This is a genomic window from Spiribacter onubensis (assembly GCF_040838425.1).
Classification (GTDB): domain Bacteria; phylum Pseudomonadota; class Gammaproteobacteria; order Nitrococcales; family Nitrococcaceae; genus Spiribacter; species Spiribacter onubensis.
Genome location: NZ_JBAKFI010000001.1, coordinates 113,882 through 339,410, shown reverse-complemented (window position 1 = coordinate 339,410; position 225,529 = coordinate 113,882). Strand labels below are relative to the sequence as shown.

Genomic DNA, 225,529 nt, shown 5'->3' with positions numbered 1-225,529 from the left:
AGCACCACCGCGAAGGCCATCAGCATGGGCGCCACGACCAGCGTCACCGAGCGGAAGAACCACCACATCAGGGCAAAGATGACCAGCGCCGCAAGGGGCGCGGAAATGGCCATCTGGATGAACATCTCGACGCCGAAGGTGTCTTCCGCCACCGGCAAGCCGGTGATATGGAATTCATCATCGGTGTCGAGTCCGGCGATCAGATCTTCAATCTCCCCGGCGATGCGATGGCTCTGGTCCTTCGACTCAATGGGGACATAGATCGCCGTTGCTTCGCCATCTCCGGAGATCAGCGTGTCGCGGAAGAGGGGCAGATCAAGGGTGGCGTCACGGATCGCCCGGGCTTCGGCCTCGGTCTCCGGCGGCGTGTTCATCATCCACTCGAAGCGGATGGTGCCGGGGCCGGCCTGTTCGATATTGTCCACCGTCGCCAGGGACAGCAGGTCGCGCCGGATGACGCCGTCGATTTCGGCAATCTCCTCGCTCAGCGAATGAATCGCGCCAAGTGAGCGGGGGTTGAACACACCCTCGTCCCCGGATTCGTTGACGACACCGACGACGATCATGTCATGCAGATTGAACTGCTCCTTGATGACGTTGTGCCGCACGCGGTCTTCCTGATCCGCGGGCAGCATGTTCTCCGGGTCGGTATCGATCTGTATGAGGGGGATCAGGGCCGTGCCCAGCAGGGTGAGCAAGAGTGTCCCCAGAAAAACGATCCGGGGGTGATCCATGGCGAGACTGGCGATACGGCGACCCATGTCGTCTCCTGAACCGAGTGATTGATTTCACTATATTCTTACATAGTCATATAGTAAACAACCCGCTTTTCGGTTAGTCTGTAGCAGGTTGATAAAAGCGATCGCCAGGCGCAGGAGGGCTGTAATGGCCGGCAGTGATCACGCGACACCCGAGTCCATGGAGCTGATCGCCCAGTACTTCCGTGTGCTGGGCGATGCACAGCGCCTGCGCATCCTGCATTGCCTGCAGGGCGGCGAGCATACTGTCGGCGAGATCGCCGATCTCAGCGGCGCGAGCCCCTCCAATGTGTCCAAGCATCTGGCGCTGCTTCGTGCCAACGGTCTGGTGGGTCGTCGACAGGAGGGCAATCGCGCCTACTTCGGGATCACGGCGCCGTTCATATTCGAACTCTGCGATATCGTCTGCTCCGGTGCCCGCGAACGACTGGCGCGCGAGCAGGCCATGCTGCCGCCGGTTTAACCCGCGATCTTCTGATTCCACGCACTCACTCAAGCAGCGCATGCTCGATCCTGTCGTCCAGGATTGAGACAGAGGAGAGTGTTCTCATGCCAACGAGACAGAGCCGCCGGCGGGTTCTCGCCGGACTTGCGATGATCATGCTGGGGAGTCAGGCCGGCTTACCGGCGATGGCCAACGCGCAGGGCAAAAGCAACAGCGGGGGTGGAGAGGGTGATACGGACCGCACTCGCGCGAGGGATCCTCAGACCGACCCGACCGGCGGTGGCGATCAACTCATGGATCGGGACCGTCTGCGTGACATGGACCAGTTGCGTGATCGCCTCCATCAGACCGAGGACAGTGCCGAACGGGAGCGTCTGCTCAATCGGTATCGTCAGCAACTTGATCAGGCAATGAGCCGGCTGGATAACCTGCCTGAGCCCGCTGCCAACCTCAGCGACGCCCAGCGCTTACGGCATCTGGAACAGCGTGATGCGCTCATGCAGCGGTTGATGCGGCATATGTGGAGCTACCGCAACGCGGTTCAGGCGGAAATCGGCGGATAGAATCCGGCGCACGGCACGCGCATGGGGGTTGTCTTTCGGTATACTGGCCGGCTAACACGTGCACGGCCGCCGGGAGGCGATGCGCATGACCGGTCATGCATTGGCGCGGACGGCTTCCTCCATTCGGATCGAGGCTGTTACCAAAAGCTTTGAGCGCGAGGTGGCGGCGCTGGATTCCGTCACCCTCGATATCGAGGCGGGCGAGTTCTTCACGCTGCTCGGGCCATCGGGCTGTGGTAAGACCACGTTGCTGCGCGTGCTTGCTGGCCTGGAGCAGCCGGACAGTGGTCGGGTGGAGATCGGCGGTCGGTCCATGGCCGGCGTTCCGCCGCATCGCCGCAGCGTCAATACGGTGTTTCAGTCCTACGCGCTCTTCCCGCACCGCAATGTCCGCCAGAATATCGGATTCGGCCTGGAGATGCAGGGCGTGCCCGGCGCAGAGATCGCCGAGCGTTCGCAGGCGATCGCCGAGCTGACGGGGATCGGGACGCTCCTGGAGCGCGATGTCGCCCAGCTCTCTGGTGGTCAGCGTCAGCGCGTCGCTCTTGCGCGGGCCCTCGTCAACGAACCTGATGTGCTGCTGCTCGATGAGCCGCTGTCAGCCCTTGATGCAGGCCTCCGTGCCCATCTGCAGCTCGAGCTCAAGCGCCTGCAACGGCGACTGGGCATGACGTTCGTTTTTGTGACCCATGACCAGGAGGAGGCCATGGTCATGAGCGATCGCATTGCCGTGCTCAACGCCGGGCGCATCGCGCAGGTGGACACGCCACAGGGCATCTACGAGGCGCCGGCGGATCTGTTCGTCGCCCGGTTCATGGGCCATGAGAACTTTGTCCCCATCCGTCAGCGCGACGCCGCGGGCGTCGATACGGCCATCGGGCGCCTGGATGGTGATTTTGGCGCGGGCAGCCATCTGCTGCTGCGACCGGAAGCCATCCGCCTGGATAGCGAGGCGGCACAATCGCCGAATCGGTTCACCGCCCGGGTCCGCGAGCGGCTCTATCGAGGGGGGACAACGGATTACCGACTCGACTGTGGCGAGGTCCAGCTCATGGCCAGCTGCGCAAATCGGGGCCAGCGTGCCCATGAAGTCGGTGATACGGTCAAGGTCGGCGTCTCCGATCGCGGCACGGCAACCCTCGCGGGCTGAGGCTGGTCAGATTGTCCGCTTTGCGCCGCGAAACCGCTCATATGCTCATCACCATTGCCCCGGGCGCCCTTTGCATTCTGGTGTTTCTGGTACTGCCCAGTGCCTATCTGGTGGGCATGGCGTTTCTCACCAATGGTCCCTATGGATTGCCGACACTGCCGCTCAGCCTGCAATCGTTCCGCGAGCTTGCCGGATTCGGTTTTCTGGGCTGGAGCCCGGGCAATCTCTATACGCTGATCCGGTCCGTCTGGCAGACGCTGCTCGCCACCGCACTGGTCATTCTCCTGGCCTATCCCGCGGCCTACTACATCAGCACCCGACCGGCCCGCTGGCGGCCGTTGATGTTGCTGGTCATCGTGGTGCCGTCCTGGACAAATCAGGTGATTCGTTCGGTGGGCTGGATGAATATCTTCGCACCCGGAACACCGGTGTCCGATTTCGCCGCGCTGCTCGGTCTCACGGCGCCGCAGATGGGCCTCTTCCCCTCGCAGTTCGCCGTCATCGTCGGGCTCGTCTACAACTTTCTCCCGTTCATGGTGCTGCCGCTTTATGCCGCCTTCGAGCGCCTGGACACCGAGCAGGTGGAGGCGGCAAAGGACCTGTTTGCAAGCCCGGTGGGGGTATTCCGCCATGCGGTCTTCCCGCAGACGCTGCCCGGGTTGATGGCCGGCACCGTGCTGGTGGCGATCCCGGCGTTCGGGATGTATGTGGTCACCGAACTCCTTGGCGGTGGCAAGGCGACCATGATCGGCAACCTCGTCGCCCGGCAGTTCGCCCAGGCGAGCAACTGGCCGCTGGGGGCTGCCGGCGCCATCATCATGATCGCGGTGACGCTCATCGGCCTGAAGGTCCTGCGGGATCTCGGCCGGCGCCTGGGTGGTGATCGAGAGGTCGTGCTGTGAGGCGTGGTGGCCTTGAGTATGCCCTGCGAGCCTTCTGGATCGTGCTGCTGGTGTTCCTGTATGCGCCGCTCGCGGTGGTGGTCTTCTTCTCGTTCAACAGCATCAATTCGTCGGCGCGCTTTGCCGGCTTCTCGCTGCAGTGGTACGAGCGGCTTTTCCGCAACGAGGCCATCATTTCGGCATTGACGAACACGGTGGTGCTGGCGACGGTCTCGACGCTCATCGCCGTGATCATCGGCGGTCTGCTCGGGTACGGATTCTATCGCTACCGGCTCGGTCGTTTGAGCTGGCTGGTCTGGCTCATCTACCTACCCGTGATCATGCCGGATATCGTCTTCGGAATCGCCGAGATGACCTTTTTCGTGGCCATCAATGAACGACTCGGCATCCTCTCGCCGGGCCTGGGCACGATGGTGATCGCGCATGTCACTTTCCAGGTGCCGTTCGTGGCATTGCTGGTCAATGCGCGTCTGCTGTCGCTGGATCCGCAGTTGTTCGAGGCCTGTCACGATCTCTACGCAGGGCCGTGGCAGCGGGCCCGGTTCTTTCTGCTGCCGGTGCTGCGTCCGGCGATCCTGTCGAGTTTCCTGCTGGCGCTGACGCTGTCCATCGATGATTTCGTCATCAGCTTCTTTACCGCGGGCCCGCAGAGCACCACACTGCCCATCTATATCTGGAGTGCCATCAAGAAGGGGGTTACCCCCGAGGTGAACGCCATCGCCACGCTGATGATCGGCAGCGTTTTCGTGGTGGCACTTTTCAGTCTGTTGGCCCAGCAGGGGTCATCCGGGGGAAAACAATCCAAAGGGGGAACAAAGGCATGACGCATCGCAGGATCGGGGTAACCGCAATGGCCGTCGCGCTGGCTGCCGGGGCCGGGCAGGCCGCAGCCCAGTTCGAAGGGGAGACCCTGTCGCTTTTCAACTGGTCGCAGTACATGGACCCGGCGATCATCGAGGGTTTCGAGGACGAATACGGCGTTGAGGTGGTGGAGAACTACTTCAACTCCAACGGCGAGATGTTTGCCAAGCTGCAGGCCGGTGGCGTCAGCCAGTACGACATCGTCGTGCCGTCGAATTACTATGTGTCCCGTCTCGTGGAGAGCGGCCTGGTCCAGCCGCTGGATCACGACCGCCTGCCCAATCTCGACAACCTCATGGGGACGTTCATTGATCCGGATTTCGATCCGGGCAACCGGTATTCCGTGGCGTACCAGTGGGGCACGACCGGGCTGGTGTATGACCGTGATGCGCTCGGCGATGTGCCGGCCAGCTGGTCGGTCCTGTTCGACCCCGAAGTCAACCCGGATGCGCCGTTTGCGCTGCCCGAGGACGCCCAGGTGACCCTCGGTGCGGCCTGTGCCTGGCTGGGCCATGGCTACGACTGCACGGGTCGGGACGCACTGGAGGAGGCGGCACGCCTGGTGCTCGAGACCAAACAGCGGGACAACTTCGCCGGTTTCATCCAGGGTACGCCGGTGCTCCAGCAGCTGGTGCGGGGCTCCGTGGCCGCCGGGATGACCTTCAACGGTGATTACCTGTTCTTCAAGTCGGAGGATCCCGAGGGGTTTGAGAACATCGAATACGTCATCCCCAAGGAGGGCGCCGAGGTCTGGGTGGACAATATGATGATCCCCGCCGAGGCCCCCAATCCGGCCCTGGCGCATGCATTCATCGACTATATCCTGCGTGCGGAGGTAGGTGCTCAGCTGTCGAACTGGAATTACTACTCGAGCCCTAATGAGGCGGCACTCCCCATGCTCGACGAGGTCCTGCAGCAGCCGCCGATCACTCCGACCGATGCCGAGATGGAATCCCTGACCTTCATACCCAGCCTCAAGGGGGACAATCTGCAGTTCCTCCAGCAGGTCTGGCGTGAGGTGGAGTCGCGATAGCGATGAATCCGGAATCCCATGAGTGGGCCACGTCACTTCCAGCGCTTCATGATCAGGCCTGGAAGCGCCTCAGGCGTGGTGTCGCGGACCGCCGTTCCGCGGGGCGTCATCCCACGCTGGTCACGGTGGACGCTGAGGGCGGGCCGCAGGCGCGGACTGTCGTGCTGCGCGCCGCGGACCGGAAGGAGGCCACCCTGCGGATTTATACGGACCGGCACTCGGACAAGGTGGGAGAAGTGCAGGCAAACCCGGTCGCCGGCCTGCATTTCTGGGATTCCGCAGCCCATCTGCAGATTCGGCTGCAGGGGAATGTGTCGGTCCTCTCGGGCGAGTCCGTCCGGGCGGTCTGGGAAAGCCTCCCGGATCATGCCCGGGATTGCTATGGCCGCGATCCAGCGCCGGGTAATGTGCTTGATGAGGCGCTGGACTACCGCAAGTGGTCGGATCTGGCGGCATTCGCCGTGATGGAGCTGACCATCCAGTGGATGGATATCCTGCATCTAGGGCGTCATCACCGCCGGGCCAGGTTTGAGCGATCGGACGGATGGGCCGGTCAGTGGGTGGTGCCGTAAGGCTCTGAGGTGGGGAATCGACGGATGAGTGGCTCCCCGGGACGGATTCGAACCGCCGACCCAGTGATTAACAGTCACTCGCTCTACCGCTGAGCTACCGGGGAATCGCCGTCTTGTCGAAGCGCGTAGTTTAGCGCCTCACGCCGTGCCGTCAACCGACACGGCGCGATTGCAGGGCCGTTCAGTCGCGCCCGAACACGCCCTCGAGCCGGTCCATGGCCTTTTCCAGATTCTCCATGCTGGTGGCATAGGAAATGCGGGCATGGCCGGGAAGGCCGAAGGCTGTACCGGGCACGAGCGCCACATTTGCCTCGCCGATGAGATATTCGGCGAGTACTGTGTCGCTGCTGACGCCTTCGATGTTGGTGATCGCTTCACTGACATCCGGATAGGCGTAGAAGGTGCCGTCGCCGGCGATGCAGCTGACACCGCGCATGGCATTCAGGCGCTCGACGACATAGTCATGGCGCTCGCGGAAGGCCTTGACCATCGGCGCGATGACGCCCTGGTCGCCGTCCAGCGCAGCCACCGAGGCCGCCTGCGAAATGGAGCTGGCGTTGGAGGTACTCTGCGACTGGATTTTCTTCATGGCGCCGATCACGCGGGCGGGCCCCGCGGCGTAACCGATCCGCCAGCCAGTCATGGCGTACGCCTTGGATACCCCGTTGACCACCACCGTGCGGTCGACGAGATCCGGGCAGACCATCGCGATGTTGCTGAACGCCTCTTCCGTCCAGAGGATGTGCTCGTAGATATCATCGCTTGCGATCAGTACCTGCGGGTATCGGCGAAGGACCTCGCCCAGGGCCTCGAACTCCGCCCGGCTATAGGCGCTGCCGGTGGGGTTGGAGGGGCTGTTGAGCACCACGATGCGGGTGCGTTCGGTAATGGCCGCGTCGAGCTGCGCCGGCGTGATCTTGAAACGCTGCGACTGGTCCGCCTCGACGATGCGGGGCACGCCGTCGGCCAGCAGGGCCATATCCGGATACGACACCCAGTAGGGGGCCGGAATCACCACCTCGTCACCGGCATTCAGCACGGCAGTGAACAGGTTGTAGAGGCTCTGCTTGGCGCCGGAGGAGACGAGGATCTGATTGGCCTCATACTCAAGACCATTATCCCGCTCGAACTTCGCCTGAATCGCCTGCTTGAGCGCCGGGGTGCCGTCCACCGGGGTATAACGGGTCTGGCCGTTGCGGATCGCCTGGATGGCCGCTTCGCTGATATGCTCGGGCGTATCGAAATCGGGCTCGCCGGCCCCGAGGCCGATGATGTCATGCCCGGCGGCGCGCATCTCCGCGGCGCGGGCGGTGACGGCCATCGTGGGCGAGGGCTTGACGCGTTCCACGCGCTCGGAAAGTTGAATATCCAAGGATCGCCTCCACTTCTGTTGTTTGGCGTGAATGATACGCGAAACACCATCGGACCTGCATTGCCATGACGGATCAGACACTGCGTTTCCAGATCGAAAGCGATTTCGAGCCAGCGGGCGATCAGCCGGCGGCGATCGAGTCGCTGGCGGCCAGCCTGCGGGCCGGCCACCCACATCAGACACTGCTCGGCGTGACCGGGTCCGGGAAGACCTTCACCATGGCGAGCCTCATCGCCCAGGAGCAGCGCCCCGCGGTGATTCTCGCCCCGAATAAGACATTGGCGGCGCAGCTCTACGGCGAAATGAAGGCCTTCTTCCCGAACAACGCCGTGGAGTACTTCGTCTCCTACTATGACTACTATCAGCCAGAGGCGTATGTGCCATCTTCCGACACCTTCATTGAGAAGGATGCCTCGGTCAACGAACACATTGAGCAGATGCGCCTCTCGGCGACCAAGGCCATCATCGAGCGGCGGGATACGATCATCGTCGCGTCGGTCTCATCGATCTACGGTCTCGGTGACCCCACCGCCTATCTGGAAATGGTCCTGCATCTGCAGCAGGGCGAGCAGGTGGATCAGCGCCGCATCCTCCGCCGGCTCGCCCAGCTGCAGTACGCCCGCAACGATTATGACTTCTCGCGCGGCACCTACCGTGCGCGCGGTGACGTCATCGACATTTTCCCCGCGGAGTCCGAGGACGAGGCGGTGCGGGTGGAACTCTTCGATGACGAGATCGAGAGTCTCGCCTGGTTCGACCCGCTCACCGGAGAGGTGCTGCGGCGGGTGCCGCGGCTGACGGTCTACCCGAAGTCCCACTATGTCACGCCGCGTGAGACCGTGCTGAGCGCCGTGGAAAAGATCAAGGTCGAGCTCAAGGAACGGCTCGAGCAGCTGCAGGGCGCCGGCCGTCTGCTCGAGGCGCAGCGGCTTGAGCAGCGCACCCGCTTTGACCTCGAGATGATGCAGGAACTGGGCTACTGCAACGGGATCGAGAACTACTCCCGCTATCTGTCCGGGCGTGGACCGGGAGAACCCCCGCCGTGTCTGTTCGATTATGTGCCGGACGATGCCATCCTTTTCATTGACGAATCCCATGTCACCGTCTCGCAGGTCGGCGGCATGTATCGCGGCGACCGGGCGCGCAAGGAAACGCTGGTGGAATACGGCTTCCGGCTGCCCTCGGCGCTGGACAACCGGCCATTGAAATTCGAGGAATTCGACGCAATCGCGCCTCAGCGCATCTACGTTTCGGCCACGCCGGGTCCATACGAGCAGAAACACTCGGCCACGGTGGCCGAGCAGGTCGTCCGGCCCACCGGTCTGGTGGATCCGGCCGTGGAGGTGCGGCCGGCCGGTACCCAGGTGGATGATGTGCTCGGCGAGATCAGCGAACGCAGCCAGGCCGGCGAGCGTGTTCTGGTGACCACGCTGACGAAGCGGATGGCCGAGGACCTGACGGAGTACCTCTCGGAGAACGGCGTGCGGGTCCGCTACCTGCACTCCGACATCGATACGGTGGAGCGCACGGAAATCATCCGCGACCTCCGCCTGGGAGAATTCGATGTTCTAGTTGGCATTAATCTTCTGCGAGAAGGTCTTGATATTCCAGAGGTTTCGCTGGTAGCAATCCTCGATGCCGACAAGGAGGGCTTCCTGCGCGCCGAGCGCTCACTGATCCAGACCATCGGCCGGGCGGCACGCAACGTCAATGGCCGGGCCATCCTCTACGCCGATCAGATCACCGACTCCATGCGCCGGGCGATCGATGAGACGGAGCGCCGGCGCGAGAAGCAGATGGCCCACAACGAGGCACACGGCATCACGCCGCAGGGGATTCGCAAGGCGATCGCCGATGTCATGGAACGGGGATGGGCCAGCGCACCGGATACCGCTGAGCATTACGCCGAGGTGGCGGAAGAGGCGCGCGCCTATGCCGACCTGACCACGGCTCAGGCGGTCAAGCGGATCAAGGAGCTTGAACAGCAGATGCATCAGCACGCCCGCAACCTTGAGTTTGAGGAGGCCGGCAAACTGCGTGACGAGATCAAGCGGTTGCAGCGCCATGCCCTCGGGGAGCCTGATCGCGACACGGCATGACCGCCGCTATTGTGTCTCCTGACCCTGGGCGAAGGCGGTCACCGCGCCCTCCATGGCGGGCATGAGGTCCAGGCGTCTGAGCGCAACATCGAGTCCCCTCGCGAACTCCACCGACACCGGCAGGCCATGGACCGCCATGGCTTCCGGGACCGCCTCGTTGAGACCGATGCGCACCATCAATGCGGCCTCGGCGTCCTGGATGATCTGTCGCATGGTCGGCGGGACCCGGCCTGTCAGCCGCGGGCGGCCGATCACCTCACCGGGAAGCCGGGTGCCGTCCGGGAGCCGCACCTCCACTCTCCCGCCCGCGCGTACGAAGGTGCCGTCAGCCGGGTTCAGATAGGCGGTCAGCTCGGGAACGGAGGGTCGGGTCATGGTCAGCAGCGTTGTCCCGGGGCCCACCGTGTCGCCGGGTCGGACCTCGACCTCGACAATATCGCCGTCTACATCGGCTCGGATATCGAGGAAGGTCTGGTTGGTTCGGGCGATATCCAGGGACAGTCTCAGCTGCCGCTCGCGCTCGCGCAGGCTGGCGTCCCCCTGCTGCAGGGCCCGCTCCGCCTCGAGCGCCCGTTCCCTTGCCTCCATCAGACGACGACGCGTCTCCTGCAGTCGGGCCGCCACCTCGTACTGTTCGCGTCCCGTGATGGCACCCCCGCGGGACAGGGCCCTGACCTGCTGCAGCCATTCCGTCTGATCATCCAGCAGGGTCTCCAGAGCGGCGATTTCATCGCGTGCCATCGTGAGACTGCGTTGTGCCTGATCACGCGCCCGGGCCTTGTCCGCCCGCATGCGCTCGAGCTCCTGGCGGAGGTGGCGGATACGTCCGCGGATTTCCGGGTTCTCCATGCGGATCAGGGGCTGTCCCGCCGCGACGCTGTCGTTCTCTTCGACCAGCACCTCCCGGACAACGCCGCTCACCATGGCACCGGCTCGGGTGGTTTCGTAGGAAAGCACGCCGCTGGCATCCACCATGAGGCCGCCCCGCAGGATCATCCAGGCCAGATAGATCAGCGGGCTCGAGACGACGAGGATGACCAGGAACCAGCGCAGCCGGGGCGTCGGACGGCGTGCCGACCCGTACTGTATGGGAATGCCACTGCCGATTCGGCGGCTGCCACGGTCGGTGAACTGGACTCTCATGATGTCGGGATCTCCTCTCGGGCCGATTCCATGATCTCCGGCCGCGGTGCGCTGCAGCCGGGTGTCTCGATGGTCTCGAGCGGTGCGCGCGCAACCAGCCATTCGGCCTCGCGATCAAGTCGCTCATCGGCGGTCTGGTACCAGCGGATCGCGGCGCGCAGGGCCGGCATCGGGCTGCGGGTCAGACCGGATCGCAGTCGACGTCGCTCTTCATTCCAGTCGTCGCGGGCCTGGTCCAGGCGGGCATTGGCGGCCTGCCGGGCCTGAGTGGTGTTGCGCAGCTCCGCCATGGCCACACCGATGCGCCCGCGCAGTTCCTGTCGGTTGGCCTCAATCCGGCGCTGGACCTGAAGGACTTCCGCGTTGCGCAGATTTCGCCGCGCATCACGTGCCTGACCGAGGCTGAGCGGTATTTCCGCCGTGAGGCCTATGCTCGTCTCATCGCCGTTTTCGTCCCAGTCCTCGACGGTCTGGGTATGGGTCAGCACCAGATCAGACTGGACTTCATCGGCGAGGCCGCTATTGCCGCGTTCCAGCAGTAACGCCAGTTCCCGGCGGGCGCTCTCGCTGATCGGGTCGGCGGCCAGCGCCGCCTCGAGCAGCACGCCCGCGCGCCCGCATATCCCGCGCTCCACCGGCCAGCGCGGATCAAAAGGGCGGATGCTCTCGCCCAGCAGGGCCTCGAGTGCATGCAGCTGCATCTGACGATCATTGCGCGCCCGCCGCCGGTTTTCCCGGGCCAGGCGCAGGGCCGAGCGCGCCTCGGCAAACTCGGAGGCGCGCAGAGTGGTACCGACCTGGGGCCGAAGCCCTTCAAGGCGGTCCGACAGTCTCTGATGCCAGGCGGATGCCAGTCGGTAGCGGCGATCACTGATCCAGTATTTCGCATAGGCTTCGCGTACTTCCCTGCCTACGGTCTCGGTGATCTCGCCGGTTCTACCCTCGGCGCGCACTCGCTGCCGTTCAAGCGTGAGCAGGGCTTTACGCTGTGCCGTCAGGCTACCGAGCAGGGGGCGGCTGACGCCGATGTCTCCCTGGAGACGGTCGTACCGTCGGTTGCCGTTGTTGCCTTCGATCTCATTGACGGCAGCGCCCGACAGGGCGCCAAAGGCACGCCAGCCGCCTTCGGCCTCCAGCTGCCGGTGCTGCTGCTCGATGACATCCGCTTCGGCGCGCGCGGCCTGCACCCGCGGCGAGGTATCCAAGGCGGCGGTGAGAGCCGTACGCTCGAGTGGTGGTTCTCCATCCATGGCAAAGGCGTGGGGCAGTGACGTGGCCGCGACGGTCAGGGAAACGGTGAGAGAGAGGAAGAAACGCATCAGTAACGGCTCCTTTTCAGGATCCACCAGGGCGCCATGCTGGAGTCCTTGTGGGTCTCGAGGACGATCTCCGCGAGGATGGCCACGGTTGACCACAACCGCATGACTCCCCGATAGATCGGGAACAGGGGTACCAGGAGCAGCAGTCGCAGGTCCTCGCCACGCCGCTCAGAGAGCATGGCAATGGAGATGACGGTCATGAGCAGCGAGATCAGCAGATACAGGCCATAAATGAGGATCAGCCCCGCCATCACCTGTTCGGCAGGGCGTGTCATCAGGATCCAGATCAGATAGATCACGATCACGAAGGGCAGAACGATCTGGTGGAGGAGGCCGTACCAGAGCGTGGCGATCAGATTCGGCCAGCCCATGATGCCGGGTGCGAAGGCGCCGCGATGCTTGCGTGCGTAGATATAGAAAAGATCACCATCCCAGCGCAGGCGTTGCTTGAGGAGCTCGCGAAAGCCGACTGGCACATCGGTATGCCCGATTGCGTATGGCTCGAAGCCGATGCGCCGATCACGACGGCGGCGCCCATAGCGTTTCAGGCGCATCGTCATATCGAGATCCTCGGCGGTGCCGCACTCCCAGCCACCCATGCGAGTCAGGACATCCCGGCGGAAGACGCCGAAGGCGCCCGAGACGTTGTTCAGGAGGTTGAAGGCACCAAGCCCGGTTCGGGTGGCGATGAGCCCCACCAGGTACTCCAGCGCCTGAAAACGGGTCCAGAGGCTGGCCTGGCGATTGCGGACCCGCAGCGTGCCGGTGAGTCCCAGCATGGCCGGGTCGGCCATGCGCGAGACGGCCTCGGCGACCATGTTGTTATCGAAACTGGTGTCGCCATCAAGGGCCATGACAATCTCGCCGCGGCTCAGCTGAAGGCCGGCGTTCATTGATGAAACGCGTCCACCCCGTTGCCACTTGGGCAGGATTTTCAATACCCGCTGGTGCGACCGGGCCAGCTCGGACTTCATGGCCTGCAGCGCCCGCCATGTCCCGCGGTTGGCCGATGCACCGTCAACAACGGCCAGGATCTCGATGGGGCCGGGGTAGATCTGGCTGGCGAGGCTGCGGATGGTGTTCTGGACCGCCGGACCCTCGCTGTAGCACGTGATCACGCAACTCACACGCGGCGCATGGAACCGTGCCTGTCGGTGGGCCCGCCGATGGATGAAGCGATAGCGGACGATGCCGGCAACGATCAGTGCATAGAGCGGCAGCTCGAGCAGCAGCACCATGGGGAATAACGGCTGCTGGGACGCCATCATCGATGCCGCTTGAAAGGAGGCCTCAAGCATTCGCGGTGCCTTCGGATGCTCGAAGCACCTGGTCCATGACGGACCGCGCATCCTCACCGAGGCCTCGCAGATCGGACGAGCGCAGCACACGTGCCGAGAGAGTCAGTCCGGCTTCCTGTGGCGTTCCCTCTTCGCGGATCGCCCTCTGCAGCCGATCGAGGAGGACTTTCGCCTCGCGCGAATCCCCCTGCGGCATCAGGATCCAGAAATCGGGCTCCCGGGTCCGCGTGCAGACATCGGCCTCGCGCAGGAACTCCGGCAGGCGTTCCGCGAACGCCCGGACCAGGACACGGGCCTGCGCCCGGCCTTGCGCCGACTGCGCCGGGGCCGGCCAATGCAGCTGGATGAGTATCAGCGCGAACCGGCAGTCGGCGTGTGCACGGGTGATCCCCATCTGCCAGTCAAGGAGATGCTCGAAGCGCTCCGGGTTGAGATAGCGATCGGCATCGAAGCGCTCGAATACCCGACCGGCGCTGCCGTCCAGTGCGCTCATCCGTCCGTATTCCGTGAGCTGGTACGTGCCAGCCTCGCGCGCCATCAGCATGTCGGGATGGCATTCGTGACTGCAGATGCTGCAGCGGGCGATGACATCCGGTTCGGTGAAGCGGTCTCCGCATCGGCGGCACAGGTAGTGCTCTAGCGGTCGGTCATAGTCCGTGCCGATATGACGCAGACGCGCCCGGCAGTTGGGGCATTGCAGACTGCCATCGGACATGAACCGGCCCTGGCTCTCGACATGACCGCAACGGAAGCAATGGATGGATTCATCGGGCGCGATATCGATCCGTGCGCAGTTCGGGCAGGTATCGACGAACAGCAGATGGGCACCCCCACAGCCCGGGCAAAGACGCAGTCGTTCGATGAGCTCGCGGCGGACCAGCAGGCCCCGGGCGGCCAGTACCGGCAGGCTTTCGCCGCTCTCGCCGGCGCCCAGCGCGGCCAGCAGGGGATAGCGGTAGACGCTGGGGCTGCGCCAGTCACGCAAGGGTGCCAGGGGACGGGACGGCCGCAGCGCGAGGTAGCTGAGGAGCCTTGCCTCGGGCGTTGATGCCGGCAGTGCGTGCTGGCCATCGACCTTTTGCCAGTGTTCGGCCGCCATGGAGGCGGCCTCGGCCTCGTCATTCACCAGACCGTCCAGGAGCAGGGCCAGCTCGTCGCGATCGATACCCTCAGGGGGCGGCCCCGACGCGATCGCGAACAACGGATAATAGGCATGGCGGGGATCACCACGCTGGGTGCGCGCGGCCGCCACCAACGCCTCTCCCGTCAGTCCCGTGATGATCAGTCCATCGAGTTGATCATCGCCGATAACGACGAGATTCGATCCGGGCCGCTCGCTGGTGAAATGCATGTACCTGAGTCGCTCCTTGCGCTTGTTGCGGTGAGTGCAACGAGACGGTAGGAGCAGTGGGGGAGACCGACAATGCGCCGTTTGGGTGAAATAGAGGCGTACTCCCTCGAAATGACGTGTGTCAGCGAGGGAATCCTCCTTTAAGACGACATCAGATCGCGCGCCAATTTCGTAAACTGCTCAGCGGATTCTAGTGAATGGTGGGCGATTCGATGGGGAATGATTGCGGAAAGGACTGGGGGAAAATCAGGTCATTCGGGATATTTTCCACATCTGTCGGTGGTCTGGCCGGGCTGATATCGGGCGATGGGTTAATTCTTTTTTTGTCCCTGATCGTTGCCGCAATGATGCTTGCATTACGCCTTAATGAAGAAATGCGCGAATCTCAGCAAAGCGGAGATTACAAAAAGGGCTGGGAGCGTTGGGGGGCTGGATGACTTGGCCAATGCCATGCCCCTGAGCGTGGCTAAGGTTCAGTGCGGCAGCATGATCTGTAGGGCGGACATGCCCATGAAGGCGAGGACAACGACGATACCCACCGCCGAGGCTGACAGGTCCCTGTTCGCATCGGGCATCATCTCGGCGAATACCATCCAGATCATGGCGCCGGCAGCCAGGCCGAGGCCAATGGGCAGGAATGGTTCGAAGGCGGACACGGCGAGATAGGCGGGAATGGCCATGAGGGGCTGGGGGAGGCTGGAGAAAATCGACCATCCGGCCGCCTGCCAGACCGGAACGCCACGAGGCACGAGTACCAGCGCGATCGCGAGGCCTTCCGGGATATTGTGGATCGCGATCGCTGCCGTGATGAAGACACCGAGCTGCTCGCCGCCGCCATAAGCGACTCCGACTCCGACCCCCTCGGCGAAAGAATGGATGGTCATCACCCCGACGATCATGATGGCCTTGCGGGCGTTCGCGCCCCGCAACTCACCGATGTCTGGCGTATCGAGATGATCCATCAGGCGGTCAGAGAGCACCACGAGGACAAGCCCGCTGGCGATGCCGATCAGGGTACGCCATCCATTGATGCTGTTGCCCTCGGTGATCAGGCTGAAACTGGCGGCAAACATGAGCCCGCCGGCCATTGCCGCACCAACCGCCAGCCAGCGCGTGCTGACGCGATCGGCGAACACCAGCGGGAATGCCCCCAGGCCGGTGGTGATCGCCGTGATCAGGGCCGCAATGAAAACCGTTAGCAGCGAGACTTCGATTGCCATGTGTGATCCCCGGGTCTATCCGGCCGCGTCAGTGTCCCACCGACTTCGCGCCGGGCTCATCATAGGCGGATAACTCATCCATCAGGTGAGCGCCCTGTCCCTCGGGATGCCGCACGGCGACCTCGACGCCGTTGCGACGCAGCTTGCCGACGACACGGTCGACGGCGCCGACGGCCGAGCTGTCCCACAGTGTGGCGTGGGTCAGGTCAATGGTGACCCGGGGAACGCCCGCGCCATAGTCAAAGCCGGCGAGGAAATTATCGACCGCCACGAAAAAGAGCACACCGCGGACATCGTATGTCCGATGTCCTCCGTCATCGCTGTCCCGGGCGGTGACCTCGATCTGGCGGGCGAGTTTGCGGACGAAAAAGACCGCGCTCAGCAGGACACCGGCGAATACGCCCTTGGAGAGGTCGTGGGTGACCACCACGGTGACGACCGTCACGATCAGGACGAAGGCATCACTGCGCGGCATTTTCCGGAGCATTGAGAAGGTGCTCCAGTCGAACGTGCCGATGGACACCATGATCATCACCGAGACCAGCGCGGGCATCGGGATCATGGAGACCAGGTCGCCAAGGACCAGAATGAAAAACAGCAGGTAAATGCCTGCCGCGAGGCTGGAGAGCCGCCCCCGACCCCCCGATTTCACGTTAATGATCGACTGCCCGATCATGGCACAGGAGGCCATGCCGCCGAACAGCCCGCAGACGATATTGCCGACGCCCTGGCCGTTACATTCGCGGTTTTTCTTGCTTGGCGTATCGGTCAGGTCGTCGACAATGGAGGCGGTGAGCAGCGATTCCAGGAGCCCGACGATGGTCAATGCCATCGCAGTCGGCAGGATGATCCGGAGTGTCTCCAGCGTGAACGGCACCGTTGGCAGGCCGAACATCGGCATGCCCGATGGCAGATCGCCCATGTCACCCACGGAGTTGAAGGGGTTGCCGAGGAAATAGCCGGCGGCGGTCAGTGCCACAATAGCCACGAGCGCCGGCGGGATCGCGCGATTGATGTAGGGGAAGAGGTAAAGGATCGCGAGTCCCGCCGCCACCATGACATAGGTGGGGATTCCGTGTCCGACGAAGTGGGGGATCTGCGCGAGAAAGATGAGGATCGCCAGGGCATTGACGAATCCCTGCATCACGGTCCGCGGGATGAACATCATGTAGCGGGCCAGCCTGAGCCAGCCGAATACGATCTGCAGCACGCCGGTCAGGATGGTGGCGGCGAACAGATACTCCACCCCGTGTTCCGCCACCAGCGTGATCATGACCAATGCCATCGCGCCGGTGGCCGCGGAGATCATCCCCGGACGGCCGCCGGTGAACGCGATGACCACCGCCATGCAGAACGAGGCATAGAGGCCCAGCGCGGGATCCACCCCGGCAATCACGGAAAATGCGATGGCCTCGGGAATGAGCGCCAGGGCCACCACCATGCCGGCGATCAGGTCACCGCGCCAGTTGAAAAACCAGGAACGATGTAGCGCGGCACCGTAGCGCTTCAATGTATCGGGTTGCATTTCCTGCCTGTCCGCTGGCGCGGATTATTCAGTCGTGGTGTACGCGGGGAGCTGTCTCGCGCGCCTGCGCTTTAAAGGCTGAGTAAGCTACTGGGTTTGCTGCATCGCGGCAACCTGGCGCGGGTCGATGGGCGTCCCGTCATCCGCGATGAGGCGTCATTATCCGACATCGTGAAATTCGGCTAACATGGCGCCCCATTTCCTTTCAGGCTGAGGTCAGATGCTCCAGCGAATTCTTGTCCCCGTTAACTTCACCACGGCCTCGGCGCGGGCGCTTGCGGTGACCCGGGACTATCATCCTCAAGCCACCGTGCGGCTGCTGTATGTCGTCAATCCCAGCGATATCGCCTCGGCGACGGCCAATCCGGCGATCAACCCAACGCATGCAAGGGATGAGCGGAACAAGGCGGAGCAGGAGGCCTTCGCACGGCTCGAGCGCTGGAAGCGCGATGACGAGGAGATGGCCGTGGCGGTAGGCAGCGCCGCCGAGACGATCAGCGAGCATGCGAAGCAGTGGGAGGCGGATCTCATTGCCATGGGCACGCGGAGCCGCACCGGGTTGCAGCAATTCCTGCATGGCTCGGCCACCGAATGGCTCGTCCGCCACGCCGATCAGCCGATTCTCGTCGTCCATGATGTGGAGCTGGCGGAGGACCAGAAGCGGCATCTGCCGCCGTTGGAGCAGACGGGCTAGATCAGTCCCGGCCGTCCGTCAGCACGGTTTCGACCACGATTTCGGACTCCAGGGTCCGATGCACAGGGCACTTGTCGGCGATTTCCAGCAGCCGCTGGCGATCCTCGCTGCTGAGTTCTCCCGCCAGATGGATGCGGCGGTGGAAGACGTCCAGACGCGCACCGCCCTCGCCACAGTGCTCGCAATCCGTTCGATGTTCCTTGTCATGCGTGACGTCGGTAGAGACATGCTCCAGCGGGATGCCCTTCCGCCGGGCAACCATGCGGATGGTCATGCTGGTGCAGGCACCGAGACCGGCCGCCACGAGCTGGTAGGGCGACGGGCCACGATCCGTGCCACCCAGCTTGACCGGTTCATCGGCGGTCAGCATGTGCTTGCCCGACACATTGATGTCCTGCCGGAAGCCCTTCGGGCTGACCTCCGAGACCCGGGTGACGCCCTCGGGTGCCCTCGCGGGTAGCGCTTCATCGGCCAGTTGGAGGTAGCGCGTTGACCAGGCGCCGATGACATCGGCCGCATAGTCGGCATCTTCAGCCCGAGTAATCAGATGATCGGCATCATCCAGGGTGATGAAGCTCTTTGGATGCATGGCCCCCTGGAAGATTTCGGCGGCGTTGCGGATGCCGACGGTCGTATCCTGCGGCGAGTGGAGCACCAGCAGCGCCGCGTGCATTTGTTTCAGTGCCTCGTCCAGTCTGGCCTCGGTGATGTCATCCAGAAACTGTCGGCGAATGGTGAATGGCCGTCCCGCCAGATCCACCTGGGCTTCCCCGTGTTCCCGGATCGCATCAAGCTGTTCGGCAAAGTGCTTTGAGACATGGCCGGGATCGGCCGGCGCGCCGATGGTGACGACGGCGCGAATGCCATCGATCTGGGGTGCCGCCTTGATCACCGCTGAACCGCCCAGCGAATGACCGATCAGCAGTTGTGGAGTGGCCACGTTCTCCCGCAGGAAGTCAGCGGCGCGGCACAGGTCTTCGACGTTTGAGGTGAAATTCGTATTCTCGAACTCACCCTCGGAATGCCCGAGCCCGGTGAAATCGAAGCGCAGCACGGCAATGCCCTGAGCGGCCAGTCGTCCGGCGATACGCCGCGCCGCCGGAATGTCCTTCGAGCAGGTGAAACAGTGCGCGAACAGTGCAGCGGCGCGCACGGGGCCGTCCGGTAGATCGAGCCGGGCATTGAGTGTGTCGCCGCTATGTCCCTTGAACGTGATTTTTCTGGTGTCCATTGGCTCTGCCTTCATCAGCCGCTACAGCTGGCGCCGCCCAGGACGCAGAACTGCGCGCAGTGTGGGTGGTTGAGCGCGACGGTCTGCTGCGCATCGGACAGGCGATGTCCCAGTTCGAAACGCTCGTCGTAGGGCAGCAGGGTACAGGCGATGACACTGGGCTGTTCAGCCCCCTTGCGCTTGACGATCATCCGCGAGCTTGCGCACATCATCGCATCCGGGTGGGTGCCGAGCTTGTCCCAGCAGCCCGTCGTGATCTCCGGCACATCGAGCCGGGCGTCCATCTCCGGGAACAGCACGAGCTTGTTCGGCGCCTGGGCATCGAGCTGGATGCCACGCGCCGCGAAGAGCGCGGCATAGCCTGCCCGCATGGTGGCCTCGTCATCACCGGCAAACAGACGGCCGGCAATATCGATGTTGAAGCCGTTGGTCGTCAGCCACTGCAAACCCTCGATGACCGGCTCGAAGGTCTCGGCACCGCGCTCGTGTTCGTGCCAGGCCGGGTCGAAGTGATCGATGGAGACCCGCAGGGTGAGACGCTCGCCGTAGTCTTCGTTCAACGCCAGCAGACCCCGTTTGATCCGTGGGCGCAGCATGGGCCGTGTCGCATTGGTCAGGATGAGGACGTCAAATCCCCTGGCGAGCGTGGTCTCGAGAATGGCGAGCATGTCCGGGTTGAGAAAGGGTTCGCCGCCGGTGAAGGCAATGGTCTGCGTGCCGAGCCCTTCCTGCGCGATTTCATCCAGATAAGCCGTGACCTCGGCATGACGGATGTATTCGAGGCGGTCGTTGCGGGGTGACGACTCGATATAACAATTGCGGCAGGTGAGATTACAGAGCGTGCCCGTGTTGATCCAGAGCGTCTCGAGCTTTTTCAGCGTGACATGGGCCCGGGTTTCTCCACTGGCTGTTTGCTCGGGATTCCGGAACTTGGTGGGATCCAGGAAATAGTTTTGGGTTTCGGCGGGCTGGCTCATCGGTTGGATCGCCTCATTGGTCGTTTTCATTCGGTCGGTCCTGCTGGTGGCCGGGCTCGTCAGCCGCCAGTGCAGGGGCGCGAAAGGCGCGCACCAGACGTGGCAGGAAGGCCATGGCAGCGATCAGGGCGACCGCAATGAGTCCACTTTGAATGACATTGCCACCACCAGCAATTGCCTGCCGGCCGGCATGTCCCACCCACACATAGGCGAATGCGCCGGGTGTCATTGCAAGGAGTGTCGTGGCCACATAAATGCGCAGACGGATGCGCGTCAGTCCCAGCGCGTAATTGAGCAAGTTAAAAGGGACTAGCGGCACCAGGCGCATCAGCGCCACGAAGCGCCAGCCCTCTCGATCAATCCCCGCCTGCAGTCTCTCCAGCCGGCGTCCGGTCCGACGGGCGACCCAGTCGCCCATTCCATGCCGGGCGGACAGGAACGCAAGGGTCGCGCCAAGCGTGGCGCCGATGAGGCTGTAGACGGTACCCCAGACCGGGCCGAACAGCGCGCCGCCGGCGATCGTGAAGACGAGCCCCGGCAGAAAGGCAACCGCCCCGATGGCGTAGGCGGCCACGAAGGCGAGGCCTGCCCATGGGCCGAGGCTTGCCAGCCAGCTCATGATGGCCTCACGGTTGATTTGATCGCGGGTCAGCACGCCGAAACCGATCGCGATCAACACGCCGGCGAGAATCGTCCATCGCAGGCCGCGACCTACGGCAGCAGTCGATTGATCCATTTGACCAGCCTGCGTGTCCGCGCCGAGAACAGTTGTGGGGCATAGTAACCCCCGGCGGCGCGTTTGCCGATCTGGGCGAGGGTGGGGTAGGCGTGAATCATGCCGGCGAGCCGTCGAAGCGGGACACGCTCGGTGATGGCCAGCGCGAGTTCGTGGATGATCTCGCCAGCGTGGGGTGCCAGCAGACTGGCGCCGATAATGCGTCCATGGTGGATGAGGAGTCGCAGTTCACCGGTCGTTTCGCCCTCCGCGATCGCCCGATCGACATCCGCCAGGGGAAACGTCGCGAGCTCGTAATCCAGGCCCGCTGCATCCGCCGCAGTGGTGGTCATGCCAACCTGGGCCAGTTCCGGATCGGTGTAGGTGACCCAGGGCACAACGGCATAGTTCGCCTTTCGTGGCAGGCGGAATATCGCGTTGCTGATGACAATGCCGGCCTGGTACTCCGCCATGTGGGTGAACGGGTAAGGGCCTGCGCAGTCGCCCACCGCGTAGATATGTCGCTGGCTGGTCCGTAACCGATTATCGACCTCGAGCGTGCCATCGCGATCCAGCGTCAGGCCGGCGGCCTGTGGGTTGATGGAAGCGGTGTTGGCTACGCGCCCCGTCGCGATCAGTACACGGTCGAAAGTCCGCGCCTCGCACGCCGTATCGTAGTCGAGTTCGAGCACCGCCGCATCGCCGGCGGTCTCTGCACTCGCAACCCGGGTATTAACCCGAACCTCGACACCCTCGCCTAAGAGGTGTTCCTGAAGCTGCGCGGTCAGGACGGGATCATCCTTGGGCAAAAGGCGTGGACCTGCCTCGATCAGCGTGACTCGGCTGCCGAGGCGTGCGAAGGCCTGGGCAAGCTCGGTACCAATGGGGCCACCGCCCACCACGGCGAGTCGGGCGGGCAGTTGACGCTCCGAGAAAATGGTCTCGTTGGTGAGGTAGGGGACGCTTTCCATGCCGGGTATGGGCGGTACCGCCGGCCGCGATCCGGTGGCGATCACGAAGCGGCGACCCCGGATTCTCTCCCCCTTGATCGTCACCGTGTGCGCGTCCTGGAATGCCGCCTCCCCAAACCGGACATCGACGCCGTAGCCACGGAAGCGGTCCGGGTCGTCATGATGCTGGATTCGCGCAATGACCGCTTTTACGCGATCCATCACGGCGCCGAGATCGGATGCGCCGGGCGAGGTATCAATCCCGAAGTCACCGGCGCGCCTGACGGTATGGGCAACCCCCGCACTCCGGATGAGCGTCTTGCTCGGGACGCAGCCATAGTGCAGGCAATCGCCGCCGAGGGCCGGCTCGCGCTCGATCAGGACCACATCGAGTCCGAGCTGCCCGGCAACGCTTGCCGTGACCAGACCGCCGACACCACCGCCGATGATGACGAGATCATGTTCTTCGGGCATGGTGCACCTCTCTCATGAACCCGATATATCGTCGCTGGCGGGGCGGTGGAGCGCATCCGCAATAACCCGTATTCCCGCGCGCCATACGCTGCCAGTATAGAGTGGCACCCAAAGCGAGGAGTAACGAGTACATGCTGGCGATCATTGGTGGCACGGGGGTTTATCAGATCGATGGCCTCGAGGTCCTTGAGGAGGTTGCCGTGGACACCCCCTTCGGTCCGCCTTCCGGGCCCGTCGTCAGGGCGGCTTTCAAGGATCGGACGGTCCTTTTTCTGCCACGCCACGGCCGGCGTCACGGGCTGTTGCCCCATGAGATCAATTACCGCGCCAATATCTTCGCCCTGAAGAAACTCGGGGCCCGGCAGATCATCGGTTTTTCAGCCACCGGCAGCCTGCGAGAGGATATCTCACCGGGCGAGTTCGTCATCCCGGATCAATACTTCGACCTCGTCAAAGGCCCGCGGGAGAAGACCTTCTTCGGCGATGGCGTCGCGGCCCATGTCTCAACGGCGGATCCCACCTGTCCGGACCTTACGGCCTGGATCAGCCATTGGGCAGAGCAGTGCGGCTTCGCGCTTCAGACGGGCAAGACCTATGCCTGCGTCGACGGGCCACGCCTTGGGACGCGGGCGGAGAGCCACTTCCTGCGTATGGCGGGCTGTGACCTGGTGGGCATGACGAATATCCCCGAGGTGTTCCTGGCCCGTGAGGCGCAGCTGGCCTACGCCACCATCGGCATCGTCACCGACTATGACTGCTGGATGGATGACCCCTCGCAGCATGTCAGCGTGGCTGACGTCATCGCCCGATATGGCGGGTCTGTCGAGAATGCCAAGGCGCTCCTGCTGGCCCTGCTGGCAACGCCGCTCCCGCCGGTCGACCCGGCCTATCGCGAGACGCTGTCCACCGCATTGCTGACTCCGATCGACCAGATCCCCGAGGCGAAACGTGAATGGCTGGACGTGCTCAGACAGTAGCGATGCGGCGTTTCTCCATCATCATTCCCGTGGCACCGGGCGAGGACCAGTGGCAAACGCTGCTGGACGATATCGCCGGTCTGCCGGGGCCTCTTGAGGTCATCCTGGTGAGCTCGGCGGGGGATGGCCTCGACGAATCCATCGGGCTCATCCATGGCAAGCGTATCCGGTCCCTGCAGGCCACGCCGGGGCGGGGGCCGCAGATGAACGCAGGCGCTTGGTCCTCCAGCGGCGATTACCTCTGGTTCCTGCATGCGGATTCCCGCCTGACGCCGGGCAGCATGGAGGCGCTCCAGCAGGCGATCGACCGGGAGCCGGGCGAGCTGTTCTATTTCGATCTGGCCTTCCGCGACGGATCGCCATGGTTGATGTCGCTGAGCAGCCTGGGGGCCAACCTGCGCTCACGGTGGCTGAAGGTGCCCTTTGGTGATCAGGGATTCTGCATCGCGCGTGAGCGGTTCCATTCGATTGGTGGTTTCCCCGAGGATCTGCCGCACGGCGAGGACCATGTCTTTGTCTGGCGGGCCCGGCAGGAGGGTATCGATGTGCGGCCCGTGGGGGAGGTCATTCATACCAGTGCGCGGAAATATGTGCGGCATGGGTGGCTGCGGACCACGCTGAACCACCAGTCCATCTGGCTCAGGCAGGCCTGGCCGGAATGGAAGCGCCTGCGAAGGCGGCGGGCGGGATGAAAGTCGCGGTCGCGGTTTTCGGGAAAACCGCCGGTCTATCGCCGGTCAAGACGCGTCTTGCCCAGGATATCGGTCTATCGAATGCGCAGGCGTTCTACCGCCTCAGCGTGGCGGCGGTGGCCGAGACGGTTGGCACCCTTGCGGAGCGCGACCCGCTGGCGTTACGTCCGCACTGGGCCGTCGCCGAGCCGCAGGCGGTGGGGTTCGCCCAATGGGGGGCGTTCCCGGCGATCTGGACGGGGGAGGGGGCTTTGGGCGAGCGTTTGCACCAGGTGTACTCGGCGCTTGCGAAGTCCCATGACGCGGTGATCCTGATGGGCACGGACAGCCCGCAGCTGACGCCGGCGGCCATCGCGGAGGCGATTGAACGGCTCGAGGGGCGACCGGATGCCTGTGTGATCGGCCCGGCGCTGGATGGCGGTTTCTACCTGTTCGCCGCCGGTATTCCGCTCGCCCCCGAGCACTGGACTGGCGTTGCCTACAGCGAGGCGACGACCCTCAATGAACTGGTCAGCCGAATCAGTGGTGGTGGAGTCCCGGTGGCGTTCCTGCCGGCGAGGACCGATGCCGACACGGTTGATGACCTTGCGTCATTGCGGACGGAGCTGGCCGCTATCGTCGCGCCTTCGCCGTCCCAATCGCGGTTGCGCGACTGGCTGAAGACTTTCCTCGATCAGCCGAAGTCGGCCCAGCGTCCACTGAAGTCACGCGGGACATGAAGGATATCGCGGCCCACCTCATTGATGTCGCGATGACCACAGAGCGCCATGGTGGTATCGAGCTCCTTGTGGAGCACTTCCAGCGACTTTGTGACGCCGTCCTTGCCCATGGCGCCGAGTCCGTAGACCCAGGCGCGGCCGATCATGACACCATTGGCACCCAGCGCGAGGGCCTTGAGGATATCCTGGCCCGAGCGTATGCCACTGTCGAAATAGACCTCCATGCGATCACCCACGGCCTCGATGATATCCGGGAGCGCGCGAATGCTGCTGATGGCACCATCCAGCTGACGCCCCCCGTGGTTGGAGACGACGATGGCGTCGGCACCCAGTTCGGCGGCACGCTCCGCGTCGTCGCGGTTCATGATGCCTTTGAGGACGACCTTACCGCCCCACATGTCCATGAGCTCCTTGACGCGATCCCAGTCAAGAGAGTGGTCGAAGGCCTCGGCGGTCCATGACGAGAGCGAGCGGGAGTCGGTGACGCCGCTCGCATGGCCCACCACATTGCCGAAGGTCCGCCGGGTGGCGCCGAGCATTTCCACCCCCCAGGAGAGTTTGGTGGCGAGGTTGGCGATGGACTTGATGGTGAGCTTGGGTGGTGCGCTCAGGCCGTTCTTCAGATCCTTGTGGCGCTGGCCCTGGACCTGGAGATCCAGTGTGATGACGATCGCCGAGCAGTTCGCCGCCCGGGCGCGTTCCATGAGACGGCGCATGAAATCGTCATCGGAGAGTGTGTAGACCTGGAACCAGAAGGGCTTGGTGGTCTTCGCCGCGACATCCTCGATGGAGCAGATCGACAGTGTGGAGAGCGTGAAGGGCACCCCGAACTCTTCGGCCGCCTGTGCCGCCAGAATCTCACCATCGGCATGCTGCATCCCCGTCAGCCCCACCGGCGCCAGGGCAACCGGCATGCTCACTTCTTCGCCGAGCATACGGGCCGCCGTCGTGCGCCGGGTCATGTCGATGGCGACGCGCTGGCGGAAGTAGATCGAGCGGAAGTCGCTCGTATTCTCCTGAAATGTCTGTTCTGTCCAACTGCCGGTCTCGCAGTAGTCGTAGAACATCTTCGGCACCCGGCGCTTGTAGATGCGCTTGAGATCATCGATGCAGGTGATGACAGGCAACGTTAACGCCTCCCTCGGTTGGTGAGCATGAAGACCAGCGCGACGCCCAGGAAGCCGACCCAGCCGGCATACCAGGCGTTCAGGCCACCGCTGATGATGGCTATGCCCAGCAGCCCGGCGACAATAGGGCCAGGAGGCCATGCTGAGGGCTGTGCTGTAGATCCCGGGCCGCTCAGGTCTGCTGCAGCGCCACCGCCATGGTGGTGAGTTCCCTGACCACCGCCTCCAGCGCATCGCTTCGGTCCCTGTCGATGAGGCGGCCATCGTCGTCGAATACATTCGGCGCACCTGCGATGGCGAGCTGTTGCGGCACGACATGCATGCCGAGGTTGCCGAGCAGCATGCGAAGCGGCACGAGCCCCCGCAGACCACCCAATCCGCCTGGAGAGCCGGCGGCAATCGCTGCCACCTTGCCTTTATAGGCAACCAGCGGTGGTTCATCGGCCGAGGCTCTTCGCGATACCCAGTCGATGGTGTTCTTCAGCAGCGGTGGCAGTGAGCTGTTGTACTCGGGAGAGGCGATGAACAAGCCGTCGCTGGCGCGGAACAGGGCTTTGAGTTCGGCCGCTGCCTCGGGCAGGCCATCCCGGCTTTCCAGATCGCCGTCGTAAAGCGGCATGGGGTAATCGCGCAGATCGATGAAAGTGGCATCGGCACCGGCCGCTTCCGCCATCCTGGCGGCGACACGGGCAATCTTCTTGTTCACCGAATCCTCACGGGCGCTGCCCGCAAGAAAGATCAGGGATGGCGCATTGGTCATGATCTTAAGACTCCAACTGTAGAAAATGGCGGCGTATGCGAAGCGATCCTATCAGCTGGTGCCGACGCCACTGCATTCAGACCCAGCCCGCGTCCTTCAGGACATAGCGGATACTCACTGCATGAATCGGTGAGTCGCGCCGTGAACGTCAGGAGTCAGGTCCAGTGCCGATAATCATGTTCAATATCATACTGTTTGCTCACATTACGGCGGGTGCGATCGCACTCGCCTCCGCCGGGGTCGCTGTTTTGAGTCGAAAGGGTGCCAGCGCCCACAGGCGGTCTGGAAGAATCTACGCGCTGGCCATGCTGGCGGTCGGCGTCAGCGCCATTGTCCTCGGGCTGCTGCGTTTTAATGCCTTCCTGCTGGCGATCAGCCTGTTCACGCTCTATCTCGTTTTCACGGGTTGGCGTGCTGCGATGGTGCGCAGCGGTGCCGCCGGCAAGCTCGACCGAGCGGCTGGGTTGGGGATGGCGCTCATTGGCACGGGCATGATTGGCTGGGGCCTCTTCATTCTGAGCACCGGTGAATTCCACCCATCCATCGCCTTGATCGTATTCGGAATGATCGGCGTTACGCTGTCGTCAGTCGACTGGCGGCATTGGAAGCGTGGACCGATTGCCGGTACGCCGAGGATAGCCCGCCATCTAAGCCGCATGCTTGCCGGGACGATTGCCACCCTGACTGCCACCGCGGTGGTCAACCTGGGCCATTTGCCATCCATCGTGGTCTGGCTTGGCCCCACGGTATTGCTGACGCCTGTTATCGCATGGTGGACCGCAAAACTGGATCGGTCGGGTAGTCAGTGTGGCGTATCCGGCTAGATTCTGCCTCGGGCTGGCGAATCGGGGGGCTCAGCGAGCGTTGGCGATGGACTCGAGCGTTTCACATGCCACCTCGAGAGCAAGCGCGGCCTCCGCCAGTTTCTGGTCCGCGGTCAGCGGGCAAGCTTGCTGTTGGGCTGCCGCTGCCATGTGGAGGGCATCCAGCGTACGTAGGCTCGTCTCACGCAACGATAGCCAATGCAGTGCCTGTTCAAAAACGTCGCCCGGCAGCGGTACGTGTCGATAGCGGTCAGCCGCGATATCGGCTTGCAGCGCGGAATCGATCCGTCGGGCCTGTGATTCGGTGATCTCGCCGGTGCGGTGCCAACGGGCGATGGCCGAAGCCGCCTCCACGCGCACGAGCGGGCTGAGTCCGATTTGCCCGGCATTCTCCATGAAAATCGCCTCGACAGCGGCACTATTCCCCTCAGCCCGGTAAAACGGTAGAACAGCGCTCGTATCAGCATAGAACATTATCGGCGGTCGTCTTCTTCTCTCAGCGCGCGGATGGTCTCAGCGGCCGTCTTTTGCATTGGCGGTAGACGATCACGCAGTGCGGCCCGCGAAATGAAGGGCACCGCGGTCTCTCGCTCGATCCCTGTCACGCGCGCGACCGGCTTGCCATGACGCAGAATCGTCACCTCTTCGCCGTCCTGCTCTACGCGGGTCAGCATGCTAGCGAAATTCTCACGGGCATCACGCACAGTCATCTTTTTCATAAGCCACTACACTTGGGTTGTGTACATAAACATCGTACGTTTGAAGCCATTCTTGTCCAGTCAGTCAAGGGCGAATACCCATCTCATCCGCACGAGCAGGACACTGGCATTCGGACTGCCCGCTTGACGTCTGGCGGCGTCCCGCGGTTTCTCTGCGAGGGCGAATGGGCTACGTTTATCAGGGCGCGTTATTTGGCGAGTGCATCCGTGGCGGCCGAGCAGTCGGCTGGCGCGCCGGGCGACCCTACGTCTGCTTCGAGGGCTATGCATGATTGATTGGCTGGCACCGCTTGTCCTGATCGGTGCGGCGCTGGTGCTGGTGTCCATCCTGACCAGTGTGCTGGCCTTTCGCTTCGGAGCACCGTTGCTGCTGGTCTTTCTGCTGATCGGGCTGATCGCCGGCGAGGACGGCCTCGGGCTTGCCTATGATGACCAGCAGGGCGCGTATCTCATCGGCAGCGTCGCCCTTGCAGTGATTCTTTTCGATGCCGGTTTTGGCACCCGTCTCGCCGCCTTTCGCCGGGTAGCCGCTCCAGCCGTCATCCTGGCCACGTTTGGCGTCGTCCTGACGACGGGACTGGTCGGGGTGGCGGCCCATTACATCTTTGACCTCACCTGGCCGCAGGCGCTGCTGCTCGGCACATTGATCAGCTCAACCGATGCGGCGGCCGTGTTCTTTCTGCTGCGCGCCGGCGGGATTACCCTGCGCAGCCGCGTTCGGGGCACGCTGGGCGTCGAGTCGGGTTCCAATGACCCCATCGCGATCTTTCTGGCGGCGACGTTCGTCGAACTGGTCGCGCAGCAAAGCGGACTGGGCGGATTTACCACATCGCTGATCATCGGGTTTGGGCTGCAGATGGGGCTCGGTATCGCTCTAGGGCTGGGGGGCGGCTACCTGCTCAACCGGCTCATGAACGCGATCGAGTTGGATGCCGGCGTGTATCCGGTATTCGTTCTGGTGGGTGCGCTGCTTGTCTTCGCCACCACCGCGCAGTTGGGGGGGAGCGGATTCATCGCCGCTTATGTCGCCGGGATGGTGGCTGGCAATCGGGTGGTGCCCCAGCGGACCGAGCTGCGGCGATTCCAGGACGGCATGACCTGGCTTGCCCAGATCCTGATGTTCCTTGTCCTGGGGCTCCTTGCGACGCCCTCGGAATTCTCCGACATTGCCGTGCAGGCTGTCGGCCTCGGCCTTTTCCTGATGTTCGTGGCTCGGCCCATCACGGTGGGACTGTGTCTGCTACCGTTCCGGTTTTCGCTGCGCGAGGTGACCTTCATCTCCTGGGTGGGCCTGCGTGGGGCCGTCTCGATTCTGCTTGCGATTCTGCCCTTTTTGGGCGGGCTGGAGAACTCGCAGCTTTTCTTCAATGCGGCGTTCATCATGGTGCTGACCTCACTGCTCGTGCAGGGCTGGACGATCAAGCCGGTTGCGCGCTGGCTTGGCATGATTGTCCCGCAGCGCCTGGGGCCGGTTGAGAAGGTCGAACTGGAACTGCCGGGAAGCGCTCACCATGAACTGGTCGTCTACCATGTCACACCCGGTAGCCCGGTCGTTGCCGGTGCGCGTCTACCGCGATGGGGCCGACCCGCGCTTGTGCTGCGTGAGGGGCGCTCAATGCATTTCCGCAAGGCGGGGCGACTGCAGCCGGATGATTATGTCTATATCTTCATGTCGCCACGGTATGCCTCGGCGCTTGATCATCTGTTCGCGGCATCGGAAGAGGGGAGCAGGACCAGCCGCGCGGCCTTCGGCGACTTCGCCATTGCGCCCACGGCCCCGGTGGCCACATTGGCGGATGCCTACGGTGCGGTGATCGATCCGGCCGGCGCCGAACTCAGTGTCGGTGATTACATGCAGCGTAAACTGCAGCGGCCAGAGGTCGGCGACCGCGTGGCCCTGGGGCCCATCGAGCTGATCGTGCGCGCCCGCGAATCCGACGAGCGGATCAGTGAAGTCGGCCTTCAGCTTCTATCCGGCGCCGAGCGTTGATGGACCAGGGCGTGTCACTCAAACCAACGGGCCGCCATGATACTTGGTCGCATGGTTCGACGGGTCGTCTCACGGGACCGCCGGGCGCGATAGAACGGCAGGCTGCAACTTCCCTTTGGCAATGCCCCCCAATCCCGCTATACTCTCGCCCCTGACGACAGGCGCGTAGCTCAGTTGGTTAGAGCACCACCTTGACATGGTGGGGGTCGGTGGTTCGAATCCACTCGCGCCTACCACGCCTATTTCCGCGAATAAATGCATGTGGCCCCTGGTATCGGTCACCACTGTGGAGCCTCCCGATGCCCCAGATAACCCTTCCGGACGGCAGTCAGCGTGAATACGCTGAGGCGGTCTCCGTTCTCGACATCGCGCGTGATATCGGCCCTGGCCTCGCCAAGGCAACGGTGGCCGGACGCGTCAATGGCGAGCTGGTTGATGCCTGCGATCTGATCGAGGCCGATGCCGATCTGCAGATCATCACGCCCAAGGATCCCGAGGGCGTCGACATCATCCGCCACTCCTGCTGTCACCTGCTTGGCCAGGCCGTCAAACAGCTCTATCCGGAGGCCCAGATGGCGATCGGGCCGGTCATCGAGGAAGGTTTCTACTACGACATCCGTTATGACGCCGGTTTCCACCCGGAAGATCTGGAGCGGATCGAGCAGCGCATGGCCGAGCTGATTGATCAGGAGTACGACGTCATCAAGCAGGTGACGCCGCGCTACGAGGTCCTCCAGCTATTCCGCGAGCGCGGCGAGAACTACAAGGTCGAGTTGGTCGAGAACCTCGCCGATGTCGAAGCCATGGCGCTCTATCATCACCAGGAATACGTCGACATGTGCCTCGGTCCGCATGTCCCCAACACGCGGTTTCTGAAGGCCTTCAAGCTCACCAAGCTGGCCGGTGCCTACTGGCGTGGTGATGCCAGCAACGAGATGCTGCAGCGCATCTACGGCACGGCGTTCGCCGACCGCAAGGCGCTCAAGGCGCACATGAAGTTCCTGGAAGAGGCCCAGAAGCGCGATCACCGCCGCATTGCCCGCAGCCAGGATCTTTTCCACCTTCAGGACGAATCACCTGGCATGGTGTTCTGGCACCCGAATGGCTGGCGTGTCTACACCATCCTCCAGGACTACCTGCGGGGTCGGCTCGAGGCGCATGGCTACCAGGAGATCCGCACCCCGGAGCTGGTTGACCGCAGCCTGTGGGAGCGTTCGGGCCACTGGGAGAAGTTCCGGGAGGACATGTTCACGACGCACTCCGAACATCGCGACTACGCGGTCAAGCCCATGAACTGCCCCTGCCACGTGCAGGTTTACAACCAGGGGCTGAAAAGTTACCGCGACCTGCCGCTACGGCTCTCGGAGTTCGGCAACTGCCACCGCAACGAACCGTCGGGCACGCTGCACGGGCTGATGCGTGTGCGCAATTTCGTCCAGGACGATGCCCATATCTTCTGCACCGAGGATCAGCTGCAGGAGGAGGTGGCTGCCTTCCTCGACCTTGCCTTCAGCGTCTATCGTGACTTCGGTTTCGATGATGTTCAGGTGGCCCTGTCGACCCGTCCGGACAAACGGGTGGGCGAGGACGCGCTCTGGGATCGCGCCGAGGCGTCGCTCGAGCAGGCACTTGAGACCAAGGGGATGGACTGGACGCTGAATCCGGGTGAGGGCGCGTTCTACGGGCCGAAGATCGAACTGTCCATGCGCGATTGCCTCAATCGGGTCTGGCAGTGCGGCACCATGCAGGTCGACTTCTCGATGCCCGGACGACTGGATGCCGAATATGTCACCGAGGCGGGTGACCGCGCGGTGCCGGTGATGCTGCATCGGGCGATTTTCGGATCCTTCGAGCGCTTCATCGGTGTGCTCACCGAACACTATGGCGGTGACTGGCCGGTCTGGCTTGCGCCGGTGCAGGTGCAGGTGGTCAATATCACTGATCGCCAGTCCGATTACGCCGAGAGCGTGCGGAAGCATCTGACCGGGCGGGGATTTCGAGCCGAGTGCGACTTGAGGAACGAGAAGATCGGCTTTAAGATTCGCGAACATACGATTCGACGGGTGCCGTACATGGTGGTCGTCGGAGATCAGGAGCGCGAATCGGGCCAGGTTGCCGTTCGCACCCGGGCAGGCGAGGACCTTGGCGCGATGTCGCTTGAGGCATTCGTTGAACGCCTGGATGGCGAGATGGCGCGTCTGGGCCGAACGCTTGTGGAGGACTGAAGCATCGCTATACGCAGAAAGCCGGGGGCACGTCGCCAGCAGCCCGGCGCCGGCGAGAACCGCCGGATCAACGAAGACATCCAGGTACCCCGCGTCCGCCTGATCGACGAAAACGGCGAACAGGTCGGCATCGTCGAAACGACCGAAGCGGTACAGCGGGCACAGACCGTGAATCTGGATCTAGTGGAGCTCGATCCCAACGCCGATCCGCCCGTCTGCCGGGTGATGGATTTCGGCAAATGGAAGTTCGAGCAGTCGAAAAAGCAGCAGGCGGCGAAGAAAAAGCAGAAGCAGATTCAGGTCAAGGAAGTGAAATTCCGGCCGGGCACCGATGTCGGTGATTACGACGTGAAGCTGCGGAACCTCAAGAAGTTCCTGGAGGACGGTGACAAGGTCAAGGTCACCCTGCGATTCCGGGGCCGCGAGATGGCCCATCAGGAACTCGGGGCGGAGCTGCTTGAACGGGTCGAGAAAGACCTCGAGGATCATGCCACCGTGGATCAGCGCCCCCGTATGGAGGGCCGGTTGATGGTAATGACGATGTCTCCCCGCAGGGGGAAATAGCGGAGGCTCCGGCCTCCATCGGGTGATCTCCCGGCGCCGCCGGGAGTTCTTGTTTGTGGCAACGGAGAAACGGTTCATGCCTAAGATCAAGACGAACCGTGGCGCCGCCAAGCGTTTCCGCAAGACCGCGAGCGGTCGATACAAGCGGGCGCATGCTTTCCACAATCACATCCTCACCAAGAAGGATGCGAAGCGGAAGGCGAAGCTGCGTGCCACCACGCTGGTATCGGAGCAGGACACGCCGGCCATCCGGCGGCTGCTGCCGTACGTTTGAAATCATACTGAACAGAGAGGATTCGGAAGATGGCCAGAGTAAAGCGTGGCGTCATTGCACGCCGCCGCCACAAGAAGGTCCTCGGCAAGGCGAAAGGCTATTACGGTGCGCGTCGGAAGACGTTCAAGGTAGCCAACCAGGCGGTCATCAAGGCCGGCCAGTACGCCTACCGGGATCGCCGGGTACGCAAGCGCGAATTCCGCGCGCTGTGGATCCAGCGCATCAACGCGGCCGCCCGCACGAACGGGCTGTCCTACAGCCGGCTCATGAACGGCCTCAAGCAGGCCGAGATCGAGATCGATCGCAAGGTGCTCGCCGATATGGCCGTGCATGATGAGGCCGGATTTGCTGCGCTCGCCGAGCGCGCCAGGGCGGCGCTGGCCTGATTGTCCCGGCAGGGACGGCCAGCCGGGGGAAGGCCGCTGTCTTCCCCCTTTTTTTGTCTCCAGACGGGATGAACCATGAGTGACGAGCTCCAGGCATTGACCGAGCAGGCCGAGGCCGCCGTCGATGAGGCCGGCAGCGTGGTCGCGCTCGAGGAGGTCCGGGTCGCCTACCTGGGCAAGAAAGGCCGGCTGACCGAGCAGCTCAAGCAGCTGGGTAAGCTTCCAGCCGACGAGCGACCGGCCGCCGGTCAGGCGATCAATGCCGCCAAGCAGCGCGTGACCGAGCGGATTGAGGCACGCCGCGCTGCGCTGGAACAAGCCGAGCTCGATGCCGCGCTGGAGGCTGATCGGGTGGATGTCACACTCCCGGGCCGCGCCGAGCCACCGGGCGGACTGCATCCAATCACCCGGACATTACAGCGGATCGAGTCGATGTTCCGCGGCGTCGGGTTCGCGATTGCCGAAGGCCCCGAGGTGGAGGATGACTACCACAACTTCGAGGCGCTCAATATTCCGGCGGATCATCCCGCCCGGGCGATGCATGACACTTTTTACTTCGACGCACGTCATCTGCTGCGCACGCACACCTCCCCCGTACAGATCCGGGTGATGGAGGCTGAAGGCGCCCCAGTCCGCGTGATCGCGCCCGGTCGTGTCTATCGTTGCGACTCCGATCTCACCCACACGCCGATGTTCCATCAGGTCGAGGGGCTGGTGGTGGACGAAGACGTGACCTTCGGCGATCTCAAGGCCGTACTGGAGGACTTCGTCCGGCAGTTCTTCGAGGCCGATCTGGCACTGCGCTTTCGGCCCTCCTATTTCCCTTTCACCGAGCCCTCTGCCGAGGTGGATGTGGAGTGCATGTTCTGTCATGGCGATGGTTGCCGGGTCTGCAGTGGCAGTGGCTGGCTGGAGATACTCGGTTGCGGGATGGTGCACCCGGCCGTCTTCGAAGCCGCTGGCATCGATGCCGAGCGCTACACGGGCTATGCCTTTGGCATGGGCGTCGAGCGGCTCGCGATGCTGCGCTACGGGGTAAACGATCTGCGAATCTTTTTCGAGAATGATCTGCGCTTTCTGCGTCAGTTCCGCTAGGAGCGCTGCATGAGAATCAGCGAACATTGGTTGCGTGAATGGGTGGCGGTCCCGGAGGCCACTTCAGAATTGGCTGAACGGCTCACGATGGCGGGCCTCGAGGTGGATGCCGTCGAAACGGCGGCACCGGCGTTCAGCGATGTTGTCGTCGGTGAGATCACCGAATGCGAACAGCATCCCGACGCCGAGCGCCTGAGGGTCTGCCAGGTTAACGATGGGACCGATGAACCGAAAACGGTTGTCTGTGGAGCACCGAACGCTGTTGCTGGGCTGAAGGCGCCCTTTGCCCGGGTCGGGGCCCGGCTGCCCGAAGGCATGAAGATCAAGGCGGCCAAGCTGCGGGGTATCAAGTCCTTCGGCATGCTCTGCGCGGCGCGGGAACTGGGGCTTTCGGAGGAAAGCGCCGGGCTCATGGCGCTTCCCGCCGACGCCCCGGTCGGCGCGGATCTTCGCGACTGGCTGGATCTGGACGATCCGGTGATCGAGGTCGAGCTCACGCCCAACCGAAGCGACTGCCTGAGCATGGCCGGCGTTGCCCGCGAGGTCGGCGTACTCACTCGCAATCCGGTGGATGTGCCCGCCATCGAGGGGGTTCCCGCCACCACCGAGGCGGCCCTCGAGGTGACGCTGGAAAGCCCGGCGGACTGCCCGCGATACTGCGGCCGGGTGGTTCATGGTGTCGACACCCAGGCGCCGACCCCTACCTGGCTCGCTGAGCGCCTGCGCCGGGCGGGCATTCGGCCGTTGGGGATCGTCGTCGACATCACCAATTACCTCATGCTTGAGCTGGGACAGCCCATGCATGCCTTTGATCTGGCGACGCTCGTTGGCGGTATACGGGTCCGGCAGGCACGACCCGGCGAGCGTCTTGAGTTGCTCAATGGCGACACCGTCTCGCTGGGCGCGGACACGCTGGTGATCTCCGATGACCAAAAGCCGGTGGCGCTGGCTGGCGTGATGGGCGGCGAGGCGACGGCGGTCAGTGACGGCACGAACGATATCTTCCTCGAGGCCGCTTTCTTCGCGCCGGCGGCCATCGCCGGTCGGGCCCGGGAATATGGGCTGCATACGGACTCTTCTCATCGCTTCGAGCGGGGCGTTGATCCCGAGCGTTGTCGCGAGGCGATGGAGCGTGCGACGGCGCTGCTGCTGGCCCATGCAGGGGGAGAACCCGGTCCGGTGACGGAGGCCGTGGTCGCGGTGCATCTGCCGCAGGAGCGGCGGGTGACAGTCCGCCCGACGCGCGTCAATGCGCTGCTCGGCACGGCCATCCATGAGGAGGCGATGCGCGAGACGCTCACCCGCCTTGGCATGGTGCCGGAGGAGAAGGGCGAGCACTGGGAAATCGTTGCACCGAGCTGGCGTTTCGATATTGCCCGCGAGGTGGATCTCATCGAGGAAATCGCCCGTATCCATGGCTATGACCGGCTTCCGTCGCGACGCACGGCGCTGCCGGCGAGTATTCCGCCGGAATCCGAGTCGCGGGTGACGCTGGCTCGGATCCGTTCGCTGCTGGTGGATCGCGGTTACCAGGAGGCCATCACCTACAGCTTCGTCTCCGAGGGGTTGCAGTCGGCGCTGGATCCGGAGCACACGCCACTCGCGCTGGCCAACCCGCTGTCGAGCGACATGGGCGTGATGCGCAGTTCGCTCTGGCCCGGTCTGATTGGCGCGGTCATTCACAATCAAAATCGGCAGATGGCCCGTGTCCGGCTGTTCGAGGCCGGGCTGCGTTTCCGTGGCACGCTTGAAGATCTGGAGCAGACGCCGGTTGTTGCCGGTGTGGTGACCGGCCCCGCGCATGTCCAGCACTGGGCCGATGCCAGTCGGCCGGTCGACTTTTTCGATATCAAGGGCGATGTCGAGGCGCTTGTCGCGCTCGCCGCACCCGAGCAGCGGTGTCACTTCAGGCCGGAGAGCCATCCGGCATTACACCCGGGACAGGCGGCGCGGGTCTATCTCGATGACCGGCCAATCGGCTGGGTCGGGGCGCTGCACCCGCAACAGGCGCGTGATCTGGATCTCGACAAAGGGGTCTACCTCTTCGAGCTGGAGCAGTCCGCCTTCCAGGATCGATCCCTGCCGGCATTCCAGCCGATCTCGCGCTATCCGGCCATCCGGCGGGACCTCGCCGTGGTCGTGGCAGAGTCTGTGACGGCGGAATCGGTGCGTGAGTGCATCAGTAAGGCCGCCGGAGAGACGCTGCAGTCGCTGCAGCTTTTTGACGTCTATCGCGGCAAGGGTGTTCAAGAAGGCTGTAAAAGTCTCGCCATGGGATTGATTGTGCAGGATTATTCCCGCACTCTTACCGATGAGGAAGTTGATCGCATCCAGCAGGACGTTATTCGCGCACTGGGCGAGTCGCTCGGTGCGGAATTGAGGGAGTAGGGCACGAATGGCGTTGACCAAGGCCGATATGGCCGAGCGGCTTTTCGAAGAGGTCGGGCTGAACAAGCGTGAGGCCAAGGAACTTGTCGAGAGCTTCTTCGAGGAGATCCGTCGTGCGCTCGAGGCCGGGACCGCGGTCAAGCTCTCCGGATTCGGTAACTTCGATCTGCGGGATAAGAACGAACGGCCGGGACGTAACCCCAAGACCGGCGAAGAAATCCCCATTTCTGCGCGGCGGGTGGTCACCTTTCGGCCTGGGCAGAAACTGAAATCGAGGGTGGAGGCCTATGCTGGACGCGAGCAGTAACGACGAGCTGCCGCCGATCCCGGCGAAACGCTACTTCACCATCGGTGAGGTCAGTGAGCTGTGCGCGGTCAAACCCCATGTGCTGCGCTACTGGGAGCAGGAGTTCCCGCAGCTCAATCCCGTCAAGCGGCGCGGCAACCGGCGCTATTACCAGCGTCAGGACGTCATCCTCATTCGTCAGATCCGGGGCCTGCTCTACCAGCAGGGGTTCACCATCGGTGGCGCCCGACAGCAGCTCTCGGGCGAAACCGCCCGGGATGACGCGAACCAGCGCCAGCAGGTGATCCGTCAGATGCGCAGCGAGCTGGAGGAAGTACTCGCTGAGCTGAAGCGCTAGGGTGTTGGCGTTGGCCTGAGGCCGGCGTTTATTGTATCCTCTGTGCTCCGGTCGGGGTGTAGCGCAGCCTGGTAGCGCACCTGCATGGGGTGCAGGTGGTCGGCGGTTCAAATCCGTCCACCCCGACCAATCTTCCTACTCTTGATGAAATACGTGGTCCTTGAAGCGTCATTCCAGTGACCGGGCATCGACCTCGCCGCGTGAAAACCGTCCAAGAAAAGTGGCGCAGCTACTCGGCGCCACTAACCCCCCTGCCGGGACGTCCTATCGGTATGTCTGCGTCGCCTCAACAAAGATCACACCCTCATACGTCCCGGTTGCTGAATGGCGCAGCTCGAGATCGCCCGCTATCTTCAGGTTCCCCGGCTGATTGCCGCTAGGCAGGTCAACATCCTCCAATATGACCGCCAGGTTCCCGTTGCCTGTCGCTTCCTTCTTCAGCACCTGGCCACCCGATCCGCCTCTGCGGTCTTCCACAAACCGAACGCGGAGCGTGCTGAATCTGAGCGTAGTGGCGCTGCCGCTCTTCTCAAGCGGACTCGTCATGATGCGGAGATCGTACTGACCCTCGAACGGTTGTCCCTGGCCTGGGAAGGTTTCGCGCACCGTCACGCGGGCGGGGCTGCTCGCGTTGTCCAACGGGCGCAGCCCCCGGGTGCTTACGCTTCCGTCCGTCTGTAGCGAGATCTCGCCGGTGGTGCCGGGTTGGATGCGACTGAGATAGCGGCCGAAGACCAGTGGTTCGATGACATCGATGACGGCATCGCCGGTTGGCGGGCCGGCGTCTGCTGAACCACCGCCCGGTGGACTGCCGCCAGTCTGGGGATCCGCATGAAGCGGACCGGCGAGCGTCATCAGCGATAGCAGGGCGAGCACAGCGTAAACAGGGTGTCTCGATGCTGAGGGGTGTCTGATCATCAGTCTTTCTGCTCTGCCAGGAGATGTCGGTCCTCGATCAGTGGAGCGTCGGGTGTTAATTCAAAGACCTGGTCAGGGACTGTCTCGATACCGTCGGGTAGTGTCGATTCAACGACGCTCAACCGGTATCGCCCGAAGGGCAGTCGGTCGAGCTGGAAATGGCCATCCATGCCGGTGCTTATGCGGTAAGGCCTCTTTTCGTCGTCAATGGGCTGCAGCCGCAGCGCGACATTCGCGAGACCATCCGCGCAGTCCGGGGCGATAAGGGTGCCTTGTACAGCGCCATACTCATCGAGTGTCGATCGCGGCGTGACGGTGACGCCCTGCTCCGAGACGTAGGGAGCGTCCGGTGAAAGTGCAAGTGGGCTTCCGGGTACCTCGCTCATTCTCAAACCACCCCGGTTATCGACACGCAGCCAGAGCCGCTCAAGGGGTAACCCCTCGAAGGCGAAAAAGCCGTTGAGGCGAGTCCGGCGGCGGGCAACAACCTCGCCACCACAGTTGACGAGCCGGACACCCACGCCCTGGGCGCCCTCATTCTCATCGGCGTATCGCACATTGCCGTAGACACCGCCAGTTGGTTTGACGGCGAGACTGACCCGAGGTGTCGAGCCGGGTCGCACCCAGACGCGTTCTCCTTCTTCGTCGGGCCGATGCAGCGGATTCTGAAGCGACGCAGGATCGACTCGCACCGGATAGTAGCGGTGGGGCGACAGGCCGTTGACGGCCAGCTCGCCTCTGGCGTCGGTCGCCCCTTTGTTCGATAACGGCGGTTGCAGTCGAACCCCGGCAAGTGCCTGCTCATCAGTGTCACGCCGGCCGTTACCGTTGGCATCAAGATACGCGCGTGCCCTCAGACGCCCCTCGGCGACGGGATTCGTTTCGAATAATGTCGGGGAACGCCCACGCCGGGTGGCAAAGGCGAACTGCAGCGATGCGGAGATGCCAAAGTCCCCGCTGTCGGTGATGTTGGCACCGAGTGAGTAGTCGGCCTCGGTGATGTTGCCGTTGTAGGCAATCGTCCATCGGCTCTCATCCGTCTCACGGTCGTAGGCGAGCTGACCGCTGATCTGCTGCTGGTTCGCTAACGCTACCCGGGTGGAGAAGGCAAGCGATGCGACACCCACACCCCGGCGATAGCGGAGCTGGCCGGAGAGCCGCATACGACGATCAGCCCCCGGGTTTAGCCAGTCGCTGAAGAGCAGTGCTCCGTCGATCGTATCCCCAGCACGCCAGTTGATGCGGTGACGCCAGCGTAGACCCGCCAACCTCGCTGACTGACGCAAGCGTAGGATGCGCTGCGAACTGCCGTCGCGTGATTCCCGTTGCTGGGCGTTGAAGCTCAAGCGGAAAACCTGTTGGGCGAGTCTGACTCGTTGGTTCGTTCGCAGGCTAAGTTCTTGTGTGATGGCTTCGTCGCCGAAGCCGGTCGCAGGGCTCTGGTAACCGTTGCCTACGGCCACGCCCGCGGTCACCGGCCATTGCCTTGTTGGCAGGCGAAAATCCCCGTCGAGGAGCTGACCGCCCGCCAGGTCGCTCAGCATGCCGAGGCGGAGAATTCCGAGACCTATGCCCCGGATCATGTCAACGCCAACATAATCCCTTCGGGTCGTCGCTTCGCGACCCATCCCCCTTATCCAGCGCAGATTGACTGTCGTACGCTCATCGACGCCGGTTGCGATCCGCAGTCCCCCGACCGCTGCGCGGTTGGCCGCTTCGCCATTGCCGTTCGCGATGAGGCTTGTGCCGGGACGTACGCCCTCCAATGCGAAGCGGGTTTCGCCTGGGTTGATCTGATCGCGCCCGAAGACGGGTCGGCGCTGCTCCACCAGGCGACGTCCTTCGGGGGTCCGGATGATGACCCGTAAGGGATTGGGGCCGGGCTCAAGCGTGATATTGCCGAACTGATACCGTCCATCCTCATTCACCTCGGTGAAACCCACCAGGCTATCGCCTCGATAGAGCTCCACCTCGGAGCCTGGTTGAGCATCTCCGGCCAGTGAGTAGCCCTCAAGCGAAGAGCCACTGCGGAGCGGGAAGCTGCTCATGCTAAAGCCCACACCCGTTTGCCCACCCGCGATCCGTTCCGTTGGTGCCGTTCGCAGGTCACCAAATGCAATCTCGCGCGCTCCCAGTGTCATCGGCGCGGGGCTGGCGAACCGGCGCAAGGTGAGGCGCCCACGGCCAAGCCGGGTGGAACCGTTGGCATCACGCCTTGCGGCCGCAGTGGTGAAGGCGGTCATGCCAGCAATTTCCCCGACGGCCGTCAGGCTTGCCTGGCTCTCGGTCCGACCATCGCCGGTGCGGGAACTGCCAATCCGCAGGGTGCCGCCCGGCGGCTGCCACCAATGATAATCAGTGCCGGTGCGGGGCAGGTCAGGGCGCCGCTGGCGTCCCGAGCGCTGGTTGAGCGCAGCGCGCTCAGCCTCACGCTCGAGCCGGCGCTCTCTGGGCAGCTTGCGGCGGCTACGGATGGTTACGCGCAGATCAGCACGGCTGATGCCGATGCGAATCGGCCAGACGGCCTCCAGCACCATGGGTCGGACATGCAGCTCGCGTCGGTTGTCGAGCCGTCGCGTCACAAAAGCGTTTTCGGGGAACCGTTGCCAATCGCTGTCAGTCGGTCCGCGAGCCAATCCACCGGCGATGCGGATTCTCCAACGCCGATCGGGCTCGAAGAGCCAGCCCTCGACGCGCTGCGCTTCGGGATTGACCTCGATGGGGATCTCAAACAACGAGGCGAGCTGTCGCACGGGGAGCCAAATATTCTCGCCATCGCTGTACGCCTCGATGCCATCCCCTGATTGCGCGTCATTGAGTTCAACCACCAGGGGTATCGGCGTCAGCGTGGTGGACATCGACTGCGCCAGGATCGCCTCTGCGGCGGGCAGCATGAGAAGCAGACAGGCGAACCTCTGCATACGCAGCTTCTTCGGCTCGCGTCAGCTACCGGCGCCGGTGCGCTGCGGCAGTTCTTTAGGCTGGATCTCGCGAGCGAACAGCGTCTCCTGGGGATTGCCCCGGCGGCCAAGCCGCTCGAGGGTATAGGTGATCGCGCCATCCTCCATGTCATCGGCATCAAGTCCAGTCAGTACGTGGGTGACCGTTCTTTCCTCGATTTCGGTATACGTTGCGAAGCGGCGCCGGGTGATGACTCGGGATTCTCCGCTCTGGCCATGCCACTCGAGCGTTGCGAGGGCATTGATGCTCCTTGAACCGCTTAGTCTGTATTGGACACCCAGTATGGGTGCGCCCGCGGTGTTGGAATCGATCCACCATGCTGAGGGGGCCAGGTGGCCTTCTGGTGAGCCGGTGCGCAGAATGACCGGAATGCTGGTCCGGACAGTCGTATCGATCCGGATGGCGATGCCAGCATCACTGTCGGGGGGTGGGGCCTGCGACTCCTCCATGGCGGGTTCGGAGATGAGTAAGTGGGATCGATACTCGCCGGCCGGGCTATCCGGTGGCAGCCGCGACATGATGCGGACAACCTGATATCCACCCGGCGGGACGATGGCCTGGCGGGGACCGACGATCAGGTGGTCGCTCGCCTGCGGTGTGGGCGACTCCGCCACGTCTATGAAATCCAGATTCCCGGTGGCGTCCATCTCCATGGCGCGCCACTGGATCAGATAACGCTGTGGCCGATCCGAGTTGTTGATCACCTGTAGCTGAACCGCCCGATGCGAGTCATCAAGCACGACACGCGTCGGATACAGTGTGAGCGCCTCGGTGCTCCGGAAACCCAGGACGAACAACACCAACAGCGTGGCCAGCGCCGGTCTGGTAACAACGATGATCCACTGCCGGCCCAGCATGCTGTGGGCTTACTTGAAAGTCGAGGTTACGGTGATGGTACCGCCGTCATAGGTGCCGGCGGGCGTGTTGGCCGAGACTTCGAGCGTCCCGCCGACCTGAAGGTTCTCAGCGGCAGAGGCCGGAATGGTAGCCGAGTTGATCGTAACGGCCGTTGAGTTATCGTCGCCGACGTTGCCGGCATTGTCATAGGCAACATCCAGTCCGGTGATTGAGGGCGCATCAGCGCCGCCACCAAGATCGCTCGTCAATTCAATACGGATCTCCTGGCCTGTCTTCGTCTGAGCATCCTCGCTTTCCACCGAGAATGTCGCAGCCTGTACCTGACTCGTCCCCGTTACCGTGTCGTTGACACTGGAGAGCCCATCCGGAGCACTCTGGAAACTCCCGTCAGGTTCCAGAGAGATGGTCTCGGTTCCGCTTTCCAGTCCATTCAGAATGGCACCGAACTGCAGATCGTCGACCCCCGTTATTTCTATGCCTCGCACGATCTGCGCGCTGGCACCGACGCTTCCGGAGGCCCCGTCGGATTGGCCGATGGCCACCGGGCTGAGGGGCAGGGCGACGGATGCAAAAAGGATCAGGGTAACTGTCGGGAGTAGTCTGATTATCTGAAACATCAATCCCTCTTTATTGCCGATGACTGGTTGGCAACACATTGACCGGGTTTGTTCCAGAGGCGCGGTATTTCAATCCCCATCCTGGTGTAATACGCTGAAGCGTCGATGGTGCAGACAGGCCACCGGGACTGGTACAGCTTTCCTGCGTATAGTTGCTGTGCGATGACAATTCCTGCCGTCCATCACCCCGCGTATACCTTCCGTCTTCCGGCGTCTCATCCCTTCCCGATGGACAAGTTTCGGGTCCTTCGCGCGCAGTTGGAGGATCTCGACCCGCAACTCCAGTGGTATCTCCCGGAGCCCGCCTCCCGGGGGGCGCTGGAGATGGTCCATGACCCGCATTACATCGACGCCCTGTTCGCGGGCACCCTTGATCGCGTTGCCCAGCGCCGCAGCGGCTTCCCCTGGTCGGAGTCGCTGGTCCGGCGGGTTCGTCTGGAAACCGGCGGCACCTGTCTCACCGCGCGGCTCGCTCTCGAACGAGGTCTGGCGCTGAATGCCGCGGGCGGAACGCATCATGCACATGCCGACTTCTCCAGTGGCTACTGCCTGCTCAATGACATCGCGGTGGCCGTCAGGGTTTTACTCTCGGAAGGGTTGGTGGAGCGCGTGCTGATCGTGGATCTGGACGTCCATCAGGGCGACGGGACGGCGCGACTGCTCGCCAACGAGCCGCGCGCGTTCACCTTTTCCATGCATGCGGAGCGGAATTTTCCTGCCCGCAAGGCCGTCAGCGATCTGGATATGCCGCTCGAGAGCGGCCTTGGGGACGAAGACTATCTTGAGACGCTGGCCGGCGTGCTGCCGCGCCTGCTCGACGAGCAGCAGCCGAGTCTTGTCATCTACGATGCCGGGGTTGATGTGCACTCGGCGGATCGCCTCGGGCACCTGTGTCTCAGCGACTCGGGTCTGTATCGGCGTGATCGATTCGTCATTGAGGCGGCATGCCGCCGGGGAATCCCGATCGCCGGCGTCATCGGCGGCGGTTATGATCGCGATATCGATGCACTCTGTCGACGTCATGGTCAGCTCTTTGTCGCGGCGGTCGGAGTTGTGCAGTAATCCGGCTATACTCCTCACCCGAAATTATCAGCAGGGGAAACGCATGGGCGTGAGGCGCCGCATTGGGGGATGGCTCGGTGTTCTGACACTCGGGGTGGTGGCTTCTCTGGTAATGGCAACGCCCGCCACGGCGCAGACACAGGGGCCGCCGCTCATGCGCGAGACCGGTCTGCGCAGTGGCGGCGGCGATGGATTCGACACCTTCGAGTTCTACTATCGCCAGTCCGCGCCCGGCCTTCAGGCGGCGGTCCTCGACCGGCTCGGGCTCAAGCGGTGGGATGCCCGCTGGGATATGGTCCTCGGCATCTGGTCCGGAGATCACCGTGATACCGCGGTCGCCGCGATCGGCCCGGCGGTCGAGCGTCGGCTGGCGCGTTCGGGACTGCGCTTCAGCCTTGGCCTCCAGCCAACGCTCCTCTCCCGTCATGATGGCAATGGCAAGGATCTGGGCGGCCCGCTCCAGTTTACAAGCCATGTTGGCATCGCCTGGGCACCCGCTGGTGGGCTGGTTCTAGGTCTGCGCATGCAGCACACGTCCAACGCCCGGCTCTACGACAGCAATCCGGGCGTCGATATCGCCGCTGTGGAAATCGGGTACGCCTTCTAGCAGTGCTCGCGACCTCGCAACTGCCGCGTCTGATCGTGGCGCTGGCCGCCGTTGTCGCGGCCGGGGTCGCGCTTTTTCCGCCTGACTGGTTGCCGCCCGGCACGGGCATGACCACTGCCGTTGCGTTGGTCACGATCAGTTTCTACGCGACAGGTCTGGTCGCCGAGGCGGTGACTTCGCTGCTGTTCTTTCTCGCGGCAATGCTATTCACGGTCGCGCCCGCCGAGGTCGTGTTCTCGGGCTTTGCGTCCAATGCGTTCTGGATCATCTTCGGTGGTCTGATTCTCGGTATGTCGATTCGTCATACCGGGCTCGGCCAGCATATTGCCTCGGTACTGCTGTCCCGGCTGCCCGGTCGCTATAGTCTGCTCATCGCGGGCGCCGTTGGTGTCGGTCTGATCCTCGCTTTTGTCATGCCCGGTTCAATGGGGCGGATGGTGCTGCTGGTGCCGATTGCGGTCGCGATCGCCGACCGCCTCGGTTTTTCCGATCACGCCAACGGGCGCATTGCCGTGGTGCTGGCAGCCGTCTTCGGCACGCATATCGGCTCCTTTGCCATTCTGCCCTCCAATACGCCCAACGTGGTCTGGGCCGGTGCAATGGAGTCGATCTATGGAGTGGAAATCGGCTACCTCGATTATCTCTGGTGGCATTTCCCGGTGCTCGGCCTGCTCCGTTCACTGCTACTGATCGCCTTGCTGATCTACGTGTTCCCCGACCGCATCCCAGGCAGGCCTGCACCTGATGAGCCCCGTGGGCCGATGACGCGGGATCAGCGTCAGACGGCACTGGTTCTGCTGGCCGCCCTCGGGCTGTGGGCGAGTGATGCCCTTCATGGCGTCGGCCCGGCCTGGGTGGCACTGGCAGCGGCCGCCTATTGCCTGCTCAATGGGCCTCGCCTTGTACCGGAGAAGCCGTTCGCCGCACTCGATATCGGCCCCCTGTTGCTGCTGTCGGGCATCCTTGGCCTGGGTGCGATACTGGCTTACTCCGGTGTCGGCGAGGCGGCCTTCAACCAGTTGTTGCCGGCGCTGCCGCTGGCACCGGGGCAGGGGGCGCTCAACTATGCGCTGATCAGCCTGGGCGGTGTCGGACTCGCCGTGCTCGCGGCCATGCCGGGTGTGCCGGCCATCGGTGTGCCGCTTGGCGAGACGCTGGCGAGCGCGACCGGCTGGTCGGTGCAGTCCGTGCTGACGATACTGGCCGCTTCCTATTCCACCTACCTCCTTCCCTACCAGGCGCCTCCGATACTGGTCGGCGCCCAGCTCGGGCGCGTCCCATGGGGCGCACTGACGCGCTTCACCCTGGGGTTCGCGGTGCTCACCATCCTGCTCATCTTCCCACTCCATTACCTCTGGCTGCGCCTGATCGGCATCCTCCCGGGATGATCGAAAATACGCCCGTCAGCTGTGACTGATGGGACAGGGGATCTTGCCTGACCGGCGCTTGTCCGGGTTATGTTGCAGCGCGAAAATATCCCCAGTTTCAATCATTCACCGAAAATTGCGGAGTGTCCGGTGCAGGAGCAGTTCCTTTTGATCGCCGACGAACTCGGCTGGGATCTGGAGGCCCAGATCGAGCGGCTTGATGAATTCGTTCGCGTCTACGGTGCGGCGGGTCGGATGGACGCGGAGCTTGCCGGGATTGGACTGTCCGTCCGTCAGCGCCTGCACCGCGAATCCCTGCGCGACGCCATGCTGAATTTCATTGCGCGGCTGGGCGCACAAGGCGCGTTCTCGCACTATCTCCACGGGCAGATGCGGCGCGCCCGCGAGGCGGTCGCTCCGGGTGTGGCCAGCAAGCCGAGCCGCTCGCCCGAGCCCGTGGGTGCCGGTGGGCGGCGGGGTCTGCGCACCGCCATCCGCCGCTGGATGGCCACACGGGGTCGCGGACCGTCGCAGACGCTGGCATCCTGACGCCATGACGGCGCCCTCCGGCATTCAACGCGTTGGTGTGCTCCTCTGCGACGATCTGCACGAGGAGCTCACGACGCGCTGGTCATCCTATCTCGCATTGTTCGAGGACCTGCTGGCCGACCCGCGGCAGGATCTGGAGGCCATCGGATATCGCGTCCATGCCGGTGAATGGCCGGACGCCTGCGACGACGCGGATGGCTGGCTGGTGACCGGCAGCCGCGCCAGCGTTCATGAGCACCCGGAATGGGTCGCACCGCTGCAGTCGCTCGTCCGGGACATTGATGCCCGGGGCATCCCCCTCATCGGCGTGTGCTTCGGCCACCAGCTCATTCACTCGGCCCTTGGCGGGCGCACGGAACGTTCCCAGCTCGGCTGGCATCTGGGTGCCTATCCGGTGCGCTGCGAGCAGACCTTCAGCGCACGGGAGCCGGGTGAGCCACTATCCCTCCTCGCCGTGCATCAGGATCAGGTGACCGAGCCGGCGCCGGGTTTCGAACGACTCGCCACGAGTCATCAGTGCCCGTGGTATGCGAGCCGCCGGGGCCGGACACTGACCATTCAGGGGCATCCCGAATTCGACCGCGAGTTCTTCCATGCACTGATGCAGCGGGTGCGCGCCAAGGCCGGTGACGAGGCAGTGGAGGCGGCGCTGGCCGGACTGCCCGCGGAGGATCACACACCACAGGTTCGTGCCTACATGCGGGACTGGTTAAGGCCTTGAGCCCCGCCGACGCGTTACGGCGCTATCGTGCCATCTGTCCGGACTGGTCCGGCTTTGCAGCCGCGCTGGCGCACCCTCAGCCCGTGAGTCTGAGGACCCACCCCGAGCGGATCAATCCCGCCGAGTTGATCAATCTGTTAGCCGATGCAGGCCTTCACGCTTCCCCGGTCGACTGGGATGCGGCCAGTATCCGGCTCAGTCCCGATGCCTCCCCCGGTCGGCACTGGGGCTATTTTGCCGGCCTCTTCCAGGTCCAGGAGGAAGCGGCGCAACTGCCGGTCCGACTGCTGGATCCGCAGCCCGACGAACGGATGCTTGACCTGTGCGCCGCCCCCGGCAACAAGACGGCGCAGATGGCCCTTGCCATGGACAACCGCGGTCTGGTGGTGGCCAATGAACTCCAGTCCGCGCGGCTGCCCGCATTGCGCCAGCTCGTCCGCCGGCTCGGGCTTCGCAACGTCCTGATCCACCGCGGGGCCGGAGAGTCACTGCCGGGTGCCACCGGGCCCTATGATGGAGTGCTTGTCGATGCGCCCTGCAGCGGCGAGGGGACATGGCGTAAATACCGTCGGCAGCGCCGCGGGATGGCGCGTCAGGTGGATGAGAATGAGCGGGATGATCTCGCCGCGCGGCAGATGCGGTTGCTGGACCGGGCCGTGGGGCTGTGTCGGGCGGGTGGACGCATTGTCTACTCCACCTGTACCTATGCACCGGAGGAGAATGAGGCGGTGGTGGATGCCATCCTCCGCCGTCATGGTGATGATCTGAGTGTGGAGATGGCCTCGGTGGAGGGGTTCCCGGTCTCGGAGGGCGTTACCGAGTGGGCCGGGCAGCGATTTGATCCGCGGCTCGCCCGGGCGTTGCGGGTCTGGCCGGGCATCACCGATACCGGCGGGTTTTTCGTCGCGGTACTGCGCCGGGGTGGCGCGTCCGGGGCGGCCACCGCCGGGTCCGGGGGGGCCGGCGCGCCCGATGAATGCCGGGGCTGGCCGGCGCACCCGGCCACGGATGCCTTGTTGAGCCGCTTCGACATTGACTCGGCCAAGCTGCGCGGGCTTGAGACCGGGCCGGACGGCGGCCGCTACTTACACTATCGGGTTGCCGGTCATCACTGGCCGACCCGACCCTCGCCCGATGCCTTCGGGCTGGCCGCCATCGGGCTGCAGGTCAAGCCCGTTAAGCCCACCACCGCGCTCGCGTTGTGGCTGGCACCGGCGGCGACGCGTAATCGCGTGGCGCTGGACGCCGCCCAGACGGCGGCATTCCTGCAGCGTCAGCCGGTCCCGCTGGATCAGGCGCAGGCGATAACGCCTCTGGATGGGCCCGGTTTCATTCTGGTGACCCATGCCGGCCACGGGCTGGGTGTGGCGCGTCTTAACCGTCAGGGCCAGCTGGAGAGCCAGTTCCCCAAGGCCTGGGTCACTCCGACGGCGGGATTTCCCGTCGCTGGTTGAGGGTCTGCTTGATCCGGGCGAGGCGCGCTTGAGTCATCGAGCCACCTCGCAGGGCTACACCTACGGCGAGGACATCCAGCAGCGCCAGGTGAGCCAGGCGGGAGAGCATCGGCGTGTAGATGTCCGTGTCTTCATCCACCTCGGCGTTCAGGCTGACGCTGGCGAGATGGGCCAGTGGCGTACCGGGCGCCGTGATACCGATCACCGGGACGCCCCGGTCGCGCGCCACCCGCAGGCTTTGCAGCAGATCGCCGCTGCGGCCGGTGTGCGAGATCGCGATGATGACCGCATCGGCGGGTGTCACGGTGGCCGCGATGGCGTGGTTGTGCGGGTCGGTATAGGCGGCAACGGGCATACCCAGCCGGAAGAACTTGTGCTGGGCGTCCTGTGCGACGAGGCCGGAGGCGCCATGGCCGAAGAGTTCGATCCGGCTCGCCCCGGCGAGCAGATCGATCGCGGTCTCGAGCCGATCATGGGGTAGCTGGTTGCGCGTATGGATGAGTGTGGCGATCTGCCGGTCCATCACCTTGGCGGCGAGCTCTTCCAGGGGCTCATCACTGCCCACGCCCATCGGCGCCGGCGGCAGCCCGGTGGCCAGGCTGCGGGTGAGGGCCATCTTGAACCCCTGGACACCACGATAGCCGAGCCGCTTGCAGAACCGCACCACGGTGGGTTCGCTGACGGCCGCGGAGGCCGCGATCACGCCGATCGCCTGGTCCATGACCGCATGGGGGCGCGCCAGGATATGCAGCGCCACCTTGCGCTCCGAGGGCGAGAGTTCGGGCATCAGTGCCCGGACCTGTTCCAGCAGTGGCGTGCGGTGCCCGGTTGTTGTCGGCGCCTGATGGCCCGGTTCGCTCATGCCTGTGCCTCCAGATACACGGAAAGCCCCAGCAGAGCGGGTGCCGGATGGTTGATGGCGTAGACCGGGATGGCCGCCAGATAGTCCTGGAAACGCCCCTTGGCCGTGAAGCGCGCATGGAAGCGGTTCCAGTCAAAGGCGTCCCCGAGCGCGGGAATGATGCCGCCACCCACGTAAATGCCCCCTCGGGCGCCGGTGGCGAGCGCCAGGTCGCCGGCGGCTGAACCCAGTGCGGCGGTAAACTGTGCCAGGACCTCCCTGCACAGCGGGTCGCCTGCAACGGCCTCCCGCGCAATGGTTTCTGCGCTGCATGATCGCGGTGGATGACCGTCGATCTCCCGCAGCGCATCGTGGACCGCCTCCATGCCGACGCCGGAGGCAACCCGCTCGGCGCTGCAGTGCCCGAAGCGGTTGTGGAGGCGCAAGGCAAGGTCCGCCTCACGCTGGCTGGTGATCCCAACGCTGATATGCCCCCCCTCCGTGGCGAACACCTGCCAGTGATCAGCGCAGGGTGTGACCAGCGCACTACCGAGCCCGGTCCCGGGGCCGATGGCCAGCCGCGGTGCATCCGCCGCCGGCTTCCCGCCTTTGCGTTGCAGGCGTTGGGGCTCCACCAGTCGAGTCACCGCCCAGCCCTGGGCCACCCAGTCATTCATCAGGGTCAGCGCCTCGAGGCCGAGCCTGCGCTGCGTGTCCGAAATGGAGAACGTCCAGCCGGCATTGGTCAGGCGGACGGTGTCTTCATGCAGGGGGCTCGCCACCGCACAGATGACCCGCATGGGGCGTGGCTCGCCGGATAGCGCCGCCATCGCCGCTTGCAGGAACTCGGCGAGGCCCGGAAAGTCGGCGGTGGGTCGGGTGAAAACCGTCCCGGGCGCCTGGCCGGGCTCGGTGACAAGGCCTGCGCGGGCATTGGTCCCGCCAATATCGGCGACCAGAGCCGGCGATGCGTCAGGGCGAGTAGTAGACATGGACCGGGACATGGCGCTGGTTGAGCAGGGCGTGGACGGGGAATTGCCGAGGGTCGCCACTGTCAACGGCTTCCCGCAGCGTCGCCCATTTCGCAGTACCGGTGACGTGCAGGGCGATCCAGCGGCTCTGCAGCAGTGTATTGAGCGTCAGGGTCAGGCGTTCGCGCGGGTCATCCGGCGCCCGTGTCGCCACGCATCGCGAGTCGGTTGCCGGGTCCAGTGCCCGCGGGAGGGCTGGGTCATTCGGAAAGATCGAGGCGGTATGGCCATCACTGCCCATCCCCAGAATCACGGCATCGAAAGGGCGTGGCAGCAATCCGAGCGCGGCGCCGCAGGCGGCCTCGTCCGCACGGCTGCCGACACCCTCGCGGTGCAGGGGGTAGAAATGGGCGCTGGCGGCATCCTCCTGGAGCAGGTGAGTGCGCACCAGCCGGGCATTGCTCCGCTCATCATCCGGGGGCACGCGGCGCTCGTCGGTCAGGCTGACGTAAACCTGATCCCAGGGCAGGGTGAGCGTCCGCAACCGCTCGAATACCGGCATCGGGGTCCGCCCGCCGGGGACCAGCAGGCTGGCTCGCCCTCGGGCCTTCACGCCATAGCGAATGACCTCGCCGACCCGTTGGGCGAGGGCGCCCGCCGCCTGAGCCGGGCTGGCGAAACGCTGTGCCGCCTCCAGGGTCTGCATGGCCGGCGTTGCGGCGCCTCGTCCCATGTTCAGCTCTCCTCGTACCAGCTTGCGTCCTCACGGCCGAGCAGGGCGCTGGACGCCGCTGGGCCCCAGGTTCCTGCCGTGTAGGGCTTGGGTGCATCACCGGCCTCGTTCCAGGCATCCAGTATCGGCTCGACCCAGTCCCAGGCGGCATAGAGTTCGTCCCGCCGCATGAACAGGGTCAGGCGCCCCCGCAGGACATCCATGAGCAGACGCTCGTAGGCATCCGCCTGGCGCTGCTGGAAGGCCTCGGCAAAGTCCAGATTGAGCGATACGGGCCGCAGCTGCATACGATCTCCGGGTGATTTCGCCATCATGTGAAGCCGGACGCCTTCATCCGGCTGCAGCTTGATGACGAGTCGGTTGGGTTGGCCCGCGCCGTAGGCGACGTCGAAGATCGAATGGGGCACATCCCGGAAATTCACCACAATCTCGGCCGCGCGCTCCTGCAGCCGTTTGCCGGTCCGCAGGTAGAACGGAACGCCGGCCCAGCGCCAGTTGGCGAGTTCTGCACGAATGGCCACGAATGTCTCCGTGCGGCTGTCGTCCGGGACCTCCTCCTCGTCGAGATAGCCATTCACCGGCTGGCCGGCGATCGCGCCGGCGCGATATTGCCCGCGGACGGTGTTGCGCAGTGCATGCTGTCCCTCCAGCCGGGTGAGCGCGCGCAGTACCTTGAGCTTTTCGTCGCGAACGGCATCGGCGCCGATGTTGGTCGGCGGTTCCATGGCGATGATGCAGAGGAGCTGCAGCAGATGGTTCTGCACCATGTCGCGCAGGGCGCCGGTGCGGTCGTAGAAGCCGGCCCGGCCGCCTACGCCGACCTGCTCGGTGACGCTGATCTGGACGTCACGTACCCAGTCCCGTCGCCAGAGCGGCTCGAAGAGCATATTGCCGAAACGCAGCGCGATCAGATTCTGTACCGTCTCCTTGCCCAGATAATGGTCGATGCGGTAGATCGCATCCTCGGCAAAGATGGCACCGATACGCTCGCTGATGGCCTGGGCGGACGCGAGATCATGGCCCAACGGCTTTTCCAGCACGACCCGGGAACGATCGGTGACCAGGCCCTCGTTCTGCAGGTGCTCGCAGATGCCGACGAAGTGCATGGGGGCGACGGCCAGGTAGAAGACCCGCGTGCGGTCGTCGCGGTCATGCAGCATGGTGCCCAGATGGTCGAAGCCCCGGGGTTCTGCCGCGTCCACCGACACGAACTGCAGGCGTTCAAGGAAGCCCTGCCAGGTGTCGACATCACGCTCCTCGGCATCCAGGCGCTCCTGAAAGGCCGCGTCGACCCGCGCGATGAAGGTATCGCGGTCGAGTTCGCTGCGCGCTGTCGCGATGATGCGACCGTCGTCGGGCAACTGGCCTGCGCGGTGCCGGCGATAGAGTGCCGGCAGCAGCTTGCGCATGGCCAGGTCGCCGGTCGCGCCGAACAGGATGAGGTCGAAGGGTTCCGGTGACTGCACCACGCCTCCCCATGAATGTCTGTAATAAAACTACATCCATACTAACGTGCAGGATGCGTCATTTGAACTGCAGCAACGGAAATTTCATGGCGTATGTAGTAAAATTACGTCCGCGCAGGGGAATCAACAATGGAGGAACGCATGCCCGAGCTCAATGCCGCGGTTGCTGAGGTGACTGAGCGGATCCGCCAGCGCAGTCACGACGATCGCAGTGCCTACCTCGAGCGGCTGAAGGCCGCCGCCGATGTCGGACCGGTGCGCACGAGCCTTTCCTGCACCAACCTCGCCCATGCCTTCGCCGCCGCGCCCGATGGCGACAAGGCGCGCCTGAAGGCATTGCAGAGGCCCAATGTCGGGATTGTGTCGGCGTACAACGACATGCTCTCGGCACACCAGCCGCTCGAGCGCTTTCCGGCGCTGCTCAAGCAGGCGGTGAGGGAGGCGGGCGGCACCGCCCAGTTCGCCGGCGGGGTACCGGCGATGTGCGACGGCGTGACCCAGGGTCAGCCCGGAATGGAGCTCTCGCTTTTCAGTCGCGATGTGATCGCCATGGCCACCGGAGTGGCGCTCTCCCATAACACATTCGATGGTGGTCTCTGCCTCGGCGTCTGCGACAAGATCGTCCCCGGCCTCCTGATCGGCGCGCTGCATTTCGGCCATATCCCTTTCATCTTCGTGCCGGGCGGGCCCATGACGACCGGCGTGCCCAACGAAGAGAAGGCGCGCATCCGCGGGCTCTATGCCGAGGGCAAGGTCGGACGCGATGCGCTGCTGGAATCCGAGTCGAAGTCGTACCACGGCCCGGGCACCTGTACTTTCTACGGTACGGCCAACAGCAACCAGATGCTGATGGAAGTCATGGGGCTGCACCTGCCGGGGTCGGCGTTCGTCAACCCCAACACGCCCCTGCGTGACGCGCTGACCATCGCCGCGGGCCATCGCATCATGGAGATTACGGCACACGGCGATGAATACACGCCGATCGGCCGCGTCATCGACGAGCGGGCCATCGTCAACGGCATCGTCGGTTTGCTGGCGACCGGCGGGTCCACCAATCACACCATTCATCTGGTGGCGATCGCCCGGGCCGCGGGTATTCACATCAACTGGGACGATTTCGATGCGCTCTCGCGGGTGGTGCCGCTGCTCACGCGGATCTATCCGAATGGCCAGGCCGACGTGAACCACTTCCATGCCGCCGGCGGAATGGGCTTTCTCGTCCGCGAGCTTCTGACCGCGGGCCTTCTGCATGAGGATGTGATGACGGTCGCTGGAGAGGGCCTCGATGCCTATGCCCGGGAGCCGATGCTGGCCGATGGCGGCGTGGCCTGGCGGGCGGGTCCCGCGCACTCCGCCGACACCGATGTGGTCCGGCCCGTGACCGAGCCGTTCAGTGGGAATGGCGGCCTGCGCGTCCTGCAGGGTAACCTCGGGCGTGCCGTCATCAAGGTCTCCGCCGTCAAGCCTGAACATCGCGTGGTGGAGGCGCCGGCCCGGGTGTTTGATGATCAGCAGCAGGTTCTTGCGGCCTTCCGCGCAGGGGCGCTTGAGGGCGACTTTGTCTGCGTCGTCCGCGGACAGGGTCCGCGGGCCAATGGCATGCCCGAACTGCATAAGCTCACTCCGGAGCTTGGTGTCCTGCAGTCACGGGGGCAGCGGGTGGCGCTGGTGACCGATGGGCGAATGTCCGGTGCATCCGGCAAGGTGCCGGCCGCCATCCATCTGAACCCGGAGTATGTCTGCGGTGGCGCGATCGGCCGCATCCGCGACGGGGATGTGATCCGCCTGGACGCCGATGCCGGCCTGCTCGAGGTCAAGGTGCCGGAGGCCGAATGGGCGGACCGCTCATCCACGCCGGAGTCCAGCGAGCCGCAGTACGGTATTGGCCGGGAGATGTTCGCGGCATTCCGTTCCCTGGCCGGCAGCGCCGAGCACGGCGCCATCAGCTTCAGCCCGCATGAGGAGGTGGGATCATGAGCGCAGCGTCAACGTCCATCCACGCGCTCATGACGCGTGCCCCCGTCATTCCGGTCCTCGCCATCGAGTCCGCTGATACGGCGCCGGCGCTGGCGCGTGCGCTGGTGGAAGGGGGGTTGCCGGTTCTGGAAGTCACCCTGCGCACGCCAGCGGCACTCCCGGCCGTCGAGGCGATATCCCGCGAGGTGCCTGAGGCCCTGGTCGGGGTCGGGACCCTCACGCGGGCGGAGGAAGCCATCGCGGCCAGGGATGCCGGCGCCCGCTTTCTGGTGAGCCCCGGCCTGACCGATGCGCTCATTGGCGCGGCGCTGAATGCGGGCATTCCGATGCTGCCCGGCGTCGCCACCCCCTCCGAGCTTATGCGGGCGGTCGAGGCGGGCTTTGATCACCTGAAGTTCTTTCCCGCCGAGGTCAACGGCGGAATCGCCGCCCTTAAGGCCCTGGCCGGACCGTTTCCGGCGGTGCGTTTCTGTCCAACCGGTGGGATCAGTCCGGCCAATTACCTGGATTATCTGGCGTTGCCCAATGTGCTCTGCGTGGGGGGTAGTTGGCTGGCACCGCGCGATGCGGTGGCCGCGGCAGACTGGCCGCGGATCACCGCCCTGGCGGCCGCCGTGGCCGGTGGCCGGTCGGCCATTGAACCTGTACGGTCGGGTCGGGGCGCGGTGGAGGACTGGTATTCCGTAGCGGGGGAAGAGGACCCGGGCAGTGCCGATGAGGCGCTGCGGTAAATTTTCCAGTTTAAAATGTACCAAAGCAGTCCTGATTACTTTATAATCCTCCCATATGATCAGGCTGAACCGCGAAACGGACTACGGCATCGGGATCCTGACGCTCATGGCGCGGGAGCCCGATGGCCGTTTCAATGCGGGCGCCCTTGCCGAGGCGCGGGGGCTGCCTCAGCCCATCGTCAGCAAGATTCTCAAGCACCTCGCCCGTAGTGACCTGCTCGTCTCCTATCGGGGGGCGAAGGGGGGCTACGGGCTGGCCCGACGCCCGGAGGCGATCTCCATCGCCGAGATCATTACGGTGCTGGAGGGGCCGATCGCGTTGACCGACTGTATCGAAGACGGGCAGGAGGCCTGTCAGTACGGCAGTCAGTGCAACATCAGCAACGTCTGGAGCCGCATCAACGATGTGGTGCTGAACGCTTTGTCCGAAATTACGTTGGCCGAAATGACCACCGCCGAGGGCGGCGAGGGCAGCGGCCAGGTTCATACGCTGGAATTTACCGGAGTGCGTCATGTCCGCGAGCACTGAGACCATCGAACGGTTCACCCAGAAGGGGTATGAAGCCGGCTTCGTGACCAATGTCGAGGAGGATCGGGTCGAGCCCGGTCTCAACGAGGATGTCATCCGCTTCATCTCGGCCAAGAAGAACGAGCCGGAGTGGCTGCTTGAATGGCGGCTCGAGGCCTACCGGAACTGGCTGAATATGCCCGAGCCGGACTGGCAGTACGTCCATTATGACCCCATCGACTTTCAGGCGATCTCCTACTACGCCGCTCCCAAGCGTGACGAGGACAAGCCGCAGAGCCTTGATGACATCGACCCCGAGATCAAGGAGACCTACGACAAGCTCGGCATACCGCTGCATGAGCAGGAGATGCTCGCGGGCGTTGCCGTGGACGCGGTCTTCGACTCGGTGTCGGTGGCGACGTCCTACAAGGAAAAGCTCGCCGAGCAGGGGATCATCTTCTGCTCGATGTCGGAGGCGGTTCAGGAGCACCCGGAGCTGGTTCAGAAGTACCTGGGCACGGTGATCCCGGCCAACGACAACTTCTTCGCGGCGCTGAACTCCGCGGTGTTTACGGACGGGTCGTTCGTCTACATCCCCAAGGGCGTGCGCTGCCCGATGGAGCTGTCCACTTATTTCCGCATCAACGCAGCCAACACCGGGCAGTTCGAGCGGACCCTGATCATCGCCGAGGACAGCAGCTACGTCTCATATCTCGAGGGGTGCACCGCCCCGATGCGCGACGAGAACCAGCTGCATGCCGCGGTGGTGGAGCTGGTCGCGCTGGATAATGCCGAGATCAAGTACTCCACGGTGCAGAACTGGTATCCGGGTGATGCCAACGGCAAGGGCGGTATCTACAACTTCGTCACCAAGCGTGGCCTCTGCGCCGGTGACAACTCCAAGATCTCCTGGACCCAGGTGGAGACCGGCTCGGCGATCACGTGGAAGTATCCAAGCGTGGTGATGCGCGGCGACAACTCGGTGGGCGAGTTCTACAGCGTCGCCGTCACGCGGCTGCGCCAGCAGGCTGATACCGGCACCAAGATGATCCACATGGGCAAGAACACCCGCAGCACCATCGTCTCCAAGGGCATCTCCGCCCAGGAGGGGCAGCAGGTCTACCGGGGTCTCGTGCGGATCGCGCCGACGGCCGAGAACGCGCGCAATTACTCGCAGTGCGATTCCATGCTGATGGGCTCGGAGTGCGGTGCGCACACGTTCCCGTATCTTGACGTGAACAACAGCACCGCGCAGCTCGAGCACGAGGCGACGACCTCGAAGATCGGCGAGGACCAGATCCTCTACTGCATGTCGCGTGGCATCTCCGAAGAGGACGCGGTGTCGCTGATCGTCAACGGTTTCTGCAAGGAGGTCTTCCGTGAGCTGCCGATGGAATTCGCGGTCGAGGCGCAGAAGCTGCTCGAGATCACCCTCGAGGACTCGGTCGGCTGACGCGGGCGCCGGATCCACCAACCTTTTCGAATGAATTGATTCAGGAGCTGAATAATGGCACTGCTCGAAATCCGTAACCTGCACGTCAACGTGGAGGGAGCAGAAATCCTCAAGGGCCTCGACCTGACCATCGAGCCCGGCAAGGTCCACGCCATCATGGGGCCCAACGGCGGTGGCAAGAGCACACTGGCGAAGGCGCTGGTGGGCGACGAGGCCTATGAGATCACCGAGGGCGAGGTTCTGTTCAACGGTCAGGACCTGCTCGAGATGGACCCCGAGGAGCGGGCCCGCGAAGGCGTCTTCCTGGGTTTCCAGTACCCGGTGGAGATTCCCGGTGTCTCCAACACCTATTTCCTCAAGGCGGCGGTCAATGCCATGCGCAAGCATCGCGGCGAGGGCGAGATCGACGCCATGGAATTCCTCGAGCTCGTCAAGGAGCGCGCCAAGCGCGTCAAGCTGGATGAGACGCTGCTGCAGCGCCCCGTGAACGAGGGCTTCTCCGGCGGTGAGAAAAAGCGCAACGAGATCTTCCACATGTCCGTGCTCGAGCCGCAGCTCGGCATCCTCGACGAGACCGACTCGGGCCTTGACATCGATGCCCTGCGGACGGTCTCCGAGGGCGTCAACGCCATGCGTGCCGAGGATCGTTCGTTCCTGGTGATCACCCATTACCAGCGTCTGCTGGACTACATCGTCCCGGACGTGGTGCACGTGCTCATGGATGGCCGGATCGTCAAGACCGGTGGCAAGGAGCTTGCCAAGGAGCTCGAGAGCAAGGGCTACGAGGGCATCGACGAGGCCGCAGCGTAAGCGCGGGGAGCGAGACCAATGGAAGCAGCTGTGCAGCCAAAGAGCGTCTACCTCGAAGAGTTCGAGGGACGCACCGACGTCGGGCCGGAATGGCTCGACACCCTCCACGAGCGGGGTATCCGGGCCTTCGAGGCGCGGGGCTTTCCGGGCGCGCGCGAGGAGGCCTGGCGCAAGACCAATCTGCGCCCGGTGACCGCCGAGCACTTTCCGCTCGCCGACTCTCAGGGGGTCGCACCGAAGGAGCTGATAGAGCGACTCGGCGATCTCGGTGACAGCTATCGCCTGGTCTTTGTCGATGGCCGCCTTGCCGCCGACCTTTCGGATCTGACCGACCTGGCGAAGGGGCTGACCGTCACGCCGTTCAGTGAGTATGACGGCAACCCGCCGGAGCGGCTGGTCGCGGCGCTCGGGGCTCGTGCCGACATCGACTGGCACCCGTTCGCCGCCCTCAATTCGGCATTTTTCGTGGATGGTGCCTATATCCACGTCGCCCGTGGCGCGATGATCGAAAAGCCCATCGCCGTCACGCATGTCGTGACCGCCGAGGCCGACCGCCGGGCGGTCTATCCGCGGCTCGTGGTGGAAGCCGAGGATGGTGCCGAGGTGCGGGTGGTCGAGCGCTTCATCGGCGATGACCAGGCCGGGGCGCTGGTCTGTCCGGTCAGCGAACTCTCGGCGGGGCGGAACACCATCCTTGATTACAGTCGTCTACAGGAAGACGGTGTGGCCACGATGAACATCGGTACGGTCAACCTCGCCGCCCAGCGCGACGCATCGCTCCGCGGTGCATTCGTCGGGGATGGCGGGCGGCTCGCCCGGCTTGACCTGGTCGCCGACCTGGAAGGCGAGGGCGGCGAGATCGACTGCAATGGCATCTACCTCACCGAGGGCCGGCAGTTCACCGACTTTCACACCTGGTTCAATCATCGGGTGGAGAACTGCTTCAGCCGTCAGCGCTTCAAGGGCATCCTCCAGGGGCGCTCCGAGACAGTATTCGACGGCCTCGTCAAGGTGTTCGAGGGCGCTCAAAAGACCGATGCCGTGCAGGAAAACCGCAACCTGGTCCTGGGCAAGCGGGCGCTGGCGCATTCCAATCCGCGCCTTGAGATCTTTGCGGATGACGTCAAGTGCACCCATGGTTCCACCGTCGGCGAACTCGACGAAGAAGCGCTGTTCTATCTGCGCACCCGGGGCATCAGCGCCGAGGGAGCCCAGGGCATGCTGACCCTGGCATTCGCCGGCGAGATCGTTGATATGTTCCGTGTCAGTGGCGTCCGTGACCATGTCCGCCGCGTCCTCATGCGGCGGCTCGGTGTGGAAGATGCGGACATCGGAGAGATTCTTTGAGCGTGAGTGTATCGCAGCGCCCCGCGACGGAAAGCGTCCTCGACGTCGACCGTCTGCGGGCGGATTTCCCCATCCTGCAGCGACCCATGAACGGCCGGCGGCTGGCGTTTCTGGACAGCGCGGCGAGTGCCCAGAAGCCGCAGTGCGTGATCGATGCCGAGCGGGAGTGCTACGAGCAGTACTACGCGAACATCCATCGCGGTGTGTACCAGCTGTCGCAGCGCTCGACGCAGTCCTACGAGGCGGTCCGGCGCACCGTTCAGCGTTTCATCAATGGTGCAGACGGGCGCGAGGTGGTTTTCGTCCGCGGTGCCACCGAGGCCATCAACCTGGTGGCCCAGTCGTTTGTCCGGCCGCGGCTTGAGGCTGGCGATGAGATACTCATCACCGGTATGGAGCACCATGCCAACATCGTCCCCTGGCAGATGGTCGCCGAGGCCACCGGCGCCAGGCTGGTGGTCGCGCCGGTGCTTGATGACGGCAGCCTCGACCTGGATGGCCTGCGCGAGCGTGTGAGCGAGCGGACCCGCTTCATCAGCTTGGTCCATGTCTCCAACACCCTGGGCACGATCAATCCGGTGGAGGCAATCGTCGAGCTGGCGCATCAGCGGGACATTCCGGTGCTGGTGGACGGTGCCCAGTCGGCGCCGCATATGCCGGTGGACGTGCAGGCCATGGGTGCGGACTTCTATGTCTTCTCCGCGCACAAGACCTATGGTCCCAGTGGATCCGGGGTGCTCTGGGGCCGGCTCGAGCATCTCGAGGCCATGCCGCCCTACCAGGGCGGCGGCGACATGATCCGCACAGTGAGCTTTGAGGAGACGACGTATGCTCCGCCACCCCAGCGCTTCGAGGCGGGTACCCCGAACATCGCCGGTGTCATTGCCATGGGGGTGGGGCTTGAGTACATCGAGGCGGCCGGTCGTGATGCCATCGTGGCCCATGAGCAGTCGCTGCTCGGCTATGCGAACGAGCGCCTCGCGGAGATTGACGGGTTGCGGGTGATCGGGACCGCGCCGGACAAGGCCGGCGTCATATCATTCGTGCTCGACGGCGCGCATCCGCACGACATGGGAACCATCCTCGATATGGAGGGCGTTGCCGTGCGCGCGGGACATCACTGTACCCAGCCGCTCATGAAACGCTTCGGCGTCGCCGCCACCGTCCGTGCGTCTTTCGGCCTGTACAATGACCGTGATGACATCGACGCACTGGTCGATGGGCTGAAACGCGTCAGGGAGTTTTTTGGCTAGCCATGTCCGATCTGCGTGAGCTCTACCAGGAGGTGATCCTGGACCATAACAAGCAGCCCCGGAACTTCCACGGGATCGATCCCCACGATCACGAGGCAGACGGCTACAACCCCCTCTGCGGGGATCAGATCCATCTCGAGCTGCGCCTGGACGATGAGGGCCGGATCGAGGACATCGGATTCCAGGGTCAGGGCTGTGCCATTTCCACGGCGTCCGCCTCGATCATGACCGAGACCCTCAAGGGGCATACGGTCGAGGAGGCGAGGGCCCTTTTCGATCGCTTTCATCACCTGGTGACCGATGATCACGCCGAGCCCGACCCGTCGCTGGGTAAGCTCGGGGTTCTCGCCGGTGTGCGCGACTATCCGATGCGGGTGAAATGCGCGACGCTGGCATGGCATACGCTGCAGGCCGCCCTGGACGAAAAGGGCGAGATCACGACGGAGTAGGCGGATGGCCGGGCGCCCATCGGTGGAGATGATCCGTGAGCAGGTGGTCACGGCACTTCGTGGTGTCTATGACCCGGAGATCCCCGTCGATGTCTACGAGCTCGGACTGATCTACGAGATCGACGTCGACGAGGACGGTTTCGTTGATGTGCTCATGACGCTCACATCGCCGGCCTGTCCAGTTGCCGGTCAGATGCCCATTCTGGTGAAGGCGGCGGTCGAGCAGGTCTCCGGCGTTGAGGCCGCGGAGGTCGAGCTCACGTGGGAGCCACCCTGGACTCAGGATCGCATGTCGGAGCGAGCCCGGCTCCAGCTGGGCTTCATGTAATCGGGCGTCTCAACAGGATCCCGTCACCGGCTGGAATGGTGTCAGGTCGACTGTCACTCCCTCGGCGCGCAGGGCCTCGTAGAAGTTGGGAACCTGACCTGTGGCGCGATGCCGCCCGCCGTGTCCCTGGCGCTCACCGGCGCGGGAATCGAATACAAAGAGGTCATTGAGCAGTATCTGTTCACCCTCCATCCCGGCGACCTCGGTGATGGCGGTGATCCGGCGCGACCCATCGCCGAATCGGGTGAGTTGGACAACGATGTCGATGGCGGAGGCGATCTGCTCGCGGATGGCGCGGGCGGGGAGCTCCATTCCTGCCATCAGCGTCATGACCTCGAGCCGGGCAAGCGCGTCCCGCGGGGAATTGGCATGCGCCGTGGTCAGTGAGCCATCGTGCCCGGTGTTCATCGCCTGGAGCATATCGAGTGCCTCGCCGCTCCGGCACTCACCGACGATGATGCGATCAGGCCGCATTCGAAGGGCATTCCGCACCAGTTCACGAATGGGGACGGCGCCACTGCCCTCAATGTTCGCCGGCCGCGACTCCAGCGCTACGACATGATCCTGCTGCAGCTGGAGTTCGGCGGAATCCTCGATGGTGACGATGCGCTCCGTCTCGCCGATATGCGCGGATAGTGCATTCAGCACGGTCGTCTTGCCAGTGCCGGTGCCACCCGAGATCAGGAGGTTGCGCCGGCGATGGATGCACAGCTTCAGGAACTTCGCCATCGGCTCATCCATTGCACCGAAGCCGATCAATTCGTTGAGGCCAATGTGCTGTTGACTGAACCGGCGGATGGTCACCGTCGCGCCATTGAGTGCCAGTGGCGGGATGATCGCATTGACGCGGGAGCCGTCCGGCAGGCGGGCGTCCACCAGTGGTGAGCCCTCGTCCAGACGACGGCCCAGCGGTGAGACGATGCGATCAAGGACGCTGGCGAGTGAGCCTGCGGAGCTGAAGCGCAGACCGGTCTTCTGTACCTGGCCGTTGCGCTCGACGTAGATCCGCTCATGGCCGTTGACCATGATCTCACTCACCGCCGGGTCGTCCATGAGGGCCTCAATGGGCCCCAGTCCGACGGTCTCGGCCACGACGGCGGCGACAACGCGGTCGGCCTCGCTTTCGGCGGGCAACACCAGCTCTCCCGCTTCGATCAATTCCCAGGCGGTGGCGGTTGCCTCCTCGCGCAGCCGTTCGGTGGAGAGGGACTGGAGGATATCCCGACGGTAGAGATCAAGCCGCTCACTGATCGCCTCCTGGAAACGGCGGACCAGGCTCGGCGAGATCCGGGCCTGCCGGGGTTCGCAAGCCGCCGGATTCAGCTCGGGCGATGCGGCCGGTTCCCTCTCGGCCCCTGCATGCTCGTCTGGACTGGCTTCGGAATCGACACCACGGTCATCCGTCATCACCGGATCCAGTCGCAGCCGGACAGCGCCAACGGTGATCTCATCGCCCGACGCCAGCGGACCGGCCTGTCGTGCCGGCTCGCCGTTGATTGTCATCGCGGCACGACTGCCGAGGACTCGGATATGTGTGCCCCGGTCATCCACCCGCAACTCGGCATGGCGTCGGCTGATGCCGCTCCCATGGACGCGCAGGTCGCAGCGACGGCTGGAGCCGATGAGATGTCGGCAGCCCGGTATCAGGGATAGTGTCTCCGAGGTCTGGTCGTCCGTATATCGCAGTATGAGTTCGCTCATTGGCCGAGTTCCTCCAGCGGTAGTCGTCCGGATGTCGCTCGCAGCGCTTTACTGGCCACTCTTCCGTCGTCCATGGTGGATTGGCTGGCAGCCGCGCGGCCCAGGGTGGGGGTGATCAGGACGACCAGTTCGGTCTGCTCGTTCTGGAAGCGGCGCGACTTGAACAGCTCACCGATGATCGGCAGGTCCCCCAGCCCGGGCACCTGGCTCACCGCACGGGACTGCTGGTCATCAATCAGCCCGGCGATGAGCAGGGTCTCGCCGCTGCGTGCGTTCATCTCGGTCACGGCATTGCGAACGGAGAAGCCCGGGACGCCGAGTACCGTCACGGATTGGTCGACGTCACTGACCTCGACTTCGACGCTCGTTCGGATTCGTTGCCCATCGCCCACGGTCGGCGCCACCCTCAGCAGGATGCCGTAATCCTTGAACGTAACCGAGGTGTTGCCATTGTCACCCTGAACCGGAATGGGGACCTCGCCACCGGCCTGAAACTCGGCGGTGGAACCGCTCAGTGCCGAGAGCATGGGCTCGGCGATGACCCGCGCCTGCCCCGACTGGCCGAGCAGATCGATCATCGCGGTCAGGCTGACCCCGATCCCCAGATAACCATTGCCCTGACCGATATCGAGGGGCAGTGCGTCGGCCGGCAGAAAGCCTCCAAGGCTGCTCCGAAAGACTTCATTGGTATGAAGATCCGATGCATAGGCGAAGCTGATCCCGGGTGAGCGTGTTGCCCAGTCCAGGCCAATCTGCCGCAGCGCGGACTTGCGCAGTTCAACGAATCGCGCCTTCACGTTCACCGTTGGCGTTTCCGTGATCGGGGGCGGGTCGGTGAAGTCACCAACCTCGGGGTGGGTCTCCAGGACCCTTGCAAGCCGCTGCCGGTCACGTTCGGTGTCGGGTTGGCCGGTGAGATAGTCCCTGCCGTCGAGGCGCTCAAGCTGGACGCCCTCGATACGCTCGACCAGGCGTTCGAGGCCCGGCGTCTCGGTGCGCTCCCGGGCTCTTGGCTCGATGATCACCGGCATATGGCGTGTCTCGCCGGTGCCCGACCAGAGACGTAGGTCGGTCCGGCCGGGGGCCCGCCCGATGAGAAGAACGCCTTCGCCATCGCCGATCACCTCGACCTCGGCCAGTTCGCCGTCGCCGAGCGCGACGCGAATCACATCCTCTGCCTCGACGACCCGGGAATGACCGACCGTCAGCTCGATGGCGTGCACCCCCGCGCTGCAGAGGAGACCGACGAGGGTCGTCAGTGCTGTGAGCCACCTCACCGCCGGCCTCCGATGATGAGTTCCACCGGTTGATGATGTTCGGGGTCGTCCCTGGTTTCCCCCACGCCGGTCAGGGCCTGCGCGGTGATTCGGTAGTCCTCGAAGGACGCATCAGCCGAGTCGGCTCGCAGCACCACCTGGATCTCGCCGATGGCAAGAGCATGCGTGATGCGGGCGGCCTCCACCGGGGAGACCGCCACCGTCAGGTCGTCATAGCCCCGATGCGAGGCGTTCGATCCGTCATGGGTGAACTGCGCCCCGGTGGCGAGAATGGGAATATCGCTGAGCAGGGGAACGGTCTCCCGGCCACCCTCGTTGCGGTAGGTCAGCATCAGGTCGAGGCGATCACCCGGGTTGAGCAAGCCGGCGATGTCCGCGCCACCTGAGACCGGGATCGTGATCGCCCGGTCCTCGGGTGAAAGCCGCTCTGCCAGGCGCGCTTCCGCCGTCTCGCGGACATGGCTCGCCAGGACGGCCTTGCCGGCGGCAATGCCGGTCCGCAGTCGCCGGCCGGCCAGCTGGCTCCAGGCAGCGCCGCCAACGGCATTTTCATGGACGTAGGTGGCAGGCATGTCCCGCAGAGCAACATTCCCCTCGACGAGCGCCTCGCCCTCGCGCAGATCCCGGGCGGCGACAACGACTTGCCGGGTCTCGTGTTCCTCGCGATACGCCTGCTCCAGCGCCACGGCGCGCTGCTCCAGATGCCGGTCACCGAACCAGACACCGGCAGCGCCGGCGCCCAGTGCGCCCAGGGCAAGCAGTGCCCCTCGTCTGAGTGGACTCATGGCAGTGTCCTCGATTCAGTCGAGCCTAGATGGGCAGGGCGAGGCCCCAGAGCAGATTGGCCTCATGTTGATCGAGCCAGCCAACCACTCCATCGACGCCGGCCCAGACACCGGCAAGCCCCGTCACCACGGCGAGGTATTCGGCGCTACTCATCGCCGCCGCCGGGGCTGATTTCATTGACAATGATCGCGGTCCGATCGCCATCCGGCATGGCACCGATCTCGATCAGACGCTCGCCCTTGCTCATCGACAGGGTTTCCAGACCCTGGTCATCCCTGGTGTGGGAATCCAGTGCCCAACCACGGTCGCGCAGGTATTCGGTGAGGCGCTCCCGGGCTGCCGCGGGTGCAATCGACGTATCAAGGACCTGGGTGGAGCCATGGCGGTTGCGCTGCTCGTATAACGGCCTCAGACCCGCCGGGAGGGAAGAAACGGGCGGCGTTGGTGGGTTCAGCACGTTCTCGATGGCCGAAATGACGCTCACGGTCACGGCTGTCGATTCGCCATCGCGGATGGCCGTCAGATACCGGGTTTCGTCTCCGTCGGTGTAGAAGAGGGTATTCGGGTGGTCATTGGAACCGGGCCGCGGGCCGAATAGCCGGCCGGGCTCCCGGCTCCAGATGATCGACTGGCGATCGACAATCGCTTCAGGTGCCATGTCGGTCTCAAAACCGACATAGCAGATCGGCTGGTCGTTGATTCGGAGGGTTTCATCCCGCAGTACCTCGACGGCGTCGGCCGGCATCGCGACGGTGTCGAGCGGGGTGGCACAGTCGAATGCCGCGGTCACCGAAGACGGCGTGAACAGCCCCGTGAGCACCAGCGACGCCGCCATGGCGATGACACCGGTGTTAACGCGCTTGTGGCAGGATCCGGGATGGCGGAATGAAGTCCGTTGATCGGGCATAGCGTCCCTCCTTGAAGACAGAAAAACGGCCCAGCTGCTGGGCGGGTTGTGTGATTGTGTTGACGGGCTCACTGGCGACGATTCGCTCGGTCCGGCGCTGGAATTTGCGATCATCGAGGGCCTGCCATGCGCCCGGGCTGATCGCGGCGGTGGCCTCCAGGTGGATGGGCGCCTGCTTCCGCTGCGCCTCGAGCCGTGGTTTCACGGCGAGGCTCACGCGGTGGACCGGCATTCCCTCGCGCTGTAAATCGAGCATCTCCCCCGACAGGCCTCCGAGGCCGGCCAGTCCCGGTACGGCATCGCCGTGGGCGAGCGTCCGCACAGCAATGCCCGTCGCCGGCAGTGATCCATCGCGGTCCCGCCGGGTCCGCTGTCGCCTTGAATCAGCTTCGGTTCGCAAGGGGCCGAGACGATCCCGCCAGAGTGGACTTGGGTATGAGGGCGACGTCCGCAGGCGGTGATCGCCTAGCAGTCCGGTGCGATCGCTGCCATGGATACGATCCTCAATGGCGCGGTCCACCCTTGCGCCGGGGCCTCGTCCTACTGTTTCTTCCCAGGCCGCATAGCGGGCGCCGGCCACCGCCGCGCGCTGCATGTCATGCAACCGGCCGAGATGGTCCAACGCCCAGAACGCGGGCAGGATGGCGAGCAGGCCGACGAGGGCCTCAGACAGCGCGCTTCCATCCTGCCCCCTCATGGCAGTCCGTCCACTGATGGCGTCACGAGGCCCGCCTCCCAGTAGGGATTGAACAGACTCGCCGGATTATCCGGTCCCGGGCATCGGCGGCGACACCGTGCCGGGACGTGATACCGGACACTCGCCATGCTGAGATGCGCATTGATGGCACGCTGGTCGCCCATCCTATCCAGCGGCGCTGTCACCAGCGCGGGCACCCGCAGCAGTTCATTATCCGCTTGCCGCTCACGCAGGCGCGTATAGTGGTGGACGCCCCGATAGCCACCGGATAGCCGATCCGCGTCGGCGCGGCCTCCGGCGATGGTCGCCCAGCTGCCCCATTCGAATTTGCCCAGATTGAAGAAACCTACCTGCAGCCGGTCGGCGGAGCGCCATCCACCAGCGTCCGGGAGTGGTGGCTGGTGCGTGTTGCCCTGCTTGCGGAAGCGCACCGTCAGCGGCAGGGAAAGATCCCAGGTTCGCCCGCCACTGCCGAATCTCGCCGTTGCCCGGGAGCGGCTGCCGCGCATCCAGCGCTCCAGGTCGGGATCCTGATCGATGGTCCGGGAGACCAGCCGCGCGAAATAGCCCCTGTCACGGCCGGCCCTCGTGCGCTGCAGCTTGAGGTAGGCGGACACCCGACGCCCGATGAGCAGACCGTCCATGGCAGCCTGATAGGGCTGGGGAATGGAATCCATGGGCTCGCGTTGATTGACCTCAAGAGACTCTCCATATTGCCGTGCGACCCGATGCATGACTTCGTCCACCCGTGCCGGCCGCAGTCCCCGACGGGCATCCAGTTGCGTGAGGGCCATTAATCGGTGCAGTAGATCGAAACCGCGGATCATGAGGCCGGCGGTCTGCTCGGAGCCGACCAGCGCCGTGGCGACGATCCGCTCCGCAGCCGTTGTCGCGGCGCCCACATAGGGAATGTAGCGGGTGTAATTGGCGATGCGATCCGCACCCTGGTCGACGTAGCGCAACCAGCTGACATAGGCGGTGAGATGACCCACGGCGATATGATTGGCGACCAGCGCGCGGTTGGTGTAAGCGATGAGGTTCAGCCGACGCGCAGTCCAGCTCGCGCCACTGTAAGCCGCGGCATCGGCCGCGTTGACCACGACCGACTCCTGCGTGACCGCTCGACTCACCCGATGGCTGATGAAAATGGCGGCGATCCCGATGGCAAGGCTTGCCAGCACGACCGGCATGATCTGACCGCTCTGTCGATCAGTTCTGCGCATCGAAGTTCTGCAGCGTTTCCTCCTGGGACGCACGATCGGCGGCGCGCTGGGAGTCACTGTCCGCCTGATCCACCTGGCTGCTGCCGTCCTGGCCGGCCATCTCGCGGGCCATTGCGGCGGCCTGACTGGAGATCGTGTCGCCGAATGCCGAGAAGATGCCGATACCGGCAACGGCAATCAGCGCGGTGATGATGATGTACTCGGACATCCCCTGGCCCTGCTCATGGCGCCGGGCGTGACGGCGATGCGGGAATTGGCGATGGGTTGTCATTGGCGCCTCCATGCTTTGCCGAAATCTCCTGAAGTGCCGGAGATTAGGCGGCGTACCGGGCTGCGCCCAGTACCGCTGGTCGTTCATGGCGGTAGAGGCGTCGAGCGGCACTGATCCGGTGACCGGGCGGTGGTCAGCCAGCGCACGGACTCAGGGTCAACCGCATGAAATTGCCCCGATACCGGATCCCAGGCGGTGGGCTCACCGCCGGGTATCCAGCGGACCGCCTGTGATCCCGCGGGGGTGAGATGCAGTCCCAGGGCCGGCGGGCCGACCGTCCGGAGTCGCCGCTCGCGCAGTCTCAGGCCGGTTTTGCGGCACAGCCAGCGTCTGGCGCTCGCCGGATCCGCCGGCACATCCTGCCAGCCAAGGGATAGACCGAATTCCCGTGCCAGCAGGGCCATCGCGCCCCGATGGGGCGCGTCCGGTGAATGGATTGCCGCCATGCTGCCCGGGGCTATCGGCGGGCTGCTGTCATCGATACCGGTCTCGGCAAGCCACAGCCTATGCTGGGTCAGTCCGGCTGCCAGCATGAAGACGGGCAGGGCCAGCAGCCATCGGCTCGCCCGCGATTGGCATTGCCGCTCTGGCACGGCCGCAATGCGTCCTGTCGCAAGGCAGGCGGTCATGCCAATGCTGATCGCCATCAGCAGAAAAACAGCGAGTCCCGGGAGCGCCGCACTTTCGCGTTCCGGCATGACCGTCACCCGGGCCACGCCGCGCTGGTAGGCGCCAAGCAGCGTCTTCTGCTGGCCGTCAGGCCGGAGGAGCGCGCTTGGCCCGCCGTTGGCGACCACAAGCACAGGGACGCCGGCTCGAGCCGCTTCCCGCTGAGTCGCGCGCTGGTGCATCCGGGCCAGAAACGGGCTGCCCAGATAGGCATTGTTGGTGGGGTTGATGATGAGCCCCGCGCGCCCGCTGGTGGCCATTCGCAGGGCCTCGGGGTGACTCGCGTCGGAGCAGATCAGCGGGGTGAGGCCGTCGGCGGTTGTGGGCATCGATGCCGTGTTGATGGACGCCGGCGCGAGATGCGATTCGGCGAAGGGTATCGGCCGGTACTTGGGCCATCGTCGGGCCCGCCCGTTGTCCGGCCGGGTCTGTACAACGCTTGCCACGTATCCCGGCGCGAGATAGCGATAGCCATGTCGGAACCCGCGTCCGCCCGCTTCCCCGTCGGTTGACCAGTCGGGTTGCAGGTAACCCGGAGCCGACGACTCGGGCCAGACCACCACGTCGGGCCCCAGTGCCAGGGCCGTTCGGTACAGGCGCTCCTGGCGGGCTTTTATGCGCTCAAGCACGCCATCAGTGATGGCCCGATCCCGCTCCCAGGGCCTGATGTCGGTCTGGATCACCGCAATGGAGCGCGCCGGAAAATGGTCAACGGTTTCCGTGACGAAGACCATCGCGGCGGGTGGCAGGAGCAACGCCGTTGTCGCGATCCCGATCCGCATGAATGCCATGCCGGCGTCCCATTGCCCGCTCGATGCACGCATCAGGACAACGGCGAGCATGGCCTGGAAGCAGGCGATGATGAGATCGGCGCCGAGGATGCCCGCGCCCTGGATAAGACGCATATGGCCGCTGTGGGCGGGGGCGAAGATACTCAGCGACAGCGGTAGCCCAGCCCGCCGCACGCCGGCGAGCAGGACGCACAGGAGGCCCAGACAGAGCAGGAGCCGCAGGCCGCTGGTCCGTCCGGCGGGGTCGGCGGCCACGGCGCCGATCAGCGCGAAAGGCACCATGGCGAGAGCCATCCCTCCGGCAACGGCCATGGTCTCGGCGGGGGTTATGGGCCCGAGTACGAACCCAAGGGGCAGGCCAATGGTGAGCAGGGCATTGGCGATGCGTTGACGGGACGGCTGGTTCAGTCGGGTGAGCCAGGGAACCAGCCAGACCAGACCCACCAACGGGACGTCGATGGGCGGCAGCGCGAGGATGCCGAGCAGGCCGGACAGCAGCCCGGACATGCTCAGCGATCGGCGCGTTCGGTCTGGCCGAGTGACTCGATGGCCTCGCGCACCGCCATCAATGCCGGGCGCCCTGCGCTCACCGGTGCGAGCTCCTCGTGTCGCGCGAGCAGGCCACGAGCGACCTGTAGATGGACCATGGCCAGGTTGTAGGTGGCAAGGACATGACCCGGGTCACGGTCAAGGACGGCATTGAAGTGTTCGATCGCCGTGCTGTCCCTGCCGCGTCCATACGCAATGAGGCCAAGCTGGAAATGAGGTGATACGAGTGCCGGCGACCTGGAGATCGCGTTTTCATAACCGCGTTGCGCGGTTTCCAGGTCACCTTCTGCCAACGCCTGATCGGCCTCCTCCAGTTGCTCGACCGTATGTGGACGATCAAGTCCCGTGGTGGCGAGACAGCCCTGCAGGATCAGTGCTGGCAGGCAGAGCGCCGTCATGCGGCGGGACCGGTCTCTCATGCGGCGACTCCCTCAATCCGGAAAGCCTCGCCGACGATGTTCACGGGCAGGATGCCCGCGCCGGTCTCGAGCGTCGCATAGGTGCCCGCCGGAGCATGGACGAACCGGCCAGGTGGTACCGATGAGCGTTGCGAGAGCACGCGGAGAGTGGCATCCAGAGTGGCGATATCAATGGGATATCGCATCCCGAGGGTATGAACGCTGCCACCCGGGACCAGTAACAGCCCGGACCCCGGTGATGGCGGAGAGTCCGTGCCAAGCAGACCGATCAGCCGGGTCAGCCATCGGTCTGCGACAGTGACCCGAATGCAGACGGTCGACTGCCGACCGCGGCCGGCGGTGGCGATGATGCTTCCATCGGGAATCGAAGCACTCAAAGCAGGCCTCCCTCGAGGAATTGCAGGGCGATGGGGAATCCAATGATCAGAAAGGTCACCGGGAAGAGCAGACCAACCAGCGGCAGGAGCATCCTGACCGGTGCTTCGTTGGCCTTTTTCTCGGCGGCGGCGAAGCGCTCGCGTCGGCGCCGCGCAGCCTGGTCGCTCAGGGTCTGGCTGATGGCCGCACCGGTTTCGTCCGCCTGGACGATGGCGGCGACGAAGGCATGCACCGCGTTCAGATCGATACGCTCCGCCATCCGCTCGAGGGCCTCGTTGCGGGCGGTACCGGTGCGTATCTCGCGGGCCACACGCTGCATCTCATCGCGTAGCGGGCCGGCCTCGAGCTGTGCGGTGCACTGTGGCAATGCCGCACTGAAGCTGAGGCCAGCGCGCACCGATAGCCCGAGCAGTTCGAGGAGGGCGGGGAACTGGCGGGCGATGCCCCGCTGGCGGCGTAGACCCTGATCACGGAGCCAGATGATGGGATAGGCGTATCCCAGGAGTCCGAATCCCAACAGCAGCCAGGGCCCGCCGAGGCCCATTGATTGCAGCGCCGGCATCGCAACGATGCCGCCTGCAAGGGCAACCATCGCGGTCAGCCATCGCAGCACGGCGAGTTCCTCCGGCAGCAGGGCGTAACCCATCCCGGCCCGCTCCAGCCGGCCGTGAAGGAAGCGGCGCTTCGCCTCGCCCGGTTGACCGACATGCTCGACGATCAGACGGGTCAGCGGCATGAGCAGCCGAAACAGGAATGGAGACGGATCGCGCCAGCGATCGTTGCCCCGCCAGTGCCGTGGGTCGACCAGCTCGAGCAGGGCGGCGAGCGCGGCACCGGCACAGAGGCCGAGCAGAGCCACCGCGAGGGCAGCATTCCACTCAGACATCGATGGCCACCAGGCGGCGGATCGATATGACCGCGAGGGTCATCATCACGCTGACGAGTCCCAGCACGACCCACCCCACGGGATCGGTGAACAGCCGCTGCATCATTGCCGGTTGTTGCAGGTAGAGCATGCCTCCGATACCCGCCGGCAGGAGGCACATGACACGGCCCTGCATGCGCCCCATGGCGGTGAGCGCATCGATCCGCTCCTCGACCTGAGCGCGCTCGCGTAATGTCGAGGCCAGTGTTTCCAGCGTATCGGCAAGATCGCCGCCGACCCGATGAGAGATCAGTACCGCGTTGCGGAAGAGACGGGTCTCCTCGGTGGGGGTGCGGTTGACGAAGGCGGCCAGCACGCTGTCCATGTCCTCGCCGAGTCGTTGTCGGCTCAGCATCAGGCTGAATTCCTCTCCGAGGGGGGCCGAATAGCGGCGCGAGACAAGCTCGAGGGCGCGGCTGATGTTCGTGCCGGCGCGCAGTGAGCCGGCGAGCGCCTGCATGGCGTCGGGCAGCTGACGGATGATGGCTCGCTGTCGCCGACGGCGAATGACGACGACCGCCAGACGTGGAAGCCCGAGGCCACCCAGACCAGCGGCGACCGCGATTGGCCAGGGGAGGAGTACGGACACACCGGCCCCGATCGATGCACCGAGTCCAAGCGCCAGCGTGAGGAGCCTGCGTGGTGCCAGGTCCACGAACTGAGCCCGGAGATCACCCTGTGCGGTATCCGCGACGTATCGGTGATAGCGCTGAAGCGCCGGGGCGAGGCCGAGCGCCAGGGCGAGAAAGGCAAGCGCAGCCCCGAGGAAGAGGCCGGCCAGTGATGACAATGCGGGCATCTCCATGCCCTCGAGCGTGCGAGGGCACGGCGGATGATTCAACTACCGCCGGTCGACTCCTTCGCGAAGTAGTCGGCCAGAAAGCGCTCGAACGGTGGCTCCTCCGCCGCCTCCATCGCCGCCTGTTCGGCGAGTGAGCGGGTCGCCTCGGCGCCGAGGCGCTGACAGGTGTCCCGGGTGAGTGGCCAGTCACGGATGGTCTGCGCATGCGCCGCGGAGATACGCAGGGCGAACTCGACGAATTCCTCGCGGTTCTCCCGCATTTGCGCCAGGACTCGTGCCGATGGGGTCTGATCGGGGTCATCCACCGCCACACGATAGGACGCGAGGATACGGCTGTAGCGGCCATCCTGGTGCACCTCATCGAGGAGCTCCGCGGGGCCCTGCATGGCATCGAAGAGCTCGGCGGCCCAGGCGCGCAGGCCGATCCGCTCGCCATTGCCGCGGTAGAGCGTCAGGTCGGGGTTCCGGCCGTCTCTCGCCACCAGTCCCTGATTGGCATTGATGTGATGCTGCTCAAGCGCATCAATGGGCGGGCTGTCCTGGAGCAGGCAGAACAGCAGCAGGGTCTCCAGAAAGGCGATCTGATCGGGGTGGATGCCAATCGGGTCGAACGGATTGAGATCGAGCGCCCGGATCTCGATGTATTCCACGCCGGCCCGTCGCAGGGCATGGGTCGGCGGCTCGCCCGACTGCGCGATCGCCTTGGGGCGGACGAAACTGTAGTACTCGTTCTCGATCTGCAGCACGTTGGTGTTGAGTTGCCGCCACTCGCCATCCACCCGGGTGCCGATCCGCGCATATTCCGGGTCGGGCGTACCGATCGCCCTGCGCAGGCTCTCGATGTAGGCGTCGAGATCGCTGTAACTGATCTCCAGTGCCGCCTGGGCATTGTTCTTGTAGCCGATGTCGCTCATGCGCAGCGAAGTCGCATGGGGCGCGTATAAAGTGTTTCGCGAGAACTCGGCGAAATCCAGGTTGCGCCCGCCGGTGAACGACTTGCAGATGGCGGGGGAGGCGCCCATCAGATAGGGGAGTAACCACCCATAGCGCTGGAAATTGCGGATCAGGCGGAAATAGAAATCCGAGCGAAAGGCGATGAAGCCCCGCTCGTCCCCCTCGCGCGACTGGACCGCGCGCAGGAATGCCTCGCTGAACGAGTAGTTGAAGTGGATGCCGGCGATGGCCTGCATGCTCCGGCCATAGCGCCAGTCCAGTCCACGGCGGTAGACATGCTTCATCCGGCCGATGTTGGAGCTGCCGTATTCGGCGATCGGAATGCTCTGCTCGCCGCCGACGATGCAGGGCATGGAGGTGGCCCAGAGCAGTTCGTCCCCGATCTGGGCATAGGTGTAGCGATGCAGGTCGCGCAGTCGTGCCAGCGCTTCGCGGCCATGGATGTAGGCCGGCGTGACGAACTCCAGGAGCGCCTCGGAGTAGTCGGTGGTGATTTCCGGGTGGCAGAGGGCCGAGCCCAGACCCGCCGGGTGGGGTGTCTGCGCAATCCGGCCGTCCCGCGTCACGCGCAGGCTTTCCTTCTCCAGGCCCTGGCGGCTGCCGGCGAGCAGCCCGCGCTCTCCATGCTCCTGCAGGCGTCTCACCCGACGCTCGGCGCTGCGGTTCATGATGCTCCCGTAGGGATCGGAAAACCGGCAATTGTGCCCTTGTCGTGCCGCTATTGGAATGGCCATGTTGCGCTGCGGCTGGCCATGACCGCGCCTTGCTGGTTAAGGTCAGAGAAAACCTGGCCGATCATTGAGGAGGATCGCAAGATGACAAGAACCGCATTGGTCACCGGAGGGACCCGGGGGATTGGCGCTGCCATCGCCAGGGCACTGAGCGAAGCAGGGCATCAGGTCGTGGTGACCTATCAGGGTAATGACGAAGCGGCCGCCGCATTCACCCGCGATACCGGTATCCCGGCCAGCAAATGGGACGTCGCCGATTTCGAGGCCTGCGAGGCCGGCGTCGCCGGGGTCGAGGCCGAGCATGGTCCTGTGGATGTACTGGTCAACAATGCCGGCATCACCCGCGACGGAACGCTCCATAAGATGTCGGCGGAGGACTGGGATGCGGTGATCCGCACCAACCTCACCTCAGCGTTCAATATGACCCGTGCCGTGATCAACGGGATGCGTGATCGCGGTTTCGGCCGGATCATCCAGATCTCCTCGATCAATGGCCAGAAGGGCCAGATGGGTCAGGCCAACTACGCAGCTGCCAAGGCCGGGCTGGTCGGTTTCACCAAGTCGGTCGCCCAGGAGAATGCCCGTCGGGGCGTCACTGCCAATGTCGTGGCACCGGGCTACATCGGAACCGAGATGGTGGCCGCGGTCCCGGAAAACGTCCTCGAGAAGATCATTGGGCAGATTCCGGTGAACCGGCTGGGCGAGGCCGAAGAGATTGGTCAGGCGGTGGCCTATCTGGCGAGCGATGCAGCGGCGTTCGTCACGGGATCGACCCTGAGCATCAACGGCGGCCAGTACATGGTCTGATTCCCTTAGTGGGAACCGCCGAACAGGCGCAGCCCCTGTTCATCGATCAGGCGCTGCGCCTTTGTGATCGTCATCTCCGCGGCGACTTCCTGGCTGCCGTAGACATCCGCCCGGACGAACTCCGTGGCCCGGGGTGTGCCGTCCACTTCGGTGGTGATCCGCCCGCGGATCCGCCATCCGCCCGGATCCCTGGCCGGCATGGCCGTGATGGTATAACCCTGATATTCGGTCTCGGCGGCGACATCCGGGGGATTGTCCGCGCCGTTCTGACCCATCATGCTGCGCAGGAATCGAATAATCATGGGGCAACGATGCCCTGTGGGCGCATGGCAATCAAGGGACTCATGAGGGTAGCGGACATGGGAGAGCGTCTGGCATTCCTGCGTGGATTCATGGCACGGCCGAGGGAAGTGGCATCGCTGGTGCCCAGTTCGCGCTTTCTGGAGCGGCGCATCAGTCGCGTCATCGATGCCGGTGAGGCCAGGACCGTGGTTGAACTCGGACCCGGCACGGGCGGCACGACCCGGGCGGTCCTGGCGGAGTTGCCGGCGGATGCCCATCTGCTGGCAGTGGACACCAACCCGGCATTCGTGCGGCGCTTGAAGGCCATCCGTGATCCGCGTCTGACAGTGGCCGAGGGCAGTGCGGAGGATCTGCCCGCGCTCCTGAAGGCCCATGGTTTGACGCGGCCGGATGTCATCTTCTCCGGGATCCCCTTCTCCACCATGCCCGAGGAGACCGCCAACGGCATCCTTGCCGGGGTCTGGCGCGTGCTGGCGCCGGGAGGCCGTTTCATGGCCTACCAGTTCCGGGATGCGGTGCTGCGTCGCGGGCGGCCGATCATGGGGGAGCCGCTTGTGGAGTGCGAGTGGGTCAACCTCCCACCCATGCATTTCTACTCCTGGGACAAGTCCGGGCGCTCGGGGAGCCGCCACACCACCGGCAGCGCGACGGCGCCATAGAGCAGGATGGGCAGGATTGCCAGGGGCGGGCTGTCGGTGATGTCCGCCACCAGGCCGCCGAGCAGCGGCACGAAAAAGTTGGTGATCGAGCCAATGGCAAACATGGTCGCCGCGAGCGCGGCGGTATCGGTTCCGCGGGTGTAGAGCGGTGGCAGGGCCACCATCAGGATCAGCAGCATGCCCGCCGCCAGCCCGGTGGGGATAAGGGTGGCGAGCCCGAGCCATCCGGGCAGAATGACAAAGCCGGTCAGACCGCAAAGCCCCACGGCCATCATGATCATCAGGGGAAGGCTACGGCCGATCCAGTAGCGACCCAGCCAGAACATCAGTGCCGATGCGAGGAGCTGCGTGGTATTGAACATGACCAGCGCTTCGGTGAGCAGCTCGCCGTCGCCGCGCCCCTCCAGTACGGTGCCCATATAGGCGTTGGTGCCAAAGAAGATCGAGCCGCTGGCGCCGAGCAGAATGCCCAGTTGCCAGACGAGGGGCTTGCGCCAGTTCGGCATCCAGTGCCCCGGGTCATCGCCATCCGGTTGCCAGGGACGGCTCAGCAGGCGCACGCCGAGGGCCGGGATCAGTGCAGGTAGTGACCAGAACACCAGCGCCAGGCGCCAGTCATCATCCGCCAGCGGCAGCATGACCGGCAGCGTCAGCGTCGAACCCATGACCTCGCCGACGAGCATCCCGTTCATGTAGACGGCCGTCCCCAGGGCGATGCGCGACGGCCACCACTCCGTGAGCAGGGTTGGCAGTGCGGGCTGGATCCCGGCGATGGCGATGCCCATGATGGCCGTCGCGGTGAAAAGCGCGGCTGCATCGCCAAGTCCCCGGGCCGATGAACTGAAGGCCACCAGGACCAGTGCGGCGATGAGCGTGCGGCGGGCGCCGATGCGACTGATCAGCCACGAGGCGGCGAGGCCGGCGACGGCCAGCATGAGGATGGGCAGCGTGGTGAGGGCCCCGGTGGCTGCCTGGCCAAGATCGAGGTCACGCGCGATGCGGGGCGCCAGCGGCGGTGCCACCAGCACCGTCAGACGCAGGTACAGCCCCGTCGACCAGAGCAGTAGCAGAACGATCGGCGTCGACGGGCCTTTCTGCGTCGGTGCGTCCATGTAATCCTTGCCGGTGAAACGCGGGACTCTAGCATTCATGGAGGTAGGGGATGCGCCGGTTGGTCGATGGCGAGGGCACGGTATGGAGCATCGATGTCCTCTTTGCCTCGTATGGCACCTATTACCTGGTCTTCAGCGCCGCGGGCGGTGGCGAGGTGCGGAAACTCGCGATTGGTGCCGATTCGCAGCGGGAGGCGGCGGATGCCCTTGGCGCCATGGACGACTCGGCCCTCAGTGCGGCGCTCGCGGATTCCACCGGCTTCGATGATACCTCGCCGCTGGGGTTCTGAATGGTCAGTGCGCAATACCCGGGCGGTGTCATCGACCTGCGCCTGCATCGGCCGCAGGCCCGGCTCGCCCTCGTCGAGCAGACGCTGATGGCACTGCGGCCCGGTGAGGACGTCCTGCTGGTCTTCCCGGCGCCGCCCGACCGGCTGCCTGGCTATATCCAGCGGACTTACCCCGATCGGTTCGAGTTGACGCCAGTGGAAGAAGGCCCTGAATTCTGGAGCCTGCGCGTCCACCCGCTTGCGCACTGACGCCGCTCAGTGGACGACGGTCAGACTGTCATGGTGCCGGTTCATCGTCTGAAGTCCGGCGGTCTGCAGAGCGATGTCGATCATGCGGTTGGCGAAGGCCCACTCATTGTCGAACCAGCAGATGAGCTTGATGAGCTGATCATCGATGACGCGGAGCTGCGTGAGATCGACGATGCCCGAACGCGGGTCATGGGCGAAGTCGAGCGAGCTCACCGGATCCGCACAGGCCCCGACGATGCCCTGGTACTGCCCGTTGACGGCGGTGTTCAGGCACTCGAGCACATTCGCGGCGCTGGCCTCACCCTCCACCTCCAGTGTCAGGTCCAGGGTCGAGACCATGCTGGTGGGCACGCGCAGGTGCAGGGACTGGAAGCATCCGTCCAGCGCCGGCATCAGGCGGGCGATGCCCCGATCCAGCGCGGTATTCACCGGCGTGACGGCATTCAGTGCTGCGCGGTTGAGTCGCAGCCGGTCACCACTCAGCGTGTCCGAGACCGGCTGATCATTCATCGCCGAGTGGATGATGGTCACGGTCCCGCGACGGATGCCGAACGCGCTGCCGAGGATGTCCAGCACGGGGATGATGCAGTTCGAGGTGCAGGAGCCGGCGGAGAGAATGCGATGGCCGGACCGGAGATCGCGGTGGTTGAACCCCGGGATGACCGTCATATCCACATCGGCGCTGGCCGGCTGGGAGTAGAGCAGACGCCCGGCCCCGGCGCTCAGGTGAGCCCCGGCCAGTGCACGGGTGCCGGGCTGTCCAGAACAGTCCATGACCATGTCGATGCCGAGCCCGCTCCATGGCGCGTCAGCCGGCTCGACGCCAGGCAGCAGTGTGATGGACTGGTTCCCGACCCGCATGCCAGCGGGGGTCAGGGTGACCTGCTCGGCGAGCGTGCCGTGGTTGCTGTCGTATCGGGTCAGCAGGGCGATGGACTCCGGGTCGGCCGGCTCGTTGATCGCCGCGATCTCGAGGCCTGCGGCGTCCCGGCGTTGCTGCATTGCGCGCAGTACGCTTCGCCCGATGCGACCGAAGCCATTGATGGCAATGCGGTAGACCATGTTACGCGATCCTCCGAAAAATCCCCAGCTTTATGGCATCCTCTCGACTCTCCAATAATACGCCTGCAGGATCGTCGATGGCAGAACTCGAGCACAGTCATCACCCCGAAGACATCCAGCGTCGGCTCGCCGAGGGGCGTCAGCCCAGCTACCTGCGCGATGCCATCCTTGGTGGCATCGATGGCTGCGTGACCACCTTTGCCGTCGTGGCCAGCGTCGCCGGTGCAGGGCTGCCCGGCGTGGTGGCCTTCAGCCTGGGCCTCGCGAGCCTGATCGCCGATGGCTTCAGCATGGGTGTGAGCAACTACCAGGGAGTGAAAAGCGATCGCGATGCGGTGGCCCAGGCCCGAGCCACGGAGAACCGCCACATCCGACAGGTCCCGGACGGTGAGCGCGAGGAGATCCGGCAGATCTTCGCGCGCAAGGGGTTCGAAGGGGATGTCCTCGAGGAGATTGTAGAGACGATCTCTTCGGATGAGTCGCTCTGGGTGGACACCATGCTGCGCGAGGAGCACGGGCTGGAACTCGAGGGCGTTGACCCGATCCGCGCGGCGCTGTGGACGTTCGGAGCCTTCGTCCTGGTTGGCGCCATCCCGCTGCTGCCGTTCATGCTGCCGGCGCTCGGCGTCGACATCGCCTTCGCCGTGAGCAGCACGCTGACGGCGATCACTTTCTTTGGCATCGGCTTCGTCAAGGGGCTCATTGTCGGAGAGGGCCGGCTGCGTGCCGGGGTTGAAACCCTGCTGATGGGTGGCGGAGCCGCGCTCATTGCCTATTTCGTCGGTGGGGTGTTCGAGCCCATGATGACGGAAATGGGCCTGGCCATCTCCGGCTGACAGATTGAAGGAGGCAGATTCATGAATCATCAACCGAAAATCATCCTCGTCCCGGTGGATGGGTCCGAGGGCGCCAGCGACGCGGCGCGCTATGCCGCCGGCCTTGCCGAGGGGCTGGGTGTCCCGCTGCGCCTGCTCTATGCCTTCCCCAAGGACCCGGTGGACATGTTCGGCATTCCCACCGAGGCACCGCGGCCGGAGGAACTCGAGTACTTTTCGCCGGATGCCTTCGCGCGACTGCGTGACCAGAGCGCTGAGAAGGCGTTCGCCGCCACCCGGGAAGTGATGGGCGGCACGGATATCGAGGTCCAGGAGCAGATCATTGGCGGCAGCCCCGCTGAGGCCATCGTCGAACATGCCGCGGCCGAGGACGCGCCCATGATCGTCATCGGCCGCCGCGGGCTCAGTGGCTTCAAGGAATTGCTGCTCGGGAGCGTCAGTCAGCGGGTGCTGCACCATGCAGACTGCCCGGTCACGGTGGTCCGCTGATTTCCGCCGTGGGGGCGGACGCGACGGACGCGGCACTGGACCGACTGGCATCGAGGGTTGGTGAGGCGCTGCTCGAGAAGGCCTGTGTGCTGGTCACCGCCGAGTCGTGCACGGGCGGTTGGGTGGCCAAGACCTGTACTGATCTGGCGGGCAGCTCGCGGTGGTTCGACTTCGGCCTTGTCACCTACAGCAATTCGGCGAAGCAGCGACTGTTGGGTGTTCCCCAGGCAACGCTCGCGGCGGCCGGCGCGGTCAGCCGGGAGACCGCCGTGGCCATGGCCGATGGCGCGCGGGATGGCGTTGCCAACCGGGCGTCGGTGGCGATTACCGGCGTCGCCGGTCCGGGTGGCGGAAGCACCGACAAGCCGGTCGGCCTGGTCTGGTTCGCCTGGGGGATCCCCGCACGGGAGGTATCGACCGAGTGCGTGGTGTTCGAGGGTGATCGCGAGGCGGTCCGCCGGCACAGCGTGGCGCACGCCCTCGGTGGCCTGCTGAGGCGGCTTGGCGCTGATGCCGGTCGCTGATCCACGCATCCGTCACTTCCTTGCACTCGATCCGCCGCCATCGGTCCGCGCCGGCCTGAAACGCTGCCGGCTTGCCCGAGGGGACGAGCAGGCGCGGCGCGTGCATCCGGCCGACTGGCACATGACGCTGGTCTTCCTCGGCATAGGCTACACCGCGGAGGCGATCGTCGCGGCGGTGGAACCGGTGGTCGCCGCCTCGCCAGGCTTTGACCTGCGGCTCGAGGTCGCCGGGCACTGGCGTCATGGCGGCATCGCCTGGATGGGGCTCCCGGACCGGCCAGCGCCGCTGATCGCCCTTCAGGCGGCACTTGTGGCGGTGCTCGAGCCGCTTGGCCACAGGCCGGGGCACCTGCCATTCCAGCCGCATGTCACCCTCGCCCGACGGGCAGCCTCGCCCCCGGTCCCGGGCGGCATACCGACCTGGCCCGTGCGGGCGGTCACCCTCATGCGGGGTGTCGAGCCCATGGCCGATCGCGGGCCACGCTACGAGAAGCTCCGGGCACTGCCGCTCGGGGTCTCCCGCCCGGCCGGCGGCGCCTGAGCGGAGATCGGCGGGGTGGGCGGTTCACCGGGACTATGGGATAATTCCGGTTCGATTAACGGGTTATCTACCAAGGGTTGAGCATGGACGAAGATCGCAAGAAGGCACTGGGCGCAGCCCTCGGCCAGATCGAAAAGCAGTTTGGCAAGGGTGCGGTCATGCGCATGGGTGATGCCCGTGCCGTCGGCAATGTGCCGGTGATCTCCACCGGTTCACTGACTCTGGATGTCGCATTGGGCGTGGGGGGGATTCCCCGCGGCCGGGTGATCGAGATTTACGGACCGGAGTCCTCCGGCAAGACGACGCTCACCCTGCAGGCGATCGCCGAGGCCCAGCGTGCCGGTGGCACGGCGGCATTCGTGGATGCCGAGCATGCCCTTGATCCGGATTATGCGGGCAAGCTCGGCGTCAACGTCGATGAACTGCTCGTCTCGCAGCCGGATACCGGCGAGCAGGCGCTGGAGATCGCCGATATGCTGGTGCGCTCCAGCGCCGTGGACATCGTCGTGGTCGACTCGGTGGCCGCGCTGACGCCGAAGGCGGAGATCGAGGGCGAGATGGGTGATTCGCATGTCGGGTTGCAGGCAAGGCTCATGTCCCAGGCGCTGCGCAAGCTCACGGCCAACATCAAGCGCTCCAACACCACGGTCATTTTCATCAACCAGATCCGCATGAAGATCGGCGTGATGTTCGGCAGTCCGGAGACCACCACCGGCGGTAATGCGCTGAAGTTCTACTCGTCGGTCCGCATGGACATCCGCCGCGTGGGTGCGATCAAGAAGGGCGACGAGGTCATCGGCAACGAGACCCGGGTCAAGGTGGTCAAGAACAAGATGGCGCCACCGTTCCGTCAGGCCGAGTTCGAGATCCTATATGGCGAGGGCATCTCCCGCGAGGGCGAGCTCATCGACCTGGGTGTCAAGCACGGGCTCGTCGACAAGTCCGGCGCGTGGTACAGCTACAACGGCGACCGCATCGGCCAGGGCAAGGACAATGTCCGCAACTTCCTCAAGGACAATCCGGAGATCGCCGGGTCCATCGACCGCGCCCTTCGCGAGCAGCTGCTCAAGGCGCCGGTGCGCAACGAGGAAAAGGATCCGGCGGAAGAGGGTGAGGCTGACGCCTGAATCCCATGGAAGAGGCAGAGGACGACGCCGCAGCGATACGCGATTGCAGTATTCGGCTGCTCGCCCGACGTGAACACTCGCGCCTTGAGCTTCAGCGCAAGCTCGAGGCGCGTGATTTTTTACGGGGCGATATCGCCGCGGTGCTTGATGCGCTGGAATGGGAAGGACTGCTCAGCGACGAGCGTTTTGCGGAGATTTTCTCGCGGACCCGCTTCGAGAGTGGACAGGGGCCGCTCAGGATCCGTGCGGATCTCCAGGCCCGGGGCGTGGATAGCGAAATCATTGACCGTGTGCTCGAACTTGTCGACGATAGCTGGCTTGTGCACTGTCGTGCGGCCTGGCGGCGCCGTTTCGGCGTCGCGCCGGCGGATCGGCGCGAATGGTCGCGGCAGGCCAGATTCCTGTCGAACCGCGGTTTCAGTGCGGAACACGTCCGTCGGGTGCTTGATGCAGTGGCCGAAGACGATGCAGACATGGGTAGTTGAAAGCGAAAGGGCATGAACAAGAGCAGCGCAGATATCCGCAGGGCATTCCAGACGTTCTTCGCCGAGCGCGGTCACGAGATCGTCCCCAGCAGCTCGCTGGTGCCGGCGAATGACCCGACGCTGCTCTTCACCAACGCCGGCATGGTCCCGTTCAAGGACGTCTTCCTCGGGCGGGAACACCGGCCCTATCAGCGTGCGGTCAGTTCCCAGCGCTGCGTGCGCGCCGGTGGTAAGCACAATGACCTCGAGAACGTCGGCTTCACGGCCCGGCATCACACCTTCTTCGAGATGCTGGGCAATTTCAGCTTCGGCGATTATTTCAAGCGGGACGCCATCCAGTACGCCTGGGCGTTTCTTACCGAGACCCTGGAGCTGCCGGCGGAACGCCTCTGGGTCACGGTCTACGAGGAAGACGACGAGGCCGCGGCGATCTGGCTCGACGAGGTGGGTGTCGATCCGTCCCGCTTCTCGCGGATTGGTGCCGCGGACAATTTCTGGTCCATGGGAGACACCGGTCCCTGCGGTCCATGCTCGGAGATCTTCTACGACCACGGCCCGGAGGTGCCGGGTGGACCACCGGGGACGCCGGAGGAGGATGGAGACCGCTACGTCGAGATCTGGAACCTCGTTTTCATGCAGTACGACCGCGGCGCCAACGGCGCGCTGACGCCGCTGCCGAAACCGTCCATTGATACCGGCATGGGGCTCGAGCGCATCGCCGCGGTCGTCCAGGGCGTGACAAACAACTTCGATATCGACCTGTTCCGCAACCTGGTGGACGCGGCGGCGAGGCTGGCGGGCACTGATGATCGTCAGGGCAGCTCGCTACGGGTGATCGCCGACCATATCCGCGCCTGTGCCTTCCTGGTGGTCGATGGCGTGCTGCCGAGCAATGAAGGCCGCGGGTATGTGCTGCGCCGGATCATCCGGCGTGCCGTGCGCCATGGTTACAAGCTCGGCATCGAGGAGCCCTTCTTCTGGAAGCTGGTGGAACCGCTGATCGAAGAGATGGGCGATGCCTACCCTGAACTGCCGGCCAACCGGGCGCTCGTGGAGCGCGTCCTGAGCCAGGAAGAGGTCCGTTTTCGTGAGACGCTGGAGCAGGGGCTGCGACTGCTCGCCGAGGATCTCGAACACCTCAGCGGCGACACGGTGCCCGGGGAGACGGTGTTCAAGCTCTACGACACATATGGCTTCCCGGTGGACCTGACCGCGGATGTCGCCCGTGAGCAGGGCCTCCATCTGGACATGGCGGGTTTCGAGGAGGCCATGACCTCACAGCGTGAGCGGGCCCGTGCGGCCAGCGTGTTCCGAGCCGAATACGGCGGCGCCGCCGATTTCGGCGGTACAACGATATTCAGTGGCTACGACGTCACCGAGGATGCCGCGCAGGTCATCGGCCTCTACCGTGACGGGGGCGCAGTCGATGCCCTTGAGCCGGGTGAAGAGGGGATGGTCATCCTCGACCGCACGCCATTCTATGCCGAGGCCGGCGGTCAGGTCGGCGACACTGGTCATCTGATCGCCTCCGGCGTGGAATTCAAGGTCGAAGATACCCAGCGCTACGCCCAGGCCCGTGGCCATCTCGGGCAGATGATCAGCGGGCGCCTGGCGCTTGGTGATGCCGTCGATGCCAGGATCGATGCGGCACGCCGGGATCGCACGGCCCTGAACCATACTGCGACCCATCTGTTGCATGCCGCGCTGCGCGAGGTTCTCGGCGAGCATATCCACCAGAAGGGTTCGCTCGTCGCGTCCGAGCGGCTGCGCTTTGATTTCGCGCATTTCGAACCGATTACGGCGGATCAGCTCGGCGCAATCGAGGCCCTGGTGAATGCCTGGATTCGCCGCGATGAGGCGGCCGAGATCTTCGAGACCGACTATGACGCCGCCATCGACATGGGCGCCACGGCGCTCTTCGGTGAGAAATACGGTGACCGGGTCCGCGTGGTGCGCTTCGGTGATTTCTCCACCGAGCTCTGTGGCGGCTGCCATATCGCGACCACTGGACGGATTGGCCTGTTCGCCATCACAACCGAGGGCGGTGTCTCGGCGGGTGTACGCCGTATCGAGGCGGTGACCGGCGCGGCGGCCATCGAGCGGATGCAGAAACAGGCCCGGACACTGGCGCAGGCCGCCGATCGGCTCCGGGTGTCACCGGATAATCTCCTGCCACGGCTGGATCAGGAAACCGACCGGGTCCGTGAGCTTGAGCGGGAACTGGGCCGGCTCCAGCAGCGGCTGGCGAGCCAGGCCGGTAGCGAGCTTGCGGACAGCGCCCGCGAGGTGAACGGTGTCCGGGTGCTCGCGGCCCGTATCGAGGAGGGTGGTCAGTCGCTTCGCGACACCGTCGATCAGCTCAAGAACAAGCTGGGCAGCGCGGCGATTGTTCTCGCGGCGGCCGATGGCGATAAGGTCCGTCTGGTCGCCGGGGTCACGTCGGATCTCACGGATCGGCTCCGAGCGGGCGATCTGGTCAATCATGTGGCCGCGCAGGTCAACGGGCGCGGCGGTGGGCGCGCTGATTTTGCACAGGCGGGTGGCAGTGACCCGGCGGCGCTTCCGGCGGCACTGGAATCCGTCACGGCCTGGGTGCAATCGCATATGGAAAATGAGAAAGGATAGGCATGTCCCTGATTGTGCAGAAGTTTGGTGGCTCGTCGGTCGCTAATATCGAACGTATCGAGAATGTCGCGCGCAAGGTGATGGCTTCGCGCGAGGCCGGCCACGACGTCGTGGTGGTCGTCTCCGCCATGAAGGGCGAGACCGATCGGCTGACGGACCTCGCGCATGCCGCCGCGCAGACGTCCACCCCGCGGCCGAGGGAGCTGGACCTGCTCCTCTCCACCGGAGAGACGGTCACGATCGCACTGCTGACCATGGTGCTCGAGCGGCTGGGTGCGCCGGCACGCTGCTACACCGGGGCCCAGGTGCGCATCCTCACCGACAGTGCATTCAGTAAGGCACGGATCCAGGATATCGATGCGGAAATCATCCGCGATGACCTCGGCTCCGGACGGATCGTGGTCGTGGCCGGCTTCCAGGGTGTGGACGAAAACGGCTCCATCACGACACTGGGCCGGGGCGGTTCCGACACCACGGCCGTGGCCCTCGCCGCCGCGCTGGAGGCGGATGAGTGCCAGATCTACACGGATGTTGATGGCGTCTACACCACTGACCCACGGGTCGTTCCGACCGCCCGTCGACTCGGCCAGATCACTTTCGAGGAAATGCTCGAGCTCGCCAGCCTCGGCTCGAAGGTTCTGCAGATCCGGGCCGTCGAGTTCGCCGGCAAGTACCAGGTTCCATTACGGGTGCTCTCATCGTTCGAGGACGGCCCCGGCACGCTGATCACGATGGAAGGAGAAGACATGCAGCAGGGCAGTATGGAAGAGCCACTGATCGCCGGCATCGCGTTCAATCGCGACGAGGCCAAGCTCACGATGATTGGTGTGCCGGATACGCCGGGCATCGCCGCCCAGATCCTGGGGCCGGTGTCGGACGCCAATATCGAAATCGACATGATCGTGCAGAACATCAGTAACGATGGGCTCACCGACTTCACGTTCACCGTCAATAAAAGCGAGTACGAGCGGGCCCTGGAGATCCTGCGCAGACAGGCCGACGTACTCGGTGCCCGCGAGGTGTTCGGTGACAGCAGTATCGTCAAGCTGTCGCTGGTCGGCGTCGGCATGCGTTCCCATGCGGGCGTTGCCAGCCTGATGTTCAACGCGCTGGCGGCCGAGGGAATCAATATCCAGATGATCTCCACTTCAGAGATCAAGATCTCGGTGGTGATCGATGAGAAGTATCTGGAGCTCGGGACAAGGGCGCTGCACAAGGCCTTTGAACTCGATGACAAGTCGGGACAGACGGTGACGGTCGAGGGCGAACCCGCAAATGATCAGCCCATGTGATTGCAGGCGCGGGGGAGACAGCCCCGGTGCAAAAATATACAATCACTGAAATTAAATTCTAAAACCGAACCGGTCTGGGGGCTGCAGGGTTGCAGGACCGGTTACTCACTCAGGCACGGATCTTATGCGATCGGCTGCGGGTCCAAACGGCACATGGTCGCAGAACAATGAGGAGATGTCGGAATGCTCATTCTGACGCGCAGGGTCGGCGAAACCCTGATGATAGGTGACGACGTCGCGGTGACTGTCCTTGGCGTGAAGGGCAATCAGGTGCGCATCGGTGTCAAGGCGCCGAAGGACGTCACCGTTCACCGTGAGGAAATCTACGAACGTATCCGTGGAGAGGGCGAGCCCGCGGACGACGATGAGACCCCGAAGGAAGCCTGAGTGAATCGCTCGGCCGGTTTACGAACGAGGCACTGATCCCGTATCCTTCATGCTGACATTGGAGAGGTGGCCGAGCGGCTGAAGGCGCTCCCCTGCTAAGGGAGTAAGGGCTTAACCGCCCTTCGTGGGTTCGAATCCCACCCTCTCCGCCAGACACAGAACAGGGGCCATTGGCCCCTTTTTTGTGTCTGACAGCAGCGCCGGGGTTCGAACCCGCGAAGGGACAAATGATGGGTTCGACTGACTGCCGGCAGGCAGTCAGGACGCCGAGCGCAAGCGAGGCGCCCGGTTACAACTCGATACGCCGGGGCGCCACGCTCTGGCGCGCGTAGGGCACGATCTCAGCCACTTCTCCGGCCAGGCGCCGGCGTTTGACATCGCGCCAGTAGTCGGCGGTGAGCAGGTCACCATGCGCCTCGAGGAACGACTGGCGCAGGAAGGCGGGCATGGCGAGAAAACGGATGAACTCTTCAGGAAAGATGTCCTTCGGCCCGACAAAGCGGGTGGTGGCATGGTCCATCAGCGGGAAGTCCTCGTCGGGCTCGGGCAGTTCATAGAAACTGCAGTCCGTCACCAGCAGCACTTCGTCGTAGTCGTAGAACACCACCCGCCCGGAGCTGGTCACGCCGAAATTCTTCAGCAGCAGATCACCGGCGAAGATATTGGTTTCGGCAAGGTCCTTGATGCAGCGCCCATAATCGAGGATGACCCGCTTCGCCTCCGCCTCGTCCACTTCGCGGACGTAGAGGTTGAGGGGGCGGACGCGGCGCTCGACATAGGCATGGCGGAAGACGAGCTGATCGCCGTCGATGCCCACCGTGCGCGGCGCCTCGCGCCGCAGCTCCTCGACCAGGGCCTCGGAGAAGCGGTCGCGCGGCAGCTCGAGGTTGCGGAAATGCTGGGTGTCGATGAGCCGGCCGGCATGGTCATGCCGCGAGACCAGACGGTAGCTCTGATGCACGTCATCGTGGGTGGTGGTCTTCGGTGGCCGAAAGACATCGCGCATGATCTTGAAGACCAGATTGAACGAGGGGAGGGTGAAGACGATCATCACCAGCCCCGCCTCGCCGGCGGCATGCACGAAATCATCCTGCGTATCCGAGAGATGGTGCATGAGCTGCCGATAGCGCTCGGTCTTGCCCTGGCGCAGGCGGCCCAGCACCGTGTAGAGCTCATCGATGGGCTTGCGCGGCAGAATGTCCTTGAGGAACTGCACCGCCGCGACGACGGATGTGGGATCGGCGAAGTAGTAGGAGCGGGTGTAGGAGAACACCACGCCGATCTGCTCGGCGGTGAGCAGCACCGCATCCACCCGGATGCCCTCGTCGCTGTTGCGCAGGGCGACGACGATGGGCCGTGTGCCGTCCATCAGGCGCAGGCGCCCGACCAGATAGGCCCGGGTGCCCTGGAAGAAGTGCGTGTCGATGAACTCGAGGCGCAGGCAGTCCGCATCGGCCCCGGCACCACCCAGCCGCTCGCGGATGGTGTCGGCCATCCAGCGCGCATCCGCGGCCTTCTCGGCATAGGCGCGCCGGAAGCGATAATCCTGCAGTACCCGGTCGCAGAGGGCGTCGAGATCATTCCAGCAGGGGTAGCGCCGCATCGTGAGCGACTCGATGCCCTCCTCGGGCGGCGGCTGGACGAATTCCACCGCGCCGTTGACGCCGCGGGTGCCGAATACCCGGCGCGTGATGGAGTTGAAGAACGTCTTCATGAAGCCGGCGTCGGGCACGGCCTCCACGCGCAGGCCGAAGCAGTTCCTCACTTCGGCCCAGAAGTCATGGTCGGCGAGATCGCCACCGAGCTCGGAGCGCAGGGTCCCGACGGTCCGCCCGGCCCAGAGCTCATAGAGTTCGACCCGGGCGGCGATATCCGCCATCTGCCCCTTCCAGTCCCGCTCCTCGAAGCGTCGCCCGGCCCGGGCGGTGATCCGGCGGAACTGGCGGTTGTAGCGGATGAACCCGTCATGGATGCAGCGGGCCGCGGAGGCCACCTGCTGGTAGTGGTCTTCGCCGCCGCTCATGGTCTGCCCCGCAGCCGCCGCATCCGGCGGGATTCAGTCCTGCATGCGCTTGATCATCGCCTCGCCGAACTGCGAACAGCTCACCTTGGTGGCGCCATCCATCAGGCGGGCGAAGTCATAGGTCACATGCCTGCTGGCAATGGCCGCATCCATGCCGGTGAGGATGAGGTCGGCCGCCTCACTCCAGCCCAGGTGACGCAGCATCATCTCCGCGGAGAGCACGAGCGACCCGGGGTTGACCATATCCTTGCCGGCATACTTCGGCGCGGTGCCATGGGTGGCCTCGAACACGGCATGGCCGGTCTGCTCATTGATGTTGCCGCCCGGGGCGATGCCGATACCGCCCACCTGTGCGGCCAGGGCGTCGGAGAGGTAGTCGCCGTTGAGATTCATGGTGGCGATGACCTCGAAATCCGTGGGGCGGGTCAGCACCTGCTGGAGGGTGATGTCGGCGATTGAGTCCTTGATCAGGACCTTGCCGGCGGCCATGGCGGCATCCTGCTCGGCATTGGCCGCTTCCTGGCCCTTTTCGGCCACGGTGCGTTCCCACTCCGCCCAGGTGTAGGTCTCCTCACCGAACTCGCGCTCGGCGAGCTCGTAGGCCCAGGTCCGGAAGGCGCCCTCGGTGAACTTCATGATGTTGCCCTTGTGGACAATGGTCACCGACTTGCGCTTGTTGTCGAGGGCATAACGGATCGCGGCGCGCACCAGGCGCTCGGTGCCCTCGCGGGAGATCGGCTTGATACCGAAACCGCACTCCTCGGGAAAGCGGATGTTCGCGTAGGCGGAGGGGAAATGCTCAGCGAGCAGCTCCTTGAACTTCTGGTTCTCATCAGAGCCCGCCTCGAATTCGATGCCGGCGTAGATGTCCTCGGTGTTCTCGCGGAAGATCGCCATGTCCACCTGGTCGGGGTTTTTCACCGGCGAGGGGACGCCGTTGAACCAGCGGACCGGGCGCAGGCAGACGTACAGATCCAGGACCTGGCGCAGGGCGACGTTGAGCGAGCGGATGCCGCCGCCCACGGGCGTGGTCATCGGGCCCTTGATGGAGATGAGGTACTCGCGGATGGCGTCCACGGTCTCGTCGGGCAGCCAGGCGCCCACCTCGTTGTTCGCCTTCTCGCCGGCGAGGACTTCCATCCAGTGGATCTTGCGCTCGCCGTCGTAGGCCTTCTCGACCGCTGCGTCCACGACCCGCTGCATGACCGGCGTGATGTCCACTCCGATGCCATCGCCCTCGATGTAGGTGATGATGGGGTTGTCGGGGACATTCAGGACGCCGTTCTCGAGAGTGACCCGCGCGCCGTCGGCGGGAACCTGGATTGTGCTCATAGTGATGCTCTCTTTTGCTGCATGGGCAATTCAGATCGCGCGCTATTCTTTCATATCCCCCATTGCGAAAACAGCAGTCGGATTTCGGCATCGTTTTGATCCGGCGCAAGGTTGCGGCGGGCAGTCGCCACTCGACGGGGGTACCATGGGCCGATCAATACCGCCCCGGAGTGCCTTTAATATGGCCGCCGCCGCCCCTGCCCGAATCCGCGAGATTCCCTATAACTACACCTCGTTCTCCGACCGGGAGATCGTCCACCGCTATCTCGGTGCCGATGGCTGGGAGACGCTGGAGCACCTGCGTGCGCAACGCCGCACGGGGATCTCCGCGCGCATGCTCTTCGAGGTCCTGGGCGATCTCTGGGTGGTGGGGCGCAATCCCTACATCCAGGAGGACCTGCTCGATAATGCCGGCCGGCGCGAGGCGCTGGTCAGCGCCATGAACCATCGCCTCGATCAGATCGAGGCCCGGGCCGATGGCAATGCCGAGGCGCTGGCGCTGGCCGGCCGCTGCCGTCAGGCGGTGGCCGACTTCCAGGCCGCATTCCCCGCGACGCAGGGTCTGCGCGAACGGGCACGCAAGGCGTTCTCGCGTGTCACGGCCGGGCACAACATCGCCTTCGATGGCCTCACCCGGGTCGCCCATCAGACCGATGCCACAGACTGGCGGGTGGCGGTGCCCTTCGTCGTCCTCACCCCGGATACCGAGGCCGAGATGGCCGGGCTCGTGGCGGCCGCCGTCGAGCTCGATCTGACGGTGATCCCCCGGGGCGGTGGCACCGGTTACACCGGCGGCGCCATCCCGCTGCATGAGCACTGCGCGGTGATCAACACCGAGAAGCTCGAGGGTTTGGGCGAGGTTGAGATGCGTCCGCTGCCGGGGGTGGCCGACCCGGTGCCCACCATCCGGGCCGAAGCGGGCGTGGTCACCCGGCGGGTGGAGGATCGCGCCGACGCGGCCGGTTACGTATTCGCCGTTGATCCCACTTCCCGCGATGCCAGCACCATCGGCGGTAATGTCGCCATGAACGCCGGCGGCAAGAAGGCGGTGCTCTGGGGGACCACGCTGGATAACCTGGCCGGCTGGCGGATGGTGACGCCGGACGCCGAGTGGATCGATGTCGAGCGGCTGGATCACAACCTTGGCAAGATCCATGAACAGGCGGAGGTGCGCTTTCGCATCACCCGCTATGGCCCGGACGGCCGGACGCCCCGCGGCGAACCGGAGGTGCTTGCCTTCCCCGGCGCGAGCCTGCGCAAGGTGGGGCTCGGCAAGGACGTCACCGACAAGTTCCTGGGTGGCCTGCCCGGCGTGCAGAAGGAGGGCTGTGACGGGCTGATCACCTCGGCGCGCTTCATCCTGCATGTCATGCCCGCCCACATGCGCACCGTCTGCATGGAATTCCACGGCCCGGACCTGCACCAGGCGGTGCCGGCCATCGTCGAGATCATTGATGACATCAAGGCCAACGCCGCCGTGGCCCTGGCGGGCCTCGAGCACCTCGATGAGCGCTACATCCGCGCCGTTGACTACGCGCCCAAGGGCGATCGTGGTACGCGGCCGCGCATGCTGCTGCTGGCGGATCTGGCGAGCGACGACGAGGCCGCCTGCCAGGCCGCCGCCGAGGCCATGGTGGGCCGCGTCGAGGCCCGCGATGCGGATGGCTTCATTGCCGCGTCGCCGGAGGCACGCCGGACCTTCTGGGCGGATCGCGCCCGCACGGCGGCGATCGCCGCCCATACCAATGCCTTCAAGATCAACGAGGATGTCGTCATCCCCGTCGATCGGCTGGCGGATTACAGCGAGGGCATCGAGCGCATCAACATCATCCGCAGCCTGCGCAACAAGCTCGAGATCCTCGATTCCGTCCGTGCCTGGCTGCTGGGCCCGCTCGATGAACTCGCCATGCGCAACGACTACCATGCCCGTGAGGATCTCCAGGCGAGTGCTGAGGGCGGCAGTATTCTGGCGCGCAAGCGCCAGGCGGCGCTGGCTCAGCTCGACGGAGTGGAGACCCGCTGGCGGCGGATTCTCGATCAGCTCGACGAGCCCGCGGCGGCCTGCCGCGACTGTCTGGACGAGGCGGCGGGCGCGGCGATGCAGCCCGGCGACACCATCATCCAGCTCCTGCTCCGGCGCGATCTGCGCATCAGCTATCGGGATGAGGTGGCGGTCAAGCTGCGTGAAATCTACGACGGCCGCGACTTTGAACCGCTACGTCGCCGCCTCGACGGGATCCATGCCGAGGGCCGGCGACAGCGTCTGTTCGTGGCGCTGCACATGCACGCCGGTGATGGCAACGTGCACACCAATATCCCGGTGAATTCCAACGATTACGGCATGATGCAGGACGCCGATGCCATTGTGGATGAAGTCATGGCGCTGGCCCGCTCGCTCGGTGGCGTGATCTCCGGCGAGCACGGCATCGGCCTGACCAAGTTCCAGTATCTGGACGCCGAGCAGGTCGAGCGCTTCCGCGAGTACAAGGCGCAGGTGGATCCCCAGGATCGCTTCAATCGCGGCAAGCTCGTCGCCGGCAGCGGGCTCGCCGATGCCTACACGCCCTCGCTGCAACTGGTGCGCGAGGAGGCGCTCATCCTCGAGCAGAGCGAGCTCGGCGCGCTCAATGACGACATCAAGGACTGTCTTCGCTGCGGCAAGTGCAAGCCGGTCTGCACCACCCATGTGCCGCGGGCCAACCTGCGGTATTCGCCAAGGGACAAGATCCTTGGCACCAACCTGCTCATCGAGGCGTTCCTCTACGAGGAGCAGACCCGGCGCGGGCTGTCGTTGCAGCACTGGGCGGAGATGAATGACATCGCCGACCATTGCACGATCTGCCATCGCTGCCTCACGCCCTGTCCGGTGGATATCGACTACGGCGATGTCACCATCAAGATGCGCCACGCCCTGAAGAAACGCGGTAAGCGCCGCGAGAGCGTTGCCTCGAAGGCCTCGATGGCGTTTCTCAACATCCAGGATGCCCGCCGCATCAAGATCATGCGTCGGGGCATGATCGAGTGGGGCTACGGCGCCCAGCGCCTGGGGCACTACCTGGCCCGCCAGGCGGGCATGGCCGGGACGCGTGGCGGCGTACCGGACAGCGCCGTGAGCCGGCGGCCAAAACCGACCCGGGATCTCTCCGGCGTACCGGCTCAGGTGGTGCATTTCCTCAAAAAGCCCATGCCGGGCAAGCTGCCCAACCAGACCATGCGGCAATTGCTGGGGGCGGAGGATCCGGGCATCGTGCCCATCATCGCCGACCCGCAGCGCGCCGATGAGGCCGCCGAGGCGGTGTTCTACTTTCCGGGGTGTGGCTCCGAGCGACTGTTCAGCCAGATCGGCCTGGCGACCCTCGCCATGCTCTGGGAGGCCGGCGCGCGGACGGTCCTGCCACCGGGTTATCTGTGCTGTGGCTACCCGCAGACCTCATCCGGCGATCTGGAAAAGGGCCAGGCGATCAGTACCGAGAACCGGGTGCTCTTCCATCGGGTGGCCAACACGCTCAATTATCTCGACATCCGCACCGTGGTGGTGTCCTGCGGCACCTGCATGGATCAGCTGCTGAAATACGAATTCCAGCAGATATTCCCGGACTGCCGGCTGCTGGATATCCACGAGTATCTGCTCGAGAAGGGCTTCGGCGTCGATGGCGTAGAAGGGGTGCAGTACATGTACCACGAGCCCTGCCATACGCCCATGAAAACCCGCCGCGGCGAATCGGTGGCGAGCGAGCTGATGGGCCAGTCCGTGCCGCTCAACGACCGCTGCTGCGGCGAGGCGGGCACGTTTGCGGTGGCGCGGCCGGATATCGCCAGCCAGGTCCGCTTCCGCAAGGAGGAGGAGATCAACGGCGGGCTCGAGGCGCTCACCGGCGCGCCGGTAGCGGCACCGGGCACGACGAAGATGCTGACCAGTTGCCCGGCCTGTCTGCAGGGGCTCTCGCGCTACCGCGAGGACACCGGCGTGGAGGCGGATTACATCGTCACTGAAATGGCCCGTCAGCTGCTGGGCGAGGACTGGTCGACGCGCTTCGTCGAGCGGGCCCGTGAGGGAGGCGTCGAGCGGGTCCTGCTGTAGTGAACCGGGCGCGGCTTGCCCCAGATCAGCTTCCTTTTCCAGTCAATCGGTTAGGCTGAAAGTGCTGTAAACCGAAAGAAGGAAGCGATATGGCGAGCAAGGGGAGTGAGCGCAGCCGCGACGACATCAGCACGGGCGATGTGCCGCCGGATCTGACTGAAGCGGGAATCCGCGAGTACGAGGCCCGTCGCGCCGGCGAGGGGGCCATGAAGACCACCGAATACGCGCTGCGGGATATCGCCTCGAATGCCGCCGATACCGCCCGCGAGGCGCGCAGTGGCAAGGGCCGGCGGGCCCGCGAGGCCAAACAGTCGCTCTCCCGGCTTGCCGAGGATATCTCGGCCATCGTCGAGGAGGCCTCGCCGGATGATCTGGTCATGCTGCGCAGGGCGCTCATGCAGGAGGAAGTCGCGCGCAAGACCGGCAGCCGCATGTCCGATGAGGAACTCTCCGAGAACTGGCGCGAGGGCGGATATCCCTACAAGTACCGCCTCAAGCGCAAGACCTATGAGAAGCAGAAGTACGATCTGCAGCGCGAGCTGCTCAAGCTCCAGCGCTGGGTCAAGGAGACCGGCAGCCGCGTGGTCATCCTCTTCGAGGGCCGCGATGCCGCCGGCAAGGGCGGCACCATCAAGCGCTTTATGGAACACCTCAACCCACGCGGTGCCCGGGTGGTCGCGCTGGATAAACCCACCGAGATCGAGAAGGGCCAGTGGTATTTCCAGCGCTACGTCCAGCACCTGCCCACGGCCGGCGAGATCGTGCTGTTCGACCGCTCCTGGTACAACCGCGCCGGCGTCGAGCGGGTCATGGGCTTCTGTGACGACCACGAGTACGCCGAGTTCATCCGCCAGGCCCCGGAGTTCGAGCGCAACCTGGTCCGCTCCGGCATCACGCTGATCAAGTTCTGGTTCTCGGTCAGCCGGGATGAGCAGCGCCGGCGCTTCAAGGCCCGCGAGGCGCATCCGCTCAAGCAGTGGAAGCTGAGCCCCATCGACATGCAGTCGCTGGACAAGTGGGAGGACTACACGACGGCCAAGGAGCAGATGTTCTTCTACACCGACACCTCCGAGGCGCCGTGGATTGTCATCAAGTCGGACTGCAAGAAGCGGGCGCGGCTGAACGCCATGCGTTACGTCCTGCATCATCTGCCCTACAACGGCAAGGACATTCCGCGCATCGGCAATGTCGATCCGCTGATCGTCGGACGGGCGAACGTCCTTAATGATGGCGACGAGGAACTTCCGATCGCGCATGCTGACGGAACGGTTGCAGGGGTGCCGACGCTCTCGGCACTGAAGCGATCCGGTTAGCAGACGGCCCGGAGGAAACGGGCCGGGGAGGCGATGTTGGATGGAACCCGCAATGTCTTCATTTACGGGCTGGATGACTTCCACCGCGAGCAGCTCGCCACGATCGAGGCGGCCGACCGGCTGAGTTTCCACCAGCTCCTCGCGCATGACGAGGCGATCCATCCGGAGACGTTTCCGGTGGATCGCATGCTCGAGAAGAGCGAACGCATACTCGATGAATTCGCCGGCTCCGTGGATGCGGTCTGCACTTACTGGGACTTCCCCACCAGCACGATGGTACCCATCCTTCGCGAGCGTCGGGCGTTGCCCGGGGCGGGACTGGTGCCGGTGCTCAAGCTCGAGCACAAGTACTGGGCGCGGCTCGAGCAGCAGGCGGCGGTTCCCGATCTCACGCCACCCTTTGACTGGGTGGATCCGTTCGCCGATGATCCGGCCGAGCACCTGAGCCTGGATTTCCCCTTCTGGCTCAAGCCCATCAAGGCCCATTCATCGTATCTGGGGTTCCGCATCCACAATCATGCCGAATTCCGTGATGCCATCCGGCAGATCCGCGAGGGAATCCACCAGTTCGGCGACCCCTTCGACGCCATCCTCGAGAAGGCGGACCTGCCGGAGGAGGTCGCTCCGGTGGGTGGCTATCACTGCATTGCCGAGGGCATCATCAGCGCCGGCCAGCAGTGCACGCTGGAGGGCTATGTCCGCGCCGGTGAGGTCACCGTCTATGGCGTGGTGGACTCCATCCGCGAGGGTCGCCACCGCTCGAGTTTCAATCGCTATCAGTACCCATCCCGGCTTCCGCGCCGGGTCCAGCAGCGCATGATCGATGCAGCGACCCGCGTGATGGCGCAGACCGGCTACGATGATGCCCCGTTCAACATGGAATTCTTCTGGCATCGCGGCAACGACGCCCTGGCGCTGCTGGAGGTGAACGCGCGCTGCTCGAAGTCACACTCGCCGATCTTCAACATGGTCGACGGCGCCTCGCACTTCCAGGTCATGGTCAACCTGGGGCTCGGCGAGGCGCCCGCATTCCCGCATCGCCAGGGCGACTACCGCATGGCCGCGAAATTCATGCTCCGGGTGTTCCAGCCTGGCCGGATCACCCGTGTCCCTTCAGCAGCGGATCTCGAGCGTCTGCAGACCCGTTTCCCCGAGTCCTGTGTCCGGGTGCTGGTCGAGTCCGGTCAGGACCTCTCGACGCTGCGCTTCCAGGACAGCTACAGCTACGAACTCGCCGAGGTCTTTCTCGGCGGGCATGACCAGGCCGATCTGCTGGCCCGTTCCCGCGAGGCGCAGGAGATCCTGGGTTTTCAGGTCGATCACGACGCGCGCGTCGCCTGACGCTCGACGATCAACGGCCGGGCGGCCTTCCAGAAGCGGAAGAAGCCGTGGGTGGCCGCGGGCCAGTGCAGCCGATCCCAGTCCCGCAGGACCGGCTGACGGCGGATGCCGGCGGCTTCGAGGACGGGATCCAGCATGGCCATGGCGTCCGCCGTGGGGCCCGTGGGGATCCACGGTGTGAGCACCTGCTCGACGCCGGCGGCGAGTGCGGCGTCGCGCACCGCCTCGGCGTCGGCTGGGTGGGTCAGTTCCAGCGGGCCTTCCTGCCGCGCGCCGGGGTTGCGGGCGAGGGCGTCTTCCAGGCCCGACCGGGCGAAGCGCCGGACGCGATCGGACACCGATCCCTGGCTGCGCCAGTCCGTGGTCTGCACGGCCATCACCAGCGGCCAGTCCGGGTCGCCGAGCAGCGTCTCCGGTAACAGGTCTTCTTCGGTGATCAGCAGGCCGGAGGTGGGCGTCAACCGCCAGTCCGCGGCGGTCGGCGACGGTCCCACCGGCGGGCGCTCGATGCCCTCGGGTGGCGAGACCTGGGTGTTGAGCTGATAGCCCGGGTTGAAGCGGCCGTTGGTGTACTTGTTGATGTTGGAGGACCGGGCGATGTAGGCCTTGCCCGGCGTGTGCAGTCCGGCGACCCAGCGCCAGGAGAGGGTATTGGAGGCGGGATCCCCGTCGAGCAGATGGCGCAGGAAGAAATCCGCGCCCAGCGCCCAGGGCAGCTCGAGGGTGAAGACCCAGATGCTCGCGAACCACATGCGGGCATGGTTGTGCAGATAACCGGTCTCGCGCAGCTCCTGCACCCAGGCGTCGAAGGCCTCAATACCCGTCTCCCCGCCAAGGGCCTGCTCGATGTCCGCGGCCAGGCGGCGGTCTTTCGCCTGCTGCTGCCGCGCCTCTTCGCAGGCCACATGATAGTCATGCCAGTGCATCGGGCGACGCTCGAGGAAGCCTTTCCAGTAGGTCCGCCAGCAGACCTCCTGGATGAACTTCTCCGCACCGTCCAGTCCATGATGGTCGATGGCGTGGTCAATCACCGTCTCCTCGAGCAGCAGCCGATGCCGCAGCCAGGGCGATAGACCCGAGACGCGGTTGTCCCCCGCCGGGCCGAAGTCGTGGTTGCGCCAGCGGGCGTAGTCGCCCCCGGCGTTTGGCAGAAATGCCGTCAGCCGGTCCAGGCCGGCCGTATGGGTCGCCTCAGGCGGGTCTAGAAACATCGCGGGTGGCTCCCTTGGTCGGTTTCCCAGTGGATCAGTCGATGTTTGCGCGATGCCCCGCCCAGATAGCCGCCATAGCCGCCGTCGCGTCGGATGACCCGATGACAGGGCAGCAGCACCGGTAGTGGGTTGGCCGCCACGGCACTGGCGACGGCGCGCACCGCCCGGGGCCGTCCGACGGCCTCGGCGAGGGCACTGTAACTGACGCACTCGCCCGGTGCGATACGGGCAAGGGATCGCCAGACCGCAAGCTGGAAGTCAGTGCCCGTGAGCGAGAGTCGCAATGTGGGATGCAGGCCCCAGGGGGCGGGCAGGGGATCGGGGGGTGCAGCCGGCCCGTCCGTCGGGCAGGGGCCCTGGAAGCGCGCCGCGACCAGCATGCCGGCGTCGCCGACCAGCAGCAGCGTGCCCCAGGGGCCGTGCCACAGCGCGCGATTCGGTACCGACGGTCGGACCGTGGCGCCGATGATCTTCAGCGTTTGATGGATGACGGGCTGCTCCCGGTGACGGCTCCACGTTATCCTATCGGTGGATCGACCTGCATTAAACGACAACAGGGAGCCTGATATGGCCGATAACGCCAAGCCCTGGACTGCATCCATGCCGGATACCCAGTTCCAGCTCATGCACGACATCCTGGCTGCGCCCAGCCCCATCGGTCTGGAAGCGGCGATGACCGAGGGGGTGCTCAAGCCCTATTTCGAGGGGTTCGCTCCCGAGGGCTGGGCCGTGCGGAACTTCAAGGGGCATGCCGGTGTGGTCCTGGACACCCATCCCGGGCGTGACGACCTGTTCACGGTGATGGTGATCGGCCACGCCGACAAGATCCGCATGCAGGTGCGCAGCATCGGCGAGGACGGCAAGGTCTGGATCAACAGCGACTCCTTCCTGCCCACCACGCTGCTCGGTCACGAGGTGAGCATCTTCAGCGAGGATCCGGAGGCGCCGGGTGAGTACCGTCGTCTTGACGGTGGCACCGTCGAGGCCCTGGGGGCGATCCATTTCGCGGACCCCAAGCTGCGCGCCGGTGAAAAGGGCGTGCGCAAGGAGCAGCTCTATGTCGAGCTGCAGATCCATGGCAAGGACAAGAAAAAGCAGATCGAGGCACTGGGTATCCGGCCGGGGGACAGCATCCTCATGAACCGGCCGATCCGCCGCGGCTTCGGGCCCGACACCTTCTACGGCGCCTATCTCGACAACGGCCTGGGCTGCTTTGTTGCCGCGGAGTCGGCGCGCCTGGTCGCCGAGTCGGGGGGAGCACAGAACATCCGCATGCTCTTCGCCGCGGCGACCTATGAAGAGATCGGCCGCTTCGGCAGCCGTGTGCTGGTCGGGGAGATGCGCCCGGACGCCATCATCGGTGTCGACGTCAATCACGACTACGTGGCCGCGCCCGGTATCGGCGACCGGCGGATGGCCCCCGTCGAGATGGGCAAGGGCTTCACCATGAGCGTCGGCGCCATCGTGAGCGAGCAGCTCAACCGCCGCATCGAGCAGGTGGCCCGGGACAACGACATCCCCATGCAGCGCGACGTGGTCGGTGCGGACACCGGCACGGACGGCATGGCGGGCGTGCTCGGCAATGTCGACTGTGCGGCGACCTCGGTGGGCATGCCCATCCGCAACATGCACACCATCTCCGAGAGCGCCTGCACCCGGGATGTGCTGGCCTGTACGTATGCGGTGGCCGAAACCCTCAAGGCCATGGATGCCGAAGAAAAGCAGACCGGGGTACTCGCGGAGGCGTTCCGCAGCCAGCATCCGCGTCTCGATCAGGCCCGGTCACTGGGTCATCAGGGCGCGGGCAGCGCCGGGGACTGAAATCGGCGCATGCGGGGCGGGTCGCCGGTACGCTCAGCCGGTCGGTGACCCGTTCTCCTCGCCGGTCAGCGCCGGCAGATGGTCATCCAGCCACAGGACGCGGTCCGAACGGGCCTGCAGATCGGTGGCCACGCCGGAGCTGAACACGGCGAGCTCGATCCGCTTGCCGTACTCCGAGAGATGTTCAATGGCGTCCAGCAGGTCGCCATCGCCCGAAGAGAGCACCAGGCCGTCATAGCGGTCGCGGTGTATCAGGGCCAGAGACGCCAGGCCGACATCCACACCCATCTGGCGCTGATTGAAAAGCCGATGGCTGCCGTTGCCATGGGGGCAGTGCAGGTCCACCTTTGCGCCGCAGTCGCCGCACCAGGCGCCGCGGACCCGTTCGCTTTTCAGCCCGTACAGCTTGACGATGAGATTGGGGCCGTGCGGGACGGCAGTCTGCAGCCAGTTGTGGAACCGGTCCCGGCCGTCATTCGGCTCGTCCTGGGCGGAATTGAGGAAATAGCCCCGCCAGAGCGGCCCGAGTTCGCGCTCGATCAGCTGACGCAGGCGCAGGTAGTCGATACGACGCTGACTGCCCAGCAGCGCGAGATTGTTCGCATGGATGTAACTTGCATCGATCAGCCAGAGTCTACGCATGAAGGCCGTCCACCAGAGGAGCAAGCCGCTAGGGTAACGCAATGGTGAACACCGAGCATTTAATCGGACTCGGGATCTCGCTCATGGTGGGCGCTGTCATCGGTCTGGAGCGCGGCTGGCGCCTGCGGGGCGCCGGTGAAGGCGAGCGGATCGCCGGTATCCGCACGTTCATGCTGATCGCGCTGGCCGGCGGGGTGGCGGGGCTGGTCGGGGATCGCCTCGGTTATGGCATCGTGCCGGTTGCCCTGGCCGGCGTGATCGGGCTGATCATCCTCGGTTATCGGCGGATGGTCCGCGTCAGCGGTGATTACGGCATCACCACCGAGGTGGCGGCCATCCTGGCTTTTCTGCTGGGGGTGCTGGCCAGTCTTGAAGAACCGCTGCTGGCGATGGCGGGCGGTGTGGTCACTGCCGTGCTCCTTGGCTTCAAGCCCCGGCTCCACGCATTGCTGCGCAGTATCGATGGCCCCGAGCTGCGCGCCATCCTCCAGCTCGCACTCATCAGTGCGGTCATCCTGCCTTTCCTACCGCAGAAGGGGTACGGGCCCTGGGATACGCTCAATCCTCATACCCTCTGGCTGATGGTGGTGCTGATCAGTGCCATCGGGTTCGTCGGGCATTTCGCTGTCAGGATCACGGGTGCACGGCGGGGCATCCTGCTCACTGGTTTCTTTGCCGGCCTTGCCTCATCCACCGCCCTCACGCTGACCCTGTCGCGTGCCGCCCGTGGGCAGCACAGCTATCAGCCGTTGTTCGCCGCCGCGGTGGTCATGGCGAGCACCACCATGTTCCCGCGTATCCTCGTGCTGGTGGGCGCCGTCCGACCGGAGATGCTACCGAGCCTGTATGGGCCGGTGGCGCTGATCACCGCGGTGGGCGGGCTGGCCACGCTGGGGCTTGCCCTGAACGCCCGGCGGGTGACGGGTGCGCCGAATCATCCGCCGATGCAGAAGCCCTTCGAGCTGACGACGGCGATCCGGTTCGCGATGCTGCTGGCGGTAGTCATGGTGGCGGCCGAAGGCCTGCGTCGCTACGCCGGTGATGCCGGCGTCTATGCGCTCTCGCTGGTCTCGGGGCTGACCGATGTCGATGCCATTACACTGTCCCTGTCCCGGATGGCGGCCGATGGCATGCAGGCAGACGTGGCGCAGCGTGGCATTATCATCGCAGCCATGGCCAATACCACGGTTAAACTTGGTCTTGCCGCCGGTGTCGGTCGCGGCCGCATGGCGGTGCTGGTCGGCGCCGGGCTCGGTGCGGTCATCGTCGCCGGCGCGGCCTGGGTGGGGGTGACGACGTTCTGGCAATGAATGCGCGACAGATGACGGGCCTGGCCCGCTCCTTACTGATCTACGGCGCGCCCTGGCGTCAGCCTGGCCTGAGACGGTTCTACCGACCCTTTGTGGAACCCGGTGCGCCGGTGTTCGACATCGGGGCCCATCTGGGTGACCGAAGCCTCGCGTTTGCGGCCCTGGGCGGGCAGGTGATCGCCATGGAGCCACAGCCCGGGCTGCGGCGTCTGCTTGCCTGGCGGCTGCGCCGCTATCCCGCGGCGCGGGTCCTCGCCCAGGCAGTGGGGGAGTCCCGGGGAACGGCGCGTCTGGCGATGAGCGACCGGCATCCCACGCTGGCCACGCTCAATCGGCAGTGGCGACAGGAAATCGGCCGCACCAACGCCGGGTTTGCCGGCGTGCAATGGGAACGTGAGGTGGAGGTCGAAGTCATGACGCTGGATGATCTCATTGACCGCTTCGGTGTCCCGGCCTTCTGCAAGATCGATGTCGAAGGGGCGGAGGAGGGCGTGCTCGCCGGCCTGTCCGCGCCGCTGCCGGCGCTGTCGTTCGAGTACGTGAGCGGGAGCGAGGCGCGTGCCCTGGCCTGTCTTGAGCGCCTCAGGGGACTGGCCGATTACCGATTCAACGCCACCATCGGCGAACGGCGCCGGATGGTCTCGACGACCTGGCAGTCGCCGGAATGGATGCAAGAGTGGCTGCTTGGCAACGCCGCCAGAGCCGGCTCCGGCGACGTTTACGCCCTTCAGCTCAGCGGAGAGTCCGGAAAATGCTGAAACAGATCCTGCTCACCGCCGTGGTGGCGCTGATCGCTTTCCTCGTGATCCAGTCCCGCCGACGCGCCGCGTCCCGACCGGTGGAGACCCCGCCCGGCCGACGCCGTTTCTCACCTCAGGCCATCGCCGGCTGGGTGCTGCTTGGTGTCATGCTGACGGCGGCGGTGGCCACTGCCCTGCTCCAGGGCGCGTAAGCCACCTGCCTTCCGGGGGGGCGTTATCCCCGGGCCGCCTCTATCCAGCGTTCGACCTGGGCACGGGAGATCACCGCGCGATCGGCCTTGAGTGCGTCGGTGAGCGTCTCCGCGTCGGCCGCCGCGAGATCCGCGCCTGTGGCGATCCCCTGCGAGGCGAGGCGCTTCTGCATGGCCGGTCCGATTCCCTTGATTCCCTTGAGATCACCACTGGCCTCGCCGGCCGATGTCGGCGGTGGTGCCGGTTCGCTCGGCTCGACGGCGGGCTCTGGTGCCGGGGCTGGTTCCGGGGTTTCCGTCTCCCCCGCCGGCTCATGTCGTGGCTTCGGCGTCCTGTCACTGGTCGGCTGCTGATCATCGCGCTGGCCGGGGACCCACCAGAACGCCAGTTCCATCCAGCGCCGCATCAGATCGTTCCACATCGTTTCATCTCCCTGACTGGTTGATGCCAAGTTCCTCGAGGGTGTCGGTGTCCGGGTGACCATCGTCCACGAGCCCCGCGTCGGCCTGGAAGGCGCGCAGTGCCCGCCGCGTGTTCGTGCCGATACGGCCGTCCACCGCGCCGGCGTCGAATCCACGCCGGTTCAGCGCCTCCTGTAGGGCGCTGACCGTTTCGATGCGCAGGGGTTCTTCCACCGGGGGCGGATTACTGAGGGGCGGGGCACCGATGAGTCGGTCGGCCAGTAGACCAACGGAGAGCGCATAGAACCTGGACGGGTTCCAGCGCATGATGACGTCGAAATTGTTGTAGACCAGAAAGGCCGGCCCATCCGCACCGGCGGGGATGAGCAGGCGCGCGGCCAGATCAGCGACCGGAAGCGGACCGCCATCCGCCGTCCGCAGTCCGGCATCCCGCCACGCCCGCAGCGACTGCTTGCGCTCGGCGAGCGCATAGTCGAAGCCGTCGGGAAGCTGGACTTCACGGCCCCATCGCTCACCCGGTTCCCAACCCCGGGCGCGGAGGAAGGCGGCGGCCGAGACGGCGGCATCGGGCAGGCTGTCCCATAGGTCCTTCCGGCCATCGCCATCGGCATCAACGGCATGGTCGCGATAGACGCTGGGCAGGAACTGGAAGTTGCCCAGCGCGCCGGCCCATGAGCCCCGGAGCTGTTCGGGCTCGAGGGTGCGCTCATCCACGAGGTGCAGCGCCGCGAGCAGCTGTTCGCGGAAGAATTCGCCGCGACGGCGGTCGCAGGCGAGGGTGGCCAGAGACTGGACGGTCGGCATCCGGCCGGTGTAACTGCCGAAATTGGTCTCAAGCCCCCAGAATGCGATCAGGTAACGGCCGGGGACGCCATAGTCCCGGCGAATGCCCTGCAGGAGTTCGGCATGTTCATCGAGCAGCGCACGCCCCCGGTCGATGCGTGCGTCGTTGACCCGCGCCGTCAGGTAATCGTTGAGCGTGGCGGTGAACTCCGGCTGACGGCGGTCGAGTTCGATGACACGCTCACTCGGCGCGAGATCAGCAAGCAGCTGATCGGCGGTGGCGGCTTCGATGCCGCGACTGATGGCCTCGCTGCGGATCTCGCCAATGCACTCACCGAATCCGGCAGCGGCCGATGCGGGGAAGAGGCCCGCGAGGAACAGGCAGGCGACGATCTGCCGGGCTTTGCATGCGGTCATCGGCCGACTCCTCCGATCCGCCGTGGCGACTGAATCGATGTTACCCTCCTCAGTCCGTGAATCCCAGCGTGGAGTGACCGTGCCTCTTGTCCTTGTCCTTTTCGTCACGATCCCCCTGGCGGAGCTGTTCCTGCTCATCGAGGTCGGCGGGATCATTGGCGCATTGCCTACCATCGGCATCTGTCTTCTTACCGCCCTGATCGGCACGGCCCTGCTGCGTCAGCAGGGGCTGCAGACACTGGCCCGTGCGCGCCAGAATCTTGACCGTGGCGCGCTCCCGGCGGTGGAACTGCTCGAGGGCGTGGCACTCATCCTGGGCGGGGCGATGTTGCTCACGCCCGGGCTGATCACCGATTTCCTCGGCTTTCTCTGTCTGATCCCGGTGACCCGCCACTGGCTCGTGCGGCTCGCGCTGGCCCGGATGGCCGTGCGCTTCGGGCCGGCCGGGCCCGGCCCGGGCACCGGACCGGGCGGTCAGGACGAGCGGACGCATCATGTGATCGAGGGCGAATACGAGCGCCGCGATGACGACCGACGCTAGGGCGGGGAGGTCACTCTGCTCGCTGTTCTGCAGATCCTCGCGCCGGTCGTCCTGGTCATCCTGCTGGGCTGGCTGCTGGCCCGAACCGGCTTCATCTCGTCGCCCGCAGTCGGTGAACTCAACCGGCTGACATACTGGATAGGCCTTCCCGCCCTGCTCATCGACCGGATCGGCGGAGCCACGCCGGCATTTGCCAGTGTTGGCGGGATCCTCGCGGTGATGATGGGAACAACGGCCATCCTGATTGCGGTCGCGGCGATGGCCGGAATGGTCGGCCGCCTGCCGGCCCGCTCCCGGGTGACCTTTGTCCACGGCACGTTCCGCGGCAACCTCGCCTTCGTCGGTCTGCCCGTGGTGATCTATTCAGTCGCCGGTACCGAGTCCGCCGGCAGCGTCGAATCCGCCGCGCTCATTGCCTTCGTCCCCCTGGTCATCCTCTACAACGTCATGGCCGTGGTGCTCCTGCAGCTGCCCGGCCAGTCGCATCCCCTGACGGCGATCAAGCGCGTCCTGCGGGGTCTGGCGAGCAACCCGATCCTGATCGCTTCGCTGATGGGGATCTTTATCGCCCTCGTCGGCTGGGAATTCCCGGTCTTTCTCGACCGGACACTCTCGGCGGTCGGTCAGATGGCGCTACCACTGGCGTTGATCGGCATCGGCGCGGGCCTGCACGCCACCCGACTGCGCGGTCAGCGCCGCTGGGCGGTGACCGGGGCGCTGATGAAAACGGCACTGGCGCCGCTGGTGGGCTTCCTGCTTGCCCTCTGGATCGGTCTGGGGACGGAGGAGATGCGTCTTGCATTGATCTTCCTCGCCTGCCCGACGGCGGCGGCCTCCTATGTGCTGGTCCAGCAGATGGACGGGGACAGCGCACTCGCCGCCGGCACGATCGTGCTGAGTCACCTGTTCGCCTTGCCCGCCATGCTGGTGGTGCTGGCGCTCTCCGGCTGACTCAGTTGCCGTTCCAGTTCCGCCGTGGCCGCGGCCCGGGGTCGGCCGAAGCGGGCCAGCACCAGATAGAGCGCCGGGGTGAGATAGAGCGTGAAGACCGCGGCGATGCCCAGGCCGCCGAATACCACCCAGCCAATGGCGGCGCGGGACTCCGCACCGGCCCCACCGCCCAGGATCAACGGCAGGCCGCCGAGCACCGTGGCGATCATGGTCATCGCCACCGGCCGAAGCCGGATCCGGGCGCTGCCGAGGGCGGCGTCGCGCAGGGTCTTACCCTGATCACGCAACTGATTGGCGAACTCCACCAGCAGGATGCCGTTCTTTGCCATCAGGCCGATGAGCAGAATGAGTCCGATCTGGGAGTAGACATTGATGCTGGTCCCGCTCAACGTGAGGGCGAAGACCGCGGCGGCCAGTCCGAAGGGGACAGTCCCCATGACGACAAGCGCGCTCGTGATGCTCTCGAACTGAGCGGTGAGCACGAGCAGGACCACCAGCAGCGCCAGTGCGTAGGTAATGAAGACTTCGCGCCGGGTCTCCTCCAGCGTCTCCGCTTCACCCATGGTGATCATGCTCACCCCCGCCGGCAGTGTCTCGTCCGCCAGCGCCCGCAGATCCGCGATGGCCGTCTGGAGGGGGTAACCGTCGTCGATGGCGAGATCGATATTGATCGCCCGGCGCTGGGCCTCGCGATCGAGTTCCGCGGCGACGCCTTCCTCGCGCAGGGCCACGAGGCTCGACAGTGGCACCAGCGCGCCGCTGTCCGAGCGGATGCGCAGATTGCCGAGATCCCGCGGGTCGTCCACCAGTCCGCTCTGCGCCTCCACCCGCAGGGGCACGGCCTGGTCGGCGATATTCAGGTCAACGATCTCCAGACCGCTGATCATCGCCTCGAGGGTCTCGGCCAGCCCCGAGACCGGCACGCCCAGCGCCTCGGCCCGCTGGCGGTCGATGTCCACGCGCAGCTGTGGCTGTGTCGGCGCGTAGGAGATCCGGGCGCTGCCGAGCCCCGGTAACCGTTCCTCAATCCGGCGGCTGAACGCACGGGCGGCGCTGTAGATCTGCGCGTAGTCGTTGCCCAGCAGGGCAATCTCCAGCCCGCTGCCGACACCCCTCAGGCCCAGGCTGTTGGGGCTGCCAACCCGGATGTTGACACCGGGTATGTCCGCGAGGGCGGCGCGGACGTCGGCGGCGATGGCCTGTTGGCCGCGCTCGCGCTCGCCCCAGGGCGCGAGCGGCGCGACAATCAGGACCCGGTTGGGATCCCACCGCCCGGCGATAGTGAACAGACGGCTGATCTCGCCGCGCTCGACCAGGGGCTGGAGCCGGGCCTGCATGCGCCAGGCCTGATTCTGGCTGTACTTGACGCCGGCCCCGTCCGGCCCGTTGCCGACGACGAAGAGCAGGCCGCGATCCTCCTGCGGCAGGAGTTCCTGGTCGATCCGGGGGAACTGCGCGGCGGCGAGCCCCAGCACCAGCAGGGCCAGGCCGGTGGCGAGCAACGGGTGGGCGATGAGCTGGCCAAGGCTGCGCTGGTAGCCGTTGGCGATGATTTCACCGAGCCGGGACAGTCGCCGATTGATGGGGCCGCGCTCGACAGGGGTGTTCAGAATCCGGGCGGCCAGCGCCGGGACCAGGGACAGGGCGACGAACGAGGAAATCCCCACTGCCACGGCAAGGACTACGCCGAATTCCCGGAACAGCCGGCCGGCGGTGCTCGGTAGCAGCGAGATCGGCACGAACACCGAAATCAGTACGACAGTGGTGGCCACCACGGCGAAGAACACCTGGTGGGTGCCCAGCAGCGCCGCGGCGCTCGAGCCGAGCCCCATGCGCCGGCGTCTCTGGATGTTCTCGAGCACGACGATGGCATCGTCCACCACCAGTCCCGTGGCCAGCACCAGCGCGAGCAGGGTGAGCAGGTTGATGGAAAAACCCAGGGCCCAGATCACGGCCACCGTGCCAGTGAGCGCGAGCGGAATGGTGATCGCCGGGATGAGCGTTGCCCGGATCGAGCCGATGAAAAGCCAGATGGCCGCGATGACGATCAGGGTGGCGGCGGCCAGCGTGATGAGGACCTCGATGATCGCGCCGCGGATGAAAAGCGCGTCATCCGACGTCTTGACCAGCGAGACGTCGTCGAAGCGGTCGTTGAGTTCGGCCAGCACCCGGTCCACCGCGGTGCTGATCTCCAGGGTATTGGACTGCGCCTGGCGGATGATGCCCATGCCGAGGATCGGCCCGCCATTGAGCTGGACCTGGCTGCGGGCATCCGCCGGGGCCAGGATGACGTTGGCGACGTCACCCACGCGCAGCCCGGGTGCCAGCGTCAGGGCGGCGATGCGCTCCGGCGCGGCCAGCGCGGCATCCGCCCGTACCCGGAGCTCCAGTGCCGAACTGCGGAAGCTGCCGGCGGGGATGTCGAGATCAGCATCCTCCAGGCGCTCGACCACATCGCCGACATCCAGCCCATGCGCGGCGAGACGCAGCGGATCCACGGCGACGCGCAGCTGCTGTTGCCGGTCGCCGTAGATCCGGACATCGGCGACGCCGGGAATAGAGACAAGGGCGGGGACGATGTCGGTCTCGACCCGCCGGGTGAGCGCATCCAGACTGAGCTGGGGTGCACTCGCCGCCACGCGCACCACCGGGCTCGCGTCCTGATCGGCCTTGATGATGTTGACCTGCTCGACGCTATCGGGGAGCCCACGCGCGACGCGGCTGACCGCCTCGCGGACATCCGCGGCGGCCGCATCCAGATCGACGTCGGCGCTGAACTCCACCACGATCCGGGTGCTGCTCTCCTCGCTGGATGCGCTGATGGAGCGCACGCCCGAGACACGCGCCACGGCCCCCTCGAGCTCGCGAGTGACCTCGGCGTCCATGGTCTCCGGTGCCGCGCCGGGGTACTGGGCGGTGACGGTCACCCGCGGCCGGTCGACATCCGGCAGCTCCCGGACTTCGACACCGAGCAGCGCGGCGATCCCGGCGATGGCGATGAGGAGGTTGATCACCGCCACCAGCACCGGCCGCCGGATCCCGAGGGCCGGAAGTCCGCGGGGTGCGTCGCTCATCGCGGGTCCGCCGCGGATACGGCGTTCACGGGCGGATAGTTGTCCAGATCGGCGGCGTCGATGCGCCGCACCTCGAGGCCGGGCCGCATGCGCTGGGCGCCCTCGCTGACCACTTTGTCGCCGGGCTCGAGGGGTCCGTCCACCAGCACCCGATCGCCATCACGGGCGACCAGGTTGACGCCCGTCCGCTCGGCGCGTCCCTCCCGGATCAGCCAGACGTAGGCCCCATCATCGCCCCATTGCAGGGCCGTGGCTGGAATACCCGAATGCTGGGGGCCGGGCAAGGTGACCGCCACCCGAAATCGCATTCCCGGGCGCAGGCGATCGTCTGGATTGGGTGCCTCGGCTTCGAGTGCGAATGTCCCGGTATCCGTATTGATCCGGCTGTCGACCCGCCGGATCACGCCCGCCACCGGCTGACGGAGATTCGACCAGGGGCGCATTTCTACCTGATCGCCACGGCGGAGGTCACCGAAATACCGTTCGGCGAGGCGGAATCGAACGCGCAGGCTGCTTCGATCATCGATGGTGGTGACGGCGGTGTTCTCATCGACGCGCGCACCGGGCTCGATATCCGTCAGCCCCGTATGGCCATCGAAAGGCGCACGGAGCTCACGATCCGCCAGATCGATTCGGGCGCGTTCCAGGTCCAGACGGGCCAGCTCCGCTTCACGCCGTGCGGAATCGATGGTCGTTGGCGGTACGGCCCCGGAGCCGATGGTCCGTTCATAGCGATCGAGGAGTTTTCGGGCATCCGCCAGTTCAACCTGCGCACTGGCCACGGCGTTGCGCTCGCTCTCGGATTCCAGGGCCAGTAAAAGATCACCGGCCGAGACGTGTTCGTCCGCCTCGATGTTCACCGTCTCGACACGGCCGGCGGCATGGGTGAAGAGGGTGACGGAGCGTTCGGCGCGGGACTCGCCCACCGCTTCGACACGTTCCTCGATCGCCACCGACTCCACCGGCGTGAGCACAACCGGCGCCCCGTCCGGTTGGCCGGAGGCGTGAAGGGGGAGCAGGGCGGCCAGGGCCAGGAGGCCGGCGCGGGTATACCGGGTGATCATGCTCCCAGCATACCCGCCGCGGGCGTCAAGATCAGTGGGCGAGCGTCAGATCCCGGTAGGCATGCCAGCTGGCGTGGGCGACCAGCGGCATCGCAATGATCAGTCCGAGAAATGCGGTCATCATGCCGACTGTGATCAGCACGACGATCAACGCCGCCCAGAGAAGCATCACCCCCGGGTTGGCGAGCGTCGCCTTGACGCTGGTGATCGCCGCCGTCACCGGGTCAACGGGCCCGGTGATGAGCATGGGCAGGGCAATGGCGCTGATCGCGAATACGCCGGCGGCCAGTGCGGCACCGATGGTCAGGTAAACCGCGACGAAGGCGGGATCGGCCGCGGCGATCAGTACGTCCGTCCAGCCGCCATCCGTGACCGGCAGCGAGGCCCCATGGAAGAGCGCGAACACGATCGCCGAGATCCGCTCCCAGGAGAGCAGGACAAAGGCGAGGAGCACACCGAACAGGCCAATGGACCAGGGATTGCTCCGCCAGATCGTCGCCGAATCGCGGAATGTCGCGGGTTCACCGGCTTCCCGGCACTGGCTCAGCCGGTAGAGCCCCATGCCGAGGAACGGACCGGCGAGGAAGAATCCAGAAACCGCGGCGGAGAGCAGATGCGGACGGCTGGTCGTCATGGTGACCAGGGCATAGCCGACCAGGGCAAAGACCACACCGTAGGCGAGGCTTGCAAAGGGCATGGCGATGAGGTCGCGGAGGCCAGCGGCGAGCCAGCGGAACGGCGCATTGGCACCGACATGGCGGACCTCGATGGGTTGAGGCTGGGACTCGGTCGTGGTGGCGGACTGCATGGCGGACTCCTCCCGAAGACGGTTGATATTTTTTGATTTTTATCAATTATTAACGCAAAAAGGCCGCCGGGAATACCCCGGCAGCCTTTTTTCCGATCCGGGTGGTCCGGAATTACTTGGTCTGAGCAGTCGCCGCCTCGGAGGCCGTCTTGACATTGCTCTCGACGAGCTTGCGGGCCTCGTTGACGAAATCCTGATTCATGGCGACAACCTTCTCGGCATCACCCTTCACCCGCTCGCTCATCTCCTTGGCCACCTTCTGCTGCTCCTCGGCATAGGCCTTGAGTGCCTCGGTGTCCTTGATCTCGAGGGCGGCACGGGCCTGCTTCATGCCGATGTCCGTGTAGGTCTTCGCCGCTTCCATCTGGGCGTCGATCATCTTCTCGGCATAGTCCATGGCCAGCTTGGCGTAGTCACGGGTCGGGCCCATGAACATCTTCTCGGCCTGCTCGTTAACCTTGCTGAAAGTTTCGTTCGTCATGGCGCAATTCCTCTGGTTGCCGTGTCGATCCAAGACTGTCTTTCGTCTTGTTGCGCTGCAATATATCAACTGGTTTGTTGCGTTGCAACAAAATTTTCTGTCGGCGCTTTTTGTTATCCTGCCGCGACTTACCGTATTTCGTGATCAGCCGAATGACTGAATTCACTACTGAGGATCTGACATGAGCGAAGACCAGTGGCCGGAGATCGCCGGCCAGCTCGCGCAGTGGCGCACCGCGCTGTTCGACTGGCTGATGCGCCTGGCGGAGGAACTCCCGGCACTGCCGGGAATGCTGGCGCAGCTGGCCGACCCGGCCCAGGCGCTCGCCGCGGTGCGACTGCTCGCGCTGATTGCCCTGGTATTGGGCCTGCAACGGGTCCTGCGCGCGCGCGGTGACCGCCTCATCGACCGGCTGGCCGCCTGGCAGCAGACCGGCGGTGCGGGGCTCGGGCCTTTGCGCGGCGCCACGGTCATTGTCGCGGCCGTCGGGATTCATGCGATCAAGCTCGCGATCGTCGCCGCGGTCGCCTATGGCGCGGTGCTGGTCGGAGTCGTACCCGGGCCCGGCTGGGCAACTGTGGCCAGCCAGTTCGCACTGGCGTTCGTGATCGCCGAGATCGGGCGGCTGGCCCTGAATGCCTTCCTCGAACCGCGCACGGGCTGCGCCCGTGTGCTGCCCCTGGACGATGACGCCGCGGTGCACTGGGAAACCCGCCTGTCCGGCCTGATCCGCGCCGGTGCCTACGGTCTGGTCTTCGCCGTACCGGGTATCGCCCTTCAGGCGCCGGCGGTCGCCGGGCTGGCGGAACTGATCGTGGTGATCATCGTCCTGCTGGGCGTGCTGGCGGCCATCCGCGATGCCCGATCAATGGTCCGGGCCTGGCTCCTCGCCGTGGGCCGGCATCGCAGGGGGCTGTTTCTGCGGCCGCTGACACGCATGCTTGCCCCGGTCTGGCATGTCCTGGCCGGGCTGTACAGCATCACGATGGCGATCCTGGTGGTGGCCGCCCCGCCCGCGGTACTGGCATTCACGATCGAAGCCAGTGCAACGAGTGTGGTGGTTCTGCTGATCGCCGGGTTCCTCGGGCACTGGCTCACCAGTCTGGCCCATCTCGGCCGGTATCTGCCGGTGGCGGTGCGTAAACGCCTGCCCATGCTCCAGGCGCGGCTGAACCACTGGCTGCCCAAACTGCTCGCGGTGGTTCATCTGCTGCTCGCGGTGGTCGCACTCGCGGTCATCGCAGATGCCTGGCAACTGATCAACCTCGGTGCCTGGCTCGAGAGCAGCGCCGGTGAGACCGTCATGGAGGCGGTGGGGGCACTGCTCGGAATCGGGGTGCTCGCCATGGTCGTCTGGCTGCTGGGCGCGAGCTGGATCGAGGACCGGCTCAATCCGGATACCGGGAGCGGAGCGCCCGGAGCGCGTGAGAAAACCCTGCTGGCGCTGTTCCGTAATGCCCTTGCGATCGCCATCGTGACTCTGGCCGGGATGGTGGCGCTGGCGGAGATCGGCATTAACATCGGCCCGCTGATCGCCGGTGCCGGCGTGATCGGCCTGGCCATCGGTTTCGGTGCCCAGAAGCTCGTCCAGGACATCATTACGGGCGTGTTCATCCAGCTTGAGGATGCCATTCACGCTGATGACTTCATTACCGCGGCCGGGATCAGCGGCACGGTGGAGCGGCTGAGCATCCGCTCGGTCGGACTGCGTGACCTCTCCGGCACGCTGCATATCGTGCCGTTCTCCTCGGTGGACACGGTCTCCAACTACACGCGCGACTTCGGCTACCACCTCGGCGTTTACGAGGTGGCCTATCGCGAGAACATCGGCGACGTCGTCGAGCACCTTCAAAAGGCCTACGAACGGCTCTGCGGCGATGGCGACATCGCCCCGGAGGTCACGGGTCCGCTCGAAGTGGACGGCGTGACGGCGCTGGCCGAGAGCTCGGTGAAGGTGCGGGTCCGCATCCGCAGCACGGCCGGCATGCAGTGGGCCGTGGGCCGAGCCTACAACCGCTATGTCAAGGAAGTCTTTGATAATGCGGGCATCTCGATACCGTTCCCCCATATGACGCTTTACTTCGGGGAGGACAAGGCCGGGAACGCGCCGCCGGCTCATGTTGCCCTGACGCATGAGAGCAAGCCGACGAAGGAGGGCTGATGGCAGTGCGCATCGAAGAGGACGTCCGCATTCCGATGGCCGATGGCGTGGAGCTCTCGGCGCGGATATGGCGACCCGACGATGCCGGCGGGGACCCCGTGCCGGCCATTCTCGAGTACATCCCCTATCGGAAGCGGGATCACACGAGGGCCCGCGACGAGACGCTGCACCGATGGTTTGCCGAGCATGGCTATGCCGGGGTGCGGGTCGATCTCCGTGGCAGTGGCGAGTCGGAGGGCGTGCTGACCGACGAGTACTGCCAGCAGGAGCTCGACGACGGCTATGCGGTCATCGAGTGGCTCGCCGAGCAGGAGTGGTGTGACGGCGGTGTCGGCATGATCGGCATCTCCTGGGGCGGCTTCAACGGCCTGCAGATCGCGGCCATGCAGCCGCCGGCGCTGAAGGCCGTCGTCACGGTCTGTTCCACCGACGATCGCTATGCCGATGACGTTCATTACATGGGCGGCTGCCTGCTGGGCGATAATCTCTCCTGGGCGTCGGTGATGTTCGCCTACAACAGCATGCCGCCCGATCCGGTCCTCCGTGGCGAGCACTGGCGTACGCTCTGGCATCAGCGCCTGGAAGCGAATGAGCCCTGGATCATCGAGTGGCTCGAGCATCAGAGTCGAGATGAGTACTGGCAGCACGGGTCCGTGTGCGAGGACTACAGCGCCATCCAGTGCCCGGTCATGGCCGTGAGCGGCTGGGCCGACGGCTATACCGATGCCGTTTTCCGCATGCTCAGGAACCTCACCGTGCCGCGTCAGGGGCTGGTCGGCCCATGGAGTCATAAGTATCCCCATCAGGGCGTGCCCGGACCGGCCATTGCCTTTCAGCAGGAGACCAGGCGCTGGTGGGATCAGTGGCTCAAGGGCGAGGACACCGGGATCATGAACGAGCCCATGCTGCGTGCCTGGGTTCAGGAGGCGGCCGAGCCGGCCACCCGCTACCGCCATCGTCCCGGCCGCTGGGTGGGGGAGGCGGAGTGGCCTTCGCCCATGGTATCGCGGCAGACACTCTATCCGGCGAGGGGCAATCATCTCCGCGATGAGCCGATGGCACCCGACGAGGCGCCCTTCATTCTCCAGTCACCCCTCAGTCTGGGGTTGTTCGCCGGCAAGTGGTGCAGTTACGCCGCGGGGCCGGATCTGCCTTACGACCAGCGCGAAGAGGATGGTGGTGCGCTGGTGTTCGAGACGGACCCGCTTGAGGCGCCGCTGGAGTTGCTCGGCGCGCCGGTGCTGCGGTTACGCTTCCGGGTCGACCGGCCGGTGGCCCAGGTGGCGGCCCGGCTCTCGGATGTGGCCGTTGACGGCAAGGCAACGCGCGTGACCTACGGCGTGCTCAACCTCAATCATCATGCCGGTCATGATCAGCCCCGGGCGCTGGTGCCCGGCGAGGACTACGAGGTGAGGCTCGAGCTCAACGACCTGGGACACCGGTTCACGGCCGGCCATCGCCTGCGCCTGTCGCTGTCGACCTCGTATTGGCCGCTGGCCTGGCCCTCGCCGGAACCGGTCTGCCTGCAGGTCATCGGCCGGGGCACATCGCTGGATCTGCCGGTGCGCACGCCCACCGAGCTCGACGCGCAGGTCGGGTTCGCGGCACCGGATTACGCCGAGCCCGTGCGCGTGGTCCAAGAGCGCGCTCCGGAGCATCGCTGGCGGGTTCATCGCGACCTGGAGACCTCGGCCTCCGAGCTGGAGGTCATCATGGACGAGGGCGCCAAGGCCATCGAGGATGTCGACCTGGTCATGCGGGACCGGACCTGGGAGTCCTATCGATCCGTCGGCGATGATTTCGGGAGCATCGAAGGCGAGGTCATCGCCCACCGGAGCCTGCGCCGTGACGACTGGCACGTGCAGACCCGGACACGGACGCTGCTCCAGGCCGACACCGAGGCGTTCCATGTCTCGGCCGAACTGGACGCCTGGGAGAATGGTCAGCGCGTATTCTCACGTAACTGGCAGCGTCGCATTCCGCGCCGCTGTGTTTAGTGCCCATCCCCCTCGGGGGCGGGGGAAACGGCGGTGATATACGCCTGCGAGGCATCGGCCTGCCAGGAGACTTCGTAGCCGAGCAGGCGCATGCCATAGCGGGCTTCGCCGCGATCGCGTTGATAGGCCGGTCGAGGATCGGCGCCCACCGTCTGTTCGATCAGGGCGCCGAGCTGGGTCGGCGCGCCGACAAGTGCGGCCCGGGCCGCCGGGCTCCAGTGGACGTCCAGGGTTTCCGGCAGGGTCTCGAAGCCGGCCGGTGGTCGGGCGTCAGGGAGCGCCTCAATGGCGGGTAGATACGGCTTGATGTCGTAGACCGGCGTCCCGTCCAGGAGGTCCTGGCCGCTGATGGCGAGGCCCCGAGCCGGTTCGTCGAGCACTCCCTCGAGACGGACCAGCGAGAGGCCCAGCCCGTTGGGTCGAAAGGGTGACCGGGTGGCGAAGACGCCGTAGCGCTGATTCCCGCCCAGGCGCGGTGGGCGCACCATCGGGCGCCATTCGGCTTGATCGATGGCGTGGAACCCGAAGATGAGCCAGACATGACTGCAGCCCGCGAGGCCGCGTAGGGCATCCGGATCATTGAAGGGCGGATTGAGTCGCACTTCGGCGGTGGCCGCTGGCACCAGCCCCGGCTGACGCGGGATTCCGAACCGATCCTCGAAGTCGCTGCGGATGATGGCAATCGGCTCGATATCCATGCCGCGATTATACTGCGTTACACTCTCGGCATGACATATCCAACCGTTGATCAGTGCGTCGGTAACACCCCGCTGGTAAGGCTTCAGCGCCTGGCGGATACCGGATCCAACACCGTTTTGCTCAAGCTCGAGGGCAACAATCCGGCGGGCTCGGTCAAGGACCGTCCGGCCATGAACATGATCACCCAGGCCGAGGCCCGTGGCGAGATCCGACCCGGTGATACGCTCATCGAGGCCACCAGTGGTAATACCGGCATCGCCCTTGCCATGGCCGCGGCGGTGAAGGGCTACCGGATGGTGCTCATCATGCCGGCCAACATGACCATGGAGCGCCGCGCCTCGATGCGGGCCTACGGGGCCGAGCTGGTGCTCGTGAGCAAGGAAGAGGGCATGGAGGGCGCCCGCGACCTGGCCATGCGGATGCAGGCCGAGGGCCGCGGCCGCGTGCTTGATCAGTTCGCCAATCCCGACAACTGGGGCGCGCATTACCGCGGGACCGGTCCTGAGGTCTGGCGCGACACGGCGGGCGCGGTGACGCATTTCGTCGCCTCGATGGGCACCACGGGCACCATCATGGGCGTCTCCCGGTATCTCAAGGAGCAGAACCCGGCGATTCAGATGGTCGGCGCCCAGCCCCGCGAGGGGGCCAGCATCCCGGGCATTCGCAAGTGGCCGGAGGCCTACCTGCCGAAAATCTTCGAGCCCGCGCGCGTCGACCGCATCGTCGAGGTGGCGCAGGACGAGGCCGAGGACATGACCCGTAGGCTTGCCGCCGAGGAAGGCATCTTCGCCGGCATCTCCAGTGGCGGCACGCTCTGGGCCGCGTTGCAGATCGCCCGTGAGGTGGAGAATGCGACCATCGTGAGCATCGTCTGCGACCGTGGCGATCGCTATCTCTCGAGCGGCGTGTTCCCCGATCAATGAATGTCTTTGCCTTCGATATCGAGACCGTCCCGGATGTGGCCGGCGGCCGGCGCCTGCATGGCCTTGAGGGCCTTGACGACCATGATGCCGCCGAGGCGCTGCTGGCGATGCGCCGCGAGGAGACGGGCGCGGACTTCCTGCGCCTGCCGCTGCACCGCGTGGTGGTCATCTCGGTGGCGGCCTGCATCGGCGATCGCTTCACGGTCTTCTCGCTGGGTGACGGCGGGGATGATGAGGCGGCGCTGATCGAGCGGTTTTTCGAGGGCATCGAACGCTACGTGCCGACCCTGGTGAGCTGGAACGGCAGCGGTTTTGATCTCCCGGTGCTGCATTATCGGGCCCTCATCCATGGCCTGAGTGCACCGCGGTACTGGGAGAACGGCGACCAGGACCGGAGCTTTCGCTTCAACAACTACCATAACCGCTTCCACGACCGGCATACCGATCTGATGGACGTCCTCGCCGGCCATTCGGGTCGCGCCGTGGCACCGCTGGATCAGGTGGCGACGCTCTGCGGGCTGCCGGGCAAGCTGGGCATGAGTGGCGCCGCGGTGCGCCACGAAATCGAGGCTGGCAACTTCCCCGGGGTGCGCGACTACTGTGAGCATGATGTGCTGAATACCTATCTTCTCTGGCTGCGCTTCCGGCTGATGCGCGGTGACCTGGACACGGCCGGGCATGAGCGCGAGTGCGAGCGGGTCCGTGAGGTCCTGGCCGAGGCCGGCAAGCCGCATCTCGACCGGTTCCTCGCGGCCTGGACGGGCTGACGGCATGGGCGGACGACGCGGCCGGCGCCTGCCCAGGGCGCCCGTGGAGATCGGGATCGATCGGCTGAGTCACGAGGGCCGCGGCATCGGCCGGCACGAGGATCGGACGGCCTTCATCCAGGGGGCGCTGCCCGGCGAGACGGTGAGCGCGGAAATCCGCCGCCGCCGTCGGCGCCAGGAAGAAGGCCAGGCGCTTGAGGTGGTGGGTTCGGTGTCCGCGGATCGGGTCGAGCCGCCCTGTGCCCATTTCGGTGTCTGCGGCGGTTGCAGTCTCCAGCACATGGACCCGGCCGCGCAGGTGCGTCACAAGGCCGATGCACTGGCGGAGCTGCTGGCCCACGTCGGCGGTGTCTCGCCGGATCACTGGCTGGCGCCGCTCACCGGACCCACGGCGGGCTACCGTCGGCGGGCGCGACTGGGCGTGAAGTATGTCCCGCGAAAGGGCGATCGGGTCCTGGTGGGGTTCCGTGAGCGCTTCAGCCCCTTCGTAGCGGATATTGACAGCTGCCATGTGCTCGACGCGCGGGTCGGGGCGCTGCTGCCGGCGCTTGCCGCGCTCGTCCGCGGACTCAGCATCCCCGACCGGATCGCCCAGATCGAGGTGGCCGCCGGTGATGAGGATGTCGGGCTGGTCTTCCGTAATCTCCGCCCGCTGGCACCGGCCGATCGCGAGGCGTTGATCGAGTTCGGCACCCGTCACGGGCTTCTGCTCTTCGAGCAGCCGGGCAACGAGTCCACCGTGGCGCCCCTGGGGCATGAGACGATGCGGTTGCACTATCGCCTGCCCGACTTCGACCTCGATTTCGCCTTCGCGCCGACCGATTTCACCCAGGTCAACGCCGCCATTAATCGGCAGATGGTGAACCAGGCCGTGGATCTGCTGGACGCGGAGCCGGCCAGCCGCGTGCTCGATCTTTTCTGTGGACTGGGCAATTTCACGCTGCCGCTGGCCGGGCGGGCCGCCGAGGTAATCGGCCTGGAGGGCGCCGAGTCGCTGGTTGAGCGCGGCCGCGAGAACGCCATTGCCAATGGCATCGAAAATGCCCGGTTCACGGCCGCCGATCTCACCGCGCTGGAACCCACAGCGGAATCCCTCGGCGGCCCAGTTGACCGCGTGCTGTTGGATCCACCGCGCTCTGGCGCACTCGAGGTGCTGCCCTCGATTGGCCGGCTGCAGCCCGAGCGTATTGTCTACGTCTCCTGCGGGCCGTCGACACTGGCGCGGGATGCCGGCCAGCTTGTCCATGAGCACGGTTACCGTCTGGAGTGCGCCGGCATCATGGACATGTTTCCGCACACGGGGCATGCCGAGGCGATGGCGCTTTTCACGCGATGAGGCAAATCGAAGGGAGGTGCGCCCGTGGGCCGGGACTTTGAAATCATTACCCGAGAGACGGTCTACGACGGCTTTTTCCGGGTGAGTCGCTTTACACTCCGGCACGCCCTGTTCGCCGGGGGTCAGAGCGAGACGCTGATCCGTGAGCGCTTCGAGCGCGGGCACGCGGTCGGCGTTCTGCCTTACGACCCCTGGACGGACCGAGTGGTATTGGTGGAGCAGTTCCGCATCGGGGCACTGGAGAGCGGGCTGGGGCCATGGCTGCTGGAGACCGTCGCCGGGATCGTCGAACCGGGCGAGACCCCCGAGGATGTCGCCCGGCGTGAATCACTCGAGGAGGCGGACTGCCGGCTCGGCGAACTGGTGCCGATCACCCACTATCTGGTCAGCCCCGGTGGCACATCGCAGACGGTGCACCTGTTCTGCGCGCCGGTGGACAGCCGGGATCTACGGCTCGAAGGCCATGGCAACCCGGCCGAGGGCGAGGATATCCGCCTGCATGTGCTGCCTGCCGAGGAGGCCATTGCGATGATCGGCGAGGGCGGCATCCAGGCTGCCATGCCGATCATCGCGCTGCAGTGGCTCGCCCTTAATCGCGCGTCGCTGCGAGATCGCTGGCGAGACGGGCCGCAAGTCCCGTATAACGGGCCGGCGTGAGTGCCTTGAGCTCCTCGCGTACGGTCTCGGGCAGCTCAAGGCCATCGACGAACCGCTGCAGGCCGGCGGCATCGATCCGCTTGCCACGCGTCAGCGCCTTGAGCTTTTCATAGGGCTCGGGGATGCCATAGCGGCGCATCACCGTCTGGATCGCCTCGGCCAGCACCTCCCAGTTCGCATCCAGGTCAGCGGCAAGGCGCTCCTGGTCCACCGCGAGTTTGCCCAGCCCGCGCACGATGGCCTCGTAGCCGATGACGCTGTGGGCAAGGCCGACGCCGATGTTGCGCAGCACCGTGGAGTCGGTGAGGTCCCGTTGCCAGCGCGAGACCGGGAGTTTGCGGGCCAGATGTTCAAGCACCGCGTTGGCCATGCCGAAGTTGCCCTCGGCATTCTCGAAATCGATGGGGTTGACCTTGTGGGGCATGGTTGACGACCCGACCTCGCCCTCCACCGTGCGCTGGCGGAAATAGCCGAAGGCGATATAGCCCCAGAGATCGCGGACCAGATCCAGACCCACCGTGTTCAGGCGAGCGAGCGCATCAAACAGCTCGGCGATCCCGTCATGGGGTTCGATCTGGGTGGTCCATGGGTTGTAGTCCAGACCGAGGTTTTCGATATAACGCTTCGAAAAAGCGGGCCAGTCTATCTCTGGGTAAGCGCTGACATGGGCATTGAAATTGCCCACGGCGCCATTGATCTTGCCGAGTATCGGCACCGCGGCCAGCTGCCCGCGCTGACGCCGGAGCCGCGCCACCACATTGGCGAATTCCTTGCCGAGGGTGGTCGGCGAGGCCGGTTGTCCATGGGTGCGGGCGAGCATCGGTGTCTCCGCATGCTCCGCCGCCATGCCGGCCAGTCGATCGATGATTTGATCCACGGCCGGGAGCAATACATCATTGCGCGCACTACGGAGCATGAGGGCGTAGGCGAGGTTGTTGATGTCTTCCGAGGTGCAGGCGAAATGAACGAACTCGGTAATGGCGGCCAGCTCCGGCTGATCGGCCATGCGCTCCTTGATGAAGTACTCCACGGCCTTGACGTCATGGTTGGTCGTCGCCTCGATGGCCTTGACCCGGCCGGCGTCGGCCTCGTCGAAATCCGTCGCGATCCGGGTGAGCGCGCGCGCCGCGGCATCGCTGAGCGGCGGCACTTCGGTGATCGCGCCCTCCGCGGCCAGTGCCTTCAGCCACTCCACCTCGACGATGACGCGGTGGCGGATCAGGCCGTATTCGCTCACCAGCGGCTGCAGCGCCGTGGTCTTGCGTCCGTAACGGCCGTCAATGGGGGAAATGGCGGTAAGTTGACTGAGCTCCATGGCCTCCGACCCGTCGTGGGTTAAAACACCAGTTTACAAGAACCGGAGAGATGATGATGAACCAGAAGGGATTCCGTACCGAATCGGACAGCATGGGTGAACTCCAGGTACCGGCGGATGCGCTGTACGGTGCCCAGACCCAGCGGGCCGTGGACAACTTCGGCATCAGCGGCCAGGGCATGCCGCGGCGTTTCATCCAGGCGCTGGGGCTGATCAAGGCCTCCACCGCCGAGGCCAATCAGGCGCTGGGCGACCTGGATGCCAGGATCAGTGCGGCCATTGTCGAGGCCGCTGAGGCGGTGGCCGGCGGTGACCATGATGCCCATTTTCCGGTGGATGTCTTCCAGACGGGTTCGGGCACCAGCAGCAACATGAACGCCAATGAAGTGATCGCTCATCTGGCGACGGCATCGCTGGGGGACACTGTTCATCCCAACGATCACGTCAACATGAGCCAGAGCAGTAATGACGTGATCCCTACGGCGATCCACGTCTCCGCGGCGGTCGCCTGTGCCGAGGAGCTGCTGCCGGCCCTCGACCATCTCGCCCAGACCCTCGAGGCCCGGTCCACCGAACTGCGCGATGTGACCACCACCGGCCGCACGCACCTGATGGATGCCATGCCGGTGACGCTGGGACAGGAAGTCGGCGGCTGGGCCTGCCAGATCCGCCACGGCGAGCGCCGGGTGAAGGATGCCCTGGCGCGGGTGCATGCCCTGGCCCAGGGGGGGACCGCCGTGGGGACGGGCATCAACGCTCGCCCGGCCTTCGGTGGCCGGGTCGCGGAGGCGCTGGCGCGCCGCACCGGGCTGCCATTCCGCGAGAGCGAGAATCGCTTCGAAAGCCTCAGTGCCCAGGACGCCGCAGTCGAGCTCTCCGGCCAGCTCAAGGTGGTGGCGGTGAGCCTGATGAAAATCAGCAACGACCTGCGCTGGATGAACTCCGGGCCACTGGCCGGTCTCGGCGAGATCGCACTGCCGGCGCTCCAGCCGGGCAGCAGCATCATGCCGGGCAAGGTCAATCCGGTGATCCCGGAGGCCGTGGCACAGGTCTCCGCCCAGGTCATCGGCAATGACACGACGATTACCGTGGCCGGGCAGTCGGGGAACTTCCAGCTCAACGTGATGCTGCCGGTGATCGCGCAGAACCTGCTGCAGAGCATTTCGCTGCTGGCCAATGCCTCGCGGGCCCTGGCTGATCGGGCGGTGGCCGGCTTCAGCGTCAACCAGGCGCGCCTCGAGGAAGCACTGGGCCGCAACCCGATCCTGGTGACGGCACTGAATACGGTGATCGGCTACGAGCTGGGCGCGAAAATCGCCAAGCGCGCCTATGCCGAGGGGCGTCCGCTCATGGAGCTGGCCCGGGAGATGACCGACCTCTCCGATGATGAGCTCGAGCGACTGCTCGATCCAAGGGCGCTGACCGCGGGCGGTATTCCCGGCGACGACTGAGCCCTGACCGACCGTGTGGCGGACGGGGGGCGGTCAGACGACTGGATCGGCCTCCCGCCCGCCGCGCTAGAATGGCGTCATGACTCAGAGCCGTCTTTTCGATCCGGATCCGGTGCTCAAGACCCTGCCGACGGGGCCGGGTGTCTATCGCATGTTCGATGAGACCGGCACGGTGATCTATGTGGGCAAGGCGCGTAACCTCAAGCGCCGCGTGAGCAGCTATTTCCGCAAGGGCGCCCACAATGCCAAGACCCAGGCGCTGGTGGGGCAGGTGGCCGACCTTCAGGTAACGGTCACCCACACCGAGGCCGAGGCGCTGATCCTCGAGAACAACCTCATCAAGGAGCACCGGCCGCGCTATAATGTGCTGCTGCGCGACGACAAGAGCTACCCCTATATCCATCTCTCGACGCAGCAGGATTTCCCGCGGCTGTCCTTCCATCGCGGTCAGCGGCGGGGGGAGGGGCGCTATTTCGGTCCGTTCCCCTCATCCGGCGCGGTGCGTGAGACGCTCAATCATCTGCAGAAGGTCTTTCCGGTGCGCCAGTGTCGGGACAGCTTCTATCGGCATCGCTCGCGGCCCTGTCTGCAGTACCAGATCGGCCGCTGTACGGCGCCGTGTGTGGGCTACATCAGCGAGGCGGACTACGCCAGGGACGTCCGCCACGTCGAGATGTTTCTCTCGGGGCAGAGTAACGAGGTGGTCGATGAGCTGGTCGGACGCATGGAGGCGGCTGCCGAGGCGCTGGATTTCGAGCAGGCGGCCAGGCTTCGGGATCGCATCACCAGCCTGCGCCGGATCCAGGAACGCCAGTATGTCTCCGGGGCGCGCGGGGATGTGGATGTGATCGCCTGCCGGCTGCGCGAGAATCTGGCCTGCGTGCAGGCGTTCGTGATCCGTGACGGCCAGAACCTGGGCAATCAGACCTATTTCCCGCGCACGCCGCCGGACACCACCCCGGAGGAAATCCTCTACGCCTTCATCGCCCGCCACTATCTCGGCGAGACAACGCCGGGGGAGTTGCTGGTCAGTCATGAACTGACCGACGGTGAAGTCCTGGAGGAGGCCCTCGGCCATGACGCGGGCCATCGGGTGCGGATCGCCTCGCGCCTGCGTGGCGACCGGCGTCGCTGGATGGATATGGCCGAGCGCAACGCCGAGCATGCGCTCAGCGCGCGCATGGACAGCGAGGCGATCATGGAGCGGCGCTTCGAGGATCTGCAGCAGGCGCTCTCGCTGGACGAGATCCCCGAGCGCATCGAGTGTTTTGATATCAGTCATACCCGTGGCGAGGCGACGGTCGCCTCCTGCGTGGTCTTCGGGCGCGAGGGCGCCATCAAGGACGACTACCGGCGTTTCAACATTGAGGGCATTACCGGCGGGGACGACTACGCGGCCATGCATCAGGCCCTGGAACGCCGCTTCCGGCGACTCCGCGAGGGGGAGGGCACCATCCCGGACCTGCTCCTGATCGATGGCGGTGAGGGACAGCTGCGCCAGGCCGAGGGGGTGCTGGAGGATCTCCAGATCGAGGGTGTGACGCCGGTGGGCATTGCCAAGGGCCCGAGGCGCCGGCCGGGCGAGGAAGTGCTGCTGGTGGCCGGCCGACCGGACAGCATCCGTCTGGCCCCGGAGTCACCGGCGCTGCATCTACTCCAGCAGGTGCGTGACGAGGCGCATCGTTTCGCGATCACGGGCCATCGCAGTCGCCGTGGTAAATCCCGCAATCAGTCGAGCCTGGAGGAGATCGCCGGGCTGGGGCCGAAACGCCGACAGGCGCTGATGAAGCAGTTCGGCGGCCTCAAGGGCATCAAACGCGCGGGTGTCGAGGATCTCTCCCGGGTACCCGGGATCAGCACGGCGCTCGCCGAACGCATTCACGGACACCTCAACGGGTAACCGACGGCGTGATAGGCTCAAAGCCATGGAAATGACCCTGCCGAACATCCTGACCTGGTTGCGGATCCTGATGATCCCGGTGCTGGGACTGCTCTTTCTGCTGCCGGCGCCCTGGGCGAACGCGGCCGCGGCGATCGTGTTCGCGCTGGCGAGCTTCACGGACTGGCTGGACGGCTTCCTGGCGCGCCGCTGGAACCAGGTGTCACCCTTCGGCGCCTTCCTCGACCCGGTGGCCGACAAGCTCATCGTGGCGATCGCACTGATCATCGTCGTGGTGGAGGCACCGACGGCACTGACCGCGGTACCGGCGGCGATCATCATCGGGCGCGAGATCGCGGTCTCGGCACTGCGGGAGTGGATGGCCGAGCTCGGTCAGCGATCCAGTGTGGCGGTCGGCATGGCCGGCAAGGTGAAGACGGCGGCGCAGATGATCGCCATCGTGCTGCTCCTCTACCGCCACGAGATCGCTGGTATTCCGAGCTGGCCGGTCGGCCTGGTCCTGCTGTACATCGCCGCCGGGCTCACGCTCTATTCCATGGTGCTGTATCTCGGCGCCGCCCTGCGGACACTGGACGGCATCGAGACATCCGGCAATGACCGCGAATCGGAATAGTCAGGGTTGACAGAAATGCGGCTCTCACTACAATAGTTAGCTGTGATGCGGGAATAGCTCAGTTGGTAGAGCACAACCTTGCCAAGGTTGGGGTCGCGAGTTCGAGTCTCGTTTCCCGCTCCAGACAGATCACCCCGATCGTCCGCGGTCGGGGTTTTTTGATGGCTAGGTGGCAGAGTGGTGATGCAGCGGCCTGCAAAGCCGTGTACGCCGGTTCGATTCCGGCCCTAGCCTCCAGTCCTTCGCCCGGATGGCGGAACTGGTAGACGCACGGGACTTAAAATCCCGAGGCTTCGGCCGTGTGGGTTCGAGTCCCACTCCGGGCACCATCACTTGATCTGCAGCGACCGCAGGACAGGGGTTGCGCGACAGCCATCAACCGGAGCAGCTATGACTTCCCCCATCCTGATCACCGGTGCGGGTCAGCGCATCGGGCTCGCGTTCGCGAAGCACTGCCTCGAACAGGACCTCCCCGTCATTGCCACCTATCGCACCCGTCGGCCTGCGGTGGATGAGCTGGCGGAGGCGGGCGCCCGTTGCCTCCACGCCGATTTCGCCACCGACCAGGGTATCGGGCACTTTCTCAACCACCTTAGGGAAGAAACCGTCTCCCTCCGGGCGATCATCCACAATGCCTCGGACTGGCTGCCGGAAAGGCCGGACTCGGATCCTGCCGAGGTGATGACGACGATGATGCAGATTCACGCCATGACGCCCTATCGCATCAATCTCGCCTGTCGACCGCTACTTGAAAACAGCGAGTCGGTCACGGACATCATCCATATGACTGACTACGTGGTTGAAAAGGGCAGCGCGAAGCATATTGCCTATGCCGCCAGCAAGGCAGCGCTGAACAACCTGACGCTGTCCTTCGCGCGTCTGATGGCACCCAGAGTGAAGGTCAACAGCATTGCGCCGGCGTTGATCATGTTCAATGAGGGAGACAGCGAGGCCTACCGGGAAAAAGCCCTGAAGAAATCCCTGCTGGGCATCGCGCCGGGCGAAGCGGCCGCCGTTCGCACGATACAGTTCCTTCTGGACAACCCCTACATCACGGGGCGCAGCATCGGCCTCGACGGGGGACGGCACCTCGTCTGAGGCGTTATCCCCTGCGGTCGATCCGTTTTCCCCGGACGTCAGTCCCCATATCGGCGGAACGCCAGCGTCGCATTGGTGCCGCCGAAGCCGAAGCTGTTGCTGATCACCAGGTCCAGTGACTGGTCCGCCTGGGTCTCGGTCACCACCGGGTAGCCCTCGGCATCCGGGTCGAGGTGCTCGACATTGGCTGTACCCGCGATGAAGCTGCCCTGCATCATGAGCAGGCTGTAGATCGCCTCCTGGACACCCGCGGCGCCAAGGGAATGACCGGTCAGTGACTTGGTCGAGCTCACCGGCGGCATCGACGCGCCGAAAACCGCCTCAAGGGCCCGCAGCTCGGTGATATCACCAGCCGGGGTGCTCGTGCCGTGGGCATTCACATAATCCACGGTCTGGTCATGGCCCGCTTCGGCCATTCGCAGCGTCTCGGCGAGGCAGCGCTGTGCGCCTTCACCAGAGGGCGCCACCATGTCATAGCCGTCCGAGGTGGCCGCATAGCCCACCAGCTCGGCGAGGATCGGCGCGCCGCGGGCCTCGGCGTGTTCCAGGGACTCCAGGACCAGCATGCCGCCGCCACCGGCGATCACGAAGCCGTCGCGGTCACGGTCGAAGGGCCTTGAGGCACGTTCCGGCGTCTCGTTGTAGCTCGTGGAAAGGGCCCCCATCGCATCAAAGAGCATGGTCAGGCTCCAGTGCTCTTCCTCACCACCGCCGGCGAAGACCACATCCTGTTTGCCGAGCTGGATCTGCTCCATGGCCGCCCCGATGCAGTGTGCACTCGTGGCGCAGGCCGAGGAGATACTGTAGTTGATGCCCTTGATGGCAAACGGGGTGGCCAGACAGGCGGAGGTCGTGCTGCCCATGACCTTGGGGACCGCAAAGGCCCCGATCTTGCGGACACCGCGCTCGCGCAGCGTATCCGCGGCGCGTACGACGTTTTCGGTGGAGGCGCCACCCGAGCCGACGATCAGGCCGGTCCGGGGGTCGGAGACGGACTCCGCCGGCAGTTCCGCCTGCTCGATGGCCTGTTGCATGGCCACATAGGCGTAGCCCGCCGCATCGCCCATGAAACGTCGGGCCCGGCGCGGAATCGCCGCGTCGAGATCAATATCCGGTCGGCCCGCGATCTGACTCCGCAGGCCGCGCTCCGCATAGGCGTCGCTGAAACGAATACCCGACCGACCCTCGCGCAGGGCGCGGGTCACGGTCGCCGTGTCGTTGCCGAGGCACGAGACGATGCCCATGCCGGTGACCACCACTCGCCGCAAGATTCTATCCTCCTAGAGGCTGCTTTGCGGATTCTGGAATAGACCGACTCTCAGGTCCATGGCCCGATAGATGACCTCGCCATCCACCGTCACCTGTCCGTCGGCGATGCCCATGTACAGCTTGCGCTGGATCACACGCTTCACATCGAGCCGGTATTTGACCACCGCGTTATCCGGCAGGATCTGCCCGGTGAACTTGACTTCGCCGCAACCGAGGGCACGGCCCTTCCCGTTGCCACCGATCCAGCCGAGATAGAAGCCAAGGAGCTGCCAGAGCGCATCGAGCCCAAGGCAGCCCGGCATGACCGGATCGCCGGGGAAGTGGCAGCCGAAGAACCAAAGATCGGGCTTGACGGCCAGCTCGGCCTCGATGAACCCCTTGCCGTATTCACCGCCATCATCGTCGATGTGCGTGATGGCATCGAACATCAGCATGTTGGGCACGGGCAGTTGCGGGTTGCCCGGGCCGAACAGTTCACCGTGCCCGCAGGCGATCAGTTCATCGTAGTTGTAACTGGATTTCTGATTCATGGGTATCCGCAGGCCACGACTCCTGCGACATGGCCCTGGCATGTCGGAGTGCGGCGGCATTGGGGGAAGGGCTTTCCAAGTCGCTGAACCCTACTGGCTGGAGACCGGGCTGACAACCTCACGGCCGAGCCATGCCACGATCCGGTCACGAATACCGGCCGTATCGAGGCCAACCAGTTCGAGCTGCTCATCGCGCTCACCGTGGTGTACGAAGCTGTCGGGCAGGCCGATATGCAGCAGCTCGCGCTCGAGCCGCATGGCCGCCAGAGCCTCGGCGACGCCCGCGCCGGCGCCGCCGGCGATGACGTTCTCCTCGAGCGTGATGATTCGCTCGTGCCGTCCCGCGATCTCACGGATGCAGGCCTCATCCAGCGGCTTCACGAAGCGCATGTTGACCACGGTGGCATCGATCTCCGCGGCGACGGCCTCGGCCGGCGCAACCATCGTCCCGAAGGCGAGGAGGGCGACATCCCGGCCCTCACGCCGGATCTCGGCGCGGCCCACCGGCAGAGTATCGAGGGACTGGTCGGGCACGGCGCCGGGCCCCTTGCCGCGGGGGTAGCGCACCGATGCGGGCCCTTCCATGGCCAGACCCGTGGAGAGCATCTGGCGGCACTCGCGCTCGTCCGCCGGCGCCATGATGGTGAGATTGGGAAGGCAGCGCATGTAGCTGAAATCGAACGCGCCATGGTGCGTGGCGCCGTCGGCACCGACCAGGCCGGCCCGGTCCAGGGCGAAGATGACCGGCAGGTTCTGCAGGGCGATATCGTGAATGAGCTGGTCATAACCGCGCTGCAGGAAGGTCGAGTAGATGGCGAGCACCGGTTTCTCGCCCTCGCAGGCGAGACCGCCGGCCAGCGTCACCGCATGCTGCTCGGCGATCGCGGTGTCCAGGTACCGGTCGGGGAAACGCCGGGCGAACTCCACCAGACCAGAGCCTTCGCGCATCGCCGGTGTAATGCCCCAGAGCCGTGGCTCCTGCTCGGCCATATCACAGAGCCAGTGACTGAATACCTCGGTGTAGGTCGGTGGTGCCGGCTCGGCGGAGGCCTTGAGGCCGGCAGCGGGGTCGAAGGCCTTCACGCCGTGGTAGGCGATGGGATTGGCCTCGGCCTTCGCGTAGCCCTTGCCCTTACGGGTGACGCAGTGAAGGATCCGTGGGCCGTCCATCTCGCGCAGCCGGCCGAGGACGGTCACCAGCTCGTCGACGTCATGGCCGTCCACCGGGCCGAAGTACTGGAAGCCGAGTTCCTCGAAGAAGGTGCCCGGCACCAGCATGCCCTTGACGTGCTCCTCGGCAAGTTTGGCGAATTCGCGCATGGGCGTTGGCATATGTTCGAGCACGTTCTTGGCCTCGGCGCGGAAGTTGCCGTAGACCCCGCCGGCGAGCAGCCGGGCGAAGGTCTTGTTGAGCGCACCGACATTCTCGGAGATGGACATTTCATTATCGTTGAGGACGACGAGCAGGTCGGGGCGGACGTCGCCGGCATGGTTGAGCGCTTCGAACGCCTCGCCGGCGGTCAGGCCGCCATCGCCGATGACCGCACAGGTCTTGCGCTGATCGCCGCGGTTGCGGCTCGCGAGCGCCATGCCCAGCGCGGCACTGATCGCGGTGCTCGAGTGGCCGACGCCAAACGTGTCGTAGGGGCTTTCGTCGCGCACCGGGAAGCCCGCCGGGCCATCGATCTTGCGCACCCGGCTGATCTCTCGCCGCCGTCCGGTGAGGATCTTGTGGGGATAGCACTGATGGCCGACATCCCAGACCAGCCGGTCGTAGGGGGTGTTGAGCACGTAATGCAGTGCGACGGTGAGCTCCACCGCGCCGAGCCCAGCCGCCAGGTGCCCCCCGGAGCGGGCGACGCTCTCAAGCAGGAAGTCCCTGAGCTGCTCGGTGAGGCGCGGCAGCTGGCCCTGGGGCAGTTCCCGCAGGTGGGCCGGCTCGTCGATCCCCTCCAGCAGTGGGTAGGCGCTCATGTCCATGGTGGCTCCTCCAGATAATCCTCGAGCTCGGCGTGCGCCGGCAATGCTTTTTCATTGACTAGTGTATCGCGCACGGAGATCCCGGCTGTATGCACGGTTTCCGGATCGCCCGAGACGAGCGGATGCCACCAGGCAAGCCCGCGGCCCTCGTAGAGCCGGCGGTAGGCGCAGCTTGCCGGCAGCCAGGTGTAGCGCGCCAGATCGGCGAGGGTGAGCTGAATGCAGTCGGGCACCGTCGCATGCCGATTGGCGTAATCCGTGCAATGGCAGCCGTAGGTGTCGAGGAGCTGACAGGCCACGCGGGTGGGGTGGACCGTGCCGGTGTCGGCATCCTCGAGCTTGTGCCGGCAGCACTGCCCGCAGCCGTCGCAGAGGGCCTCCCACTCCGGCCAGGAGAGCTCAGCCAGCGTCTTGCGTTGCCAGAATGGTTCGCTGTTCGACATCACAGAGTCCATTGTAAACCGCCCGGGTCAAATTCGTGAGGTTTTCCGGCATAATGTCCGCTCAGCCAACGTGGCTCGACGACTTTCCGCCGAGCCATCCCGCAGCCGACAGTACCCAGCGTCAATGTCAGACACCAATATCGCCAGCGAGGCGGCGCGTCGCCGCACATTCGCCATCATCTCCCACCCTGATGCCGGTAAGACCACCGTGACCGAGAAGCTGCTGCTCTTCGGCGGCGCCATCCAGCTCGCGGGCACGGTCAAGGGGCGCAAGTCCAACCGTCATGCCACCTCCGACTGGATGGCGCTCGAGAAGGAGCGGGGCATTTCGGTGACGTCCTCGGTCATGCAGTTCCCTTACCGCGAGCGCATCGTCAATCTGCTCGACACGCCCGGCCACGAGGACTTCTCAGAGGATACCTACCGGACGCTGACGGCGGTGGACTCGGCGCTGATGGTGATCGACGCGGCGAAGGGCGTTGAGGACCGGACCATCAAACTGATGGAGGTCTGCCGGTTGCGGACCACACCGATCATGACCTTCATGAACAAGCTCGACCGCGAGGGCCGGGACCCCATGGACCTGATGGACGAGGTGGAACGGATCCTGAAGATCCGCTGCGCACCGGTGACCTGGCCCATTGGCATGGGCAAGCGCTTCCGGGGTGTCTTCCACCTGCTGGACGATCGGGTGCATCTCTACAATGCCCACCACGACGGCGGCATCCAGCAGGGCGAATCCATCGACGGGCTGGACAATCCGCGCCTTGATGAAGTGCTCGGTGACCAGGCGCAGGAGCTGCGTGATGAGGTGGAGCTGGTCCGCGAGGCCGGGAATGCATACGACGAGGCGGCGTATCTGGCCGGTGAACTCACCCCTGTGTTCTTCGGCTCGGCGATCAACAACTTCGGCCTGCGCGAGCTGCTGGATCGGTTTGTCGAGCATGCCCCGCCGCCGCAGCCACGCGAGACCGAGACCCGTGTCGTCCAGCCGGACGAGACCGCATTGAGCGGGTTCGTTTTCAAGATCCAGGCGAACATGGATCCCAATCACCGTGATCGCATCGCGTTCATGCGGGTCTGCTCCGGCGCGTTCGAGCGTGGCATGAAGGTTCGTCATGCGCGCATCGGCAAGGATGTGAAGATCGCCAACGCGATCACCTTCCTGGCCTCGGACCGGGAGCATGTCGAGACCGCCTACCCCGGCGACATCATCGGTCTGCACAACCATGGGACGATCCGGATCGGCGATACATTCACCCAGGGTGAAGACCTCAAGTTCGCGGGTATCCCCAATTTTGCCCCGGAGCTCTTCCGGCGGGCGGTACTGAAGGACCCGATGCGCATGAAGGCCCTTCAGAAGGGACTGGTCGAGCTGTGCGAGGAGGGCGCCTCGCAGCTTTTCCGGCCGCTGATCAGCAACGATCTGATCGTCGGGGCAGTGGGGGCGCTGCAGTTCGACGTCGTCGCCTTCCGGCTGAAGAGCGAGTACGGCGTCGACTGTCAGTTCGAGCCGGTGGGTGTATCCACCGCCCGCTGGGTTTATAGCGATGACACCAGGCAACTGGCCCGTTTCCGGGACCGCCAGCAGGAGAACCTGGCCGAGGATGTCTCCGGGGCTCTGACCTACATCGCGCCGTCACGGGTCAACCTGCAGCTGACCGAGGAGCGGTGGCCCGACATCGAATTCCGGGCCACCCGCGAGCATTGACGGCCAGCCGGCGCTGACTCAGCGCGTCTGTCCGTCCCCGGGGATCACCCGAACGCCGGCCTGATCCAGGTCGGTACGCACGTCCGGATCGGCGTTGCCGTCCACCGGTCGGGTGAGGTCCCAGAGGAAGCCCGTCTCGAAACCGGCGGCCGACGCATCCAGGGCCGTCCATTTGACGCAGTAGTCGCGGGCCAGGCCGCAGCAGTCCACGGCGGTGACGCCCCGGTCCCTCAGCCAGCCGGCGAGTCCGGTGGCGGGTCGTTCGCCTTCGCTGTTCCAGTTGTTGAGAAAGCCGCTGTAGCTGTCAACCCACGGGTCTTCGCCCTTGCGGATGATCACACTGGCCATTTCCCAGGGCAGGTCGGCATGCAGCTCGGCGCCCGGGGTGGTCTGCACACAGTGATCCGGCCAGAGGACCTGATCGTGGCCGTATAGCCGGATGACGCTGAACGGCTCGGCATCATGGCTGTTGGCGAAGGAGACGTGGCCCGGCGGATGCCAGTCCTGGGTGGCGACGATGTCGCTGTATAGGCCGCTCAGCATAAGGGCTCGGATCGGTGGGATGATCGAACTGCCATCCTCAGTGGCCAGTGCGCCGCCCTCCATGAAATCGGGTTGCATGTCCACGACCAGCAAGGCCCTGTGTTGGGGTTGATCGCTCATATTCGCTCCGTTGATTGGCTTCGGTGACCTTCACCGCCGAGGGTGGGGGTGATGGCGGCCGGGTGTAAACCGCAAAGCTTGAAAAAACGCAACGCCGGCCGCAATAAGGCGTTGGAGTGATCGCTACCTGGAGAAAATCGAACAATGCTGACCCTGACCCGCTTTGTCCTGCTTCGACGCGTCCTGGCGGTGGCCACGGTACTGATGCTCGCGGTGCCGCTGACGGTGCCGGGCCAGATCGTCAATCCCGACGGCAGTGTCCCCAGTCTCGCGCCGCTGGTGGAACAGGTCTCGCCGGCGGTGGTGAATATCGCCACCTCGGGAACGGTGGAAACGCAATCCAACCCGTTGCTCAATGATCCCTTCTTCCGGCGCTTCTTCGATGTCCCGGAACAGCCCCGGCAGCGTCAGGTGCAGTCCCTGGGCTCAGGGGTCGTGGTGGACGCCGATGCCGGCCATATCCTCACCAATCATCACGTCATTGCCAATGCCGACCAGATCCAGGTGACCTTCGACGACGGTCGTGAGCTGGATGCGGAGATCGTCGGTTCCGATCCCGAGACGGACATCGCGGTATTGCAGGTCGATGGGGATGGGCTCGCGGCGCTCCCTCTGGGCGACTCGAGTGAGCTGCGCGTGGGTGACTACACCATGGCCATCGGTAATCCCTTCGGCCTTGAGCACACCGTGACCACCGGCGTGGTCAGCGGGCTGGAGCGGACGCTCCCTGGTAGCGGTGGCGCGCGCCTGCAGAGCTTCATACAGACCGACGCTTCCATCAATCCGGGCAATTCCGGCGGCGCGCTGATCAACCTGCGCGGTGAGCTGGTGGGGATCAATACGGCGATCCTCTCCCGCGGTGGCGGCAATATCGGGATCGGTTTCGCCGTCCCGGTCAATATGGCCCGTCAGGTCATGGAGCAGATCATCGAGTACGGCGAGGTGCAGCGTGGTGTGCTCGGGGTCCGAGTCCAGGACCTGACCCCGGAGATGGCCGAGGCGTTTGACATCGAGCGCCCGAACGGTGCCCTGGTCGCACAGGTCACACCGAATTCGCCGGCGGCCGAGGCCGGACTCGAGGCCGGTGACGTCATCGTGGAGGTGAACGGAACGCCGGTCTCCGATGCCAACGCCATGGCCAACGCGATCGGCCTCCTGCGGATCGGCGATGAGGTGCATCTCACCTACGTGCGTGACGGTGAGAAACGGGAGACCACGGCCACCGTTGCCGATCCGGCGAGTGGTCAGGTGAGAGCGGATGCCATGCATCCCGGGCTTGCCGGGGCGACCTTCAGCGAGGTGGACGAGCGCTCGCCGCTGTTCGGTGAGGTCAGTGGTGTGCTGGTCGCGGACGTGCAGTCCGGCAGTCCCGCCTCGGAGTATCTGCGGCCGGGCGATGTCATCACATCGGTGAACCGCCAGGATGTCGGCTCCCTCGCGGCGTTCCGCGAGCGCGTGGAAGGGGCGGATCAGCTGCTGCTGAATGTGCGGCGTGGTGGCGGCGCGTTCTTCATCGTCATCCGGTGACGGGGCGGCGGGCCGGCCGCCGACCCATGAGAAAGGCTGGGTCCCTTCCGGGAGCCCAGCCTTTCTGACCGCTCGCTTTGGGCACGCTGATCAGACCGATGCCTGCTCCATGGACGGGTCGTACTCGCCATTGCGGGCCAGAGAATTGAGCCTGGCACGGTGCAGGAAGGCGCGCTGTGCCGCTTCCTTGTTGGCGGGGTCGCCATTCCACGCGGCCTGGACGGGATTCTGTAGCGCGCGGCTGTAGGAGAAGCTGAGTACCCAGGGCTTGGCCCCGCCGGCACGGTTCATCGCGTTGAGATTGGCGGTGGCCTCCTCACTGGTCTGACCACCGGACAGGAAGTTGATGGTGGGAACCGCCGCCGGGACCGTCCGGCGCAGCACCCGCAGGGTCTCCTCGGCACACACCTCGGGACTCGGCCGCGGCTGGCTCTTGCCGGGCAGGACCATGTTCGGCTTGAGGATGATGTACTCGAGGATGACGTTGTGCCGGCGCAGGGCCGCGAAGACGGTGCTCTGGGCGGCTTCGGTCACCTCGGCGCAGCGCGCCATGTCGTGGTCGCCATCCATGAGTACCTCGGGCTCGACGATCGGCACCATGCCACGTGACTGCGCGATGGCAGCATAGCGGGCCAGCACCTCGGCGTTCGCCTCGAGGGCCTGAACGCCCGGCGTGCCATTGGTAATGCTGTAGACATTCCGCCACTTCGTGAACAGCGCTCCCTGGTCGCGGTAGCCGTCCAGACGATCGCCCAGGTTGTCCAGACCCTGGGTCACCTTCTCGCCGCCGCTGCCGGCGAGCTCGACCACGCCCTTGTCGACCTTGATGCCGGGCACGATGTCCTGCTGCTCGCAGGCCGCCGGGATCATTACGCCGTCATCGTTGCGCTGTCCCAGGGTTTCCTCGAAGAAGATGATGCCGCTGACGTACTCGCCGATTCCCGGCGTGCTGGCCAGCAGGCCGCGGTAGAAGCGCCGGTTCTCCTCGGTGGACTCGATGCCATGATCGGACAGTCGCCTGGTGATGGTGGGATAGCTCTCATCGGCGGCCAGGATGCCCCGTCCGGGACTGGTCAGGCGTTCGATGGTGCGCTGCATTTGCCCGATGTGGTCCATGGTTCTCGGTCCTCCTTGCGTGAGTGATTTTGGCAGCGAAGTCTAAAGGGGTTTGACCCGGGAGACCAGTCATTGCTGCTCCGCATCATTATCGGTCCCCGATGCGTACCGCCGCATCCAGCGCCGCATCGCGTAGAGGACGATGAGGCTGAACGCACCCAGTCCGGTCAGTACCATCAAGCCGGCGAGATCCGGGTCGAGCAGCAGGCGCTTGGTCTGGTTGCCCACCGCGGCAATGATGGCGATCCCCGGCACCGTGCCGATGAGTGTGCCGTTGAGATAGGGCCAGAAGCCGATGGCCGAGGCACCCGAGAGGAGGCTCACGGCATGGAAGTGCGCCACGGGCATGACCCGCAGGGCGGTGACGATCATCGTTCCGTGTCGGCCGGCCTGGGCATTGAGTCGTCTCAGGGTCGGTCCGCCCAGTCGCCGCAGGGGCTCGGCGCCGAGTAAGCGCCCGAGCAGGAAACTGCTCAATGCGGTGGCGATGGTGCCGGCGTTGGCGAGCAGGAAGCCGCCCACCGGGCCGTAGACGAGGATGGTGGCGACCACCATGACGGTCAACGGGAGAAAGGCGACCCCGGCGGCGATGTAGAGGAGGATGATGACCGGGACCGCCCACGGCTGGGCCCTGAGCCGGGCCCCGAGCTCAAGGAGGCGGCCGATCTCGGTGTACGCCTCGAGGTTGTAGACCTGCCAGAGGGCGACCACACCGCCGGCGATGGCCACGATGATCATGCTCCGCCACAGCAGTGGCCAGCGGCGCCGCATGGCCTCGCGCCATTCAGCCCGCGTCGGCATCGTCGCGCAGTACCTTCCCCCGGACCCGGCGCATGCCGATGGCCACCACGGTGACCACCACGGGAATACTGAGAGCGGTGGCGATATCGGCATCAACCCTCACGCCCGATTCACTCAGACCCTTGAAGGCATAGCCGATGAGCGAGACGGCATAGTAGCTGATGATGACCACCGAGAGCCCCTCAACGGTCTCCTGGAGCCGAAGCTGCAGGCGGGCCCGGCGGTTCATGGAGTCGAGCAGGTCGCGGTTCTGGGCCTCCAGCGCCACGTCCACTCGCGTCCGCAGCAGGTTGGCGGCGCGACTGACCCGGCTGGACACCCTCTCGAGGCGCTCCCCCATGTGCACGCAGGTATCGAGGGCCGGTGCCAGTCGCCGCTCCATGAATTCATCCAGCGTGCTCACGCCCTCGATTCGCTGCTCGCGCAGCGCCTTCAGACGCCGTCGGACCAGGGTGCCGTAGGCGGCGGTCGCACTGAAGCGGAAATTGGTCCGGGCCATCATGCGCTCCACCCGGGCCGAGAGCTCGGAGAGCGCGCTCAGCAACTCGCGTTCATCGGCCAGCTCGGCGACGGTGGACAGCCGATCCATGAGGGTGCCGAGCCGCGTCTCCATATCGGTGATGTCCGGCGACAGCTCACGGGCCAGCGGAAAGCCCAATAACGCCATGAACCGGTAAGTCTCGAGTTCGAGCAGGCGCTGGATCAGTCGCCCGGCCTGCATGGCGTTGAGAGACTCATCGACCACCAGGAAGCGCAGGAATCCGTCGCCATCGGCGAGGAAATCCGTCCACACCGAGGCGGCACCGCCACTGCATCGACTGCCGGCCAGACTGTCCGGCTGAAAGCAGCGGGCGAGGGCGGCCGGGCTGGTGTCGGCCTGGGCGGCCGGCACCAGGCTGACATGCATCGCGGCGAGCAGTTCGCCAGGCAGATCCGGCAGCCACTGGGCCGGGAGCCGCTGCATGGCGGGTTCGGCGAACGGGGCCGTTTCGTTGCCGTTGACGAAAACGGTGTAGGTGGAGAACTCGGTGTGACGCTCCCAGCGCAGGCGGAATCCGCGCGCCTGGAGGATGAAATGTCCGGCCTCGGCATCCGGCGGGTCGATCTGCAGCCGCTCGCAGAGTTCGGTCATATGGGCGACCTCGGCACTGCGGCCGCTGGTGCCCGTATGCAGCACCAGGTGTGAGACCTGCAGCGGGCCCTCGAGACTCTCGAAGGGGCGGGCATGCGCTTCCCGGAGCAGTGCGTCACGCAGCGGATGCGCGGTGATGCCGGTATTGTCGGCCATGGTTCCGATGATTCCTCGGCGTTGATGCGCGCACGCTAACGCCGGCCAGCGGCGTCGACAAGTGGCGTCCGTCCCCTCGGCCGCCGTATCATGCCGGGATGGGACCACGAAACCTGAATGATACGCCGGTCGTCCTCACGATGCTGATCGCCAATGGGCTCGGCTTCGTGGCCTATCTGCTGCTCGGGCCCTCGATGGTGATCGGCTTCGGCCTCTGGCCACTGGGCACGGAGGGCCTTGACGCCCGGCTCGTTGGCGGAGGCATTCCCGGCTTCGAGATCTGGCAACTGCTCACCTATGGATTTCTGCATGGCGGCATGCTGCATCTATTCGTGAACATGTTCGCGCTATGGATGTTCGGTACCGCGCTGGAGAGTTTCTGGGGATCGCGGCCCTTTCTCGTCTACTACCTGGTCTGCCTGGTGGGCGCGGGCCTGATCCAGCTCGTCGTGGCCACCATGGCGGCGGATGGCGGCAGCATCTATCCGACCATCGGGGCCTCCGGCGCAGTGTTCGGGATCCTGCTCGGTTTCGCCATGATGTTTCCGAATCAGCAGCTGGTGCTGCTCTTCCCGCCGATTCCGATCAAGGCGAAGTATTTCGTTATCCTCTACGGTGCATTCGAGCTATATGCCGGAGTGACCGGCTCAATGTCGGGTGTGGCGCACTTCGCCCATCTGGGCGGCATGGCGTTCGGGCTGCTCATGATCCTCTACTGGCGTGGCCAGCTGCCCATCAAGCCCCGCCGGCGATTAATGCGCTGATCCGGCCACCGGCGCTGCCGTATTCATGCCGGCCGTCACGGCCGTGATCGCCTCTGCTGCCAGGCTGAGCTGCTCATCGGCCCGCTCGACCCGCATCAGTCGCCGGCGCCACGCATCACCCCCGGGGAGCGCCTGCAGGTACCAGCCGATGTGCTTGCGCGCCACGCGAACGCCCTGGCCCGGTCCGTAGAACGCATGCAGTGCCTGGAGGTGACCCAGCATCCATCGCTGGACATCACCGGGGGCCGGCGGGGGCAAAACCGACCCGGTCTCGATGAAATGCTGTACCTCGCGGAATATCCATGGTCTGCCCTGGGCGGCGCGACCGATCATGACCGCATCGCAGCCCGTGACCTCAAGCAGTCGGCGCGCGTCGGCCGGAGCGGTGATATCGCCATTGCCGATCAATGGAATATTGATGGCCCGTCTGACCGCCGCCAGCGTCTGGTGCTCGGCCTCGCCGCGATAGTGTTGATCGCGGGTCCGACCGTGCAGGGCGAGGGCACCGATACCGGCGTCCTCGGCGATCCGGGCGATGCGCACGGCGTTGCGCTGCTCGGCGCTGGGTCCGGTTCGTATCTTGAGTGTGACCGGGACGTCCACGGCTCCCACCACGGCTCTGAGGATACGCGCGACCAATGGCTCATCGGCCAGCAACGCGGATCCGGCGAGCCTGCGATTCACCTTCTTTGCCGGACACCCCATGTTGATGTCGATGATCTCCGCCCCATGATCCACGTTGAAGCTCGCCGCCTCCGCCATTACGCGGGGATCAGCCCCGGCGATCTGGACGACGCGGGGTGAGGGCTCCCCGCGATGATCGCGCTTGAGGCGGGACTTGCGTGTCTCGCGCAGCGCCGGGTTGGAGCCGACCATCTCCGAGGCGGCAAGGGCCGCGCCGAGCCGGCGGCAGAGGATGCGGAAAGGGCGGTCCGTCACGCCCGCCATCGGCGCGAGGAAGACGCTTCCGTTGATCTTGTGTGGACCGATATACATCGCGCAAGGATAGCGGCTGCCGATGTTGTCCACAAAACCTGTGGATAAGATTGTGGATGTTTTCCCGATGACGGGCGCTAAGCCCTTGTGGGATGCGGGGTCTCGTTAAATTGGATGAATCTTCGCCATATCGTTCTTATCGTTTAGATACAATAAGTTAGCGCCTTTATATTAGAACAGGGATTGTCACATTCGCCCAAATGCCTTATCCCGTCGTGGCGCGTCGCGGCAAATGGCCACCGCACCGTAACTGTGCATAACCCCGGGTCTCCGGTACGCTCCGCAGCAGGTTCAGGCAGCGCGGGGGCAAAGCATGACAAGGGCCGTTTTCCTTGACCGAGATACCCTTGATCATGGCGATCTCGACTTCCGGGCGCTGGACTCACTCTGTCCCGGCTGGGCCAGCTATGACCGGACGCCGGCGGATCGGTGCGCCGAGCGTATCGACGGCGCGGAGGTCGTGATCACCAACAAAGTCGTCATTGACGCGCCCATGATTGATGCCTGCCCGTCGCTTGGCCTGATCAATGTCGTGGCGACGGGTGTTGATAACATCGATGTCGAGGCCGCCCGGGCGCATGGCGTCCTGGTGTGCAATTGCCGAGCCTATGGAACCGAGGCGGTCAGTCAGCACGCGATCGGGATGATGCTGGCGCTCTGCACCCGGCTGGTCGACTATGTGGAGGCGGTTCGTCGTGGGCGCTGGGAACAGTCGCCGGATTTCTGCTTTCTCGACTACCCGATCAGGGAACTGGCCGGGCAGACGTTGCTGGTGATCGGATACGGTACGCTGGGCGCCGCCGTGGAGCAAAAGGCGGAGGCCCTGGGCATGCGGGTGATGATTGCCGAGCGCCCGGGCGTGATGGCGCCTCGGGCGGGCCGTGTCCGCTTCGAAGAGGGCATTGCTGAGGCGGATATCGTGACACTGCACTGTCCGTTGACGGCAACCACCCGGGGGATGATCGACGCGGCGGTCCTGAGACGCATGAAATCGACGGCCCTGCTGATCAACACCGCCCGCGGGGCACTGGTGGACGAGAGGGCCCTGGTTGAGGCGTTGCGCACCGGGGAGATCGCCGGGGCAGGGATCGATGGCCTTTCCTGCGAACCACCCGTGGCGGGCAATCCGCTGTTGGCCGCAGGCGTGCCCAATCTGCTGGTCACACCGCACAGCGCCTGGGGCAGCCAGCGCGCCCGACAGCGGATCGTCGATCAGACCGTCGAGAATATCCGTGGCTGGCGCGAGGGCGAGCCACGGCGGAACGTGAACTGAGGAGCATCGCGATGACACAGACCGTTTCGGTCATCACCGGTGGCGGCACAGGCATCGGTCGAGCGCTCGCGCTGAGGCTGGCGGGGCAGGGGGATGCCGTCGTCGTTGCAGGGCGTCGCGCTGAGCCGCTGGAGGAGCTGGCGGACCGGCAGGCGGGCATTGAACCCTGCCAGTCCGATGTCAGCACGGAGGAAGGTCAGGCCGCGCTGCAGGCGGCGGTCGGAGGGCGTGCCGTGCGCTTTCTGGTGCACAACGCTGGGGTTCTTGCACCGGTAGGCCCGCTGCTCGCGCAGCCGGCGGAGGCCATTCGTCAGAGCCTCGCCATCAATGTCGAGGCACCCATCGCACTGACCCGCCGGCTGCGCGAGCGGATGGGCGAGGGTGCGCGCATCCTGAATATTTCCTCGGGGGCCGCCCATCGGGCGCTACCCGGCTGGGGGGCCTACTGCACCAGCAAGGCTGCGCTGTACATGGTGTATGAGGTGCTCAGGCAGGAGCTTGTCGGGACCGGCATCGCCATTGGAAGCCTGCGCCCCGGCGTGGTGGATACGCCCATGCAATCACTGATTCGCGCTCAGGATGAATCGGATTTCCCGGCTGTGGAGCGATTCCGTGCGCTCAAGGAGATGGGCGAACTGACCCGACCGGCGGATGTGGCCCGCTTCATCGACGCCGTTCTCGGGCTGCCGGCGGAGACCTTCAGCCGTCAGGAATGGGATATCCGTGAGCACTGGGATGAGGTCATCACCGCCTAGCCGGAGAGAATCCTTTCGACTTCCCTGTCGCTGACCTGCGGGAATTCGTTGAATGCCTGGCTGACGGCCATGAACCCGGCCGGCTGGCTTGGACAGACGACGTGATCGGCCATTTGCTCAAGCTGCCGGACGACCTCCGGGGCGGCTACTCCGAGGGCGATGCTGACGCTGGCGGCATTGGCGCCGCGAACGGCATTGATGGCGGCCTCGATCGTCGCGCCGGTGGCGGCCCCGTCGTCGACGATGATCACATCGCGCCCCGAGAGCGGTTGCCGGGGTTGCCCGTAACGGTGGCGGCGCGTGGCAAGAACGGATTTTTCTTCCTCGATCTCGCGGCGGACGGCTTCATCATCCACCGACGCGGTTGCATGATCGGACAGGGTCACATGCCCGGGTTCGTCCACCGAGCCAATCGCATATTCGGGATTGCCCGGGGCGCGGATCTTGTGCACAAGCACCACGTCGAGGGCAGCGCCAAGGCGTGCCGCAATGATCTCCGCCATCGGAACGCCGCCCCGAGGAACGCCGAGCACCACCGGTGCCGACCATTCGGTTTCCGCGAGCCTGTCGGCGAGCCGGTTGGCGGCTTCTTCGCGATTCTGGTAGTAGACATCGGCCATGGCTGTTCGACGGTGGTGGAGGCCCCAGGTTCCGGTTGAGGCCATTGATGCATCGCCATCCAATGGCCGTTCCAATATTTAACATAATATATATTATACGCAGTGAACGCTGGATCCGGGCGGGGCGTCGAACACGGTATGCCCGTGCGGAATCGAGATATCGCCAACGCCTTCGAGACACTCGCGGACCTGCTGGAGATTGGTGACGCCAATCCCTTCCGGGTCCGTGCCTACCGCAATGCGGCCTCGACCGTGCGTGACCAGTCGCGGCCGATCCGTGACATGCTCGCCGCCGGTGAGGATCTCACCGAATTGCCGGGCATCGGCGATGATCTCGCCGGTCAGATTGCGCGCTATGTCGAAACCGGTCATCTGGCGCGGCTGGATGCCGCCACCGATGAACTGCCGGCCGGGTTGACGGCATTGCTGGATATCAACGGGATCGGGCCCAGGCGCGCCCATGCGCTCTATGAGGGACTCGGCATCACCAGCGTTGATGAGCTGGCCGACGCCGCCCGTCAAAAGCGCGTCCGGACCCTCTCCGGCTTTGGCGAGAAGACCGAACAGCGCATCCTCCACGAAATTGAACGCCTTGTAAGGCATTCGCCGGCCCGGACACTGCTTGCGGATGCGGAAGAGATGGCGGAATCGCTGCTGGCTTGGATCCGGCGGCGTGTTGGGGTCGATCAGGCAACCATCGCCGGGAGTTACCGCCGCCGCCGCGAGACCGTGGGCGATCTTGACATCGTCGTCTCGGCGAGCGATCCGGCGGCGGTGTCCCGCGCGGTCACCCGCCATGAGGATGTCGCCGAAGTCATCTCAAGTGGGGAAACGCGCACAACGCTGCGGCTTCGCGGCGGGTTGCAGGTGGATATCCGCGTCGTGCCGCATGGCGCCTACGGCGCGGCGATGCATTATTTCACTGGATCCCGGGATCATAATATCGCCCTGCGACGACGGGCCCAGGGCCATGGCTGGAAGCTTAATGAGTATGGGCTTTTCGATGATGATCAAACGGTTGCGGGGGATACCGAAGAATCGGTCTATGCAGCGCTTTCCCTGCCGTGGATCCCGCCTGAACTGCGTGAGAACCGCGGGGAAATCGAGGCCGCCGAGAATGATGACCTGCCGACGCTGATCGATGCGCAAGACATTCGGGGAAACCTGCACACCCACACCACGGCGACCGATGGCAAGGCGAGCCTAGAGGAAATGGCCGAAGCGGCCCGGGAGCGCGGATGGGAGTACCTAGGAATCAGCGATCATTCCCGCGCGGTGCGCGTCGCCAATGGGTTGGACGCCGACCGCCTCACCCGGCAGCTCGATGATATCGATGTCCTCAATGAGCGTCTTGATGATCTGGTGATCCTGAAATCCTGCGAAGTGGATATCCTGCGCGATGGGTCGCTGGATCTGCCGGATACCATTCTCGAGCGTCTCGACTACGTGATCGGCGCCATTCATGGTCACCTGGATCTGGGGCGGCGGGCACAGACCGAGCGGCTGCTTGACGCCATGGACCACCCGCTCATGCGGATCATCGCCCACCCCACCGGTCGGCTGATCGGGACGCGTCGTCCAATGGCGCTGGATATGGACCGGCTATTCGAGGCGGCTGTGCGGAATGACATTGCGCTCGAAATCAATGCGCAACCCAAACGTCTTGATCTGAATGATCAGAATGCCCGGGCGGCCCGGGATGCCGGTGTCATGCTGGTGATCGGCACCGACGCCCACAGCCCGGCGCAGCTGGATTTCATGCGATACGGTGTGGATCAGGCGCGACGGGCCTGGCTTTCGGCCGGCGACGTGCTCAACACCCGTCCTGTCGGTGGATTGCGTGATCTGCTGGCACGCGGGCGGTCGGCTGGTGGATAATCCGGGGCTGGCAAGCAGCAGGCGAAGACATGCATCCGGCCGAGGATACCCATCTCATCCGCGAGGTCATGGTCGATGACACGACCATCGTATTGCTCGGCACTGCGCATGTATCGGCGCAGAGCGTCGCCGATGTGCGCCGAGAGATCGACCGGGAGGACTATGACGCGGTTGCGGTGGAACTCTGCGAGAGTCGCTACCAGAGCCTGACCGATCCCGCCGCCCTGGAGAAACTGGATCTCTTCCAGGTGCTGCGCAGCGGCCGCGCCGGCATGGTCATGGCGAGTCTGGCCCTCGGCGCCTACCAGCAGCGGCTGGCGGATCAGTTCGATATCCGCCCGGGGGCAGAACTCGAGGCCGCGGCCCGAGGTGCCCGGCGCCGTCGCCTCCCCCTCTGGCTCATCGATCGGGATATCGGCACGACGCTCAAGCGAATCTACCGGGGCGTCCCGTGGTGGCAGCGGCCGTCGCTGTTCATGGGTCTATTCGGTAGTCTGTTCTCGCGCGACGAAGTCAGCGCTGCGGATATCGAGAAGCTCAAACAGGGAGACATGCTCGAGGCGACGTTCAGCGAGTTCGCCGCCGGCTCATCCACGCTGTTCGAACCGCTGATCGCGGAGCGCGACCGCTACATGGCCGCATGTCTGCTGGAATCGATCGAGGCGGCGGAGACACCGCCGCGCCGCGTGCTGGCGGTGGTTGGCGCCGGTCATCTGGCGGGGCTTGAGGCGGCACTGAACCAGGGCATCACCGAGCCCAGGCAGGCCCGCGAGTCGCTGGAGACGATCCCGCGACCGGCACGCTGGCCGAAAGTCATCCCTTGGGTGGTGGTGGTCGTGATACTGGCCGGTTTCGCCATCGGCTTCAGCCGGAGCAGCGATCTGGGCTGGCAACTGGTCACTGACTGGGTGCTGATCAATGGCGGGCTCTGTGCCCTGGGCGCCGCCCTCGCCCGTGGTCATCCGTTCACGGTGATCGGCTCGTTCCTCGCCGCCCCCCTGACCTCGCTCAATCCGACCATCGGCGCGGGGTTCGTGGCGGCGGCGATCGAGCTGTTCAGCCGCCGGCCTCGGGTGGAGGATTTCCGGGGGCTCCGTGATGCCGTCTCGGACTGGCGCGGCTGGTGGCGCAACCGAGTGGCTCGGACCCTGCTCGTGTTCCTGTTTGCCACCATCGGCTCGGCCGTCGGGACTTACCTCGCCGGCTTCCGCATCATCGAGCAGCTCGTCTAGCCTGTGAGCGCCGCGGATTGGGCCCGGGGGAAGCAGGCGAAGAAGTTCTCCGCAGTGCGGTCGGCGACGCTGGCTGCGGTTGTTTTCTTCAGGCCGGCGAGGCATTCAATGACCTCCTGGACCCAGGCCGGGCGGTTCTCCTGTCCGCGGTGTGGCACGGGCGCCAGGTAGGGACAGTCGGTTTCCACCAGCAGTCGGTCCATCGGCAGCCCGGTTGCGGTCTCGCGCAGCGCCTCGGCACGACGGAACGTCAGGATCCCGGACAGTGACAGATAGAAACCCAGATCCAGCATCCCCCGGGCGATTTCGGCATCCTCGACGAAGCAGTGAATGACGCCGCCGACCGTCTCGGCGCCCTCCTCCTGCAGGATCCGGAGCGTGTCCGCCGGCGCCATGCGGCTGTGGACGATGATTGGCCGACGGGCCTGTCTCGCCGCCTCGATATGGCGGCGAAAACGCGCCTGCTGCCAGCCGTAGTCCCCGGGGCCGGCGCCATAGTCGAGCCCCGTCTCGCCGATGGCGACAACGGCCGGATGATCGGCCATGGCCGCCAGGTCCTCGGCTGACGGGTCGGCGCCCGTGCCACAGGGATGCACCCCGACCGACGTGAAGACCTCCGCATGCCGCTCGCTGAAGGCGATCAGGGCGTCTTTGTCCTCCGCGGCGACCGCCACGTTCAGGAAGGCATCCACACCGGCCCGTTTTGCTTCCTCCAGCGCCGCATCGGCGCTATCCGGGCGCTCAAGGAGGTGGAAATGGCAATGGGAATCAACAATCATCCTTCACTCCAGACGAGAAAAAGCGCTTCCATGGACAGTTCCCGGCTGAGGCTCTGATCCGCGGCGCCACGCAGCGCCAGCAGGCGGTCGGCGATCCGGCTTATCCGCTTTAGATCCAGGCGCGCTTGCAGGCCCGGCGCTTTCGCCAGGCCATTTCTCGCCGCGCGCGGATCGGCCTGGGCGCGCATGAGCTGAGTGGCGATTCTCTGCATGAGCCGGGCTGTCTGCAGGGCACCCACGGCCTGCCACTCGGCGGCGGCCTCCACCACGCCGCGGCGACCGGAGGCGACGGCGTCGATCGCTGCCACCAGGCTGTCCAGTTGTCCTGTCCCGTTCTCGCCGGCAAGCTCGAGCGCGGTCAGTGGACTGCCGCCTGCCAGCTCCAGCACCTCGCCGGCCTTCCCGACGCCCCGCCGCTGCAACCACTCGATGGACAGCGCCGGTGCCGGTGTGCCGAGCCGATAATGCTGGCAGCGACTCCGTATCGTCGCGCCCAGTCGCCCCGGCTCATGGCTGACGAGGATGATCACCATGCCTGCGGGTGGTTCCTCAAGGGTCTTCAACAGGGCGTTGGCGGTGTGCCGGTTCATCGCCTCCGCGGGCATGACCCGCGCGACGCGATAGCCATTGTACTGGCTCGTGCGATGCGTGAATTCGGTCAGTGCGCGCGCCGACTCGATCCTGAGGACACCGCTGCCGTCGCTCTCCGGTTCGATCAGCATCTGATCCGGATGGCTGCCGGCGATGCGCAGTCGGCAGCCCCGACAGGTTCCGCAGGCGCCGCCGCTGCCGGGCGCTTCGCAGAGCAGACGGGCGAGCATGGCAAGCGCCAGTTCTCGTTTTCCCGTCCCGGCGACGCCGCCAAGCATGATGGCGTGTGGAACACGGCCCGCCTCGGTGGCGCTGAGAAATCGCCGCCAGGCATCAGCCTGCCATGGCAATGGCGCCTTGAGCCCGGGGCCCTCATCCACCAAATCGTGCCTCCAGGACGGCGGTGATGCCGTCTCTGACCTGGGCCGGCGTACCACTGGCGTCAATGCGCTGAACCCGCGCGGGTTCCTGCTCCGCGATGGTGGCGTAGCCATGGCGGACCGCCTCGAAGAAGCGGCTCTGCTCCGACTCGAAGCGATCCGGCCGGCTGCGGCCCGCAGCCCTTTCAAGCCCGAGCGTCACGGGGAGATCGAGCCAGAGTGTCAGGTCCGGCGCCAGATCCGGGTGGGTCCACTGGCCGAGTGATCTGACCCGGTCGATGCCGAGCCGGCGTCCCATGCCCTGGTAGGCGATACTGGCATCGGTGAAGCGGTCACAGATCACCCATCGGCCGGCGGCGAGCGCCGGTCGGATGACCCGGTCGAGGTGCTCGGCACGAGCGGCGAACATGAGCAGCACCTCGGCCTCGGCCGACATGCCGTCCTCGCGATGCCGCAAGAGGACATCCCGGAGCTCCTCGCCGAGCGCCGTGCCGCCCGGCTCGCGGGTGAGCCGCGGGTCGCCACCCTGCCCCTTCACCCAGTCGCGGATGATATCGATCGCCGTCGTCTTGCCGGCGCCCTCGATGCCCTCCACGGTGATGAAACGCCCGTCTCCCATGGGCTTAGCCTCCCTGTCCCAGCTGGTAGCGCCGCACGGCTGCGTTATGTTCATCCAGCGTGGCTGAGAAGACATGGCTCCCGTCGCCGCGGGAGACAAAGTAGAGGCTGTCACCCTCGGCGGGATCGACGGCGGCCCGTATCGCTGCGGCCCCCGGTAGCGCGATCGGCGTGGGTGGCAGTCCGTGGCGGGTATAGGTGTTGTATGGCGTATCGGTTCGCAGATGGATGCGACGCAGATCACCGTCAAATGCCTCTCCCAGGCCGTAGATGACCGTCGGATCGGTCTGCAGTCGCATGCCGCGCTCGAGCCGACGGCTGAAGACACCGGCGATCCGGCGCCGCTCCTCGGCCAGGCCGGTCTCCTTTTCGATGATGGAGGCGAGGATCAGCGCCTCATCCGCGCTCTTGATGGGTAGCCCGTCGGCGCGGTTCCGCCAGGCATCGTCCAGGGTCGCCTCCAGCGCGCGATTCGCCCTTCGCAGGATATCGATATCGGATATCCCGCGGGGGAAATGATAGGTCTCCGGAAGGAAACGCCCTTCCGCCGGGATCGCGCCGCGGTCAATCGCGGCCATGATCTGCGACTCGGTGGCATCGGCCTCGAGGGTGCGCTTGACGGCCGGATGCGCATGCACGGCGGCGAGCAGCTCATCAAAACGCCAGCCCTCGATGAGGGTGAGCGAATACTGAACGACCTCGCCATTGACCATGCGCCGAACCAGGCCGGCCGCGGTCGTGCCGGGCTCAATTGCATACTCACCGGCCTGTATGCGGTTCGCCAGACCGTTCCATCGCGCATAGAGACGCAGTAGCCAAGGATGATCAATCAGCCCGCGCTCGGAGAGCTGCCCGGCAACCGCGGCGAAACTGCTCCCGGCGGGGACTTCGATCACCGCGGACTCGTCTGTCTCCAGCGGCGTCCCCTCGATCCGCTGGACGGCGAGCGTGAAGGCAAGCGCTGCGAGGACCGACAGCGCCAGCAGCATCACGCCGGCCGCGATGGTGCCGCGCCGCCGGGTCACTGCGCCATCACCCCGGGCATCAGGGCGAGTCGATGGTCGGCAATAAGCGCCTGGAGCCACTGAGCCCGCGCCGAGCGCGGCAGAGGACTGCGCTCAATGCGACGGACGGACCAGAGCCCGATGAGGCTGTTGGTGAGCATAACGCCATAGGATGTCATCAAAGCCTCCGCATTCAACGCCGCGCGCTCGACGGCGATGCCACTCGACTGCGCGCGGGAGATGAGCCACTGCTGCATGATGCCATCCACGCCGCATTCCCGCGTATCCGGGATCAGCAGTCGGTCACCCGCGTCAACGATGATGTTGCATGAGGTTGCTTCGATGACCTCTCCGCGGGTCGAGCGCATCAGTCCCTCAGCAATGGCCGGGTCCTGCCACTCCGCGCGGGCGAGGACCTGTTCCAGGCGGTTGATATGCTTGATGCCCGCCAGCGCCGGCTGGATGGCGAGCCGGGTATCGCACCAGCGCACATCGATGCCATCCCACCACCACTCGCTCGGCCGTCGCGGCGCGGGCAGGATACGGGTGATCCGCGTGCAGCGGGGCGATGTCGGTGGTGCATAACCCTGGCCACCCACACCCCGAGTGACACTGAGGCGCAGTCCGCCGTAGCGCGGCAGGTCGATTTGATCGACATCGGACTGCCACTCTTCCAGGACCCATGGAGTGAGTCCGAGGCGCTGACAACCCCGTTGCAGACGCCTGAGATGCGCCGGGAGCAGCCGGGGCTGCCCATCGACCACCGCAATGGTCTCGAAGACACCGTCGCCATAGGCGAGACCGCGGTCCGCCACGGCGACGGCGGTCGCCGGGTGGCCATTCACCAGGCAGTCGGTGTCGCCCCGGGTCACGCGTCCAGAGCGCGGAAGATCACGGTGCCGTTGGTTCCACCAAAGCCGAACGAATTGGAGAGCGCCGCGCGGATCCTCTCGTCGCGGGCCTCGTTGGGCACGAAATCCATGTCGAGGTCCTCGTCCGGCGCGTCCAGATTGATGGTGGGCGGCAGCACGCTGTCACGCATGGCAAGCAGCGTGAACACCGCCTCCACACCGCCTGCGGCACCCAACAGATGCCCGGTCATGGACTTGGTTGAACTCACTGGCAGCCGTCTCGCACGCTCGCCGAAGCTGCCCATCACCGCATGGACTTCGGCGCGGTCACCGGCCGGCGTGGACGTCCCATGGGCATTGATATAGTCGATGTCCCCGGGATTCATCCCGGCATCCTTCAATGCCAGGTCCATGCACCGACGCGCGCCCTCCCCGCTGTCCGCGGGCAGCGTCATGTGATGGGCATCACCGCTCATGCCAAATCCGGAAACCTCGGCATAGATCGGTGCGCCCCGACGCCGCGCATGTTCGTACTCCTCCAGCACCAGCACGCCCGCACCATCGCCCAGCACGAACCCGTCACGGTCGCGATCCCACGGCCGACTCGCGCCCTGGGGATCGTCATTCCGGGTGGACAGCGCGCGGGCGGCGGCGAAGCCGCCAAGCCCCGTCGGTGTCGTGGCGAATTCCGCACCGCCTGCGATCATGGCATCGGCATCGCCATAGGCGATCATGCGGGCGCTCATGCCGATATTGTGCGTGGCCGTGGTGCAGGCCGTGACGGTCGCCACGTTCGGACCCTTCGCACCCAGCAGGATGGACAGGTTCCCGGACACCATGTTGATGATCGCGCTGGGGATGAAAAACGGAGTGATCCGGCGGGGCCCCGACTCGAGGTAACTCTTGTGCCCTTCCTCAATGGAGTGGATGCCGCCGATGCCTGAACCCACCGAGATGCCAATGCGTTCGGCGTTCTCCTCCGTGATCTCCAGGCCGGCATCGCTCAGCGCATCCACCGCGGCGGCGACGCCATAGTGGATGAACGGATCCATTTTGCGGGCGTCCTTGCGGCTGATGTAGGCGGTGACGTCGAAGTCACGGATCTCGCCGCCGAAGCGCACTGCGAACTGTTCAGTATCGAAACGCGCGATGGGTGCAATGCCGCTCTCGCCGCGTTTGATCCGGTCCCACGCAGGCTCGATCCCGTTCCCCACCGGGGAGACAATGCCGAGTCCCGTGACGACGACCCTTCTTCCGTTCACCCGTGTAATCTCCCGCTCAGTGTTCCGGGCATACAAACAGGGCCGGTCATAGCCGGCCCCGTCCGTTTACCCCAGGATTGTCCGAGCCCTGATCCAGGCCCGGGATTATTCCTCGAGATGGCGATTGATGTAATCGATCGCCTGCTGGACGGTGGTGATCTTCTCAGCCTCCTCGTCGGGGATTTCGCATTCGAACTCCTCCTCGAGGGCCATCACCAGCTCCACCGTGTCCAGCGAGTCGGCGCCCAGATCGTCGACAAAGGAGGCTTCGGCGTTCACCTCGTCCTCTTTCACCCCCAGCTGTTCAACGACGATCTTCTTGACTCTTTCCTCGATACTGCTCATCTCGCTCCTACCTCTCGGATTGCGGAATTGGGGCCAGTGCCCGAACGCGCCGTATTCTATGGAATCCGCCGGCAATCCGCCAGCGACCCATCAGCGACCCGTCAGGGCATCAAAAGCCCGCCATTGATGTTGATCGTTTCACCGGTGATGTAACTGCCTGCCGAAGAAGCGAGGAAGCAGGCCGCGGCGGCGATATCGTCCGGCTGGCCCAGCCGCTGTAGTGGTGTCTGATCGGTCAGCGCGGCCCGTTGCCCGTCGTCCAGCGAATCGGTCATGTCGGTTTCGATGAAGCCCGGCGCAATGGCGTTGACCGTGATGTTGCGGCTGCCCACCTCACGGGCCAGCGACCGGGTCAGGCCCAGCAGACCCGCCTTGGCGGCGGAGTAGTTCGTCTGCCCGGCATTACCCATGAGCCCGACCACCGAGCCGATGTTGATGATGCGGCCATGCCGGGCCTTCATCATCCCCCGCAGCACGGCGCGGGATACCCGAAAGACCGCATTGAGGTTGGTCTCGATCACGCTGTCCCAGTCGTCGTCGGCCATCCGCATCGCCAGATTGTCCCGGGTGATGCCGGCGTTGTTCACCAGAATGGAGGGTGATCCTTCGGCGGCGGCGATGTCGGCCACCAGCGCAGGGATCTGTTCGGTATCGCGGACATCGAGCCGCATGCCGCGTCCGCTGATGCCGGCTTCAGCCAGGGACCGGCTGATCTCCTCGGCACCGCCGTCGCTGGTCGCCGTGCCGATGACCGTCGCGCCACTGCGCCCGAGCCGCTGTGCGATCGCGGCCCCGATCCCGCGGCTTGCACCGGTGACCAGGGCGATCTCGCCGTCAAGCTGCAGATTCATTCGACCTCCAGGGTATTCAAAGCCTTGGCCAGCGAGTCCGGATCGTGGATCGCCTGGATGTTCATGCGCCGATCGATGCGCCGGTTGAGACCGGCAAGCACGCGCCCCGGCCCGCACTCCACCGCCTGCTCGATGCCATCCGCCGCCAGTGCCTGGATGCATTCGGTCCAGCGCACCGGCGAGTGCACCTGGGCGATGAGCCGTTGCCGGATCGCGTCCGGATCGGCACTGAGCGAGACATCCACGTTGTGCAGTACGGGGACATCGGGCTCACGCAGCGGGACGTCCGCCAGCCGCGCCGCAAGCTGTTCCGCCGCCGGCGCCATCAGAGAACAATGCGCGGGAACACTCATGGGTAGCATGACCGCCTTTTTCGCACCGGCCTCGCGGGCCGCGTCGAGGGTACGTTCGACCGCGCCCCGGTGACCGGCGATTACGGTCTGACCCGGCGCATTATAGTTGACGGGCTCGACGACTTCGCCGTCGGCATTGTCCTCGCAGAGCGCGGCCAGACGGGTATCGTCGATGCCCAGGACAGCGGCGATGGCCCCCTCCCCCTCCGGGACGGCCGCCTGCATGTAGCGGCCTCGATCGCGGACGAGTTCCACGGCGACCGGGAAATCAAGGGCGCCAGCGGCCACGAGGGCCGAATACTCTCCCAGGCTGTGCCCCGCCATCCGGTTGGGCAGTGCCCCGCCCCCTTCCCGCCAGGCGCGCCACACCGCGATGCCGGCGGTCAGCATCAGCGGCTGCGTGTGATCGGTGCGGTTGAGCAGGGACTCGGGGCCGGCACTGGCGAGCTGCCAGAGATCCTCGCCCAGCGCGGCGGACGCCTCGATGAAGGTCTTCTGTACGACCGCATGACGCGCGGCCAGCTCGCTGAGCATGCCCATCGCCTGCGAACCCTGCCCGGGAAAGAGGAAAGCGAGATCTGTGCGTTTTTTCATTGCCGGTTCCGTTCAGTAACGAATCAGTGCCGAGCCCCAGGTGAATCCGGCCCCGAACGCCTCCAGTAAGAGCAGGTCGCCGCGCCGGATCCGTCCGTCACCCACGGCCTGATCCAGGGCGAGTGGTATGGACGCCGCGGAGGTGTTGCCGTGCTCGGCCACCGTGCTGACCATGCGCGAGGGAGGCAGCCCGAGCTTGCGGGCCGTGGCCATCATAATGCGGATATTCGCCTGATGGGGTACGAGCCAGTCGACATCGCCACGCGCCAGGCCGTTTGCCTCGAGTGTCTCATCCACCAGTGCCCCCAGGGTGCGGACCGCGACGCGGAAGACTTCGTTACCACGCATGCTGACCTTGCCACGTTCATCCGCCAGGCGCTCATACCCTTGGGAAACCCCCCAGGGGACATTGAGCAATGGCGTTTGACGGCCATCGGCATGGAGATGAGTGGACAGGACACCGGGCTCTTTGCCCGCCTCCAGCACAACAGCGCCGGCGCCATCTCCGAACAGCACGCAGGTGCCCCGGTCCTGCCAGTCGAGAATGCGTGAGAAGACCTCGGCGCCGATGACGAGCGCCCGCGATGCGCCGCCCGTTCGGATGAACCGGTCAGCGACATCCAGTGCGTAGATGAAGCCCGAACAGGCCGCCGACACATCGAATGCAATAATCCCCGAGGGCATGCCCAGACGCTCGACCAGGCGACAGGCGGTACTGGGGAAGACATGATCCGGCGTTGAGGTGGCGACCACCACCAGGTCGATCGCCCCGGCGTCCAGCCCCGCATTGGCGAGTGCTCGGCGCGAGGCGGCATCGGCGAGATCAGAGCAGGTCTGCTCGGGCGCGGCGATATGCCGCTGTGTGATACCCGTGCGCTCGCGTATCCACTCGTCGGAGGTATCGACCAGTGCCTCGAGTTCGGCATTGGTCATGACCCGCTCGGGGAGGTAGCCACCGGTCCCCGCGATGCATGAGCGGTTCATTCAACGGCCTCCCGGGCGAAGAGCTCGCTCAGACGGGCGTCGATGCGGGTGGGTATGGTCTCCATGGCTTCGATCCGTCCGGTCTCAATGGCCTGCTCAAACGCCACCTGGTCCGCGCCACCATGACTTTTCACCACCACGCCGCGCAGCCCCAGCAGGCTGGCCCCGTTGTAGCGTCTCGGATCAAGGCGTCGACGCAGCGCCCTGAGTACCGGCAGGGCCACCAGGCCGGCAAGCCGGGTCAACAGATTGCGCTGGAACTCCTCGCGGAGGAACTGCGAGATCATCGCGGCAACCCCCTCGCTGCTTTTCAGCGCGACGTTGCCGGTAAAGCCATCGCAGACCACCAGATCGGCCACGTTCCGGAACATGTTATCTCCCTCCACGTAGCCAACATACTGAAGGTCGCTCTCCTGTAACAGCTGCGCGGCCTGCTTCACCTGATCGTTGCCCTTGATCTCCTCCTCGCCGAGGTTGAGCAGACCGATGCGGGGATCGACACTGTCTCCCGCGGCCTCGACGAGGACCGCGCCCATGACGGCGAACTGGAAGAGATGCTCCGCCGTGCAGTCGACATTGGCGCCCAGATCCAGCATGCGGAAATGTCCGCCCTGACAGGGGATGGTGGTGCAGATGGCGGGCCGGTCAATTCCGGGTAGCGTTTTCAGCACATAGCGCGCGGTGGCCATGAGCGCCCCCGTGTTCCCGGCGCTCACACAGGCATCCGCCTCACCGTGCTTGACCAGGTTGATGGCCACCCGCATCGACGAATCACGCTTGTATCGAAGCGCCTGCGATGGCGGTTCGTCCATCCCCACCACCTGGGAAGCGGGATGAACCGTCAGGCGTTGCCGGTCCGCCTGCGCCGTGCCCGAAAGGACGGGGTCGAGGGCCGCCTGTTCACCAACCAGGATCAGTCTGAGTCCGGGATGACGCCGCAACACCGCCAGTGCGGCGGGCACCGTGACCGATGGACCATGGTCGCCGCCCATCGCATCGATCGCCAGCGTGCAGGATTGAGTCATAGACGCCGCTTTGTGCCGCCCATAAACAATGGCCGCACCGGCTCGAAGCCGGTGCGGCCTTCAGGCCGTTCAGCCAATCGCCTACTCGTCGCGGCCCGCGGTCACTTTCCGGCCGCGGTAGTAGCCATCCGCCGAGATGTGATGACGGCGATGCGTCTCGCCGGTGGTGCTGTCCACGCTCAGGGTCGGGGCGGTGAGCGCATCGTGGCTGCGGCGCATGCCGCGACGGGAAGGAGTCTTTTTCGATTTCTGTACGGCCATGATGGATCCTGCGTTTTGTCTGACTCGATTAGTAAGCGTCGCCCGAGCCGTCCTTGCGGAGCGATTCGAGCACCTTGAACGGATTATCTCTGGTGGGCTCCGATTCACCCGGCGGCCCGAAGTGCCGCTGACCCCCATCGCAGTCCGCGCGCTCATGTCGCGATACCACCGGCAGTCCCAGAATGAGCTCGTCCTCTATCATCGACAGCACGTCGAGCTGCCCTTTCGTGGCAACGACGACCGGATCTTCCACGCCCAGCCCGTCGGCCTCCTCTATCCGCTCGACGGCCACCAGCGCGAATTCGCCGGCCACTGTCACTTCCATCGGCTCGAGGCAACGTTCGCACCGCACCGTGACGCTACCCTGGCAGTTGCCCTCGATCCGGGGCCGACCCTGACCGATGTCCACGGAGAACGATGCCCCGGCACTGCCAAGTGACGCCTCCAGCTCGGCAAGCCGCGGCGTGGCGCCGGCCGGCAGTGATCCCGACCATTCATGGCGGCCGCGGGCGAGCCGGTCGAGCTCGATTCGTGCCGGAAGTTCAGTCACTTGCATAACCGCGAAATAGTAGGCGGCTGGCAGATTCCTGTCAAAGGCCGGGGTTCGGCATGGCCAGCGCCGTTGCGTCCCGTGGCGAAAGTGCCGACCATCGGTCCAACGCTACTGAAGGATATGTCAATGACCGGAATCGTTCTGGCCTCCAGCTCACCTTACCGAGCGGAGCTGCTGCGGCGGCTGCGACTGGATTTCGAACAGGTCGCGCCGGCAATCGATGAATCAGTCGCCGCGGACGAAATGGCCGATCACTATGTCCGCCGCCTCGCCCGCGAAAAGGCCCTCGCGGTGGCCGAGCGATATCCGGACCGGATCGTCATCGGCTCGGATCAGTGCAGTGAGTGCCACGGGCAGATCCTCGGCAAGCCCGGCAACATGGAGCGCGCCATCAAGCAGCTGACCAACGCCTCGGGTCAACGGGTCACGCTGTTCACCGCCGTTGCCGTTCATGATCCCGACAGTCGTCACGTCGAGGTGGAGATGGTGCCCACCTACGTGCATTTCCGGCGCCTGGAGCGCAGCGCGATCGAGCGCTACGTGCACCTTGAAAAGCCGCTTGACTGCGCCGGCGCCTTCCGCGCCGAGGGCCTGGGAATCGCCTTGTTCGAACGCATACAGAGCGATGATCCGAACGCCATCATCGGCCTGCCCCTGATCGCCCTGACCCGGCTCCTGGCCCGCATCGGCATTGTCCGCCCCTGATTAGCGCAGGCTGAGGGGGCTCTGAAGCTCCACCCAGGCGGCGACCGCGGCACTGCCGATCTGCTCCAGCGCCCGGTCCAGCAGGCCGCGCGGTGGCGTGTAGTTGACCCGCTCGGGCGCGCCGATGACCTCGCGGGCCACGCTCTCGGGGCTCCCGTAGCCGTCCGCAAGCCCCTGCTCGATGCCTTGGGTTCCGGTCCATACCCGTCCCGAGAAAAGCGCATCAGGGTTGCCGGTCAGCCGCTCGCCACGCCCCTCGCGGACGGCCGCGATGAACTGGTCGTGAATCCCGTCGAGCATGCTCCGCAGCCTTTCCACCTCGTCCGGTTCCGGCGGCGTGAAAGGGTCCATGCCGGCCTTCTCGTCCCCGGCGGTGTAGACCCGACGTTCGATACCCAGCCGCTGGATGGCATCACTCAGGCCGAAACCCCGGCTCACGACGCCGATGGAACCGATGATCGAGGCGCCATCGACATGGATCTGATCGGCAGCGGCCGCAATGTAATACGCCCCGGACGCCATGATGTCACCGGCCACGGCGTGCACTGGCTTGTCCGGATGGGCCGCGCGCAGGCGGTCGATGGCTTGGTAGATCCGGCTGGAGGCGACGGGTGAACCGCCCGGGCTGTTGATCTCGAGGAGCACGCCGCGCGCGCCCTCCGATTCGAACGCCGCCTCCAGCCCCTGGATGATGCGCTCCGCGTTCGCAGGGCGGCCGGCCATGATCGGCCCGTTGATCTGCACCACTGCCGTATGTCCGCTGCTGATCGCGGTGTCCCCCATCTGCAGGCCGGGGCGTAGCGTGAAGAAGAACAACGAGACGATGGCCCCCAGGAAGAGCAGGCGCATGAAGATCGCCCACCGCCGGGCTCGGCGCCGCTCGCGTATGCCCTCCAGGGCAATCTCGCGCAGGCTTTCTCTGGCCCATTTTTCCTCGTCAGCCATCAAGTCACTCCTCACTGCGGGGAACGGATTGTCGGTCAGTCATCGGCGAGGCGCTCAAGCAGCATGGCGAGGTCATTCGGCAATGGCGCCGCGACATCCATGCGACCGCAGTGCGGCGCCTCGAGGCCCAGATTCGCCGCATGCAGGAAAAGGCGGCGCAGGCCCAGCGGCCGGATCTCCCGGTCGGCGGTGCTGCTGCCGTAGCGGCGGTCCATGGCCACGGGATGACCGATGGCGGCGGCATGGGCCCGGATCTGGTGCATCCGCCCCGTATGCAGCACCGCTTCCACCAGGCTCCACCCATCATATGACCGCAGACAACGGAAATCGGTTCGTGCGCTCTGGCCATCGGGATGGACCCGCATGATCCGCTCGCCACCCTTCCCCGTTTCAGGGCGAAGTCGGGCCTCGACCCGTCGGGTATTGGCCCCGAATCGACCCCGGACCAGGGCAAGATAGCGTTTATCGACGCGGCCCTCGCGGAATTCGGTATGGAGGGCGCGCAGGGTGGAACGACGTTTTGCCAGGACAAGACAGCCGCTGGTCTCCCGGTCAAGCCGGTGGACGAGGTCGATAAAGGGGGCCCGGGGTCTCATCAGGCGCAACGCCTCGACCACGCCATAGGCGATCCCCGACCCCCCGTGCACCGCGAGGCCGGATGGCTTGTCGATGACCAGCAGCCGCTCGTCCTCGTAGAGAATGGCGGCCTCCAGGCGCTCCATGATCTGGGCGGACGGCTTGAACGTCTCTCCACCCGTCGCCTCCCGCACCGGCGGGATGCGGACCCGGTCACCGGCACCGAGACGCGCCGTCGGTCGGACCCGCCCGCCGTTCACCCTCACCTCACCCCGCCGTAGCAGGCGGTAGATCCGGGTCCTGGGAACGCCCTTCAGCACCCGGAGCAGGTAATTGTCGATGCGTTGCCCCGCGAGTTCCTCAGGGACGGTTTCAGTCCGCACGCCTGCCACTGATCCTTGCTCCCGCTGCTCCACAGGGCGCAAGACTGCCACAACTTCCGGTGATTTTTGGACGCATTAACAGCAAATTGCTACACTCGCGGGAATTCGGTGGGTGAGAGAGGCGCGTACGGGTGCGCTCCCTGCCGGACGGGAAAGAATGCTGCACGGGCGGCGGCCTGCGGTCGTCGACCGGCACGATGAAAAAAATTCAACCTGACAACGCGCCTGCCCTGGCGCCCGCAATTGGATACCCCATGACGGGTCTTGCGATCCTGCGAATCAGTTGCTTCCCAGCGCCCTTTGAAAAGGCGCTCCTGCCGTTGACGCTCGCCAGTCTCCACTGGCGCTGCGCCGGCCAGCATGACGCATGCGCGGGTACCCCGGGCAGACGCCGGAGATCAATTCGGCATGAAAAGAATGCTCGTCAATGCAACCCAGCCCGAAGAGCTGCGCGTTGCACTGGTCGACGGCCAGTCACTCTACGACCTCGACATCGAGACACCGGCACGGGAACGTAAAAAGGCCAACATCTACAAGGGACGGATCACGCGGGTCGAGCCAAGCCTCGAGGCCGCTTTCGTCCAGTATGGTGCGGAGCGCCATGGTTTCCTGCCCTTCAAGGAGATCGCCCGTGAGTACTTCAGCGGCGATGTCGACCCCGCCAAGGCCTCGATCGCCGATGTCGTCAAGGAAGGCCTTGAGGTCGTGGTCCAGGTGGAGAAGGAGGAGCGCGGTAACAAGGGCGCTGCGCTGACCACTTTCATCAGCCTCGCCGGTCGCTACCTCGTCCTGATGCCCAACAATCCGCGGGCGGGCGGCGTCTCGCGACGGATCGAGGGGCCCGAGCGCAACGAGATCCGCGATGCGCTCAAGGAACTCAACGTGCCCGAGGGCATGGGCCTGATCGTGCGCACCGCCGGCGTCGGACGCAACGCCGAGGAGCTGCAGTGGGATCTGGACTACCTGCGCAACCTGTGGAGTGCCGTGCAGAAGGCGTCGGAGACCCGGTCAGCGCCCTTCCTGATCTATCAGGAGAGCAACGTCATCATCCGGGCGCTGCGCGATTACCTGCGCTCGGACATCGGCGAAATCCTCATTGACGACCGGGATGTCTACGAACGTGCCCGCGAGTTCGTCCAGCAGGTGATGCCCCACAACCTGCAGAAGCTCAAGTTCTACGACGACAAGGTGCCGCTGTTCAGCCGCTACCAGATCGAGAGCCAGATCGAATCGGCCTTCCAGCGCGAGGTCCGGCTGCCCAGCGGTGGCGTGATCGTCATCGACCACACGGAGGCGCTGATCTCGATCGACATCAACTCGGCACGGGCGACCAAGGGTGCGGACATCGAAGAGACCGCACTCAAGACCAATGTCGAGGCCGCCGATGAGATCGCCCGCCAGCTGCGCCTGCGCGATCTGGGCGGTCTGATCGTCATCGACTTCATCGACATGGGTCCGAACCGGAATCAGCGGGAAGTGGAGAACCGGCTGCGTGAAGCGGTCAAGCAGGACCGGGCGCGCGTCCAGGTCGGCCGGATTTCCCGCTTCGGCCTGCTCGAAATGTCCCGCCAGCGCCTGCGCTCCTCTCTGGGCGAGTCTTCCCTGGAGCTCTGCAGCCGATGCAGTGGCCAGGGCACGGTACGCAGCGTGGAATCCCTCGCCCTCTCGGTGTTGCGGATCATCGAAGAAGAGGCGATGAAGGACAAGACCGGCAAGGTGGTCGCTCAACTCCCGGTTGATGTGGCGACATTCCTGCTCAACGAGAAGCGGGGGATCCTCGATACCATCGAGACCCGCAACGGAATCGATGTCATCCTCATCCCCAATCGCAACCTGGAGACGCCCCACTACGAGCTGCAGCGTGTGCGGACCGACGAGGAGACCGAAGCGGGCACCAGTTACCAGATGGCCGGTGAGGACGGACAGCCGAGCCGCGCCGAGGAATTGCTGACGGCGGAGCGGCCCCGCGCGGAGAAACCGGTGGTCAGTGGCGTGAGTCCGGCGACGCCAGCGCCGACGCCGACGCCCAGGCCCGAAAGTGCCCCTGCCGCCCAAACACCGACGGACAGTACCGCCAGCCGGGCCGAAAATGGTGCAACCGCGGGATCGGAGCGTGGACCAGGCCTGATCGGCTGGCTCAAGCGCCTGGTCAGTGGTGAAGCGGAGACCACCGGCAAGGTGCCTGGCGACGCCGAAGCCAAGACGGCCAGGACGACGGCTGAGCGCTCCGGTGACGCGGAGGAGTCGCGGGAACGGAGTCGTGGTAGCGGTGATCGCCGGCGCCGGAGCGGTAGCGGCGGTGGCCAGGGCGGGCGCCGCGGGGGTCAGCGGCGTTCGCGGCCCTCGACCAGTGGCAACGGTAAGGCGGCCGGCGGGCGTGCGGAAGGCGGGAAGACGCGCGCTGCGGGGGAAGCAGCAGGGAAGACCGATGATGCCGGTACCACAACGCCTACTGAAAATGCCGAGAAGGTCAGTGCCGAGGGCACCGATGGCCGCCAGTCCGCCCCGGCTGCCGGTGCCGGGAGCGGTTCCCGAAGCCGTCGCGGCCGGCGCGGTGGCCGCCGACGTCGTCGCAGTGGCAACGGCCAGAGCGGTGAGGCAGGCGGCTCGGCAGCGGCTGATGAGACCCAGGTGAAGACTCAGGTTGCCGATCCGGAGGACAAGGCAGCGAACATGGACACATCCGAACCGGAGCGGACCGATTCGGGCAAGGCCGCAGCAGCTGGTGAAGGGGAACCGAAATCCCGCAGCCGGACGAGACGCCGGTCCAGCGGACGAGGTGGCAGGCCGGAGACCGCAGGCACCAGTGAACCCGCGGATGGCGCCCCATCGGGACAACCGGAAGATGCGGCGGCGATCAGCTCCGTCCGGACGGATGATCCCCGGCGCTGGCCCGGAAGGCCGCGCCTGCCGGCGGCATCGGGCGATGGGGATTCCCCGGAACAGCCCCGCGCGGACTGATTCGGGCCCGCTCGGTGGACGGGGTACTGGCCCCGTCCGCCATACCCGGCTCAGCGGGCGCGACGGTCGGCCACGGCGCCTGCCGTGACGCAGAGGAGCTCAAAGAGCATGGTCGCGCCAGTGAGTGCGGTGAGATAACCCGAGTCAAATGGAGGCGACACCTCCATGACGTCCGCGCCCACGAGATCCAGCCCCCGCAGCCCCCGCAGCAGACGCTGCGCCTCGACCGTACTCATTCCGCCGACCTCCGGCGTTCCCGTGCCTGGTGCATAGACGGGATCCAGCACATCGATGTCGAACGTCGCGTAGACCGGTCCGGTGCCAATGACCCGATGAATCTCGGCAATGACCGCCTCAGTCCCGAGATCGAAGTACTCCTCTATCTCAATCACCCGAACGCCCTGCTCCAGGGCGTAGTCGAGATCGGATCCGGAGTAGAGTGATCCGCGGATGCCGATCTGAATCATCCGCTTCGGATCAAGCAACCCCTCCTCAATGCCCCGTCGGAACGGCGTGCCGTGGGTGAAGCGATTGGCTTCGCCGAAATAGCTGTCGTTGGTATCCGAATGCGAGTCGAACTGCACCAGCCCGACCGGGCGCTCCGCGGCGACCGCACGGAGTGCTGGCAACGAACCCAGGTGGTCGCCGCCCGCCGTGAGCGGCGTGGCCCCGGCCGCGCAGATACGCTGGAAGAAGGCCGTTGCGCGCTCAAGTGTATCGGACAGATCGATGGGATTGACCGGTACATCCCCGAGATCGGCCACCCGGCAAAGATCGTAGGGGGCGATCCGGCTCGCCTGATGCACCAGTCGCATCATGCTCGACTGGTTGCGGATTTCACGGGGCCCATGACGTGCGCCGGCGCGGTTCGTCGTGCCACCGTCCCAGGGTAACCCGACCAGGGCAATGTCGACCTCCTCCGGATCCTCCACCATGGGCAGACGCATAAAGGTCGAGGGCCCCGCGAAGCGTGGCAGGACCGAGCCGCTGATGGGTCGGAAATGGGAATCGGGTCGCTTCATTGAACTGTCCTCCTGATGACGGACGGCGGGCGCCGTGCCATCAATGCCTTACATTGTGCTGCCGCCATTGACGCCCAGTGTCTGGCCGGTGGTGAATGCCCCCCCTGGGCCGGCCAGGAAAACCACAAAGTCGGCGACCTCCCGCGGTTCCCCGATACGCCCGAGCGGCGTCCGGGTCTCTTCGGCAAGGCTCTCCTCACTCATGGTCTCGGTGCTCAGCATGTCCGTCGCGATGGGTCCGGGGGCCACGGTGTTGACGCGGATCTCGGGGCCGAACTCGCGCGCCCAGCAGCGTGTCAGGGCCGCAATCCCCGCCTTGGAGGCGCAGTATGCGCTGTTCCGGGCCCGTCCGAGATCCGCCAGATCCGACCCGATGTTAATGATCTGCCCCCCTCCGGACCCCGTCATCATATGACACACGGCTTCGCGGCCGACGAGGAAAGCCCCTCGCAGATTCACCGAGATGATCCGGTCGAACGCGGCGGCGTCCGTCTCCAGTAGTGGGCGTTCCTCGAGAATCCCGGCGCAGTTGACAACGACATCCAGCCCGCCGAGATGCCGACTGGCCGCCGTCATGGCAGCGACGACCTCCGATTCCGCAGAGACATCGGCGCGCAGTGCCCGGTGTCCCGATGAAATCGAGCGCATCTCATCGACCGCCGCGGTCGCCGCCTGTTCACTGCCCTGGTAGATGATGACAACGGTCGCGCCGGCGGTGGCCATCGCGATGGCACAGGCACGACCGATCCCGCGCGAGCCACCGGTGACGACCGCCCGGATCCCCTCGAGCCCGCCGCTCATGCCATCACCTCGCCGCGGTCGACGGGGATGGCCTGTCCGGTCAGCCCGCGCGCGGCCGCTGATGCGAGATAGACGTACAGTCCGGCGATATCATCCGGCTCCATGAGGCCGGGCAGACTCTGTCCCGCCTCGATTTCGGCGAGCAGCGCATCCACGGCGCGTCCCTCCCGTTCGGCCATCCAGTCGAGCGAGGCCATCGAGGCTTCCGTACGGACCCAGCCGGGGCAGACCGCATTGACGCGGATGCCCCGCGGGGCGAGTTCCCGGGCCCAGGTCCGCGTCAAGCCAATGAGTGCATGCTTCGATGCGACGTAAGCGGAAAAACCGGGTACGGCGGTCCGCCCCCAGATCGAGGCGGTCACGATCACACTGCCGCCATCCACCAGATGTCGCAGGGCGGCCCGCATGACCTGCCAGGTGCCGGTCACGTTGACATCAATGATCCGAGTGAAACGCCGATGCGTCTCGGCGCTCCCGTCATCCAGCGGCGTGGGCAGTTCGACGCCGGCGTTACTGACAAGCACATCGATCGGGGGAATATCGGCGAAGGCCCTGTCCAGCGCCGCCGCATCGGTGATGTCACAGCGTCGGGCCGCGACCTCAGTACCGAACACCTGGGCGATCCGCGCCGCGACGGAATGCACCGATTCATCGTCGGCGAGCAGGGTCACCGCATCCCCCTCCCGTGCGAATGCCTCTGCCACGCCGCGGCCAATGCCGCGACTGGCGCCGGTGACGAGGACATGGCGTGATCCCTGGCTCATGAACGGGCTCCAAGTCCGAATTCCGCGCGCAATGCCGCACTGATCCGCCGTCGATAGCAGTCCGCCACGCATTCGCCCTTGGCCGCGGTGGCCGGCTTTGCGGACGTCAGCGCACCCGCAGGTGGGATCCACTCGGGCCGCGCCGGCCAGGTGTCATAGGGCGGCGCTGCGAGCGGCGGTTCATCCGGTATGCGATCGAGGCGCACGTGCTGCGGGTAGAAATGCATCATCAGCGATGTCTCCAGGATCGCCGCATGCTCCTTGTCGATCCCCGCATAGCCTTCCGGGAAAACCCTTGCCATGGTCTCGTCATCGAGAAAGTCCCAGTGCTGCATGCAAACCACGCGGGGTGAGTGTTCCCCGAGCTCGCGGACCGCAAGCTCGATTCCCTCGGTGAGGAACCAGCGATTTTCCAGATGACCGTCGAGCACCACGATTCGCCGGACGCCCGAGCGGGCCAGCTCGCGGATCAGATCCCGGAGGATGGCACTGAGTGTGGCGCCATCGAGCCCGAGCGAGCCGGGGAAACCCGGCCCGCCGCCTGTACGGGGCATGGATTTGTATCCGTAGTGAAGCGGAGGCGCGATGAGTCCATCAATCTCCCGGGCCACTAGATCCGCAATCGCGAGCGGTAGCTGAAAGTCCACCCCGAGCGGAAGGTGGGGTCCGTGCTGCTCCGTCATTCCGGTCGGCAGGAACACCACCGGATTGCGGGCCACGTGTTCGGCGAACTCCGGCCAGGTCATCTCCCAGATACATGTCGCTCTCGGCGGCATTCCGCCTCCCTGTCTGCTGTCCATGGTGGTCTCAGGCGCCCTGCTCGGCCGGCGTTGCCTCGTCACCGCCCTGCTGGCGCATCAGTTTCATGACGTGGCGCTCAACATCGCCGTATTCGGGGAAATCGAGCAACTGTTCCTTGCGTGTGAAACGCTGCCCCTGCTTGAACGCGGGCTTGATCTCCTCCAGCACGCTGCCGGGATGGCGCGACATGAATTCGATCCGGTCGGCAAGGAAAATGGCCTCTTCGATATCGTGCGTCACCATCAGGACCGATGTCCGCGTGGATTCCACCACGCTCATCATCAGTTCCTGCATATGCCAGCGTGTCTGGGCATCGAGCGCACCGAAGGGCTCGTCCATCAGCAGCAGCGCCGGGTCGTTGGCAAGCGTCCGGGCGATCGCGACACGCTGTTTCATGCCCCCCGACAACTGCCGTGGGTAGGCATTGGCGAATTTTGTCAGCCCCACCAGCTCGATGAACTCGGCGGCGCGCTCGCGACGCTCGCGTGCACCGGCGCCGTTGAGCCGCATGCCGTATTCGACATTGTCCTGTACGGTCAGCCAGTCGAACGAGGTATAGCTCTGAAATACCATGCCCCGCTCGCGACCGGGACCATGAATCGGGTTGCCATCCAGCAGGAGCTGTCCGGCACTGGGGCTCTCGAGACCGGCCACCATGCGGAGGACTGTGGATTTCCCGCAACCCGACGGCCCGAGAATCACGCAGACTTCATTCTCCTGCATGGTGAAACTGACATCCTTGATGGCCTCGATGCGCTCATTGCGCCGGAGCTCGAAGACCTTGCCGACGCCCTCGAGTGCCAGATGGGGCTGTGCTGATGGCGCGGCAGCGGTTGTCGGGGCCTGGAGTGTCATGCGTGCGCTCCCCGGCTCAGCGGCCGTTACGATCGAGATAGGGAAACAGGATTCGATAGAGCCAGCGGAACAACAGGTCGAACGCCAGCCCCAGGACGCCGATCACCAGGATACCGGCAAGGATCTCGTCGGTATCCAGGAATCGACGCGCCCGCCACATGACCGCACCGATTCCGTTGGTCGCGGCGATGATCTCGGCGATCACCAGGTAGGTCCAGGCGATGGCGAGCATCTGCCGCATGGCGATGAGGATATTGGGCAGGACCGCCGGAACGATGACCGTCCCGAGGATCTGCCAGCGGCTCGCACCGAGGGTCATGGCGGTCTCGATCAGCTCATCGCGGACGTTGCGGGTATGGTCCATCACCAGGGTGATCAGGAACCAGATCACACCGAGGAAGAGCAAGGCCAGCTTGGGCTCTTCGCCGGTGCCGAACCAGGCCAGCAGGATCGGGATGAAGGCCGGAGCCGGCAGGTAGCGCCAGGCAGAGACGAAGGGATTGAACAGCCCCTCGATTCGGGCGAATGAGCCCATCAGGACGCCAAGCGGGATGGCGATGATACAGGCGGCGACGAAGCTGGCGAGGATGCGCAGGATACTCACGCCGATATCCACGCCGAAGCCGCGGTTCACGAGCAGGTCATAGAGCGAGATCAGCACCTGCTCCGGCGGCGGCAGAAGCAGCGGATTGACGAGTTCCCGCCAGGCGGCGACTTCCCAGCCGACGAAGAAGAGGACCCAGATCACAAGGCCGAGCAGCGCACTCTCGCGGGTGGAGATGGGCCGCAGGAACTCTAGCCACGGGCCACGTCGGGTCCTGGCACCCATCGGATTGTGGCGGTTCTGACTCATCGGGAGACGCGGCCCCTTTCACGAATGATCATTGGGATTCAGAGGATGGGCCGTCCCTGGCCCTATGCGTTAGCGCGCCGAGAAATCCTGACGATAGCCCTGCGCCGCAAGATCCGCGACCAGGCTGCAGTCGAATGCATCGCTCGGGTCGGCGAGCATTTCGTCCATCAGGTCGAGCTTGATCCACCACTCGTTGGTCAGCTCGACAATGCTCTCCATCGCGCCATTCTCGATGCCGAACGGAGGGGCTCCATCCATGACGCCACAGATCCGCGCGACCTCATTGAAGTCGAGCATGTACAGGCCGCCCTCGAGATACTTGCCGTTGGTCCCCATGATCGATTCGATATCCGCCTTGGACCACTGCAGGTAGTCCGCGAAGGCCTGATTGACTTCCTCGGTGTGTTCGTTCCAGTACGCCGTTGCCTCGAATCGCGCCTTCAGCATGTCGATGGCCGCCTCGCGATGTTCGGCGATGAAGTTGGTATTCATATACATCACGTCCATGAAGATACCGGTCTCCATGAGCTCCGGTGCCGAGGTGTCAGCGATGATCCGTGCACCATCGAGGTTGTCAACGACTTGATTGACCCATGGCTCGTACATGTAGGCAGCGCCCAGATCGCCCGACATCATGGGGCCGACCGCTTCGTCGGCATTGAGGTTGACCCATGTGACCTCATCCGGGCTGATGCCGACGCTATCCAGCCAGAGGCCCATCACCAGCTGGCCAATGTAGGCCTGCGGCGCGGCGATGCGCTGGCCGCGGAGATCCTCCGGCTCCAGCCCCGGCCCGATCACCACCTTGTCGACGCCGTAGACCAGGTTCTGGACCGCGACGTTGGTGACATCGAGGCCCCGGGCGGCCGCCACGGGCGTGTAGTCACCGGTGCAGAGGTAGACATCGAGCTGTCCGGTGGCGAGGGCCGCATGGCCGCCGAGCGGATCTTCGAAAATGGAGATGTCGATATCGTAGTCGGGAGCCAGGTTCTGCTGACGCACGATTTCGAAGAATGAATATCCCGGCCATGACACACAGGCGCCGACGTTGATCTGTTCCTTCGCCGTCGCGGTGGTGGATACGCCGGTGATGGTCGCAGCAGCAAGCATCGCTGCCAGGGCCCATCGGGTCGTTTTCTTCACTTCGAGCATGATTAAACCCCCGGGGCGAGGCCCCTTTTCTGATGTAAGTCCCGCCAAGGGACAACCTGAGTATGTTCCGCACGTCAACCGTCCAACCATCATCACCTCGCAAACCAGGCTTTGGGATCAGCCAAAGCGACAGCCGCAGTGGCCCGCACAAGGCGGGCAATGCCCGGGAACGGGGTTGACCGGATCAGCCATGCGCAACATATTGCCGTATTTTGTGGTAAGGGACATTCGGGCCGGGGCGCCACCGGCGGGTCCGATGACCGGGAGCAGATAGACATGGGAAGCGACCCGAGCCTCCCGAACCTGACCGATTTCGATCTCAAGCTTCTCCGGGTATTCCGGGCCGTCGTCCAGGCGCAGGGGCTCGCCCCGGCCCAGGAAACCCTCGGTCTCTCCCTGTCGACCATCAGCATCAAGCTCAAGCAGCTCGAGGAGCGTCTCGGTTTCACTCTCTGTGAACGCGGTCGCAAGGGCTTCGCCCTCACCCGGGAAGGAGAACGCATCTACGAGAGCCTCGGGCCACTGTTCGATTCGATCCTGGGTTTCCGTGAGGTCATCTCCGATGTCCGCGGCAATATGTCCGGTGATCTCTACCTCGGACTGGTCGACGCCCTGGTCACCTATGACCGGCTGCAGTTCGACGAGGTGCTGAGGCGATTCGCCGACATCGCCCCGGATGTCCGGCTGCACTTCAACATCGGATCGCCGCAGGATCTGTCTCAGGGGCTGGTCGATAACCGCTACCATCTCATCATCACGCCGGTGGAACCGGAACACGACTCGATCAACGCCGACTCGTTGTTCATGGAGGTGCAGAGCCTCTACTGCGGCCGCGACCATGCGCTGTTCGAGGAGACGGACCCGGAGGCCATCCGAGAGGCACTGGAATCGGCCATCTTCTGCGACAAGAACTACAAGGGCCCGTCCATGCTCGGCCACCATGACAGCCGGGTCGGTCCCAGCGTCGGTCACATGGAGAGTGCCGCGATGCTGATCCTCAGTGGCCGCTACGTCGGTTACCTGCCGATACACTACGCCGAAAACTGGGTCCGTGACGGGTTGATGCGCGAGCTGCTGCCGAGCGAATACGCCTACGCCACGCAGTTCTATCTCGGCATGACAGCGAGCCCGGCCAGCCGGATGGTGGAGGCATTCCGCCGCTGTATGCTGGAGACGCTGGCCTGCAAGTAATTCCGCCGGGGCTATCGTGCACGCTGGTTGAGTGCCGCTTCCGCTGCCGCGAGATCACGCTCGGTATCGATGCCATGCCCCGGTCGGTCGGCAACCTCCGCTACCTGAATCCGTTCCCCGGCCTGCAGAACGCGCAGCTGCTCCAGTTGCTCGAGGCCCTCCAGCGGGCTTTGCGGCAGCATCGAATAACGCTTGAGGAAACCCGCGCGGTACGCATACAGCCCGAGATGGCGGCGGGCCACCGACAGCTGCCAGTCCGTATGGCCTTCCCGATCCCAGGGGATGGCGGCACGGCTGAAATAAAGCGCCCGGCCGTCATGTCCGGCGACCAGCTTCACGGCGTGGGGGTCATGCAACTCGTCGGCATCGATCAGGCTGGTCGAGAGGGTGGCCATCACCGATTCCGGCGCCTCCGCGAGGGTGTCGGCCACCCGGACCAGCAGATAGGACGGCATCAGGGGCTCGTCACCCTGGAGGTTGACAATAATCGCGTCGTCATCCATCCCGACAGCGCCCACGACTTCGGCGATCCGCTCGGTGCCGCTCCGATGCTCGGTCCCCGTCATGCAGACCTCGGCACCGAAAGCCATGGCGCAGTCCCTGATACCGGCATGATCCGTCGCGACAATGACGCGATCGGCGCCACTGGAGACCGCCGTCTGCCAGACGTGCTCGATAACAGGCCGACCGGCAAGCGGCAGCAGCGGTTTGCCGGGGAGTCGCGTCGAGGCGTGGCGTGCCGGGATAATGACGGTGAACGGGGTCATGAGCCTGTCCCGCGATTGAGGAAACGGCGCCGGGCGAGCCCCAGCAGTTCTCCGAGGCGCACGGCGGTTTCCGTATCCGGCCGGGCCGCCACGGGCAGATACCAGCTGTTGGTGGGTGCCATGCCCCGACATTTTACCGCGTCCTTCTCTGTGACGATGACCGGCGCGTCGTCCTCGAAGCGCAGATCGTCGGGCCGGAAGGCATGGTGATCACCAAGCGGGTGAGCATGGACGAGGAACCCCATCGCCTTCAGTGTGGCAAAGAAACGCTCGGGGTTACCGATGCCGGCGACCGCATGCACCGCGCAGCCCGGTGTCGGGGGGGCACCGGCCTTCTCCGTCCCTGGCAGCGCCCGTAGTGGCTCGGGCACGATCTCGAACATCCCGCCGCAACCGTTGATCCATTGCCCGTTGCCCAACACCAGGTCGACCTCTTCCAGGCGGTCCATCGGCTCGCGCAACGGCCCGGCGGGCAGGCAACGTCCGTTCCCGTGGACCCGGCCTGCATCGATCACCGCGATTTCCACATCGCGACCCAGGGCATAATGCTGAAGCCCGTCATCGCTGATCACCAGATCCACCGCGGCGGTGTTGAGCAGCGTTCGCCCGGCTGCTGGGCGATCGGCACCGATCACCACCGGGCGCCCGGTCCGTCGGGCCAGCAGGACGGCTTCATCGCCCACCAGCCGTGGATCGCCGTCGGCTGACACCGGCATGACGCCGCGAACGCGCCCGCGGTGCCCCCGCAGGATAATACCAGGGCTGAACCCCATCCCTGCCGCGGTCTCGACAAGCCAGTGCACCAGCGGTGTCTTGCCGGTCCCCCCGACACTGATGTTGCCGACCACCACCACGGGTGCGTCAATCCACTGCGCGACGGTCGCGGCGCGGGCCCGACGGCGAGTGACCGCCCGGCGGAAGAGCCATTCGACCGGGCCGAGCATGACCGCCCCGACGCCATTGCGATTCCAGAAAGGGGCGTATCGATCAGTCGCCATGCGCCCTCTCATGCGGCTGCCGGAACTGCAGTCGGTGCAGTGCCGCATAGGCGCCCTTGCGCGCCAGCAGCTCGGTGTGGGTGCCCTCTTCCACGATCTGGCCGCCATCGAGCACGACGATGCGGTCGGCGCGCTCGATCGTCGACAGGCGGTGTGCGATCACCAGCGTGGTCCGGCCTTCGATCAAATGCGCCAGTGCGGACTGAATATGCTGCTCGGATTCCGAATCGAGTGCCGACGTCGCCTCGTCGAGGATCAGCACAGGGGCATCCTTGAGCAGTGCCCGGGCAATGGCGAGGCGTTGTCGCTGCCCGCCCGACAGCAGCACACCGTTCTCTCCGATGGCCGTATCGAAGCCGTCCGGGAGTGCCTCGATGAACCCCCGCGCATTGGCCGCCTCGGCGGCGGCGACAATGGCATCCCTGGGCGGCATGGGATCCTGGCCGTAGGCGATGTTCTCGGCGACGCTGGCGTTGAACAGCACCACCTGCTGGCCGACCAGAGCGAGCTGGCGACGGAGCGCGGAGAGCCGATAATCCGCCAGTGGCGCATCATCGAGCCGGATGGTGCCGGTGGTGGGTTCATAGAACCGGGGCAGCAGGTTGACCAGTGTCGTCTTCCCGCTCCCCGACCGGCCCACCAGGGCCACGGTCTCGCCGGCGCGGATATCCAGTTCGATTCCGTTGAGCACCGGCTCCCCGCCGGGCTCGTAGGCAAAACCGACGGCCTCGAAGCGGATACGCCCATCGACACGAGCCGGCGCATAACTGCCGCGGTCATGTTCCGGTTGCTCGTCGATAATCTCGAAGATGCTCTCCCCCGCCGCAATGCCGCGCTGTATTTCCGCATGGACCTTGGTAAGGCGCTTGAGCGGCTGGAGCAGCAGCATCATCGCGGTGATGAAGGATACGAAAGTCCCGACACTGACGGTGGTGACGCTGCCCTCCAGCGTGGCGAGCCAGACCACGATGGACAGGGCAAGCGCGGCACAGAACTGCACCACGGGCGTGCTGAGCGCCTGGGTACCGGCGAACTTCATGAACTGCCGGGTATTGCGCTGGTTGGCCTCGTCGAACCGCGCCCGCTCCAGGTCCTGGGCGCCGAATATACGCACCTCGTCGCTGCCCTCAATCGCTTCCTCGGCCACATAGGCGATGCTGCCGACGGAATGCTGGATCTTGTGGCTCAGGCGCCGGAATCGCTTGCTTACGTACAACACAACACCGATGACCACCGGCCCGAGGAGCATGAAGGTGAGCGTCAGCTGCCAGCTCAGCCAGGCCATGTAGCCGAGCAGGAAGATCACCGTGGCACTGTCACGGATGATGATGACCATCGCGTTCGTACCCGCCTGGGCGACCTGTTCGACGTTGTAGGTCAGGCGTGAGAGCAGCATGCCCGAGGAGGCATCGTCGAAGTATCGTCGTGGCAGCGTGAGCAGCCGATCGAATACCTCGGCACGAAGCTGGGCGATGACCCGGCGACTGATCCAGGCCGTCCCATACTGGGCCGCGAAGCTGCTGAGACCGCGGATCAGGAAGATGCCGAGCACGCCCAGCGGAATGAGCCGAAGCACCTCCGGGTCGCGTTCGACAAAACCGGAGTCGAGCATCGGCTTGACCAGCCAGGCAAAACCCGCCTCGCTGCCACCCGTGATGATCATGCCGGCCACGGCAACAATGGCGATCCGCCAGTGGACCAGGACATACCCGAGCAGCCGGCGGTAGATCTGCATCGCAGACGGCGTCCCCGGAGTCGGTTGCGCGGTGCTCATTGGATATTCGATTCCCGTGTCGTGGCGATGCTTACGGTGCTGAAGCCGAGCCGGCCGGCTTCACTCATGACGCGGGTCACCTCGCCATGTGGAACACGGCGATCGGCACGGATGAGCAGCACCGCGTCGCCCCCGGGCTGGCCGGCAAGTGCATCCTCCAGCGCCCGGCCGAGGCCCTCCTGCGTCTTCGGCACTGCCACGCCATTGATCCGGATCCGGCCGTCAGCGGTCATGCTCGCGACCACCCGCGGGCGTTCAATCTCGGCCGTCGAATCCGCGGCGGGCAGTGTGACCTCCAGGGCCCGGTCCTCGGTGAATGTCGTGCTCACCACGAAGAACACCAGCATCAAGAAGACGACATCGATCAAAGGCGTCAGGTTGATATCCGGCGTGTCGGCCTCGCGTGTGGGCAGTCTCACGCGTTGCCTCCGACCGTCGGGTTGCGGGAAATGACGTCGGCGAGCTTCAGTGCCTCACGCTCGATACCGACGATCAGGCGGTTCACCCGGCCCCGTAGGTAGCGATGGGCGACCACCGCCGGGATGGCCACCGTGAGACCCGCACCCGTGGTGATGAGGGCCTCGCCGATCCCGCCGGCCAGGGCACGATTGTCGCCAAGCCCAGTGGCATCGATTGTGCTGAAGACATCGATCATCCCGATCACGGTTCCCAGGAGCCCCAGCAATGGGGTAATGGCGGCGATGGTCCCCAGCGTGTCCAGGTACCGCTCCAGCCCCATTGCTTCGATCCGCCCGACCTCCTCGATGCGCTCGAGCATTTCGGCACGGGGATGGTGGGCGTGCGTGATGCCGGCGGCGACCACCCGGCCCAGGGGAGAGCCGGCACGCAGGCGCCTCAGCGCCACGGTATCCAGCCCCCTGAGCGTATGCAGTCGCCAGACCTCGGGGACCAGATGTGCCGGTGCGACCCGCGTCCCGCGCAGAACCCAGAGACGCTCGGCGACGATGGCGACCGCCAGAATGGAGCAGGCAATGATCGGGGCCATCACCCAACCACCGGCGTTGATCAGTTCCCACACGTTGGCTGGTCTATCTCCCCGTCCAGAACCGCGTAATGCCGCCGATCATAATGGATTTGACGGCCCGCCCGAAAGCGGCGCAGAGCCGGCGACTCGTGGGACAGGCGGCCACGGTGCGGACGCATGCCCCAGACCGTCGGCGGTTCCTCCGGCGCGAGAAGAAGCCGCAGGCTGCCCGTCCGGCCGAGGTCATGTACCCGGATGCGCCGGCAGCGCAGGCGCGCGATCGTCTCGGCATGGGGCATTCCATAGGGGTTCCGGAATCCCGCGGAAACCACCGCATGCGCCGGCTGCGCAGCATCAAGCAAGGCATCGCTACTGCCCGTGCGACTGCCATGGTGTGGCGCTTCGATGACCGTGACCGGGGCATTAAGGTCCGCGGCGATGCGCGCCTCGATGGCGGCATCGATATCGCCGGTGAACAGTACCCGCCCGCCAGGCGCCTCCATGAGCAGGACACAGGAGGCCTCATTGCCCTCACTGCGATGCGCGCGATCCGGCCACAGATATCTAAAACGTATGCCATCGACCGACCACTGTATGCCGGCGCGACAGGCCCTGGCCTCGGGGAAATCCGCCAGCGGTTCACCGGCATCAATGCGGCGGATGGCCACGGCGCTGTCAAGCGCGTTGAGTCCACCGCGATGATCGCGGTCGGCGTGGGTAACGATGAGTCGGTCGACGGTCCGGATGCCGCGATCCGCCAGGAATGGCAGGAGGGTGAAGGCCGCCGCGTTGCCACCGCCGGACCACGCGGGGCCGGTGTCGATGACCTGGATATGATGGGCCGTGCGGATGACGGCACTGTTGCCCTGCCCCACTTCGAGCCAGGTCACTTCGACACTGCCGCGGGGCAACCCCCTGGGCTCGGCGAGGAAAAATGTCAGCGCCATGGGCAATGCGAGCGGGCGCAGCGGCGTCCCCGACGGCGCGAGGAGCAGAATGAGCGCGGCGGCCATAGACAGCCACGTCCAGAACCCGGCCGGATCGAGGGGCCATTCAGTCATTCCCTTGGCCAGAAGCCAGTCGCCCGCCGCCATCAGCCGGTTGAGCAGGCCGGCAGCGGCACCCAGCAATATCCCGCCACCATGTGGCCACACCAGGCCCGATGCCGTGCCGATCAGTGCGACGGGGACGATGATCAGGGAGAAGAGCGGCAGCAGGACGAGATTGGCGAGCAGTCCGAGTGGACTCCAGCTGCCAAAGAACAGCCCTGAAATCGGCGCAAGCCCGACCAGCAACCCGATCTGGATCTGCCAGAGGCCATTCAGTCGCCCGAGCCGTCGGCCGCGCGCCACCATGATGATCAAGGCGACCGCCAGAAAGGACAGCCAGAAACCGGCCGAGAGCACCGAGGCCGGGTCCAGCAGCAGCAATACCACAGCCGCAAGCAGAAGCAGTCGCACCGGCGCAACACGCCGCCCGGCGAGGGCAGCGAAGGCCAGCACCGCGAACATGACCAGCGCCCGTGTGGTCGGCAGCGCGAACCCCGCCAACGCCGCATAGGCGCCGGCCGCCGAAAATGCCGTCAGCGTCGCCGTGAGGCGGCGTCGGCCCGGCAGGCGAAGCCAGGCCCACAGGCGCCCGCCAAGGCCATAGCCGGCCGCGGCCATCAGCCCGATATGCAGTCCCGAGATCGCCATCAGATGGCTTGTTCCGGTGGCGCGCAGCACGTCCCATATCCCGTCGGTGAATGCCCGTCGGTCACCCGTCACGAGGCCCTGGAGCAACGCGCGGCCCGGTCCGTCTGTGCCGCTCATGTCACCGATCCGCTCCGAGAGGACACTGCGCCAGTGAACGAGCCCGGTAGCCGGAGTGAGTCTTTCAGCTGACTCCGGGGCGACCAGATAGGCGGTTGCGTCGATATGTCGGCTGGCAAGCCACCGTTCGTAGTCGAAACGCACCGGGTTCATGAAGCCGCGGGGTCGCCGCAGGCGCAGTTTCATCCGCCAGCGCTCGCCAGCGCTGACGCGCGGTGTCGGGGCATAGATGCTCACCCGGATGCGGCGTGGCAAGCCGCCCCGTCGCCCTTCGATCGCCGCGGGCCGGAGCAGAAACCGCTGCCGGCCATGCACCGCCTCGGGCAACGTGACCACGCGGCCGGTGACCATGACCGCATCCCCGGAGTCGACCGTGGGCCGGAGGCTGTGGACCCAGCCCTGCCAGACCAGGCCGTAGATCACGCCGGCGGCCAGCCATCCGGCCAGGGCCCGGCGGTCATCGAGCGCGAGAGCGGGGAGTAGCGGCGCGATCATCAGCAGAACCGGCGTAAAGCGCGTTGGCAGGAGCATCACCAGCAGGAGTCCTGTTGCCAGCGCAACCAGTATCCCGCCTGCGTCCTTCGCCATGCACACCCCCCGGAATGATCAGGAGGGAGGCTACCAGCGGGGCTCAGAGCGGTTGCAGCACCCCATCGGCGAGATTCATCCGTCGGTCCATCCGCCCGGCGACTTCCAGATCGTGAGTCACCAGAACGACGCTGGTCCCGTTGGCGCGATTGAGGTCCTGAAAAAGCGCGAGCACGGACTCGGCGGTCTGACCGTCCAGGTTGCCCGTGGGCTCGTCGGCCAGCAGGCAGGCGGGCCGCGTGACCAGCGCCCGGGCGATGGCGACCCGCTGGCGCTCGCCGCCGGAGAGTTCTCCGGGTTTATGATCAAGACGCCTGTCCAGTCCGACCTGCTCGAGCATCCGCGTTGCCTGCCCCAGCGCCGGCCGGATGGCGCTGCCGCGGATGAGCAATGGCATCGCGACGTTCTCGAGGGCCGTAAACTCGCCGAGCAGGTGGTGGAACTGGTAGACGAATCCCAGGGCGCGATTGCGAAGCCGCCCGCGCGCCGCCGGACCAAGCCCCGAGAGCCGCTCGCCCTGTATGCGGATCTCGCCGGCATCGGAATCCTCGAGTCCCCCGAGCATATGCAGCAACGTGCTCTTGCCGGAGCCGGAACGGCCCAGGATCGCCACCTGCTCCCCCGGCTCGACACGGAATGCCAGCCCGCTCAGGACATCCACCGCCAGCCCACCCTCGCGGAAGGCCTTGTCCACGCCCCGGCATTCGATCACTGGTTCGCGGTCATTCATGGCGAAGGGCCTCGGCCGGTGCGGTGCGCGCCGCCCGCCATGCCGGATAGAGCGTGGCCAGCAGGCTCAGGGCGATGGCAGACAGGCTGATGCGCCAGACATCCGGCAGTCGCAGATCCGAGGGCAGTTCGCTGATCAGGTAGACGTCGCCGGAGATGAATTCGACGCTGAAGAGCCTTTCGATCGCCGGCACGATGGTCTCCACGTTCATTGCCAGGGCGATGCCGGCACCCGTGCCGAGCAAAGTGCCGACAATGCCGAGCAGACTCCCCTGGACGACGAATATCCCCATCACCGTCAGCGGTCGGGCCCCCAGTGTGCGGAGGATGGCGATATCCGACTGCTTGTCCTGCACCGCCATGACCAGCGTCGAGACGATGTTGAAGGCCGCGACCCCGACGATCAGCATCAGGATGATGAACATCACGGTCTTCTCCATCGCCACGGCGCGGAAGAAATTCCGATGCTGCATGGTCCAGTCACTGACCAGATAGTTGCCGGGCAGCGCCCGGGCGATCTCACGGACCCTCGCCGGCGCCGCCATGAGGTCATCGAACTCGAGCCGGATGCCACTGACCGTGTCACCCATGCGCAACAGTCGCTGGGCATCGGCCAGATGGATCAGCGCCAGCGAACCGTCGTACTGGGCCATGTCCACTTCGAAGATGCCACCTACCTCGAAGCGGCGCAGCCGCGGGAGAATCCCGGCCGCCGAGGCCCGCACCTCCGGTGTGATCACGCTGACCGCGTCCCCGGTGGTTACACCCAGTTCCCTCGCCAGCCGGCTACCGAGGATGATCCGGTATTCGCCATCGGCAAGCGTGTCGAGCCGACCCTCGATCAGGTTGTTGGCTACCCGCGAGACCGCCGTCTCGCGCGCCGGATCAATACCGCGGACCAGTGCGCCGGTGACAGCCGATCCCCGGGTCATCATGACTTCGCCGTTGACGAAGGGTGCGGCGCCGATGACGTCACCGCGCTGGTCGAGCCCCGGCAGCAGTTCCCGCCAGTCGCTCAGTCCACTCTCGTAGCCCTGGACAGTGGCATGGGAGACCATGCCCAGGATGCGCTCGCGCAGTTCCTTCTCGAAGCCGTTCATGACCGAGAGGACCGTAATGAGCGCCATGACGCCCACCGCGATCCCGAGCATCGAGCTGGCCGAGATGAAGGAGACGAAGCGGTTGCGTCGCCGGGCGCGCGTATAGCGGAGCCCGATGAAAAGCGGAAGCGGCCTGATCATGTGAGCACCGGGATCCGCCGATCCACCCGGATCCCGTTCGCCGTGGGCGTCGCACCGACGCCGATCACCACCACGCCGGCGGCGATCGCCGAGCGCAGCGCCCGACCGTAGGCCGGATCGATGAGGTCAGCGGGCCGGATCTCGTCGACGTCCGGACGCTGGGCGCAGAAGACGAGCATCGCGCCGTCGCCGCGCTCGGCAAGCCGCTGGAACACCTCGAGATGGCGAACGCCGCGCGCACTGGGCGAATCCGGGAAGACCGCCACGCCGGCGTCGACCGCCGCCGTGATGTTTTTCACCTCCACGAACCGGCCATCGCCCTCGAGCTGGAAATCCGCCCGCATCGGCTCTTCGGGCACGTTCACTTCCGGGCGCGCCGGCCCGGCACCCGCCGCCTCTGGAATAAGCCCGGCATCCGCAAGCGCCTCGGCGACCAGCCGATTGGTGCGGCCCGTATGGATGCCGACGCGCACGCCACCCGCCGCTTCCACCTGCTCCCAGGTGTGTGCGTACTTGCGTCCGGGCCGGTCGCTACGCGACAGCCACACCCGCATGCCGGGGTCAGCGCAGCCGAGCATCGAGCCGGTATTCGGACAGTGCGCGGTGACGCGGCTGCCGTCGTCAAGCGTGACATCGGCAAGGAATCGTTTGTAGCGCCGCTCAAGGGTGCCGGCAGCCAGCGGTGTGTCATAATCCATGGACGCAGTCTACCGGGCGCGGCGCGGCCATTCATCCCGTTTCGCGCGGTCATCGCTTTGGGTAGACTCCCCTGCCCCTGATCCATGACTGCATCCTCATGTCGAACGCAAAACCACTGCTCATAAGCGAAGATCTCCCCGCCGGCGCCGGTGACCGGCAGGACTGGCTGGGGCTCGTCGGTGACGCCACGGCGCTCGCCATCGCCGAGACCGCCCGCCAGCACAACGCGCCGATGATCCTGGTGACCACCGGGACGGCCGAGGCCGAGCAGCTGCGGCGCGGGTTGCGCTTTTTCGGAATCGGCGACATCGAGCTGATGCCGGATTGGGAAGTCCTGCCCTACGATGTCTTCTCACCGCATCAGGACATTACTTCCGAGCGGCTGCGCGCCCTCCATCGCCTGCCCCGAAAGGAATCCGGCGTGGTCATCGTGCCGACGGCGACGCTGATGCAGCGCATCGCGCCGCCATCATTTCTCGAAGCCACCGTGGTCCGCCTCGCCCGGGGGCAGCGTCTGGCGCTGGAGTCCATGCGCGGCGCCCTGCAGGCGAGCGGCTACCGCTGTGTGTCCGAGGTCCTGGAACATGGCGAATTCGCCGTCAGGGGCTCGATCCTCGATCTCTACCCCATGGGGGCGGAGGCGCCCTTCCGGCTCGATCTCTTCGACGATGAGATTGACACAATCCGCACTTTCGACCCCGAGACCCAGCGCAGCCTCGAGCGCCTGGATTCCGTCGAGCTCCTCCCGGCCCATGAGTTCCCCACCGATGAAGAGGGCATCAAGCGATTCCGCCGGCAGTATCGGGCGCGTTTCGAGGGGGATCCCACCGCCAGCCCGATCTATCAGTCGATCAGTGATGGCCACATCCCGAACGGCATAGAGTCGTATCTGCCGCTCTTCTTCGAGGAGGCCGCGACGCTGTTCGACTATCTCCCGGCGGGGACCCTGGCGGTGCAAGTCGGCGCTGTCGATGATCAGCTCGATGCGGAGTGGGCGCAGATCAACGAGCGTTACGAACAGCGTCGACACGACCGCGAACGGCCTGTCCTGGCGCCGGCGTCGCTCTATCTGGATCCCGATGCGGTCAGGCAGGGGCTGCGTCAGGGTGGCCGGATCGATATCCCGGCGGATCCGACGCGCGAGGTGGCGCGGAGTCGCGACCGTCTTCTGGGGGCGCGTCCGCTGCCGGATCTGACGGTGGCGTCTGGTGATGAATCCGGGCTTTCCCCGCTGCGACGCTTCGTCGAGGAATTCAACGGCTCGGTCCTCTTGACCGCGGAAACCGCCGGCCGGCGGGAGGCGCTGCGTGAGCGACTCCAGGCCGGTGGGCTGTCGGTCCGGGAGTTCAACGACTGGCCCTCATTCCTCGCTGCTCCCTCGCCGCTGGGTCTGACCGTGGCGCCGCTGGACACCGGGTTCCGGCTCCCGGAGGCGGGCCTTGCCGTGGTCCCCGAATCCGCCCTTTTCGGCGAGCGTGCCGAACAGCGCCGACGCCGCAAATCGGCCCCCGAACGTGATCCCGACGCCATCATCCGTGATCTCACCGATCTGCGGGCCGGCGCGCCGGTGGTTCATGAACAGCATGGCATCGGCCGGTACCAGGGCCTGCAGACGCTTGATGTCGATGGCGTGGCGACCGAATTCCTCACCCTGGAGTACGCAGGTGGTGACAAGCTCTACGTCCCGGTGGCATCGCTGCATCTGATCAGCCGCTATACCGGCGCCGAGGATGAAGGCGCCCCCCTTCACCGTCTCGGCAGCGGTCAGTGGGAGAAGGCAAAACGGCGCGCGGCGGAGAAAGCGCGCGATGTGGCGGCGGAGCTGCTGGATATCTACGCCCGGCGTGAGGCGCAGCAGGGCGAAGCACATGAAGTGCCTGTGGACGAATACAGTCGTTTTGCTGCCCAGTTTCCCTTCGAGGAAACCCCCGATCAGCAGACCGCGATCCACGCCGTACTGCAGGATCTGCAGCAGGCTCGGCCCATGGATCGTGTGGTCTGTGGTGATGTGGGCTTCGGCAAGACCGAGGTCGCCATGCGGGCCGCATTCGCTGGCGTCCAGTCGGGCCGGCAGGTGGCGGTACTGGTGCCCACCACCCTGCTCTGCCAGCAGCATTTCCAGAATTTCACGGATCGTTTCGCTGACTGGCCGGTGCGCATCGAACAGATCTCGCGCTTTCAGTCCGCACAGGCGCAGGCCCGGACCCTCGAGGCACTCGCCGATGGCAGGGTGGATATCGTCATCGGCACCCACAAGCTCCTGCAGAAGTCGGTACGCTTCAAGCGCCTCGGGCTGATGATCATCGACGAGGAGCATCGCTTCGGCGTCCGTCAGAAGGAGGCGCTCAAGCGCCTGCGCGCCAATGTCGACGTGCTGACTCTGACGGCAACGCCGATCCCGCGGACATTGAACATGTCCCTGGCCGGGCTGCGGGATCTGTCGATCATCGCGACGCCGCCGGCACGGCGTCTGGCCGTGAAGACTTTCGTCAACGAATGGGATGAGGCCACGATCCGCGAGGCCTGCCTGCGCGAGCTCCACCGCGGCGGCCAGGTCTATTTCCTCCATAACGATGTCCAGAGCATTCAGCGCGTGGCCGAGGAACTCGCCACGCTGCTGCCCGAGGCACGCGTGCGCACCGCGCATGGCCAGATGCCCGAGCGGGAACTTGAACGGGTGATGCTCGACTTCTACCACCAGCGCTTCAATATCCTGGTCTGCACGACCATTATCGAAAGCGGTATCGATGTTCCGACGGCCAATACCATCGTCATCAACCGGGCCGATCGTCTGGGGCTGGCCCAGCTGCATCAGTTGCGGGGTCGGGTGGGGCGCTCCCACCACCGCGCCTATGCGTACCTGATCGCGCCACCCCGGCGCAGTCAGACGCCCGATGCCGTCAAGCGCCTCGATGCCATTGCCTCGCTGGAGGATCTGGGGATCGGGTTCGCCCTTGCCAGTCACGATCTCGAGATACGCGGCGCGGGCGAGCTGTTGGGTGAGGGCCAGAGCGGACAGATCCACGAGGTGGGATTCAACCTCTACAACGACCTCCTCGACCGTGCCGTGCAGTCGCTGAAGTCGGGCAAGGAACCTGCGCTCGAGCAGCCGCTGGAACAGAGTACGGATGTCGATCTGCATATCCCGGCCCTGCTTCCGGAGGACTATCTGCCGGATGTCCATACGCGGCTGGTGCTCTACAAGCGCATCGCCAGCGCCAGGGGGGCTGAGGCACTACGCGAGCTTCAGGTGGAGATGATTGACCGCTTCGGGCTGATCCCGGCGCCCGCACGCAACCTTCTGGAGGTCGCCCGGCTGCGACAGCAGGCCCAGTCCATGGGCATTCAACGCCTCGAGGTCGGCCCCGGTGGCGGGATCGTTCAGTTCGGCGAGGCACCCCAGGTGGATGCCGGTGCCCTTGTCCGGATGGTCCAGGAACAGCCGGCGGTGTATCGTCTGGAAGGACAGGAGCGACTACGGTTCCAGCGCGAGACCGAGTCCGCGCAGGAGCGGATTGATCTCGTCGAGCAGCTCCTCGCTTCCATGGCATTGCGTGAGGCCGCCTGATGAAAAGTCCCGCCCGCCGACCCGAGCTGGCGTTTTTCCGCGCCGCAGTGTTCGGGATCCTGATGCTGACCGGCATCGGCATCGCCATGGGTCAGGCGAGCGACGACCCGGATGTGCCGGATCGCTATCGCGTGGAAGTGGTGCTTTTCACGCAGCCCCCCATTGATCCCGATCGGCCTGAGCAGCCCGACCCCCAGGCCGGACCGCAGGCCGAAACCATGGCCTGGCCGCTGCGTCGGGATGACGGGGGGCCACTGGGCTATCGGCAGCTCCCTGCCTCGCAACACTCGCTTGGCCGGGCGGCCCGACGCATCGACAGCCGCGAGGGTTTCCGGGTGCTTTGGCATACCGCCTGGGAGCAGCCCGGTCTCGGCCCGGCCCGCGTACAGCCTGTCGCGCTGCCGATACAACTCAGGGCGGAGGGGATCAGCGGGTTCATCCGGGTCTATCGCCAGCGCTTTCTGCATGTCGAGACTGAACTGCGTTACGCCCAGGCCGAAGACCGCCACTGGGTCATGAGCACCAGCCGGCGGATGCGCGGCGGCCAGCAGCACTACCTCGATCACCCGGTGCTGGGGCTGCTGGTCCGCGTCGACCGGATCAGCCCCGATACGGACTGATACTAGTCCTCGTCATCGGGATGGGCCGCATAGATGGCGTCGATGTTGCGCAGATAACCCTTGTAATCCATCCCGGAGCCGAAGACGTAACGCTCCGGAACGGTCAGGCCGACAAAATCCGCCGACAGCCCTGGAACCCGTCCCGGATTGGGTTTGTCCGCGAGCACCGCGGTGTGCACGGAGATGGCGCCCTCCTCCCGGCAGGAGGCAAGCAGCCCGCGGAAGGTATGGCCCTCGTCGAGGATGTCGTCCACCAGCAGGACATGGCGATCGCGCAACGGAGTCTGGGGCCGGGCGAGCCAGACCAGCTCCCGGCCGGTGGTTGTCTTGTGATAGCGGGTCGCATGGATGTAGTCGATCTCGAGCGGAAAGTCGAGTCGGTTCAGCAGCCGCCCCATCGGTACGATTGCGCCCGTCATGACGCCCAGCACCAGAGGACGGGATGCCGCCAGCCGTTCGGTGATCTGTCCCGCGAGACGGTCCAGAGCGGCCTCGATGGCCCCGGCATCATGCAGGCACTCGGCCCGCTCCATCACCCCGGCGAGTTCCGAGGCGGTGAGCTCCACACCCTGCGTCATTGTTACTCCCGACTAACGTTGTAACCGGTCAGTATAGCGCCGGGTTCAGAGGCCAGCCAGTTGTTCCCGGGCCTCACGGTAGGCGACGCTAGAATGGAGTGTGGTCAGTGACTCTCCGCCGCGACCATGCAGACGCGCGAGTCGCAGCGCCGACAGCGGGTCTGATCGGTGACATCGATCGAGCAGCGCGTCCGCCCGGCGTCCCGCGTTGCCGAAAACCGCCATGTCACACCCCGCGGCAATCGCGGCATCGAGTCGGTCCGCGGGTCCACCCGCCACCTCCGCCGCCGCCATTTCCAGGTCATCGGTAAAGATGGCCCCTTCAAAACCCAGGCCGCCGCGCAGGTACCGGACCCAGGAGGGCGCAAATCCGGCAGGCATCAGATCAACCGCCGGGAATACCACATGCGCCATCATGACGGCGGCAAGGCCGTTGTCCATGAGTCGACGGAACGGCAGAAGATCAGTATGCACGAGGTCAGGCAGCGCCCGCTCATCCACCGCACTGGCCTCATGGGAGTCCGGAGCCGTCCCGCCATGCCCCGGGAAGTGCTTGCCGACGCATACCATGCCCGCCGCGCGGACGCCGCGTTGCCAGGCGAGGGCAAGATCCGCCACCCACTCCGGCGCGTCGGAGAACGCCCGATCACCGATCACGCGACTGATCCCCCGGTCCAGATCAAGGACTGGCGCGAAGCTGAAGTCCACCCCCAGAGCCCGCAGCTCCGCGGCCATCACCCATCCAGCGGCCCGGGCGGCTTCCCGCGCCAGGGCCGGCGCCTCAAGCGCGGCCTGCCCCAGCCGACCGGCGGCCGGCAGCGCGGTCAGTCCGTGCCGGAAACGCTGCACCCGCCCTCCTTCCTGGTCAACGGCGATCAGCAGTGGCGGATGACGTATGTCCCGGATGGACCGGGTCAACGCCAGCAGCTGCCCGGGTGCCTCATAATTCCTGGCGAAGAGCAGGACACCGCCCACGGCCGGATGGGCAAGGCGCTCCCGCTCTTCCCCGGTGAGTTGCGTGCCCGCCACGCCGAGCATGAGGGGGCCGAGCATCAGTCGCCATCCTCGATCAGGACCGGCATGCCCGGGCGGCAGCGGTTGAACAGCGCAATGACATCATCGTTGCGCATCCTGATGCAGCCATGGGAGCGCGGTTCGTCCATGGGTTCGGCCTCCGGCGTTCCATGTATGTAGATAAACCGGCGCAGGGTATCCACCGCCCCGCCGCGGTTGCGTCCCGGTTCGCTGCCCGTGAGCCAGAGGATCCGCGTGAGTATCCAGTCGCGCTCCGGCGCCCGGGCGGCCAGCGTGGGACTGTAGATCTCTCCGGTGGGACGGCGCCCGACGAAGACCGTGCCCGCCGGGAGCGATGCGCCGATCATCGCCCGGATGCGGTGCCATCCTCTGGGCGTCGCGCCGCTTCCTTCCCGCTCACCGACACCGGCCGCCGCGGTGGATACCGGCCAGTCCAGCGTTTTCCGCCAACCATGGCAGAGCCACAGCCGCTGCCGTGGAATGGAGATTGCCAGCCAGTCCTGCACGTCCCGTCCCTCATCGATCATGGCTGCGATGATATCCTAGCGGCTCGACTGATAACGACGAAGGGGGCGCACCGCGCATGAAACGTCTGATCCTGCTGCGTCACGGGCAGAGCATCTGGAATCTGGAAAACCGCTTCACCGGCTGGCACGACGTCGACCTCAGTGACAAGGGACGTGAGGAGGCAACCGAAGCGGGCCGCCTGATGGACTCAGCCGGGCTGGCTCCGGACGCGGTTTACACCTCGGTCCTGACGCGGGCCATCCGCACGGGTTTCATGAGCCTGGATGTGCTCGGCCGCCTGTGGATTCCGATGATCAAGGACTGGCGTCTCAATGAGCGCCATTATGGCGCGCTCACCGGTCTGGACAAGGCCGAGACCGCCGCGGAGTACGGTGACGAGCAGGTCCATGTCTGGCGGCGCAGTTTCGCCACACCCCCTCCGGCACTCGACGACGGCGATCAACGCCATCCGCGCCATGATCCGCGCTACGCCGGACTGGATCCTGCTCTACTGCCGGCCACGGAATCCCTCAAGGATACCCTCGCGCGGGTGCTGCCTTACTGGGAGAGCGATATCGCGCCGGCCCTGACGCGCTACCCGACGCTGTTGATCGCGGCCCACGGCAACAGCCTGCGCGCCCTGGTCAAGCACCTGGAAGGGCTTTCCGACGAGGCCATCACCGGCGTTGAGATCGCGACCGGGGATCCGCTTGTCTATGAACTGGATGATCGACTGGCGGTGAGCGCCAAATACTCGCTGAGGGATGGCCGTTGAGCGAGCTTCCCCACCTCAATGAGCGGGACGAAGCGCATATGGTGGACATCGGCGGTAAGGCCGACAGTCACCGCGTGGCCGTTGCCGAGGGCCTCATCCGCATGACGGCGGAGGCCCTCGAGGCGCTGCAGCAGGGCAACCTGGCCAAGGGCGATGCGCTCGGAACCGCGCGCGTGGCGGGCATCATGGCCGCCAAGCGGACGGCAGATCTGGTGCCACTCTGCCACCCGCTGTCCCTGACGCATATCGATGTGAAGCTGACTCCGTCGGCCGAATCCCCTGCCGTGCACTGTGAGGTCACGGCGGCCACCAGGGGCACCACCGGCGTCGAGATGGAGGCACTGACCGCGGTCCAGGTCGCCCTGCTGACAGTCTATGACATGTGCAAGGCGATGGACCGGGGCATGTGCATCGAGGGGGTGCGCCTGACCCATAAACGGGGCGGGCGCTCCGGCGATTGGAATCGCTAGCTAGCCGTCAACCGCCTCATTGACCTTGGCGGCATAGATGAAGTCGTTCTCATGCAGCCCGCCGATGGCGTGGGTGTAGATCTCCACCTCGCACCAGCCATAGCCGAAACGGATGTCCGGGTGATGGTCTTCCTGTTCGGCGACGTCCCCCGCCTGGTTGGCCACCGCCTGCGCCTCGGCAAAGTTCTTCGTCTTGAAACGGCGACTGAGGCGCGTGGCGTCCTCGCTGAGTTCCCAGCCGGGCGCATCGGCGAGATAACGCTCGGCTTCCTCCCGCGACATCGGATCGATACCCCCCTGGCAAGGCGTGCAGTGCTTTTCAGTCAGACTCATGCTCGCTCCTTACATCTGTCCCGGCGACTCTGCCGGAAGTTGAGTCCATTGAAACCTGAGTTCTCACCTAATCATTTCACGCAGCCTGTCTGCAATGATCTGACTGCACGGATCGACTGCGGCAGATGGCTCAACTGCCGCGGTCGCTGGCCTTGGCCTGCTGATACGCGGCCTCCAGCCGCTGGAAATCAACCGATTCCGGATCCTCGCCAGCATCCGCCAGGATGGCCTCCAGCCCACGGAAGCGACGCTCGAATTTCCTGTTGCCGTCGCGCAGCGCCTGCTCGGGGTCGACACCAAGCTGTCTCGATAGATTGACGCAGGCCAGCAGCAGGTCACCCATTTCCTCATGGATATGCGTCTGATCCCGCGGCGTGTCTGCCATCGCCTCCTCGAGTTCGGCAAGCTCCTCGCGCACCTTGTCCACCACATGGTGAGCCTCGGGCCAGTCGAAGCCCACCCTCGCCGCTCGGGACTGCAGCTTGCGGCTCCGCGTCAGTGCCGGCAGCGCGAGCGGCACGTCATCCAGGGCGCTCGGCGGCTGATCACCGTCCATTCGGGCGGCCCGCTCCTCGGCCTTGATCGCCTCCCAGGTGGCCCTCTGCGTCGCCGCCGATGTCTCGCGGCGTTCGCCAAAGACATGCGGATGACGCCGGATGAGCTTGTCGACCACGCCACGGGCGATGGCATCGAAATCGAAGCTGCCCTCCTCCCGGGCGATCTGCGCGTAGAACACGACCTGGAACAGGAGGTCACCCAGCTCGTCGCGCATGGCCGCCCGATCGCCGCGCTCCATGGCATCGGCCACCTCGTAGGCCTCCTCCAGCGTGTGCGGCACGATGCTGCGGAAATCCTGTTCGCGGTCCCAGGGGCAGCCGCGCTCCGGATCGCGGAGCGTGGCCATCACCCCAAGCAGTTCTTCCAGCGCCTTCATCGCTTCTGGTACTGGGTCGCGCCGAAGAGCTGTTCCTTGGCCGCATCATCCAGTTTCGGCGGACGCGCATCGGCAAGGACGGCAACCCCACGCTGCACGGCGGCACGCTCGGAGATGGCGTCGTACCAGCGCTTGAGATTCAGGTAATCGTCCAGCGACTGACCCTGATTCTCGTGCGGCCGGATCCAGGGATAACAGGCGATATCGGCGATGGTGTATTCACCGCCCGCCAGCCAGTCACGATCCGCGAGTCTGCGATCCATCACACCATAAAGTCGGCTCGCCTCGTTGGTGTAGCGGTTGATCGCGTAGTCGATGGACTCCGGTGCGTACTGCCGGAAGTGATGGGCCTGACCGAGCATGGGACCAAGCCCGCCCATCTGGAACATGAGCCACTCGAGCGTCTCGTACCGGGCACGGGTATCCTGCGGCATCAGCCGCCCGGTCTTCTCGGCGAGATAGATCAGGATCGCGCCGGATTCGAACAGCGAGATCGGCTCGCCGTCCGGGCCTTCGCTATCGGTGATGGCGGGAATCTTGTTGTTCGGACTGATGCGCAGGAAGTCCTCGCCGAACTGGTCGCCCTGTCCGATGTTGATGCCGTGGACGTTGTACTCGAGGCCCAGCTCCTCAAGGGCGATGTGGACTTTATGACCATTCGGTGTCGGCCAGCTGTAGACGTCGATCATGCGGCTTCCATCCTTTATGATTGCGGGTATGAATGAGATTCCCGGTTATCAGAGACGCCATAGTGTGCCGGTGAAGGTCGGCCACGTCACGGTGGGCGGCGACGCACCGGTGGTCGTGCAGTCCATGACCAACACCGATACCGTCGACGAGATCCGCACCGCCATCCAGGTGGCCGATCTCGCCCGGGCGGGGTCGGAGCTGGTGCGGATCACCGTCAACAACGAAGAGGCGGCCCGCGCCGTCCCGGCCATCCGCCGCCGCCTGGATGACATGGGCGTCGACGTGCCATTGGTGGGTGACTTCCACTTCAATGGCCATCGCCTGCTCAAGGCGGTCCCCGAGTGTGGCGAGGCACTGGCGAAACTACGCATCAACCCGGGCAACGTCGGCAAGGGCAGTCGCCGCGATCCGCAGTTCGCCGAAGTCATCGAGATTGCGCGTGACTTCGATCGGCCCGTCCGCATCGGCGTCAACTGGGGGAGTCTGGATCAGGATCTCCTCTCGCGGCTCATGGACGAGAACGCCCGCCGGGCTGATCCGCAGCCGCCCGAGGCGGTGATGCGCGAGGCCGTAGTGGTCTCATCGCTGGAGAGCGCGGAGCGCGCCGAGGCGCTCGGCCTGCCCCACGACCGCATCATCATCTCCTGCAAGATGAGCCGGGTGCAGGACCTCATCAGTGTCTACGAGGATCTTGCCACGCGCTGCGAGTACCCCCTGCATCTGGGCCTCACTGAAGCCGGCATGGGCTCCAAGGGTATCGTTGCCTCTACCGCTGCCCTTTCGGTGCTGCTCCAGCAGGGCATTGGCGATACGATCCGGATATCGCTGACGCCGGAGCCCGGCGGTGACCGGACCCAGGAAGTGGTCGTGGCGCAGGAGATCCTGCAGACCATGGGCCTGCGGAATTTCACGCCGCTGGTGGCCGCCTGCCCGGGCTGCGGTCGGACCACGAGCACCTTCTTCCAGGAGCTGGCCGACGAGATCCAGACCCACGTACGGGAGCGGATGCCCGTGTGGCGGGAGCGGTATCCGGGGGTGGAGTCGATGAGCCTGGCGGTAATGGGCTGCGTCGTGAACGGTCCGGGGGAGAGCCGTCAGGCGGATATCGGCATCAGCCTGCCCGGCACCGGTGAGAAACCCGTGGCACCGGTTTACGAGGATGGCGAGAAGACCGTCACCCTGAAGGGCGAGACCATCGCCGATGACTTCAAGGCGATCGTCGAGCGCTACGTCGAGCGTCGCTACGGTCAGGGAACCTCGCGCGCCTGAGGGGCAGCGGCGCCGCGGGCGCTATTCCTCCAGCCATCGCCGCTTGTCGCTGACTCCCTCCCATTCCCCGGCGTCCGGCGGCGGATCCTCGCGGCGGTTGATGACCGGCCACTGACGCGACAGGCGTTCATTGAGGGCGATGTAGTCCTGCTGGTCCGCCGGCACTTCGTCATCCGGGTAGATCGCGTCGACCGGGCATTCCGGCACGCAAACCGCGCAATCGATGCACTCGAGCGGGTCGATGACCAGGAAGTTCGGCCCACCGTGGAAGCAGTCCACCGGGCAGACCTCCACGCAGTCGGTATACCGGCAGCGGACGCAGGGGTCGGTCACCACATAGGTCATGATCAGCCCGCGCCCGTCGGCAGCTGACGCCGATTCGACAGCGCACCGCAGACATCACAGCGCCAGGGTCCCCGTCCATACTGGCGCTGCATGGCCTCGCGGATTTCCGGACGGGTGGCGAAATCCGCCAGCGTGATCCCGCGCAGGAATGTCTCGATCTGCTCCGCCAGTCCGGACCAGAGTTTATCGTCGAGCGACGAATTCGCGCGTCGCGGTCCACCCTGGCCATCCATCAGCGTGATGATCTCGCCGATAGAGATCGTCTGCGCGGGCCTGCCCAGTCGATATCCCCCGCCGGGCCCCGGCGTACCCCGGACGAGTCCTGCCCGCCGGAGCTTCCAGAAAATCTGGTCGATGTAGGACATCGATATGCCCTGGCATACCGACACCTCCGACAGCGGCACGGCGCCGGCGTCGTTGTGTATCGCAAGATGCATCAGTGCGCTTACCGCGTACCGGCTTTTCGCGGACAGTCTGATCATCGGTCCATTATGCCAATCATTGGGTGGTCGGCGTCAGTCCAAACGGCATGACGGTATGACCGTGATTCACGGGACCATGGCCATGCCCGAGGGCGACCGCCGTCTCGAGGGCCTGCTGCAGGTAATCCCGCCCTCGCCGGACCGCGGCCTCGAGATCGAGCCCACGCCCGATTCCCTCGGCAATGGCAGAGGCCAGGGTGCAGCCCGTGCCATGGTCACTCGTGGTGGCGATCCGGACGTGGCGCAGATGGGTCAGGCCCTGGGGTGTGGCGAGGACATCCTCCAGCCCCGCCCCCGCGAGATGGCCGCCCTTCAGCAGCACGGCCCCGCAGCCGAGCGCCAGCAACGCCTCGGCCGCCGCCGGCATGGCCTCTACTCCCTCTATCGGGCGGCCAAGCAGTGCCTCCGCCTCGGGAATGTTGGGCGTAATGAGTCGGGCACACGGAATGAGGCTGTCACGCAGATGCGCCATCGCTTCCTCCGCGACAAGGCGGTCACCGCTCTGCGCGACCATCACCGGGTCGACGACCAGCGGCACGTCGGTCGCACCCGCATCGAGTTCGCCCACCACGGCATCGATTACCGCGGCATCATGGAGCATACCGGTCTTGATGCAGTCGACGCCCAGGTCATCCAGCACCGAGCGCATCTGTTCGCGAATGAATGCCGGTTCGACGCCTCGGACCCCCTGGACGCCAAGCGTATTCTGCGCGGTCAGCGCCGTGATGGCGGTCATCGCATAGCCACCGAGCGCCGTGACGGTCTTGATGTCGGCCTGGATACCCGCACCCCCGCCGGCGTCGGATCCAGCGATGATGAGAATGCGCGCCGGTGTCATGACCCCTCTTTCCATGTTGCCTCGATGTGCTCTTCGCGTGCCCGCCGTCGATCCGGTTTGCCGGCACCGGTGACTGGCAATGCCTCGACGATCTGCAGTGTCGCCGGATGCTTGAAGCGGGCCAGCCGGTCGTCAAGCCATTCGCGGATCGCCGGCAGCGCATCATGCGCCGGCCCGGTCACCCAGGCAACGGGACGTTCTCCCCAGCGCTCGTCAGGTACTCCGAACACCATCACGCCCTTGATGGCGGGGTGTTCGCCGAGGAGCCTCTCGACCTCCTCCGCCGCGATGTTCTCCCCGCCGCTGACGATGACATTGTCGATGCGTCCCACAATGAAGACGCGTCCCTCGGAATCCTCCCGGGCCAGATCGCCGCTACGGATCCAGCCATCATCGGTCCAGCGCGCCCGGCTGCGCTCAGGGTCATCAAGGTAGCCATCGAAGTCGTGCGGGCTGCGGAGCTGGAGCTCGCCGGAATCCCCGATCGCCACCGGGCTCCCGTCGACGGGATCGACAATCCGGTAATCACAATGGAAGAAACTGGTCCCGACGCTTGCCCGCTCGGTCACCGCGCTCGTGGGGTCGTCCATGGCCCGGGCGTTGATGAAATTCGAGGGTCCCGCCTCAGTGAGTCCATATGACTGGCGGATGATGATCCCACGCGCCAGGAACGGGGCCATGCTGGTCTCCGCGCAGGGCGCTCCCGCGGTGGTGATGGCCTCCAGTGACGCCAGGGAGGCTTCGGGGAATGCTGGATCCTCGGCTATTACCCTTAGCATGGCCTCGACGGCGCCGAGGTGATTGATGCGATGGATATCAATGGTTTGCAGCACACTCGCCGGATCGAATGCCGACGGCACCACGGCACAGCCACCGGCGTACAGAATGGGCAGGACCGTGTTCCAGCCCCCGACATGAAAGAGCGGGAAGAGCACCAGCTCACGACGCCCCGCAAGCCCCTCCGGTGCGGCAACGAGCAGCTCCACGGCATTCCATACCATCTGCCGGTGGCTGATCCGGCAGATCTTGGGCAGTCCGGTGCTGCCACCCGTGTGGATCAGCAGACAGGTATCCGCCAGGGCCAGCGCATGATTGACCGGCCGCGGCGTGACTCGCGCCAGCGCCTGCTCCACCGGGCTGTCGGCGGTGCCAAACTCCAGCCTGGGCAGGATGGCAACCGCCTTGCCCAGCCCCTCGATGTAGTCGCCGAGCGCCGACTCCGACAGCAGCAAGGCGGGCTGAAGCCGCGACAGGATGTCGTCGGCCTCCGTCGGACTGAGGCGGTGACTGACCGGCGCGATGACGATCCCCGTCTTGCCTGCCGCCATGAAGATCTCGATCGCCTCCAGCCGATTGCGGCTCAGCAACGCGACCACGTCGCCCTGCCCAAGCCCCAGCGAGTCGACCATCCAGGTCGCCCAGCGGCGTGCCCGGTCATCCAGTTCGCGATAGGTCAGCTGCAGACCACTCTCCGGATCGACCAGTGCGGTACGGTCCGGCGTGAGGCACCGGCGCCGTCCGGCCCAGTCGCCCACCCAGTTCATCGGGCGTTGGTCAGCGCAGTATTCGGTATTCATCGTCAGCGGGAATTCCAGCAGAATGGCAGGATGAAGTACAACGGCCTTGTCGATATCGGTGTCAACCTGACCCATCGGCGTTTTGACGAGGATCGCGCCGACGTCATCGGGCGCGCCGCGGACGTCGGCGTCACATCGATGATCCTGACCGGGGTGAGTGTCGAGGAATCCCGCGCCGCGGTCGCGATGGCGGCACAATATCCCGACGCGATGGGGGCCACGGTCGGCATCCATCCCCACCATGCCGCCGAGTGGACCGAGGACAGCCTCCCGGTGCTTGAGGCTCTACTCGATGCGACTGCCACGGCAGCCATCGGCGAGACTGGACTGGATTACTATCGTGACTTCTCGCCCCGTTCCGTCCAGCGACAGGTTTTCACGGCCCAGCTCGAACTCGCCGCCCGAACGGGGCGTCCCGCCTTTCTTCATCAGCGCGATGCCGAAACCGATTTCCTCGCCATCATGCAGGAGTATCGTCCCTATCTGCCGGGGGCGGTGCTGCATTGCTTCACCGGCGATCAGGGCCTGCTCGACGCCTGCCTTGAGCTTGACCTGCACATCGGTGTCACCGGCTGGGTCACGGATGAACGCCGCGGCGGCGCATTGCGGGATTGTGTGCCGGCCATCCCGGCGGAGCGGTTGATGATTGAGACCGACGCGCCCTTCCTGCTACCCCGTGATTTGCCCACCAAACCCGCAAGCCGACGCAATGAACCCGCTTTTCTGCCGCATATCCTTGAGGCTGTGGCGGAACTCAGGGCTGAAGACCCCGATTCGCTCGGTGTGATCACGGCGACCAACAGTCGGGCGTTCTTCGGCCTGGATCGCTGACGCCGGACTGGTCATTGGAAACGGCGGCGTCGGCTGGCCGGCCGCCGGCGGGGACGGCACATGCCCGGGCGGCCAGTGCCGCGTCGATGACCTCAGGGCCGGCACCCTTACGCGCCGCCGCCTCGCTCAGTGTACGCCGCCAGACCCGGGCGCCCGGAAGACCCTGGAACAGACCGGCCAGGTGGCGGGTGAAGCGCGTCATCGGAATGCCGCCATGCCAGCGCGCGGCAACGTAATCCCGATAGGCAAGTGCCACCGCCGTGCGATCCGACGGCGGCCGATCGCGTTCGCCAAAAATGCGGGCATCGGCGTCAGCAAGCAGCCAGGGGTTGTGATAGGCCTCGCGACCGATCATGACACCGTCAAGCGGACCCAGCCATTCCGCTGCGGTATCCAGACTGCGTATTCCACCATTGAGCACGATCGGCAGATCAGGGAATGCCGTCTTGAGCGCCGCGACCGTCTCATAGCGCAGCGGCGGCACCTCCCGGTTTTCCTTGGGTGAAAGCCCCTGCAGCCACGCCTTCCGCGCATGCACGATGAGGACGTCCGCGCCACCGGCTACGATCTGCTCAGTGAAATGGCAGAGCTGGTCGAAACGGTCATCGTCGTCCACACCGATACGCGATTTGACCGTGACGGGCAGCGCTGTCGATTCGCGCATACTGGCAACCAGTTCCCGGACGAGGGTTGGCTCACGCATCAGGCAGGCGCCAAACCGCCCCGACTGAACCCGGCTGCTGGGGCAGCCGACATTGAGATTGACCTCGTCGTACCCCCATTGCTCGGCCAGTGCGCTCGCATGGGCGAGCTGTTCCGGGTCGCTGCCGCCCAGCTGCACCGCCACCGGTGACTCGTCGGGATGACCGGCGAGAAAGCGTTCCGCACGGCCGTACCAGAGCGCCTGGACGGGTACCATTTCGGTGTACAACCGGGTATGCCGGCTGATCAGGCGCAGCAGATAACGGCATGCCGGATCGGTCCAGTCCATCATCGGGGCGACGCTGAGGCGGAGGTCCGCAGTGATACTCATGGGCGATGCAGTCGCGTTATGCTTTTGGCTGAACGATGACGGGACATGACGATCATGCAATCCATCCGATTCTACACGACATCAGGCTGTCACCTCTGCGATGAGGCCTGGCAACTGCTTGAACCGGTGGCGCGGCGACGCGGCCTGGCGGTCGAGCATGTCGATATAATGGACGACCCGGAGGCCGAGGCGGATTATGCGGAGGCGATTCCCGTCATCGTATGCGACCAGCGGTCGCAGCCTCTCTACTGGCCATTCGACACAGCCGATCTCTACCGGTATCTCCCGTGAGCCGACTCGCTACGGCACTGTTCGCCATTCTCTGCGTCGGCCTGCTGCTCAATCCGCGCGGTGCCCATGCCTCCTCGGATACGGGCGAGGTCTGGGTGCACGTCGATACCGAATCGGCGGTGACCGAGGTATGGCGTGGCGAACAGCGTCTCATGCGACTCGATGACGTCGCCTTTGGCCGGGGCGGCATATCGGACCTTCATTTCAGGGGTGATCACACGACACCGACGGGTGAGTTCAGAATTACCCGGTTCAATCGGGAAAGCCGATTTCATATTTTCATCGGTATTAATTACCCGACCCTTGCCCATCTTGATGAAGCCCGTCGGCGGGGGGCGATGACGGAAGCGGAATATACGAACGCCCTCCGGCATGGCCTGGAACACGGGGAGTTCCCGCAGGATGGCACGCTTGGCGGGTATATCGGGTTCCACGGCATCGGTAAGGGCAATCCTGCCATTCACCGTGACTTTCACTGGACCCAGGGCTGCATTGCACTCACGAATGAGCAGATCGAAACGCTGCATTCTGTTGTCACAATCGGTACGCCGGTGGTGATTGAATAGCCTTTCCGGGGGGTTGAAAGTCGGACGCCGGCGAGCAATCATGCGACCGACGATCACGGCGAATTGGCGCCGTTGATGTCCGTCGGATTCAAACGTCAGGACAAGACGAAGGAGTTTCATATGACCCAGTCGCTCAAAACGCTGCTCAAGCTGAGCGCTGCCACCGCCTCCATGGGGCTGCTCGTGGGTTGCGCCACGCAGGCGTCCACGGAAGACCTGCAGGCTCAGATTGATGATGTCCGTGCGCTGGCCGAGGCCGCGATGGACGAGGCGAGCACTGCCATGGTGACCGCGGAAGGCGCCGAGACCGTCGCCAATGCCGCTCAGGAAACGGCGAACGAGAACAGCGAGAAGATCGATCGCATGTTCGAGGAGTCGATGTACAAGTAGGCTCCGCCCCGACGGACCCAGTCAGAACCCCGCTCCGGCGGGGTTTTTTATTGCCGCACGACGGAGGACCACTGACCGGTATCCGTCGGGCTGATATCCAGACTTCTCGAGACAACGACCGGAATGCCGCTCGCGGTGCCGACAGAACGGGTGAGCCGGTCGTGGTCCACCCTCGCCGGCCCTTCATCGAGAATGCCGGCGAGCGCGCGCACGGCATCCCGAACCGGCGGTGGTTTCAGCGGGTCATAGGCGTTTTCGGCGTCCGCCGGCAGTACGGGATGCGCCTCGATCAGCAGCTCGCCGGCCATCCAGCCGGCCTTGACCGGCTGATTCACGATGCGGACGTCCGTCCCGACCGGGAGGCGCTCGAACAATGACTCCACGTCCTCGGGGAACATGCGGATGCAGCCGTGGGTCACCCGCATGCCAATACCCCGTGGTTCATTGGTGCCGTGGATCAGATACGCCCCGCCGGGGATATCCAGGCGCATCTTGTGGCGCCCGAGCGGGTTATCGGGCCCTGGCGGGACGGCGCTTGGCAGTGGCCGGCCCTGGGCGGCCCGCTCGGTCAGGATGGACTCCGGCGGGAACCAGTAAGGGTCTTCGGTCTTCTCGGTGATCCGGGTCTCGCCCAGCGGCGTTCCCCAATCCATGCGCCCGACGCTGATCGGATAGGTCTCAACCCGACGGAGATCCTGCGCATCGGCGGGCGGATAATAATAGAGCCGCATTTCCGCGAGATTGATCACGACACCGTCCCTGGGCGCCGCGGGAAGGATGAACCGGCTCGGAATGACGATTTCCGTGCCCTCACCCGGCAACCACACATCCACGTCGGGGTTTGCCCGACGCATCTCCTCATAGCCGACGCCATATTCACGGCCGAGCGCCAGAAGCGTGTCTTCGCGGTCAGCGGTGACCCTCTGCACATGCCCGACCACATCCACATTGGGCGGTGGCAGCGGAAAGCTGAGGGCCATCGCGAGCGAGGGGATACCCATCCACCACGCCAGTGCACAGATCCGAGCGAGACTGATTATTCCTGCCGTTCCCATCACCCTGCCCTGCTCATATCCGGATGACCGTTTCTCCCGCTGATCCACGGCGCGCTGACATAATGTACCTCGAAATGCACGCAACCCGTCTGCTGAGGATCACAGCCATGGATGACCTGCAACGCACCGAGATCGAGGCCGCCGCATTCCGCGCGCTCATTGCGCACCTTCGCGAGCGTACCGATGTCCAGAATATCGACCTCATGAACCTGGCCGGGTTCTGCCGCAACTGTCTGGCGCGCTGGTATGCGGAGGCCGCCGCCGAGCGGGGCATTGAGCTGGATAAGGAAACCGCGCGCGAGATCACTCACGGCATGCCGTATGCCGAGTGGAAAGCACGGTATCAGACATAAATCAGTCTGATAGGGGTTCGTTTTGGCGCCGCTTTGCGCAATAATACAGGTATGAGCCTCAAGTATATGACAGGAAAGCTTCTGGCCGCGGTCACCCTGACGTTGGTGACTGCTCCTGTCGTCCATGCCCAGTCACCCGACTGGCGACTGGGGCTCCAGCCCGAGCTCGAGCTCACCTCACACCTCAGTGAGCGTCTTGACATCCGATTCGGAGTGAACCGTGAATCGCCCGAGATCGGAATGGCTCGGCGTACCGCTTTCTCGCTCGTCGACGAGTCGATGCAGTTCTCCGCCCTTGTGGACTGGTCCCTGCATGAGAGCGGTCTGCGGATGACGGGAGGCGCCCTTTACGGTGAAGAGCTGCTGGACGCCGACTCTTTCAGCATGCCCGGGCTCGATACAGAGGATATGCGTACCTACCTTGGTGTTGGCTGGGACAACGATCTCGGCACCCAGGGGCGCCTGGGGCTCTCGCTGGACATGGGCCTGACCTTTGAAGGCGTCGCCGATACCCTTGATTCCGGACGCCCATCCCCGAGCGCGGCCGCAGACAGCACCATGCTGGGTGATACCTTCGAGAGCTTCCGCTATACACCCAGCTTCTCCGCCGGCGTCGAGTACCGCTTCTAGCATTCCACGACCTCCCGAATCGCTCCGTCTCCGCTCCTGTCCGCCTGCGGGCGTAACCACGCAGCCTCGGCCTAACCGTTCGGTTTTTCCGAATGAATAAGCCGAACAATTATATTTTTCTTTCGGCCCGATCCCCAGCATGCTTACCCGCAGGACAGCGGCAAGGCCTTAGCGCCGGCCATCAGCAGAGACGGAGGATCCCATGCCAGAGGCCATCGCAGAGATTCAAAGGGTAAAGCAGGCGTCCCAACAGGCGGTCCCGGTCACGGTAGCGCCGGGGGACGGAATAGGACCAGCGATCATGCAGGCCTCGCTTGAGGTGCTTGAGGCCGCCGGGGCGCAACTGTCGATCAACACCATCGACATCGGCGAATCCGTCTACCGGGCGGGCCATAGTGCGGGTATCAGCGATGCCGCCTGGGAGAGCCTGCGGGAGACGGGCGTCTTCTTCAAAGCGCCCATCACCACGCCGCAGGGTGGCGGTTACAAGAGCCTCAACGTAACCATCCGCAAAAGCCTCGGCCTTTTCGCCAATATCCGCCCATGCAGCGCGCTGGCGCCCTTTATCCCGACCCGCCACCCGGAGATGGACCTGGTGGTGATCCGCGAGAATGAGGAGGACCTCTACGCCGGCATTGAGCATCGCCAGACCGACGAGGTCTATCAGTGCCTGAAGCTCATTTCGCGGCCGGGTTGCGAGAAAATCATCCGCTACGCCTTTGAATACGCCCGCGCCAATGGCCGCCGCAAGGTGAGCTGCTTTACCAAGGACAACATCATGAAAATGACCGATGGCCTATTCCATCGAGTCTTTGATGAGGTCGCGGCCGACTACCCGGGCATTGCCACGGACCACTGGATTATCGACATTGCCGCCGCGCGACTGGCCGACACACCGGAAATGTTCGATGTCGTTGTCATGCCCAACCTCTACGGCGACATACTGTCCGACATCGCCGCGCAGATCAGCGGTTCGGTGGGACTTGCCCCGTCCGCTAACATCGGCGTCCACGGCGCCATGTTCGAGGCCATCCACGGCTCCGCTCCGCCGCTCGCCGGTCGGGATATCGCCAATCCATCGGGCCTGCTACGCGCCGGCGTCATGATGCTGCTGCACCTGGGACAGACCGAGGCCGCAGAGCGCATCCAGAATGCCTGGCTGAAAACCATTGAGGACGGTATCCATACGGCTGACGTCTATCGTGACGGGGTGTCGACCCGCAGGGTGGGCACAAAAGCGTTTGCCGACGCCGTCATCGAGCGGATTGGTGAACGCCCGGAACGGCTGGCCGAAGCGCATTATGCGACGGCGTCCGCACCGATAATCCCGGTCCAACCGACTGCACCGGCACCGGCAAAGAAGACGCTGGTCGGGGTGGATGTATTCATCCACAGCAGGCAGACCCCGCAGGCGCTGGCCGACTCGCTGCAATGCTGCCAGGCCGGGGAGATGGCGCTGGAGATGATCACCAACCGCGGCGTCAAAGTCTGGCCGAACGGGATGCCGGAGACATTCTGCACCGATCACTGGCGATGCCGATTCATGGCCGCCAGCGGGGAGACCATGAGCAAACGCGCCCTGATCGATCTTCTCGATCGGCTCGCCGATGCGGGGATCGACTTTGTCAAGACAGAACAGCTCTATGCCTTTGATGGTGAACGTGGTTACTCACTGGGGCAGGGTCAATAGGGCAATCGCCTCATGGCGATTGGTCGAACCCGATCTGCCTGCTCCGGGGGTTCGAACCCCGGCACTGCATCAGACACAAAAAAGGGGCCGGTGGCCCCGTTTTTGTGTCTGGCGGAGAGGGAGGGATTGATTCGGCCCTCATCCTTCGGGCCTCACCCTTCGGGCGCCTCGCTCATGCTCGGCGTCCCAACTGCCTGTCGGCAGTTGGTCGAACCCATCCTTTGCTTGCTCCGGGGGTTCGAACCCCGGCACTGCATCAGACACAAAAAAGGGGCCGGTGGCCCCGTTTTTGTGTCTGGCGGAGAGGGAGGGATTCGAACCCCCGGAGCCCGTGAGGACTCAACGGATTTCAAGTCCGCCGCATTCGACCACTCTGCCACCTCTCCAGGGCGATGATTGTCCATCGGGGGAGGCGTCAGGACAAGTCCCGGGTGGCGGGACAGAGGTCGCGGATCTCGGCAGCGGACTCGCGGACGAGGCGCGGGCCCCTGTAGATGAGCCCCGTGTAGAGCTGGACGAGGTCCGCGCCGGCCTGCATTTTCTCTACCGCATCCGTCGGGCTCATGATGCCTCCGACGGCGATGACCGGCAGGTCGGGGCCGGCCTGGTGGCGGATCTGTCGCACGACCTCCGTGGCTCGGGCGCGCAGGGGTGCACCGCTCAGGCCACCGGTTTCGTCCGCATGGCGACTGCCGGCCACCTGGCTGTGGTCGATGGTCGTATTTGTGGCCGTAATGCCGTCGATACCACATTCCAGTAGGGCATCGACGAGACCTCGCAGGTCGTCATCGGTCAGGTCAGGCGCGATCTTGACGACAAGCGGGACGCGATGCCCGGTCTTCGCCTCCAGCACCGTCTGCTCGTGCTGAAGACGCTGGACGAGCCCGGTCAGTTCCCTGCCCGCCTGCAGCGAGCGCAGGCCCGGTGTATTGGGCGACGAGAGGTTGACGACCACGTAATCAGCAATGGCATGGACTGCACGCAGGCAGTGTCGGTAATCGTCCGCAGCGTGCTCCAGTGGCGTATTGCGGTTCTTGCCGATATTGATGCCAATGGGGATGTCCACATGGCGCCGCGCAGCCTTCACCGCCTCACAGAGGTGATCCACTCCCTGATTATTGAACCCCAGCCGGTTGATGAGCGCCTCATGCGCCGGCAGCCGAAACAGGCGGGGCGCCGGATTGCCAGGCTGCCCCACCGGTGTCACGGTTCCCAGCTCGACGAAACCGAATCCCATCGCCGCAAGTCCCCGGACATGATCACCATTCTTGTCCAGTCCCGCCGAGAGGCCGACGGCATTGCGGAACCGCAGCCCCATCATGCGCCTCTCATCCTCCACCGGTGACGGCAGAAACCACCGGCCACCGAACCGCGCGAGGCCATCCATTGACCCCAGCGCCAGGTCATGGGCACGTTCCGGCGGCATCATGAAGAGCAGTCGTTTCAGTACGCTAAACATAGGAGCACTCGACCCGGGTACAAGACGTGCCTAGACTGACTGTCAGAAGGGAGCAGTCTATCAGGAGTCACGGGATGCGCCGGGTAATATTCAATCAGAAGGGCGGCGTAGGCAAATCGACGATCACCTGCAATCTGGCGGCAATCGCCGCTTATCGTGGCCTGCGCACGCTGGTGGTGGATCTCGATTCGCAGGCCAATGCGACGCATTACCTGCTCGGTGAATCAGTCGACGATCCCGGGGAATCGGTCGCCGGATACTTCGAAGACACGCTGAGCTTCCGAATCTATCCCCGCGATATAACGGAAATTTCCCGACCAACGCGATATGAGAACCTGGCGGTGGTTGCCGCTCATCCCGAACTCGAGACCCTGCAGGGTCGGCTGGAATCGCGATACAAGATCTATAAGCTCCGCGAATCCCTCTCCGCGCTGGAGGATTTCGACCGCGTCTATATCGACACGCCGCCGGCGCTGAACTTCTACACCCGCTCGGCGCTGATCGCGGCGGACCGCTGTCTCGTGCCCTTCGACTGCGACGCCTTCGCCCGGCAGGCGCTTGACGAGCTGACTGCGGCCGTCGAGGAGCTGCGCCTCGACCATAATCCGGCGCTCGACATCGAGGCCATCGTGGTCAACCAGTTCCAGTCACGCGCCCGCCTCCCCCGCGAGCTGGCCGACGAGCTGCGCGATCGCGGTAACCCGGTCGCCGAGCCCTTCCTCCCGGCGTCGGTCAAGGTGCGCGAATCCCATCAGGCGGCGCGTCCACTGATCGATCTCGCTCCAAGGCACAAGCTCACCGAGGCATACATCGCCCTGCACGATGCCCTGGAGTCGGCGTGAATACACAGGCCCCGGATACGCTGGAACTGCTGGACACGGCAATCGAGTCGGCGGGTGAGGACATGTCGCTGGTCGTTACGGATGCGTCGCCGCTCCGCCGGGCGCTGGCCGACCGCAGGGTCATGCTGTTCGGCCCCGACGCCGCGGCATCGCACCTCGACGGGCTACCGCGGGCGGCGCTGGCCGTGGTCGACGGAGCATCCGCGTTTCCATCGGCCACCGGGGCAATACAGTTGGTCGGGCGTCTGCGCGATCTGCATGCCGACCGCGTCCTCGTCATCGCCAGCGGCGAGCCTGATGGGCACCTGGGCCGCCAGGAACTCATCGGTCTCGGCTTCCAGCGCTGGGGCAGCAGTCGGGATCCGGATGGCCGCCGCCGCTGGTACGAGTTTGATATCGCCCATTACAAGGTAACGCCAGACTGGCTCAATGCACGCCACTGGGCCAACCCGGAGCTCTGGGACAAATACCGCTGGTAGGGAGGGCTAGCGCACGCCCTTCTGCCAGATCCACCGGATGACGGTATCAGCGGCCTGCTGCCAGCCCGGCTCGAGCATCATGGCATGTCCCATGCCTGGTAGTGACCCCCAGTCGCATCCCCAGAGGTCGGCCACCGCGCGGGTCTCGTCCGCACTGAACAGGGCGTCGTCCTCCGCGGCGAGGACGCGCATGGGAACGGATGCCGGGGCGAGCCATGGACGGCCAGCCGCATGCACATTCATGTCCCAGAGGGCGCGCTGGGATTCACGCTGGACCCGCCGGGCATACTCGGTCAGCTTTTCGTCGGGCGTCTGTTCCGAGAATATGGCCCGCTGCGCCACGTCGGTGTCGATCACCCCGGAGCCGAACGTCTGCATGAGACCATACTGCGCATAGAGCCATGGATCGCTCACCGCCATCCGCAGCGTTGCCGGCAGAAGGCCCTGCGGGGGAACCGGCGCCATCAGCACGGCGGATGAGGCTGGAAACCGCTCCAGATAGCGCTGGACGACGAGTGCGCCCATGGAATGGCCGACCAGGACCGGCGGCGGTCCGTCAAGGTCGGCGATGACTCTCTCCAGATCCGCGACGTACTCCCGGACCCCATAGGTATCCAGCCTGGCATGCCCGTCGCTGCCACCATGTCCGCGCAGACTGGGCGCGACGGCGTGAAATCCGCAGGAAGCGAAATAATCCAGGAAATGCGCCTCCCAGCACCATCCCCCCAGGAACGCCCCATGGACAAACACCACCGGTGTGGCGCGTGCGACACCCTCGTTCACCGGGGCGGCCCGGAGGATCTCCAGGGCTGGTGCGTCCTCGCGGTGCCAGTTCGGCCAACGAAAATCAACGAACATTGGTTCCCCTACCGTTGCGATGCGGCTACGCTAGCAGATCCGTCAGGGGATTTTCCTGCCCTACGGGATGTCAGAGTGGTTACAGTCGCTGAAGGCACGAGGCAGAACATTGATCCGAGCCACAATCACGCACGCCCTCCTGGCCATGGCCCTGCTGTTCACGCAGCCCGCCCTGTCACTCGCCGCCGAGGCCATAGAGCCCGAACCGCTCCAGGAGCGTGCGGGACAGGTTGTTGGCGAATTGCTGTCGCGCTATCACTACAACGACCTGCAGACCAATGATCAACTCTCGGAGGAAGTCTACCGGGCCTACTTCGACGCCCTGGACCCCAGGCGTTTCTACTTCACCGCGGCGGACCTCGAGGCCTTTGCGGATCGCAGTGACCGGCTTGACGATGAAATACGCACAGGACGCCTCGATACCGCCTACGCCATCTTCGAGCGTTATCGCCAGCGCGTGAACGAGCGGAGTGATCATGCGCTCGACGTGCTCGGTTCAGGGCTCGATTTCAACAGCGCGGAGACCCTCGAACTCGACCGCTCGGATGTCGACTGGGCGGGTTCGTCGGAAGAACTGGATGAACTCTGGCGCAAGCGTGTGGTGAACGACGCCCTCACGCAGAAACTCAACGGTCGTGAGGTTGAGGAGATCAAGGCGTCCCTCGCCGGTCGCTACAAGCGCTTGTCCCGGACCCTCTCGCAGTACACGGCAGAGGATGTCTTTCAGGTCTTCATGACCGCCTGGGCCGGCGAGTTCGACCCCCACAGCAGTTATATGTCACCGCGCACCTCCGAGAACTTCGATATCAATATGCGGCTTTCGCTGGAAGGGATCGGTGCACTGCTCAGCAACGAGGGAGAATTCGTCGAGATCGTCGAGCTCATCGCCGGTGGCCCGGCGGAAACCAGCGGCCAGCTCAAGGCCGGTGACCGCATCGTTGGTGTTGGCCAGGAACCGAATGACATCCAGGATGTGGTCGGCTGGCGGCTCGCCGATGTTGTCGACCTGATCCGCGGCCCCAAGGGTTCGGAGGTCCATCTGCGCATCCTACCCAGCGCGCGCGGCAGTGACTCCCGCGAACGGGTCATTACGCTCACCCGCAACACCATAGAGCTGGAGGAGCAGGCTGCCCGGGCCGAAGTCCGCGAGGTGGAGCGGGAAGAGGGCCTGGAGCGCATCGGCGTCATCGAGATACCTGCCTTCTATGCGGATTTCGGCGCCGCGAACGCCGGCGATGAGGACTATCGCAGCACCACGCGGGATGTCAGCGAGCTGCTCGCCAGCAAGGCACTGGCGGATATCGATGGCCTCGTCATCGACCTGCGCGGCAATGCGGGCGGGTCATTGGAAGAGGCAGTCCGCATGACCGGGTTGTTCATCGACCGGGGGCCTGTGGTCCAGGTTCATCGCAGCAACGGGCGGCGCGAAGTCCTCACGGATCCAGCCGCGGAGCCGGCCATTTATGACGGTCCTCTCGGGGTGCTTGTGGACGGCCGCAGCGCATCCGCCTCGGAGATATTCGCAGCGGCCATGCAGGACTATGGCCGGGGGGTGGTCATGGGTGACCAGACCTTCGGCAAGGGCACGGTTCAGACGCTGGTTGGCCTCGAGCGCTTTGGCGTGGGTGATGAGCAGACGCCCAGCGGTCGGCTCAAGCTGACCATCGCCAAGTTCTACCGGATCAATGGCGAGAGCACTCAGCTTGAGGGCGTAACGCCGGACCTGGAGATGCCCTACCCACAGGCCAGCGACAGCATGGGTGAGCGTGCCGCGGACAACGCCCTGCCCTGGGACACGATCCGCTCAGCCGATTATGTCCGCATCGGCCGGCTCGATGGCCTGATCAATACGCTCCGTCGCCACCACCAGCAACGGCTCAGACTCGATCCTGCGCTCCAGGCGGTGGCCGGCGAGGCATCCCGCCTCGAAGCGGAGCGGGACAGGACGCGGGTCTCACTCAACGAGGCGGAACGACGCGCTGAGATCGATGCAGCCGAGGCCGCACGACTCGCGGCGGTCAATGCCCAGCTGACGGCGTATGGGCGCGAGCCGCTCGATAGCCTCGACGGGCTGGAGCCGGACATGGTGCCCGACGTGCTGCTGGACGAGGCGGTGGAAGTGGTGGCTGATCTGGCTGAACTCCAGGCCGGCGGAACGCCGAGGATGGTCGGTCGGCTGTCACCCGTTCAGGCAGCGGCAAGGTAGTCGATGACCAGCTGGAGTCGATCGACTCCCCGATAGCGATTCACGTCGAGGCGGAAAGCCGCCTCGATTTCTTCGGGCACCTGTGAAAAGCCATTGTCAACGGCGTTGAATGCGATCGCATCGATCGCCTGCCGATTGGCACCGAGCGGGCTCAGCCGGAGCTTGAGGTGATCCACCCCGACGATCCGCTGTTCGCGGACCAGAAACCGATCGTGGAAAACGGGCTCAGGAAATCCTGCGCCCCATGGCCCCGCATAGCGAAGCGTTGAGGCGGTCTCGAGGCAATAGTCCTGCGGGGACAGTATGCCGTCGGTCCAGAGGGTCTCTTCGGCCGGCTCATCCCCGAGCCATTCCCTGGCGAGCTCGGTTATTCCAGACTTGAACGCATCGAAATCCTCCGATCGCACGCTCAGCCCCGCGGCCATGGCATGACCGCCGAAGCGCAGGATGAGACTGCCGCCGCTGCGCGTATCCAGGGCCTCGAATAGATCGCGCATATGCAATCCTGGTATTGAGCGGGCCGAGCCCTTCAACTCGCCATTGTCCGCCGGTGCGAAAGCCACGACCGGGCGCCTGAAGCGCTCCTTCAGCCGTGACGCGACGATCCCGACGACGCCCTGATGCCAGTCGTCCGCCATCAGGCAGAGTATCGGTGCCATCTCCCCTGCCGCCGCTTCGGCATGGGCCTCGATATCGGCAAGTGCGGTCTCCCGCATACCCCGTTCCAGGGCACGTCGCTCCCGATTGAGCGCCTCCAGGCTTGTCGCGCGTTCATCGGCCTCCGGCCTGTCGCCAGCGAGCAATGTTTCGATACCGCGACTCATGTCATCAAGGCGACCGGCGGCATTGAGCCGTGGCGCGGCGCCAAACCCGAGATCCATGGCATTGGCGCGGGCCGGATCGCGACCGGCGGCGTTCAGCAACGCCAGCACCCCCGGCGTCGCCTGACCGGCCCTGATCCGGCGCAGGCCCTGTTCGACGAGCAGCCGATTGACACGGTCCAGTGGCACGACGTCGGCCACCGTGCCCAGCGCGACAAGATCGAGGTTATCGACCAGCGCGGGCTCCGGGCGCGCCGCACTGAACCAGGCCCGCTCGCGGAGAGTCGCACGCACGGCGAGCATCGTGTAGAAACACACACCGACGCCTGCCAGATGCCGACCTGCAAAGTCCGGCGACCCGATATGCGGATTGACGATGGCCAGCGCTCCCGGTAGCGATTCGCCCGGCAGGTGGTGATCGGTGACCACGACGCCGATTCCCGCTGCCTGCGCGGCCTCCACGCCGGCGTGGGCGCTGACTCCGTTATCAACGGTCAGGATCAGATCGGGGATATACGACCTGGCGACCTCGACGAGCGCGGGCGTCAGGCCATAACCGAACTGGAAGCGATTGGGCACCAGATAGTCGATCCGGTCGGCGCCCATGGCATGTAACGCCCGTACAGCAAGCGCGGTGCTGGTCGCACCATCGGCATCGAAGTCGCCGACCACCAGAATCCGCTGCCCGGCGGTGATGGCGTCGGCCAACACCCTCGCCGCCGTGTCGACCCCCTGGAGCGACGCCGGATGGGGTAGCTGATTGAGCCGATAATCGAGCTCATCGGCTCGAGTAACGCCGCGGCCGCGATAGATCCTGGTCAGTAGCGGGGAGAGTCCAGCCGGCAGATCATCATGGCCTGTCGGGAGGGGCCGCTCGCGGATCTCGACGGCATCGCGCCGGTTCATTCGACCACCAGCCATTCCCTGAGCGGCTTTGGCCGGCGCCATAATCGCCACCGGTCAACGGGGGTGATGCGATGCGTCCAGCCGTTGGCGCAGCGCAGTTCCACACGACCGCCATGCTCGAAGACCAGATCACGGAGGATTCCTGCGTATCCGCTCTCAAAGCGCTGCAGGGCACCCAGCCACGCCTCGGCATCTCCGCCCAGCAGCGCGCGTTCCGCATCCGTCCAGACAAATGCCCTCGGGCCACCTTCCGCCAGCGACATGGCGGGCGGGACATCCCGTTCGTACTGCACGTCGCTGCTGCTCCGAACCAACCCGCGTGCGATGGGGTCATCGCCGTGGATGATGCGCACCGGCAGAGTCAGCCGTCCGTTGCTACGGCGTCCGCCACCCCAGAACCAGAGTCCGTTGATGGGGAGCTCGCCGCGGGACTGTCGAGCGGTATTGGCCGGATGGTCATGCAGGAACATCTGCACTTCGTTGAGAAGTTTCCGCCAGGGCCGGGCCGCTGCGTCATTCGGGATAACGGTATCCAGATAGCGCCCGGCAACGGTTGAGAGCGGCGGCAGATCCGGACCCGGAGCCGACTCGGCAATGAGGAGCCATTCGCCGCCCCGGACCTGAAGTGAAAGCCCATCTTCAGAGAACAGATGATTGAAATCACGACAGATCGTCTCTGCCTCGTCGGCGGGCGGGTTCAGGGTATCGCCGGCAAACAGCAGCAGCCGGTCCCGATCCGGCCGCAGATGCGTCGGTGCGGCTCGGTAGCACACGCGATCCCCCGGAATGTCGAATTCAGCGGCCAGGAGATCCCCCACTGATGGCGCCGGCTCGGCCAGGGAACGCAGTAGTCCTTCTCCGTCTGAACGCGATGCCGCGTGGCCGCCCGATCGGCCGAGCAGTGCCTCCAGCACCGGAAACGAGCCCACCGCCGGCAGGGCATCGGCCAGCGTCGCCGGCACGGGCCCCAGCAGTCCGGGCGCCAGACAGATCAGCTCGCCACGCCCCGCCATGGACTCAGGACATCTTGCCGAGGATCGCCTGCCGAACCGCCGAGGAATCGGCATCCACCGTGGTCACCGCCGCTTCGGCATGCCGCTGGGCGACATCCGGATCCTTCAATCCATGGCCGGTCAACGTGCATACCACCCGGCTGCCCGGCGGTATCCGTCCGTTCTCGATATCCCGCATGGCGCCGGCCACTGAGACCGCCGAGGCCGGCTCACAGAATATGCCCTCGCGGCTTGCCAGCAACCACTGGGCCTCGAGGATCGCCTCGTCGGTGAACTCGTCAAACCAGCCGCCGGACTCCCGCGATGCGGTGAGCGCATAATCCCAGCTCTGCGGCGCCCCGATCCGGATGGCGGTGGCCACCGTCTCCGGATGCGTGACGGGCCCGCCCCGCAGGAACGGAGCGGATCCGCTTGCCTGGTAGCCGACCATCACCGGACGGGCTGCCACGCGGCCCTGATGATAGGCACAGTCGCCGCCACAGAAACCGCAGGCCAGTGTCCCTTTCTGGCCCGGTGCCAGCGCCATTTCGCTGTAGCCCATCCAGTAGGCGGTGATATTTCCCGCGTTACCGACGGGGAGGCAGTGATAGTCCGGCGCCTGCCCCAGCGCCTCGCAGATCTCAAACGCCGCGGTCTTCTGACCCTGAAGGCGGTAGGGATTCACTGAATTGACCAGGCTCACAGGGGCCTGCTCCGCCATTTCCTTGACGATCCGCATGCCATCGTCGAAGTTACCGCGGATCTGCAGCACCTCGGCTCCATGCATGATGGCCTGGGCAAGCTTGCCCATGGCGATCTTCCCGTCGGGGATGAGCACAAAGGCCTTGATCCCCGCCCGGGCGGCATAGGCCGCCGCCGAGGCCGAGGTGTTACCGGTGGAGGCGCAGATAATCGCCTGGCTCCCCTCCGCGACCGCCTGTGTCACGGCCACCGTCATGCCCCGGTCCTTGAATGATCCGGTCGGGTTGAGCCCCTCATATTTGACGTACAGCTCAACGTCATGCATCAGCGATCCGGGCAGATTCTCGAGGCGGATCAGGGGGGTATTCCCTTCGCCAAGACTGATCGGCCGGGCATTGCGGGCGAGTGGCAGCCGGTCGCCATAGGCGCCGATCAGGCCGGTGTAGTGATTCTGACCGCTCACAGGAGTGCCTCCACCCGAATGCGGGTGATACTGCCATGGATGGCCTCCAGTGCCTCAATGCGCTCACAGGCCTCGTTCATCCGCGCCTCCCGCACCCGATGGGTGAGCAGGATCACTGGGACCGTCTCCGCGCCCGGTGCCGGCTGCTTCTGGATCACCGCCTCAATACTGATGCCAGCGTTGCTGAGAATGCCGGTGATATCGGCCAGCACACCCGGCTCATCCTGTGCCTCGACGCGGAGGTAATAGGCGGTCTCCACCGCGTCCATGCCGACCACGGGCTCATCCGAGAGCGAATGCGACTGGAAGGCCAGGTATGGGACGCGGTTCTCGGGCTCCAGGGTAAACTCCCGGACAACGTCCACCAGATCAGCGACCACGGCGGAGGCCGTCGGCTCGGCACCAGCGCCGGCGCCGTAGTACAGCGTCGGCCCCAGTGGGTCGGCATTCACCATGACCGCGTTCATCACACCGTCCACATTGGCGAGGAGCTGACGCTCCGGCAGGAGTGTGGGATGGACCCGGAGGCCGATGCCATCCCCCTCCCGCCGGCAGATGCCCAGATGCTTGATGCGGAAGCCCAGCTCCGAGGCGTAGGCGACATCGTCGGTACTGATCTGGCCGATGCCCTCCATGAAGACCTTGTCGAACTGCAGCGGAATACCGAATGCGATGGAGGCCAGAATCGTGAGCTTGTGTGCGGCGTCAACGCCCTCGACATCGAATGTGGGATCGGCTTCGGCATAGCCAAGCCGCTGTGCCTCGGCGAGGACGTCGCCGAAGGCGCGGCCCGCGTAGAGCATTTCGGTGAGGATGAAGTTGCTGGTGCCATTGATGATGCCGGCGAGCCACTCGATCCGGTTGCCGACCAGCCCCTCGCGGACCGCCTTGATGATCGGGATACCGCCCGCAACGGCCGCCTCGAAACCGATAGTGACGCCCTTCTCCCGCGCCCGGGAGAAGATCTCGTTGCCATGCAGGGCGATCAGCGCCTTGTTGGCGGTGACGACGTGCTTGCCGTTATCAATGGCGCGCAGGATCAGTTCCTTGGCCAGGGTTTCACCACCGATGAGTTCGACCACGATCTCGATGGAAGGATCGTCCACGACGGCCTGGGCGTCGTAGTCGAGATGGATGTTTTCAGTGCTGCAGGTCCGCGGACGATCGGGATGGCGAGCCGCCGCCCGCACCACATCGATGGGCCGCCCTGCGCGACGGGTGATTTCATCGCGATTGCGTTCCAGCAGATTGACGGTGCCGCCGCCAACCGTCCCCAGTCCAAGCACCCCGACCTTTACCGGATCCAAGAGGTTGTCTCCCTTTTCTTTACTGCCCATGACCATCCCGGCGCAGCATCTGCTTGATACCACGCACGGCCTGCCGCGTCCGATGCTGGTTCTCGATCAGACCGAAACGGACGTATTCATCGCCATACTCACCGAAGCCGATCCCGGGTGAGACTGCGACGCCGGCGTCGCGCAAAAGCTTCTTGGCGAACTCCAGCGATCCCATGTCGCGATAGGGTTCCGGAATCCGCGCCCAGACGAACATCGTCGCCCGGGGCCGCGTCACTGGCCAACCGGCGGCCTCCAGGCCGTCGCACAGCACGTCGCGCCGGCCCTGATAGGTTTCCCGAATCTCGCTGACGCACTCCTGAGGCCCCTCCAGCGCATGAATCGCCGCGACCTGAATCGGCGTGAACATCCCATAGTCGAGGTACGACTTCATCCGCGCGAGTGCGGCGATCAGTTTGTCATTGCCGCAGAGAAAACCCACGCGCCAGCCCGGCATGTTGTAGCTTTTCGACAGCGAGAACGACTCCACCGCCACCTCGCGGGCCCCCGGCACCTGGAGGATCGACGGCGCCTCGTAGCCGTCATAGACGAGATCGGCGTAGGCGAGATCGTGCACGACCCAGATGCCATGCTCGCGGCATATCTCCACCACCCGCTCAAAGAAGCCCAGATCGACGCATTGCGCCGTCGGGTTGGCCGGGAAGTTGATGATCAGCATCTTCGGCTTGGGCCAGGTGTCCTTGATGGCCTTTTCCAGCTCGGTGAAGAAATCGCCACCCTCGACCAACGGGACATGACGGATATCCGCCCCGGCGATGACCACGCCGTAGGGATGGATCGGATAGGCCGGATTGGGGACCAGCACGGCATCTCCGGGACCCAGCGTGGCGAGGGCCAGATGCGCGAGCCCCTCCTTCGAGCCGATGGTCACGATCGCCTCGGTCTCGGGGTCCAGCGCCACATTGTAGCGGCTGTGATACCAGCGCGTGATCGCCCGGCGCAGACGCGGTATGCCGCGCGACATCGAGTAGCGGTGTGTATCCGGTCGCTGGGCCGCCTCGACCAGCTTATCGACGATATGCCGCGGGGTCGGGAGGTCCGGATTGCCCATGCCGAAGTCGACGATGTCCTCGCCCCGGGCACGGGCCTGAGCCTTGAGTTCATTGACGATGTTGAACACGTAGGGCGGGAGGCGCTTGATGCGCTGGAATTCCTCGTTCAAGGCAGTACCCCGGGCCGATAGTTGAGTGTGCATGCGGAAAATCCCCGCTCCGCGTCATGATAAACGGTGAACGCTAAAATTGCCCCCTGCCGGTGTCAAATAACGCGGCACGGCGGCCTGGCTTGCCCCACCCCCCTGCCGCTCGCTATCGTGCCGTCATGAAGATGAGCCTCGACGGCGCCGATGGCGCGTACCATATTCAGGGTTATTCGGATGACGGGATCCGCATCAACGACGTCCGTTATGCCGAGAGCCTCCTGGTCACCCCGGACACACTGGTCACCGAATGGGGCCCCGCGTCATTGCAGGCGCTCACCGACGGGCATCTGGCGGCGGTCCACGATCTCGAGCCCGAGGTGGTTCTGCTGGGCACCGGCGCCCGCCAGACATTCCCTGATCGCGAGCTGATGCTCGGCCTGCTCCAGGCGGGGATCGGACTGGAGATCATGGATACCGCGTCGGCCTGCCGGACCTACAACGTGCTGATGTCCGAAGGGCGGCGCGTTGTCGCCGCGCTCATCATCGACCGCTGACCCGCGGCGCTACGGCAGATAACTCACCGGATTGACCGGTTCGCCCCGCTCCCGCACCTCGAAATGCAGCTCGCCCGGGCGCTGGCCGCTGGCGCCCATGCGGGCGATGGTCTCCCCGGCCCGCACCCGGTCACCCTCTTCCACGAGCAGCTCCCGATTGTAGCCGTAGGCGGTGAGGAAGCGCTCGTTGTGCTTGATGATGACCAGGTTGCCGTATCCGGGTAAGCCGTCTCCGCTATAGACCACATCGCCCGCACCGGCCGCCTTCACCGGACTGCCGGGGGCGCCTGCGATGCCGATCCCGCGTTTGCCCAGGGCCCCGGGGTCATAGCGACGGACGAGCCGACCCTCGGATGGCCATTGCCATGCCACCGGACCGCTCAGGGGCTCTCGCCGGGCGACCGCAGGCATCCGCTCTTCTGCTTCCGCGGGCGTCCGGTTACTTGAATCGCTGTCGGGCGTCGGCGCAACGGCCCCTGCCGTGCCGGCCCCGCTGCCCGCCGCAGGGCGCAGACGCAGTCGCTGGCCGGGATAGATCACATAGGGTTCGCCGATCGCGTTCCAGCGGGCCACGTCGCGGAAGTCCAGGCCATAGGCCCAGGCAATCTGATAGAGCGTGTCACCCTGGCGGACGGTATGGATCCCGGGGGTGCCGGCGCTGATGCCTGCCTCGCGCAGATGGCGATCGGACGCATAGTCGAATTCGCTGCAACCGGCGAGCATGAAAAGCAGCAACGCCAGGGCGAATTGCCGGCTCAGAGCGACAGCGCGAGCACGATCACCAGCAGGAGGATGACACTCAACCACCCGATTCGCTCCATGTAACGACGCAGCCATGGCTCGGCGCGCGGCCCGCCCCAGGCGAGCAGCATGGCCACCAGGTAGAATCTTGCACCGCGTCCCAGCAGCGAGGCGATCACGAACGGCAGCCAGGCCACCGCCATCGCACCTGCGGCGATGGTGAACACCTTGTACGGGATCGGCGAGAAGCCCGCCACCAGAACGACCCAGAAACCCCACTGCGTAAACCAGGTCCTGGCCTGTTCATAGGCCGGTTCATAGCCGGCGTCGACAATCAGGGGAAGGACCAGCTCCAGCCCCAGCAGCCCGATGAGATAACCGAGGACGCCGCCGGCTACCGAGGTCAGTGTCGTGATCGTGGCCAGACGGACCGCATGCCTGGGACGCGCGATGCTCATCGGGGCCAGCATGACGTCCGGCGGAATCGGAAAGAAAGACGATTCCGCAAAGCTGAGGGCGCCGAGCAGCCACGGCGCCCGCCGGTGGGCCGACCAGCGGAGCACGCGATCGTAGAGCGCGGTGAAGAGGGGCATTACTCGGTGCCACCCAGCATCGGCACGAAGCTCACCGGCTCGACGGCCTCTTCCACCAGGGCATCGCCGTCGCGATGGTAGACCCGCAGCTCCTGCGCATCGCCATCGCCCACCGGTGCCAGCAACTGACCGCCCTCGCCGAGCTGCTCGAACAACCCCTGGGGAATCGCCTGGGGCGCCGCCGTCAGGATGATCGCATCGAACGGAGCCGCGTTGGCCCAACCCGCATGGCCGTCACCGAGGCGCTGGCGGATATTGGTGATGCCGAGCTGGCGGAACAGTCGCCGGCTTCGCTCATGCAGCGCCCGGATTCGCTCAATGGTGTACACGCGCTCGACCAGGGCAGAGAGGACCGCCGCCTGATAGCCGGATCCCGTCCCGACCTCCAGCACTCGCCCCGGCGCGCCGTGACGGATGAGGAGCTCCGTCATGCGCGCAACCACAAAGGGCTGCGATATGGTCTGTCCATGACCGATGGGCAGCGCCGTGTCCTCGTATGCCCGGGAGGCGAGTGCCTCGTCGACGAACAGGTGTCTCGGGATCTGCCGGATGATGTTGAGCACATGGACGTCGCGTATGCCCGCGTCGCCAAGCCGGCCCGCAAGGCGCTCCCGCGTCCGGCGCGAGGTCATCCCGATGCCCTGCAGGCGATGTCCTTCCATCAATGCAGTCCCTGGATCCAGCCCGCGACCTGATCGAGGGCCGGATAGCGGGTCAGATCCACCTCGATGGGCGTCACCGAGACGAATCCGCGGTTGATGGCATCGAAATCCGTCCCCGGGCCGGCATCCTGCTCCGCACCCGGAGGGCCGATCCAATAGATGCTGCGGCCCTTGGGATCAAGATCATGAATCGCTGCTTCCGCGCGATGCCGTTGCCCGAGTCGGGTCGCCTCGATGCCACCGATTTCCTCCCAGGGCCGGTCGGGGACGTTGACGTTGAGGATCGTATCGGCCGGCAGCGGTTCATGATGCAACCGATCCATCAGCCGCCGCGCCACCTCGGCCGCGGTGTCATAGTGCCGGGGATGACTGCCCACGAGGGAGATGGCGATCGCGGGCAGGCCAAGCGTCCGGCCTTCCATCGCGGCGGCCACGGTCCCGCTGTAGAGCACATCGTCACCGAGGTTGCCGCCGGCATTGATGCCGGAGACCACCATGTCAGGCAGCGCGTCAAGCAGCCCCGTGATGGCCAGATGGACGCAGTCGGTCGGCGTACCCTCCACGCCGTACACGCCGGGCGAGGCCTCCTGGACACGGACCGGCCAGTCGAGCGTCAGGGAATTACTGGCTCCGCTCCGATCCCGCTCGGGGGCCACCACGGTGACCTCGGCCCGTTCGGCGAGCGCCGCGGCGAGTGTACCGATACCGGTGGAACGGTAACCGTCGTCGTTGCTGACGAGAATTCTCATGTGATGCTCTTTTCTCCTTGCGCTACCGCCCGTGTACTATACCGATCCGCAAGCGCTACGGGAGCCAGCAATGCATGACGAGGACCCGGATACCGCGCTTTTTCGCGCCGCGATGGCCGACGTGCGCCCGATTCGTACCCGCCAGAACGCCGAACTGCGCCGGCGACGCCCGCCCCCCGTGCCCGGTCAGCGCCATGCCGATGATCGCGCCGTGCTGCGGGAGCTTGCCCATGGTGAGCGCGATGGCAGCGAGCTGGGCGCGGAGCTCGGCGAGGCCCTGGCCTATGCGCGGCCCGGACTGCAGCGCCGGACACTGAGGCGGCTTCGCCGCGGAGAGTTCAGTGTCATGGCCGAGCTCGACCTGCACGGACAGACGGTGGATTCGGCGCGCCGCCTGCTGACGGATTTCCTCAACGAATGCCACCGCCGGCATCTTGGCTGCATCCGGGTGATACATGGCAAGGGACGCCGTTCATCCAATGCGGGGCCGGTGCTCAAGGGCCAGGTCGACCGCTGGCTCCGGCAGCGCGATGACGTCCTGGCCTTCTGCTCGGCCCGCCCGGTGGACGGAGGGACCGGAGCGCTCTACGTCCTCCTGCGACGCTGATCAGTCATCGCCCCATTCGACCAGCTCGCGCAGCACGGCAGTGGCATAGGCACCGCGCATCAGCCGGAAGGACAGTCGCCAGGTCCGCCCATCCAGACATCTGACGGCGAGTGCCCTCACACTCAGTCGCAGGGCCCGGCGTGCCGCCTCGAGACGCTTGTCGACAAGCCCCTCCACCAGATCGTCCCAGTCCTGCAGTACCGCGCGCTCCCGAGCCGCCAGGGACGGCGGCGGCGCGAGGCTCCGTCCCGGGCTCCCGGGCAGCGCCCCCGTCGGATGCACGCGCAGACCGGCGGCGCGGAGACGGTTATGCCGGAGATCGCCGGATTCGGCCATGAACACGCTCCCGCGTCCATCGAGCGTCAGGATCTCCCCCGGTTCGGCGCCGCACCAGTCACCGGCCTGCACGCGGTCGTCCAGGATGGCGTTGAAAGCCGCGGCCCGGGCGGCCGAGAGCAGCATGCTCCGGTCATTCCGGGAGCGCGGTCCGGCCTCGCCGGCGAACCATCGGCGTGCCCGGACCAGATTGTCGCCGTCGCGTCCGAACCGCTGCGGCCCAAAGTAATTGGGAACGCCATACCGGGCAATCGTCACAACCCGGGGCCGCAACGCGTCGGCGGAGGCTTCGACATCCCGGAGCGTGAGCTGGAAGTCATTGCCGGCCAGTGCCCCCACCGGCAGTTTTCTGCGGTGTCGCGTGACCCCGATCACCTCGAGGCGGGCATCCGGTTCCTGATCCAGCGGTATCGATCCGGTCGGAGGCAGCGATGCCCCCGGTGGCCAGGGAACCGACAACCACTGAGTGGTCAGTGCGTGTCGATCCTTGCGCCCGGCATGACCCATCTGACGCCTCTCCACCTGCCAGTGCCCCGCCAGGGCCTGCATCGCACGGGCCGTGGACAGCCGCCGCTTGCGAACGCGCACGAGCAGATGGGGGCCTTCTCCCGCTGGCGCGAAACCGAGGCGCTCGTCCACCCGGAAGTCTTCGGGGCGCACCGCCACCCGGGCATGACCGACCGGCGCCCCCCAGGCCCTGGACCATTCCGGCAGACCGGTCATAGGCCTTCGAGCAGGGCCACGGCCGTGGCAGCGATCCCTTCACCACGTCCTGTAAAACCCATCCACTCCATGGTGGTCGCCTTGACGTTCACACGCTCGGCGCCGACCTCCAGATCCGCGGCGATATTCGCCGTCATGGCGTCGAGGTAGGGCTGGAGCCTGGGACGCTGGGCGATCACCGTGGCGTCCACGTTGATCACCCGCCAGCGCCGCTCGCTTAGACAACCAGCCACCTGCCGCAGCAGGATGCGACTGTCGATTCCGGCGTAGGCGGCATCCGTATCCGGAAAATGCCGGCCGATATCACCAGCGCCGGCCGCTCCGAGCAGCGCATCGCTGATCGCGTGCAACAGGACATCGCCATCGGAGTGCGCGGCGAGCCCCTGACTGAAATCGACATGGACACCACCGAGGATCAGGTCGCGATCCGGCACCAGCCGGTGGGCATCCGCTCCCTGCCCGATCCGAATCATCCGTCTCCCCCCTTTCGTTGATCCTGCAGCGCGTGCTCCAGCCAACGCGCATCATCGGGGTAGGTGTACTTGATGTTAGCCGGGTCGCCGATCACCAGCCGTGGGCGGGCGCCCCCGCGCTCCATGGCCTGGGCCTCGTCGGTCACCGCCATATCGGCGCAGGCCACCAGTGCGTCGCGCAGCCGTCCCAGAGGGAAGAGCTGCGGTGTCATGGCCTGCCACAGCCCCGTCCGATCCGCCGTCTCCCTGACGCGGCCGTGCTCATCGGCACGCTTGAGGGTATCGCGGACCGGCACGGCCAGCAGTCCACCATCGCGATCGTCCCCGACGGCCTCGATCAGGCGCTGGATGGCGGCCGCCGTCACTGCCGGTCGCGCCGCGTCATGGACGAGGACGCGATCCCCATCAGCCGCTCCCCAGGCGCGCAGCGCCTCAAGCCCTGCGAGCACTGACGCCTGACGGGTATGGCCGCCCCGGCAGCTACGCACATCGGTGGCGCTGTCCAGGCCCAGCCGCGCCCAGTCGCTATCATCCCCCCGGGCCCTGACGACCATGACCCCCGCCATACCCGATACCTGCCGCAGCGCGTCCACCGACCATGCAAGCACGCTCCGCCCGGCGAGCCGGTGATACTGCTTCGGCAGGTCGTCTCGGGCCATCCTTCGTCCCTGTCCCGCGGCGGCGACCAGACCCCAGTAGAGCGGGCTATTCATCGGGCTCGATCACCCGGTAGAACTGCTCATCCTCGCCAATCATGCCGAGGTCCCGGCGGGCCCGTTCTTCGACGCCATCCAGTCCCTGGCGGAGATCCGCGACGTCGGCCGCGAGCGCACGATTACGCTCATCCAGTCGTTCATTCTCGACGCGCTGCGCCTCCACCGCCTCGCGCAGATGCATGACCTCGGGGATGCTTCCCTCGCCCAGCCACAGGCGTGACTGCAGCAGGAGCAGAAGCAGAAGCAGCCCCGCGGCCAGCCAGCGCATGGATCGGGTCAGGCGCCCATGCGACGCAGGTTCGGGAACGCGTCGCTCCCGGCATAGCGCGCCCTGTCACCGAGTTCCTCCTCAATGCGCAGGAGCTGGTTGTACTTCGCCACCCGATCGGAGCGGCACAGGGATCCGGTCTTGATCTGCGTGGCCGTACTCGCCACGGCCAGATCGGCGATGGTCGTGTCCTCGGTCTCGCCGGAGCGATGCGAGACCACCGCGGAGTAGCCGGCCTGGTCGGCCATGGCGATGGCGTCCAGTGTCTCGGTGAGGGTCCCGATCTGGTTGAACTTGATCAGGATCGAATTACCGATGCCCTGATCGATGCCCTGCTGGAAGATCCGCGTGTTGGTGACGAACAGATCGTCGCCGACCAGCTGGACCCCCTCGCTGATGCGCTGGGTAAGCTTTTCCCAGCCCGCCCAGTCATCCTCTCCCATGCCGTCCTCAATGGAGATGATCGGGTAGCGGGAGACCCAGTCGGCGAGCACACCGGCAAAGCCCTCGGCGTCGAAGCGCCGATCCTCGGACGCAAGGAAGTACTCGCCGTTCTCGCAGAATTCGGAGCTGGCGGCATCCAGCGCCAGCCAGACCTGTTCGCCGGGCTTGTAGCCGGCCTGCTCGATGGCCTCGAGGATCACCTCGATGGCCGCCTCGTTAGACGGGAGATCGGGGGCGAATCCCCCCTCGTCGCCCACCGCGGTGGACAGGCCCCGTGCGCTCAGGACTTTCTTCAGGGCGTGGAAGATTTCCGTGCCACAACGGAGCGCCTCGCTGAAGCGCTCGAAGCCCACCGGCATGACCATGAACTCCTGGATATCCACGCTGTTACTGGCGTGCGCGCCGCCATTGAGGATATTCATCATCGGGACCGGCAGGACATAGGATTCCGCCGGCGCCAGGTAGCGGAACAGTGACTGTCCCGCGGACTCTGCGGCCGCCTGGGCGACCGCCAGCGAGGCGCCCAGCAGTGCATTCGCTCCGAGTCGACCCTTGTTGTCCGTACCATCCAGCTCAATGAGGCGCTCGTCGATGGCGCGCTGTCCGGTGGCCTCCATGCCATTCAGGGCATCGTTGATCTCGCCGTTGACGTTCGCCACTGCCTGCCGGACACCCTTGCCCAGATACCGGGACTTGTCCCCGTCACGCAGCTCAACGGCCTCCCGCGCCCCGGTCGAAGCGCCCGAGGGCACGGCGGCACGGCCGACACTGCCGTCGCTCAGGGTCACCTCGGCCTCGAGGGTGGGGTTACCCCGCGAATCGAGTATCTCGCGGGCGTTGACACGGGTAATGCTAGGCATGATTCACTCCTGTTGAAGATCCATTTCCGGGAAGCCGTGCTGCTTGACCACGGCATCCAGTGCGACAAGGGCATCCAGCAACCCGGGCAGCGCATCGAGGGGCCAGCTGTTGGCGCCATCGGAGAGCGCCTGCTCCGGATCGGGATGGGTTTCCATGAAAAGGCCGCTCACACCCGCGCCGACGGCGGCCCGGGCAAGCGGCGGCACATGCTCGCGCTGCCCACCGGAGGCATGGCCCTGTCCGCCGGGGAGCTGCACCGAATGGGTGGCATCGAAGACGACCGGCGCGCCGGTTCCCCGCATGACCGACAGCGAGCGCATGTCGGCGACGAGGTTGTTGTAGCCAAAGCTCGCGCCACGCTCGCATACCGTAATCGCGGCGTTGCCGGTCGCCCGGGCCTTGTCGACGACATGACGCATATCCCAGGGGGCCAGGAACTGGCCCTTCTTGATGTTGACGGGCAGGCCAAGGGCCGCCACCGCCTGGATGAAATCCGTCTGACGGCAGAGAAAGGCTGGTGTCTGAAGCCAGTCAACGACGTCCGCCACTTCGTCGAGCGGGGTGTATTCATGGACATCGGTGAGCACCGGCACGGCGAGGGTCTCCCGCACTGCCGCCAGCGTCTCCAGTCCCGCGGAGATGCCCGGACCCCGATAACTCCGCGCCGATGAGCGGTTGGCCTTGTCATACGAGGCCTTGAAGACGAACGGGATATTACGCTCCCGCGTCATCTCCGTGAGTCGCTCCGCGATCTCGAGGGTGAGTCCCCGGGATTCGACCACGCAGGGTCCGGCGATCAGGAAGAATGGCTGATCCAGCCCGACCGGGCGGCCCTGCACGGTGACGCTCACGACGGCCGTTCCTCATGGGCCTTCCGGTGAGCGGCGGCGGCCTCGATGAAATCGCCAAAGAGCGGGTGACCATCACGCGGCGTGGAGGTGAACTCCGGGTGGAACTGACAGGCCAGGAACCACGGATGATCCGGGAGTTCGACGGCCTCGGCGAGATGCCCGTCACCTGACCAGCCGGCGATCACCAGCCCGGCATCGGTGAGCGGGCGCTCATAGCCATTGTTGAACTCGTAGCGATGCCGATGCCGCTCGCGGATCACATCCTTGCCATAGATGCGATGGAAGCGCGTTCCGCGCACCAGCTCCGAGGGTTGCGCCCCCAGCCGCATGGTGCCGCCGAGATCGGAATCGGCATCCCGGTATTCCTTGAGCCCCTCGGCATTCATCCACTCGGTGATCAGCGCGACGACCGGATGCCGTGGGTGGGTGATGAACTCCGTGCTGTGCGCCCCATCGAGTCCGGCGACATTCCGGGCGAACTCGATCACCGCCACCTGCAGGCCGAGGCAGATACCGAGGAACGGAACGCCCTCGCGCCGGGCATAGCCCGCCGCCGCGATCTTGCCCTCGATGCCGCGCTCGCCGAATCCACCGGGCACGAGGACCGCATCCACGTCATTGAGCAGCGAGGTCCCCTCGCGCTCGATCGCCTCGGAGTCGACATAGCGGATGTTCACGGTCTGCCGGTGCTGGATGCCGGCATGGCGCAGCGCCTCATTGAGCGACATGTAGGCATCGGCGAGATCGACGTACTTGCCGACCATGGCCACGGTCACCTCGCCGTGGGGGGACTCCATCGCCTCCACGACATGGTCCCAGTCATTGAGGGTCGCCGGCGGCAGCTCCAGGCCGAGCTTCTCGGCCACGATGCTGTCCAGAGACTGATCATGCAGCATGGCCGGCACCTTGTAGATGTTGTCCACGTCGAGCGCCGAAATGACGGCACGCGGTTCGACATTGGTGAACAACGCGATCTTGCGGCGCTCTTCCGCCGGGATGGCCATGGTCGCCCGACAGACGAGGATATCCGGCTGGATACCGATGCTGCGCAGTTCCTTGACCGAGTGCTGTGTGGGCTTGGTCTTCATCTCACCCGCCGCGCCGATCCAGGGCAGCAGCGTGAGGTGGATGAAAAGACAGCGCTCGTGACCGAGCTCCGTACCCATCTGGCGGATCGCTTCGAGGAACGGGAGTGACTCGATATCACCCACCGTGCCGCCGATCTCGATCAAAGCGATATCGGCGTTGCCGGCACCACGCTGAATGCAGCTCTTGATCTCGTCGGTGATATGCGGAATGACCTGAACGGTCCCACCCAGATAGTCGCCGCGACGCTCCTTGCGGATGACGTTCTCGTAGATCCGGCCCGTGGTGTAGTTGTTATCCTGGCTGGCCCGCATGCGCACGAAACGCTCGTAGTGCCCCAGATCGAGGTCGGTCTCCGCGCCGTCATCGGTTACAAAGACTTCACCATGCTGGAACGGGCTCATCGTGCCCGGGTCCACATTGATGTAGGGATCGAGCTTGACCATGGTCACGCTCAGCCCCCGTGCCTGGAGAATGCTGCCCAAAGAGGCGGCGGCGATGCCCTTGCCCAGAGAGGACACGACACCGCCGGTAATGAAGATGAATCGCGTCATGATACCGTCGGCCTGCTGGCGGATCGTGGTGACGGGAGGCCACCACGGGACGGGCGACAAAGGTAGCAGAAGGCCGTAACACGCACAATCGGCGGCCGGTCGCCGGCCGGTTCAACACGGCGGTGTCAACCACGCCCAGTCGGGGCCGTCGGCCCGCCGCCGCGGAGTGCAGCATGGCGCCCCGCATCCCGCTCCCCATGCCGCCTGACCCGCCGTCGTGAGGCCAAGCCCCGCGACCGCGAGCACCTCCCCATCGCCATCCTCCAGAAGCGGCAGACGCGGACGCCACCAGGGCACGATGCCTGCTTCGCGCAGCAGTTCCTTGAGCGGCTTGGCCGGGCGCCGCGGCATGGACAGACGCTCACCCGGCCGCGGCGCCCTGCACCAAAGCCCCGGGCTCGGTTCGCCATCGAAGACAAAGTCTGCAAGGCCGTCCCGGCCGGACTCGCCCAACGCATCGGCCGGCACAGGATCCGGTACGGGCGGCAGCGGCCAGGGCAGTCGATACAGCCATCCGCCGTGACGCCGCACCTGGCGGTTCCCCCACACCATTGCTGGCTGGCGGTCCGCGCCGGCATCGAGCAGCATCTCCAGTCCCCGCTCGAGGCGGGATGTCCCGGGTGCGACCCACCCACCGTTGCGCAGCCATTCCCGCAGCAGCGCCGGGCGCACACTCGAATCGCTCTGCCAGAGGGCCTGAAGGGGTAGCGGTCCATGGGAGGGACCCGGCCACCGACGACGGTGGTCAGCCAGCAACATCTGCATCACATTGCGCTGCTGCCATGAATGCCCCGCCAGTCGCGACCCCGCCTCCGTGGCGCCCGGCCAACGGGCGGTCAGCAGCGGGATGACCTGATGGCGAAGATAATTACGATCCTGGGCGGGGTCGGCGTTGGCAGGATCGTCAATCCAGCGCAGGGCATTGGCCTGTGCATAGGCATGCAGCCGCTCCCGCGGAAACTCCAGTAGCGGACGCACGAGCCAGCCGGCGCCGAACGGCCGCCGTGCCGGGATACCCGCAAGCCCATCCGGCCCGGTACCCCGCATCATGCGCAACAAGAGCGTCTCGAGCTGGTCGTCTGCATGGTGAGCGGTCAAGAGGCACTCACCGGGTTCCAGCCGGGCGGCAAGGGCTGCGTAGCGCGCCTCACGTGCGGCGTCTTCAAGCCCGCGACCATTCGCGGCCGGGTTGACCCGGACCACCGTCAGGGGAACGCCGAGTGCCCTGCATACCTTGCTGCAATGTCTCGCCCAGCTGTCGGCTTCGGCCTGGAGACCGTGGTGAATATGGATGGCGCGGACCGGCCGGTCGGCCTTCGTGGCAAGGTGCAGAAGCGCGGTCGAGTCGAGCCCACCGCTGAAGGCGATGACACAGCCCAGTGCATCCCGGGGCATGGCAGCGGCGAGCCGCGCCGGATGGGGAAGCCCGCGCCCTGGCGGGTTATTCCTTGAAATGCCCAAGCGCCATCAAACGCTCATAGCGCCGCGAACACATGGCATCGACATCCAGCGCCACCACCTCGGCATAATGTCGCCGCAATGCCTCACCCAGCCGTCGAGCGGTCTCGCCCCAGTCACGGTGGGCGCCGCCGAGGGGCTCTTCGATCAGTTCATCGACGAGCCCCAGTTCATTCAGCCGGGTGGCGGTAATGCCCATGGCATCGGCGGCCTCCGCCGCCTTGTCCGCGCTCTTCCAGAGGATCGACGCGCAGCCCTCCGGCGAGATCACCGAATAGGTGCTGTACTCGAGCATGAGCAGCCGATCCCCGACCCCGATGGCCAGCGCACCGCCCGAGCCACCCTCGCCGATGACCGTACAGATCACCGGCGTGCGCAGCTGGGAGAGCAGGAAGAGATTGTGCGCGATCGCCTCGCTCTGCCCACGCTCTTCGGCGCCGACGCCGGGATATGCACCCGGGGTATCGATGAAGGTGAAAACCGGCAGGGCGAACCGCTCGGCCATCTCGAACAGGCGTTTCGCCTTGCGATAGCCTTCCGGCCGGGGCATGCCGAAATTGCGGGCCACCTTCTCGCGGGTGTCGCGCCCCTTCTGCTCGCCGACGACCATCACCGGGTCGCCATCGAGCCGGGCCAGGCCGCCGATGATGGCGGCGTCATCGGCATAGGCCCGATCGCCGTGGAGTTCCTCGAAGTCGGTGAAGATCGCGTCGATGTAGTCTCGGGCGTAGGGACGATGGGGATGCCGGGCGAGCTGCGAGACCTGCCACGGCGTCAGGTTGCGGAAGATCTGCTCGGTGAGCTGACGGCTCTTCGCCTGCAGCCGGGTGAGCTCTTCGCTGATGCTGACCTCGGCATCATCACTGACGTACCGCAGTTCCTCAATCTTTGCCTCGAGCTCCGCGATGGGTCGCTCGAATTCGAGAAAATTCAGGTCGCTGGACGCCAATGTCGCGCTCCTTCAGTCAAGATTGCCAGATCGTACCACGCGCCTGGCGCCGGTAGTCGACGGCGACCCGATCCGCTGGCAGCAACTGCGACAGGGCACTGATCAACTCGGGCTCCGGACGCACCCGCCACGCCTCGCCGAGGCGGACCCGCGCGCAGACATCCGGACCTTCGTAGTCGATGCATACGCTGCACTCGCCCTGCTGGTAGGGCGCCAGTGTCTGCTGCAGCGCCGGCACGAAACCGTTGCCGGCCTGCTCGGCATCAACGCGCAGCACCAGCCGCCGGGCGAAATGAAGCCGGGCGCCCGCCAGGTCATATACTCTTTCCGCCGACACGCGATAGCCGTCACTGAAATCGTCGTAGCCGAGGTCACCCTCGACCACGATGAGCTGATCCTTCTCAAGCAGATGACGGTGGCGCTGGTAGACATCCCCGAACAGGACGATCTCCATTCGGGCCGTCCGGTCATCCAGTGTGACGAAACCCAGTCTCCGGCCACTCTGGGTCACTCGACTGCGGGCCGCCACCACAAGCCCGGCCAGCACCA

At 65.3% G+C, this 225,529-nt stretch carries 225 protein-coding genes and 8 tRNA genes (2 of these 233 cut by a window edge); 103 read left to right on the top strand and 130 right to left on the bottom strand.

The window, feature by feature from the left end; translation table 11 throughout:
• Positions 1-761: the 5' portion of an efflux RND transporter permease subunit gene (locus V6X63_RS01720; protein WP_367966873.1), read on the bottom strand. It extends 1,840 nt beyond the left edge of the window; 761 of the gene's 2,601 nt are visible here — the first part of the coding sequence; it begins with the start codon at positions 759-761; its stop codon lies off the left edge, out of view.
• Positions 762-885: 124 nt separating this feature from the next.
• Between V6X63_RS01720 and V6X63_RS01715 the strand changes: the two genes are divergently transcribed.
• From V6X63_RS01715 to V6X63_RS01685, 7 genes are all read left to right on the top strand, one after another.
• Entirely contained in the window at positions 886-1,221 is a 336-nt protein-coding gene (locus V6X63_RS01715; RefSeq protein WP_367966872.1) for an ArsR/SmtB family transcription factor, read from the top strand.
• Positions 1,222-1,307: 86 nt separating this feature from the next.
• On the top strand, positions 1,308-1,766 hold the full coding sequence (locus V6X63_RS01710) for a hypothetical protein (protein WP_367977981.1): 459 nt from the start codon (positions 1,308-1,310) through the stop codon (positions 1,764-1,766).
• Between the two features lie 58 nt (positions 1,767-1,824).
• Entirely contained in the window at positions 1,825-2,916 is a 1,092-nt protein-coding gene (locus V6X63_RS01705; RefSeq protein ID WP_367977980.1) for an ABC transporter ATP-binding protein, read from the top strand.
• Between the two features lie 41 nt (positions 2,917-2,957).
• The gene (locus V6X63_RS01700) at positions 2,958-3,818 is read left to right on the top strand and encodes an ABC transporter permease (RefSeq protein WP_367977979.1); all 861 of its coding nucleotides are present in this window, start codon (positions 2,958-2,960) and stop codon (positions 3,816-3,818) included.
• Positions 3,815-4,642 carry an ABC transporter permease gene (locus V6X63_RS01695; RefSeq protein WP_367977978.1) on the top strand — a complete coding sequence of 276 codons (828 nt, stop codon included), beginning with the start codon at positions 3,815-3,817 and terminating at the stop codon, positions 4,640-4,642. Before V6X63_RS01700 ends, V6X63_RS01695 begins: the two co-directional genes overlap by 4 nt.
• Positions 4,639-5,712, top strand: a complete 1,074-nt coding sequence (locus tag V6X63_RS01690) for a polyamine ABC transporter substrate-binding protein (RefSeq protein WP_367977977.1) — start codon at positions 4,639-4,641, stop codon at positions 5,710-5,712. Before V6X63_RS01695 ends, V6X63_RS01690 begins: the two co-directional genes overlap by 4 nt.
• Before the next feature lie 2 nt (positions 5,713-5,714).
• A complete protein-coding gene (locus V6X63_RS01685; RefSeq protein WP_367977976.1) occupies positions 5,715-6,284 on the top strand; it encodes a pyridoxamine 5'-phosphate oxidase family protein in 570 nt (189 codons plus the stop codon).
• A 29-nt stretch (positions 6,285-6,313) separates the two neighbouring features.
• On the opposite strand, the gene V6X63_RS01680 is transcribed toward V6X63_RS01685, so the two are convergent.
• Together V6X63_RS01680 and V6X63_RS01675 are read right to left on the bottom strand one after the other, a co-directional pair.
• A tRNA-Asn gene (locus tag V6X63_RS01680) sits at positions 6,314-6,388 on the bottom strand.
• Positions 6,389-6,465: 77 nt separating this feature from the next.
• Positions 6,466-7,656 carry a pyridoxal phosphate-dependent aminotransferase gene (locus V6X63_RS01675; RefSeq protein ID WP_367966865.1) on the bottom strand — a complete coding sequence of 397 codons (1,191 nt, stop codon included), beginning with the start codon at positions 7,654-7,656 and terminating at the stop codon, positions 6,466-6,468.
• 65 nt (positions 7,657-7,721) lie between these two features.
• On the opposite strand from V6X63_RS01675, the gene uvrB reads away from it, so the two are divergent.
• Positions 7,722-9,755, top strand: a complete 2,034-nt coding sequence (gene uvrB, locus V6X63_RS01670) for an excinuclease ABC subunit UvrB (protein ID WP_367977975.1) — start codon at positions 7,722-7,724, stop codon at positions 9,753-9,755.
• Between the two features lie 6 nt (positions 9,756-9,761).
• Here uvrB and V6X63_RS01665 read toward each other — a convergent pair whose 3' ends face one another.
• The 4 genes from V6X63_RS01665 to V6X63_RS01650 are packed head-to-tail and all read right to left on the bottom strand — an operon-like array spanning position 9,762 to position 14,866.
• Positions 9,762-10,898: an HlyD family secretion protein gene (locus V6X63_RS01665; RefSeq protein WP_367977974.1), complete on the bottom strand. Its 1,137-nt coding sequence runs from the start codon at positions 10,896-10,898 to the stop codon at positions 9,762-9,764.
• Positions 10,895-12,217 carry a TolC family protein gene (locus tag V6X63_RS01660; RefSeq protein ID WP_367977973.1) on the bottom strand — a complete coding sequence of 441 codons (1,323 nt, stop codon included), beginning with the start codon at positions 12,215-12,217 and terminating at the stop codon, positions 10,895-10,897. Before V6X63_RS01660 ends, V6X63_RS01665 begins: the two co-directional genes overlap by 4 nt.
• Entirely contained in the window at positions 12,217-13,485 is a 1,269-nt protein-coding gene (locus tag V6X63_RS01655; RefSeq protein ID WP_367977972.1) for a glycosyltransferase family 2 protein, read from the bottom strand. Before V6X63_RS01655 ends, V6X63_RS01660 begins: the two co-directional genes overlap by 1 nt.
• Before the next feature lie 22 nt (positions 13,486-13,507).
• The gene (locus tag V6X63_RS01650; protein WP_367966860.1) at positions 13,508-14,866 is read right to left on the bottom strand and encodes a TackOD1 domain-containing metal-binding protein; all 1,359 of its coding nucleotides are present in this window, start codon (positions 14,864-14,866) and stop codon (positions 13,508-13,510) included.
• Between the two features lie 197 nt (positions 14,867-15,063).
• Between V6X63_RS01650 and V6X63_RS01645 the strand changes: the two genes are divergently transcribed.
• Positions 15,064-15,303: a hypothetical protein gene (locus V6X63_RS01645; RefSeq protein ID WP_367966859.1), complete on the top strand. Its 240-nt coding sequence runs from the start codon at positions 15,064-15,066 to the stop codon at positions 15,301-15,303.
• A gap of 36 nt (positions 15,304-15,339) precedes the next feature.
• Here V6X63_RS01645 and V6X63_RS01640 read toward each other — a convergent pair whose 3' ends face one another.
• Positions 15,340-16,086 carry a ZIP family metal transporter gene (locus V6X63_RS01640; protein WP_367966858.1) on the bottom strand — a complete coding sequence of 249 codons (747 nt, stop codon included), beginning with the start codon at positions 16,084-16,086 and terminating at the stop codon, positions 15,340-15,342.
• Between the two features lie 28 nt (positions 16,087-16,114).
• On the bottom strand, positions 16,115-17,611 hold the full coding sequence (locus tag V6X63_RS01635; RefSeq protein WP_367966857.1) for a SulP family inorganic anion transporter: 1,497 nt from the start codon (positions 17,609-17,611) through the stop codon (positions 16,115-16,117).
• A gap of 220 nt (positions 17,612-17,831) precedes the next feature.
• On the opposite strand from V6X63_RS01635, the gene V6X63_RS01630 reads away from it, so the two are divergent.
• Entirely contained in the window at positions 17,832-18,305 is a 474-nt protein-coding gene (locus V6X63_RS01630) for a universal stress protein (RefSeq protein ID WP_367966856.1), read from the top strand.
• Position 18,306: 1 nt separating this feature from the next.
• Here V6X63_RS01630 and V6X63_RS01625 read toward each other — a convergent pair whose 3' ends face one another.
• From V6X63_RS01625 to V6X63_RS01610, 4 genes are read right to left on the bottom strand one after another with little or no spacing between them, the layout of a single operon-like run.
• Positions 18,307-19,536, bottom strand: coding sequence for a bifunctional alpha/beta hydrolase/OsmC family protein (locus V6X63_RS01625; RefSeq protein WP_367977971.1), 1,230 nt, complete (start codon positions 19,534-19,536; stop codon positions 18,307-18,309).
• 14 nt (positions 19,537-19,550) lie between these two features.
• Positions 19,551-20,543, bottom strand: coding sequence for a radical SAM protein (locus V6X63_RS01620; protein ID WP_367966854.1), 993 nt, complete (start codon positions 20,541-20,543; stop codon positions 19,551-19,553).
• Positions 20,527-21,249: a TVP38/TMEM64 family protein gene (locus tag V6X63_RS01615; protein WP_367966853.1), complete on the bottom strand. Its 723-nt coding sequence runs from the start codon at positions 21,247-21,249 to the stop codon at positions 20,527-20,529. The genes V6X63_RS01620 and V6X63_RS01615 overlap by 17 nt, the downstream gene beginning before the upstream one ends.
• Positions 21,225-22,652, bottom strand: a complete 1,428-nt coding sequence (locus V6X63_RS01610; RefSeq protein ID WP_367977970.1) for a dihydrolipoyl dehydrogenase family protein — start codon at positions 22,650-22,652, stop codon at positions 21,225-21,227. The genes V6X63_RS01615 and V6X63_RS01610 overlap by 25 nt, the downstream gene beginning before the upstream one ends.
• A 131-nt stretch (positions 22,653-22,783) precedes the next feature.
• Here V6X63_RS01610 and mtnP point away from each other — a divergent pair, with 131 nt between their 5' ends.
• The 3 genes from mtnP to V6X63_RS01595 are packed head-to-tail and all read left to right on the top strand — an operon-like array spanning position 22,784 to position 25,040.
• Entirely contained in the window at positions 22,784-23,629 is an 846-nt protein-coding gene (gene mtnP, locus V6X63_RS01605; protein WP_367977969.1) for an S-methyl-5'-thioadenosine phosphorylase, read from the top strand.
• Entirely contained in the window at positions 23,605-24,321 is a 717-nt protein-coding gene (locus tag V6X63_RS01600) for a TIGR04283 family arsenosugar biosynthesis glycosyltransferase (RefSeq protein WP_367977968.1), read from the top strand. The genes mtnP and V6X63_RS01600 overlap by 25 nt, the downstream gene beginning before the upstream one ends.
• Positions 24,318-25,040 (top strand): TIGR04282 family arsenosugar biosynthesis glycosyltransferase, encoded by a 723-nt coding sequence (locus tag V6X63_RS01595; RefSeq protein ID WP_367966849.1) that lies wholly within the window; start codon positions 24,318-24,320, stop codon positions 25,038-25,040. The genes V6X63_RS01600 and V6X63_RS01595 overlap by 4 nt, the downstream gene beginning before the upstream one ends.
• Here the strand turns inward: V6X63_RS01595 and V6X63_RS01590 are convergent.
• Positions 24,995-26,167: an alpha-hydroxy acid oxidase gene (locus V6X63_RS01590; RefSeq protein ID WP_367977967.1), complete on the bottom strand. Its 1,173-nt coding sequence runs from the start codon at positions 26,165-26,167 to the stop codon at positions 24,995-24,997. The genes V6X63_RS01595 and V6X63_RS01590 overlap by 46 nt on opposite strands.
• Before the next feature lie 172 nt (positions 26,168-26,339).
• On the bottom strand, positions 26,340-26,927 hold the full coding sequence (locus tag V6X63_RS01585; RefSeq protein ID WP_367966847.1) for an NADPH-dependent FMN reductase: 588 nt from the start codon (positions 26,925-26,927) through the stop codon (positions 26,340-26,342).
• 176 nt (positions 26,928-27,103) lie between these two features.
• Between V6X63_RS01585 and V6X63_RS01580 the strand changes: the two genes are divergently transcribed.
• Complete coding sequence (locus tag V6X63_RS01580; protein WP_367977966.1) at positions 27,104-27,751, top strand: DUF2306 domain-containing protein; 648 nt, start codon at positions 27,104-27,106, stop codon at positions 27,749-27,751.
• 30 nt (positions 27,752-27,781) lie between these two features.
• Here the strand turns inward: V6X63_RS01580 and V6X63_RS01575 are convergent, their stop codons facing one another.
• Both V6X63_RS01575 and V6X63_RS01570 read right to left on the bottom strand, forming a co-directional pair.
• Entirely contained in the window at positions 27,782-28,225 is a 444-nt protein-coding gene (locus V6X63_RS01575) for a type II toxin-antitoxin system VapC family toxin (protein ID WP_367966845.1), read from the bottom strand.
• The gene (locus tag V6X63_RS01570) at positions 28,225-28,461 is read right to left on the bottom strand and encodes a type II toxin-antitoxin system Phd/YefM family antitoxin (RefSeq protein WP_367978110.1); all 237 of its coding nucleotides are present in this window, start codon (positions 28,459-28,461) and stop codon (positions 28,225-28,227) included. Before V6X63_RS01570 ends, V6X63_RS01575 begins: the two co-directional genes overlap by 1 nt.
• Positions 28,462-28,738: 277 nt before the next feature.
• On the opposite strand from V6X63_RS01570, the gene V6X63_RS01565 reads away from it, so the two are divergent.
• The 11 genes from V6X63_RS01565 to V6X63_RS01515 all read left to right on the top strand — a co-directional run bounded on the left by V6X63_RS01565 (position 28,739) and on the right by V6X63_RS01515 (position 38,165).
• The gene (locus V6X63_RS01565) at positions 28,739-30,460 is read left to right on the top strand and encodes a potassium/proton antiporter (RefSeq protein ID WP_367966843.1); all 1,722 of its coding nucleotides are present in this window, start codon (positions 28,739-28,741) and stop codon (positions 30,458-30,460) included.
• 159 nt (positions 30,461-30,619) lie between these two features.
• Positions 30,620-30,696: transfer RNA gene (locus tag V6X63_RS01560), tRNA-Val, on the top strand.
• Between the two features lie 63 nt (positions 30,697-30,759).
• Positions 30,760-32,685 carry a threonine--tRNA ligase gene (gene thrS, locus V6X63_RS01555; RefSeq protein WP_367977965.1) on the top strand — a complete coding sequence of 642 codons (1,926 nt, stop codon included), beginning with the start codon at positions 30,760-30,762 and terminating at the stop codon, positions 32,683-32,685.
• Positions 32,686-32,688: 3 nt separating this feature from the next.
• Positions 32,689-33,249 (top strand): translation initiation factor IF-3, encoded by a 561-nt coding sequence (gene infC, locus V6X63_RS01550; RefSeq protein ID WP_456154538.1) that lies wholly within the window; start codon positions 32,689-32,691, stop codon positions 33,247-33,249.
• A 76-nt stretch (positions 33,250-33,325) separates the two neighbouring features.
• Complete coding sequence (rpmI, locus tag V6X63_RS01545; RefSeq protein WP_367966841.1) at positions 33,326-33,523, top strand: 50S ribosomal protein L35; 198 nt, start codon at positions 33,326-33,328, stop codon at positions 33,521-33,523.
• 29 nt (positions 33,524-33,552) lie between these two features.
• The gene (gene rplT, locus V6X63_RS01540) at positions 33,553-33,909 is read left to right on the top strand and encodes a 50S ribosomal protein L20 (RefSeq protein WP_367966840.1); all 357 of its coding nucleotides are present in this window, start codon (positions 33,553-33,555) and stop codon (positions 33,907-33,909) included.
• A 75-nt stretch (positions 33,910-33,984) separates the two neighbouring features.
• On the top strand, positions 33,985-35,004 hold the full coding sequence (pheS, locus tag V6X63_RS01535) for a phenylalanine--tRNA ligase subunit alpha (protein WP_367966839.1): 1,020 nt from the start codon (positions 33,985-33,987) through the stop codon (positions 35,002-35,004).
• Positions 35,005-35,013: 9 nt separating this feature from the next.
• On the top strand, positions 35,014-37,392 hold the full coding sequence (pheT, locus tag V6X63_RS01530; RefSeq protein WP_367977964.1) for a phenylalanine--tRNA ligase subunit beta: 2,379 nt from the start codon (positions 35,014-35,016) through the stop codon (positions 37,390-37,392).
• Between the two features lie 7 nt (positions 37,393-37,399).
• A complete protein-coding gene (gene ihfA, locus V6X63_RS01525) occupies positions 37,400-37,699 on the top strand; it encodes an integration host factor subunit alpha (protein WP_367966837.1) in 300 nt (99 codons plus the stop codon).
• Positions 37,680-38,036: a MerR family transcriptional regulator gene (locus V6X63_RS01520; RefSeq protein WP_367966836.1), complete on the top strand. Its 357-nt coding sequence runs from the start codon at positions 37,680-37,682 to the stop codon at positions 38,034-38,036. Before ihfA ends, V6X63_RS01520 begins: the two co-directional genes overlap by 20 nt.
• Before the next feature lie 52 nt (positions 38,037-38,088).
• Positions 38,089-38,165: transfer RNA gene (locus tag V6X63_RS01515), tRNA-Pro, on the top strand.
• Between the two features lie 135 nt (positions 38,166-38,300).
• Here V6X63_RS01515 and V6X63_RS01510 read toward each other — a convergent pair.
• The 4 genes from V6X63_RS01510 to V6X63_RS01495 form a co-directional block, all read right to left on the bottom strand.
• Positions 38,301-38,891 (bottom strand): hypothetical protein, encoded by a 591-nt coding sequence (locus V6X63_RS01510; protein ID WP_367966835.1) that lies wholly within the window; start codon positions 38,889-38,891, stop codon positions 38,301-38,303.
• Between the two features lie 62 nt (positions 38,892-38,953).
• Positions 38,954-41,875: an MSCRAMM family protein gene (locus V6X63_RS01505; protein ID WP_367966834.1), complete on the bottom strand. Its 2,922-nt coding sequence runs from the start codon at positions 41,873-41,875 to the stop codon at positions 38,954-38,956.
• A 21-nt stretch (positions 41,876-41,896) separates the two neighbouring features.
• Positions 41,897-42,772 carry a fimbrial biogenesis chaperone gene (locus V6X63_RS01500; protein ID WP_367977963.1) on the bottom strand — a complete coding sequence of 292 codons (876 nt, stop codon included), beginning with the start codon at positions 42,770-42,772 and terminating at the stop codon, positions 41,897-41,899.
• Between the two features lie 9 nt (positions 42,773-42,781).
• Positions 42,782-43,390 carry a DUF4402 domain-containing protein gene (locus V6X63_RS01495; protein WP_367966832.1) on the bottom strand — a complete coding sequence of 203 codons (609 nt, stop codon included), beginning with the start codon at positions 43,388-43,390 and terminating at the stop codon, positions 42,782-42,784.
• Between the two features lie 228 nt (positions 43,391-43,618).
• Here V6X63_RS01495 and V6X63_RS01490 point away from each other — a divergent pair, with 228 nt between their 5' ends.
• From V6X63_RS01490 to V6X63_RS01465, 6 genes are all read left to right on the top strand, one after another.
• Entirely contained in the window at positions 43,619-44,452 is an 834-nt protein-coding gene (locus tag V6X63_RS01490; RefSeq protein WP_456242976.1) for a histone deacetylase family protein, read from the top strand.
• A gap of 49 nt (positions 44,453-44,501) precedes the next feature.
• Positions 44,502-45,059, top strand: coding sequence for an acyloxyacyl hydrolase (locus V6X63_RS01485; protein ID WP_367977961.1), 558 nt, complete (start codon positions 44,502-44,504; stop codon positions 45,057-45,059).
• A 2-nt stretch (positions 45,060-45,061) separates the two neighbouring features.
• Positions 45,062-46,447 carry an SLC13 family permease gene (locus V6X63_RS01480; RefSeq protein WP_367977960.1) on the top strand — a complete coding sequence of 462 codons (1,386 nt, stop codon included), beginning with the start codon at positions 45,062-45,064 and terminating at the stop codon, positions 46,445-46,447.
• A 129-nt stretch (positions 46,448-46,576) separates the two neighbouring features.
• On the top strand, positions 46,577-46,975 hold the full coding sequence (locus V6X63_RS01475) for a hypothetical protein (RefSeq protein WP_367977959.1): 399 nt from the start codon (positions 46,577-46,579) through the stop codon (positions 46,973-46,975).
• A gap of 4 nt (positions 46,976-46,979) precedes the next feature.
• Positions 46,980-47,696: a type 1 glutamine amidotransferase gene (locus V6X63_RS01470; RefSeq protein WP_367977958.1), complete on the top strand. Its 717-nt coding sequence runs from the start codon at positions 46,980-46,982 to the stop codon at positions 47,694-47,696.
• An 83-nt stretch (positions 47,697-47,779) separates the two neighbouring features.
• Entirely contained in the window at positions 47,780-49,150 is a 1,371-nt protein-coding gene (locus V6X63_RS01465; RefSeq protein WP_407826363.1) for an RsmB/NOP family class I SAM-dependent RNA methyltransferase, read from the top strand.
• Here V6X63_RS01465 and V6X63_RS01460 read toward each other — a convergent pair.
• The 4 genes from V6X63_RS01460 to zwf are packed head-to-tail and all read right to left on the bottom strand — an operon-like array spanning position 49,116 to position 53,161.
• Positions 49,116-50,012, bottom strand: coding sequence for an SIS domain-containing protein (locus tag V6X63_RS01460; RefSeq protein ID WP_367966825.1), 897 nt, complete (start codon positions 50,010-50,012; stop codon positions 49,116-49,118). The genes V6X63_RS01465 and V6X63_RS01460 overlap by 35 nt on opposite strands.
• On the bottom strand, positions 50,009-50,983 hold the full coding sequence (gene glk, locus V6X63_RS01455; RefSeq protein ID WP_367977956.1) for a glucokinase: 975 nt from the start codon (positions 50,981-50,983) through the stop codon (positions 50,009-50,011). The genes V6X63_RS01460 and glk overlap by 4 nt, the downstream gene beginning before the upstream one ends.
• Positions 50,964-51,695 carry a 6-phosphogluconolactonase gene (pgl, locus tag V6X63_RS01450; protein WP_367977955.1) on the bottom strand — a complete coding sequence of 244 codons (732 nt, stop codon included), beginning with the start codon at positions 51,693-51,695 and terminating at the stop codon, positions 50,964-50,966. Before pgl ends, glk begins: the two co-directional genes overlap by 20 nt.
• Positions 51,696-51,697: 2 nt before the next feature.
• Positions 51,698-53,161 (bottom strand): glucose-6-phosphate dehydrogenase, encoded by a 1,464-nt coding sequence (gene zwf, locus V6X63_RS01445; protein WP_367977954.1) that lies wholly within the window; start codon positions 53,159-53,161, stop codon positions 51,698-51,700.
• 141 nt (positions 53,162-53,302) lie between these two features.
• Between zwf and edd the strand changes: the two genes are divergently transcribed.
• The 9 genes from edd to V6X63_RS01400 are packed head-to-tail and all read left to right on the top strand — an operon-like array spanning position 53,303 to position 62,017.
• Positions 53,303-55,138: a phosphogluconate dehydratase gene (edd, locus tag V6X63_RS01440; RefSeq protein ID WP_367977953.1), complete on the top strand. Its 1,836-nt coding sequence runs from the start codon at positions 53,303-53,305 to the stop codon at positions 55,136-55,138.
• On the top strand, positions 55,135-55,869 hold the full coding sequence (locus V6X63_RS01435) for a bifunctional 4-hydroxy-2-oxoglutarate aldolase/2-dehydro-3-deoxy-phosphogluconate aldolase (RefSeq protein ID WP_367966821.1): 735 nt from the start codon (positions 55,135-55,137) through the stop codon (positions 55,867-55,869). Before edd ends, V6X63_RS01435 begins: the two co-directional genes overlap by 4 nt.
• A 55-nt stretch (positions 55,870-55,924) precedes the next feature.
• Positions 55,925-56,398 carry an SUF system Fe-S cluster assembly regulator gene (locus tag V6X63_RS01430; protein ID WP_367977952.1) on the top strand — a complete coding sequence of 158 codons (474 nt, stop codon included), beginning with the start codon at positions 55,925-55,927 and terminating at the stop codon, positions 56,396-56,398.
• Positions 56,382-57,830 (top strand): Fe-S cluster assembly protein SufB, encoded by a 1,449-nt coding sequence (gene sufB, locus V6X63_RS01425; protein WP_367966819.1) that lies wholly within the window; start codon positions 56,382-56,384, stop codon positions 57,828-57,830. Before V6X63_RS01430 ends, sufB begins: the two co-directional genes overlap by 17 nt.
• 54 nt (positions 57,831-57,884) lie before the next feature.
• Complete coding sequence (gene sufC / locus V6X63_RS01420) at positions 57,885-58,640, top strand: Fe-S cluster assembly ATPase SufC (protein WP_367966818.1); 756 nt, start codon at positions 57,885-57,887, stop codon at positions 58,638-58,640.
• A gap of 18 nt (positions 58,641-58,658) precedes the next feature.
• Complete coding sequence (gene sufD, locus V6X63_RS01415; protein ID WP_367977951.1) at positions 58,659-59,987, top strand: Fe-S cluster assembly protein SufD; 1,329 nt, start codon at positions 58,659-58,661, stop codon at positions 59,985-59,987.
• Between the two features lie 2 nt (positions 59,988-59,989).
• Positions 59,990-61,240 carry a cysteine desulfurase gene (locus V6X63_RS01410; protein ID WP_367978109.1) on the top strand — a complete coding sequence of 417 codons (1,251 nt, stop codon included), beginning with the start codon at positions 59,990-59,992 and terminating at the stop codon, positions 61,238-61,240.
• Between the two features lie 2 nt (positions 61,241-61,242).
• Positions 61,243-61,689, top strand: a complete 447-nt coding sequence (sufU, locus tag V6X63_RS01405; protein WP_367977950.1) for a Fe-S cluster assembly sulfur transfer protein SufU — start codon at positions 61,243-61,245, stop codon at positions 61,687-61,689.
• A 4-nt stretch (positions 61,690-61,693) separates the two neighbouring features.
• Complete coding sequence (locus V6X63_RS01400) at positions 61,694-62,017, top strand: SUF system Fe-S cluster assembly protein (protein WP_367966815.1); 324 nt, start codon at positions 61,694-61,696, stop codon at positions 62,015-62,017.
• Between the two features lie 9 nt (positions 62,018-62,026).
• Here V6X63_RS01400 and V6X63_RS01395 read toward each other — a convergent pair whose 3' ends face one another.
• The 14 genes from V6X63_RS01395 to gshA form a co-directional block, all read right to left on the bottom strand.
• Positions 62,027-63,718, bottom strand: coding sequence for an ATPase, T2SS/T4P/T4SS family (locus tag V6X63_RS01395; RefSeq protein ID WP_367977949.1), 1,692 nt, complete (start codon positions 63,716-63,718; stop codon positions 62,027-62,029).
• A complete protein-coding gene (locus tag V6X63_RS01390) occupies positions 63,715-64,995 on the bottom strand; it encodes a type II and III secretion system protein family protein (RefSeq protein ID WP_367977948.1) in 1,281 nt (426 codons plus the stop codon). The genes V6X63_RS01395 and V6X63_RS01390 overlap by 4 nt, the downstream gene beginning before the upstream one ends.
• The gene (gene cpaB, locus V6X63_RS01385; RefSeq protein WP_367977947.1) at positions 64,992-65,780 is read right to left on the bottom strand and encodes a Flp pilus assembly protein CpaB; all 789 of its coding nucleotides are present in this window, start codon (positions 65,778-65,780) and stop codon (positions 64,992-64,994) included. Before cpaB ends, V6X63_RS01390 begins: the two co-directional genes overlap by 4 nt.
• Positions 65,781-65,805: 25 nt before the next feature.
• Complete coding sequence (locus V6X63_RS01380; protein WP_367966811.1) at positions 65,806-65,934, bottom strand: hypothetical protein; 129 nt, start codon at positions 65,932-65,934, stop codon at positions 65,806-65,808.
• Positions 65,927-66,688, bottom strand: coding sequence for a hypothetical protein (locus tag V6X63_RS01375; protein ID WP_367977946.1), 762 nt, complete (start codon positions 66,686-66,688; stop codon positions 65,927-65,929). Before V6X63_RS01375 ends, V6X63_RS01380 begins: the two co-directional genes overlap by 8 nt.
• Complete coding sequence (locus V6X63_RS01370) at positions 66,633-67,385, bottom strand: hypothetical protein (protein ID WP_367966809.1); 753 nt, start codon at positions 67,383-67,385, stop codon at positions 66,633-66,635. Before V6X63_RS01370 ends, V6X63_RS01375 begins: the two co-directional genes overlap by 56 nt.
• Entirely contained in the window at positions 67,382-68,608 is a 1,227-nt protein-coding gene (locus V6X63_RS01365) for a hypothetical protein (RefSeq protein ID WP_367977945.1), read from the bottom strand. The genes V6X63_RS01370 and V6X63_RS01365 overlap by 4 nt, the downstream gene beginning before the upstream one ends.
• On the bottom strand, positions 68,595-68,879 hold the full coding sequence (locus V6X63_RS01360; RefSeq protein WP_367966807.1) for a Flp family type IVb pilin: 285 nt from the start codon (positions 68,877-68,879) through the stop codon (positions 68,595-68,597). Before V6X63_RS01360 ends, V6X63_RS01365 begins: the two co-directional genes overlap by 14 nt.
• A gap of 83 nt (positions 68,880-68,962) precedes the next feature.
• Positions 68,963-70,846 carry a nitrilase-related carbon-nitrogen hydrolase gene (locus V6X63_RS01355; protein WP_367966806.1) on the bottom strand — a complete coding sequence of 628 codons (1,884 nt, stop codon included), beginning with the start codon at positions 70,844-70,846 and terminating at the stop codon, positions 68,963-68,965.
• Between the two features lie 2 nt (positions 70,847-70,848).
• Positions 70,849-71,307, bottom strand: coding sequence for a tetratricopeptide repeat protein (locus tag V6X63_RS01350; protein WP_367966805.1), 459 nt, complete (start codon positions 71,305-71,307; stop codon positions 70,849-70,851).
• Positions 71,304-71,684 (bottom strand): DUF192 domain-containing protein, encoded by a 381-nt coding sequence (locus V6X63_RS01345; RefSeq protein ID WP_367977944.1) that lies wholly within the window; start codon positions 71,682-71,684, stop codon positions 71,304-71,306. The genes V6X63_RS01350 and V6X63_RS01345 overlap by 4 nt, the downstream gene beginning before the upstream one ends.
• Entirely contained in the window at positions 71,681-72,571 is an 891-nt protein-coding gene (locus tag V6X63_RS01340) for a type II secretion system F family protein (protein WP_367966803.1), read from the bottom strand. The genes V6X63_RS01345 and V6X63_RS01340 overlap by 4 nt, the downstream gene beginning before the upstream one ends.
• Entirely contained in the window at positions 72,564-73,451 is an 888-nt protein-coding gene (locus V6X63_RS01335) for a type II secretion system F family protein (RefSeq protein WP_367966802.1), read from the bottom strand. The genes V6X63_RS01340 and V6X63_RS01335 overlap by 8 nt, the downstream gene beginning before the upstream one ends.
• Positions 73,448-75,034, bottom strand: a complete 1,587-nt coding sequence (gene gshA, locus V6X63_RS01330) for a glutamate--cysteine ligase (protein ID WP_367977943.1) — start codon at positions 75,032-75,034, stop codon at positions 73,448-73,450. Before gshA ends, V6X63_RS01335 begins: the two co-directional genes overlap by 4 nt.
• Before the next feature lie 147 nt (positions 75,035-75,181).
• On the opposite strand from gshA, the gene phbB reads away from it, so the two are divergent.
• On the top strand, positions 75,182-75,904 hold the full coding sequence (gene phbB, locus V6X63_RS01325; RefSeq protein WP_367966800.1) for an acetoacetyl-CoA reductase: 723 nt from the start codon (positions 75,182-75,184) through the stop codon (positions 75,902-75,904).
• 5 nt (positions 75,905-75,909) lie between these two features.
• On the opposite strand, the gene V6X63_RS01320 is transcribed toward phbB, so the two are convergent.
• Positions 75,910-76,206, bottom strand: coding sequence for an HlyU family transcriptional regulator (locus V6X63_RS01320; RefSeq protein ID WP_367966799.1), 297 nt, complete (start codon positions 76,204-76,206; stop codon positions 75,910-75,912).
• 24 nt (positions 76,207-76,230) lie between these two features.
• Between V6X63_RS01320 and V6X63_RS01315 the strand changes: the two genes are divergently transcribed.
• Positions 76,231-76,866 carry a class I SAM-dependent methyltransferase gene (locus tag V6X63_RS01315; RefSeq protein ID WP_367966798.1) on the top strand — a complete coding sequence of 212 codons (636 nt, stop codon included), beginning with the start codon at positions 76,231-76,233 and terminating at the stop codon, positions 76,864-76,866.
• Here V6X63_RS01315 and V6X63_RS01310 read toward each other — a convergent pair.
• Entirely contained in the window at positions 76,800-78,017 is a 1,218-nt protein-coding gene (locus V6X63_RS01310) for an MFS transporter (RefSeq protein ID WP_367966797.1), read from the bottom strand. The genes V6X63_RS01315 and V6X63_RS01310 overlap by 67 nt on opposite strands.
• A gap of 11 nt (positions 78,018-78,028) precedes the next feature.
• Here V6X63_RS01310 and V6X63_RS01305 point away from each other — a divergent pair, with 11 nt between their 5' ends.
• Positions 78,029-78,268 carry a hypothetical protein gene (locus V6X63_RS01305; RefSeq protein ID WP_367977942.1) on the top strand — a complete coding sequence of 80 codons (240 nt, stop codon included), beginning with the start codon at positions 78,029-78,031 and terminating at the stop codon, positions 78,266-78,268.
• Positions 78,269-78,517, top strand: a complete 249-nt coding sequence (locus V6X63_RS01300; RefSeq protein WP_367966795.1) for a DUF2249 domain-containing protein — start codon at positions 78,269-78,271, stop codon at positions 78,515-78,517.
• A 6-nt stretch (positions 78,518-78,523) separates the two neighbouring features.
• Here the strand turns inward: V6X63_RS01300 and V6X63_RS01295 are convergent, their stop codons facing one another.
• Positions 78,524-79,579: a type I glyceraldehyde-3-phosphate dehydrogenase gene (locus V6X63_RS01295; RefSeq protein ID WP_367977941.1), complete on the bottom strand. Its 1,056-nt coding sequence runs from the start codon at positions 79,577-79,579 to the stop codon at positions 78,524-78,526.
• Positions 79,580-79,656: 77 nt separating this feature from the next.
• On the opposite strand from V6X63_RS01295, the gene V6X63_RS01290 reads away from it, so the two are divergent.
• From V6X63_RS01290 to V6X63_RS01245, 10 genes are all read left to right on the top strand, one after another.
• Positions 79,657-80,415, top strand: coding sequence for a VIT1/CCC1 transporter family protein (locus V6X63_RS01290; protein WP_367966793.1), 759 nt, complete (start codon positions 79,657-79,659; stop codon positions 80,413-80,415).
• Positions 80,416-80,436: 21 nt separating this feature from the next.
• Positions 80,437-80,904, top strand: coding sequence for a universal stress protein (locus V6X63_RS01285; protein ID WP_367966792.1), 468 nt, complete (start codon positions 80,437-80,439; stop codon positions 80,902-80,904).
• A gap of 8 nt (positions 80,905-80,912) precedes the next feature.
• A complete protein-coding gene (locus tag V6X63_RS01280) occupies positions 80,913-81,428 on the top strand; it encodes a CinA family protein (RefSeq protein ID WP_367966791.1) in 516 nt (171 codons plus the stop codon).
• On the top strand, positions 81,415-81,969 hold the full coding sequence (gene thpR / locus V6X63_RS01275) for an RNA 2',3'-cyclic phosphodiesterase (RefSeq protein WP_367966790.1): 555 nt from the start codon (positions 81,415-81,417) through the stop codon (positions 81,967-81,969). The genes V6X63_RS01280 and thpR overlap by 14 nt, the downstream gene beginning before the upstream one ends.
• An 83-nt stretch (positions 81,970-82,052) precedes the next feature.
• Entirely contained in the window at positions 82,053-83,096 is a 1,044-nt protein-coding gene (gene recA / locus V6X63_RS01270; RefSeq protein WP_367977940.1) for a recombinase RecA, read from the top strand.
• A gap of 5 nt (positions 83,097-83,101) precedes the next feature.
• Positions 83,102-83,581, top strand: a complete 480-nt coding sequence (locus V6X63_RS01265; RefSeq protein ID WP_367977939.1) for a regulatory protein RecX — start codon at positions 83,102-83,104, stop codon at positions 83,579-83,581.
• Between the two features lie 12 nt (positions 83,582-83,593).
• Positions 83,594-86,206, top strand: coding sequence for an alanine--tRNA ligase (alaS, locus tag V6X63_RS01260; protein WP_367966787.1), 2,613 nt, complete (start codon positions 83,594-83,596; stop codon positions 86,204-86,206).
• A gap of 2 nt (positions 86,207-86,208) precedes the next feature.
• On the top strand, positions 86,209-87,498 hold the full coding sequence (locus tag V6X63_RS01255; RefSeq protein WP_367966786.1) for an aspartate kinase: 1,290 nt from the start codon (positions 86,209-86,211) through the stop codon (positions 87,496-87,498).
• A 183-nt stretch (positions 87,499-87,681) separates the two neighbouring features.
• Complete coding sequence (csrA, locus tag V6X63_RS01250) at positions 87,682-87,885, top strand: carbon storage regulator CsrA (protein ID WP_367966785.1); 204 nt, start codon at positions 87,682-87,684, stop codon at positions 87,883-87,885.
• Between the two features lie 60 nt (positions 87,886-87,945).
• Positions 87,946-88,037 (top strand) — tRNA-Ser (locus V6X63_RS01245).
• 137 nt (positions 88,038-88,174) lie between these two features.
• Here the strand turns inward: V6X63_RS01245 and aceK are convergent.
• Both aceK and icd read right to left on the bottom strand, forming a co-directional pair.
• Positions 88,175-89,908, bottom strand: coding sequence for a bifunctional isocitrate dehydrogenase kinase/phosphatase (gene aceK / locus V6X63_RS01240; RefSeq protein WP_367966784.1), 1,734 nt, complete (start codon positions 89,906-89,908; stop codon positions 88,175-88,177).
• 33 nt (positions 89,909-89,941) lie between these two features.
• Positions 89,942-91,246, bottom strand: a complete 1,305-nt coding sequence (icd, locus tag V6X63_RS01235; RefSeq protein ID WP_408022293.1) for an NADP-dependent isocitrate dehydrogenase — start codon at positions 91,244-91,246, stop codon at positions 89,942-89,944.
• Positions 91,247-91,421: 175 nt separating this feature from the next.
• Between icd and V6X63_RS01230 the strand changes: the two genes are divergently transcribed.
• The 3 genes from V6X63_RS01230 to V6X63_RS01220 all read left to right on the top strand — a co-directional run bounded on the left by V6X63_RS01230 (position 91,422) and on the right by V6X63_RS01220 (position 97,975).
• Complete coding sequence (locus tag V6X63_RS01230) at positions 91,422-95,321, top strand: DUF3683 domain-containing protein (RefSeq protein WP_367977937.1); 3,900 nt, start codon at positions 91,422-91,424, stop codon at positions 95,319-95,321.
• Positions 95,322-95,410: 89 nt separating this feature from the next.
• Complete coding sequence (gene ppk2, locus V6X63_RS01225) at positions 95,411-96,634, top strand: polyphosphate kinase 2 (RefSeq protein ID WP_367966781.1); 1,224 nt, start codon at positions 95,411-95,413, stop codon at positions 96,632-96,634.
• 33 nt (positions 96,635-96,667) lie between these two features.
• Positions 96,668-97,975 (top strand): ATP-grasp domain-containing protein, encoded by a 1,308-nt coding sequence (locus V6X63_RS01220; protein WP_367966780.1) that lies wholly within the window; start codon positions 96,668-96,670, stop codon positions 97,973-97,975.
• Here V6X63_RS01220 and V6X63_RS01215 read toward each other — a convergent pair.
• On the bottom strand, positions 97,954-99,186 hold the full coding sequence (locus V6X63_RS01215; protein ID WP_367966779.1) for an FAD-binding domain-containing protein: 1,233 nt from the start codon (positions 99,184-99,186) through the stop codon (positions 97,954-97,956). The genes V6X63_RS01220 and V6X63_RS01215 overlap by 22 nt on opposite strands.
• Positions 99,177-99,740, bottom strand: coding sequence for a methylated-DNA--[protein]-cysteine S-methyltransferase (locus V6X63_RS01210; RefSeq protein WP_367966777.1), 564 nt, complete (start codon positions 99,738-99,740; stop codon positions 99,177-99,179). The genes V6X63_RS01215 and V6X63_RS01210 overlap by 10 nt, the downstream gene beginning before the upstream one ends.
• Before the next feature lie 13 nt (positions 99,741-99,753).
• On the opposite strand from V6X63_RS01210, the gene V6X63_RS01205 reads away from it, so the two are divergent.
• Positions 99,754-101,007 carry a M20/M25/M40 family metallo-hydrolase gene (locus V6X63_RS01205; protein WP_367977936.1) on the top strand — a complete coding sequence of 418 codons (1,254 nt, stop codon included), beginning with the start codon at positions 99,754-99,756 and terminating at the stop codon, positions 101,005-101,007.
• 33 nt (positions 101,008-101,040) lie between these two features.
• On the opposite strand, the gene V6X63_RS01200 is transcribed toward V6X63_RS01205, so the two are convergent.
• Positions 101,041-101,649, bottom strand: a complete 609-nt coding sequence (locus V6X63_RS01200) for an NYN domain-containing protein (RefSeq protein ID WP_367977935.1) — start codon at positions 101,647-101,649, stop codon at positions 101,041-101,043.
• 41 nt (positions 101,650-101,690) lie between these two features.
• On the opposite strand from V6X63_RS01200, the gene V6X63_RS01195 reads away from it, so the two are divergent.
• Genes V6X63_RS01195 through V6X63_RS01185 form a run of 3 tightly spaced genes read left to right on the top strand, consistent with a single transcriptional unit; the run spans position 101,691 to position 103,911 of the window.
• A complete protein-coding gene (locus V6X63_RS01195; RefSeq protein WP_367966774.1) occupies positions 101,691-102,959 on the top strand; it encodes an MgtC/SapB family protein in 1,269 nt (422 codons plus the stop codon).
• Positions 102,956-103,717: an FkbM family methyltransferase gene (locus V6X63_RS01190; RefSeq protein ID WP_367977934.1), complete on the top strand. Its 762-nt coding sequence runs from the start codon at positions 102,956-102,958 to the stop codon at positions 103,715-103,717. The genes V6X63_RS01195 and V6X63_RS01190 overlap by 4 nt, the downstream gene beginning before the upstream one ends.
• On the top strand, positions 103,711-103,911 hold the full coding sequence (locus V6X63_RS01185) for a hypothetical protein (protein WP_367977933.1): 201 nt from the start codon (positions 103,711-103,713) through the stop codon (positions 103,909-103,911). Before V6X63_RS01190 ends, V6X63_RS01185 begins: the two co-directional genes overlap by 7 nt.
• A 23-nt stretch (positions 103,912-103,934) precedes the next feature.
• Here the strand turns inward: V6X63_RS01185 and V6X63_RS01180 are convergent, their stop codons facing one another.
• Both V6X63_RS01180 and V6X63_RS01175 read right to left on the bottom strand, forming a co-directional pair.
• Positions 103,935-104,333 (bottom strand): helix-hairpin-helix domain-containing protein, encoded by a 399-nt coding sequence (locus tag V6X63_RS01180; protein ID WP_367977932.1) that lies wholly within the window; start codon positions 104,331-104,333, stop codon positions 103,935-103,937.
• 4 nt (positions 104,334-104,337) lie between these two features.
• Positions 104,338-105,534: a lytic murein transglycosylase gene (locus tag V6X63_RS01175; protein ID WP_367977931.1), complete on the bottom strand. Its 1,197-nt coding sequence runs from the start codon at positions 105,532-105,534 to the stop codon at positions 104,338-104,340.
• 79 nt (positions 105,535-105,613) lie between these two features.
• On the opposite strand from V6X63_RS01175, the gene V6X63_RS01170 reads away from it, so the two are divergent.
• Positions 105,614-106,075 carry an FxsA family protein gene (locus V6X63_RS01170; RefSeq protein WP_367966769.1) on the top strand — a complete coding sequence of 154 codons (462 nt, stop codon included), beginning with the start codon at positions 105,614-105,616 and terminating at the stop codon, positions 106,073-106,075.
• A 15-nt stretch (positions 106,076-106,090) separates the two neighbouring features.
• Complete coding sequence (locus V6X63_RS01165) at positions 106,091-107,026, top strand: AEC family transporter (protein ID WP_367967837.1); 936 nt, start codon at positions 106,091-106,093, stop codon at positions 107,024-107,026.
• On the opposite strand, the gene V6X63_RS01160 is transcribed toward V6X63_RS01165, so the two are convergent.
• The 4 genes from V6X63_RS01160 to V6X63_RS01145 all read right to left on the bottom strand — a co-directional run bounded on the left by V6X63_RS01160 (position 106,975) and on the right by V6X63_RS01145 (position 112,453).
• Positions 106,975-110,100, bottom strand: coding sequence for an efflux RND transporter permease subunit (locus V6X63_RS01160; RefSeq protein WP_367977930.1), 3,126 nt, complete (start codon positions 110,098-110,100; stop codon positions 106,975-106,977). The two genes, V6X63_RS01165 and V6X63_RS01160, sit on opposite strands and share 52 nt — an antisense overlap.
• Positions 110,097-111,164, bottom strand: coding sequence for an efflux RND transporter periplasmic adaptor subunit (locus V6X63_RS01155; protein WP_367977929.1), 1,068 nt, complete (start codon positions 111,162-111,164; stop codon positions 110,097-110,099). The genes V6X63_RS01160 and V6X63_RS01155 overlap by 4 nt, the downstream gene beginning before the upstream one ends.
• Before the next feature lie 31 nt (positions 111,165-111,195).
• The gene (locus tag V6X63_RS01150) at positions 111,196-111,972 is read right to left on the bottom strand and encodes a DUF2189 domain-containing protein (RefSeq protein ID WP_367966766.1); all 777 of its coding nucleotides are present in this window, start codon (positions 111,970-111,972) and stop codon (positions 111,196-111,198) included.
• Between the two features lie 112 nt (positions 111,973-112,084).
• Positions 112,085-112,453, bottom strand: coding sequence for a phasin family protein (locus tag V6X63_RS01145; RefSeq protein ID WP_367966765.1), 369 nt, complete (start codon positions 112,451-112,453; stop codon positions 112,085-112,087).
• A gap of 181 nt (positions 112,454-112,634) precedes the next feature.
• Between V6X63_RS01145 and V6X63_RS01140 the strand changes: the two genes are divergently transcribed.
• Together V6X63_RS01140 and V6X63_RS01135 are read left to right on the top strand one after the other, a co-directional pair.
• Positions 112,635-114,614 (top strand): mechanosensitive ion channel domain-containing protein, encoded by a 1,980-nt coding sequence (locus tag V6X63_RS01140; RefSeq protein ID WP_367966764.1) that lies wholly within the window; start codon positions 112,635-112,637, stop codon positions 114,612-114,614.
• A complete protein-coding gene (locus V6X63_RS01135) occupies positions 114,614-116,611 on the top strand; it encodes a CocE/NonD family hydrolase (RefSeq protein WP_367977928.1) in 1,998 nt (665 codons plus the stop codon). Before V6X63_RS01140 ends, V6X63_RS01135 begins: the two co-directional genes overlap by 1 nt.
• On the opposite strand, the gene tsaA is transcribed toward V6X63_RS01135, so the two are convergent.
• On the bottom strand, positions 116,608-117,309 hold the full coding sequence (gene tsaA / locus V6X63_RS01130; protein ID WP_367977927.1) for a tRNA (N6-threonylcarbamoyladenosine(37)-N6)-methyltransferase TrmO: 702 nt from the start codon (positions 117,307-117,309) through the stop codon (positions 116,608-116,610). The two genes, V6X63_RS01135 and tsaA, sit on opposite strands and share 4 nt — an antisense overlap.
• Before the next feature lie 30 nt (positions 117,310-117,339).
• Between tsaA and cysM the strand changes: the two genes are divergently transcribed.
• Genes cysM through V6X63_RS01110 form a run of 4 tightly spaced genes read left to right on the top strand, consistent with a single transcriptional unit; the run spans position 117,340 to position 120,993 of the window.
• The gene (cysM, locus tag V6X63_RS01125) at positions 117,340-118,233 is read left to right on the top strand and encodes a cysteine synthase CysM (protein ID WP_367966761.1); all 894 of its coding nucleotides are present in this window, start codon (positions 117,340-117,342) and stop codon (positions 118,231-118,233) included.
• Positions 118,230-119,000: a 3'-5' exonuclease gene (locus V6X63_RS01120; RefSeq protein ID WP_367977926.1), complete on the top strand. Its 771-nt coding sequence runs from the start codon at positions 118,230-118,232 to the stop codon at positions 118,998-119,000. Before cysM ends, V6X63_RS01120 begins: the two co-directional genes overlap by 4 nt.
• Positions 119,001-119,004: 4 nt before the next feature.
• Positions 119,005-120,336, top strand: coding sequence for a 23S rRNA (uracil(1939)-C(5))-methyltransferase RlmD (gene rlmD / locus V6X63_RS01115; RefSeq protein WP_367977925.1), 1,332 nt, complete (start codon positions 119,005-119,007; stop codon positions 120,334-120,336).
• A gap of 24 nt (positions 120,337-120,360) precedes the next feature.
• Complete coding sequence (locus V6X63_RS01110; protein WP_367977924.1) at positions 120,361-120,993, top strand: NUDIX domain-containing protein; 633 nt, start codon at positions 120,361-120,363, stop codon at positions 120,991-120,993.
• Here the strand turns inward: V6X63_RS01110 and purB are convergent.
• Positions 120,926-122,308, bottom strand: a complete 1,383-nt coding sequence (gene purB / locus V6X63_RS01105) for an adenylosuccinate lyase (RefSeq protein WP_367977923.1) — start codon at positions 122,306-122,308, stop codon at positions 120,926-120,928. The two genes, V6X63_RS01110 and purB, sit on opposite strands and share 68 nt — an antisense overlap.
• Positions 122,309-122,364: 56 nt before the next feature.
• On the opposite strand from purB, the gene V6X63_RS01100 reads away from it, so the two are divergent.
• The 7 genes from V6X63_RS01100 to folM all read left to right on the top strand — a co-directional run bounded on the left by V6X63_RS01100 (position 122,365) and on the right by folM (position 127,370).
• Entirely contained in the window at positions 122,365-123,759 is a 1,395-nt protein-coding gene (locus V6X63_RS01100; protein WP_367977922.1) for a class II fumarate hydratase, read from the top strand.
• 79 nt (positions 123,760-123,838) lie between these two features.
• A complete protein-coding gene (gene uvrC, locus V6X63_RS01095; protein ID WP_367977921.1) occupies positions 123,839-125,659 on the top strand; it encodes an excinuclease ABC subunit UvrC in 1,821 nt (606 codons plus the stop codon).
• Positions 125,660-125,684: 25 nt separating this feature from the next.
• Entirely contained in the window at positions 125,685-126,272 is a 588-nt protein-coding gene (gene pgsA / locus V6X63_RS01090; RefSeq protein ID WP_367977920.1) for a CDP-diacylglycerol--glycerol-3-phosphate 3-phosphatidyltransferase, read from the top strand.
• 47 nt (positions 126,273-126,319) lie between these two features.
• Positions 126,320-126,395 (top strand) — tRNA-Gly (locus tag V6X63_RS01085).
• Between the two features lie 40 nt (positions 126,396-126,435).
• Positions 126,436-126,509: transfer RNA gene (locus V6X63_RS01080), tRNA-Cys, on the top strand.
• A gap of 7 nt (positions 126,510-126,516) precedes the next feature.
• Positions 126,517-126,601, top strand: a tRNA-Leu gene (locus V6X63_RS01075).
• Between the two features lie 61 nt (positions 126,602-126,662).
• Positions 126,663-127,370, top strand: a complete 708-nt coding sequence (gene folM / locus V6X63_RS01070; protein WP_367977919.1) for a dihydromonapterin reductase — start codon at positions 126,663-126,665, stop codon at positions 127,368-127,370.
• Positions 127,371-127,408: 38 nt separating this feature from the next.
• Here folM and fabB read toward each other — a convergent pair whose 3' ends face one another.
• From fabB to V6X63_RS01050, 4 genes are all read right to left on the bottom strand, one after another.
• Positions 127,409-128,638 carry a beta-ketoacyl-ACP synthase I gene (gene fabB, locus V6X63_RS01065; RefSeq protein WP_367977918.1) on the bottom strand — a complete coding sequence of 410 codons (1,230 nt, stop codon included), beginning with the start codon at positions 128,636-128,638 and terminating at the stop codon, positions 127,409-127,411.
• Positions 128,639-128,650: 12 nt separating this feature from the next.
• Positions 128,651-129,169 carry a bifunctional 3-hydroxydecanoyl-ACP dehydratase/trans-2-decenoyl-ACP isomerase gene (fabA, locus tag V6X63_RS01060; RefSeq protein ID WP_367977917.1) on the bottom strand — a complete coding sequence of 173 codons (519 nt, stop codon included), beginning with the start codon at positions 129,167-129,169 and terminating at the stop codon, positions 128,651-128,653.
• Between the two features lie 90 nt (positions 129,170-129,259).
• The gene (dxs, locus tag V6X63_RS01055; RefSeq protein ID WP_367977916.1) at positions 129,260-131,149 is read right to left on the bottom strand and encodes a 1-deoxy-D-xylulose-5-phosphate synthase; all 1,890 of its coding nucleotides are present in this window, start codon (positions 131,147-131,149) and stop codon (positions 129,260-129,262) included.
• Positions 131,140-131,592, bottom strand: a complete 453-nt coding sequence (locus V6X63_RS01050; protein WP_367977915.1) for a YcgN family cysteine cluster protein — start codon at positions 131,590-131,592, stop codon at positions 131,140-131,142. The genes dxs and V6X63_RS01050 overlap by 10 nt, the downstream gene beginning before the upstream one ends.
• 124 nt (positions 131,593-131,716) lie before the next feature.
• Between V6X63_RS01050 and V6X63_RS01045 the strand changes: the two genes are divergently transcribed.
• Positions 131,717-133,303, top strand: coding sequence for a peptide chain release factor 3 (locus tag V6X63_RS01045; protein WP_367977914.1), 1,587 nt, complete (start codon positions 131,717-131,719; stop codon positions 133,301-133,303).
• Positions 133,304-133,321: 18 nt separating this feature from the next.
• Here the strand turns inward: V6X63_RS01045 and pncA are convergent, their stop codons facing one another.
• Entirely contained in the window at positions 133,322-133,966 is a 645-nt protein-coding gene (gene pncA / locus V6X63_RS01040; RefSeq protein WP_367966736.1) for a bifunctional nicotinamidase/pyrazinamidase, read from the bottom strand.
• Between the two features lie 144 nt (positions 133,967-134,110).
• Between pncA and V6X63_RS01035 the strand changes: the two genes are divergently transcribed.
• Positions 134,111-135,493 carry a DegQ family serine endoprotease gene (locus tag V6X63_RS01035; RefSeq protein WP_367977913.1) on the top strand — a complete coding sequence of 461 codons (1,383 nt, stop codon included), beginning with the start codon at positions 134,111-134,113 and terminating at the stop codon, positions 135,491-135,493.
• 90 nt (positions 135,494-135,583) lie between these two features.
• Here V6X63_RS01035 and V6X63_RS01030 read toward each other — a convergent pair whose 3' ends face one another.
• The 3 genes from V6X63_RS01030 to V6X63_RS01020 all read right to left on the bottom strand — a co-directional run bounded on the left by V6X63_RS01030 (position 135,584) and on the right by V6X63_RS01020 (position 138,698).
• The gene (locus V6X63_RS01030; protein ID WP_367977912.1) at positions 135,584-136,609 is read right to left on the bottom strand and encodes a class I fructose-bisphosphate aldolase; all 1,026 of its coding nucleotides are present in this window, start codon (positions 136,607-136,609) and stop codon (positions 135,584-135,586) included.
• A 69-nt stretch (positions 136,610-136,678) separates the two neighbouring features.
• On the bottom strand, positions 136,679-137,410 hold the full coding sequence (locus tag V6X63_RS01025) for a TVP38/TMEM64 family protein (RefSeq protein WP_367977911.1): 732 nt from the start codon (positions 137,408-137,410) through the stop codon (positions 136,679-136,681).
• Positions 137,394-138,698: a DUF3422 family protein gene (locus V6X63_RS01020; protein WP_367966732.1), complete on the bottom strand. Its 1,305-nt coding sequence runs from the start codon at positions 138,696-138,698 to the stop codon at positions 137,394-137,396. The genes V6X63_RS01025 and V6X63_RS01020 overlap by 17 nt, the downstream gene beginning before the upstream one ends.
• Before the next feature lie 98 nt (positions 138,699-138,796).
• Here V6X63_RS01020 and V6X63_RS01015 point away from each other — a divergent pair, with 98 nt between their 5' ends.
• Positions 138,797-139,462, top strand: coding sequence for a rhomboid family intramembrane serine protease (locus V6X63_RS01015; protein ID WP_367966731.1), 666 nt, complete (start codon positions 138,797-138,799; stop codon positions 139,460-139,462).
• Here the strand turns inward: V6X63_RS01015 and dusB are convergent.
• Complete coding sequence (dusB, locus tag V6X63_RS01010; RefSeq protein ID WP_367977910.1) at positions 139,451-140,458, bottom strand: tRNA dihydrouridine synthase DusB; 1,008 nt, start codon at positions 140,456-140,458, stop codon at positions 139,451-139,453. The genes V6X63_RS01015 and dusB overlap by 12 nt on opposite strands.
• Before the next feature lie 313 nt (positions 140,459-140,771).
• Between dusB and V6X63_RS01005 the strand changes: the two genes are divergently transcribed.
• Together V6X63_RS01005 and V6X63_RS01000 are read left to right on the top strand one after the other, a co-directional pair.
• A complete protein-coding gene (locus V6X63_RS01005) occupies positions 140,772-141,731 on the top strand; it encodes a D-2-hydroxyacid dehydrogenase (RefSeq protein WP_367977909.1) in 960 nt (319 codons plus the stop codon).
• An 11-nt stretch (positions 141,732-141,742) separates the two neighbouring features.
• Positions 141,743-142,486 carry an SDR family NAD(P)-dependent oxidoreductase gene (locus tag V6X63_RS01000; protein WP_367966728.1) on the top strand — a complete coding sequence of 248 codons (744 nt, stop codon included), beginning with the start codon at positions 141,743-141,745 and terminating at the stop codon, positions 142,484-142,486.
• Here the strand turns inward: V6X63_RS01000 and V6X63_RS00995 are convergent.
• Entirely contained in the window at positions 142,483-143,106 is a 624-nt protein-coding gene (locus tag V6X63_RS00995; protein ID WP_367977908.1) for a phosphoribosyltransferase, read from the bottom strand. The two genes, V6X63_RS01000 and V6X63_RS00995, sit on opposite strands and share 4 nt — an antisense overlap.
• Before the next feature lie 138 nt (positions 143,107-143,244).
• Here V6X63_RS00995 and polX point away from each other — a divergent pair, with 138 nt between their 5' ends.
• Both polX and V6X63_RS00985 read left to right on the top strand, forming a co-directional pair.
• Complete coding sequence (gene polX / locus V6X63_RS00990; RefSeq protein WP_367978108.1) at positions 143,245-144,984, top strand: DNA polymerase/3'-5' exonuclease PolX; 1,740 nt, start codon at positions 143,245-143,247, stop codon at positions 144,982-144,984.
• Positions 144,985-145,013: 29 nt separating this feature from the next.
• Entirely contained in the window at positions 145,014-146,216 is a 1,203-nt protein-coding gene (locus V6X63_RS00985; protein WP_367977907.1) for a TraB/GumN family protein, read from the top strand.
• Here the strand turns inward: V6X63_RS00985 and V6X63_RS00980 are convergent.
• The 13 genes from V6X63_RS00980 to V6X63_RS00920 form a co-directional block, all read right to left on the bottom strand.
• Complete coding sequence (locus V6X63_RS00980) at positions 146,213-146,995, bottom strand: TatD family hydrolase (RefSeq protein WP_367977906.1); 783 nt, start codon at positions 146,993-146,995, stop codon at positions 146,213-146,215. The two genes, V6X63_RS00985 and V6X63_RS00980, sit on opposite strands and share 4 nt — an antisense overlap.
• Complete coding sequence (gene holB, locus V6X63_RS00975; protein ID WP_367977905.1) at positions 146,992-147,966, bottom strand: DNA polymerase III subunit delta'; 975 nt, start codon at positions 147,964-147,966, stop codon at positions 146,992-146,994. The genes V6X63_RS00980 and holB overlap by 4 nt, the downstream gene beginning before the upstream one ends.
• The gene (gene tmk, locus V6X63_RS00970) at positions 147,959-148,585 is read right to left on the bottom strand and encodes a dTMP kinase (RefSeq protein WP_367977904.1); all 627 of its coding nucleotides are present in this window, start codon (positions 148,583-148,585) and stop codon (positions 147,959-147,961) included. The genes holB and tmk overlap by 8 nt, the downstream gene beginning before the upstream one ends.
• Positions 148,586-148,589: 4 nt before the next feature.
• A complete protein-coding gene (gene mltG, locus V6X63_RS00965) occupies positions 148,590-149,609 on the bottom strand; it encodes an endolytic transglycosylase MltG (protein ID WP_367977903.1) in 1,020 nt (339 codons plus the stop codon).
• Positions 149,606-150,460, bottom strand: a complete 855-nt coding sequence (gene pabC / locus V6X63_RS00960; RefSeq protein WP_367977902.1) for an aminodeoxychorismate lyase — start codon at positions 150,458-150,460, stop codon at positions 149,606-149,608. The genes mltG and pabC overlap by 4 nt, the downstream gene beginning before the upstream one ends.
• Positions 150,457-151,701 carry a beta-ketoacyl-ACP synthase II gene (fabF, locus tag V6X63_RS00955; RefSeq protein WP_367977901.1) on the bottom strand — a complete coding sequence of 415 codons (1,245 nt, stop codon included), beginning with the start codon at positions 151,699-151,701 and terminating at the stop codon, positions 150,457-150,459. The genes pabC and fabF overlap by 4 nt, the downstream gene beginning before the upstream one ends.
• 105 nt (positions 151,702-151,806) lie before the next feature.
• Positions 151,807-152,046, bottom strand: a complete 240-nt coding sequence (gene acpP, locus V6X63_RS00950; protein WP_367966719.1) for an acyl carrier protein — start codon at positions 152,044-152,046, stop codon at positions 151,807-151,809.
• 101 nt (positions 152,047-152,147) lie between these two features.
• Complete coding sequence (gene fabG / locus V6X63_RS00945; protein ID WP_408022292.1) at positions 152,148-152,897, bottom strand: 3-oxoacyl-ACP reductase FabG; 750 nt, start codon at positions 152,895-152,897, stop codon at positions 152,148-152,150.
• Entirely contained in the window at positions 152,894-153,844 is a 951-nt protein-coding gene (gene fabD, locus V6X63_RS00940; RefSeq protein WP_367977900.1) for an ACP S-malonyltransferase, read from the bottom strand. The genes fabG and fabD overlap by 4 nt, the downstream gene beginning before the upstream one ends.
• A 12-nt stretch (positions 153,845-153,856) precedes the next feature.
• A complete protein-coding gene (locus tag V6X63_RS00935) occupies positions 153,857-154,828 on the bottom strand; it encodes a beta-ketoacyl-ACP synthase III (protein ID WP_367966717.1) in 972 nt (323 codons plus the stop codon).
• Positions 154,825-155,853 (bottom strand): phosphate acyltransferase PlsX, encoded by a 1,029-nt coding sequence (gene plsX / locus V6X63_RS00930; protein ID WP_367966716.1) that lies wholly within the window; start codon positions 155,851-155,853, stop codon positions 154,825-154,827. Before plsX ends, V6X63_RS00935 begins: the two co-directional genes overlap by 4 nt.
• Before the next feature lie 81 nt (positions 155,854-155,934).
• Positions 155,935-156,114, bottom strand: coding sequence for a 50S ribosomal protein L32 (gene rpmF / locus V6X63_RS00925; protein WP_367977899.1), 180 nt, complete (start codon positions 156,112-156,114; stop codon positions 155,935-155,937).
• A 28-nt stretch (positions 156,115-156,142) separates the two neighbouring features.
• Positions 156,143-156,664 (bottom strand): YceD family protein, encoded by a 522-nt coding sequence (locus V6X63_RS00920; RefSeq protein WP_367977898.1) that lies wholly within the window; start codon positions 156,662-156,664, stop codon positions 156,143-156,145.
• A 129-nt stretch (positions 156,665-156,793) separates the two neighbouring features.
• Between V6X63_RS00920 and V6X63_RS00915 the strand changes: the two genes are divergently transcribed.
• Positions 156,794-157,372 carry a Maf family protein gene (locus V6X63_RS00915; RefSeq protein ID WP_367977897.1) on the top strand — a complete coding sequence of 193 codons (579 nt, stop codon included), beginning with the start codon at positions 156,794-156,796 and terminating at the stop codon, positions 157,370-157,372.
• Here the strand turns inward: V6X63_RS00915 and V6X63_RS00910 are convergent, their stop codons facing one another.
• Together V6X63_RS00910 and V6X63_RS00905 are read right to left on the bottom strand one after the other, a co-directional pair.
• Positions 157,373-158,317: a S49 family peptidase gene (locus V6X63_RS00910; RefSeq protein ID WP_367977896.1), complete on the bottom strand. Its 945-nt coding sequence runs from the start codon at positions 158,315-158,317 to the stop codon at positions 157,373-157,375.
• 35 nt (positions 158,318-158,352) lie between these two features.
• Positions 158,353-159,276: an RluA family pseudouridine synthase gene (locus tag V6X63_RS00905; protein WP_367977895.1), complete on the bottom strand. Its 924-nt coding sequence runs from the start codon at positions 159,274-159,276 to the stop codon at positions 158,353-158,355.
• 408 nt (positions 159,277-159,684) lie between these two features.
• On the opposite strand from V6X63_RS00905, the gene rne reads away from it, so the two are divergent.
• Complete coding sequence (gene rne / locus V6X63_RS00900; protein ID WP_367966710.1) at positions 159,685-162,237, top strand: ribonuclease E; 2,553 nt, start codon at positions 159,685-159,687, stop codon at positions 162,235-162,237.
• Positions 162,238-162,287: 50 nt separating this feature from the next.
• Here the strand turns inward: rne and V6X63_RS00895 are convergent, their stop codons facing one another.
• The 7 genes from V6X63_RS00895 to V6X63_RS00865 form a co-directional block, all read right to left on the bottom strand.
• Entirely contained in the window at positions 162,288-163,259 is a 972-nt protein-coding gene (locus V6X63_RS00895; protein WP_367966709.1) for an agmatinase, read from the bottom strand.
• 48 nt (positions 163,260-163,307) lie between these two features.
• Positions 163,308-164,060 (bottom strand): SDR family NAD(P)-dependent oxidoreductase, encoded by a 753-nt coding sequence (locus V6X63_RS00890; RefSeq protein WP_367977894.1) that lies wholly within the window; start codon positions 164,058-164,060, stop codon positions 163,308-163,310.
• On the bottom strand, positions 164,057-164,824 hold the full coding sequence (locus tag V6X63_RS00885; RefSeq protein WP_367966706.1) for an SDR family NAD(P)-dependent oxidoreductase: 768 nt from the start codon (positions 164,822-164,824) through the stop codon (positions 164,057-164,059). The genes V6X63_RS00890 and V6X63_RS00885 overlap by 4 nt, the downstream gene beginning before the upstream one ends.
• Positions 164,821-165,570 (bottom strand): creatininase, encoded by a 750-nt coding sequence (locus tag V6X63_RS00880; RefSeq protein WP_367966705.1) that lies wholly within the window; start codon positions 165,568-165,570, stop codon positions 164,821-164,823. Before V6X63_RS00880 ends, V6X63_RS00885 begins: the two co-directional genes overlap by 4 nt.
• 61 nt (positions 165,571-165,631) lie before the next feature.
• Positions 165,632-166,480 (bottom strand): ABC transporter ATP-binding protein, encoded by an 849-nt coding sequence (locus V6X63_RS00875; protein WP_367977893.1) that lies wholly within the window; start codon positions 166,478-166,480, stop codon positions 165,632-165,634.
• 16 nt (positions 166,481-166,496) lie between these two features.
• A complete protein-coding gene (locus V6X63_RS00870) occupies positions 166,497-167,333 on the bottom strand; it encodes an ABC transporter permease (RefSeq protein WP_367966703.1) in 837 nt (278 codons plus the stop codon).
• A 69-nt stretch (positions 167,334-167,402) separates the two neighbouring features.
• The gene (locus V6X63_RS00865; protein WP_367977892.1) at positions 167,403-168,485 is read right to left on the bottom strand and encodes an ABC transporter substrate-binding protein; all 1,083 of its coding nucleotides are present in this window, start codon (positions 168,483-168,485) and stop codon (positions 167,403-167,405) included.
• A gap of 276 nt (positions 168,486-168,761) precedes the next feature.
• Here V6X63_RS00865 and V6X63_RS00860 point away from each other — a divergent pair, with 276 nt between their 5' ends.
• The gene (locus V6X63_RS00860; RefSeq protein WP_367966701.1) at positions 168,762-169,676 is read left to right on the top strand and encodes a LysR family transcriptional regulator; all 915 of its coding nucleotides are present in this window, start codon (positions 168,762-168,764) and stop codon (positions 169,674-169,676) included.
• 11 nt (positions 169,677-169,687) lie between these two features.
• On the opposite strand, the gene kdsB is transcribed toward V6X63_RS00860, so the two are convergent.
• The 9 genes from kdsB to sfsA are packed head-to-tail and all read right to left on the bottom strand — an operon-like array spanning position 169,688 to position 179,270.
• Positions 169,688-170,443 carry a 3-deoxy-manno-octulosonate cytidylyltransferase gene (gene kdsB / locus V6X63_RS00855; RefSeq protein WP_367966700.1) on the bottom strand — a complete coding sequence of 252 codons (756 nt, stop codon included), beginning with the start codon at positions 170,441-170,443 and terminating at the stop codon, positions 169,688-169,690.
• Positions 170,440-171,441 (bottom strand): tetraacyldisaccharide 4'-kinase, encoded by a 1,002-nt coding sequence (gene lpxK / locus V6X63_RS00850; RefSeq protein ID WP_367977891.1) that lies wholly within the window; start codon positions 171,439-171,441, stop codon positions 170,440-170,442. Before lpxK ends, kdsB begins: the two co-directional genes overlap by 4 nt.
• The gene (gene msbA / locus V6X63_RS00845) at positions 171,431-173,215 is read right to left on the bottom strand and encodes a lipid A export permease/ATP-binding protein MsbA (RefSeq protein ID WP_408022291.1); all 1,785 of its coding nucleotides are present in this window, start codon (positions 173,213-173,215) and stop codon (positions 171,431-171,433) included. The genes lpxK and msbA overlap by 11 nt, the downstream gene beginning before the upstream one ends.
• Complete coding sequence (locus tag V6X63_RS00840) at positions 173,212-173,634, bottom strand: ExbD/TolR family protein (RefSeq protein ID WP_367977889.1); 423 nt, start codon at positions 173,632-173,634, stop codon at positions 173,212-173,214. The genes msbA and V6X63_RS00840 overlap by 4 nt, the downstream gene beginning before the upstream one ends.
• Positions 173,631-174,254: a MotA/TolQ/ExbB proton channel family protein gene (locus V6X63_RS00835; RefSeq protein ID WP_367977888.1), complete on the bottom strand. Its 624-nt coding sequence runs from the start codon at positions 174,252-174,254 to the stop codon at positions 173,631-173,633. The genes V6X63_RS00840 and V6X63_RS00835 overlap by 4 nt, the downstream gene beginning before the upstream one ends.
• Complete coding sequence (locus V6X63_RS00830) at positions 174,242-176,602, bottom strand: DNA internalization-related competence protein ComEC/Rec2 (RefSeq protein WP_367977887.1); 2,361 nt, start codon at positions 176,600-176,602, stop codon at positions 174,242-174,244. The genes V6X63_RS00835 and V6X63_RS00830 overlap by 13 nt, the downstream gene beginning before the upstream one ends.
• 43 nt (positions 176,603-176,645) lie before the next feature.
• Positions 176,646-177,332 carry an ABC transporter ATP-binding protein gene (locus V6X63_RS00825; RefSeq protein ID WP_367977886.1) on the bottom strand — a complete coding sequence of 229 codons (687 nt, stop codon included), beginning with the start codon at positions 177,330-177,332 and terminating at the stop codon, positions 176,646-176,648.
• Positions 177,325-178,572 carry a lipoprotein-releasing ABC transporter permease subunit gene (locus tag V6X63_RS00820; protein ID WP_367977885.1) on the bottom strand — a complete coding sequence of 416 codons (1,248 nt, stop codon included), beginning with the start codon at positions 178,570-178,572 and terminating at the stop codon, positions 177,325-177,327. Before V6X63_RS00820 ends, V6X63_RS00825 begins: the two co-directional genes overlap by 8 nt.
• Positions 178,569-179,270 (bottom strand): DNA/RNA nuclease SfsA, encoded by a 702-nt coding sequence (gene sfsA / locus V6X63_RS00815; RefSeq protein ID WP_367977884.1) that lies wholly within the window; start codon positions 179,268-179,270, stop codon positions 178,569-178,571. The genes V6X63_RS00820 and sfsA overlap by 4 nt, the downstream gene beginning before the upstream one ends.
• A 98-nt stretch (positions 179,271-179,368) precedes the next feature.
• Between sfsA and mfd the strand changes: the two genes are divergently transcribed.
• Together mfd and V6X63_RS00805 are read left to right on the top strand one after the other, a co-directional pair.
• Entirely contained in the window at positions 179,369-182,839 is a 3,471-nt protein-coding gene (gene mfd / locus V6X63_RS00810; RefSeq protein WP_367966691.1) for a transcription-repair coupling factor, read from the top strand.
• Positions 182,839-183,459, top strand: coding sequence for a CsiV family protein (locus V6X63_RS00805; protein WP_367977883.1), 621 nt, complete (start codon positions 182,839-182,841; stop codon positions 183,457-183,459). The genes mfd and V6X63_RS00805 overlap by 1 nt, the downstream gene beginning before the upstream one ends.
• A gap of 2 nt (positions 183,460-183,461) precedes the next feature.
• On the opposite strand, the gene V6X63_RS00800 is transcribed toward V6X63_RS00805, so the two are convergent.
• From V6X63_RS00800 to V6X63_RS00790, 3 genes are read right to left on the bottom strand one after another with little or no spacing between them, the layout of a single operon-like run.
• Positions 183,462-184,037 carry a hypoxanthine-guanine phosphoribosyltransferase gene (locus tag V6X63_RS00800; RefSeq protein WP_367977882.1) on the bottom strand — a complete coding sequence of 192 codons (576 nt, stop codon included), beginning with the start codon at positions 184,035-184,037 and terminating at the stop codon, positions 183,462-183,464.
• 45 nt (positions 184,038-184,082) lie between these two features.
• On the bottom strand, positions 184,083-185,090 hold the full coding sequence (gene nagZ / locus V6X63_RS00795; protein WP_367977881.1) for a beta-N-acetylhexosaminidase: 1,008 nt from the start codon (positions 185,088-185,090) through the stop codon (positions 184,083-184,085).
• Positions 185,090-185,599 (bottom strand): L,D-transpeptidase family protein, encoded by a 510-nt coding sequence (locus V6X63_RS00790; RefSeq protein ID WP_367966687.1) that lies wholly within the window; start codon positions 185,597-185,599, stop codon positions 185,090-185,092. Before V6X63_RS00790 ends, nagZ begins: the two co-directional genes overlap by 1 nt.
• Before the next feature lie 65 nt (positions 185,600-185,664).
• Here V6X63_RS00790 and gpmA point away from each other — a divergent pair, with 65 nt between their 5' ends.
• Both gpmA and moaC read left to right on the top strand, forming a co-directional pair.
• Complete coding sequence (gpmA, locus tag V6X63_RS00785; RefSeq protein ID WP_407826378.1) at positions 185,665-186,354, top strand: 2,3-diphosphoglycerate-dependent phosphoglycerate mutase; 690 nt, start codon at positions 185,665-185,667, stop codon at positions 186,352-186,354.
• On the top strand, positions 186,351-186,824 hold the full coding sequence (moaC, locus tag V6X63_RS00780) for a cyclic pyranopterin monophosphate synthase MoaC (RefSeq protein WP_367966685.1): 474 nt from the start codon (positions 186,351-186,353) through the stop codon (positions 186,822-186,824). Before gpmA ends, moaC begins: the two co-directional genes overlap by 4 nt.
• On the opposite strand, the gene V6X63_RS00775 is transcribed toward moaC, so the two are convergent.
• The 3 genes from V6X63_RS00775 to V6X63_RS00765 form a co-directional block, all read right to left on the bottom strand.
• Entirely contained in the window at positions 186,825-187,157 is a 333-nt protein-coding gene (locus V6X63_RS00775; RefSeq protein WP_367977880.1) for a 4a-hydroxytetrahydrobiopterin dehydratase, read from the bottom strand.
• 130 nt (positions 187,158-187,287) lie between these two features.
• Positions 187,288-188,091: a nucleoside triphosphate pyrophosphohydrolase gene (gene mazG / locus V6X63_RS00770; RefSeq protein WP_367977879.1), complete on the bottom strand. Its 804-nt coding sequence runs from the start codon at positions 188,089-188,091 to the stop codon at positions 187,288-187,290.
• Complete coding sequence (locus V6X63_RS00765; RefSeq protein WP_367977878.1) at positions 188,088-188,780, bottom strand: glutathione binding-like protein; 693 nt, start codon at positions 188,778-188,780, stop codon at positions 188,088-188,090. The genes mazG and V6X63_RS00765 overlap by 4 nt, the downstream gene beginning before the upstream one ends.
• 28 nt (positions 188,781-188,808) lie before the next feature.
• Between V6X63_RS00765 and ispG the strand changes: the two genes are divergently transcribed.
• On the top strand, positions 188,809-190,050 hold the full coding sequence (gene ispG, locus V6X63_RS00760; protein WP_367966681.1) for a flavodoxin-dependent (E)-4-hydroxy-3-methylbut-2-enyl-diphosphate synthase: 1,242 nt from the start codon (positions 188,809-188,811) through the stop codon (positions 190,048-190,050).
• A 21-nt stretch (positions 190,051-190,071) separates the two neighbouring features.
• Here the strand turns inward: ispG and fdxA are convergent, their stop codons facing one another.
• The 4 genes from fdxA to V6X63_RS00740 are packed head-to-tail and all read right to left on the bottom strand — an operon-like array spanning position 190,072 to position 193,367.
• Positions 190,072-190,395 carry a ferredoxin FdxA gene (gene fdxA / locus V6X63_RS00755; protein WP_367966680.1) on the bottom strand — a complete coding sequence of 108 codons (324 nt, stop codon included), beginning with the start codon at positions 190,393-190,395 and terminating at the stop codon, positions 190,072-190,074.
• Positions 190,396-190,397: 2 nt separating this feature from the next.
• The gene (locus V6X63_RS00750) at positions 190,398-190,874 is read right to left on the bottom strand and encodes an Rrf2 family transcriptional regulator (protein ID WP_367967834.1); all 477 of its coding nucleotides are present in this window, start codon (positions 190,872-190,874) and stop codon (positions 190,398-190,400) included.
• Between the two features lie 19 nt (positions 190,875-190,893).
• Positions 190,894-191,715 carry a bifunctional hydroxymethylpyrimidine kinase/phosphomethylpyrimidine kinase gene (thiD, locus tag V6X63_RS00745; protein ID WP_367966679.1) on the bottom strand — a complete coding sequence of 274 codons (822 nt, stop codon included), beginning with the start codon at positions 191,713-191,715 and terminating at the stop codon, positions 190,894-190,896.
• A complete protein-coding gene (locus tag V6X63_RS00740; protein ID WP_367977877.1) occupies positions 191,712-193,367 on the bottom strand; it encodes a class I adenylate-forming enzyme family protein in 1,656 nt (551 codons plus the stop codon). Before V6X63_RS00740 ends, thiD begins: the two co-directional genes overlap by 4 nt.
• On the opposite strand from V6X63_RS00740, the gene V6X63_RS00735 reads away from it, so the two are divergent.
• Positions 193,323-194,123, top strand: a complete 801-nt coding sequence (locus V6X63_RS00735) for a TatD family hydrolase (protein WP_367966677.1) — start codon at positions 193,323-193,325, stop codon at positions 194,121-194,123. The genes V6X63_RS00740 and V6X63_RS00735 overlap by 45 nt on opposite strands.
• On the opposite strand, the gene dusA is transcribed toward V6X63_RS00735, so the two are convergent.
• Positions 194,080-195,156, bottom strand: coding sequence for a tRNA dihydrouridine(20/20a) synthase DusA (dusA, locus tag V6X63_RS00730; protein WP_367977876.1), 1,077 nt, complete (start codon positions 195,154-195,156; stop codon positions 194,080-194,082). The genes V6X63_RS00735 and dusA overlap by 44 nt on opposite strands.
• A gap of 54 nt (positions 195,157-195,210) precedes the next feature.
• Here dusA and V6X63_RS00725 point away from each other — a divergent pair, with 54 nt between their 5' ends.
• The 3 genes from V6X63_RS00725 (at position 195,211) to V6X63_RS00715 (ending at position 196,403) form a co-directional block, all read left to right on the top strand.
• Positions 195,211-195,447: a glutaredoxin family protein gene (locus tag V6X63_RS00725; RefSeq protein ID WP_367966675.1), complete on the top strand. Its 237-nt coding sequence runs from the start codon at positions 195,211-195,213 to the stop codon at positions 195,445-195,447.
• On the top strand, positions 195,444-196,013 hold the full coding sequence (locus V6X63_RS00720; RefSeq protein ID WP_367977875.1) for a L,D-transpeptidase family protein: 570 nt from the start codon (positions 195,444-195,446) through the stop codon (positions 196,011-196,013). Before V6X63_RS00725 ends, V6X63_RS00720 begins: the two co-directional genes overlap by 4 nt.
• 120 nt (positions 196,014-196,133) lie before the next feature.
• Complete coding sequence (locus tag V6X63_RS00715; protein ID WP_367966673.1) at positions 196,134-196,403, top strand: Lpp/OprI family alanine-zipper lipoprotein; 270 nt, start codon at positions 196,134-196,136, stop codon at positions 196,401-196,403.
• Between the two features lie 47 nt (positions 196,404-196,450).
• On the opposite strand, the gene V6X63_RS00710 is transcribed toward V6X63_RS00715, so the two are convergent.
• Positions 196,451-197,383, bottom strand: a complete 933-nt coding sequence (locus tag V6X63_RS00710) for a L,D-transpeptidase family protein (protein WP_367977874.1) — start codon at positions 197,381-197,383, stop codon at positions 196,451-196,453.
• A gap of 182 nt (positions 197,384-197,565) precedes the next feature.
• On the opposite strand from V6X63_RS00710, the gene V6X63_RS00705 reads away from it, so the two are divergent.
• From V6X63_RS00705 to V6X63_RS00695, 3 genes are all read left to right on the top strand, one after another.
• Positions 197,566-197,811: a DUF1244 domain-containing protein gene (locus tag V6X63_RS00705; RefSeq protein ID WP_367966672.1), complete on the top strand. Its 246-nt coding sequence runs from the start codon at positions 197,566-197,568 to the stop codon at positions 197,809-197,811.
• Positions 197,812-197,862: 51 nt separating this feature from the next.
• Complete coding sequence (locus V6X63_RS00700) at positions 197,863-198,441, top strand: hypothetical protein (protein WP_367977873.1); 579 nt, start codon at positions 197,863-197,865, stop codon at positions 198,439-198,441.
• A gap of 202 nt (positions 198,442-198,643) precedes the next feature.
• On the top strand, positions 198,644-200,131 hold the full coding sequence (locus V6X63_RS00695; protein ID WP_367977872.1) for an NADP-dependent isocitrate dehydrogenase: 1,488 nt from the start codon (positions 198,644-198,646) through the stop codon (positions 200,129-200,131).
• Between the two features lie 296 nt (positions 200,132-200,427).
• On the opposite strand, the gene V6X63_RS00690 is transcribed toward V6X63_RS00695, so the two are convergent.
• Together V6X63_RS00690 and V6X63_RS00685 are read right to left on the bottom strand one after the other, a co-directional pair.
• Positions 200,428-200,517, bottom strand: a tRNA-Ser gene (locus V6X63_RS00690).
• A gap of 29 nt (positions 200,518-200,546) precedes the next feature.
• Entirely contained in the window at positions 200,547-201,590 is a 1,044-nt protein-coding gene (locus V6X63_RS00685) for a quinone-dependent dihydroorotate dehydrogenase (RefSeq protein ID WP_367966669.1), read from the bottom strand.
• 74 nt (positions 201,591-201,664) lie between these two features.
• Here V6X63_RS00685 and V6X63_RS00680 point away from each other — a divergent pair, with 74 nt between their 5' ends.
• Positions 201,665-202,432: a ParA family protein gene (locus tag V6X63_RS00680; RefSeq protein ID WP_367966668.1), complete on the top strand. Its 768-nt coding sequence runs from the start codon at positions 201,665-201,667 to the stop codon at positions 202,430-202,432.
• Entirely contained in the window at positions 202,429-202,911 is a 483-nt protein-coding gene (locus V6X63_RS00675; RefSeq protein WP_367977871.1) for a DUF6231 family protein, read from the top strand. Before V6X63_RS00680 ends, V6X63_RS00675 begins: the two co-directional genes overlap by 4 nt.
• Before the next feature lie 6 nt (positions 202,912-202,917).
• On the opposite strand, the gene V6X63_RS00670 is transcribed toward V6X63_RS00675, so the two are convergent.
• Positions 202,918-203,769: an alpha/beta hydrolase gene (locus V6X63_RS00670; protein ID WP_367977870.1), complete on the bottom strand. Its 852-nt coding sequence runs from the start codon at positions 203,767-203,769 to the stop codon at positions 202,918-202,920.
• Positions 203,770-203,878: 109 nt separating this feature from the next.
• Here V6X63_RS00670 and V6X63_RS00665 point away from each other — a divergent pair, with 109 nt between their 5' ends.
• Positions 203,879-205,975, top strand: a complete 2,097-nt coding sequence (locus V6X63_RS00665; RefSeq protein WP_367977869.1) for a carboxy terminal-processing peptidase — start codon at positions 203,879-203,881, stop codon at positions 205,973-205,975.
• On the opposite strand, the gene recJ is transcribed toward V6X63_RS00665, so the two are convergent.
• The 5 genes from recJ to alaC are packed head-to-tail and all read right to left on the bottom strand — an operon-like array spanning position 205,957 to position 212,409.
• Positions 205,957-207,702 (bottom strand): single-stranded-DNA-specific exonuclease RecJ, encoded by a 1,746-nt coding sequence (gene recJ, locus V6X63_RS00660; RefSeq protein ID WP_367977868.1) that lies wholly within the window; start codon positions 207,700-207,702, stop codon positions 205,957-205,959. The genes V6X63_RS00665 and recJ overlap by 19 nt on opposite strands.
• Positions 207,699-208,715: a hypothetical protein gene (locus tag V6X63_RS00655; protein WP_367977867.1), complete on the bottom strand. Its 1,017-nt coding sequence runs from the start codon at positions 208,713-208,715 to the stop codon at positions 207,699-207,701. The genes recJ and V6X63_RS00655 overlap by 4 nt, the downstream gene beginning before the upstream one ends.
• 4 nt (positions 208,716-208,719) lie before the next feature.
• Complete coding sequence (gene thrC / locus V6X63_RS00650) at positions 208,720-209,859, bottom strand: threonine synthase (protein ID WP_367966662.1); 1,140 nt, start codon at positions 209,857-209,859, stop codon at positions 208,720-208,722.
• Positions 209,856-211,166, bottom strand: coding sequence for a homoserine dehydrogenase (locus V6X63_RS00645; protein WP_367977866.1), 1,311 nt, complete (start codon positions 211,164-211,166; stop codon positions 209,856-209,858). The genes thrC and V6X63_RS00645 overlap by 4 nt, the downstream gene beginning before the upstream one ends.
• A 19-nt stretch (positions 211,167-211,185) precedes the next feature.
• Positions 211,186-212,409: an alanine transaminase gene (gene alaC, locus V6X63_RS00640; protein ID WP_408022290.1), complete on the bottom strand. Its 1,224-nt coding sequence runs from the start codon at positions 212,407-212,409 to the stop codon at positions 211,186-211,188.
• A 125-nt stretch (positions 212,410-212,534) separates the two neighbouring features.
• Here alaC and V6X63_RS00635 point away from each other — a divergent pair, with 125 nt between their 5' ends.
• Positions 212,535-212,909, top strand: coding sequence for an Mth938-like domain-containing protein (locus V6X63_RS00635; RefSeq protein ID WP_367966659.1), 375 nt, complete (start codon positions 212,535-212,537; stop codon positions 212,907-212,909).
• Positions 212,910-212,918: 9 nt separating this feature from the next.
• Here the strand turns inward: V6X63_RS00635 and V6X63_RS00630 are convergent, their stop codons facing one another.
• Genes V6X63_RS00630 through surE form a run of 4 tightly spaced genes read right to left on the bottom strand, consistent with a single transcriptional unit; the run spans position 212,919 to position 215,654 of the window.
• Complete coding sequence (locus tag V6X63_RS00630) at positions 212,919-213,716, bottom strand: peptidoglycan DD-metalloendopeptidase family protein (RefSeq protein ID WP_367977865.1); 798 nt, start codon at positions 213,714-213,716, stop codon at positions 212,919-212,921.
• Positions 213,665-214,243 carry a YqaA family protein gene (locus tag V6X63_RS00625; protein WP_367977864.1) on the bottom strand — a complete coding sequence of 193 codons (579 nt, stop codon included), beginning with the start codon at positions 214,241-214,243 and terminating at the stop codon, positions 213,665-213,667. The genes V6X63_RS00630 and V6X63_RS00625 overlap by 52 nt, the downstream gene beginning before the upstream one ends.
• Positions 214,243-214,905: a protein-L-isoaspartate(D-aspartate) O-methyltransferase gene (locus tag V6X63_RS00620; RefSeq protein ID WP_367966656.1), complete on the bottom strand. Its 663-nt coding sequence runs from the start codon at positions 214,903-214,905 to the stop codon at positions 214,243-214,245. The genes V6X63_RS00625 and V6X63_RS00620 overlap by 1 nt, the downstream gene beginning before the upstream one ends.
• Entirely contained in the window at positions 214,905-215,654 is a 750-nt protein-coding gene (gene surE / locus V6X63_RS00615; protein WP_367966655.1) for a 5'/3'-nucleotidase SurE, read from the bottom strand. Before surE ends, V6X63_RS00620 begins: the two co-directional genes overlap by 1 nt.
• Positions 215,655-215,724: 70 nt before the next feature.
• Here surE and V6X63_RS00610 point away from each other — a divergent pair, with 70 nt between their 5' ends.
• Complete coding sequence (locus V6X63_RS00610) at positions 215,725-216,261, top strand: Smr/MutS family protein (RefSeq protein WP_367977863.1); 537 nt, start codon at positions 215,725-215,727, stop codon at positions 216,259-216,261.
• Here V6X63_RS00610 and truD read toward each other — a convergent pair whose 3' ends face one another.
• The 10 genes from truD to dnaE form a co-directional block, all read right to left on the bottom strand.
• Positions 216,262-217,320: a tRNA pseudouridine(13) synthase TruD gene (truD, locus tag V6X63_RS00605; RefSeq protein WP_367977862.1), complete on the bottom strand. Its 1,059-nt coding sequence runs from the start codon at positions 217,318-217,320 to the stop codon at positions 216,262-216,264.
• Positions 217,317-217,793 carry a 2-C-methyl-D-erythritol 2,4-cyclodiphosphate synthase gene (gene ispF / locus V6X63_RS00600; protein ID WP_367977861.1) on the bottom strand — a complete coding sequence of 159 codons (477 nt, stop codon included), beginning with the start codon at positions 217,791-217,793 and terminating at the stop codon, positions 217,317-217,319. Before ispF ends, truD begins: the two co-directional genes overlap by 4 nt.
• On the bottom strand, positions 217,790-218,506 hold the full coding sequence (ispD, locus tag V6X63_RS00595) for a 2-C-methyl-D-erythritol 4-phosphate cytidylyltransferase (protein ID WP_367977860.1): 717 nt from the start codon (positions 218,504-218,506) through the stop codon (positions 217,790-217,792). The genes ispF and ispD overlap by 4 nt, the downstream gene beginning before the upstream one ends.
• Entirely contained in the window at positions 218,499-218,777 is a 279-nt protein-coding gene (gene ftsB / locus V6X63_RS00590) for a cell division protein FtsB (protein ID WP_367966650.1), read from the bottom strand. The genes ispD and ftsB overlap by 8 nt, the downstream gene beginning before the upstream one ends.
• Before the next feature lie 8 nt (positions 218,778-218,785).
• Positions 218,786-220,081, bottom strand: a complete 1,296-nt coding sequence (gene eno / locus V6X63_RS00585) for a phosphopyruvate hydratase (protein ID WP_367966649.1) — start codon at positions 220,079-220,081, stop codon at positions 218,786-218,788.
• Positions 220,082-220,084: 3 nt separating this feature from the next.
• Positions 220,085-220,933 carry a 3-deoxy-8-phosphooctulonate synthase gene (gene kdsA, locus V6X63_RS00580; protein WP_367966648.1) on the bottom strand — a complete coding sequence of 283 codons (849 nt, stop codon included), beginning with the start codon at positions 220,931-220,933 and terminating at the stop codon, positions 220,085-220,087.
• The gene (locus V6X63_RS00575) at positions 220,930-222,573 is read right to left on the bottom strand and encodes a CTP synthase (RefSeq protein WP_367977859.1); all 1,644 of its coding nucleotides are present in this window, start codon (positions 222,571-222,573) and stop codon (positions 220,930-220,932) included. The genes kdsA and V6X63_RS00575 overlap by 4 nt, the downstream gene beginning before the upstream one ends.
• Before the next feature lie 111 nt (positions 222,574-222,684).
• A complete protein-coding gene (gene tilS, locus V6X63_RS00570) occupies positions 222,685-223,968 on the bottom strand; it encodes a tRNA lysidine(34) synthetase TilS (protein WP_367977858.1) in 1,284 nt (427 codons plus the stop codon).
• 46 nt (positions 223,969-224,014) lie between these two features.
• Positions 224,015-224,980, bottom strand: coding sequence for an acetyl-CoA carboxylase carboxyltransferase subunit alpha (locus V6X63_RS00565; protein WP_367977857.1), 966 nt, complete (start codon positions 224,978-224,980; stop codon positions 224,015-224,017).
• Positions 224,981-224,996: 16 nt separating this feature from the next.
• Positions 224,997-225,529, bottom strand: the 3' end of a protein-coding gene (gene dnaE, locus V6X63_RS00560; RefSeq protein ID WP_367966644.1) for a DNA polymerase III subunit alpha. It continues 2,998 nt past the right edge of the window; 533 of the gene's 3,531 nt are visible here — the last part of the coding sequence; the start codon falls outside the window, past its right edge; the stop codon is at positions 224,997-224,999.

Coding starts and splice junctions, on each gene's coding strand:
- V6X63_RS01660 (WP_367977973.1), bottom strand. CDS start 12,217: ATGCGTTTCTTCCTCTCTCTCACCGTTTCCCTGACCGTCGCGGCCACG.
- V6X63_RS01575 (WP_367966845.1), bottom strand. CDS start 28,225: ATGTTCTATGCTGATACGAGCGCTGTTCTACCGTTTTACCGGGCTGAG.
- fabA (WP_367977917.1), bottom strand. CDS start 129,169: ATGAATCAGAAATCCAGTTACAACTACGATGAACTGATCGCCTGCGGG.
- cpaB (WP_367977947.1), bottom strand. CDS start 65,780: ATGAGTCCACTCAGACGAGGGGCACTGCTTGCCCTGGGCGCACTGGGC.
- V6X63_RS01015 (WP_367966731.1), top strand. CDS start 138,797: ATGGGACCACGAAACCTGAATGATACGCCGGTCGTCCTCACGATGCTG.
- V6X63_RS00765 (WP_367977878.1), bottom strand. CDS start 188,780: ATGATCGACGTCTACAGCTGGCCGACACCGAATGGTCATAAAGTCCAC.
- V6X63_RS01310 (WP_367966797.1), bottom strand. CDS start 78,017: ATGAATGCTAGAGTCCCGCGTTTCACCGGCAAGGATTACATGGACGCA.
- V6X63_RS01715 (WP_367966872.1), top strand. CDS start 886: ATGGCCGGCAGTGATCACGCGACACCCGAGTCCATGGAGCTGATCGCC.
- V6X63_RS01220 (WP_367966780.1), top strand. CDS start 96,668: ATGTTGGATGGAACCCGCAATGTCTTCATTTACGGGCTGGATGACTTC.
- V6X63_RS01150 (WP_367966766.1), bottom strand. CDS start 111,972: ATGCAGTCCGCCACCACGACCGAGTCCCAGCCTCAACCCATCGAGGTC.
- V6X63_RS01200 (WP_367977935.1), bottom strand. CDS start 101,649: ATGCGTAGACTCTGGCTGATCGATGCAAGTTACATCCATGCGAACAAT.
- surE (WP_367966655.1), bottom strand. CDS start 215,654: ATGAGAATTCTCGTCAGCAACGACGACGGTTACCGTTCCACCGGTATC.
- purB (WP_367977923.1), bottom strand. CDS start 122,308: ATGGAGCTCAGTCAACTTACCGCCATTTCCCCCATTGACGGCCGTTAC.
- V6X63_RS01255 (WP_367966786.1), top strand. CDS start 86,209: ATGTCCCTGATTGTGCAGAAGTTTGGTGGCTCGTCGGTCGCTAATATC.
- V6X63_RS01710 (WP_367977981.1), top strand. CDS start 1,308: ATGCCAACGAGACAGAGCCGCCGGCGGGTTCTCGCCGGACTTGCGATG.
- aceK (WP_367966784.1), bottom strand. CDS start 89,908: ATGAGCGGCGGCGAAGACCACTACCAGCAGGTGGCCTCCGCGGCCCGC.
- V6X63_RS01570 (WP_367978110.1), bottom strand. CDS start 28,461: ATGACTGTGCGTGATGCCCGTGAGAATTTCGCTAGCATGCTGACCCGC.
- V6X63_RS01460 (WP_367966825.1), bottom strand. CDS start 50,012: ATGAGCGAACCGGGCCATCAGGCGCCGACAACAACCGGGCACCGCACG.
- V6X63_RS00740 (WP_367977877.1), bottom strand. CDS start 193,367: ATGGGTCAGGTTGACACCGATATCGACAAGGCCGTTGTACTTCATCCT.
- sufD (WP_367977951.1), top strand. CDS start 58,659: ATGGAAGCAGCTGTGCAGCCAAAGAGCGTCTACCTCGAAGAGTTCGAG.
- V6X63_RS01655 (WP_367977972.1), bottom strand. CDS start 13,485: ATGATGGCGTCCCAGCAGCCGTTATTCCCCATGGTGCTGCTGCTCGAG.
- V6X63_RS01050 (WP_367977915.1), bottom strand. CDS start 131,592: ATGTCGAACAGCGAACCATTCTGGCAACGCAAGACGCTGGCTGAGCTC.
- pheT (WP_367977964.1), top strand. CDS start 35,014: ATGAGAATCAGCGAACATTGGTTGCGTGAATGGGTGGCGGTCCCGGAG.
- V6X63_RS01505 (WP_367966834.1), bottom strand. CDS start 41,875: ATGCAGAGGTTCGCCTGTCTGCTTCTCATGCTGCCCGCCGCAGAGGCG.
- V6X63_RS00825 (WP_367977886.1), bottom strand. CDS start 177,332: ATGAATGACCGCGAACCAGTGATCGAATGCCGGGGCGTGGACAAGGCC.
- V6X63_RS01565 (WP_367966843.1), top strand. CDS start 28,739: ATGATTGATTGGCTGGCACCGCTTGTCCTGATCGGTGCGGCGCTGGTG.
- pncA (WP_367966736.1), bottom strand. CDS start 133,966: ATGAGCGATCAACCCCAACACAGGGCCTTGCTGGTCGTGGACATGCAA.
- V6X63_RS01630 (WP_367966856.1), top strand. CDS start 17,832: ATGCTCCAGCGAATTCTTGTCCCCGTTAACTTCACCACGGCCTCGGCG.
- mazG (WP_367977879.1), bottom strand. CDS start 188,091: ATGAAGGCGCTGGAAGAACTGCTTGGGGTGATGGCCACGCTCCGCGAT.
- V6X63_RS00875 (WP_367977893.1), bottom strand. CDS start 166,480: ATGACACTCCAGGCCCCGACAACCGCTGCCGCGCCATCAGCACAGCCC.
- ihfA (WP_367966837.1), top strand. CDS start 37,400: ATGGCGTTGACCAAGGCCGATATGGCCGAGCGGCTTTTCGAAGAGGTC.
- V6X63_RS01290 (WP_367966793.1), top strand. CDS start 79,657: ATGGCAGAACTCGAGCACAGTCATCACCCCGAAGACATCCAGCGTCGG.
- V6X63_RS01005 (WP_367977909.1), top strand. CDS start 140,772: ATGACAAGGGCCGTTTTCCTTGACCGAGATACCCTTGATCATGGCGAT.
- V6X63_RS00635 (WP_367966659.1), top strand. CDS start 212,535: ATGAAGATGAGCCTCGACGGCGCCGATGGCGCGTACCATATTCAGGGT.
- sufC (WP_367966818.1), top strand. CDS start 57,885: ATGGCACTGCTCGAAATCCGTAACCTGCACGTCAACGTGGAGGGAGCA.
- plsX (WP_367966716.1), bottom strand. CDS start 155,853: ATGACTCAATCCTGCACGCTGGCGATCGATGCGATGGGCGGCGACCAT.
- V6X63_RS00915 (WP_367977897.1), top strand. CDS start 156,794: ATGACCGGAATCGTTCTGGCCTCCAGCTCACCTTACCGAGCGGAGCTG.
- fdxA (WP_367966680.1), bottom strand. CDS start 190,395: ATGACCTATGTGGTGACCGACCCCTGCGTCCGCTGCCGGTATACCGAC.
- mfd (WP_367966691.1), top strand. CDS start 179,369: ATGTCGAACGCAAAACCACTGCTCATAAGCGAAGATCTCCCCGCCGGC.
- V6X63_RS00895 (WP_367966709.1), bottom strand. CDS start 163,259: ATGAAGCGACCCGATTCCCATTTCCGACCCATCAGCGGCTCGGTCCTG.
- V6X63_RS00710 (WP_367977874.1), bottom strand. CDS start 197,383: ATGGCCCTCAGCTTTCCGCTGCCACCGCCCAATGTGGATGTGGTCGGG.
- V6X63_RS01685 (WP_367977976.1), top strand. CDS start 5,715: ATGAATCCGGAATCCCATGAGTGGGCCACGTCACTTCCAGCGCTTCAT.
- V6X63_RS01585 (WP_367966847.1), bottom strand. CDS start 26,927: ATGACCAATGCGCCATCCCTGATCTTTCTTGCGGGCAGCGCCCGTGAG.
- V6X63_RS00695 (WP_367977872.1), top strand. CDS start 198,644: ATGCCAGAGGCCATCGCAGAGATTCAAAGGGTAAAGCAGGCGTCCCAA.
- V6X63_RS01470 (WP_367977958.1), top strand. CDS start 46,980: ATGACGGCGCCCTCCGGCATTCAACGCGTTGGTGTGCTCCTCTGCGAC.
- tilS (WP_367977858.1), bottom strand. CDS start 223,968: ATGCCCCGGGATGCACTGGGCTGTGTCATCGCCTTCAGCGGTGGGCTC.
- V6X63_RS00880 (WP_367966705.1), bottom strand. CDS start 165,570: ATGACCTGGCCGGAGTTCGCCGAACACGTGGCCCGCAATCCGGTGGTG.
- V6X63_RS01155 (WP_367977929.1), bottom strand. CDS start 111,164: ATGATCACCCGGTATACCCGCGCCGGCCTCCTGGCCCTGGCCGCCCTG.
- V6X63_RS01030 (WP_367977912.1), bottom strand. CDS start 136,609: ATGGACCACATCGGGCAAATGCAGCGCACCATCGAACGCCTGACCAGT.
- thpR (WP_367966790.1), top strand. CDS start 81,415: ATGCCGGTCGCTGATCCACGCATCCGTCACTTCCTTGCACTCGATCCG.
- rpmF (WP_367977899.1), bottom strand. CDS start 156,114: ATGGCCGTACAGAAATCGAAAAAGACTCCTTCCCGTCGCGGCATGCGC.
- V6X63_RS01520 (WP_367966836.1), top strand. CDS start 37,680: ATGCTGGACGCGAGCAGTAACGACGAGCTGCCGCCGATCCCGGCGAAA.
- V6X63_RS00705 (WP_367966672.1), top strand. CDS start 197,566: ATGGATGACCTGCAACGCACCGAGATCGAGGCCGCCGCATTCCGCGCG.
- V6X63_RS00685 (WP_367966669.1), bottom strand. CDS start 201,590: ATGTTTAGCGTACTGAAACGACTGCTCTTCATGATGCCGCCGGAACGT.
- V6X63_RS01395 (WP_367977949.1), bottom strand. CDS start 63,718: ATGAGCGAACTCATACTGCGATATACGGACGACCAGACCTCGGAGACA.
- V6X63_RS00725 (WP_367966675.1), top strand. CDS start 195,211: ATGCAATCCATCCGATTCTACACGACATCAGGCTGTCACCTCTGCGAT.
- V6X63_RS00805 (WP_367977883.1), top strand. CDS start 182,839: ATGAAAAGTCCCGCCCGCCGACCCGAGCTGGCGTTTTTCCGCGCCGCA.
- V6X63_RS01020 (WP_367966732.1), bottom strand. CDS start 138,698: ATGGCCGACAATACCGGCATCACCGCGCATCCGCTGCGTGACGCACTG.
- V6X63_RS01185 (WP_367977933.1), top strand. CDS start 103,711: ATGCTGAAACAGATCCTGCTCACCGCCGTGGTGGCGCTGATCGCTTTC.
- eno (WP_367966649.1), bottom strand. CDS start 220,081: ATGCCTAGCATTACCCGTGTCAACGCCCGCGAGATACTCGATTCGCGG.
- msbA (WP_408022291.1), bottom strand. CDS start 173,215: ATGAGCACCGCGCAACCGACTCCGGGGACGCCGTCTGCGATGCAGATC.
- ispD (WP_367977860.1), bottom strand. CDS start 218,506: ATGAATAGCCCGCTCTACTGGGGTCTGGTCGCCGCCGCGGGACAGGGA.
- cysM (WP_367966761.1), top strand. CDS start 117,340: ATGACATATCCAACCGTTGATCAGTGCGTCGGTAACACCCCGCTGGTA.
- sufU (WP_367977950.1), top strand. CDS start 61,243: ATGTCCGATCTGCGTGAGCTCTACCAGGAGGTGATCCTGGACCATAAC.
- edd (WP_367977953.1), top strand. CDS start 53,303: ATGCCCGAGCTCAATGCCGCGGTTGCTGAGGTGACTGAGCGGATCCGC.
- V6X63_RS01315 (WP_367966798.1), top strand. CDS start 76,231: ATGGCAATCAAGGGACTCATGAGGGTAGCGGACATGGGAGAGCGTCTG.
- V6X63_RS00620 (WP_367966656.1), bottom strand. CDS start 214,905: ATGGAAGGACATCGCCTGCAGGGCATCGGGATGACCTCGCGCCGGACG.
- V6X63_RS01140 (WP_367966764.1), top strand. CDS start 112,635: ATGAGCGAAGACCAGTGGCCGGAGATCGCCGGCCAGCTCGCGCAGTGG.
- V6X63_RS01615 (WP_367966853.1), bottom strand. CDS start 21,249: ATGGATCAATCGACTGCTGCCGTAGGTCGCGGCCTGCGATGGACGATT.
- nagZ (WP_367977881.1), bottom strand. CDS start 185,090: ATGCTCGGCCCCCTCATGCTCGGCGTGGCGGGCACGCAACTCACCGGG.
- kdsB (WP_367966700.1), bottom strand. CDS start 170,443: ATGACCCCGTTCACCGTCATTATCCCGGCACGCCACGCCTCGACGCGA.
- V6X63_RS01000 (WP_367966728.1), top strand. CDS start 141,743: ATGACACAGACCGTTTCGGTCATCACCGGTGGCGGCACAGGCATCGGT.
- V6X63_RS00790 (WP_367966687.1), bottom strand. CDS start 185,599: ATGATCGATGAGGGACGGGACGTGCAGGACTGGCTGGCAATCTCCATT.
- acpP (WP_367966719.1), bottom strand. CDS start 152,046: ATGAGCAGTATCGAGGAAAGAGTCAAGAAGATCGTCGTTGAACAGCTG.
- rne (WP_367966710.1), top strand. CDS start 159,685: ATGAAAAGAATGCTCGTCAATGCAACCCAGCCCGAAGAGCTGCGCGTT.
- V6X63_RS01355 (WP_367966806.1), bottom strand. CDS start 70,846: ATGTCCGGGCTGCTGTCCGGCCTGCTCGGCATCCTCGCGCTGCCGCCC.
- V6X63_RS00775 (WP_367977880.1), bottom strand. CDS start 187,157: ATGAGTCTGACTGAAAAGCACTGCACGCCTTGCCAGGGGGGTATCGAT.
- V6X63_RS01600 (WP_367977968.1), top strand. CDS start 23,605: ATGGCTGGACGTGCTCAGACAGTAGCGATGCGGCGTTTCTCCATCATC.
- V6X63_RS00860 (WP_367966701.1), top strand. CDS start 168,762: ATGGGAAGCGACCCGAGCCTCCCGAACCTGACCGATTTCGATCTCAAG.
- folM (WP_367977919.1), top strand. CDS start 126,663: ATGACTTCCCCCATCCTGATCACCGGTGCGGGTCAGCGCATCGGGCTC.
- phbB (WP_367966800.1), top strand. CDS start 75,182: ATGACAAGAACCGCATTGGTCACCGGAGGGACCCGGGGGATTGGCGCT.
- V6X63_RS01120 (WP_367977926.1), top strand. CDS start 118,230: ATGAATGTCTTTGCCTTCGATATCGAGACCGTCCCGGATGTGGCCGGC.
- V6X63_RS01430 (WP_367977952.1), top strand. CDS start 55,925: ATGATCAGGCTGAACCGCGAAACGGACTACGGCATCGGGATCCTGACG.
- V6X63_RS01620 (WP_367966854.1), bottom strand. CDS start 20,543: ATGAAAACGACCAATGAGGCGATCCAACCGATGAGCCAGCCCGCCGAA.
- ispF (WP_367977861.1), bottom strand. CDS start 217,793: ATGATTCGGATCGGGCAGGGAGCGGATGCCCACCGGCTGGTGCCGGAT.
- V6X63_RS01650 (WP_367966860.1), bottom strand. CDS start 14,866: ATGCATTTCACCAGCGAGCGGCCCGGATCGAATCTCGTCGTTATCGGC.
- csrA (WP_367966785.1), top strand. CDS start 87,682: ATGCTCATTCTGACGCGCAGGGTCGGCGAAACCCTGATGATAGGTGAC.
- V6X63_RS01180 (WP_367977932.1), bottom strand. CDS start 104,333: ATGTGGAACGATCTGATGCGGCGCTGGATGGAACTGGCGTTCTGGTGG.
- V6X63_RS01160 (WP_367977930.1), bottom strand. CDS start 110,100: ATGAGCGACGCACCCCGCGGACTTCCGGCCCTCGGGATCCGGCGGCCG.
- sfsA (WP_367977884.1), bottom strand. CDS start 179,270: ATGGATTATGACACACCGCTGGCTGCCGGCACCCTTGAGCGGCGCTAC.
- alaS (WP_367966787.1), top strand. CDS start 83,594: ATGAACAAGAGCAGCGCAGATATCCGCAGGGCATTCCAGACGTTCTTC.
- V6X63_RS01340 (WP_367966803.1), bottom strand. CDS start 72,571: ATGTCTGAGTGGAATGCTGCCCTCGCGGTGGCTCTGCTCGGCCTCTGT.
- recJ (WP_367977868.1), bottom strand. CDS start 207,702: ATGAACCGGCGCGATGCCGTCGAGATCCGCGAGCGGCCCCTCCCGACA.
- V6X63_RS01435 (WP_367966821.1), top strand. CDS start 55,135: ATGAGCGCAGCGTCAACGTCCATCCACGCGCTCATGACGCGTGCCCCC.
- V6X63_RS00980 (WP_367977906.1), bottom strand. CDS start 146,995: ATGATTGTTGATTCCCATTGCCATTTCCACCTCCTTGAGCGCCCGGAT.
- V6X63_RS01100 (WP_367977922.1), top strand. CDS start 122,365: ATGAACCAGAAGGGATTCCGTACCGAATCGGACAGCATGGGTGAACTC.
- V6X63_RS01495 (WP_367966832.1), bottom strand. CDS start 43,390: ATGTTTCAGATAATCAGACTACTCCCGACAGTTACCCTGATCCTTTTT.
- mtnP (WP_367977969.1), top strand. CDS start 22,784: ATGCTGGCGATCATTGGTGGCACGGGGGTTTATCAGATCGATGGCCTC.
- V6X63_RS01375 (WP_367977946.1), bottom strand. CDS start 66,688: ATGCCCGATCAACGGACTTCATTCCGCCATCCCGGATCCTGCCACAAG.
- V6X63_RS01640 (WP_367966858.1), bottom strand. CDS start 16,086: ATGGCAATCGAAGTCTCGCTGCTAACGGTTTTCATTGCGGCCCTGATC.
- V6X63_RS01230 (WP_367977937.1), top strand. CDS start 91,422: ATGGCCGCCGCCGCCCCTGCCCGAATCCGCGAGATTCCCTATAACTAC.
- V6X63_RS01690 (WP_367977977.1), top strand. CDS start 4,639: ATGACGCATCGCAGGATCGGGGTAACCGCAATGGCCGTCGCGCTGGCT.
- V6X63_RS01195 (WP_367966774.1), top strand. CDS start 101,691: ATGGTGAACACCGAGCATTTAATCGGACTCGGGATCTCGCTCATGGTG.
- V6X63_RS00680 (WP_367966668.1), top strand. CDS start 201,665: ATGCGCCGGGTAATATTCAATCAGAAGGGCGGCGTAGGCAAATCGACG.
- V6X63_RS01205 (WP_367977936.1), top strand. CDS start 99,754: ATGGCCGATAACGCCAAGCCCTGGACTGCATCCATGCCGGATACCCAG.
- V6X63_RS01500 (WP_367977963.1), bottom strand. CDS start 42,772: ATGCTGGGCCGGCAGTGGATCATCGTTGTTACCAGACCGGCGCTGGCC.
- V6X63_RS00885 (WP_367966706.1), bottom strand. CDS start 164,824: ATGAGCCAGGGATCACGCCATGTCCTCGTCACCGGCGCCAGTCGCGGC.
- glk (WP_367977956.1), bottom strand. CDS start 50,983: ATGTCTACTACTCGCCCTGACGCATCGCCGGCTCTGGTCGCCGATATT.
- V6X63_RS01700 (WP_367977979.1), top strand. CDS start 2,958: ATGCTCATCACCATTGCCCCGGGCGCCCTTTGCATTCTGGTGTTTCTG.
- rplT (WP_367966840.1), top strand. CDS start 33,553: ATGGCCAGAGTAAAGCGTGGCGTCATTGCACGCCGCCGCCACAAGAAG.
- recA (WP_367977940.1), top strand. CDS start 82,053: ATGGACGAAGATCGCAAGAAGGCACTGGGCGCAGCCCTCGGCCAGATC.
- fabG (WP_408022292.1), bottom strand. CDS start 152,897: ATGAATCTGCAGCTTGACGGCGAGATCGCCCTGGTCACCGGTGCAAGC.
- dusA (WP_367977876.1), bottom strand. CDS start 195,156: ATGAGTATCACTGCGGACCTCCGCCTCAGCGTCGCCCCGATGATGGAC.
- lpxK (WP_367977891.1), bottom strand. CDS start 171,441: ATGGCGACTGATCGATACGCCCCTTTCTGGAATCGCAATGGCGTCGGG.
- ppk2 (WP_367966781.1), top strand. CDS start 95,411: ATGGCGAGCAAGGGGAGTGAGCGCAGCCGCGACGACATCAGCACGGGC.
- V6X63_RS01135 (WP_367977928.1), top strand. CDS start 114,614: ATGGCAGTGCGCATCGAAGAGGACGTCCGCATTCCGATGGCCGATGGC.
- V6X63_RS01320 (WP_367966799.1), bottom strand. CDS start 76,206: ATGATTATTCGATTCCTGCGCAGCATGATGGGTCAGAACGGCGCGGAC.
- pgsA (WP_367977920.1), top strand. CDS start 125,685: ATGGAAATGACCCTGCCGAACATCCTGACCTGGTTGCGGATCCTGATG.
- dusB (WP_367977910.1), bottom strand. CDS start 140,458: ATGTATATCGGTCCACACAAGATCAACGGAAGCGTCTTCCTCGCGCCG.
- V6X63_RS00700 (WP_367977873.1), top strand. CDS start 197,863: ATGAGCCTCAAGTATATGACAGGAAAGCTTCTGGCCGCGGTCACCCTG.
- polX (WP_367978108.1), top strand. CDS start 143,245: ATGCCCGTGCGGAATCGAGATATCGCCAACGCCTTCGAGACACTCGCG.
- V6X63_RS01215 (WP_367966779.1), bottom strand. CDS start 99,186: ATGTTTCTAGACCCGCCTGAGGCGACCCATACGGCCGGCCTGGACCGG.
- V6X63_RS00575 (WP_367977859.1), bottom strand. CDS start 222,573: ATGACGCGATTCATCTTCATTACCGGCGGTGTCGTGTCCTCTCTGGGC.
- V6X63_RS00910 (WP_367977896.1), bottom strand. CDS start 158,317: ATGGCTGACGAGGAAAAATGGGCCAGAGAAAGCCTGCGCGAGATTGCC.
- V6X63_RS01285 (WP_367966792.1), top strand. CDS start 80,437: ATGAATCATCAACCGAAAATCATCCTCGTCCCGGTGGATGGGTCCGAG.
- V6X63_RS01035 (WP_367977913.1), top strand. CDS start 134,111: ATGCTGACCCTGACCCGCTTTGTCCTGCTTCGACGCGTCCTGGCGGTG.
- V6X63_RS00625 (WP_367977864.1), bottom strand. CDS start 214,243: ATGCCCCTCTTCACCGCGCTCTACGATCGCGTGCTCCGCTGGTCGGCC.
- thiD (WP_367966679.1), bottom strand. CDS start 191,715: ATGACACCGGCGCGCATTCTCATCATCGCTGGATCCGACGCCGGCGGG.
- rlmD (WP_367977925.1), top strand. CDS start 119,005: ATGGGCGGACGACGCGGCCGGCGCCTGCCCAGGGCGCCCGTGGAGATC.
- rpmI (WP_367966841.1), top strand. CDS start 33,326: ATGCCTAAGATCAAGACGAACCGTGGCGCCGCCAAGCGTTTCCGCAAG.
- pheS (WP_367966839.1), top strand. CDS start 33,985: ATGAGTGACGAGCTCCAGGCATTGACCGAGCAGGCCGAGGCCGCCGTC.
- V6X63_RS01370 (WP_367966809.1), bottom strand. CDS start 67,385: ATGAGGGGGCAGGATGGAAGCGCGCTGTCTGAGGCCCTCGTCGGCCTG.
- gshA (WP_367977943.1), bottom strand. CDS start 75,034: ATGAACCGCAGCGCCGAGCGTCGGGTGAGACGCCTGCAGGAGCATGGA.
- V6X63_RS01305 (WP_367977942.1), top strand. CDS start 78,029: ATGCGCCGGTTGGTCGATGGCGAGGGCACGGTATGGAGCATCGATGTC.
- V6X63_RS01350 (WP_367966805.1), bottom strand. CDS start 71,307: ATGAGAGACCGGTCCCGCCGCATGACGGCGCTCTGCCTGCCAGCACTG.
- V6X63_RS01380 (WP_367966811.1), bottom strand. CDS start 65,934: ATGAGTAGCGCCGAATACCTCGCCGTGGTGACGGGGCTTGCCGGTGTC.
- V6X63_RS01025 (WP_367977911.1), bottom strand. CDS start 137,410: ATGCCGACGCGGGCTGAATGGCGCGAGGCCATGCGGCGCCGCTGGCCA.
- V6X63_RS01360 (WP_367966807.1), bottom strand. CDS start 68,879: ATGACAACCCATCGCCAATTCCCGCATCGCCGTCACGCCCGGCGCCAT.
- V6X63_RS00985 (WP_367977907.1), top strand. CDS start 145,014: ATGCATCCGGCCGAGGATACCCATCTCATCCGCGAGGTCATGGTCGAT.
- V6X63_RS00935 (WP_367966717.1), bottom strand. CDS start 154,828: ATGAACCGCTCATGCATCGCGGGGACCGGTGGCTACCTCCCCGAGCGG.
- V6X63_RS01300 (WP_367966795.1), top strand. CDS start 78,269: ATGGTCAGTGCGCAATACCCGGGCGGTGTCATCGACCTGCGCCTGCAT.
- V6X63_RS00610 (WP_367977863.1), top strand. CDS start 215,725: ATGCATGACGAGGACCCGGATACCGCGCTTTTTCGCGCCGCGATGGCC.
- V6X63_RS00715 (WP_367966673.1), top strand. CDS start 196,134: ATGACCCAGTCGCTCAAAACGCTGCTCAAGCTGAGCGCTGCCACCGCC.
- V6X63_RS01510 (WP_367966835.1), bottom strand. CDS start 38,891: ATGACGCTCGCCGGTCCGCTTCATGCGGATCCCCAGACTGGCGGCAGT.
- truD (WP_367977862.1), bottom strand. CDS start 217,320: ATGACCGGTCTGCCGGAATGGTCCAGGGCCTGGGGGGCGCCGGTCGGT.
- V6X63_RS01295 (WP_367977941.1), bottom strand. CDS start 79,579: ATGGTCTACCGCATTGCCATCAATGGCTTCGGTCGCATCGGGCGAAGC.
- uvrB (WP_367977975.1), top strand. CDS start 7,722: ATGACGGATCAGACACTGCGTTTCCAGATCGAAAGCGATTTCGAGCCA.
- fabD (WP_367977900.1), bottom strand. CDS start 153,844: ATGAAAAAACGCACAGATCTCGCTTTCCTCTTTCCCGGGCAGGGTTCG.
- V6X63_RS00655 (WP_367977867.1), bottom strand. CDS start 208,715: ATGGCGGGGCGTGGCGAGCTGATCTGTCTGGCGCCCGGACTGCTGGGG.
- thrS (WP_367977965.1), top strand. CDS start 30,760: ATGCCCCAGATAACCCTTCCGGACGGCAGTCAGCGTGAATACGCTGAG.
- tmk (WP_367977904.1), bottom strand. CDS start 148,585: ATGGGAGACGGGCGTTTCATCACCGTGGAGGGCATCGAGGGCGCCGGC.
- V6X63_RS01490 (WP_456242976.1), top strand. CDS start 43,619: ATGGACAAGTTTCGGGTCCTTCGCGCGCAGTTGGAGGATCTCGACCCG.
- V6X63_RS01190 (WP_367977934.1), top strand. CDS start 102,956: ATGAATGCGCGACAGATGACGGGCCTGGCCCGCTCCTTACTGATCTAC.
- V6X63_RS00890 (WP_367977894.1), bottom strand. CDS start 164,060: ATGAGCGGCGGGCTCGAGGGGATCCGGGCGGTCGTCACCGGTGGCTCG.
- V6X63_RS01365 (WP_367977945.1), bottom strand. CDS start 68,608: ATGCGCAGAACTGATCGACAGAGCGGTCAGATCATGCCGGTCGTGCTG.
- V6X63_RS01645 (WP_367966859.1), top strand. CDS start 15,064: ATGGTGGGCGATTCGATGGGGAATGATTGCGGAAAGGACTGGGGGAAA.
- tsaA (WP_367977927.1), bottom strand. CDS start 117,309: ATGGATATCGAGCCGATTGCCATCATCCGCAGCGACTTCGAGGATCGG.
- V6X63_RS00870 (WP_367966703.1), bottom strand. CDS start 167,333: ATGAGTCAGAACCGCCACAATCCGATGGGTGCCAGGACCCGACGTGGC.
- V6X63_RS01045 (WP_367977914.1), top strand. CDS start 131,717: ATGTCAGACACCAATATCGCCAGCGAGGCGGCGCGTCGCCGCACATTC.
- dxs (WP_367977916.1), bottom strand. CDS start 131,149: ATGGACATGAGCGCCTACCCACTGCTGGAGGGGATCGACGAGCCGGCC.
- V6X63_RS01580 (WP_367977966.1), top strand. CDS start 27,104: ATGTTCAATATCATACTGTTTGCTCACATTACGGCGGGTGCGATCGCA.
- ftsB (WP_367966650.1), bottom strand. CDS start 218,777: ATGCGCTGGCTGGCCGCGGGGCTGCTTCTGCTTCTGCTCCTGCTGCAG.
- V6X63_RS01665 (WP_367977974.1), bottom strand. CDS start 10,898: ATGAGAGTCCAGTTCACCGACCGTGGCAGCCGCCGAATCGGCAGTGGC.
- V6X63_RS00670 (WP_367977870.1), bottom strand. CDS start 203,769: ATGTTCGTTGATTTTCGTTGGCCGAACTGGCACCGCGAGGACGCACCA.
- V6X63_RS01175 (WP_367977931.1), bottom strand. CDS start 105,534: ATGACCGCATGCAAAGCCCGGCAGATCGTCGCCTGCCTGTTCCTCGCG.
- V6X63_RS00830 (WP_367977887.1), bottom strand. CDS start 176,602: ATGGCGAAGGACGCAGGCGGGATACTGGTTGCGCTGGCAACAGGACTC.
- V6X63_RS01400 (WP_367966815.1), top strand. CDS start 61,694: ATGGCCGGGCGCCCATCGGTGGAGATGATCCGTGAGCAGGTGGTCACG.
- ispG (WP_367966681.1), top strand. CDS start 188,809: ATGAATGAGATTCCCGGTTATCAGAGACGCCATAGTGTGCCGGTGAAG.
- V6X63_RS00820 (WP_367977885.1), bottom strand. CDS start 178,572: ATGATCAGGCCGCTTCCGCTTTTCATCGGGCTCCGCTATACGCGCGCC.
- V6X63_RS01595 (WP_367966849.1), top strand. CDS start 24,318: ATGAAAGTCGCGGTCGCGGTTTTCGGGAAAACCGCCGGTCTATCGCCG.
- pgl (WP_367977955.1), bottom strand. CDS start 51,695: ATGGGACGAGGCGCCGCAACGCCGGCCATGCAGACCCTGGAGGCGGCA.
- sufB (WP_367966819.1), top strand. CDS start 56,382: ATGTCCGCGAGCACTGAGACCATCGAACGGTTCACCCAGAAGGGGTAT.
- alaC (WP_408022290.1), bottom strand. CDS start 212,409: ATGCACACTCAACTATCGGCCCGGGGTACTGCCTTGAACGAGGAATTC.
- V6X63_RS00735 (WP_367966677.1), top strand. CDS start 193,323: ATGAAGTACAACGGCCTTGTCGATATCGGTGTCAACCTGACCCATCGG.
- V6X63_RS01625 (WP_367977971.1), bottom strand. CDS start 19,536: ATGGACACCAGAAAAATCACGTTCAAGGGACATAGCGGCGACACACTC.
- V6X63_RS01145 (WP_367966765.1), bottom strand. CDS start 112,453: ATGACGAACGAAACTTTCAGCAAGGTTAACGAGCAGGCCGAGAAGATG.
- V6X63_RS00800 (WP_367977882.1), bottom strand. CDS start 184,037: ATGACGCAGGGTGTGGAGCTCACCGCCTCGGAACTCGCCGGGGTGATG.
- V6X63_RS00995 (WP_367977908.1), bottom strand. CDS start 143,106: ATGGCCGATGTCTACTACCAGAATCGCGAAGAAGCCGCCAACCGGCTC.
- V6X63_RS01635 (WP_367966857.1), bottom strand. CDS start 17,611: ATGCAACCCGATACATTGAAGCGCTACGGTGCCGCGCTACATCGTTCC.
- V6X63_RS01265 (WP_367977939.1), top strand. CDS start 83,102: ATGGAAGAGGCAGAGGACGACGCCGCAGCGATACGCGATTGCAGTATT.
- V6X63_RS00865 (WP_367977892.1), bottom strand. CDS start 168,485: ATGCTCGAAGTGAAGAAAACGACCCGATGGGCCCTGGCAGCGATGCTT.
- uvrC (WP_367977921.1), top strand. CDS start 123,839: ATGACTCAGAGCCGTCTTTTCGATCCGGATCCGGTGCTCAAGACCCTG.
- V6X63_RS01610 (WP_367977970.1), bottom strand. CDS start 22,652: ATGCCCGAAGAACATGATCTCGTCATCATCGGCGGTGGTGTCGGCGGT.